Genomic DNA, 221461 nt, shown 5'->3' on the forward strand with positions numbered 1-221461 from the left:
TTCATCATGCTGGAACAAAACATCAGTACCGTGAATAACGACGTGAAAACTCTGGTTAAAGATGCCCAGGCATTGTTCACCGCCGCTACCGCGCTGACTGGCGAAAAGGCCGAAGAACTGCGCGGCCGCGGCATGCGCGCACTGGACACCGCACTGGCCAAGGCGCATGAGGCGCAGGTCAGCGCAGTGGCTGCCACCAAGGAAGCCGCCAAGCAGGCCGACGAATACGTCAAGGAAAACCCATGGCGTTCGATTGCCGTGGCAGCCGGCGTCGGCCTGCTGATCGGCGTCATCATCGGCCGTAAGTAAGCCATCGTGTCGCAAGACGAAGGAAATCGTCCGCCGGGTTTGATTGCGTCGCTGGGTCTGGTGACCCGCAACGCGATCGGCCTGCTGCTCAACCGGCTGGAGCTGGCCGCGCTGGAGTTGGCGGAGGTGCGCAATCACCTCCTCAAGCTGGTGCTGGTCTTTGCGCTGGCGGTGGTGGCGGGCTGCTTTGCGCTGGCCTATGCCACCGTCACCATTGCCTATCTGGCCTGGCAGTCGCTGGGCTGGACCATCTTGCCGATCATCACCTGCGTGTTTCTGCTGATCGCCATTGGCCTGATCGTGTACGCGCGCGCCATGATCGCGAGCGGCAAGCTGTCGTTGCCGGCCACCATGGCAGAACTCAAATCCGACCGCGATATGCTGGTCTAAGGAGCGCCGATGAGCCATCAAGAAGAGGCCGCCGTGGCGGCGGAAAAACTAAGACTGATACGCGAAGGCGAGCTGTATCGCATCAAGGTGGTGCACGCCAAGGCGCTGGTGACCCAGGCGCTGCAGCCGGACGCGCTGATGCACGGCGCCGTCGAGCATGCGGTCGGCATGGCCCAGGCGCGCCTGGGCGGGTTGCTGCAGCCGGGTGGTTTGAGTGGCTTGAATTTCCGCTCGCTCAAGTCGCTGATGCCGTATGCGCTGACGGTCGGTTCGTTCATTGCGCGCAAGCGTTTGATCAAGCCGGCGCTGGCGTTAGCGGTGGTGGCCGGGGCCGGGGTGGCCTGGCTGCTGCGGCACAAGCGTACGCAGGAATGAAACGAGGGCCGCAGATGCGGCCCTCGTTTTTTATTGCTTGTTGTCTGCCAGGATCTGCGGCACTTTGGCCATGTCATCCTTGTAGGTTTGCTGGGCGTCCTTGAGGCAGCTGCTGCGTTCGCTGGCAGCGCCTTTCTGGCACGCCTGCCTGGCTTCGGCCAGGGCGGCGCCGATTTCCTTGCGCAGCGTGTGTTCCTGTGCGGCCTTGGTGGTGTCGGCCTGCTTCCAGCGCATGGGTTCGCCTTTGGCGATTTCCTGGTGCTGCAACTGGACGTTTTGCGGTGGCGTGGTGTCCTGTGCGTGCGCGGCCCAGACCGCGCACGCCATCATCACGCCGGTGATGATGTGTCGAGCCATGATGTTCTCCTGAGTTTATAGCCTGCCGGTCAGCAGCATAATCAGCAGTATAACGACGATCAGGCCGGTGATGCCGCTGGGCGCGTAGCCCCAGTCGCGGCTGTGCGGCCAGGTCGGCAGTGCGCCGATCAAGGCCAGGACCAGAATAATCAGAATGATGGTACCCATAAAATTCTCCTTGTTTTAAGCAGTGGACTGGTCCCGGCAATGGGGTCAGTAGCGGTACAGGCGGCCGTCGATCAGACGCACGCGGTTGCCCACGCGCAGATCGTAGACGCTGTCCTGGTTGATGATGCGGGTGTCGCCATTGTCCATGCGGACGCTGATCTGGTATTCCTGCTTGCCGGCGTTGCGGTTGTTCTCGACATTGTTGCCGACCACGGCGCCACCGACGGCGCCGGCTACGGTCGCGGCGGTGCGGCCGCCGCCGGAGCCGACCTGATTACCCAGCAGACCGCCGATCAGGCCGCCGGTGACGGCGCCCACGCCGGAGCCGCCCGAACGGGCCTGGACCACGGTAATGGCGTCAATCGTGCCGTAGGTGGAAGAGTCGTTGCTGATGTAGCCGATCTGTTGCGGCTGCTGGTTGTTGCTGGCGCAGCCGCTCAGTACGGCAGCGCCGGCCAAGATGGCGGCGGCAAACGTGGTTGAGCGTTTCATATTGTCCTCCTGGAAAAGTGTGAGTCCAGCATAGACAGCGCAACAGGGCGGGTCTGTGCGCTTACGCACCCTGTTGAGTCGTGCGGGTTTTTTGTACGGTAGCGTACAGAGGTCCGGCAGGAAGGCGCGTAAAACGTCTACATCGGTAGCAGAGACGTGGCAACGTCCCGCTGGCTGACAAACTCAAATGTTCTTAATTACTCCAAGGAGAATCGCCATGAAAATCGCACATAAAATCGCTACTGCCCTGTTCACTGTATCGCTGCTGGGTGCCATGACCGGCTGCGCATCGACCTCCACCAAAGAAGGCACCGGCGAGTATGTCGACGATTCCGTCATCACCACCAAAGTCAAAGCCAGCATCTTCAACGAGCCTAGCCTGAAATCGACGGAAATCAATGTCGAAACCTTCAAAGGCACTGTGCAGCTGAGCGGCTTCGTGGCCCAGCCAGGCGACATCGCCAAGGCTGCTGAAATCGCCCGCGGCGTCAAAGGCGTGACTGCAGTGAAGAACGACATCCACGTCAAGTAATTCCACCCCGGCCAGCGCGCCTCTCGCGCTGGCCTCTCTCTATTCATCATGAACCAGCCTGCCGACCTCCCATCCACAACTACCTCGGCGGTTGGCGCCGAAGGTGTTTCCCCCCGTCTTCCCTTGCACGTCAACGCGCGCGGCCTTGCACTGGGCGTGATTGCCACCGTGGTGTTTATCTATGCACTACAGTGGTCGCGTGATTTTCTGGTGCCGGTGCTGCTGGGCATACTGATTACCTTCATGTTCAGTCCGCTAGTGTGCTGGCTCGAACGCATCCGGATTCCACGTCTGATCGGTACCACGCTGATTATTGCGGTCATCCTGGGCAGCTCGGTGCTGGTGGTGGACAAGGTGCAGGGCGAGTTCCAGTCCATCATGGATGAGCTGCCGACTGCCGGGCACAAATTGTCGCGCCTGTTGTCGGACCGCCTGCATACCGGCGGTCCCAGCGCACTGCAGCGCATCCAGGATGTCGCCACCGAACTGCAGCAGGCCACTGCTGGGGCACAGGAACGCCGCGCTGCGCGCCGCGCCACCGCCACTGCCGCTGCACCGGACAGCATCCCGGTGATGAACTGGATCTGGGCCGGCTCCATGGGCGTGATGGGCTTCCTGAGCCAGGCCACCATGGTGATTTTCCTGGTGTTTTTCCTGCTGCTGTCGGGCGACACCTTCAAGCGCAAGCTCGTCAAGCTGACCGGACCGTCGCTGACCAAGAAAAAGATCACCGTACACATCCTGGAAGACATCAACAGCTCGATCCAGAAATACATGCTGATGCTGCTGGTGACCAACTCCGCGCTGGCCTTGCTGATGTGGATTGCCTTGCGCTGGATCGGCCTGGAAAATGCGGGCGCCTGGGCCATCGTGGCCGGCTTGCTGCACCTGATGCCTTACTTCGGCCCGCTGCTCATCATGCTGGCCACCGGCGTGGTCGCCTTCCTGCAGTTCGAGTCGCTGCAAATGAGTTTGCTGGTGATGGGCGCTTCGCTGGCGATCGCCACGCTGATCGGCACCGTGGTCGCCACCTGGATGACGGGCCGCTTTGCACGCATGAACGCGGCAGCGGTGTTTGTCAGCCTGCTGTTCTGGGGCTGGCTGTGGGGCGTGTGGGGCTTGCTGCTCGGCGTGCCCATCATCGTGATCGTCAAGGTGGTCGCCGAGCGCATCGAAGGCATGGAAGTGGTGGCGGAACTATTGGGGGAGTGAACGGTTGCGCAAGCTCCCCAGTTGCAGCGCATACTGCCGCGCAAACTCGGCGCCGAGGAAGAAGATCTGCGCCGAGTAATACACCCACAGCAGCAAGGCAATCAGCGAACCGGCCGCGCCATAGCTGCTGGCCACGCCGCTATTGCCGATATACGCACCAATCGCATATTTCCCCAGCGTGAACAGGGCCGCCGTGCCGATCGCGCCGATGGTCACGTCGTGCCACGACAGCTTCACGCGCGGCAGCATCTTGAAGATCACGCCAAACAGCGCGGCGATCACCAGGAAGCTGATGGCCATATTCACGCCGGTCAGCGCCACCCCGGCTTCCGCCCAGTAATTGCCCCAGAATTTTTCCAGCAGGGTCAGCGCCGCGCTGACTACCAGCGACACCATGAGCAGGAACGCCAGCACCAGCACCATGCCAAACGACAGCAGGCGCGTGCGGATGGTATCCCACAGCGTGCCCTTGGTGAGCGGCGGGACTTGCCAGATGGCGTCCAGGCTGGCCTTGAGTTCGGCAAACACGGTGGTGGCGCCAAACAGCAGCAGGGCGCTGGCGATCAGCGTCGCCATGCGGCCTTCCTCCTTGTTCTTTGCTCCCGCCAGCACGGCCTGGATGGCTTCCGCGCCCTGGCTGCCGACCAGCCCGCGCAGTTGCGCGAACAGTTCGCCTTGTGCCGCCTGCGGCCCGTAGAACCAGCCGGCAATCGCCAGCACCAGCACCAGGATCGGCGCCAGCGAGAACAGCGTATAAAACGCCAACGCCGCGCCCATGCTGCCGCCGCGGTGTTCAAACCATTCCGAGATGGTGCACTTCAGCACCGAGAGGATATTTTTTGTCTGCATAAATGAAAAAAGCCCCGCAACCGGAGTTGCGGGGCTGAGATGACGAGATTACGGGACGCGGCGTTCGATGGTGATTTGTTCCACTTCAACGCGGCGGTTAGGTTCCAGGCAGGCGATCAGGTCAGCACGTTTCTTGTTGTTGCACTGGACCACAGGATTGGCCTTGCCTTTGCCTTCGGCCACCAGGCGGTTGGCAGCGATGCCTTTGCTGACCAGATAGTCCTTGACCGCATTGGCGCGGCGCTCGGACAGTTTCTGGTTGTACTTGTCGCTACCCAGACGGTCGGTGTAGCCGGTGATGACGACGTTGTCGACGCTTGGATTGGCGTTGAGGGCGGCGGCAATTTCATCCAGTTTCGGGGTGTCGGCGGTCAGCTTGGCGCTGTCAAATTCAAACATCTTGGTGGCCGACATGGTCACTTTTTCAAAACGTGCCGGCGCTGGTGGTGGCGGTGGCAGCGGTGCTGGTGGCGGTGGTGGTGGTTCTGCCACGACTGGCGCTGGCGGTGGTGCCGGTGGGGCTGGGCGCGGTGGCGCGTCAAACGCGATGTTCAAACCTACCGTCAGGTAATAGTTGTTGCTCTTGCTGTTAGGGAAGTTGTCGCCACGAATGAAACCGTGGACGTCACGCAAGTCGGCCTGGAAGGTGACGCGGTCGCTCATATCGGCCTGGAAGCCCAGGCCGGCGCTCAGGTAAGGCGAGGTTTTTTTGCGTTCGCCAAAGGCGTTCAGGTTGGCCTTGTCGCGTTCTGCACCGACACCGACCAGGATGAATGGACGGAACGATTTGCGCGAGAACAGGTACAGGCCGTCAACGCCCAGCGTGTCCTGCTGGTAGCGCTGGCCATTTTCACGGGAGCGGGCATAGGTGTAGCCCATCTGCACATCCCAGTTTTCATTGACGGCTTTGCCGAATTTCAGGCCGGCGCCGTAGCCGCGCTTGTCCACGCCAAAGTCCGAATCAGGCTTGATGCCGTTCACGCTAGGCTGGATGTACCAGGAAGGGTTGATGACCGCGTCCTGGGCCATGACGGAGAACGACGCACACAGGGCGGCTGCGGCGAGGGCGATTTTTTTTGATTTGTTCACAGGGTAGCTCCCGATCTTGTTTAAGAAGTTTCATTGCCAGCAATGTTGTTGCATCGCTGTTGGACCGAAGATTAGGCAGTTTGTTGCAGTGCTTCCGTACGCTACCGCACCTAAATTTGTGCTGTCTCAAATCCGACACATCTGCTGAAACTTAAGCTGCGCACGATTGTCCTAACTTAAATGAACTAACGACCAATAATGTTCGTTGCCGCACAGACTACAACTGCACAAACGGGCATTCTTGCAACAAACGCCACACCCAAATGTTCAAAGGAGCGCTCTCATGCACGCAGTCAGCAAACAACAAACCTTGGTCCAAAACGAGATGAAAGCCTCGCCGGAAATGCAATCCACCACGGCGCGCCTGACTGCCTTGATGGACCGGTCGACGCCGGCGCCCCTGGACCGCAAGCCAGCCCTGTCGATGGCGTCAATCGAGCGCGTGCGTTCGACCTCCGCCACGCTGCGCCGCATTGAAAACATGCAAAAGCTGATCGGCGAACTGTCCAACCACGAAATGCTGGCCGATGAAATCGCCTGGTTCCTGAAATTCTCGCCGTCCGGCGCCCGCAAATATATCCGCGACCTGCGCGAAGCTGGCGTGATCGAGCTGGCCCGCTATGTCGAAGGCACCGCCACCTACCTGGGCAAAGCCGTGTACCAGCTGACCCCGGACCCGGAGCGCATCGCCGCCTTCCTGGCTGCCATCGCCCAGCCGAAGCGCGAAGGCGCACCGCCACGCAAGGAGCGTCCAGGCCTGCGCGAGCAAGCCATGGCTGGCAATGGCCGCCACTTCCACATTCTGGCCGACGACACCCACTACGCGATCCGCGTCAACCGTGGTCCGGTGATGCGCGATCCACTGGTGGCCGCGCTGTTTGGCAGCGCACCGTCCCAGCAAAAAGCCGAATAAGTCCCCGCCGCAGGGGTATCATCGAACAGCCGGTGCAGTGCAGACTGCGTCGGCTGTTTTGCATGTATTGAAATGTAAACAAGCAACCCCAACTAGCCGTCAAGACAACCTACGGACCCTGCGGCATATGGAAGCTTTGATCTGGATCGGCCTGACGGCGCTGGCGATCGCGCTGCCCTTTATCTACCCACGCTGGCGCTTGCAGCGCGTGCTGGCCCAGCCCTTGCCGCCCGAAGCGGAAGCGGTTTTGCAGCGCAATATCCCCGTATATCGCCACATGAGCCCGGACTTGCAGCAGCAGTTGCGGCGCATGGTGGTGCAGTTCCTGCATCAAAAAAAGTTCATCGGCTGCGAAGGGCTGGACGTCACCGATGAAATGGCGGTGACGATTGCCGGCCAGGCTTGCCTGCTGCTGCTGAACCGCCCCAGCAAGGTGTATCCGGCCTTGCACACTATCCTCGTGTATCCGAGCGAATTCGTGGCGCAGCGCGCCGAAGTGGGGCCGGGCGGGGTGATTACGCCGGGCCACCAGAGCATGCTGGGCGAATCGTGGGACGATGGCCGCGTGGTGCTGTCCTGGGATAATGTGCGGCGCGGCGCCGCCGACTGGACTGACGGCCACAACGTGGTGTTGCATGAGTTTGCGCACCAGCTCGATAGTGAATCCGGCCGCGCCAACGGGGCGCCGTATCTGGGCAACCCGGCCAGCTACCGCGAATGGTCGGAAGTGCTGTCGCGCGATTATCAGAATCTGCGCTTGCATGCGATGTACCGCCAGCACACGGTGATGGACCATTACGGCGCCACCAATCCGGCGGAGTTCTTCGCAGTGGCCACCGAGACCTTCTATGAAAAGCCCTACCAGATGGCTGAACATCACCCCGAGCTGTTCAAGGAATTCCTCAAATACTACCGGGTCGATCCGCGCGAGTGGATGTCGCCGCCGCCCCCGCCGCCTCCGGTGGAGCCGTCTTCCTACGCCGTGGCCGGCTGGTAGCTACAGGATGATGGAGCCGTCGTCGCTGCGCTTCACGCGCAACAGGCCCGGCTCTTCGTCTTCCAGCCGCTGCGCTTCGGTTTCCTGCGGCGTGGGCGCCTTGCCCGCTTCGGCCAGCAGACGCTGACGTTCTTCCAGTCCTTGCAGGATATTCTGCTCCAGCTCGGCCTGCTGCCACGGCTTGGGAATGAAGCGGAACACATGGGCGTCGTTGATGGCCGCCATCGCTGTCCTGAAATCGGTGGAGGCGCTGAGCATGATACGCACCGTGGTGGGCGCCACGTCCTTGAGCGCCTGCAGGAATTCGCCGCCGCTCATTTCCGGCATCATGAAGTCGGACACCACCAGATCGAACTCGCACACGCAGATGCGGTTCAGCGCCTCGAACGGATTGGTGAAGGTTTCAATCTGGGCGCCGGCCAGCGCCTTGCTTTGCCGTAGTGCGCGCTGCAGCGCGCTCAGCATATTCGGTTCATCGTCCACCAGCAGTATGCGGCTCATGATTGTTCCTCCGTATGGCGTACCGGCAGCAGCACGCGAAAGCAGCTGCCGCGTCCCAGTTCGGTATCGACTTCGATGCGGCCACCGTGTTTTTGCACAATGCCGTAGGCCAGCGACAGCCCCAGCCCCGTGCCCTTGCCGACCGCCTTGGTGGTGAAGAAGGGATCGAAAATGCGCGACAGCGCGTCGGGCGCAATGCCGTGGCCGGTGTCTTCCACTTCCAGCCTGACGGTCTGGCCGTCGGCCATGCCGGTGCGCAGCGTGATGGTGCCGCGCTCCGGTCCCATGGCCTGGGCCGCGTTGATGACCAGGTTCAGCACTACCTGGTTGATTTGCAGCGGCAGGCATTCGATCTCGGGAATATCGCCGTAAGCCTTGACCACGTCGGCGCGGTATTTGACCTCGTTGGCGACGATGTTGAGCGTGGAGTCGATGCCCAGGTGCAGATTGGCGCGGCTCCATTCCTGGCTGGCGTCGGCGCGTGAAAAATCCTTGAGGTCTTCCACGATGTGGCGCACCCGCACGATGCCTTCGCGCGACTCGCGCATCAGCGCCGGGATGTCCTGGCGCAGGAAGTCGAGGTCGATGCGCTCGCGCATGGCGCGCAGGCGTGCCGTCACGGCGGGCTGGGCGATGCTGGTTTCTGCTTCCTGGTAAGCGCCCAGCATCTCGAACAGCTGCTCCAGATAGTTTTGCAAGGTGCCGACATTGGAGAAGATGTAGCCGATCGGATTGTTGATTTCATGCGCCACGCCTGCCGCCAGCTGGCCGATGGAGGCCATCTTCTCCGCCTGCACCAGTTGCTGCTGCGCGGTGGACAGCAGGTCGTTGAGTTCGGTGAGCTGGCGGATATCGTCTTCCAGCCTGTCGTTGGCGTGCGCCAGCTGGGCGGTGCGTTTCTCGACGATGTGCTCGAGGCCGTCCTTGGCCTTGCGCAGCGCATTTTCAGCCACGCGGCGTTCGGTGACGTCGCGCAGCGTTTCGATGGCGCCTACCACATTGCCCTCCGCATCGCGCAGCGGCGCGGCGGTGAAGTGCAGCCAGTGCCCGCTGGCGCCGATGTTGGGAAAGAAGTCTTCCGACTCGTAGGCGCCGGGAATCAAGGTGGAGCGCTTGCTGTGGCCGGGGTAATGGTGGTCGATATTGTCGTCGCCATCGATAATCAGGTCCGACAGCAGCGGCCGTTCCTTGGCGTAGAAGGGCTGCCACTGGTTGCGCGTGCCGACCATGCAGGCGCGCGTCCAGCCCAGCAGCTGTTCGCAAGCCTTGTTCCAGTGCGTGATGACATGGTGGCGGTTGATGGCAAACGTGGCGACCGGGTGGCCATCGAAGAATTCGGAGAGGGCGACTTCTGCCTGTGAAGGAAGTTTCATCGTCGTGCGTCCTTAACTTTAACTGACCAGGATCTGACACAGGTCGCTGACCATCAGCGGACACTGTTGCGTAAGCTGCTGGCGCTGCTCGTCGTCGAACGCCAGCGTGCTCCAGGCCTGTTCGCGCTGCGCCGGGCTGGCGTCGGATGGCTCGGCCAGGCAATGCGCCAGCCCGACCGCCTGCGCCAGCCCGATGGCGTCGGCGCGGTGCTGATGGCTGATGGCATCCTGTATCGCCTGCGGGAATCGCCAGTGGGCGGCCAGCGCGCTGCCGGTGTGCGCGTGATCGACGCCAAACACCGCCAGTTCGGCATCCGCCACGCTGGCATCGGCATGTGCCTGGCGCCATGCTGGCACTGCCACGTACTCCTGCGGGAAGCGTGTGGCCAGCACCAGCGTGCCCAGGTTGTGCAGCAGCCCCGCAGTGAAAGCCGTGTCCGGGCTCTGGCGCAGATGACGGGCCAGCGCGCGCGCCCATACGGCCGTGGCAATCGCCTGGCGCCAGAACAGGTCGAAATCGAGTGCGCTGCCGGCGGCCGGTGGCACGGCGCTGATGACGCCGCACGCCATGACCAGCGTCCGCACGCTGTGCAGCCCCAGCACCGACATCGCCTGCTGGATGCTGTTGACCTTGGACGGCATGCCGTAAAACGAGGAATTGGCCAGCCTGAGCGTCTTGGCGGTGAGCGCCTGGTCGAGCGCGATGCGGCCCGACAGGTAGTGCAGATCGACGTCCTCCTGCGCCATGCTGCTCAGCAGCTCGGCCACCACGGCCGGCAGCGACGGCAGGTCGTGGATGCGGCGTATCACCTCGTCCAGGGCGATGTGGCTCATGGTGCGTCCTCGCAGTGGCTCAGCGTGATGAGGCTGCCGCGCGAGGCGGAATGCAGTCCCATCGGATAGGCCTGCACGGCGTAGCGCAGGCCGTCGATATGGGCCAGATGGCCGGGAGGCGGCAGGGCGCCGCCCGGGAACAGCGCCGGCAGCACCGCGCTGGCCGCATTGCCGAGCAGGGCGCCGCTGCGCTGGAACAGGCGGCCGGCGGCGCCGTTGACGAACGCGATCATGCCGACGTCGTCCATGCCGATCACGGGCAGCGGCAACTGCTGCAGGATGTCGTGCGCGATGTTGAGGCTGATCTCATCGCGGTCGATCTGGCGCTGCATCTGGTGCAGCAACTGTTCCATGCGGCGGTTGGCGCTGGCCAGTTCGTGGTTGGCGTTGCGCACCTCCATGGTCAGGCGCAGATTGTCGTCGGCGATTTCCTTGAGGCGGAAGGCGTCGCGCAGGTGCGCGCGCAGGTGGTCATCGTTCCATGGCTTGGTGAGAAATTTGTAGATCGCGCCCTCGTTGACGGCATCGGTGACCGATTGCAGCTCGGTGTAGCCGGACAGCATGATGCGGATGGTATCGGGCCGCAGGATGCGCGCCTGGCGCAGGAAGTCGGCGCCGCTCAGGCCCGGCATGCGCTGGTCGGAGATGATGACATCGACCGGCTGCCGGGCCAGCAGCTCCAGGCCCTGTTCGCCGCAGTCGGCGCTCAGGATCTCGTAGCCGTCCGGGCGCAGCAGGCGCCGCAGCGCGGACAGGATATTGGCCTCGTCATCGACCAGCAGCAGGCAGCGCCGCCTGGCCTGCACGCGCAGCAGATGCGGCGGCAGGCGGCGGTCTTCGCGCAGCAGCGCGCCCACCTCGGTTGGCGTCAGCGGCGGCGCGTAAAACGGCCCCTGTATCAGGTCGCACAGATTATTGCGCAGGAAGGCGCACTGGGCTTCGGTGTGCACGCCGTCGGCGGCCACGCGGATGCCGAGATAGTGGGCCATGGCGATCAGGGCCTGGCACATGGCGGCCGCGCCTTCATCGTCCGCCACGTGCGTCACGCAGGCGGCGTCGAGCTTGATGTAATCGAAGGGATAGCGTTTCAGATTGCGCAGGCAGGCCGGGCCTGAACCGAACTGGTCCAGCGTGAGGCAGGCGCCCAGCTGTTTGAAGAACGCCAGTGCGCTGTCGCTGGCGGTGGGATTCTTGGTCAACGTGGCTTCGCTGAGTTCCAGCGTCAGCGTCGCCGGCTGGATTGCGTACTGGTCCAGCAGCGCCGCCACGGCGGGACCGAAGTGCGGGTCATGCAGCTGCGCCGGCGCGACGTTGATGGCCACCTGGAGATCGCCGCCATCGAGCACGCCGCCTTGCCAGTGCTGCCGGTCCTGGCACGACCGCCGCAGCGCGGGCAGGCTGTCCGCACCGGTGTGCAGTGCCTCCAGGCTGGCGACGGCGCCGTTGCGCAGATCGACCAGCGGCTGGTACAGCGGCGGCGTTGGGTCGTCGAACTCCATCAGGCGTTCCTATCGAAATGGAAGCTGGCTGCTCGAAAATACTATCAATCGATTATACGGCGAAATAGTGCGCAAGCGAACGGACGCCTGTGGCCATGCGGGCGACACTGCCTCCAACGCCGAATCAGGAGAATGTTATGAGCACGATTATTGCGGGCCATTTCCAGTTGCAGGATGAAATTGCCGATGCGCGCCTGGCGCTGCTGGACGCCGGTTTTGCCGCAACGCGCATCAGTTCCTTTTACGTTAATCCGCCGGGGCAGCACGATGTGTACGAGCTGGGCGGCGACCATGACAAATCGCCAGGCGCCAAGGAAAGCGACGAAGGCGTGGTCAAGGGCGGCGCCACCGGCGCGGTGGCGGGCGCAGTCGCCGGCGCGGCCACCATTCCCCTCACGGGGCCGGTGGGACCGGTAGTGGGGGCCCTGGTCGGCGCCCACGTGGGTTCGCTGTACAGCCTGCACAAGATGAAGGAAGCGGGCGAACCGGACAAGGACGGCAGCAATCAGCTGGCGCCGCGCAAGTCCGGCATGATGATCGCCGTGGCGGTGGACGATGCCGCGCATGAGCAGCGCGCGCTGGAAGTGCTGCGCCGCCTGGGCGCACGCGATATCGAGCGCGCCGAGGGTGCAATCAGCGGCGGTGACTGGCGCGACTTCAATCCCAATTCACTGCCCGAACTGGTCTGAGCCTGGCAACAATGTCGGCTTGCTATCGCCGCCAGCAAGCCCGCTGTTGCTGATTGTTGCTTATTGTTGCTTACTGTTGCTTATGCGAGACGATGCCTGCGCACGGGGCGATTTTCGGTATGATAGCCGCTAGATACCCAACCGAAGAGCGGGAGGCGGCAATGACTCAGGCATGGCTAGTGCTCACTCGTGCGGACGGACGCGATGTGACCGCGCCGTCCGAAGCCCAGATGGCGTCGGCACTGGCTGACGTCTACAACGGCAAGACCGCCCATCCCGATGGCGGCCCCGGCAGCGCCGTACTGCGCTTTGGTTACGACGACGGTCTCATGTACGAAATGGAAGTCTCGAGCGGCGGCGCGGTGCGCTTTGCCGAATGGTCGGACCGCGACTGCGAGATTGCGCTGGCATCGCCGCGCACCATGCACGCACTGGCGCAAGCCGATGCGCTGCAACTGTGGCGCCTCATGGCGCAGCGCCAGGTCGCCAAGATCCGCAACCACCCCTGGCTCAGCGACGACTGAGGCTTAGCGGCGCGGCTGCTCCAGCCGCGTCTGGCACGCAATGCACAGGCGCGCTTCCGGCCGGGCGTTGAGCCGCGAGTAGCCGATGACCTCGCCGCAGCGCTCACACAAGCCATAGTGCTGGCCGCCGAATTTGTTCAGCGCGTGACGCACGATGTCCAGCTGCTGCGAGGTCAGCGTGGCTGCCTCGTGCACTGCCGCGTGCAGCGCGCGCTGGCTGGCGTTGTCGGCGGGCGAGGCTTCCACCACATGCGGCAAGGGCAGGCGCAAGTCGGTGCTGCGATCGAGGTCATCCGCCAGCTGACTGAGTAGCGCACTGCGGGCACGTTCGAGCCGCGCCTGCAGGGCTTGCCATTGTTGCTCGTCCAGTCCATTCATGCCGCGCGCTCCTTACGGCATTGGACCGGCGCCTGCGCGATTTGTTCTACAGCGTTGCGAGGTGTTGCTTGAGTTTTTCAAACGGCGCCAGAATGTGATCCGGCTTGCCGGTGGCGATGGCGGCGCCCAGCGACAGCAGATCGGCGCTCAGATCGAGCAGATCCTTGAGCTTGTCGATGCGCGCAATAGTGGCCTGGGCGCGCTGCGTGACGTCGCTTAGCTGCAGCTGGTCGGCGTCGAGGCCGGCGGCGGCCAGGTGGGCGGCGTCGAGGTAGAGACTGTCGGCCTGCGTGCGCAGCGCAACCTCATTGGCAAACAGCGCTTGCGCCTCCTCGCGCGGCGCACCGGCGCGGATCGCGCGCATCAGCTGCAGGTGCAAGGCATTGGCGCTGGCGGACAGCGCGTCGGCCAGCGCTTCGATATCGTGGGCCTGGGGCATGGCGTCTCCGGATCAGGGTTGCTGGGGAATTTGCGCGACCAGTGCGCGGTGCTGCTGTTCAATCATGTCCAGATTCTTGCGGGCCAGCGTGTAGCGCAGGCCGACGAGACGGTATTCCGTTTGTTTCTCCTGCTGGCGCGAGCGGGCCAGCGCCAGTAGCAGACGGTCGCGCTGGGGATCGAGATAGGGGATTTCGGTTTCCAGCATGCCAAGCACGGTGCGGGCCTCGTTCTCGCTGGTCTTGTCGTACAGGCGCAGCAAGGTGCGCATGGCGTCCAGTATCTCCTGCACTGGCTGCTGGCCCTCGCGCATCACATCGTTGACGGCACGTTCCTGCAGCGGCCGGGTAATGGCGCGGCTCAGCAGACGCGCCAGGCCGGCGTAGGCATTCACGTGGCGATCCTCCAGCCCCGAATCAGGCCAGGCCTTGATGCCGGTGCCGAGGTTCTTGATGCCATCTTCCAAGTCATACTGGCCGTCGCCGGCCAGCTTGCCCAGTGTCTGCATATAGATTTGCAGGCCGTCGTGGAGTTTGACGAAATCATCGCAGGCCTGCTGGCGGCGCGCATCCAGCGAGCGCTCGCTGGCGTCGGCGGCGGGCGCGAGGAAAGGCTGCTCGCGCTGGTAGGTGCCGCGGTAACGCTCGGTGAGTTCGTGGTAGGCGTTCAGCTTGGGCGACTCCGCCGCAAAGGCACGGACATCGGCCATGCGCGGCGTACTGCTGGCGCAGCCGCTGAGGACGGCCAGCAAGCCGAGGATGAACAACAGGCGGGACAGTTTCATGGGCACTCCGCAGTGGGTGGGACGATTGTTGCCGGTGGTGAATATCTCCGTGTTGCGCCAACGCAGATCAAGTGGTCAGCGTCTGTCGCCAGGCCAGGCCGGCGCTGGTATCGCCGGCGGGAATGTACTCGCAGCCGAGCCAGCCATCGTAGCCGAGCTGGTCGATGAAGGCGAACAGGTGGCGATAATTGATTTCGCCGGTGCCGGGTTCGTGGCGGCCCGGCGTATCGGCAATCTGCATGTGTTTGATGAGCTTGAGATTGGCCTGGATGGTATTGGTCAGCTCGCCCTCCATGCGCTGCATGTGGTAGATGTCGTACTGCAGGAACAGGTTGGGGCAGGCGGCCTCGGCGATGATATCCAGCGCCTGGCTGCTGCGGTTGAGGAAATAGCCGGGCATATCGTAATGGTTGATCGGCTCGATCAGCACATCGACGCCGGCCGCGTGCGCCTGCTGTGCGGCGTAGCGCAAGTTATCGAGGTAGGTGGCGCGTGCAAGCGCCGGCGTCAGGCCCGGCGGCAGCTTGCCGGCCATGCAGTGCAGCTGCGTGACGCCAAGCGCCTGTGCGTATGCGAGCGCCTGGGCGACACCGCGGCGAAACTCCGCGACGCGCGCCGGCTGACAGGCCATGCCGCGATCGCCGCCCTCCCAATCGCCCGCAGGCAGATTGAACAGCACCAGCTTCAGCTGATGGCGCTGCAGGTGCTCGGCGATCTGTGCAGCGGGATAAGCGTAAGGGAAAAGAAACTCGACCGCATCAAAGCCGGCCGCGCGGGCGAGGGCGAAGCGGTCGAGGAACGGCGCGTCGGCAAACAGCATCGACAGATTGGCGGCGAATTTAGGCATGGCGCAAAGAGCAGTGACTGAAGCGCTATCCTAATCCAAATCCGGGGTCAGGTCCGCCAATTGAACACGGCCTGGTCTGTAGCAAGCCGCTACAGACCAGGCCGTGTTCAATTGGCGGACCTGACCCCGGAGTGTTAGCGGCCGCGGCCGCCGGAGCGGTGCTGGGCGGCGCTGCGGGGACCGTTGCTGTTGCCGCTTGGGCGTGGACCGCCGCCGTTGCCGCGTGGTGCGCTGCCGTTGTTGTTGCCGCTGGCGGCGCGTGGCTTGTTGGCGTTGCCGCTATTGGTGTTGGTGCTGGCGTGACCTGGCTTGCGCGCGGCGCCGCCGTTGCGGTTGCCACCATTGCGGTGACCCGGACCGCCGCTGCGCAGCTGGATCGGCTGCGGACGTGCGCTTGGATCCGGTTCGAAACCTGGGATCACGTCGCGCGGCAGGGTCTGCTTGATGAGCTTTTCGATGTCTTTCAGCATGTCGTGCTCGTCCACGCACACCAGCGATACGGCTTCGCCGGTCGCGCCGGCACGGCCGGTACGGCCAATCCGGTGCACATAGTCTTCCGGCACGTTCGGCAGGTCGTAGTTGACCACGTGCGGCAGCTGGTCGATGTCGATGCCGCGCGCGGCGATGTCGGTGGCGACCAGCACTTGCAGGCTGCCATCCTTGAATTCGCTGAGCGCACGGGTGCGGGCCGACTGGCTCTTGTTGCCGTGGATAGCCATGCCGCCGATGCCGTCTTTTTCCAGCTGTTCGACCAGCTTGTTGGCGCCGTGCTTGGTGCGGGTGAAGACCAGCACCTGGGTCCATTTGTTGGTCTTGATCAGGTGGGCCAGCAGCGGATGCTTCTTGTCGCGGTCGACCGGGTGGATTTTCTGGGCAATGATTTCCACCGTCGAATTGCGGCGTGCCACTTCGATCGTGGCCGGCTTGTCCAGCAGGCCGTCGGCCAGCGCCTTGATCTCGTCCGAGAAGGTGGCCGAGAACAGCAGGTTCTGGCGCTTCGGCGGCAGCTTGGCCAGCACTTTGCGGATGTCGCGGATGAAGCCCATGTCGAGCATGCGGTCGGCTTCGTCGAGCACCAGGATTTCAATTTTGGTCAGGTCGACCGTGCCTTGTTCCATGTGGTCGAGCAGACGGCCCGGCGTGGCGACCAGGATGTCGACGCCGTGCTTGAGTTGCTTGATCTGCGGGTTGATGCCGACGCCGCCAAAGATCACGGCGGAGTTGAGCTGGGTGTATTTGCCATACACGCGCACGCTTTCCTCGACCTGGGCCGCCAGTTCGCGGGTCGGGGTCAGGATCAGTGCGCGGATCGCGCGTGGCGATTTGTTGCTGGTCAGTTTGGCGCCGACGGCGTCGGTCGATAAACGATGCAGCAGCGGCAGGGTGAAGCCGGCCGTTTTGCCGGTACCGGTTTGCGCGCCTGCCAGCAGGTCGCCGCCATTCAGGACGGCCGGGATGGCCTGCTGCTGAATTGGCGTGGGCGAGGTGTAGCCGGTCTCGCTAACAGCGCGGATCAGGGCGTCGGACAAACCGAGTGAGGAAAAAGACATATTAACTTTATGTAAAAATCAGGGGGGTGTTCTGTGATTGCGATGAGGGATCGCTGCTTTCAGTATAGCATCTAGTTTCAACTGGGAAATACTTCGCCAGTAAAAAAGGGAGCGATCGCTCCCTTTATTTTGTAACAGCGGGGGCTTGGGCAGCTTATGCGTAGGGCGTCAGCAAACCGATCATTTGTCCAAAGACTTTGGGGCTGGCGGCAATGATGTCGCCTTTGTACAGATAGTCCGATTCGCCGTTGAACTCGGCGATGATGCCGCCGGCTTCACTGACCATCAGGGCGCCTGCAGCGATGTCCCATGGCTTCAGGCCTTTTTCATAGAAGCCGTCCAGGCGGCCGCAGGCGACGTAGGCCAGGTCCAGCGCGGCGCTGCCGGCGCGGCGGATGCCCTGGCTGCGCTCGGCCATGACGCCGTACATTTCCAGGTATTCCTTGAGCGCTTGCGGGTTGCCGGTCTGGTAGCCGGTGCCGAGCAGGGCGTTGGCGATGCGGTCCAGCTTGCCGACGCGGATACGTTTTTCGTTGAGGTAGGCGCCGGCGCCCTTGGTGGCGGTGAACAGGTCGTTGTGGACCGGGTCGTAGATGATGCCCTGGGTGATCACGCCACGCTGCGACAGCGCGATCGAGATGCAGTACTGCGGGAAGCCGTGCATGAAGTTGGTGGTGCCATCGATCGGGTCGATGATCCAGGTGTATTCTGCCTCGTCGTGGGCATTCGCGGAAGCGCCGGATTCTTCACCCAGGAACGCGTGGTCCGGGTAGGCTTTCGACAGCACTTCGATGATGGCTTGTTCGGCGGCCTGGTCAACGTCGGTGACGAAGTCCTTGTGGTTCTTTTCGGTCACGATCACGCGATCGAGGTCGAACGAGGCGCGGTTGATGACGGCGGCAGCGCGGCGGGCGGCCTTCACGGCCGTATTGATCATTGGATGCATGGGCTTTTCCGTAAAAAAATGCTAACGCCCACCGGGGGAATTCCAGCCCGGCGGCACGACAGGAGACAAAATGACAAAGAGCGGGGCGGTGACGACAGGGTAGAATTCGGTCTGAATGCCTGTTCCGAAACCGCGCGAATCCTCTATTTTAAATGAACCTGCCCCAAATCAACACGAATCTTTTTAAACATCTGCGATTTATTCTGGTCGAAACCAGCCGCGCAGGCAATATCGGGGCGGTGGCGCGGGCCATGAAAACCATGGGTTACAGCGAGCTGGTGCTGGTCAATCCCCGCTTTGACGATGCCGTGCACGACCCCGAAGCGGTGGCGTTTGCCAGCGGCGCCCAGGACATCCTGGCCAATGCGCGCGTGGTGGGCAGCATGGCGGAGGCGCTGGACGGCGTCAATTACGCGGCCGCCGTGTCGGCGCGCCTGCGCGAGTTTTCGCCGCCGGTGCTGTCGCCGCGCCAGTTTGCCGGCCAGCTGGTGGCGCAGCCGGACCTGCGTGCGGCGCTGATTTTTGGCAATGAGCGCTTTGGCTTGCCCAATGAGCTCGTGGAGCAGTGTAATGTTTTAATCAATATTCCCGCCAATCCCGCATATTCCTCGCTGAATTTGTCGCAGGCGGCGCAGGTGCTGGCCTATGAATGCCGCATGGCGGTGCTGGAGGGCAGCGGCGTGGTGCATACGCCGCGCCTGCCGGTGGGCGACGCCAGCGAGGTCGGCTTCCAGGGCGAAGCGGCCAGCCTGGCGCAGATCGAGGGCATGTATGCCCATCTGGAGCAGGGCCTGGTCGCGATCGGTTTCCTGGACGCCGACAATCCGCGCAAGCTGATGCCGCGCCTGAAACGCCTGTTTGCGCGCACGCAGCTGGAAACAGAAGAGGTCAACATCCTGCGCGGCATCGCCCGCAGGATGGCTGGGGCTGGGGCTGGCCGCAAGGAGGAACCATGAACTGGGACCATCCGCAGCCGTTCATTTTGACGCTGGCGCCGGCCGCCGGCGATATCGATGGGCTCGACCATACCAACAATGCGGTCTACGTGCAGTGGTGCGAGAAGGCCGGCTGGGCGCACTCGGAAGCGTTGGGCCTGGCTCTGGCGGATTACCGCCGGCTGGACCGCGCCATGGCGATCCGCCGCGCGGAATACGATTACATCCTGCCGACCACGGCCGGTGAAGCGCTGCTGCTGGGCACCTGGCTGTACGCCACCGACGGCAAGCTCAACATGGAGCGCCGTTTCCAGCTGTTGCGCGCCCGTGATGGCGTGACGGTGATGCGCGGCCGCTGGGAGCTGATCTGCATCGACATCAGCAGCGGCCGCGCGCGCCGCATGCCGCCGGAATTCTGCGCGCACTATTTGCCGGCGGTGGTGGCCTGACTAGACGCCACCCTCTATTTTTGCCTGGAGGCGGTGTTGCGCTTTCGCTTACACTAGCCCAAACCATAAAAATGGACGGAGACAATGCAGACATCCCGCAGATCTTTTCTGAAGATCGGCGTGGCCGGCGCGTTTACACTCGCTGCCGGCGGCGCCCTCTATCGCCTGGCCCATCCGCCGGGCAGCCCGAACCGCTTCGCGCTTGAAGGTCCGGCGCAAACCGTGCTCAACGCCGTGATTCCCGTCATGCTGGGGCCAGTGCTGCCGGCCGAGCCGGCCGCGCGCGCGGGGGCCCTGACCGCGGCCAGCCAGCGCGTGCGCGACGCCGTGCTGGGCTTGCCGCTGGCGACGCAAAAGGAAGTGCAGGATTTGTTCGGCCTGCTGGCGCTGGGACCGGCGCGCCGGCTGCTGGCTGGCGTGGCGGGCGGCTGGGAGCAGGCCGATGCGCGCCAGGTCACGGCTTTCCTGCAAAGCTGGCGCACGCACAGCCTGCAGACGCTGCAGGTGGCGTACCACGCGCTGCATGACCTGATTATCGGCGCCTGGTATGCCGATCCGTCCACCTGGGACAGCATCGGCTATCCGGGACCGCTCAAGGAGTTGCTGGCATGAGTGTGATACCGGATCCGATTCAGGCCGGCCTGGCGGCGGGCTGGCAAGTCACCGACGGCGCCCAGTTGCAGGCCGACCAGACGCTGGAGGCGGACGTGGTCATCGTCGGCAGCGGCGCGGGCGGCGGCGTGACGGCGGAAATCCTGGCGCTGTCCGGCCTCAAGGTGCTGATCGTGGAAGAGGGGGCGCTCAAGTCGTCCAAAGACTTCAAGATGCGCGAGGCCGAGGCCTATCCGGCGCTGTACCAGGAGTCCGCCGCGCGCAAGACCAGGGACAAGGGCATCAACATCCTGCAGGGCCGCACCGTGGGCGGCACCACCACGGTCAACTGGACCAGCAGCTTCCGCACGCCGGACATCACGCTGCGCTATTGGAATAAACAGTTTGGCTTGAAAGACTATACGCCGGAAGCGCTGGCGCCGTGGTTTGGCATGATGGAGCAGCGCCTCAACATCGTAGACTGGCAGGCGCCGCCCAACGAGAACAATGACCTGCTGCGGCGCGGCGCCAGCCAGCTCAACATCCCGACCGGCCTGATACGCCGCAACGTCAATGGCTGCTGGAACCTCGGTTACTGCGGCATGGGCTGTCCGACCAACGCCAAGCAGTCGATGCTGGTGACGACGATACCGTCAGCCTTGCAGCATGGCGCCAGCCTGCTCACGCGCGTGCGCGCTGACAAACTCGTGATCAAGGGCGACCGCGTCACGGCGCTGGAATGCGTGGCCCTGACTGCCGATGGCCTGTCAGCCAATGGCCGCCGGGTGACCTTGCGGGCCAAGCATTTTGTGCTGTCCGGCGGCGCCATCAACACGCCTGCCTTGCTGCTGCGCTCGATGGCGCCCGATCCGCACGGCCTGCTGGGCAAGCGCACCTTCCTGCACCCCACGATTATCTCGGCCGGCATTTTCGCGCAGCGCGTGGATGGCTATGCGGGCGCGCCGCAGACCGTGTATTCGGACCATTTTCTGCACACTGAACCCATCGACGGTCCGATCGGCTACAAGCTGGAGGCGCCGCCGCTGCATCCGCTGCTGCTGTCGAGCACCATGTCCGGCTTTGGCGCCGAACATGCGGCCGTGATGCAGCAGTTCCCGCATGTGCACGCCTTGCTGGCGCTGCTGCGCGACGGCTTCCATCCGGATGCGCCCGGCGGCAGCGTGGGGCTGCAGGGCGATGGCGCACCGCTGCTGGACTATCCGATCAGCGACTTCCTGTGGGACGGCGCGCGGCGCGCCATGCTGACCATGGCCGAGATCCAGTTTGCTGCGGGCGCCAAAACGGTCACGCCCACGCATGAGCAGGCGCTGGCTTACAGCAGCTGGGCGCAGGCCCAGGCCGGCATCAAGGCCTTGCCCATGAAGCTGCTGCAAACGCGCGTGGTATCGGCGCACGTGATGGGCGGTTGCGGCATGTCGGACGATGAACGGCTGGGCGTCACCAGCGCGCATGGCCGCTACCACGGCCTGGCCAATGTGTCGGTGCATGACGGTTCGCTGTTTCCGACCTCGATTGGCGCCAATCCGCAGCTGTCGATTTTCGGCATCACGGCGCGGCTGGCCAGCGGCCTGGCGCAGGAGCTGACCGGGCAACCGGCAGCGCGCCCGGTGCGCAGCTGAAACACGGTATCATGCAGTCATGATTAAACGACTGCTGATACTGCTGCTGGTGCTGCAAGCCGTCTTCATGGGCTTGCTGGCGACCGGACTTTATTCCTGGTGGCGGCCCGCCTGGCGGGCCGAGCTGAGCACGTCCGCAACGGCCGCGTTCTACCTCGCCTGCGGCGTGCTGGCGGTGCTGCTGGTGCGCCTGGCGATTTCGGCCAACAATTTTTATCTGAGCTGGCGCGCGGGCAGCGTCACGCCGCCCGACCACACGCTGAACCTGTTCAGCGCGGCCAGCCTGTTCTGGCACGAATTCAGTTCATCGATGCTGACCTCCTCGTACTACATGCTGCGGCCCATCGGCCTGCAGCTGCAGCTGGACGCCCGCGGCTTGCCGGTGCTGCTGATCCACGGCTATGCCTGCAACAGCGGCTACTGGCTACCGATGAGCAAGCTGCTGGCGCAGGCGCGCATCAGCCACTACGGTATCGACCTCGAGCCGCCGGGCGCCTCCATCGACGACTACGCGCCGCAGGTGCAGGCCGCCGTTGCGCGGCTATGCGCCGAGACTGGCAGCGCGCAAGTCATCATCCTCGGCCACAGCATGGGCGGGCTGGTGGCGCGGGCCTATCTGCGCCGCTACGGCGATGCGCAGATTGCGCGCGTGATCACGCTGGGCACGCCGCATCACGGCACGGCGCTGGCCCATTTCGGACCGGGCAGCAATGCCGAACAGATGCGCCGCGACAGCGCCTGGCTGGATGCACTGGCTGCATCTGAGGCAAATACGCAACGCATGTTGATCAGTTCCATCTACTCTGTCCATGACAACATCATCGCGCCGCAAGACTCCAGCGACCTGCCCGGCGCGCGCAATCTGGTGTTCGGCGCCATAGGCCACGTCGCGCTGGGACGCCACCCCGACATCATGCAGTGTGCCCTGACTGAAATACAAAGCGCGGCACACGCGTGATTTTGTGTGATGATCTTCGTGCCGCCTTGCTGTATGGTTAGTTCTATAGGCTCAGCAAAGAGGCGAGGCGATGGCGATAGATTTCGGCACCCTGATCCTGAACGAAACTCCTGACGCGGTGGTGCTGACCAGGCCTGATGGCGTGGTGGTGTGTTGGACCAATGGCGCACGCGCCGTGTTCGGCTATAGCGAGGAGGAGGCCGTGGGCCAGCGCCTGGACGAGCTCATCGTGCCGCCTTCGCTGCGCCACGACGGCGCCGATATCATGCAGCAGACCATCGACTACGGTGTCGCAAGCTATGAATCCATGCGCTGTGCCAAGGATGGCACGCTGGTCTACATCGACAGCTCCTGCAAGCTGCTGCGCGGCCATGACGGCCTGCCCGAATACATCTTATGGAGCAAGAAGGACGTCACCAGCCTCAAGGTGCTGCGCGACGCCAAGCTGGTGGAGGCGCGCTACAACGGCATCCTGGAGTCCCTGCCCGACGCCATCCTCATGACCAACCCGGCCGGCCGCGTGGTGCTGGCCAATAGCCAGGCCGAGCAGCTATTTGGCTATCCGCGCGGCGCCCTGCGTGGCATGGTGCTGGAGCGGCTGATGCCGGAACGCTACCGCCAGGCGCACATCGACTACCGCAGCGCCTACGCGGCACAGCCCGCTGTGCGTACCATGGGGCGCGGGCGCGACCTGTACGGCTTGCGCAGCGATGGCCGGGAGTTTCCGGTCGAGATCAGCCTGAGTCCGGTGGAGACGGAGGAGGGCACGCTGGTCGTGAGCGCGATCCGTGACATCAGCGAACGCAAGGGCTTTGAGCTGACGCTGCAGGAAAAGAATGTCGAACTGGCAAAAGCCGTGGCGGCCAAGGACCGCTTCCTGGCCGGCATGTCGCACGAATTACGCACGCCGTTGAACGCGATCATCGGTTTTACAGGTACTATGCTCATGAAGTTGCCCGGCCCCATCAATGATGAGCAAAGCAAACAGCTGCGTATGGTGCAAAGCAGTGCCCGTCACCTGCTGTCGCTGATCAACGATCTGCTGGATTTGACGCGCATCGAGTCTGGCAAGGTCGAATTGGACGTGGCCCCGTTGCTGTGCCGGCAGTTGATCGATGAAGTGCTGACCTCGTTCAAACCGCAGGCACGTAGCAAGGGGCTGGCGTTGGAGTTCGAGTCCTCGCCGGAAGAGCTGAAGGTGTCCAGTGACCGCCGCGCCGTGCAGCAGATACTGATGAACCTGGTGCATAACGCGATCAAGTTCACCAACAACGGCACGGTACTGGTGCGGCTGGCCAAATCGGTGGTGGGGGCGCGACCATGCGCCACCATCAGCGTCAGCGATACCGGCATCGGCATCGGTGCGGAGCAGCGCGATGCGCTGTTCCAGGCGTTTTCCCAGCTTGATGCGAGTGCATTGCGTCAGTTCGAGGGCACGGGTCTGGGCTTGCATCTGAGCCGCAAGCTGGCCTCCCTGCTGCACGGTGAGATTTTGTTTGACAGCGAGTACGGCGTGGGCAGTGTGTTCACGCTGGCGTTGCCACTGGAAGAATAAGGAAGGGGGATAGCACGTGTCAGCACGTATCCTGATCATCGAAGACAACGCCACCAATATGGAGTTGATGGTGTATTTGCTGCGCGCCTTTGGCTACGAGCCGCTGTCGGCCAGTGATGGCGAAGCCGGCGTGGCGGCCGCGCGGCGCGAGCTGCCGGACCTGATCATCTGCGATGTGCACCTGCCCAAGCTGGACGGCTATGGGGTGGTGGCCGCGCTCAAGGCCGATCCCGCGGTGCGCCACATTCCGGCGCTGGCGGTGACGGCGCTGGCGATGGTGGGCGACCGTGAAAAGCTGCTGGAAGCGGGCTTTGACGGCTATATCGGCAAACCGATCGAGCCGGACACCTTTGTCAGCCAGATCGAGTCTTTTTTACAAGGGGCGGTGTCGACCCCGGCTAAAAACGATACCGCCACGATCCTGATCGTGGACGATCACGTGCTCAACCGTGAATTCCTGATGACGCTGCTAAGCTACGGCGGCCATCGCCTGCTGGAGGCCGCAAATGGCGCCGAAGGCTTGAAAATGGTGCTGGCGGAAAAGCCGGACCTGGTGATTTCGGACATCCTGATGCCGAATATGGACGGCTACGAATTCGTCACGCGCCTGCATGAAAACGCCGACACGGCCGATGTGCCCGTCATCTTCTACACCGCCACCTACCGCGAGCGCGAAGCCATGGCGGTGGCGCAATCGTGCGGCGTGCGCTGGGTACTGCCCAAGCCGTCCGATCCTGAAGTGATCCTGCACACCGTGCAGGAAGCGCTGGGGCTGGCCGAGGCGCCGCCGGCGGCCGAGGCGCTGCCGGCGTTTGCGCCGGAGCCGCCGCAAGAGGGCCGCTTCCATGATATCGACCACCAGGTGGCCGAGTATCTGGACGAGCTGGAATCCAGCAGCCAGCTCATCACGCGGATTGCCAGCGACACCGAGGAGGCCTCGCCGGAAAACCTGTCGCACATGACGCAGCGCCTGTCGCAATCGCTGTCCAGCCTGCAGGCGGTGAGCCTGCGCCTGACCGCGCTGATCGAACTGGGCATCGAGCTCGGCGCCGAGCGCGACCCCGAGGCGCTGATGGAGATCTGCTGCCGTGTGGCGCAAAATATCTGCGTGTCCAAATATGCGTGCATCGGCGTGCTGGAGCCGGGCGCCAGCGAGCTGAGTTATTTTGCCAGCTGCGGCGCCGGCATGCCGGTGCGCCAGATTGCCCAGACCCCGCGCGCTGGCGTGCTGCGCGGCCTGCTGGACCAGCGCCTGCCATGCCGCATCAACGATCTCAACGGCGATCCCGCCACGATCGGCCTGCCGCCGACCCATCCGCCCGTGCATTCTTTCCTGGGCGTGCCGATCGCCTCGCGCGAGCGTACCCACGGCTGGCTGTACCTGGTTGACAAGCTGGGCGCCGACGGCTTCTCGGAAGTGGACGAGCGCGTGGCCGGCACCGTGGCGGCGCAGGTGGCGGTGGCGTTTGAAAACCTGCTGCTGTACGAAGAAATCAAGCGCCACCACGCGCAGCTGACGCTGGACATGAACGCGCGCATCCGCCTCGATGAAGACCTGCGCCGTTTCCGCCTGGCGATGGATGCGACGGCCGACGCGATTTTCCTGGTGGACCGCGCCGGCATGTGCTTTGTCGACGTCAACGCCACCGCCTGCCGCATGCTGGGCTTTGAGCGTGAGGACTTCCTCCAGGTCGGGCCGAACCGCTCGCTCGAGGGCGACCTGCACAAGCTGGAAGAACTGTACGACAAGCTGCTGGCGGGCGACCAGAGTGGCGCCATGACCGAGCTGCAGCTGCACTGCAAAGACGGCTCCACGCTGGCCGTGGAGGTGCAGCGCCGTACCCTGCGTTCCGGCGCCAGCTGGATCCTGGTAGCGGTAGCGCGCGACATCACCGAGCGCAAGGAGGCCGAGCAGCGCCTGCTCAAGCTGGCCCACTTTGACACGCTGACCGGCCTGCCGAACCGCAGCCAGTTCTACGATTCGCTGGTGCACTCGCTGCGCCAGGCGGAAGAGCACAAATGGTCGCTGGCGGTGCTGTTCCTGGATGTGGACCGCTTCAAGAACGTCAACGACACGCTGGGCCACACCATCGGCGACGAGTTGCTGCGCCAGTTCTCCAGCCGGCTGGTGGATTGCCTGCGCGTGCGCGACACCATCGGCCGCTTTGGCGGCGACGAGTTTGCCGCCATCCTGATGCTGCCGGAAGGCGCGCAGAATGCGATTGCGGTGGTCGACAAGATCCGCGAAGCGCTGCGCCGTCCATTTGACTTGAAAGGCCATGAAGCCACTGCCACCGCCAGCATCGGGATTGCCGTCTACCCCGACGATAGCACCGACCCGGACACGCTGATCCAGTACGCCGACACCGCCATGTACCGCGCCAAGGAAGCGGGGCGCGACGCGTTCCGCTTCTTCACTGCCGAGATGAATGCGCAGTCGCTGGCGCGGCTGGACCTGGAAAACGCGCTGCGCCGCGCGATTGAGAATGAGGAATTCGTGCTGCACTTCCAGCCCAAGGTGCACATCGACAGCGGCCGCATCAGTGGCGCCGAGGTGCTGATCCGCTGGCAGCGGCCCGGCCACGGCATGGTGTCGCCGGCGCTGTTCATTCCGATTCTGGAAGAGACTGGCCTGATCGTGCGGGTCGGCACCTGGGTGATCCACGAAGCCTGCCGCAAGATCGCGCACTGGTACAAGACCAATGTGGGCTCGGTGCATTTGTCGGTCAACGTGTCCGGCATCCAGTTCTTTGTGGGCGGCCTGGAAGAGGAAGTGCTCAAGGCCATCCGCGAACATGATATCGCGCCCGAGCTGCTGGAGCTGGAGCTCACGGAAAGCTCGCTGATGTCCAACGCCGAAGAAACCATCAATGTGCTGAGCAACCTGAAAGCGCTGGGCATCCAGATTTCCATTGATGACTTTGGCACGGGCTATTCCTCGCTGGCCTACCTCAAGCGCTTCCCGATCGACAAGCTGAAAATCGACATCGCCTTCGTGCGGGAGGTGACCAGCAATCCCGACGATGCCGCGATTGTGCTGGCCATCATCAACATGGCGCACAGCCTGAAGCTGAACGTGATTGCCGAAGGGGTGGAGCGCGACGCCCAGCTGTCCTACCTGCGGCGCCATGGCTGCGACGAGATGCAGGGCTATTATTTCAGCCGTCCGCTGCCGGAAGACGAGTTTGAAGCCATGCTGCGTGAAGGGCGCCGCATGCAGGCGCCGATGGACGAGGAAATGGCCGAGCAGCAGACCCTGCTGATCGTGGATGACGATGCCTTCATGCTCGATGTGCTGACCGATTTCCTGTCGCAGGACGGCTACCGCATCCTGACCGCGCAAACCGCCGCCGAGGGCTTCGACATCCTGGCGCGGCACCGGGTGCAGGTGATCCTGTGCGACCAGTGCATGCCGCTCATGAGCGGCACCGAGTTCATGGAGCGGGTCAAGAACCTGTGCCCGGACACCTTCCGCATCATGCTGTCGGCCTATGCCGACCTGACGCCGATCATGGCCGCGATCAACCACGGCGCCATCGACCGCTTCTATACCAAGCCGTGGAAGGGCGCGGTGCTGCGCGAAAACATCCGCGAGGGTTTCCGCTTGCAGGCGCTGGCGCGCGGCATGCAACCGTCGCAGTCGCAGTCCAGCGATGAGGTCGTGAAGCAATCCGCATAAGAATCTGCGAAAGTATTCGTTCACGCCGCCTGGCGTTGCCGTTACGCTCACGCCAAAGGAGAATGGCATGAGCAACGAAGATCAGGAATGGGCCGATTTGCTCTCGCCGCGGCGGCGCGGCCTGCTGCGCAGCGGTGGCGGACTGGTGGCGGCATTTGCCGCCTCGGGTGTGGCGGCGGCCACCACGGCGGGCAAGAGTCCGTGGGGCTACGAGACGTACAAGGAAGCGACCATTCAGCCGCACAGCGTGCGCCCCGGCGAGCAGAGCTTGCCCACCAAGCCACGCGCGTACACCGACATCAAGAGCTATCACGCGCACATCTATTTTGACGAGGACAGCTTCCACAAGGCGGCGCTGCTGCACAAGTGGGCCGCCGAGCGCTTTGAAGTCGAGCTGGGCAACTGGAACCTGGAGCCGCGCGGGCCGCATGTGACGCCGTCGTTCTACTTTGGTTTCAGCAATGCGCAACTGCAGGTGATCGTGCCATGGCTGCAGCTGAACAGCCTGGGCCTGACCATTTTGATCCACCCCAACACCGATGACCCGCGCGCCGACCATCTGTATTACACGTTGTGGGTCAACCGTTCGCAGCCGGTAAATGCCTACGGCATGAACAAGCCGGGGCCAGATGAGCCGCCCGTGGAGCAGATTTATCCGAACACCCGGCCCTCGGTCAAACTGGAAACTTAGCGTTATTGCATTAGTAACCATTCTCTAGATTTGCTGACTAGAATAAAATACCGTCAAACAGCAATCACAGGATGGAAATGGCTAAGAAGTTGAAGAAGCACGACGATCAGCAGCTGGACGCAGTCCGCATGTCGTCGCAAGAGATCTGGCAAGCCGGCCTGGCTGCCTTCGCCAAGGCGCAGGAAGACGAGGGCAAGTTCTTCTCGATGCAGCTGTTTGAGGAACGTGTGCTGCGCGCGTTGAGCTCGATCGGGGTGCCGAACCGCCAGGAGATCGATGCGCTGAACCAGCGTATCGATGAACTGACCCGGCAGGTCGCGGCGCTGTCGGGCAAGCCGGCGCCAGCCGCTACCAAAAAGGCAACGCCGGGTGAGGTCAAACCGGCCAAGCCCGCCCTCAAGAAGCCGGCCGCAAAGAAAACTGCGGCGAAAAAGCCGGCAGCCAAGAAGGCCAAATAGGCTAAAAGGCGGCATCTGGGTGCTATATGCGCCTAAAAGCGTGCACGGGTGTTCCTCTGTGGTGTGCATCGGTGTTATGCTTGCACGAGAATAAACAGAGGTCCCCTTGCTATGCTACAAAAAGCACCCCGTCGTACCCGCGAACGCATTCTTGAGCTGTCGCTGCGCTTGTTTAATGAATTCGGCGAACCCAATATCACCACCACCGTGATCGCCGAAGAGATGAATATCTCGCCGGGGAATCTGTACTACCATTTCCGTAACAAGGACGACATCGTCAACTCGATCTTCGTCCAGTTTGAAGCCGAGATCGAGCGCATCCTGACCGTGCCCAACGGCCGCCGCTCCAACATCGAAGACGTGTGGCTGTACCTGCACCTGATGTTTGAACTGATCTGGCGCTACCGTTTCTTCTACCGCGACCTCAATGATCTGCTGTCGCGCAACCGCAAGCTGGAACTGCACTTCAAGCAGATCCTGGCGCACAAGATCAAGGTCGCCAAGCAGCTGTGCGAGGACCTGCGCAGCGAGAAGTCGCTGGAAGCTTCCGATACCGCCATCGACGCCATGGCCACCAATATGGTGGTGGTGGCGACGTACTGGCTGTCGTACGAGTACGTGCGCAATCCGCGCAAGTACAGCGAGCAGCAGTCGATGGCCGATGCGTTGGCGCGCGGCTGCTACCAGGTGCTGTCGCAGATCGGACCGTATCTGCGCAACGAAACCAGCCTGCTGTTCCAGAAACTGTCCGAAGAATATCTCAAGAAATTGAAGTAACCCAGACGGAGGCTTCATGGCGTGGACCCCTTTCCCGTATCCCGATCCAGCTTTCCGCTACACGCCGGAAAGCCTGCAGCAGGCATGGCCGCTGCTGCATGGCGGGGATCGCGAAACCTTCCCCACACAGCCGGCGCTGGTACAGGCGTGGATTGCCTTCCATGCCGGCGAGTTCGAACGGGCCGCACGGCTTGGCCTGGATGTGGGGGTGAACGGCTATGCGGTGGCGCACAAGGCCATCTGCATGTACACCAATTATCTGGAGCCCAACGACAAGAAGCGGCTGGCCACGTTTGAATGCGTGGCCGAGCGCTGCGAACGGCAGCAGCTGGAACAGCCCGGCAACCCGGCCGGCTACTACTGGCACGCCTATGCGCTGGGCCAGTATTCGCAGGGCATCTCGGTGGTGAAGGCGCTGGCGCAGGGCCTCGGCGCCAAGGTCAAGCGCAGCCTCGACATGGTCATCAAGCTGGCGCCGCAGCGCGCCGATGCCCATATCGCCATGGGCGTGTACCATGCTGAAATTCTCGACAAGGTCGGCGCCGTGCTGGCGGGCCTGACTTATGGCGTCAAGAAGGAAGAAGCCTATCGCCAGTTTGAACAGGCGCTCAAGCTGAATCCCGATTCGGCCATCGTCCGCATCCAGTACGCGCGTGCCTTGCTGATGCTGGACGGTAAAAAGAAAGCGGCGCAAGCCATGGATTTATACCAGCAGGCCGCCTGCTGTAACGTACGCGACGCCACCGAGCGGCTGGACCAGGAAGCGGCGCAAAAAGAACTGGAAGAGGAAAAACTGAGTGGCTAAGGCAATTTGTGTGTACTGCGGCGCTAACGCCGGTGTGTCGCCGCGCTATGCGGAAGCCGCGCGGGAACTGGGCCGTGCGCTGGTGGCGCGGAATCTGTCGCTGGTCTACGGCGGCGGCAAGGTGGGCCTGATGGGCGTCATCGCCGACGAAGTGCTGCGTGCCGGCGGCGAGGTGACCGGCGTGATTCCGACCGCGCTGGTCGAACGCGAAGTGGGCCATAACGGCCTGACGCGCCAGTTCATCGTCAAGGACATGCACGAACGCAAGGCCATGATGGCGCAACTGGCGGACGGCTTCATCGCCATGCCGGGCGGCATGGGCACGCTGGAAGAACTGTTTGAAATGCTGACCTGGTCGCAGTTGGGCATCCATGCCAAGCCGATCGGCCTGCTCAATGTCGACGGTTTCTACGACAGCCTGGCCGGCTTCATCCAGCACGCCAGCGAGCAAGGCTTTGTGCGGCCCCAGCACGCAGCGTTGATGATGGTGGAAAGCGACGCCGAAGCGCTGCTGCAACGCATCGCCTGAGGCTTAGTTCGGGCTCCACAGTTTGCGGCCTTCGGTATCCAGTTGCGTGAGGTAGAGCCGCAGGTCGAATTCGTACTGGTGGTAGTTGGGCTCCATATAGGTGCACAGCTTGTAGAACGCCTTGTCGTGCTGCTTTTCCTTGATGTGCGCGAGCTCGTGCACGGCAATCATGCGCAGGAATTCCAGCGGCACTTCCTTGAAGACCGTGGCGACCCGGATCTCATGCTTGGCCTTGAGCTTGCCGCCCTGTACGCGCGAGATTGACGTGTGCAGTCCCAATGCATGGTTGATGACGTGGATCTTGCTGTCGTACTCAACCTTGTTGATGGGATCGGCGTTGCGCAAAAATTCAGATTTCAAATCCTGCACGTACTGGTACAGCGCGCGGTCGGTGCGCAGCTCGTGCGGCTTGCTATAGCGCTTGAGCAGGACCTCGCCCAGCTTGTTCTGGGCGATGAGCTGCGACACTTGCTGCTGCGTTTGTTCGGAATAGGCGCTGAGGTACTTCAGGGAAGACATGGTGGACGGCGAGAAGAATGCGAGGCGAGAATGTACCACATCCCGCCCCGGCAAGCGCGTTGCCGCCGCACTTAATCCGTGACGGCCATCTCGCGGAAGGCGCTGCCGTCGGCGTAAATAATGCCGCAACTCGCCTCGCCGAAGCACACGCTGATTGCTTCGCTGTCAATGTGGCGCGGTGCGCAGTCGCCGCCGTTGTGGCAGGCCGGCTGGTAGTTGCCGGGTTTGATCAGTGACAGTTGCGGTGGGTTCGGCGCGATGGCGCGGAAGGTCTTGACGATGCGCGCTGTTGCACCGCTGGCTGGTTCGGCTGCGACGGCGACGCCGTAGGTGTGTTGCTGCGGATTTTGCACCAGCATGGCCGTGCCCCGCTGGCCGTGCTCCAGAAAGCTGCCGGACAGCGTGGGCAGCGGCAATGGCTGCCAGCCTTCCGGCAGGGGCGTGGCGTGACAGGGCAAGGCCAGCAGGCCGATGATGGTAAAGCCGAGCAGCTTGAAAGTCAGGTGGCGCATAGTGTCCTCGCTAGGGTAGGGGGCGATGAACTCCAGCCATACTAGGCGCTTTCCATCGACTTGCCTATTCACATACCGTTACGATTTGGTAACGCGCGTGAGGATCACGGCCCCACACCCTCCAGGCGTCCCTGCTGCGGCACAGCGGCGTAGCGCCACACATTGATCACGAAGCACACCACAGCCAGCGCAATCACGACCGATGAGATACCCAGCAGCGGCGTCACCGCCGGGTGGCCGGTGATGAACAGGGCCAGCGCCACCATCTGCAGCGGCAGTGCCACGGTATAGCCCCAGAATTGCACCCGTGCCACCTTGGTGGCGGCGGCGTGCGGATAGACAGTATAAAACACGCCAAACAAGGCCAGGCTGACCCAGCCCAGCAGATTGATGTGGGCATGGACTGGACGCAGCGTAAAGTCTTCGCTGGCAGCCATGACGATGCCCATGATGACCCCCAGCAGCAGATAGAGGGCGGCGATACGGAAATAGGATTTGTTCATGGTTAAGCCTGTTGCTGGGTTGCGGCGAATGCGCGGAAGTTGGCGGGCGTGGCAAAGCTGCGGTATTGCGTCTGCATGTCTTCGGTGAGGACCTCGATCATGGTGGTGTTCTCGACCCAGAATTCGATCACGTCAAAGAAGTTGTCGCCGCGCGTGCAGCGCAGCGTACGCCAGCCTTCGCGGGCGCCGATGGCCAGTACCTGTTCGGTGGTCAAAGGCGTCCCCACCGCCATATGAAAGGCGCTGTAATGGCTGCTGTCCTGCGCATCGCCGGGCATAAAGCTGTCGCTGCCGGCGCCCGGCGTAATCACGCGGTCGCAAGGATAGGTTTCGATAATGGTGCCGCGTTCGTCGCCGGCAACCGCCATCCAGGAATCAGGGAAGGACGGGAAAGGAGCGGCAAAACCGCCCCAGATTTCCGCGAGAACGCGGGCGACATGCGCAGGATGCCTGCTGGGCATTGATGCGTGAAAAATCATAACGACCTCTTGTTGTATCGCAGGAAAACGTCCTGCACGTTGGACGCAGCGTCCTTAATCCTGCGGGGCGCGCAGCGTGCGGCGCGCATGGTCCAGCAAGCCGGCGATGGCAGCGCTGGCGGCTTTGCCGGCCTCGGCGCCATCCATATTCCAGTAGTCCTTGAAGGTGGCCCAGGTGGTTGCCGAGTACAGTAGTTGAATCGCGGCGCACAGGCGGTCGCGGTCGGGATCGGGCACGTCGCCCACTTCATTGGCGACCAGCTGGCGAAACGCCTGCTGGCGTGCGGCAGCGGTGTGCATACGGGCGCTGCGCCCTTGCGGCGAGGCCAGCATGCCGCGGATCAGCGGCTCACGCTGGTCGAAGCGAACGAAGTCGGCGCTGAGCCGGCTTTCCAGTTCATGAAAATTTTGCGGATAGCTGTCACGCTGGATGGCTTGCGGCGCCCAGTCCCAGAAGGCTTCCAGCAGCACTTCTTTATTTGGGTAGTAGCGGTAGACGGTGCTTTCACCGACATCAGCCTCGCGGGCGATTTCGGTAAAGCTGAGTTGAGCCAGGCCATCGTTTTCCAGGCGGCGCGCCACGGCGGCCATGATGGCTTCGCGGGTCTTGGTTTTATTGCGGTCCCGAAGCGGGACGGCTGATGTCGTTGAAATATCCATGACAGCGATACTCTCATTTGATGGTATCGCTGTCAAGTGGAAGTTATACATTCATTTTTTTATTGCACTTTCAAAACTGGCCTGCGTGGTTTCCTCGTGGCGCTGGCCGAACGCATAGTTTGCTTCCAGCCACATGACGTTGATGATGGCGGCGGCGAGGGCAAAGCCCACGCCCAGTATCCAGGCGAAATACCACATGGTTGATGCTCCTTAGTAAGCGGTGTGTTCGTTGTCGCGGATGTGCTGTTCAGTCACCTTGCCGCTGACCACGCGGTAGACCCAGCCGGTATAGGCCACCACGATGGGCAGCATGATGACCACCACCCAGAACATTACGGCCAGGCTCTTGTGGCTGGCGACGGCGTCCCACGCGGTCAGGCTGCTGCCGGGCGCCAGCGAGGATGGCATCACGAACGGGAACATGGCGGCGCCGGCGGTGAGGATGACTGCTGCGACCGTCAGTCCGCTGGACAGGAAGGCCAATAGCGGCTGGCGGCGTGCGCTGAACAGCATCACCAGCAGGCTGCCGGCGAAGACGGTGGCGGGGAAGGCCAGCGTCAGCGGCCAGCGCTCGTAATTGTCCAGCCAGGCGCCGCTGGCGCGCTGCACGGTTTTGGCGATGGGCATAAAGCTGCTGCTGGCGTCCGGCATGGCGGTAATGCGGTAGCCGTCGATGCCCCCGGCGATCCACACGCCAGCGGCCGCAAACAGCAGTGCGGTGATGAGGGCGGCGCCAAACGCCACCTTGCGTGCGCGGTGGGCGATCACGTCTTCGGTCTTTTGGTGCAGATAGGTGGCGCCGTGCATGGCCAGCATGCTGACGCTGAGCACTCCCGCCAGCAGCGCAAACGGATTCAGCAGATCCAGGAAGCTGCCGGTGTATTCCAGCCGCATGCTGTCGTCATAGCGGAAAGGCACGCCTTGCAGCAGGTTGCCGAAGGCGATGCCGAAGATCAGCGGTGGCACAAAGCCGCCGATGAACAGGCACCAGTCCCAGGTGCTGCGCCAGCGCGGATCGGCGATCTTGCTGCGGTAGTCGAAGCCCACCGGCCGGAAGAACAGAGCAAACAGACACAGCATCAAGGCCAGGTAAAAACCGGAAAATGCGGCGGCATACACCAGCGGCCATGCCGCAAACAGGCAGCCGCCTGCCGCGATAAACCAGGTCTGGTTGCCTTCCCATGTGGGGGCGATGGTGTTGATGATGACGCGGCGCTCAGTGTCGTTCTTGCCGAGGAAGGGCAGCGCCATGCCGATGCCAAAGTCGAAGCCGTCCGTGAGCGCAAAGCCGATCAGCAGCACGCCGACAAAGCCCCACCAGATGATTTTGTATGTTTCGTAGTCGAATAACATGATGCGTCCTTATTCCCAATGGTACTTGCCGGTGTGCAGACTGCTGGGACCTTGCTTGGCGTACTTGATCATCAAGCCCAGTTCAACGATCAGCAGCAGCGTGTAAAAGCCAAGGAAGCCCGCCAGGCTGAAATACAAGCTGCCCGGGCTCACGCTGGAGGCCGACAGATGCGTCGGCAGCACGCCGGCGATGGTCCACGGCTGACGGCCATACTCGGCCACCACCCAGCCCAGTTCCGCCGCCACCCACGGCAGCGGAATGGCACACACCGCCAGCCGGAGCAGCCAGCGCTGGCGCGCCAGGCGCTTGCGCACCAGGAACCAGAACGCGGCGCTGAAAATGAACAGGAACAGCATGCCCAGCCCAACCATGATGCGGAACGACCAGAACACGGGCGCGACTTTGGGCACCGTGTCGTTGGCGGCTTTGCGGATCTGTTCTTCGGTGGCGTCCACCACGTTGGGCGTGTACTTCTTCAGCAGCAGGCCGTAGCCCAGGTCTTGTTCCACTGCCTTGAACGCCGCGCGCGCTTCCGGCGATTTGTCGCCCGACTTCAGGCGCGTCAAGGCGGCGTAGGCGGTCATGCCGTTGCGGATGCGTTCCTCGTTGCTCTGCTTGAGTTCCTTGATGCCGGTGACTTCCTTGTCGGTGGAGCGCGTGGCGATCAGGCCCAGCATGTAGGGAATCTTGACAGCGTAGTCGGTGGTCTGGGTTTCCTCGTTGGGCAAGCCAAACACGGTGATGCCTGCTGGCGCTGGCTGGGTTTCCCATTCGGCCTCGATGGCGGCCAGCTTAGTCTTGTTGACTTCGCCCGTGGTGTAACCCGATTCGTCGCCCAGCACGATCACGGACAGTGTGGACGCCAGGCCAAACGCCGCCGCCACCGCGAAAGAGCGCAGCGCAAATTGCACGTCGCGCGCCTTGAGCAGGTAGAAGGAGGAGATGCCTAGCACGAACATGGACGCCGTCACATAGCCGGCCGCCACGGTGTGGACGAACTTCACCTGCGCGACCGGGTTGAAGATCACGTCGGTAATGCTGGTGAGCTCCATGCGCATGGTTTCAAAGTTGAATTCCGCGCCGACCGGATGGTTCATCCAGCCATTGGCAATCAGGATCCACAGCGCGGACAGGCTGGAACCCAGCGCAACCAGAAAGGTCACCATCAGGTGCTGCACTTTGGACAGCCGTTGCCAGCCAAAGAAGAACAGGCCGACAAAGGTGGATTCGAGGAAGAAGGCCATCATGCCTTCGATCGCCAGCGGCGTGCCGAAGATGTCGCCAACGTAGTGCGAGTAGTAGGCCCAATTGGTGCCGAACTGAAATTCCAGCGTGATGCCGGTGGTAACGCCCATGGCAAAGTTAATGCCGAACAGCTTGCCCCAGAAGCGGGTCATGTCTTTGTAAATCTCTTTGCCGGTCATCACGTAGACAGATTCCATGATAACCAGTATCCATGAGAGGCCCAGTGTCAGCGGCACAAACAGGAAGTGGTACAGCGCGGTCGCGGCAAATTGCAGGCGCGACAAATTCACGACTTCGTCGAGCGGACTCATTTTTTACTTTCGGGTGGGGGATGGGGAGCAAGCAGATGCTGTTCGACGGTGGCGGTCGGCATCCGCATGTGTTTGGTTTGCGGCGCGGAAAAGAACGCCTTCCACAAGCCAAACAGGATCAGGGCTTTCACAATCAGCGCCAGGGTGATGGCCAGTGCCAGCGAGGAGCCATGGAGCTGGCGCAATTTCATCATTTGTCCTTGTCGGTCGCGGTGTCCTCAACGTTACGCCCGAACCGGAATGTGTCGCGCACGGTTTCGCCGACGTCGATGAGTTTTTTCACGGTGGAGCCCATCTTCATCAACGAGGCCAGGGTTACCGGCGACAGGCGCTGCACATCGTCAAACCAGGAGCTGGACAGCTCGATCAGGTTGTACATTTCGCGCATGCGTTCCTGGGCAATCAGGTCGGTTTCGTTGGACGGCGTTTCCAGCAGCGCATCGCGCAGCATCGACAGGGTCGGTTCCACTTCGCGGCGGCGGCGCTCTTCCAGCAGCGCCTTGAAGATGTCCCAGATGTCCTTGGGCGGCTCGAAGTATTCGCGGCGGTCGTTGGGCTTGTGCAGCAGCTTGACCAGGCGCCACGATTGCAGCTCCTTGAGGCCCATGGATACGTTGGAGCGCGAGAAGGACAGCGACTCGGCAATTTCGTCGGCATTGAGCGGTTTGGCGCTGACATACAGCAGCGCGTAAATCTGGCCAACCGTGCGGTTGATGCCCCAGCGGCTGCCCATTTCGCCGAAGTGCAGGATGAAGCGCTGGGCCAGCGGGGTGAGCGGGGCGACGTTAATGGGAGTGGCAGGACTCATGATTTCCTTAATTTTCTGAATTTTCAAGAATTCCTGAAATTATAGAAGGTTTCTGAAAGTCATGCCTAGCCCCGTGGGTAGGACAGAACGTCTCAGGGCGCTATATAATCCAGTTTATTGCGATATACCCAAAGGAGTTGATATGTTGAAAGCAGGTATGGTTCTGGTGTTGGCGGTCTGGGGTGTGTCGGCGGCGGCAGCGGACATCACGGTATCGGCGGCGGCCAGCCTGACCAATGCGTTTAAAGAAATCGGCGTGGCCTTCGAGAAGGAGCATGCGGGCGACAAGGTGCAGTTCAACTTTGCCGCGTCCGATCCGCTGGTGCAGCAGATCGCCAAGGGCGCGCCGGTGGACGTGTTTGCCTCTGCCGACCAGGATGCGATGGACAAGGCTGATACGCTGAAGCTGCTGGCGCCGGGCACGCGCAAGAACTTCGCCAGCAACAGCCTGGTGCTGATCGCGCCGCAGGGCGGCAAGGTGCCGGTCAAGAGCCTGGCCGATGTGGCGCAGGCCGGCGTGTCGCGCGTCACCATCGGCAATCCGGCCAGCGTGCCGGTCGGCCGCTACACCAAGGCCGCGCTCGAAAACGCCAAGCTGTGGGCCGTGGTAGAACCGAAGCTGATCCTGGGTACCTCGGTGCGCCAGTGCCTGGATTATGTGGCGCGCGGTGAGGTGGATGCCGGCTTTGTCTACGCCACCGATGCGGCCATCGTCAAAGACAAGGTCACAGTGGTGGCCACGGTGCCAACCGAAACGCCGGTGACCTATCCGATTGCCGTGATCGCTGCCGGTCCGCAAGCAGTGGCGGGCCGCAAGTTTGCTGACTACGTGCAGTCGCCGGCCGGCCAGGCGATTCTGGCCAAGTACGGTTTCGGCCGCCCGTAAGGCATGGAGTCTGTTGAGCCAGCCTGGGTAGCCTTACGGCTGTCGCTGAAGGTGGCCTGCTGGGCCACCGTGATTGATCTGGTGTTGGGCGTGGCGCTGGGCTATCTGCTGGCGCGCAAGCGTTTTCCGGGCCGCGAACTGCTGGACGCGGTGCTGACCTTGCCGATGGTGATGCCGCCCACCGTGCTGGGCTACTATATGCTGGTCATCATTGGCCGCAATGGCGTGGTGGGCGCGTGGTTGCAGCAGCACTTCGGCATCAACCTGATTTTTACCTGGCAGGCGGCAGTGATTGCCGCCGCCGTGGTGGCGTTCCCGCTGGTGCTCAAGGGCGCGCGCGCGGCGTTTGAAAGCATCGATACGCAATTCGAGCAGGCCGCGCGCGTGCTGGGCGTATCGTCGTTTGGCGTGTTCCTGCGCGTGACCTTGCCGCTGGCCTGGCGTGGCGTACTGGGCGGCACCTTGCTGGCGTTTGCCCGTTCGATGGGGGAGTTCGGCGCCACGCTGATGGTGGCGGGCAGCATTCCCGGCAAGACGCAGACGCTGTCGATTGCCGTGTACGAAGCCGTGCAGGCGGGGCAGGACGACCATGCCAACCTGCTGGTGGTCATCACCTCCGTGGTGTGTGTGGCGGTGCTCATCACGGCAAACAAACTGACGCCTAACCGTAATCCCCAAGCATGAGTACGCAATTTAAAGTCGATATCCACAAAACCTTGCGCTCGGCGGACCGCGAGTTCAAGCTGCATGCGCGCTTTGAATCGGGCAGCCAGCGCGTGGTGGTGTACGGTTCATCGGGGGCCGGCAAGAGCCAGATGATGAAGGCCGTGGCCGGGCTCATGACGCCGGACAGCGGCCGCATCGAGCTGGCCGGACGCTGCCTGTTCGATAGCAGCACGGGCGTCAACGTGCCGGTGCAGCAGCGCAAGGTGGCGTATCTGTTCCAGGACTATGCGCTGTTCCCGCATTTGAACGTGCGCCAGAATATCGGCTTTGGCTTGCAGCGCGGCTGGCGCAATCCGCTGTCGCGCGCCGACAGCGAGGCGATACGCTACTGGATCAACGCGTTTGAACTGGGACATGTGGCGCACCAGTATCCACATGAGCTGTCGGGCGGTCAGCGGCAGCGCGTGGCCCTGGCGCGCGCGCTGGCGCCGCAGCCGGATGCGCTGCTGCTGGACGAACCATTTGCCGCGCTTGATCCCGGCCTGCGCGAGCGCATGCGCGAGGAACTGGGCGCCTTGCAGCGCCGGCTGGCCATCCCGATGCTGATGATTACCCATGATCCCGAGGACGTGCGCGCTTTCGGCGAACATGTGCTGCGCATGGAAAATGGTAGCATCTTCCATGTGGAGGAGAGTGCGGCATGACGATGGAATTACGAGGCAATGTGTGGCTGACCATAGACGGGCAGAAGCTGGGCGGGCAAGACCGCGTGGCGCTGCTGGCGGCGGTGGCGGCCGAAGGTTCGATCACGGCGGCGGCCAAGGCGGTAGGCATGAGCTACAAGGGCGCATGGGACGCGATCGAGGCAATGAACAATCTGGCCGGCGAACCGCTGGTCGAACGCGCGGCGGGCGGCAAGGGCGGTGGCGGCACGCGGCTGACGCAGCGGGGTAGTCAACTGGTCGAAAATTTCCGTAAAATTGATGAGGAACACCAGCGCTTCGTGGCACACCTGAGTGCCCAGTCGCACGCGCTGGCGGACGATTTCTTACTCATACAAAGGATGAAGATGAAGACCAGCGCACGCAATCAGTTCAGCGGCAAGGTAGTGGCATTGAAGCATGGCGCAGTCAATGACGAGGTGGAGCTGGAGATTGTCGGCGGCCAGAAGCTCGTCGCGACCATCACCCGTGACAGCAGCGAAGGGCTGGGGCTGGATGTGGGCGTCGAGGCGTTTGCACTGATCAAGGCCTCGTCGGTGATCGTGGCAACTGAACTCGGTGACGTGAAGCTGTCAGCGCGCAACCGGCTGACGGGCAAGGTCAGCCGCGTGTTGCCAGGCGCGGTGAATACCGAAGTGACCATTGAACTGCCGGGTGGCGGCACCATCGCCGCCATTGTCACCAAGGACAGCGGCGAATCGCTGGGCCTGGAAGTGGGCACGGAAGCCAGCGCCATCTTCAAGGCGTCCAGCGTGATTATCGGGACACCGGCCTAAGCCTAACGCGGGCGGCACAGCCTTGCATGGTTCACCTGAATTTCCATCGCGATCCAGTCCTTGAGCTGCCAGTCCGGGTGCTGTGCCGCCAATAACGGCGTTGCTTCCTGCTGCAAGTCGCCGAGCGTCTTGCCGGCGGCGCAGCCCGACACCACAGCCTCGCGCGCCTGCTCGATGTGCTGGGCGGCAGCATCCAGGTCGGCACGGCTGCCGATGCGCCCATGACCGGGAATCACGATCTGCGGCTGCGTGGCGCGACCTGGCGCAGGATGTCGCGCCCGCCCAGGTCGATCGATGCAGCATCTTCGTAGACCACATCGGGGGCCACAAGCCGCACATCGCGCATGGCTTTCGCCACCCCCAGCCTGGTGGCAAATAACGATTGGTAGCCAGGCGCTTTCTGCTGCATCTCGTCGCGCTGGGCACGGTTGTAAATGATGGTCGCCTGTCCTTTGAACACCTGGGCGCCAAAGCCATGTTCGGGATGGAAATGGGTCACGGTCAGATACAGTTTGCGCCGGCCCGCGAGTTTTTTTGCGGCCTTCAGCACCCGCTGCGCGCTTTCCGTGCCGAGGCCGGTGTCAACCACCAGCACCGCATCCCTGCCCACGATGATGGTGATGTTGGGCACCAGCATAATGTGCTGGCGGTCTTCGATGACATAGACGCCTTCGCTTACCCTGGTCATGTTTGCCAGCCGGATGGTTTTCTCGGCAGAGAGGTCCTTTGCGGCGCCCTGCGCGCTGGCCATCAGGCCGATGCTGAGTGCAGTGGCGATGAGCTTTTTCATAGCCCACCTTTGCGGCGCGCGTAGGCATAGCGATGCGCCAACCATTTGGTGCCGCTGCCATCGGCAAGGATGAAATACTGGTCCTTGGTTTCCGTGTCGGGGCCGGTCTGTTCGATGATCTCTTCCATGCGCAGCAACTGGCCACTGACAGTGGCACCGGCGCCTGGGAAGGCAAACGGCTCGAACTGGATGCGAATGCGGCGGACGTCGTCGTGCTCGTAGCTCCAGGCTGGCATCAGGCCTGCGGCGACACGGGTGTCCATCGACAGATACTCCCAGCGTCCGGTGACGCGGTTGTAGCCGAGGTAGTCCATTCGATGCAGTGCCGCATCGCTGCGCTGTGCGGAGGCATACAACATCTCCTGCAGATACAGGCCAACCATTTGCCGGTGCGCGACCTGGCCATGGATCACCGCTGGCTCCGCGCCCGGACGCGCCCAGACGGTTTCGCTGACATCCCACCATCCTGCACGCGCAGCCAGCGCCGCAGCGTCGGCGCCCGGCAGGTTCATGCTGTCCACCGTGACGGTGGTGTTTGCCACGCCCTGGGCATGCAGCAGTGCGCAGGGATTCAAGGCAAACATGCCCGCCAACCACAGTCCCGTGATGCCGATTTTCGCCATACCATTTCCTTGTCTGATGCGCCCGAAGGCGAGTTCAGTGATAGTATTTTGTTTCGAATCGCGCATAAATACCGATATGGGCACGTGTATCACAACTGGGAGTGTGGAATGGATCGTCTGGCCAGCATGGCGGCCTTTGTCAAAACGGTGGAAGTGGGTTCGTTTGCGGCCGCTGCAAGTGCGCTGGCGATGTCGCCGCAAATGATTGCGAGGCACATCAGCTGGCTGGAAAGCCGTCTGGGTGCGCGCCTGATTAACCGCACCACACGCCGCCAGAGCCTGACCGAAATGGGCAAGGCCTATTACGAGCGCTGCAAGGTGGTGCTGGCCGACGCCGACTGGGCCGATTCGCTGGCCGACCAGGCGTATGAAGCGCCGCGTGGCCGTTTGCGTGTCAATGCGCCCGTCAGCTTCGGCACGCATACGCTGATGCCGGTGGTGGCGCGCTATCTGAAGCGTTACCCGGAAGTGGAGATGGAGCTGGTGCTGAATGACCGCTATGTTGATCCGGTAGAGGAAGAGTTTGAGGCGGTGTTCAGGATCGGCACGCTCAAGGATTCCAGTTTCATGGCGCGCGCGCTCAAGCCGTTCAACCTGGTCGCCTGCGCCTCTCCCGGTTATCTGAAGGAACGTGGCGTGCCGAAGACGCCGGCGGAACTGGAACAGCATGAATGCCTGGCCTATGCGTCCGCAACAGGACCGGCCACCAGCGACTGGCGTTTCATGCGTGACGGTGAAAATTTTACGATCAACGTCAAGACGCGCCTGCGGTTGAACGATGCCAAGGCGCTGCTGAACGCGGCGCTGCATGACCTGGGCATCGTGTTTGTCGCTGAAGATCTGGCGCGCGAGAGCCTGAACTCGGGGCGGCTGGTGAAAGTGCTGGCGGAATATGAAACCCCGTCACGCCCCATCCACCTGATTTACCACCCCGACCGCCGTCAGACGCCGAAACTGAAGAGCTTTATCAGCGCCGTAGTCAGCGAGCTTGCGTTGTGATGCCGCGCGGCGCGCACTGCCGTCTTACACCGGGTCAGAGGAGTAGGTGAGCGCGGCGATGTACCAGCCGTCGCTGCCCTTGACCAGTTGCCAGGTTTCGCTGCCGCGATTGGTTGGCTTACCGTCGATCATGAAGACAAAGTCGAAGTAGACCGAAGCGATCGTGCCATCGCTGCTGATTTGCTGCCGGGTATGCGTGGGATTGAAACTGGCTTTGGAGGTGGACACCAGTTTGGCAAAGCTGGCATAGCTGCCCACCCTGATCTTGGGCGCGTCCGGCGACTTTTCCCTGGCCGCCACATAGGCCTGGTCGGATAGCACGTTCAGCCAGATGCTGGTGGGCAGGAACAGGGCGGCCAACCGGTCGCCATCGTGACTGAGGACGGCTTCATGGTAGGCATCCATGACATGCTGGACGTCGAGCCGGTCACTGCGGGTATCGGCGTAAGCCAGGTTCGCCAGGCTGGCGGCAAGCACAAATGCAAGGGAGTACAGTTTCATCGGGATAGTTCGCTTTCTGTTAGTGGACATAGCGCTTGCTGAGCCAGCGGCGCACCGGGATGTCATAGAAGGTCAGGCAGAGATAGGCGGTTGTGACGCAGGCCAGGAACGTGGCGATGGTCATGGGCAGCGCGTCCGCCAGCGGAATCTTGCGCTGGTTGACCCAGGCAATATAGGTGTACACGAACGGGTAGTGGATGATGTAGATGGGATAGGAGATCGCGCCGAGAAAGCCGCAGATCCTGGCGCCCATGCGCGTGTTCACGCTGCCGCTGGCGCCGATATAGACCACCAGTGGAAACACCAGCGCAATGCACAGCGCGTCATACAGGCCGTTCTTCCACAGATCGGCGGGACCGCCCAGACGCGGCCAGGCAAGCGCAGCGATGATGATGACGCTGCTCAGCAGGAATGCGTGCCGGATGCGGCCAACAGTCACGATGCGCGACAGCAGCAGGCCGGCAAAGAAGGGATACAGCAGGCGGGTCAGGCCAATCCGCATCTGCACCGGTTCCAGCGACCAGCCGCCGATGACGTCGCCGTTCGGACCGGTGAGGCAATAGTGCACCAGCACGCAGCCGGTCACGAAGACGAAGCACGCCAGCACGGTTTTCGAGAACTTGCGCACGAACAGCGCGTAGAGGATGTTGGCAACGTATTCGTAGAACAGCGACCAGGATGGGCCATTCAGCGGATGCATCTCGCTCCAGCCACGGATGTCGAGCGCTGCGCCAACCGGGATCAGCGTCATGCCGATCACCATGACCGTCAGCATCAGCCATGCTGGTGTAGCCTGGATATTGGGGAAGGCCGCACTGGCCTGGACGTAGAACAGCGCGGCGCCAATCAGCATTGCCACCACGATCATCGGGTGCAGGCGGATCAGGCGGCGCTTGAAAAACTCCATGGTGGACATGGTGCGCCAGCGGTCATCATAGGCATAGCCGATCACGAAACCGGACAGCACGAAAAAGAAATCGACCGCAAGATAGCCATGGTTGATGATCTGCTCGAAGCGGCTGGCCGTATGGGCTTCGAACAGGTGAAAGGCAACCACCATGAGCGCGGCCACGCCCCGTAGGCCGTCCAGGATGGCGTAATGCTGCTTGGTGTCAGTAAAGCCGACCGGCGCTGCGTTGTTTGTCACTGAGTCTCCTGTGGTTATTTTAAGTGTGGTGCTACCGTGCCTTGATGATGTCCGCCAGCCGGTCCGGCATGCCGGGGATAGCCTCGAGGGCCGGATAGCGCTCACCACCATCATGGACAACGCTGATTTGCGTGCCATTCTGCAAGGATAATTGAATCGCGCCGTGCGCGCTGCGGATCGCCTGTTGCAGCACGGCGGTGCTGTACGGCTGTCCTTGTACCGTGGCGATCACGGCGCCCGGCACCAGGCCGGCCTGGCTGGCGGCGCTGTCGAACAGCACATCGGTGATCTCGCCGCGCCGGTTGACATTGAGTCCGAGCGAATACTCAAAGCTGTTTTTGCCATTGAAGGCCGACCATGCGCTCGGCTGGTCGCGGTACACCAGGCGATAGCCCGCGCCCTGTATCCCGCTCAGGGTGGGATTGGGCTGCAAGGATAGCACGCGTTCCCGCAGGAAGCTGGCCCAGTCCAACGGCACCACCTGATTCAGGGCGGCGATCACGTCGTCCATCTGATAGGGGCGGGCGATGGGGCCGGTGTTGGCGCCGCCACCGTAAAACAGCGCAACGAAGTCGTCGAGCGATTTTTTCCCCGCGCTGGCGTTACGCAGCGCCACATCGACATCGAGCCAGACCATGGCCCCTTCACGGTAGAAATCGAAGCCGTTGCGGCGCCAGTTGTCATAGGCCCGATCCTGATTGGCCCAGAGCGCCATGGCCATGCGGCCGTTGTCTTCCAGGTCGCGCCATGTGCGACCCTGGCGATGCTCTATCGCTGCGGCGTTATCGGCGAGCACGCCGCGGAACTGTTCCAGGTCCCACATGCCGGCGCGTGCGGCAAGCACGGTGCCCAGGTAGTCGCTCAGACCTTCGACGATCCACAGCTCGCTGCCATCCGGCGGCGACTGGAAATTCGGTGCACTGAGGCCGGCGGGGCGGCGGTATTTGCCGTTCCAGCTATGCACCAGGTCATGGGGAATGAAGTTGGCATAGCGCGTCAGCATGGTGTCGTCGGTCAGGAACTTGGCGGGACGGCGGTTGTCCAGCGACTGGTGGTGATCGACGGCGCGACCGGAAATATGGTCGGACAGCGTGACCAGAAAGCGGAAGGTATCGTAGTGACGGTAGCCAAACAGCTTGCCGCTCTGGCGCACCAGACTGGATAACTGTTCGATGCGGGCGGCGGGGATATCGAGGTCCGCCGGCGTGTCGGCCACCATGTCCAGATAGTGCGCGGGCGTGACATCGGGCGCCAAGGGGATTTCGCGGAAATAGCGGCCGGCGATGAGCGGCGAATCCACCAGGCGCTCAAGCGAGGTGGGGCGGAAAGTGATGCTGCCGTCCGCCTCCTGGCGTGCGGTTTCCAATGCGCTGGCGTGGCGCCATTGCGGGGGCAGGGTGACGGCAGGCTGGACCTGAATGTCGCTGACCTTGGCGCCAGCGTCAGCATAGGGGTAGAGCAGCACCGCGTTCCAGCTCAAGATGGCGATCTTGTCGCTGGTCGATCCGCCGCCTTCGGCTGGCGGATCGCTGGCGATGAAGTCGCTGCGGATCTCGATGCTGTGCACGTCGGTCGGGACGTCCAGATGATAGAGGAACACGTCGTACGGATCGCGTCTCCAGCGGATGGGACGGCCGTTGCCGGTGATGAACAGGCCGGTATGCTGCTGCACCGGCCCCAGGTCGTGCTCGGCGGGCAGCCATTTCGGATACGCCAGACGCAGCGGCCCTGGCTCGACCGGGATGGTTTCGACCGCATGGAGCAACTTGCGTGGCGCGTCCCGTAAATCGACCTGCAATGTGATCGGCGCTGCGCTGGCACAGGATGCCAGCAGCGTCAGTGCAATCAGCCATCCTGCTCGCATGTGCCTGCTCCCTTGAAAGTGGGCAAGCATAGCGATAGTCAAGGTGATTGAGTAACGAAACTTTTTAATACCCGGCATTAGGGCTGCTAATGTCGGGACATTACCTCAAACGATGGAGGAGTGAAATCCGTAGTTTCCGTCTGGTACACGGATGGGCAAGTGGGGTAAGGTTGCGTATTGGCTCAGTTGAGTTGCCCAGTCACCCCTATCGATACAGTGTGCCGCATGAAACGAAATCTGGACCTTGGCCTGTTGCGTACCTTGATCTGCATAAGCGAAACAGGCTCGATGAGCGGCGCCGCGCAGCGGCTATACGTGACGCAGGGCGCGGTCAGCCACCAGGTCAAGCGTCTGGAGCAATTGCTGGACCAGCGTTTGCTGGAACGCGGCAACGATGGCGTCCGGCTGTCCGATGCCGGGCTGCGGCTGGTGAACGAGGGCCGCGAGCTGCTGCGCATGCATGATGAACTGCTGTCCTCTTTCACTGTCGCCAGCGTGACGGGGCGGGTGCGGCTCGGGGTGCCGTATGACCTGCTGGCGCGGCAGCTGCCGCCAATGCTGCAGGCGTTTATCGCGCGTTATCCGCAAGTAGAGGTGGCGGTAACGGCTGGCACGTCGCCGGGCCTGCGCAGGCAATACGACGCCGGCGAGCTGGATCTGGTGATTCTGGAGGAGATGCATGGCAGTTCCAGTGGCCGCTTACTCAGGCTTGATCGCCCGGTGTGGATTGGCAAATCCGAAGGGACGGCATGGACGCGCCGGCCGCTGCCCGTTTCGCTGGTGGCGCCTGACTGTGTCTTCCGTCCCCTGATCCAGTCGGTGCTGGGCGCGGCGGGGCGCGACTGGTACACCGTGATGGATTATCCCAGCATCGAGGCGACCATTTCCACGGTGCTGACCGACGACGCGGTGAGCGTGCTGCTGGCCTCGACAGTGCCGCCGGCTTTGCAGATTCTGGATGACAGCTCGGGCTTGCCCGGCCTGCCGCAGTTCGCCATCAGCTTGCAGGGGCTGGATGCAGGGGATTCCCCTGCCGCTGCTGCGCTGGCGGATGCCATCGTTGAAGGCTATGTGCAGCTCAATGTTGCGATGCCTTAGCCGTCGGTTGAACGGGTAAGTGCTTCCCAGGCGCTGATGTCCTGTTCCATCTGCGCGAGCTTGCCGCGTACCAGTCCGAGCGCATCGCTGCCGAGCAGCAGGTGCGCAGGTGGCTCGGCTGATTCCACCAACGTCAGGATGGCCTGCGCGGCTTTGGCCGGATCGCCGGGCTGCTTGCCGCTGCGGGCTGCGCGCGCGGTGCGGATCGGATCGAACAGCGCGTCGTAGTCGGCGATGCTGCGTTCGGCGCGTACCATGGAGCGTCCGGCCCAGTCGGTCCGGAAAGAGCCTGGCGCGACTGCGGTGACGTGCACGCCGAACTGGCGCAGCTCTTTGCCCAGCGTTTCCGAAATCCCTTCCAGCGCGAACTTGCTGCCCGCGTAGTACGCAATGCCGGGCATGGTGATGAAGCCGCCCATCGACGTGATGTTGATGATGTGGCCGCGCCGGCGCTGGCGCAACAATGGCACAAACGCTTTCATCACCGCCACCGCGCCGAACACGTTGACGTCGAACTGGTGACGCATGTCGTCCAGCGAGGATTCTTCCAGGATGCCCTCGTGGCCGTAGCCGGCATTATTGACCAGCACATCAACCGGACCTGCCGCCGCTTCCGCCCGCGCGACCACGTCCGGGATGGCGTCGAAATCGGTCACATCCAGCACATGGGCATGGGCGCGTTCGGCATGCAGGCCGATAAAGGCCGCGCGCGCGTGCGCGTTGCGCACGGTGCCAATCACGGTGTGGCCTGCTGCCAGCGCCGCTGCCGCCAGGGCGCGGCCAAAGCCGCTGCTGACGCCGGTAATGAACAATGTCTTGGGCATGGTAAGTCCTTTCTTGAGGACGTCCATGGTAGCGATGCGGCGGCCGTCCGGCCATACCGGAAACTATTGATCGCTTGCCTGATACTCTACAATGAGGTCAGGCGGCAAAGCGGGCCGGGGTGGTGCCCAGGATGCGGCGGAACAGGGCGATGAAACTGCTGACGCTGTCGTAACCCAGGCTGAGCGCGACCGTGGTGACGGAAGCGCCGCCGTTCAGCAACTCCATGCCTTTTTGCAGACGCGCGACCTGGCGCCATTCCACCACCGACATGCCGGTTTCGCTGCGGAAGTGACGGGTCAGGCTGCGGCGCGACCAGCCCAGCTGATCGGCCCAGGCGTCGAGGTCGGTCTCATCGGCCGGGTCTTCGGCGATGGCGGCGGCCATGGCCAGCAGGCGAGGGTGGCGCGGCATGGTCAGGTGCAGCGGATCGGCCTGGGCCACGCGCATTTCATCGAGGAAGACATTCATCATGCGCACGCCTGCGGCATCGGATGGCATGCCACTGGGCCACAAGCACATGCGTTCCAGCAGCGACACCGCCAGCGGCGACATGCGCAGCGCCAGCGACTCCTCCGGGAAGCCAACACAGAGCGAGGGCGTCAGATGGATGGTGTAGCCTGCCAGGCCCGGTTTCAGGCTGCTGCCATGGGCGCTGGCCGAATGCGGCATGTACGGCGGTATCCAGCCCAGCCGTCCTGGCGGCAGGACCTGGCGGTTGCCACCGGCCTCGACCAGGATCACCCCCTGCATGGGAATGTACATCTGGCCTTCTGGATGGTGATGGGTGAATTTGCCCCTGCCGGGACCGCCATCGGTGTGCTGGGCGGCGACGTAGATGGGCATGTCGTCAGTCAGGCGTTTATCGCCGTAGTAGTTGCTCATGTGCTGGCCCGATTGCGTTATCAGTTGTCCTTTTTCAGTTAGCTGCGTTTCCATTCTACAGGCAATCTATGGCTTTCATTGATCGCAAGGAAAAAACCATGACTGCAATCGACACCGAGGGGGTGCTGGAGCTGATGCGCGACGTTGGCGCCGGCCTGTGCGAGACCTTCTGGCAGAGTGAGCCCGTGGTGGAGGTGGATGAGATGTGGGCCGCGTTCCACCGCGTTGACGGCGCCGCCAGCGATCTGCTGCGCCAGGCGCTGGCCGCGCGCTATCCGGACATCGCCTGGGCTGACGGTGAACTCAGCGAAGCCCATGCCAAGAGCGGCGAGTACTGGATCTGCGACGCCATCGATGGCGCGGTGCAGTTCCTACGTACGATTCCCAACTGGTGCATGTCGCTGACGCTGATGCGTGAAGGCGTGGCGGTGTTCACCGCCATCTACGACGCCATGCATGACGAGATGTTCCACGCGCTGTGGGGCCATGGCGCCTTCTACAACGGCAAGGCCATCCGCGTCAGCAAGCGCCAGGACCATTACATGGGCATCGTCGCCAGCAGCCAGCCGCCGTTTGCCACGCGCCATGGCAGCGCGATGCAGAAGGCGGGCGAATCGCTGAGCGCCATGCTGCGCGACGTGGCGGCAGCGCGCAATCTGGGACCGACCTCGCTGCAACTGGCCTACGTGGCCTGCGGCCGGCTGGATGCGTTCTGGCAATACGGTGAAGATGGCTACAATTGTATCGGCGGTTCGTTGCTGATCCGCGAGGCGGGTGGCGTGACCACCCAGGCCGATGGCCAGCCGTATCATCTGACCTCGGCCAGCATCGCCGCGGCGCCGCCCGGCGTGCATGCTTCCATGCTGCAGCGCTTGCAAGGCGTGGCGGCGGCATAAGGCGCCTATGGCGGGTTGCCGCCTTTGGCTGACTGTTCGGAACTGGCGGCGTTTTCCCGTGCCGCATTGGCACGGGCGGCGGACTGGCGGCTCTCGCCACCTTTGCGGCCGATGGCGGCCATGTGTTCGCGGTCGCGGCTGACCGCTTCGCCCCCTTTTTGACCCGCTCGGCGTGCTTCTTCCGAATCGAATTCGTGCGCCGTGCCTTTCTGGTGGGCGGCCTGTCCGCCTTTGCTGGCGATGGCGCGCTGTGTGGCTTCATCCATGGCGGCAAAGCCGCGCTTGGACGTGCCCTTGGGTTTGTCGTTTGCTGTGTTGACCATATAAACCTCCGTTAAGATAAACAGGAACAGCCGGTGCGCTGTTCTGTATGTTTAGAGGTATGGATGGGACGGAAGTTCCATGCGCAGCATGGAAGAAGGCCATTGCGGCAGCTGGCGGTACAGCTCGAGATTGAGTTTGTTCATCGCCCACAGGGCTTCCAGCGCGCGGACGCCAACGTCGGTGTAGAAGTCGAGTACGACGTCGATGTGGGATTTGAGCAGTGGCGGGAAGAGTGGAAACATGATGAGCCCTCGGCTGGTTGGCGATATCTGTGAGACCGCCGAGGGCGATAAAAAGTTCCGCGCTAGACCGGTGCGACCTGCAGCACCAGCTTGCCGAAGTTCTTCCCTTCAAACAGCATGTTGAGCGCTTGCGGGAATTGCTCCAGGCCTTGCACCACGTCTTCCTTGCTTTTGACTTTACCTTCCTTCATCCACTGGCCCAGCTGGGCCACGCCCAGGTGGTAGCGGTCGGCGTAGTCGAAGACGACAATGCCTTCCATGCGCGCGCGGTTGACCAGCAGCGACAGGTAGTTGGACGGGCCTTTCACCGGTGTGGTGTTGTTGTACTGCGAGATGGCGCCGCAGATGACGATGCGCGCCTTCAGGTTGATGCGGGTGAGCACCAGGTCGAGGATCTCGCCGCCGACGTTGTCAAAATAAACGTCCACGCCTTGCGGGCAATGCTGCTTGAGGCCGTCCTTGACCGAGTCGTTCTTGTAGTCGATGCAGGCGTCAAAGCCCAGCTGGTTGACGACGAAATCGCATTTGTCCTTGCCGCCGGCGATGCCGACCACGCGGCAGCCCAGTTGCCTGGCGACCTGGCCCACGGTCTGGCCGACGGCACCAGCCGCGCCGGACACCACCACGGTCTCGCCGGCCTTGGGCTGGCCCGATTCGAGCAGGCCGAAGTAGGCGGTCATGCCGGGCATGCCCAGCGTATTCAGATAGGTGGTCAGTGGCGCCAGCTTGGGATCGATTTTGTAGAAGGCGCCGCTCTTGTCATCGGCTGCGCCGGTCCAGTAGCGCTGCACGCCGGTGCCGCCGGACACGTGGTCGCCCACGGCAAACTTGGCCGACTGCGATTCCACCACGACGCCGACGCCGCCAGCGCGCATCACTTCGCCAATCGCGACCGGGCGGATATAGGATTTGCCTTCGTTCATCCAGCCGCGCATGGCCGGATCAAGCGACAGGTACAGCACTTTGATGCGGATTTCGCCATCGGCCAGTTCGCGCAGCGGCTCGTCCACCTGTTGCCAGTCGCTGTCCTTGACCATGCCGACCGGACGGGCGGCCAGGCGGAATTGCAGATTTGTCTCCATGGATATTCTCCTTATGTGGGGTTCGAATGACTATATCTCAAATTGCACGATCGTGCTATTTTTGTCTGAAAAGGCAAGGCGTGCGACAATAGATCTCTTTTGTCCAACTTCCTTACGGCAGTCATGAGCAATCCCGAATACATTTTGACACTCTCTTGCCTGGATCAGCGCGGAATCGTTCATCGCGTGTCGGGTTTCCTGGCGGAGCACGGCTGCAACATCATCGACTCGGCGCAGTTTGGCGATAGCGAGTCCCGGCTGTTCTTCATGCGTGTGCATTTCGCGCGCGAAGACCACAACGTCAACGATGATCTGCTGCGTGCCGACTTCGGCCTGCTGGCGGCCGAGATGAAGCTGGACTGGGAGATGCGCGACGCGCACTACAAGCCGCGCGTGATGCTGATGGTGTCGAAGATCGGCCACTGCCTGAACGACCTGCTGTTCCGCTACAAGAGCGGCCTGCTGCCGGTGGAAATTCCGGCGATTGTGTCCAACCACATGGACTTCTACCAGCTGGCGGCCAGCTACAACATCCCGTTCCACCACCTGCCGCTGGCGACCGGCGCGCCGCAGGAAGCCAAGCTGGCGCAGGAAGCCAGGATCATCGAACTGATGGATACCCACAAGATCGACCTGGTGGTGCTGGCGCGCTACATGCAGATCCTGTCGCCTGGCCTGTGCACGGCGCTCAAGGGCAAGGCGATCAATATTCACCACTCCTTCCTGCCCAGCTTCAAGGGCGCCAAGCCGTACGCGCAGGCGCATCACCGCGGCGTCAAGCTGATTGGCGCCACTGCGCACTTTGTCACCGGCGACCTCGATGAAGGTCCGATCATCGAGCAGGACGTGGAACGCGTCGATCACTCGATGGATGCCGACACCTTGTCCGCGATTGGCCGCGACGTCGAGTGCGTGGTACTGGCGCGCGCCGTGAAGTGGTTCGTTGAACACCGCATTTTGCAAAACGGCGATAAAACCGTCGTATTTAAGTAAGAGAAATTTTAGATGGCCCTCAAAGCAACAATTTATAAAGCAGAACTGTCGATTGCGGACATGGACCGCAATTACTACGAAACCCACCAGCTGACGATGGCCCGCCATCCGTCCGAAACCGACGAGCGCATGATGGTGCGCCTGGTCGCGTTTGCGATTCACGCCAATGACGCACTGACCTTTACCAAGGGCCTGTTCGACGTCGAGGAGCCGGATCTGTGGCACAAGGACCTGACCGGTGCCATCGAGCTATCTATTGAAGTCGGGCAGCCCGACGAGAAGGTGATCCTGAAAGCCTGCGGCCGCTCGGAGCATGTCTACGTCTACAGCTATTCGGCCACCAGCCATATCTGGTGGAAGGGCCTGGCCAACAAGGTGGAGCGTTGCAAGAACCTGACCGTGGTCGATCTGCCTGCCGACGCTACCGAACAGCTGGGCAAGATGGCGCAGCGCACCATGCAGCTGCAGTGCACGATCCAGGACGGCCAGATCTGGCTGACCGATGGCACCACCACGGTGGAAATCGCGCGCAAAGTTCTGAAGTCCGAACGCTGATCTATAATGGCAGGATGAAAAATCTCCTGCTCTCCCTGATGCTGGCGACGGCCAGCGCTGCTGCTTACGCCCAGGTGGATGTCAGTGGTGCGTGGATACGCGCCACGGTGCCCTCGGCCAAATCGAGCGGCTTGTTCATGCAGATCAAGTCCACGCGCGAGGCGCAGCTGGTGGAAGTGCGCTCGCCGGTTGCGGGCACGGTCGAAATCCATCAGATGCAGATGGATGGGCAGACCATGCGCATGCATGCCGTGCCGTTTGTCGCGCTGCCTGCCGGGCAGACCGTCAATATGGTCTCGGGCGGCTATCACGTGATGCTGATGGATCTGAAGCGCCAGTTGAAAGAGGGCGAGACGGTGCCGGTCACGCTGCTCATCCGCAAGCAGAGCAAGGGCACCGAAACGATGTCGCTCGATGTCACGGTCAAACCGCTGACCTATAGCGGTCACTAAGGAGGCTGCGATGAACAAGATCTTGCTGGCGCTGCTGGGCTTTACTGCCGTTGCAGCCCACGCTCACGTCACGCTGGGCGAGACTAGCGGTTATGCCGGCACGTATCAGAAGCTGTCATTCCGCGTTGGCCATGGTTGCGATGGCAAGGCCACGACCGGCCTGACGGTCACGCTGCCCGAAGGCGCCACGCACGCCAAGCCCATGCCCAAGGCTGGCTGGAAAATAGACATCGTCAGCAGCGGTGCGCTCAACGAAATCACATGGAAGGGCGGTGCGCTGCCGGACGCGTATTTCGATGAATTTGTATTGCAGGCCAAGTTGCCTGCGGAGCCCGGCAAACTGTACTTCCGCATCGTGCAGCAGTGCGGCAAGGTCAGCGTGGCGTGGGATGAAATCGCTGGCGAAGGCATGAGCAAAGGCGTGAAAGCGCCCGCGCCGGTGCTGGAAGTCCTGCCTGCACCGGTGGGTACGCAGGTTCATGTGCACTAAGCACGCGCACTGATTACTTCACGACGCTCCCACCTTTCGTGACCCGCTGGACAAGTGGATGGCGTTGCGAATGCAGGTATATATAGGCTTGCTGTATCAGGATCTGGTAGCCCAGCACAAGCTGAGCAAGCATGGAAAATTACCGCCAGTGTTGCCCATTGTGTTGTATCACGGCCGGCAACCATGGAACGCTGCCACCGAATTGACGGAGTTGATGCTGCCACCCCCCGCAGGGACTGGAGAGTTACCAGGCGCGCCAACACTACCTGCTGATTGATCAGCACCACGGCGTGCACGGCAATATCGTTGGATTGCTATTTCGTTTGCTGCAAGCCCGTAGCCAACTTGAGCTGGATGCTGCGGTACTGGCATTGACACAATGGTTGCGGCAACCTGATCTGCACCAGGTCACCGTCACTCTGAGACGATGGCTACAGTTCACCTTGCAAGACGATTTTGATGACACTAAGATGGATCAGGAGGAGGGCGAAACGATGCGATCCGGAAGAAATTTCAAATTGGCCGATGTGTTTACCGACGAGTTCTTTGACAGGCTCTTTCAGCCGCTCGAAGAAGCCAAGCAGGAAGGCGTGCAAGAAGGGCTGAAGCAAGGTGCGCAACAAGGTGAGCGGCAGGCCTTGCAGGGTGTGCTCAGTGATTTGATTGAGGCAGGCGATACACCGGCTGACGCAGCGAACAGAATTGCGGAGGCGGATAGCGATCAGCTCCGCCTCTGGATCAAATCCCTCGCACGTGGCACCAGCCCCCGGCAGTTGTTTGCCGAGGGCTGATCCTGCTTAAACGCCCAGCAGCGAGACCGACTTGGTATTCAGGTAGGCTTCCAGCGCTTCCGGACCACCTTCCGAACCGTAGCCCGAATCCTTGATGCCGCCGAATGGCATTTCCGCACTTGGCGTCGCTGGCTGGTTCAGCCACAGCATGCCCACTTCCACATTGTGCATCAGCTGATGCGCATTCTTGATCGAACGCGTGAACGCATAACCCGCCAGGCCGAATGGCAAACGGTTTGCTTCCGCGATCGCCTCATCCAGCACATCAAAGCCGCGGATTGCAGCGACCGGGCCAAACGGCTCATCATTGAACACGCTCGCATTCAACGGAACATCAGCCAGAATGGTTGGCGCAAAGAAGTTGCCGTCGGTGCCGATGCGCTCGCCACCGGTTGCCACCTTGGCGCCTTTGGCGCGCGCATCTTCCACAAACTGGCGCATGGCCGCCACGCGGCGTGGATTGGCCAATGGCCCCAGCGTCGTACCTTCCACCAGGCCGTTGCCCAGTTGCAGACGCTCTGCATGCGCCACCATCGCGCGCGTGAATTCTTCCTTGATGCTGTTGTGCACCAGGAAGCGGGTCGGCGAGATGCACACCTGGCCGGCATTGCGGAACTTGGCGCCGCCAGTCGCTTCCACGGCCAGCGCTACGTCGGCATCTTCCGCCACGATCACGGGCGCATGGCCGCCCAGCTCCATGGTCACGCGCTTCATGTGCAGGCCTGCCAGTGCCGCCAGCTGCTTGCCGACCGGCGTCGAACCGGTAAACGTCACTTTGCGGATCACGGGATGCGGGATCAGGTAATTGGAAATTTCAGCCGGATCACCGAACACCAGGCCAACCACACCGGCCGGTACGCCAGCATCCACGAAGCACTGGAACAGCGCGGCCGGCGACGCCGGCGTTTCTTCCGGCGCCTTGCACAGGAAGGAGCAGCCGGTGGTCAGCGCGGCAGCCAGCTTGCGGACCACCTGATTGATCGGGAAGTTCCATGGCGTGAATGCGGCCACCGGGCCAACCGGCTCTTTGAGCACCAGCTGCTGGGCTGCCGGATTACGCGATGGTACGATGCGGCCATACACGCGCATGCCTTCGGCTGCAAACCAGTCGATGATGTCGGCGCCAGCCAAGGCTTCAGCTTTTGCCTGGGCCAGCGGTTTGCCCTGTTCCTGGGTCAGCAGCACGGCGATGTCGCCGGCGCGCTCGCGCAGCAGGCTGGCGGCGCGGCGCAGGATGGCGGTGCGGTCGAACGCCGGCACCTTGCGCCAGGCTTCAAAACCGCGCTGTGCTGCAGCCAGCGCGCGGTCCAGGTCAGCCGTGCTCGCATGCGCCACCGTACCGATGGCCTTGCCCGTGGCTGGATTCAGTACCGGAATGGTTTTGCCACCGGTGGCGTCGCTCCATTCATTGCCGATCAGGAGGCGGACGTCTGGGTAGGAAATAGTAGTCATTGTGGATTCTCCAGTCATATCAATCGTGGTGCGGCGGCCCACAGGTCGCACGAGCAAACCGCTACTTTGCCAGAAATTTGCCCGCTCTGTATTGCCCCGGCGATTTTTGTATGTAATGCTTAGGGCATGATGACTAAAAATTACTTCCGAAAGCTCACGATTATTACCGCCATTTTCCAGATAACGGCGTAGCTTCCTGCTTCGGAAGAAACCCGCCTTGAAGGCGGGTTCTGGTTGATGGGGCTCACCTTCAGGCTTTTTTAAAGGAGAGTTTCATGACCACAGCCCATTCCCCGGTATTGCATCTTGTGTGCGGCAAAATCGCAGCCGGCAAATCCACCCTGACCAGCAGTCTGGCCCAGGCACCCAATACGGTGCTGCTCAGCGAGGACAAATTGCTCTCGGCCCTGTATCCGGAAGAGATCCTGTCGGTGGCCGATTACGTCCGCTGCTCAGCCAGGCTGCGCAGCGCGATCCAGGCGCTGGTGGTGGATATCCTGGCTGCGGGCAGTTCGGTGGTGCTGGACTTTCCCGCCAATACGGTTGCCACCCGTGCCTGGATGAAAACACTGCTTGAGCACACAGCTGCCGCCCATTGCCTGCATTACCTGGACGTGAGCGACGACGAGTGCAAGCGGCGGCTGCGGCTGCGTAATAAGGAGGGCGGTCATCAATTCAATGCGAGTGAGGCTGAATTCGATCAGATCACCCGCTTCTTCGTGCCGCCCGCAGAGGAGGAAGGCTTCAACGTGGTCAAAGCCGGGTAATGCTTACTGCGGCTTACTGCGGCGAGCCGCCCAGGCGTTTGATGGTGCCCGATCCCATGATGCTCTTGCTGATTTGCGGATCGCCGTAGTAGTTGATGTCGCCTGAACCGGCCACGCTCAGGTTCAGCGATTTTTGTGCCCAGACGGTGGCCTGGCCGGAGCCGCCGATGCTGACCACTGCATCGCGCGCCTGCAACTGGCCGACCTGGACCCGGCCCGAGCCGCCGATCGATACCTGCAGGCGCTCGGTGGTGCCGCTGGCTTTCAGGCTGCCGCTGCCGCCCAGCGCAATCGCTACCGATTCGCTTTCCATCTGGCCGATGTTGATGGCGCCGGAACCGCCGACGTCAATCGTCAGCTTTTCGCCGCGCAGCTTGTCGGCGGTGACGGTGCCCGAGCCGCCGATCGACAGCTTGTCGAGGTTGCGTGCGGTGACCACGATTTTCATGGTGCGGGTGTCGAGCTTCAAATTGTTCTTGGCCGTGCGGATGCGCAGCGTGCCGTTTTCGACCACGGTTTCAATCGCTTGCTGGATGTTGTCGTCGGTTTCGATGCTCAAGCCTTCGGTGCTGCCCAGGCGGATTTCGACGTCGCCGCTCACGCCAACCGACAGCGCGTTGAAGTGGCTCACTTCGCGGTTCTGCTTGATGATCTTGCCGCTGCCCTGGATGCGTTCGCCACCGGTCAGCCAGCTCATCGGGCCGGCTTGGGCGGTGAGGATGGGGGCGGCGGCGGCCAGGACGCCAGCAGACAGGAACAGGGCGGAAACGATGCGGCGGATGGTCATGATGCTCTCCTGGTTAGTGATCTTGAGTCTGCATCCTACGGATTCCATCGCCCAGCCGACAGCGCACTGCGACAGACTGCACGCTGGGTGGCGCAGAATGCGCTCCGCCGGGAATAGTCGGCGCATGAGGTATCATGCTGCCTATGCTTACTATTACCATTAAACAGGGCAAGGAAAAACGCCTGCTGGCCGGCGATATCCTGATCTACGCCACCGCCATCGAGCGTGTCGACGGACGCCCGCAAGAAAAGAACAAACTGGGCGCCACTGCCATTGTGCAGACTTCGTCGCACCAGTTCCTGGCCCGCGCGGCCTGGAATCCCAAATCCGACGTGCGCGCGCGCGTCTGGAGCTATAAGGAAGACGAGCCGGTCGACCACGCCATGATGAAACGCCGCGTGCGCGCTGCTATCGCCAAGCGCGCGGCTGCGGTGCGTGCTGCTGCGCCGACCGACCTGGTGCCGGTGATCCGTGGCGACGAAGACGGCCTGCCAGGCTTGCTGGTCGATAGCTGGGGCGGGACGGCCGGTTATCTGATCTGCCAGTTCCAGTCGGCCGGCGTCGATGCATGGAAAGTGCCGATCGTGCAAGCCTTGCTGGCCGATACCGGTTGCCCCAACGTGTTTGAGCGTTGTGACGAACTGGTGCGTAAATCGGAAGGTCTGCCGGTGTTTTATCGCCCGCTGGCCGGTGAAGAACCGCCCGATCACGTGCTGGTCACGGAAAAGGGCAGCCGCTTCAGTATGGATTTGCGCACAGGCTTCAAATATCCCAAAGTGCGCAGCTGAAAAAGTTTCGACGTTGCAAGTTTTTCTCTTATAATCTTCCGGACCCACCGGAGATCTGAACAGAGATGGAACACTACCAGTCGTCGCAAATCCGCACCCTGAGCTATATCGAGAACGAAGACCATCCGGTCTTCGGCACCCTCGTCGAGCAGATCCTGCACCTGCTGAATTCCAAGCTGATTTTCAGCGACATCCTCATCCATCAAAACAGTCCGTTGATGCTGCGCCAGCCGAAAGGGCTGGTGGCCGTCACCGATTCGCCGATCACGCGCGAAGAGCTGCAAGAGTTCTTTGAAGTGGTCGAGCCGAATTGGGCCGAGCGCATCCAGGACCGCGCCTTTGACCGCGCGGTCGACCTGCATACCGCCCGCATCCGCGCCAACTGCTTCAGCTTCCAGGGCCGCAAGCGCCTCGGCTGCGTGATCCGCCGCTTCCCCAAGGAGCCGATGCAGCTCGGCAAACTGGGGCTGGGCGTGCACGAACAGAATTTCGCCAAGCTCACCAGCGGCCTGGTGTTGATTATTGGCGACACCTGCCAGGGCAAGTCGACCACGATTGCGTCGATGCTGGACGAGATCAACAAGCACCGCTCCGGCCACATCATTACGATTGAAGATCCGGTGGAGACGCTGATCCCGCAGCGCCAGTGCGTGATCACCCAGCGCGAAGTGGGCTTTGACGGCGACGTCGAGAGTTTCTACCTGGGCGCACTGGATGCGCTGCGCGAACGTCCGGATGTCATCTGCATCGGCGAGATCCGCGATGCGCAGACGGCGCAGGAAGCGCTGGCGCTGGCGGAAGCCGGCCCGCTGGTGCTGGCTTCGCTGCATGCGCGTTCCACCGAGCTGGGCCTGCAAAAGATGCTGCGCCTGCTGGGCAACACCGAACCACAGGCGCAGGCCCTGGCGCACGCGCTGCGTGGCGTGCTGTGCCAGGCGCTGCTGCCGGCCGTGAAAGGCGAGCGCTACTATCTCGCCACCGAGTGCCTGACCAACAATCCGGAGGTGACCGAGATGATCGCCAACGGCCAGATCTCCAATCTGCGCATCTGGATGGAAGACAAGCCGGGCGAGGGCTGCCACACCATGAACACCTCGCTGCGCGCGCTGCTGGACGAAGGCAAGATCGCCATCAACGACGCGCGCAACGCCACCACCGACCGCATCGGCTTCGTCGCTTAGGCTAATCCAGCGGAATCGCGCGATAGCGGTTCACATCGTTGCCATTGACGGGCGGTGCATTATTGCCCCATTCGCTGCGCAGGTAGGACACCACCTGCGCCACTTCCGTATCGCTCAGCAAGTGGCCGAACGGCGGCATGCTGTACGGCCGCGGATTGCCGGCGGTGCCCGGTGCAAAGCCGCCATTGAGCACGATGCGGATCGGATTGACGGCACTTTCCATGGTCAGCGCGCGGTTGCCCGCGAGCGGTGGATACGCGGCCGGCTGGCCTGCGCCACTGGCGCCGTGGCAGTCCACGCAATGCTTCTCATATAGCTTCGCGCCTGCTTGCAGGAAGGCTACCGCTTCCGGCGCACCATCGCGTTCAAACGCTGGCGCAGCGCCATCGGCAGGCAGCGCTTTCAGATACACGGCAATGGCGTTGATGTCGCTGTCGTTCAGATGCTGCAGGCTTTCTTTCACCACTTCCGCCATCGGACCAAACACGGTGGCGCGCGGCGACACGCCGGTTTTCAGCAGCGCGGTGATGTGCTCCTGCTGCCAGTCGCCACGTGCATTCAGCGATGGCGCATACCAGCCCAGTGCTGGAATCAGGCCGCCCGACAGGCCTTCGCCGGCGGAGCCGCCCAGCGGATTGCGTGCGCTATGGCAGGCGCTGCAATGGCCCAGTCCTTGCACCAGATAGGCGCCGCGGTTCCAGTCTACGGACTGACCCGTCTCCGGGCGGAATACCTCCGGCTTGAAATACAGCGCGCGCCACGCCGCCAGCGAGACTTGCAGCTTGTACGGAAAGCGCAGCTGATGCGGCTGGTTCGCCTGTGTGACGGCCGGTACGGTTTGCAGGTAGGCGTACAACGCGTCAGCGTCGTCGCGCGTCACGCGGGTGTAGTTGGTGTAAGGGAAGGCAGGGTAGAGCAGCCGCCCATCCCGGGACTTGCCGTTGTGCAGGGCGTGCCAGAAGTCGTCTGCGCTCCAGGCGCCGATGCCGGTGGCGCGGTCGGCGGTGATGTTGGGCGAGATGACGTTGCCGAATGGCGTCTGCAAGGCGCGTCCGCCGGCGTAAGCGGCGCCACCGCGCGTGGTGTGGCAGGCCATGCAGTCGCCTGCCTTGGCCAGGTAGGCGCCACGGGCGATGCGGTCGGCCGGCGACAGCGCGGCGGTAGCGGCCGATGGTGGCGTGCTGTCGCTGGACCAGAATTGCTGGGCCAGCAGGCCGGCTGCCGCGGCCACGGCGGCCAGCGCAATGCCGATAACGGTATAAACGATTTTCCTCATTGCGCCCCTCCTTGCGCCGCAGCGGGCGAGGCGGGGAAGCTGCCGCAGGCCAAAGGCAGGGGTTGCGGGATGCTGGCGGCGGGGCGCGCGGCGGTGTCGGGCGTCTGCTTGCTGAGCCAGGCGGACAGGGCGGCAACATCAGCCTCGCTGAGCCGCGCGGCAATCTCGCCCATGCAGTCCGGCGCGGCTGCGCGGCGCGTCTTGCTCTTCCAGTTGCCGAACTGGGCGTTGATGTAGTCGCTGGGCAGGCCGAGCAGGCCAGGGATCGACGGTTCAACGCCGGTCAGTGCCGTGCCGTGGCAGGCCACGCAGGCCGGGATTTTTTTGCCGGCATCACCTTGACGGACTAACGCTTCGCCGCGCGCGAGCTGGGCGGCGCTGGCGTTGGCGCCGCTGCCCGCCACGGCGGGCGGATAGGGCGGATGCTGGGCCGCAAAGTAATCGGCAATCTCGCGCAGATAAGCGTCGGGCAGGTGGCCAACCATATAGGTCATCATCGGATAGTGCCGATGGCCGTTCTGGAAATTGCGCAGCTGGTTGTACAGATAACCGGCCGGCTTGCCGGCGATGCGCGGGAAATAAGCGTCGCTGCGCTCCTTGACGCTGTGGCAGGACAGACAGGCAGCGATGCGCTGTTCCAGTGTGTCCGGCGCCGCCATCGGGGCGGCGGCCAGTGCGGCGGCGGTGATACTCAACGCGGAAAGAATCGGCATACCACTCCTCGTGCAAGCGGCCATGCCGGCCGCATGACTAGGATATACCGGTTTTGGCTGGCTTCGGCAGTTTCACCGCTTTTATTGGCGGCAATTTATTGCCCAGACTTATCCAGTGGCGATACACGCGCAGCGCCACCTGCGCGTCATCCGCCGCATACAGGATCTGTTTTTCGTTCAGGCGCGGCATGGCCCAGTTGGTGGTCGAGATCTTCTTGGATTTTTGCAGCTTGAGGCCAAAGAATTTGGCGACTGCCGTTTTGGCGCCCAGGTCATTGCGCTGGCCGGGTGTGCGCAGCGTTACCGACAGGTCCACCACGCCAGCGGCGCGGATGTTGAGCTTGGCGTGCAGGCGCTTGACGTCGTCCGACAGGCCAAAGCCGATCTTCAACGGCGCCGGGCTTTCCAGGATGGCTTGCAGCACGGACAGCGTGTGTGCGTCAGTACTGGCGCCGATCTGGAACAGATACGCCTTGGCATCGGTGGAGAACTGGATCAGGTGGGGACCGGTGGAGGTTTCGCCGCGCGTAAAGGTCGGCTTGGATTCCGTATCAAAGCCGATCGCATCGCCAGCGAGCAAAGCGTCGCGTGCGGCGACGGCCTGTTCCGGGGTGACCACCAGGTGGACATCACGAATGCTGATGCCGGTGTAGGGCGGCAGATCCTGTTCTGCCGCCGCATCCTGCGTGGACGTGCGGTCCAACTCAGCCCTTTTTGGAGAACTTTGCTGCCAGCTGGTTCAGCTTGTCCACGCGCACGCGGGCGGCTTCTTCCGCCGCCTTGGCTTCGCGTTCGGCTTTTTTGCGGTCCGCTTCCTTCTTGTAGCGTTCTTGCAGTACCTGGGTGGCGTGGGCGCGGTGGGTGTCAGTGACTTCGGCGCCTGGTTTGCCGTCGAGGTCATAACGGGCCTTGGCTTTTTCCATGACTTTCAGGTAGCGCAGCGAGCCGGTGTGGATGCCCAGTGCGGTCCGCATGGTTTTGCGGTCCAGGTCAGGCAGGACGGCCAGCAGCTGTTTGTCGATACCGATCGACAGCGGCAGGAAATCGCGGAATGCCGGGAATTGGGTTTGCAATTGCTTCAGCAAGCTGCGCGGGGATGGTGCAGCAGGCGCTGGAGCGGACGCAGCGGTCACTGGTTCGGCAACCGGTGGCTGTGGGGTAAGACTAGTGTTCATCGACTTCATAGGTTAAGCAACAGCCGTCAGCATATCATGTGGACCACGGTAATGCAGTGTATTTTAGGCTACTGTGTCAATTCGCTCATGCTTAGAATACGCTTAGGATGGCACGCGGGTGTGCTTTTGTGGTCCGAAACGTGTATAATAGCCGACGCACTAATGCAGGACGGTGTGAATTCAGTTTGGTACAGGATGCGATTCGGATGGTTTGACACAGGGCGACACAGCCCTTCTCATTTGCCCTTCTCATTCTTCCCTGAAAAGAGAAACAAGCCCGTGGCTGGAAGCGGGCTTTTTTTATTCCGCAGATAATCGTCAGCTAAATTACAACATTTCACTCATGCGCACTGCTTGGCGGTCGGCGCGGGGCGAGCTTTTTTGTAATTTCTGGCGAGTACGCTTGAGAGATTTTTAATGACAAAACCGAAAACTTTAACGTTGTCCGTCAAGAAGCCTGCCCGTGCTAGCGCCGCTCCGCTGGTGGTGCCAAAGACGACTCTATCTTATGTGATCGATAATGAAGAGGCAGCGAGCAAAGTAACGGTAGTCAAAAAGAAAACCCGCCTGAGCACTGCCACCGAGGCCGCGCAAGCCGACGTTCCGGTGGCCGATGCGGCGGACGTGGCGGAAGCGCCGGTCAAGGTGGTCAAGGTGGCGCGCAAGACCCTTGCGGCAGAAGCGGATGCGCCGGCCGTGGTGGCCAAGGCTGCGCCGAAGTCCAAGCTGGTCAAGGCCAAGGTAGAACCGGCGCCGGTGATTGTCACCTCGGGTGCGCCATCCGTGAACCAGGTGACCGATGCCGCCACGCTGGCCTCGATCGACACCTCCGGTTATCAGCTGCCCGGCGTGAAAGTGCCAGGCCGCCGTGGCCGCAAGCCGTCCGAATTCACGCCTGAGAACGACGAAATCGCCGCGCTGAACGCGGTGGAGCGCGCCGAACTGAAGGCAGTCTCCAAGGCACGCGAGCGCAAGGCCAAGGGCGGTGCTGAGCTGCTGGGCATGGATCCAAAAGCCTCGGCCGAGGAACTGGAAAAACGCCGCACCCAGATCAAGAACCTGATCAACAAGGGCCGCGAGCGCGGCTTCCTGACCTACGCCGAGATCAACGACCAGCTGCCGGAAAACATCATCGATCCAGAAGCGATCGAAGGTATTATCGCGACCTTCAACGACATGGGCATCGCCATCTACGAGCGCGCGCCCGATGCGGAAGCGCTGCTGCTGAGCGATAACGTGGCGACCGTGACCTCGGACGACGAAGTGGAAGCGGCTGCCGCGACCGCGCTGTCGACCGTGGATTCGGACTTCGGCCGTACCACCGACCCGGTGCGTATGTATATGCGTGAAATGGGCGCCGTGGCGCTGCTGACGCGCGAAGGCGAAATCGAGATCGCCAAGCGTATCGAAGAAGGCCTGAAGGACATGATCCAGGCGATCTCCGCCTGCCCGACCACCATCGCGGAAATCCTGACGCTGGCCGGCAAGATCGAAACCGACGAAATGAAGGTTGACGACGTGGTTGACGGCTTTGTCGATCCGAACGAAAGCGCACCGGCACCGGCCGTGGTGGCCAATTCGGACGACGACGATGATGAAGAGGAAGAAGAAGTTGAGGAAGAAGACGGCGACGCCAGTGGCGGCGCAGCAGGCTACTCGACCGAACAGCTGGCGCAGCTGAAAATCGCCGCGCTGGACAAATTCGCCTTCATCTCGAACCAGTTTGAAAAAATGCGCAAGGCCAGCGGTGGCTATGGCTCGAAAGCCTATGTCGCGGCACAGGAAGCCATTTCGGCTCAACTGCTGGGCATTCGCTTCACCGCCAAGGTGGTTGAAAAACTGTGCGACACGCTGCGTGGCCAGATGGAAGAAGTGCGCCAGATCGAGCGCGCCGTGCTGGACCTGTGCGTGAACCGCTGCGGCATGCCGCGCGCCCACTTCATCAAAGTGTTCCCGGGCAGCGAAACGGATCTGGACTGGGTCGATGGCGAAGTGGATGCCGGCTACCCCTACAGCACCGTGCTGGGCCGTAACGTGCCAGCTGTGAAAGAGCTGCAACGCAAGATGATCGACCTGCAGTCGCGCGTGGCGCTGCCGCTGGCCGACCTGCGCAAGATTAACAAGCAGATGGCAGCGGGCGAAAAACGCGCACGCCAGGCCAAACGTGAAATGACCGTCGCCAACTTGCGTCTGGTGATTTCGATTGCGAAGAAATACATCAACCGTGGCCTGCAGTTCCTGGACCTGATCCAGGAAGGCAATATCGGTCTGCTCAAAGCGGTGGACAAGTTTGAATATCGCCGCGGCTACAAGTTCTCGACCTACGCCACCTGGTGGATCCGTCAGGCCATCACGCGTTCGATCGCCGACATGGCGCGTACCATTCGCGTGCCGGTGCACATGATCGAGACCATCAACAAGATGAACCGCATCTCGCGCCAGATCATGCAGGAAACCGGTAGCGAGCCGGATCTGGCCACGCTGGCCTTGAAGATGGAAATGCCGGAAAACAAAGTCCGCGAAATCATGAAGATCGCCAAAGAGCCGATCTCCATGGAAACGCCGATGGGCGAGGACGGCGATTCGCAGCTGGGCGACTTCATCGAAGACAACACCACGCTGGCGCCGCTGGATGCCGCACTGCACGCGTCGATGCGCAACGTCATCAAGGAAGTGCTGGATTCGCTGACCCCGCGTGAAGCCAAGGTGCTGCGCATGCGCTACGGCGTGGAAATGTCGAACGACCACACGCTGGAAGAAGTGGGCAAGCAGTTCGACGTGACGCGTGAGCGTATCCGCCAGATCGAAGCCAAGGCCATGAGCAAGCTGCGCCAGCCATCGCGCTCGGACAAGCTGAAAACGTTCCTGACGCAAAACTAAGCAGTATCAAAAAAGGGAGGCAAATGCCTCCCTTTTTTATTGTCTTGGCATGGGCTAGTACGATAGCTTCGGATACCAGTCGCTGCCGCGGCCGGCGGGTGTCAGGTCGAGGATGTTCCACAGTGGTGTCGGGTCGGGGGCGCCGCGCGGGTCCTGGCCGGGATCTTGTGTGCCGCCCAGTTCGCTGGCCCAGAAGTGGTGGACTTTGCCACCCGGGCGGGTCCAGACGTCAAGCGCGGGCCATTCGCTGCCGTCCGGCGCCAGGCCACGGTAGTCGCGCGGGAAGGCGTCGCCGACGCATTGGTAGAACTGCAGGTTGCGCCAGCCGCGTTCGCGCGCAAACGCGAGCTGGCGCGCGACTGGCGAGCGGCCGATGACGGCAACCGCGATGCGCTGCGTCAGGTCGTGCGACGGGATGTCGAGCGCGCCGAGGAAGGCGGTGCACATGGGGCAGGGCCGTTCGCGCTGCGGGCCGTACATCCAGAAATAGGTCACCAGCGTAGTGTGCTGGCCGAACAGATCGGCCAGTTTGATGGTCTTGCCGTTTGCGTCGATGAAATCATAGTCCGGCGCTGCGCCGCCGGGCGGCAGGGCGCGGCGCTGTTCGGCGACGCGTTCGATGTGGCGCCGCAGTTCGATCTCTTCGGCCAGCAGGGCGGTGCGGGCCCGGCGGTATTCGGCGCTGTCGTTGGGATAGGGGTGGCTGTTTTTTTCGGCCAGCTCGGCCGCTGGTGTCAGCGTAGTCATGGCGTCCTCGCACAGGGGATGAGTGTGCGATTACAGCACCGTACTGTCAGACCGTCCATGCGCCAGCGCACACAGTGGAAGTGACAAACCACGCATTTTTGCCGCCCCGCTTGCATTAAACTAGCGAAATGAAAAAACTGCTTTTCTCCCTGTGCTTGCTGTTGCTGTCATTCTCCGCGCAAGCCGGTATGACGTGGACTGCAGTGGCCGTGCCGTACGAGCAGCTGCCCTATCTGCGTGGCAACGAGGAATTGCTGACAGAAACGCTCAACAGCGAAGACGGCCTGCATCTCGATAAAGCCTGGGGCGGTCTGCATTACCTGCTGAAAGCCAATCCCCGCAACGCCACACTGGCCAGGCTGCTGTTTTTCGGCGGCGAGAACATCGGACCCGACCAGGGCGCTGGTCCGGCACGGGTGCTGACGCCGGCGCAGGTCCGTCAAATCGCCGCGATGCTGGAACGCGAAACGCCCGCAGCACTGGCCGCAAGATATGCCCCGCAAGCCATGGAGGCCGAGCATGTTTATCCGGAAGGCATATGGGAGCAAGAAGGGCAGGGCGCTCTGGTTTATCTTCTGAATTTTTATGAAGAACTGCTTGTGTTCGTCAAACAGGCCGACAGGAAAGGACAAGCAATGGTGGTGGTGCTATGGTAAAAGTATTTTCGCTCGTCGATGGCAGGAAAGACGGTGTAACCAGCTGTGAGGAAGTCATGGCGCCAGCCAGGGAGGCGCAACAATGAGCGATGCAGGATATCTGCACGGCAGTTGCCTGTGTGGCGGCGTTACCTACCGCGCCGCGCTGCCTGTCTCGCACGCCAGCCATTGCTACTGCCGCATGTGCCAGAAACAGCACGGCGCGGCAGCCGGTTCGTACGCGAACGTCGCCAGCGCCGGTCTGGTGATCGAGCAGGGAGCGGACCTGATCGCGGAATATGCCTCGTCCGATCACGGCCGTCGCGATTTCTGCCGGGGGTGCGGCTCGACCTTGTTCTGGCGCAGCACGCAATCGCCGGACCGCATCGCCATCACGCTGGGCACGATGGAACCGGAATACGCCGGCCAGGTGACGCGCGAGTGGTTTGTCGAGAATAAGCCAGCCTGGCTGCCGCAAGCATGAGCAAGTATTGGTTTGCGCTCGCGCTTGCCGCCCAGGCGAGTGCCCACGCTGCGGATACGTGCGGCGACTTCCCGCGACTCGATGTGGCCACGCCGCCCGGCTTTTGTGCGGCGGTGCTGGCCGATGGCTTCAAGTTCCCGCGCGGCATACAGCCTTTACCGAACGGCGATCTGATCGTGGTGGATATGCGCAACTGGGAACCCAACCGTGGCAGTATCTGGTTGCTGAAACAGTCCGGCAACAAGTACCAGCAGGTGCGCCTGTTGAGCGGACTGGACCGGCCGAACGGCATCACACTCGGGCCAGACGGTTTGGTGTACGTGGGCCTGGTTCATCGCATCATCCGCTTCAATCCGGATAGCGCTACCACCAGTGTCGAGGACGTAATCGGCGGGAAGTCCGGCGTGGCGCCGTTGCCAGGCCTTGGCCGGCATTTGCTGACGACGATGCGGTTTGACGCCCAGGGCAATCTGTATGTGAACGTGGGTTCTTCCAGCGATCATTGTGAAGATCAGAACGGCAAAGCGCCGTCGCCCGCACAACGCTGTGCAGAGGCGGAAGGGCCGGAAGCGCTGGGCGTGATCCGTCAATACCAGATGCGCTGGCCGCAGGGCAAGGCCGGTGGCTGGGAAAATTACTCTAGCGGCTTACGCAATTCGATGGCGCTGGCGTTTCATCCAGTCAGCGGCGCCTTGTGGGAAGCGGACAATGGCCGCGATGCGATCCAGGCGGCAATGCCGACACTGGCCAACGACAACGAGCTGCCGCACGATGAACTCAACCTCATCCAGCGCGGCGCCAACTATGGCTGGCCCTACTGTTATGACGATAACCGCGCCAGTCCCGAGTATCCCTCGGCAGTCTGTTCACGCTATACGGCGCCGTCCCGGCTGCTGCCGGCCCATGCCGCGCCGCTGGGCATGACGTTCTACACCGGATCGCGTTATCCGGCCCCGTACAAAAACAGTCTGATTATTGGCTTCCATGGCTATCGCGAACACGGCCATCGCCTGGTCGCACTGCTGGCGAATGGCAAGGGCGAGCCGCTCGGCAAAATGGTGGAACTGATCGGCAACTGGGGACATAAAAAGCAGCAGGGCATGGGCGCGCCGGTCGACGTCAAGCAAGGGCCGGATGGAAACATCTATCTGGTGGAAGACCGGACCGGCCGCATCGTGCGTCTGCAATATGACGGGCCGGCGTCACGCTGACACCGTCATGGTCAGCGTGGTGCCGTTGGATTGTGTGACGGCCAGGGCGCCGCCCAGTCCTGCCAGCCGTTCGCGCATGGCGTTGAGCGTGGGCGTATTGGCCGCTGGTGCGCCGTCGCCGCTGATGGTGATGGTCACCAGGTCGCGCTGCAGATTCAGTGTCAGCTGCAAGGCGCTCGCCTGCGCGCTCAGATAGTCGATGGCGGCGTTGGTGAGATGAAACAGGGCCATGGTCTGCTGCGAAGTGAGCGCGGCGCTGTCGTCGAGTACCCGCAAGTTGCAGGGCACGTCCTGGTGCTGCTGCAGCTGCCATTCAAGCGCGGCCGCCAGCCCCAGTTCCAGCGTGGCCGGATGCAGCTCGTTGATGACCTCGCGCACGGCGGCGATGCTGCTGCTGAGCGTCGTCAGCGCCTGCTCGGCGCGCGCATGCAGCAGCGGCTGGTGCATGGCGGTACGGCCGTGCAGCAGGGTGATGTCCAGTTTCAGCGCAAGCAGGCTCTGCGCGAGGTCGCCCTGCATGCCCAGTGCAATCCGGCGGTGCTGGCTTTCGGTGGCGTCCAGCTGGTGCAACGCCAGCTGCTGCCATTGCCGCAGCGTCTCCTCCAGCGCAGCTTCTTTTTGCTTGCGCCCGGTGATGTCGATGCAGCTGGCAATCAGCAGGTGCGGCTGGCCCAGGTGGTCGTAGGTCGGGCGTTTATGGACCAGCAGCCAGCGCATTTCGCGCTGGCTCACATTCCAGACCAGTACCTCGTCGGTACGGGTCTGGCCGCTGGCGAAGGCTTGCCGGTCATGTTCGCGGAATTGCAGTACCTGTTCCGGTGGCAGCTTGCCACTGCCATCGGTGCCGGCGGCATCGGCAAAGCGCACGCCCCAGAGCGCTTCGCAGGCCGGATTCATCATGACAATCTGCGAGTCGGCATTCTTGATGAACAGCGGATGCGGCATCAGCGCGATAATGCTGCGCAGCTCGGTTTCGCTGGTGATGCGGGACTCGCCCGTTTCGGTGCGCAACCAGTCCATGACCTGACTGATCTCTGCATAAGGAGGGAAGGAAAACGGCTTCGACATGGTTCCGCAGTGAACTGATAATACTGTCAGATTGTAATGTAATTTTGATACTTTTTACATTTTTCAAAATAAAACGCCCCGGCGTTCTTGCGAAGGCCGGGGCGCGTGACGCTGACGCTACAACTTAGCCGGTATTGCGCAGGCCGGCCGCGACACCATTGATCGACAGGTGGATGCCGCGGTGCACGCGCTCATCGGCCTTGCTTTCACTCGACAGCGCGCGGTGGCGCTTGATGAGTTCCACCTGCAGGTGGTTCAGCGGGTCCAGGTAGGCGAAGCGGTTCTGGATCGAGCGCGCCAGCAGCGGATTACCGGCCAGGCGTTCGTGCGCGCCGGTGATGCTTTCCAGCAGGCTGATGGTGTCCGCATGCTCTTCGGTGATGCGCTTGAAGATGCGGTCACGCAGTTCCTTGTCCTGCACCAGCTCGGCGTAGCGCGAGGCGATCGCCAGGTCGGTCTTGGCCAGCACCATGTCCATATTCGACAGCAGCGTGGCAAACAGCGGCCAGTGCTGGAACATGGCTTGCAGCTGGCCCAGGCGCTCGGCCTTGTCGCCATCCGCGATCCAGCCACCGATGGCGCTGGCGAAACCATACCAGCCCGGCAGCAGCAGGCGGCACTGGCCCCACGAGAAGCCCCATGGAATCGCGCGCAGGTCTTCAATGCGTTTGGTCGATTTGCGCGAGGCCGGACGCGAGCCCAGGTTCAGTTCGGCGATCTCGGCAATCGGCGTGGCGGTGAAGAAGTAGTCGGTGAAGCCCGGGGTTTCATACACCAGGTTGCGGTAGGCCTTGTAGGCGCGGTCCGAAATCTCGGCCATGATGGCTTCAAACTGGCGCAGCTGCTGCTGTTCCTGGCTGTCTTCCGACTGCGGCATCAGGCTCGCTTCCAGCGTTGCCGCCACCAGCAGCTCCAGATTGCGGCGGCCGATGTCCTTGTTGGAGAACTTGGACGCGATGATCTCGCCCTGTTCGGTCAGGCGGATCTGGCCGTTCACGGTGCCGTGCGGCTGTGCCAGGATGGCGTCGTACGATGGGCCACCGCCACGGCCGACCGTGCCGCCGCGGCCGTGGAACAGGCGCAGCTTGACGCTGGCTTTTTCAAACACCTTGACCAGGTTGGTTTCGGCCTTGTACAGCTCCCAGTTGGAGGTCAGGAAGCCGCCGTCTTTGTTGGAGTCTGAGTAGCCCAGCATGACTTCCTGGATCTGGCCCTGCTTGGCGATCAGCTCTTTCACCAGCGGGATGGCCATGACGGCTTCCATGATGCCGGACGCGCGCTGCAGGTCGGGGATGGTTTCAAACAGCGGAATCACCATCAGGTCCAGCTCTTTTTCGGCGATGCGCAGCAGGCCCAGCTCTTTTTGCAGCAGCAGCACTTCCAGCAGGTCGGACACGGTTTCCGTGTGCGAGATGATGTAGTTGCGGATCGCGCGCGCGCCGTAGCGGGCGCGGATTTCGCGCGCCGCGCGCAGCACGCCGAGTTCGGACACGGTCTCGGCCGAATAGCTCACGTAGGGCGAATTCAGCAGACGTGGCTGGTCCAGTTCGCTCAGCAGCAGCTTGACCTTGGCCTCTTCGTCCAAGGCCGAATAGTCGGCCTGCACGCCGGATTTGGCAAACAGCTCGCCCAGCACGCGTTCGTGGATGTCGGACGACTGGCGCATGTCCAGCGAGGCCAGGTGGAAACCGAAGATGTCGGCTGCGCGTTTCAGCGTGGCCAGGCGCGGCTGCACCAGCACGCTGCCATGGTTGGCGTTGAGCGAGTCGATCAGCACTTGCAGGTCGGCCGCGAAGGCGGCGGCATCGGCATACGGTTCGGCGTGGCCGACTTCCTTGCGCAGGATGTTGGTGGCGCCCAGGGCGCGCGCGGTCGAAGCCAGGCGCGCGTAAATGCCGATCAGGGCGCGGCGGTAGGGTTCGTCGGCGCGGTGGTCGGAGGTGTCGGTCGACTGCTCGGCCAGCGCCTGCAGTGCCGGCGTGCAGGCTACCATCAGCGTGGAGATCGACAGTTCGGCGCCCAGCGTGTGCGCTTCTTCCAGGTAGAAGTCGAGGATGGTGGTGGCCTGGCGCGTCAGCGCGTGCGACATGGTGTTGCCGTTGACATTCGGGTTGCCGTCGCGGTCGCCGCCGATCCAGCTGCCCATCTGCACATACGGTGCAGTGATCTGGGTGGCCTCGCCGTAGTGGTGGGCGATGTCCTGCTCAATGTCGTCATACAACCCTGGCAGTTCACGCAGGAAGGTAATGCGGTAGTAGGACAGGGCGTTTTCAATCTCGTCGGCCACGGTCAGCTTGGAGTAGCGCAGCATGCGGGTCTGCCACAGCGTGGCGATGCGCGCGCGCAGCAGGTGCAGGTTGGCGGCGCGTTCCTTCGGTGTCAGCGGCAGGTCGCGCTCGGCCAGCAGGCGGGCAATATCGTGCTCGGCGTCGAGAATGGATTTGCGCTGCACTTCGGTCGGGTGGGCGGTCAGGACCGGCGAAATCAGCGCGTCCTGAAAGAAGGTGGCCACGGTGTCCTGCCGGACGCCGGCTTCCTTGAGCTTGCACAGTGCGTAGTTGACGCTGCCTTGCTGCGGCTTTGAGCCAGCCAGCAGGTGGGCGCGGCGGCGGCGAATGTGGTGCTGGTCTTCCGCAATATTGGCCAGGTGCGAAAAGTAGGAAAATGCGCGCACCACGGAAATCGTCTGTTCCTTGGTGAGGATTTTCAGCATGCCGTCGAGTTCCTTGGCGGCGCCGGCATCGGCCTCGCGGCGGAAGCGCACGGCGGTTTGCCGGATGGTTTCGACCACGGCGTAGACTTCTTCGCCTTCCTGGTCGCGCAATACGTCGCCGAGCAGGCGACCTAATAAGCGAATGTCTTCTTTCAGAGGCGCGTCCTTGTCTACGCCCGGTTGTTCAGCAGTGAGATGCGTTGCACTAGATTGGTTTGCCATGTGTTAAGCCACAAAGAGAGAAATGTAGTTGCATGGGCTCGTGACCCGGTTCTGCAAGAAGGTGAGCGTGCTAAAATTTGTGATCTTAAACACGCGCGTGTTACTGGCTTGCGCCGGTTAGCGTCAGCTACAGCGAAAGAACTGGTTTTGAAAACATCCGAATTGGGTTTGCCACAACCTCAGAATCCCCCGTCCAGATTAGTGATCGCATCCCGTGAGAGCCGTCTTGCCATGTGGCAGGCCGAGCACGTACGCGAACGCTTGACAATATTATATCCGCAGTGCGATGTCAAAATTGTCGGCATGACGACGCGCGGCGACCAGATTCTGGACCGCACCCTGTCCAAGGTCGGCGGCAAGGGTCTGTTTGTTAAAGAACTTGAAGTGGCGATGGCCGAAGGCCGCGCCGACCTGGCCGTGCACTGCCTCAAGGACATGCCGATGGAGCTGCCGGAAGGCTTCCTGATGGCAGCCGTGCTGGAGCGCGAAGATGCGCGCGACGCCTTTGTCTCCAATGATTACGCGTCGCTGGACGCGCTGCCGGCCGGCGCGATTGTCGGCACCAGCAGCCTGCGCCGCCAGGCGCTGATCGCCGCGCGCTACCCGCAGCTGGTGATCAAGCCGCTGCGCGGCAACCTCGATACCCGCCTGGGCAAGCTGGACCGTGGCGAGTATGCCGCCATCATCCTGGCTGCGGCCGGCCTCAAGCGCCTGGGCCTGGCGGCGCGCATCCGCTCGCTGCTGGATGCGGACGTCAGCCTGCCGGCGCCTGGCCAGGGCACGCTGGCGCTGGAAGTGCCGCTGCGTGATGACGGCCTGGACCTGGTGTCGATCCTGGCGCCGCTGCACCACACGCCCAGCGCGCTGGTGTCGATTGCCGAGCGCAAGGTGTCGCAAGTATTTGGCGGCAGCTGCCAGGTGCCGCTGGCTTCGTATGCGACCATCACCGGCGACCAGATGCATCTGCGCGCCATGGTGGCCACGCCGGATGGCCAGCGCATGATCAGCGCCGAAGCGCGTGGTCCTGCCGAGAGCGCGGAGGCACTGGGCCTGCAGGTGGCCGAGCTGCTGCGCGCGCAGGATGCGGTTGGCATTCTGTCGGCCTGCCTCAGCGAAGCGGCGCAGGCGGACGACGATGCCCGCTCCGCCGAGCTGGCAGCCGATGCGGCCAAGCCGCCTGGCAACGCCTGATGTGCGGATGACCGGCGCCGTCGTCATCACCCGTCCCCTGGCGCAAGCCGCGCCGCTGGCGGCCCGCGTGAGCGCGCTGGGCCGCACGGTGGAGGTGCTGCCGTTGCTGGAAATTGCGCCGCTGCCGGACCAGACCGCGCTGCAGGCGGCGCTGGCGCGGCTGCATGAGTATGCGCTGGTGGCGTTTGTGTCGCCCAATGCAGTGGATGCGGCGTTTGCGCATATCCGCCACTGGCCGGCCGGCGTGACCGCGGCCGTGGTGGGCGAGGGCAGCCGCGCGGCACTGGCGGCGCACGGCGTCGCCGACATTGTCAGCCCGGCCGACAGCGCCCACAGCGACTCCGAACATTTGCTGCAGACGCTGGACCTGGCCGCGCTGCAAGGCAAACCCGTGCTCATCATCCGTGGTGAAAGCGGCCGCGAGCTCATGGGCGATGGCCTGCGCCAGGCCGGCGCGCTGGTGGAGGTGGTGCCCGCCTACCGCCGTTCGGTGCCGGCACTGACGCCCGGCCTGGCGGCCACGCTGCGCCGTTTGCTGGCGCAGCAAAACGACTGGATCATCACCAGTTCCGAGGCCTTGCGCGGTCTGGTCGGTCTCCTGCAGCAAATTGACTTGCAACACCCTGACGCAATGCAGCACAATAGCGTTGTAGCGATGCAACATCAGCACCTGATTGTGCCACATACCCGTATTGCCGAAACGGCAAATAATTTAGGATTTTCCAAGCTGACGCTCACCGGATCAGGCGACGAACGCCTGCTGGCCGCGTTACAATCATGCCTATGAACGATTTGCCTACCTTACCTGATCCAGCGGTCTCGACCGCCAAAGCCGCCGAGACTCCGCCGCCTGCGCCGCCATCGGCCCAGCCAGAACCGAGTCTGCTCGACACCCTGCAACAGCCGCAAATGCTGCTGGTGGGGATCGTGGTGCTCACCATTCTGCTGGCTGGCCAGACCTGGTCGTCGCACGCGCGCGTCAACAAGCTGCGTGAAGAAATGGCCCTGCGCCTGCAAAAAGGCGATGCCTCCAACGCCGATACCGGCAACCTGGTGCGCAATGTGCAGGAAAGTACCAAGGAGCTGCAAGGCAAGGTCGCCCTGTTGGAAAGCAAGCAGCTGGAAGCGCAGAGCCAGCAACTGGCGCTGGAACAGCTGTATCAGGACCTGTCCAAGAACCGCGACGAGTGGGCGCTGACCGAGATCGAGCAAGTGCTGTCGACTGCGTCGCAGCAGCTGCAGCTGGCCGGCAACGTGCCGGGCGCGCTGATCGCGCTGCAAAATGCGGACCGCAGCCTGTCGCGTTCGGACAAGCCGCAATTCATTACCATTCGCCGTGCGATTGCGCGCGATACCGACAAGCTCAAGGCGCTGCCGAGCGTGGATTCGGTGGGCGTGGCACTACGTCTGGATAACGCGATTGCGCAAATCGATACGCTGCCGATGCTGTCGGACGAGAAGCCGACGCTGCCGGCGCCGCCTGAGAAAAAGCTCAAGACCAAGATCGTGCACGGCAAGGATGGCAAGCCGGTCAAGGTGGAAGAGACCACCAGCCCATGGCTGCAAGCGCTGCAGGATGGCTGGAATGGTTGGAGCAGCGAGATGTGGACCGATGTGCGCCAGCTGATCCGCGTGCGCAATGTGGAAACGCCGGATGCGCTGATGCTGTCGCCGACCCAGGCCTACTTCCTGCGCGAGAATCTGAAGCTGCGCCTGCTGAATGCACGCATGGCGCTGCTGTCGCGTAATGAAGGCGCTTTCCGTGCCGACCTGATCGCGGCGCAGGAAGCGTTGACCAAGTACTTCGACACGCGCGCCCGTTCCACCCAGACCGTGCAGGGACTGCTGCGCCAGGTACAAAGCAGCAATCTCGCGATCGAGATGCCGACCCTGTCGGACAGCCTGAACGCGGTGCGTAACTACAAAGCGAAGCCATAACCATGCGTTTATTCCTCTGGCTCGTCGCCATGATGGCCGCCGCCATCGGCATTGCCGTGACGGCGCGTTTTAATCCGGGCAACGTGGTGCTGTTCTATCCGCCGCACCGTATTGACCTGTCGCTGAACTTCTTCGTGGTGCTGGAAGTGGCCGCGTTTGCCGTGCTCTACATCCTGATCCGCGCCTTCCGGGCAACGGTCAAGATGCCGGGCAAGGTGGCCGCCTACCGTCAGCAAAAGCGCGAGCGCGACGGCAACAAGGGCTTGCGTGAAGCGCTCAAGGCCTTGTTTGAAGGCCGTTTCGGCCATGCCGAGAAGGCCGCGCTGCGGGCTTCCGAACTGCCGGAAAATGTGGGCGTGGCAGCGCTGATCGGCGCCCGCGCGGCGCACCGCATGCGCCAGTCGGCCCGCCGTGACAACTGGCTCAACAAGCTGGTCGACGACAATACGCTCAAGACCGCGCGCCTGATGACCATGACGGAACTGCTGGTCGACGACCATCAGCCGGAACTGGCGCTGGAAGCGGTGCGTGAGCTGAACGCCAGCGGCACGCGCCATATTCATGCGCTGCAAATGTCGCTGAAGGCGCAGCAGCAGGCCAAGAACTGGCCGGAAGTGCTGCGTCTGGTACGTTCGCTGGACAAGCACCGCGCGCTGCACCCGGCGCTGTCGTCGCGCCTGCGCGAGCTGGCGTATGACGATCTGCTGGCCGATGCCAGCCATGATGCGGAATCGCTGATGCGTGTATGGTCGACGGTGCCGAATGCCGACCGCATCAAGCCGTATGTGGCTTGCCGTGCCGCCAGCGCGCTCAACGCGCGTGGCCTGCATGACGAGGCGCGCCTGGTGGCGGAAGAATCGCTGGCGGCGGACTGGGATGACCGCGTGATCCGCGCCTACCGTGAAGCGGCCGCGCCAGCCGGTTCGGCGGCGTTGCTGATGCAGATCGAGCATTGCGAGAACTGGGCGCATGCGCGTCCAACTGATGCCGAGCTGGCGTTGACGCTGGGTTCGCTGTGCCTGAAGCAGAAACTGTGGGGCAAGGCCCAGCGTCATCTGGAGCAGGCCTTGTCGGACGCTTCCGATCCCCGCATGGTGCGTGAATCCCACCTCAAGCTGGCGCAGATGCATGAAGCGCTGGGGCAGGAAGAAGAAGCTGCCAACCACTACCGCCAGTGCGCACTGGCGACGATCCTCTAAACGAATAGCCGGTCTCTACCGGCCATTTTTCTTGTCCGGGTACTTTTTCTTCATATATCGATGCAGCCAGATTGGCGCGGCTACACAAGTGGTGAGATGAACTACCAGGATGATGTAAAGATAAATATCCAGTGGCCTCATTCAGGCCTCCGCTTGGCAATGTGGAATAGCGTGAGACCGCTTATCGCTGAGCCTACGCATAGGATGATACTGATTGGTATGACAGACGGGGCGTTAATTAGTTCCCGGTTTCGTTCACTTAGTGTGGTGAGCGTGTAAAGCGCCCCATAGCACGTAACAAATAATATCGATATTACATTCAGCAGCGCGCGGATTGCCGATTCGTGCATCATTAGATGCTCCGTCTCATTCAGTATAGATATGTGTATCACGAGGCCAAGTGTAATGAAGTCGGCTGCAGTCAGCGGGTCTACCTTGCCAGATGAGGTGATCGCCCACGTCAATAGCCTGGTTAAGATGGGGATGATGCCAACCAGAATAGTGTGAATCAACCATTTGTTGTTTGAGGTAATCATGAGCGGGCTTCGGTGCGGGCGCGAAACCTCCAGTCTAGGGAGGTCTGCGCGCCGCGCTGTTGAGGCGGCTCAGGCGGGGTCGGATTCGACCGGGTAGCCTTCGATTTTCCAGCGCAGCATGCCGCCGGCCAGGTTGGCGACTTTGTTGAAGCCGGCCTTGGTCAGCAGCACGCTCGCCTGGGCGGAACGGACGCCGGAACGACAGACCGCCACAATCGGACGCTCGCGGTCGAACTCGCCCATGCGCTCCGTCAGCTGCGACAGCGGCACCAGCGTGGCGCCGTGCAGATGGCCCAGGCGGTCGATGAACTCGGGCGCTTCGCGCACATCGACGATCTGCACATTTTTCTGCTGCTCCAGCAAGCCCATCGGCTCGATTTCCCACACGCCGCTAAAGCGCAGGGTCAGCGGCGCCCAGTCCGGCGTATCGGTCGGCGCATCGCCTTCCGGCTTGCCGCAGCGCAGATTGGCCGGCACGGCCACCGCCATCTGCTTGGGATGCGGCAGGTTGAGATTGTTCATATGGCCGGTGAAGTCGCCCACATCCACATCGCCACCAAGGCGCGGATTGTAGCGGCGCTCTTCGGCCACACTGGTGACGGTGATGCCGCGGTAGTCGTGGGCCGGATACAGCAGGCATGACGGCGGCAGCGTCAGGATCTGTTCATGCACCGAGGCGAACAGCTGCTGCGGGCTGCCTTGCTGGAAATCGGTACGGCCGCAGCCGCGGATCAGCAGGCTGTCGCCGGTGAAAGCCATGCTGTCGTCATCCAGCACATAGGTCAGGCAGCCGCTGGTATGGCCCGGCGTGGCGCGCACAGTCAGGTGGCGCTGGCCAAAATTGATACGGTCGCCATGGCGCAGCGGTTTATCGACCTCGGCCGCACCCGCCGCTTCGGATAGGGCAATCGCACTGCCGCAGCGCTGGCGCAGACGCCAGGCGCCGGTGACGTGGTCGGCATGCACGTGGGTGTCCAGGCTGGACACCAGCTTCAACCCCAGCTCCTGCAACAGCGCCAGATCGCGCGGCACTTGCTCGTAGACCGGGTCGATCAGCACGGCTTCGCCGCTGTCACCCAGCAGGTAGGTATAGGTGGAGGAGCTTGGATCGAACAGTTGGCGGAAAATCATCATTCACATTCCGAATAAGAACATGCTCCATCATAACAAATGTTCAATGGTGTTGCGCCGCACAAGCGGCCCTGACTTCGCTATAATATTGCGGTTAAACACAGCCGTCATATAAGGAAATCCCATGAGCTTGAACAAAGTGTCCTCCGGCAAAGACCTGCCGAACGATTTCAACGTCATCATCGAAATCCCGATGAACGCCGATCCGATCAAGTATGAAGTAGACAAGGAATCGGGCGCGATCTTCGTCGACCGTTTCATGGGTACCGCGATGCACTACCCATGCAACTACGGCTACGTGCCGAACACCCTGTCGCTGGACGGTGATCCGGTTGACGTGCTGGTCATCACCCCGTTCCCGCTGATCCCAGGCGTGGTGGTGCGCTGCCGTCCGATTGGCGTGCTGAAAATGACCGATGAATCCGGTGAAGACGCCAAAGTGCTGGCCGTACCAGTCGACAAAGTACTGTCGATCTACAGCCACTGGCAGAAGCCGGAAGACCTGAACGAACTGCGCCTGCGCCAGATCCAGCACTTCTTCGAGCACTACAAAGATCTGGAAAAAGGCAAATGGGTCAAGATCGACGGCTGGTACGGTCCTGAAGAAGCCAAGCAGGAAATCCTGGCTGGCGTCGCCAACTACGAAAAAGACGTCGCCAAGTAAGAAAAAAGCCCTGTGGCCATGCGGCGCTCTTAAGCGCTGCGGCCCACAGGGCTGGTTTTATGCCCGCCGCGCTTCGCCCGCCGTCGCCTCTGCTTCGGCTTCACGGCGCAGGCGCGACATGTACTGCGGCGTAATGCCCAGGTACGAAGCAATCGCGCGCTGCGAAATGCGCGCTTCCAGACCCGGATACTCTTCACGGAAGGCTGCCAGCCTTTCCTGCGCCGACGTTTCGCCGCAGTTGTAGGCGCGCTGCGCCAGCGACTGCAAGCCTGCCATGGCGATGTTCAGGTGGTAGTGCTGCATCACCTCATGCTGCGCGCGCAGTTCGCACGCCAGTTTCCAGTCCAGGGTAAAGCCATGGATAGGCGTCTCGGCAATCAGGAACTGCACGGCCGCCTGGCCGTTTTCGCCGTTGATCAGATCGGTCAGGGTCGTGGCTGACTCGCCCTCGCGGTAGAAGCGCAGGGTCATTTCCACGCCATCGCGGTTGAAGAAGCCGCTGCGGGCCACGCCGCTGGCCAGCCAATGCACTTGCGTGGCCGGCACGCCGGCGCGCTGCAGGTATTCCCCCTTGCGTACATGGAATGGTTTGGCGATGGTTGCCAGGATGTTGGTCACGTTGGTGTACGACTCGTCGCTGACATCGATCCGCTTCATGGTGGCGGATTTAAAGCGGTTACGCTGTTTTATAAAATCTGCATTCATACTGTTTTTGCCACACTCCCCGAAAACTAATAGTAGGCTTACGGCCTCTATTGTAACCTCGTACGGGTTTCCCTGATGAAGTTTATCCGGCTTTGAAAGGAATGTGGTCAGACAACTCGTCGATATACTCGTCCATGGCGGCGGTTTCCTGGGCCAGGAAGTTGCCGATGGCCTCGGCAAAGCGTTCATCGGCCACCCAGTGGGCGGACCAGGTCGGCGTCGGCACCAGCCCGCGCGACATTTTGTGCACGCCTTGCGCACCGCCTTCAAAGCGGGCGATGCCGTGCTGGATGCAGTATTCAATCGACTGCACGTAGCAGGTTTCAAAATGCAGGCCGGAGATGAAGGCCTGCGTGCCCCAGTAGCGGCCGTACATCACGTTGCCGCCCACCAGATTCAGCGCTACCGCCACCGGTTCGTCGCCGCGCCGGGCCAGCACCATCATCAGGCTGTCCGGCGCTTGCGCCAGCAGGCGCTGGAAGAACGCCAGCGACAGGTAAGGGTGGGAATAGTGCGCTTCGTAGGTCGAGACGTAGCACTGGTAGAAGAAACGCAGTACCTCGTCCGTGATCGCGCTGCCGGCCAGATGCTCGAAGTGGATGCCGGCGTCCTGCACGCGGCGGCGGTCCTGGCGGATCTTCTTGCGCTTCTCCATCTTCATGCTGGCAAGGAAGGCGTCGAAATCCGCGTAGTCCTGATTCTCCCAATGGAACTGTACGCCTTCGCGCAGCATATAGCCGGCATCTTCCAGCGCCTGCTTGTCTTGCTCGTCGGGGAACAGGATGTGTAGCGAGGACGTCTCCAGCTGCTGCGCTACCTGCACCGCCGCGCGCGCCAGCAATGCGCGGTCTTCGGCGCTGCGCGCCAGCAGGCGGCTGCCGGTCACCGGGGTGAACGGCACGGCCGACAGCAGTTTCGGATAGTAGGGCACGCCGTGGCGATGGAAGGCGTCGGCCCAGGCGTGGTCAAACACATATTCGCCGCGGCTGTGGTCCTTGAGGTAGAGCGGCATGGCCGCACACAGTACACCGTCGCGGTACAAGACCAGGTAGCGCGGCGACCAGCCCGTGCGCGGCGCCGCGCATGCCGTCTCGTGCAGGGCGTGCAGGAAGGTGTAGCTGAGCGTGGGATTGTCGCCCGCCAGCGCCTGCCACTGTGCCGGTTCGATCTCCGCCAATGAGTCGATCACTGAAAACTCTGCCTCTGCCACACTGCCTCCCTGCTGAATGATGTGCCAGTCTAGCGCATGCGGCCAAGCTTTGCCCGTGCGATAATTTGATTTTGCCTACGCCGAAAGACCTGACATGGCTTCCAACTTCTTCAATCTGTACACGCACGATTTCGCCCGCGTTGCCATTGCCGCGCCCGTGTGCCGTATTGCCGATCCAGCCTACAATGCCGAGCAGACCATCCAGCTGGCCCAGCAGGCCGCTGCGCAGGGCGCGGCGCTGGTGGCGTTTCCCGAGCTGGGCCTGTCGGCCTATACCTGCGACGACCTGTTCCATCAGCGCGCCTTGCTGGATGGCGTGCTCGATGGCCTGGCGGCGATTCTGGATGCGTCGACGGAATGGAAGATGGCGGTGGTGGTGGGGGCGCCGCTGCGCGTCGAACACCAACTGTACAACTGCGCGGTGGTGATTGCCAATGGCCAGATCCAGGGCGTGGTACCGAAGAGCTATTTGCCCAACTATGGCGAGTTCTATGATGTGCGCCAGTTCAGCAGCGGCGACTATGCGGTCGCCACCGAAATCGATCTGCTTGGCGAGCGCGTGCAGTTCGGCTCCGGCCTGCTGTTTGAAGTGGCCGATATGCCGCTGTTCAAATTCCATGTCGAAATTTGCGAAGACGTGTGGGTGCCAATTCCGCCATCGTCGTTTGCCGCCTTGGCGGGCGCGACCGTGCTGGTCAACCTGTCGGCCTCGAATGCGCTGGTCGGCAAGGCCGGCTACCGCAACCAGCTGGTGTCGCAGCAATCGGCGCGCTGCCTGGCCGCGTATCTGTACACCTCGGCCGGCGGCGGCGAATCGACCACCGACCTGGCGTGGGATGGCCAGGGCGTCATCTGCGAAAACGGCGAGCTGCTGGCCGAAGCCAAACGCTTCAGCGACGAGCCGACCTTGACCTTTGCCGACATCGACCTCGAGCGCCTGTCGCGCGAGCGCATGCGTATGAACACGTTTGCGCAATCGGTGCAGCGCCACGCGGCGGAAGTGGGCAAGTTCCGCACCGTGTTCTTCCATCTGGAGATCGAACGCGAGCAGCCACTGGCGCTGAAGCGCTGCGTCGAACGCTTCCCTTACGTGCCGGCCGATGCGCGCCGCCGCGATGAGCGCTGCAACGAGGTCTACAACATCCAGGTGCAGGCGCTGGCGCAGCGGCTGACTACCAGTGGTTTGAAGAAGGTGGTGATCGGCGTCTCCGGCGGCCTGGACTCGACGCACGCGCTGCTGGTGTGCGCGCGCGTGATGGACAAGCTCAAACTGCCGCGCACCAATATCCTCGCCTACACCATGCCGGGCTTTGCCACCAGCGAGCGCACGCTGAAGCAGGCGCACGCGCTCATGAAACTGGTCGGCTGCACCTCGCAGGAAATCGACATCCGCCCAAGCTGCGTCCAAATGCTCAAGGATCTGGGTCATCCGTACTCGGAAGGCAAGGAGCAGTACGACATCACGTTTGAAAACGTGCAGGCCGGCGAGCGCACCAACCACCTGTTCCGCCTGGCGAACCACAACGCCGCGCTGGTCATCGGCACGGGCGACCTGAGCGAACTGGCGCTGGGATGGTGCACCTACGGCGTGGGCGATCATATGTCGCACTACAACGTCAATGCCAGCGTGCCCAAGACGCTGATCTCGCACCTGGTGCGCTGGGTGGCCGAATCCGGCGTCATCGGCCGCAGCGACGCGCAGGTGCTGCTGGATATCCTCGGCACCGAGATCAGCCCGGAGCTGGTGCCCGGTACTGCCGACGGCCAGCCGGAGCAGCGCACCGAAAGCACCATCGGTCCTTACGAGCTGCAGGACTTCAATCTGTACTACGTGCTGCGCTTTGGTTTCAACCCATCCAAGGTCGCCTTCCTGTCGCATACCGCATGGCAGGACAAGGAGCAGGGCCGCTGGCCGGACGGCGATCACGTCACGCGCAACCAGTATGACCTGTCCGCGATCAAGAAGAACCTGGGCATTTTCCTGGACCGCTTCTTCCGCACCAGCCAGTTCAAGCGCAGCTGCGTGCCGAACGCACCGAAGGTGGGCAGCGGTGGTTCGCTGTCGCCGCGTGGTGACTGGCGTGCACCAAGTGATGCCCAAAGCGTTGTATGGATGGAGGAACTGCGCGCCATTCCGGTGCAGGCGTAAAGAATACGAGTATGTGAATGGACAGCGCGCGCCTGTCGATTACAATAGAAGCAAAGTATACGCTGCACATAGATTTTCGATTTAAATATAAGGAGAAGTCATGAAACAGATTACCGCTGTGATCAAGCCGTTCAAACTGGACGAGGTGCGTGAGGCGCTGGCAGAGGTCAACGTGACCGGTCTGACCGTCACCGAGGTAAAAGGCTTCGGCCGCCAGAAGGGCCATACTGAACTGTATCGCGGCGCTGAATACGTCGTCGACTTCCTGCCGAAAGTGAAAGTCGAAGTGGTGGTGGATGACGGCGTGGCCGAGCAGGTGGTGGACGCCATCATCAAGGCCGCGCGCACTGGCAAGATCGGCGACGGCAAAATCTTTGTGCAGAACGTTGAACAGGTGATCCGTATCCGTACCGGCGAGACCGGCGCCGACGCGGTGTAAGCAGTTTACGTCTTATTCGGAATGCCGGCTTAGCCGGCATTTTTTTTGGCCCGCACCGTTTAAGGTATTTTTTGTATATCGTTGATTGGTTATATTAGTTCGGGATTTCTAGGGTGATTAGTAATATAGACACACTGTCCACCCCTGAGAGCCTGTGTCATGACCAACCATACCTATAAAATCGTCGCACTGTCCTTGCTGTCTGTTGCGGCCAATCTGGGCGCTGCGCCCAGTGTGTATCCCACCGGCGTGACCCGCTACGATACCGCCACCGCCTACAACAGCTATGTGATTTTCAGCGGGCAGGACAAGAAAACCCATCTCATCGACATGAACGGCAACGAGGTGCACAGCTGGAATGCGGAAGGCTTCCCGCCGGTGCTGCTCGATCCGGCGCTGACCGGCGGCCAGCGCGGCAATGTACTGGTGCAGCTGGCCAGCGCGCCAGGCACGGCCAACGAAGGCAATGGCTTGCGCAATCAGGCGATTGGTGAACTGGACTGGAACAGCAATGTGGTGTGGCAGTGGGGCGCGGCAGCCAGTGCGCAAGATGCGTATGCGGCGCCAGTGGAGGGCAAGAGCAATGCGCAAGTGCCCGGCGGCAGCGCCAAGCAGCACCATGACTGGCGCCGCCTGAAGAACGGCAATACGCTGGTGCTGGCCAATCTGGTGCAGCCGGTGGCCGGCTTCAAGGCGCCGCAGGTGCTCGATGATGTGATCTATGAGGTCAACAAGCAGGGCGATGTGGTGTGGAAATGGACCGCCTCGGAGCATCTGGCAGAATTCGGTTTCTCGGCCGCGTCGCTGAAGCTGGTCAAGGAGGGCCTGTCGCCGCGCGGCCCCGGTGCGCCGTTTGACTATCTGCACATCAATAACATGTCGGTGCTGGGGCCGAACAAGTGGTATGACGCCGGCGACCAGCGCTTCCATCCGGATAACATCCTGATCGATTCGCGCGAGGCCAATTTCATCGTCATCATCGACAAGCACACCGGCAAGGTAGTGTGGAATCTGGGGCCGGACTATCCGGCGCAGGTGCGCGGCCCGCGCGTGCTGCCACGTCCGGTGGACCAGATCGTCGGCCAGCACGATGCCCATTTGATCGAGCCGGGCCTGCCGGGCGCGGGCCATATCCTGGTGTTCGATAACCAGGGCGAGGCCGGCTATCCGCGCGTCAGCGTGGGTGTGCAGCCGCGTTCGCGCGTGCTGGAGATCGATCCCATCAAGAAGCAGATCGTCTGGGAATATACGGGCGGTGATTCGAATGGGCCGGAATGGAGTTTCTACAGCTCCTTCATCAGCAGCGCGCGCCGTCTGCCGAATGGCAATACGCTTATCGATGAAGGCATGAATGGCCGCATCTTCCAGGTGACGTCGAAAGGCGACATCGCCTGGGAATACATCAGCCCTTACTTTGCGCCGACACCCGTGGCGGGTGCGGGCAAGCCAGTGCTGAGCAATTGGCTGTACCGCGCCCAACCGGTGCCGTACAACTGGGTGCCGGAAGGCACGCCACGCTCTGAAAAGGCGGTGACCCCGCCGGAGCCAGGCAAGTTCCGCGTCGCGTCCCACTAAACGTCACTACTTCCTATAATGACAACGCGCCGGCAGCCTGCCGGCGTGCGGGGCTGTTCACGCCCGTTTTTGCAGAAAGCTCGACCATGCAACAGAAAAAACTCGCCGTCGCCATCGCTGCGGCTTATGGATTTGTGTTCACCTATGCGCCGGAAGCGCAGGCCCAGGCGGCCGCGCTGGCCGTTGCCGCCATTTCCGATACGGCGGCCAATGCCGTTGAGGCCGGTGCTGCAGCCGATGGCACGGCTGCGGCCGGGGCGGATGTCTCGCAGGTGATTGCCAGCGTGACCGTGTCCACGCGTCGCCGCAACGAAACCTCGCAAAGCGTACCCACCACCATGAGCGTGCTGGACAGCAAAGCGCTCGAAGACAACCGCGTCTACCGCGTGCAGGATCTGCAACAGCTGCTGCCGAGCACCACGGTCAACTATGTGCATGCGCGCCAGATCAGCTTTGCCGTGCGCGGCTTGGGGAACAACCCGGCCAGCGACGGCCTGGAAGGTAGTGTCGGCCTGTATCTTGATAACGTCTATCTGGCCCGTCCCGGCATGGCCGCGTTTGATGCGCTGGACATCCAGCAGCTGGAGCTGCTGCGTGGTCCGCAGGGCACGCTGTTCGGCAAGAACACCACGGCCGGCGTACTCAACATCACAACCAGGCAGCCAACCTTCCGCAGCGAAAACAGCGCTTCGCTATCGGTTGGACAGGAAGGCTATGTGCAGGGCAAGGCCGTGGTGTCGGGCGCGTTCTCCGATACTGCTGCTGGCCGCCTGTCGGCCTACAAGACGCATGAAGACGGCTACATCACCAACCTCTACAACGGCAGCAAGGTGCAGGGCGGCGACCGCTCGGGCGTGCGCGGCCAGGTGCTGCTGGAACCGGACAACAAACTCAGCGCGCGCCTGATTGCCGACTACAACGTCGAGGATTCCAACAACGGCACGCTGGTGTTTTTCAACGCCGGCCCGAGCGGCAAGTTCCTGACGCAGGCGGCTGCGGTCGGCGCGCATCCCGTTACCGATCCGACGTTGCGCCAGGTGAATCTGGATTCCGGCTCGCATTTGGACGTGCACCAGGGCGGCGTGTCGGGCGAGGTCAACTGGAAACTGGATAACGACTACAAGTTCACCTCGATCAGCGCCTACCGTTTCTGGAACTTCACGCCGCACAACGACGATGGCCTGGACGTGCCGATCCTGCTGAATGTCGGCGCCTCCGCGCGCCACCGTCAGTTCACGCAAGAGCTGCGCCTGGCAACGCCGCTGGGCCGCGATGTGGAATCGGTCTACGGCGCGTACTACTACTATCAGAACCTGGACAACATCAACTTCTTCGTGAACGGCCCGCTGGCGGACAAATTTAACGCGACGCCGATTGGCGCCTGGAACAATGTCGTCAGCAATACTTATGGCCACTTGCGCGTCAACAGCTATGCCTTGTTCGCCCAGACCATCTGGCATATCGATCCGAAGTGGGACCTGACCGGCGGCCTGCGCGCCACCTACGAAGACAAGCTGGCAACCGTGCGGCGCGATGCACCGGTCGGCCCGGCGGTGACTGGCGCCGCGCTCGCGGTGCGTACTGCGCGCTACGGTGCGTTTGATTCCGGCGAAGTCCACCTGAGCAACCTCAGTCCATCCGCTTTGCTGACGCTGGCGTACAAGGTCGATAGCGACGTGCTGGCGTTCGGCAGCATTTCGCACGGCGAAAAATCGGGCGGCATCAACCTGTCGGTGCCTGGCGCGGCCGGTGTCTCTTCGCTCAAAGTCAATAACGAGAAGGCCAACAACTTCGAACTCGGCATCAAGAGCAATCTGCTGGAGCGCCGCGCGCAGGTCAACGCCAGCCTGTTCTGGAATGACGTGAAAGGCTATCAGAGCAATGCCTTCGACCGTGTCAGCAGCACGCAGTACCTGACCAACGCCGGCACGGTGCGCAGCCGTGGCGTTGAACTGGATGCCAGCCTGGTGGTGGCGCGCGGCTTCACGCTGGGCGCGAATGGCTCCTTCAATGACGTCAAGTACAAGGAGTACAAAAACGCACCATGCCCGGTGGAGATCAATGCCACCTACTGCGATTTGTCGGGCCGTGCGGCGCTGGTCAACGCGCCGCGCTGGATTGGCAATCTGAATGCCGCCTATGCACACGCCGTAGCCGATAACGCCGAAGCCTATGGCAATATCAACTATGCCTACCGCAGCAGCACTTACGGTACGCTGGACGCCTCCGAGTACGCGCGCATTCCGGCCTACAGCCTGACCAATCTGTCGGCAGGCGTGAAGATCAAGCGTGGCGCAACCAAGTGGGATCTGTCGTTGTGGGCCAAGAACGTGTTTGACAAGCATTACTACACCAGCCTGTGGAATACCTCGCCGGCTGCGTATAACAGCGTGATCGGTACGCCGCGCCAGCTGGGTGTGACCGCGCGCGCCGATTTCTAAACTGGAGACTCAGAGCATGACCAATATCATCCGCCGCCGCGTCCTCAAATCACTGCCCGCGCTGGCGCTGGCGAGCCAGCTGCCATCCGCGCTGGCGGCCGGCAAGGATCAGCCCAACATCATCTTCATTCTGGCCGATGACCTGGGTCACGCCGACCTCGGCGTCTACGGCCAGACCGACTTCAGGACACCCAACCTGGACAAGCTGGCCGCGCAAGGCGTGCGCTTCACGCAGGCCTATGCCAACTCCGCCGTGTGTTCGGCCACGCGCTTTGCGCTGATTACCGGCCGCTATCAGTACCGGCTGCGCGGCGGCCTGGAAGAGCCGATTGCAGGCGCGTCCGACACTATCGGTCTGCCGCCGTCGCATCCGACTTTGCCGTCGCTGCTAAAAAAGCAGGGCTACGGCACGGCGCTGATCGGCAAGTGGCACCTGGGTTATCTGCCGACCTTTGGCCCGCTGAAAAGCGGCTATGACAGCTTCTTCGGCAACTACGGCGGCGCCATCGACTACTTCACGCACAAGCCGGGCGTCGGGCCGCAAGTGAAGGAAGATTTGTACGAAGGCGAAGTGCCGGTGCATCAGATCGGCTACTACACGGACTTGCTGGGCGCGCGCGCGGTTGATTTCGTCAACCGGCAGCAGAGCGGCAAACCCTTCCTGCTGTCGCTGCACTACACGGCGCCGCACTGGCCGTGGGAAGGGCCGGGCGATGAGGCGATTTCACGCGACATCGACAACATCTTCCACTACGACGGCGGCGACCTGGCCACCTACGGCCGCATGGTGGAATCGCTGGACGCGTCAATCGGCCGCGTACTGCAAGCGCTGGAGCAGAAGGGGCTGGCCGACAACACCATCGTCATCTTCACCAGCGATAACGGCGGCGAGCGCTTCTCGAAAACCTGGCCGCTGACGGGGCAGAAGACCGAGCTGCTGGAAGGCGGCATCCGCGTGCCTGCCATCCTGCGCTGGCCGGCGAAAGTCAAAGCGGGGCAGGTCAGCGAGCAGGTGGCGATCAGCATGGACTGGCTGCCGACCCTGCTGGCGGCGGCCGGCGGCGCCCCCGATCCGGCATATCCCGCAGATGGCCAGAACCTGCTGCCGGTACTGCTGGGGCAGTCGCAGAACAATGAACGCACGCTGCTGTGGCGCTACAAGGCCAATGCGCAGCGCGCCATCCGCTCGGGCAACTGGAAGTACCTCAAGATCGGCAAGAACGAGTTCCTGTTCGATGTCGTCAAGGACCAGCGCGAGCGCGCCAACCTCGCCAAGCGCCATCCGGACGTGTTTGCCCAGCTCAAGTCGCAGTGGGAAGCCTGGAACCAGGACATGCTGCCGATCACCGCGGATGTCCGTACCCACGGCGTCAGCGGTCCGGTGCAGGCCGACCGCTACGGCGTGCCGGCCACCGGCAGCGTGCCGGACTAAAAAGGAGAAGAGCAACAATTTGGTTGCTCTTATCTGTTTTTGGGCCTAAGATGATCTTGCAACCATTTGGTTGCTCTTAACCGTGAGGAGATCATCATGCAGCATTTCCAGCATTCCATTCTGATCGACGCCACGCCCGCCACAGTCTATGCCGCGCTGACCACGCTGCATGGCCTGCGCGGCTGGTGGAGCGAGGACTGCGACAGCGACGGCGACACCATCCACATGCGCTTCGGCCAGGTCCACAAGGACTTCCGCGTGACGTCCGCGCAGCCGGAGCGCGAGGTGCGCTGGCTGTGCTCGTCCACGCCCGGCGAGGCGCGTTGCACGGATGAGTGGGTGGGCACCGAACCGGTTTTCCAGCTGCAGTGCGCAGGGCAGGGCACGCGTCTCGATTTTGAACACCTGGGCCTGACGCCGGCACTGTCCTGCTATGCCATGTGCGAACAAGGCTGGCACCAATATCTGGAAAGCCTGCGACAATATGCCGTCACGGGCCGCGGCGCGCCCTATCCACTTGCCACTGCGGAGGCATCAGCATGAATCAGGCATCCAATACCGACCAGATCGAGCGCAGCATCCTCATCAAGGCATCGGCCGAGCGCGTCTGGCGTGCGCTATCGACGCCGCAAGAGTTCGGCGCCTGGTTTGGCGTCAAGCTGGAGGGCGAGCAGTTCTCGCCTGGCCATCATGCGCGCGGGCCGATCACCATTGCTGGCTTTGAGCACGTCATCTTCAACGCCTGGATAGAACGCATGGAGGCGCCATCGCTGCTGTCCTACCGCTGGCATCCCTACGCGATTGACGCCGAGGTGGATTACTCGGGCGAGGAGTGCACGCTGGTGACATTCACGCTGCAGCCCAGCGGCGACGGCGCCACCTTGCTGACGGTGGTTGAATCCGGCTTTGACAAAGTACCGGCGCATCGCCGTGCCGATGCGTTCCACATGAACAGCAAGGGCTGGGAAGGCCAGTTGCGGAATATCGAGCGCTATGTCACCCAATAAAAATCTGGTTCCTGAAAAGCTGGCGACCGTGTTTGCCGCGCTGGGCGATCCGACGCGGCTGAAGCTGGTTGCCGTGCTGTGTGCGGGCGGGGCGTTTTCCATTGCCCAGCTCACGGCCGGCACCGACATCAGCCGGCAAGCTGTCACCAAGCATTTGCAGGTGCTGGCCGATGCGGGCGTGGTGGGCGACCTCAAACAGGGGCGCGAACGCCTGTGGCAGCTGGAGCCGGATGCCATCGCCGAAGCACAGCAGGCGCTGGCGCGTATCGGCCAGGAGTGGGAACGCCGCCTGGGCCGGTTGAAAGCGTTGGTGGAGAATTCGCCCGATTAAGGCTGCTTGTGGTAGTGGATGTGCATGTCGAACTTCCAGGTCAGCAGCCGCAGCAGTGTGATGGAGGTGGCGCTGGTCCAGAGGGCGAAGTCGTCGGAGACGTCGGTATATTGCAGGCCAATGTACATCCACGCACCAAAGAAGGCGCAGATGGCGTAGGGTTTGCCATCGCGGAACACCATCGGCACTTCGTTGCACACGATGTCGCGCAGTACGCCGCCAAAGATGCCGGTAATCACGCCCATCATGGAAGCAATGAAGATAGGCATATTGGCCGCCAGCGCCTGCGAGGCGCCGGCCACGGCAAACAGGCCGAGGCCGATGGCGTCGGCCACCACAATCACGCGTTCGGAAATGATCTGCTTCACGGTCCGCATCAGCGGCGTGGCCAGCAGGGCCAGCACGAAGATCAGGATCGCATATTCCTGGTGCATGACCCAGAACAGCGGGCGCTTGTCGAGCAGGATGTCGCGCAGTGTGCCGCCGCCAAACGCGGCAATGAAGGCCACCGTGAACACCCCCACAATGTCCATGCGTTTGCGGCGCGCTTCCACGAAGCCCGATAGCGCGCCCACCAGTATCGCCACGATTTCAATGACGGTGATCAGGGAGACGTGTACCGGAACGTGCTTCATCTAAGCTTATGGACAAGGTTGCAATGAGCATAGGTTAACATGGCGACCCTCAAGTCCGGTAGGGGTGTTGCATCATATTAACGTATTACTGGTCTTAAACAGCAGTTCGCGCACCCAGTGGTGGGCCGGATCGTGTTCGCTGCGCGCGTGCCAGGCGGCGATTTTGGTGAAACCGGGGATGGCCAGCGGTGGTTCGAGGATCGCCAGCCCCCGGGTGGTGGCCGCCAGCTTGCGCGGCACCACGGCGATCAGGTCGCTCACGCGCAAGAAATCCTGCAGGATCAGGAAGCTGGCCACGGACAGCGCAACATGGCGTTCGCGGCCAATCGCGGCCAGCGCCTTGTCGGTGACGCCGGCAAACGGGCTGCCGCTGTAGGACACCAATGCATGTTCAAGCGCGCAAAAGCGGTCCAGCGACAGCGGGCCGGCCGCATCGGGGTGGTCGGCGCGCAGCACGCAGACGAAGTCTTCTTCAAACAGCACGCGGGTAGGCAGGTCCGGCGTCGCGCTGGCGGGCGTAATCAGGGCGAGGTCGATATCGCCGCGCTCCAGTTGCGCGTGCAGGCTGGCTTCCGCCGGCGTGACCACGATGCGGATGCCCGGCGCCTGCCGCCGTATCGCGGACAGCAAGGGCACCATCACCACGCGCAGGGCGTAGTCGATGGCGGCGATGGTCAGCGTCATGCTGGCGGTGGCCGGATCGAAGCCTTGCGGCCGCAGCATGGATTCCACTTCCGCCAGCAACTGTTTGACCGGTCCGGCCAGCGCGGCGGCGCGCGGCGTCGGCACCATGCCGCGCTGAGCACGGACGAAGAGCGGATCGTCGAAGTGTTCGCGCAAGCGGGTCAGGATGCCGCTGACCGCTGGCTGGGTCAATGACAATCGGCTGGCGGCGCCCGTGACGCTGCGTTCGTCCAGCAGGGCATCCAGCGCCTTGAGCAGGTTGAAGTCGAAGGTTCTGATATCAGCTGGCATGATGGTCTGGATAAAAAAGATCGATTGGATTTATTTTAGTCCAGACCGCATCATGGTGTTCATCGAAAGGAGCCATTATGAGCAATCTATTTACACCATTTACCCTGAAAAGCATCACCCTGCGTAACCGGATCGCCGTGCCGCCGATGTGCCAGTACAGCGCTGTCGATGGCCTGACGAACGATTGGCACCAGGCCCATTACGCCAGCATCGCGCGCGGCGGTCCGGGGCTGGTGATTGTGGAGGCCACCGCCGTCGCGCCGGAAGGCCGCATCAGTCCGGGATGCCTGGGCTTGTGGAATGATGCGCAGGCTGCGGGCTTGGCGCGCATCGCGGCGTCGATCAAGGCTGGCGGCGCGGTGGCGGGCATCCAGCTCGCGCATGCGGGCCGCAAGGCCAGCGCCAACAAGCCGTGGGAGGGCGATGACCATATTCCCGCTGGCGATGTGCGCGGCTGGGACATCATCGCGCCATCGGCGCTCGCTTATGGCAAGCACCTGCCGAAGGTGCCGCAGGCGATGTCGCTGGAGGATATCGCGCGCGTCAAGGCGGACTTTGCCGCCGCTGCGCAGCGCGCGCTGGACGCCGGCTTTGAATGGCTGGAGCTGCACTTTGCGCACGGTTATCTGGCGCAGAGTTTCTTTTCGGTGGCGGCGAACCAGCGTCAAGACGCGTATGGTGGCAATCTGCAAAACCGCAGCCGGTTTATTCTGGAGACGCTGGCGGCGGTGCGTGCGGTCTGGCCGGAACATCTGCCGTTGACGGCCCGCTTTGGCGTGGTGGAGTTCGACGGCCGCGACGAGCAGACGCTCAAGGAAGCCATCACCCTGACAAAGGCCATGCGGGAGGGGGGACTGGATCTGCTGAATGTGAGCGTCGGTTTTTCAACGCCGGACGCGAATATTCCATGGGGATCGGCGTTCCTGGCGCCGTATGCCGAGCGTGTGCGCCGCGAGGCTGGTTTGCCGGTGGCGTCCTCGTGGGGCATCGACGATCCGCATGTGGCCGAGCGTGTGGTGGCGGATGGGCAGATGGATCTGGTGATGGTGGGCCGCGCCTTCCTGGCGAATCCGCACTACGCCTATCACGCGGCGTTGGCACTGAAGAAAGAGCGGCCGTCGTGGACGCTGCCAGCGCCGTATGCGCACTGGCTGGAGCGCTACCAGCGCTGAACCCCACCACCGTATGAGGGGTCTGACCCCGTACGGGGTCAGACCCCGCGACTGATCGCCGTGCGGGTTTAGCGCGTAGGCTGGAGGGCGGCGCGCAGCAAAACGATCAAAGCGCCTTCGCCCCCTTCATTGTTGCGCGCCTGGCAGAAGGCGACCACGCCTTTTTGCACCAGCCAGCTGTGCACCATGGATTTCAGCACCGGCTCCTGGCCGCGCGAACCAAAGCCGCGGCCATGGATCACGCACACGCAGCGGTGGTTGCGCTGCTGCGCCTTGGTCAGGAAGTCACCCAGCGCATCGCGCGCCTGGTCGCGGTTCATGCCGTGCAGGTCCAGCTCGTCCTGCACCGGCCAGTGGCCCTTGCGCATTTTCTTCATTACATCCGGACCTACGCCCGGCGCCGAGTAGTTCAGCGCCGGATCGTCTTCCAGATAATGATCGACTTCAAACAGATCGGACAGCGACTCGCGCATGACGGCGGCGTCATCCTCGGCCTGGGTCAGCTTGCGGGCTGGCGCGGCGGCGGGGGCGGCCGACTTGGCCGTGGTCTGCGGCACGTAGCGGTCCGACACCGGCATGCGCTTCACGCCACCCAGCGCGGTCTGGAAGATATTGGCTTCCACCACCTGCTTTTTCTCCTGTTTGACGCGCTCCTTCTCGGCGGCGGCGCGCGTCTCAGCCTGCTCCTTGAGCTGCTTGCCCAACGATTTCAGGTCTGCGAAGTCTTTCATTGCAATTACTCCTGACCTTCGAGGTAGCGCTGGGCGTCCAGTGCGGCCATGCAGCCGGTGCCGGCGCTGGTGATCGCCTGGCGGTAGATGTGGTCCTGCACGTCGCCGGCCGCAAACACGCCCGGTACGCTGGTGGCGGTGGCCATGCCTTCGGTGCCGGTCTTGGTCTTGATGTAGCCGTTGTGCATGTCCAGCTGGCCTTCGAAGATGCCGGTGTTGGGCTTGTGGCCAATCGCCACGAACAGGCCGTGCACCGAGACGTCGGTGATGGCGCCGCTTTCGGTCGACTGGATCTTCACGCCGGTGACGCCGCCGTCATCGCCGACCACTTCGTGCAGGGTGTGGTTGTACTTGATCTCGATCTTGCCTTCGGCAACCTTGGCGTTCAGGCGGTCGATCAGGATGGCTTCGGCACGGAACTTGTCGCGGCGGTGGATCAGCGTGACCTTGGTGGCGATGTTGGACAGGTACAGTGCTTCTTCCACGGCGGTGTTGCCGCCGCCGACCACGGCCACTTGCTGGCCACGGTAGAAGAAACCGTCGCAGGTGGCGCAGGCAGATACGCCCTTGCCCATGAACGCGGTTTCCGACGGCAGGCCCAGGTACTGCGCCGAGGCGCCGGTGGCGATAATTAGCGTATCGCAGGTGTACTCGTGGCTGTCGCCGATCAGGCGGATCGGTTTTTCCTGCAACTTCACGGTATGGATGTGGTCAAACACGATGTCGGTGTTGAAACGCTCGGCGTGCTGCAGGAAACGCTGCATCAGGTCCGGGCCTTGCACGCCCATCGGGTCGGCTGGCCAGTTTTCGACGTCGGTGGTGGTCATCAGCTGGCCGCCTTGCTCGACACCCGTTACCAGCATGGGCTTCAGATTGGCGCGGGCGGCGTAGATGGCGGCGCTGTAGCCGGCAGGGCCGGAACCGAGGATCAATACGCGGGCGTGTTTAGGAGTGGTCATGGCAGGCTTCTTAATATGTTGGATTAATCCGAATGTGGGGGCGCACGCAAGGGCAGCAAGGGGATGCCGCTATTGCAATTGCGCAAGCAATACAAGATTATAGAGCAAGCAGGGAATCAGGACGAATCGTGGGGCCGGATGTTGCCCTTATGCCTTAGAATACCGGTATAGGAATATTTCCTGACCGCTAACATTGCAACACCTTGATACCTATGAGCAGTAAAAAAGTTCAGGAACGCGCGCCGCGATCCAACGCGGCCGGCGCTTCCTCCCCATCTGGCTACACCCGGACGCCGACCGAGCGCCAACCTTTGCCCAACCGGCTGGTACGGCTGCTGTCCGAAGCGCGCTGGCTGGCGCTGGCCGTGCTGGGCGTGTACTTTGTCCTGATCCTGGCCAGTTACAGCAAGATGGATCCGGGCTGGTCGCACGAGACGCTGGTGCCGCAGGTGCATAACCTGGGCGGCCGCGCGGGCGCCTGGCTGTCCGATCTGCTGTTGTATATTTTTGGCATCTCCGCCTGGTGGTGGGCATTTTGCCTGCTGCGCGTGGTATGGAAGGGCTATCGCGGCCTGACCCACAAATATGTGCTGTCGACCGAGCCGGAGCCCGAGCATGCCCAGGAAGGGCTGATCCGCGCCATCGGCTTTGTGCTGCTGTTCATTGGCAGCGTGGGGCTGGAGTACCTGCGCCTGCGCACCTTGACCAGCCATGCCCAGCTGCCGCGCAGCTCGGGCGGCGTGCTGGGCGAGCTGATCGGCCATTCGACCCACGTTGCATTTGGCTTTACCGGCGCCACGTTGCTGCTGTTGCTGCTGTTTGGCCTGGGCTTCAGCCTGTTCTTCCATGTGTCGTGGATGGCGGTGGCCGAGCGCATTGGCGGCGGTGTCGAGAACGCGATTGACTGGTTCGTGCAGCGCTATCAGTACCGTGAGGACCGTCGCCAGGGTGAAGTGGCTGCCGTCAAGCGCGAAGAGGTGGTGGTGCATGAGCGCGCCAAGCACGTGGAGAAGCATCCGGTGGCCGCGCCGACCATCAAGGTCGAGCCGCAGGTGGTCACCGTGGTCAAGTCCGAGCGCGTGGAGAAGGAGCGCCAGGCCAACCTGTTCCAGGACTTGCCGGCTGGCGATGGCCACCTGCCGGCGCTGTCGCTGCTGGATGAGGCGGCCGAGACGCAGGAAACCATCCCGATTGAAACGCTGGAATTCACCAGCCGCCTGATCGAGAAGAAGCTGTCGGACTTTGGCGTCGAAGCCAAGGTGGTGGCGGCTTATCCCGGCCCGGTGGTGACGCGCTACGAGATTGAACCGGCGACCGGCGTCAAGGGCAGCCAGATCGTCAATCTGGCGCGCGACCTGGCGCGTTCGCTGTCGCTGACCTCGATCCGCGTGGTGGAGACCATCCCGGGCAAGAACTATATGGCGCTGGAGCTGCCAAATCCGAAGCGCCAGATCGTGCGCCTGAGCGAGATCGTCGGCTCCAAGGTCTACAACGACAACGCTTCGCCGCTGACGGTGGCGCTGGGCAAGGACATCGCTGGCAAGCCGGTGGTGGCCGATCTGGCCAAGATGCCGCACTTGCTGGTGGCAGGTACCACCGGTTCCGGTAAATCGGTGGGGATTAACGCGACCATCCTGTCGCTGCTGTACAAGTCCGACCCGCGCGATGTCCGCATGATCCTGATTGACCCGAAAATGCTGGAGATGTCGGTGTATGAAGGCATTCCGCACTTGCTGGCGCCGGTGGTCACCGATATGCGCCAGGCCGGCCATGCGCTGAACTGGGCGGTCAACGAGATGGAGCGCCGCTACAAGCTGATGTCCAAACTTGGCGTGCGTAACCTGGCGGGTTACAACGCCAAGATCGCTGAAGCCAAGAAGAAGGAAGAACACATCCCGAATCCGTTCAGCCTGACGCCGGATTCGCCGGAGCCGCTGGAAAAACTGCCGACCATCGTCATCATCATCGACGAGCTGGCCGACCTGATGATGGTGGTCGGCAAGAAGGTGGAAGAACTGATCGCCCGTATCGCGCAGAAAGCCCGTGCGGCCGGCCTGCACTTGATTCTGGCAACGCAGCGCCCATCTGTAGATGTGATTACCGGCCTGATCAAGGCGAACATCCCGACCCGTATCGCGTTCCAGGTCTCGTCGAAGATCGACTCGCGTACGATTCTGGACCAGATGGGCGCGGAGGCGCTGCTGGGCATGGGTGACATGCTGTACATGCCGCCGGGTACCGGTCTGCCAGTGCGGGTGCACGGTGCATTCGTGTCGGATGACGAGGTGCACCGCGTGGTCAAGCATTTGAAAACCACGGGCGAACCGGACTATATCGACGGCATCCTGGAAGGCGGCACGCTGGAAGGTGAGGGCGGCGGCGCTGACGGTGCGCCTGCCGGTGAAGGTGGCGGCGAGGCCGATCCGATGTACGACCAGGCGGTGCAGGTGGTGCTGAAAAACCGCCGTGCCTCAATCTCGCTGGTGCAGCGCCATCTGCGCATCGGCTACAACCGCGCGGCGCGCCTGCTGGAACAAATGGAAAATAGCGGGGTGGTTTCACCCATGCAGTCGAACGGTAACCGTGAGATTCTCGCTCCGGTCGCCAGTGCAGAATAAAAGGATAAACTGTATGACTCGTTTTAAATCGTTGAGCGTGGTGACCGCAGGCTTGCTGCTGGCAGGCGTTGCGCATGCGAGCGCGCTGGAGCAGTTCAAGTCCTTTGTCTCGTCCACCAAGGCAGCCAAGGGGGAATTCACCCAGCGCCAGGTGAAGAGCACCAATGGCGAGACGCCGAAAATCTCGAACGCGGCCAGTGGCTCGTTCGTGTTTGCGCGCCCGGGCAAATTCATCTGGACGTACTCGAAGCCCTACGAGCAGGTGCTGCAAGCCGATGGCGACCAGCTGTTCATCTTCGACAAGGACCTGAACCAGGTCACCGTGAAGAAGCTCGGTGATGCGCTGGGCTCGTCCCCAGCGGCGATCCTGTTCGGCAGCAATGACCTGGAAAAGAACTTCACGCTGTCCGAAGGCGGCACGCGCGATGGCATGGAGTGGTTGAAAGCCGTGCCGAAAGCCAAGGACACCAGCTTCGAACAGATCAACATTGGCCTGCGCAACGGCTTGCCGGAAGCAATGGAACTCAAGGATTCCTTCGGCCAGACCTCGGTGCTCAAGCTCAGCAAGATCGAGAAAAATCCGGCGCTGAGTGCCACGAGTTTTAAATTCGTCATCCCCAAGGGCGCAGACGTATTCAATAATTGACCCGTTAATCACGGGGGTATGACGCCGCAGCCGTGTGCGCTGCGGCGTTTTCCATTCAAGAACATGGCAGATTTATTTTCCACCGAACCGCGCCAGCCGCTGGCGGAAGCGCTGCGGCCCAAGACGCTCGACGAGGTTGTCGGCCAGCGCCATCTGCTGGGGCCGGGCAAGCCCTTGCGCCTGGCGTTTGAGTCGGGCCAGCCGCACTCGATGATTTTGTGGGGGCCGCCGGGTGTCGGCAAGACCACGCTGGCGCGGCTGACCGCCAAGGCCTATGACTGCGAGTTCATTGCCTTGTCCGCCGTGTTCTCGGGGGTGAAGGATATCCGCGCCGCGATGGAACAGGCCCAGCACAATCTGGACATGGGCAAGCACACCATCCTGTTTGTCGACGAGATCCACCGTTTCAACAAGTCGCAGCAGGATGCCTTGCTGCCGTATGCGGAGTCCGGCCTGGTCACGCTGATCGGCGCCACCACCGAGAATCCATCGTTTGAGGTGAACTCGGCACTGCTGTCGCGCGCGCAGGTGTATGTGCTGAAGTCATTTGACGAGAGCGAGTTGCGCCAAATGGTCGACCGCGCGCGCGCCAAGGTGCTGACGCAGCTGGAATTCGATGACGCCGCGATCGATACCCTGATCGGCTACGCCGACGGCGACGGCCGCCGCCTGCTGAACCTGCTGGAAGTCACCGGCACGGCTGCCAACGCGGCCAAGACCAACAAGATCACCGCCGAGTTCATCCAGAACGCGCTGACCCTGAACGCGCGCCGTTTCGACAAGGGCGGCGATAACTTCTACGACCAGATCTCGGCGCTGCACAAATCCGTGCGCGGCTCGAATCCGGACGCCGCGCTGTACTGGCTGTGCCGCATGCTGGACGGTGGCGCCGATGCGCGCTACCTGTCGCGCCGCATCGTCCGCATGGCGTGGGAAGACATCGGCCTGGCCGACCCGCGCGCCATGCAGATCGCCAACGATGCCGCCACCACCTACGAACGCCTCGGTTCACCGGAAGGCGAGCTGGCGCTGGGCCAGGCCGTGGTCTACCTGGCCATCGCCGCCAAGAGCAACGCCGGCTACAACGCCTTTAACGAAGCCATGGCCTTCGTGCGCAAAGACAAGTCGCGTGAAGTGCCGGTTCACCTGCGCAACGCGCCGACCAAGCTCATGAAGGAACTCGGCTACGGCCACGAGTACCGCTACGCCCACGACGAGCCGCATGCCTATGCTGCCGGCGAAACCTACTTCCCCGACGAGATGCGCGAACCTGGCTGGTACCAGCCCGTGCCGCGCGGCCTGGAATCCAAAATCGCCGATAAAATGGCCTTCCTGCGCAAACTGGATGAAGACGCCGGCAAGTCGTAATGTTGTAAGATAAGACATTCGATAGTCCGCGTATTCAGAGGAGCAGCATGCAGCCGGCAAAGGTGGTCGACGGGGTCGATATTTACATAGAAGGTGAGGGCGCCGAGACGATCATCATGATCCACGGCTGGCCGGATACCTACCGCGTGTGGGATGCGCAGGTAGCGGAGCTGAAACAGCGCTACCGCTGCGTACGCTTCACGCTGCCGGGCTTCGATATCAGCAAGCCGCGCCGTTCGTATTCGCTGGACGCCATGCTGCGCGTGCTGCTGCACATCGTCAACAGCGTGAGCCAGAAGCAGAAGGTGATCCTGATGCTGCATGACTGGGGCTGCGTGTTCGGCTACGAGTTCTATATGCGCAACAAGGCGCTGGTATCGGCCATTATCGGCGTGGATATCGGCGATGCACAGTCGAAAGCCACCGCGCGCTCGCGCTCGGTCGGGCAAAAGTTGATGGTCAGCGGCTATCAGAGCACGCTGGCGCTGGCCTGGGCGATCGGCGGGCCGGTGGGCAATCTGATGACGCGGGGCATGGTGAGTGCGCTGGGCGCACCCTCGCCCAAGGAATACATCAGCTCGGGTATGAACTTCCCGTATTACATCCTGACTGCCGGGGCGTCCGGCTCGTACAACTCACTGGTACCGTTCGTGCCGAAAGTGCCGATGCTGTTCATTTATGGCACCAACAAGCCGTTCATGTTCCATTCGCCGCAGTGGACGGAAAACCTGGCGGCCAAGGAAGGTTGCAAGGTGGTGGCGCTGGAAACCGATCACTGGCCGATGCTGCGCCAGCCAGAGCGTTTCAACGATATTGTCATGCACTGGCTGGACAAACCCGCTGAAAATGATGAAACGGCTGAGGAGGACGCTGCATGAAACGCATCATGACCCCCATCGCTTGCATGATCGTGGCCGGCAGTGCTGCGGCCTTCCACGCTGTCGGGCCCAGTAATCCGGCCAGCCTGGTGCAGGGGTGTGCGCCGCTGGCGTATCCAGCCGGGTCGCTGAGCCTGCATGAAGATGGCAAGGTGAGCATGGCTTTGCTGATCGGCGCCCACGGTGAGGTCATGGACCGCAAGCTGACCCGGTCCAGCGGCCACCGGCGCCTGGACAATGCGGCGCTGGCTGGTATGGCGCAATGCCATTTCGAACCAGCCAAGGCCGACGGTGTCGCGCAAGAGAGCTGGCTCATGCTGGACTACGTCTGGAAACTGCCTGAGTAAGACCAGGCTGAACTATCAGCGCAGGCGGATTGGCTTCTGGTACGGTGCAAACGGCGGTGGCGGCAGCTGGGCCGACGCATAGGCCTGGCGGAAGCATTCCGCTTTCTTGCCTTCGACGTCGGTCGTGGTGCGGGTGACTTTGCCGGCTGCATCCAGCGTCAGCACGATCACCACCGGGTGCCGGGCGATGTCGTGGCAGTTGCCGCGCTCATCGAGCTTTTGCGCGTTATTGAAATTCAGCGAGACTTCCTCGTACTTGCTGGCTTTCTCATTCGGGAACTGGGCGTTGAACTTGTTCATCTCGACCGCAAAGTTCGGATTCTGCGGTGGCGCTGGTTCATCCTTTTGCCACGACGAACCGCCCATGGTCGAGCAGCCCGTTGCAATCATCATCACGGCAGCCGATGCTGCAATCTTCAGGGTATGGGTTTTCATTTTTTCTTCTCCTCAAAATTCGTACTGTTGAGTGTATCGTACAAATTTCGACGCGTTCGCGGCGCACGATTAGTTGCGTAGGAGAAATCCTACAGCGTGACGCATAGCGGAACATGCGCGGCTTCCGGCGCCGGTTTTTTGCATTTCAGACCTTGTTTTGAGCGCTTCGTCGCATCCTTGACGCAGGCCAGAACGCCTTTAGGTACAGTACAACCATACCGCAGCACTCATCCAAACCGACACCTGAAGGAGTACATCATGAACATCGCTAAAAACATGGAAATCATCTTCGTTGCCGCCACCATCCTGGCCGGCGCCACCACCTTCGCCACGGCCGCCGACGACCGCGTTGACGTCGTGATGCCAGCCGACAAAGCTGCCGTGATCGCCCAAGCCGACGTCCGCATGCCAAGCGTGACGGTCAGCGCCAAACGCCTGACTGCTGCCGAAAAAGCCGCACTGTAATCGTTGCCGCCGGCGGGCTGCTCAAAACTCGCAAGGAAGTGGCTTCATCTTGGTACAATTGACGTTTTCGATACACCAACGGCTTTGTTCCCATGATTGATATCCAACTTCTCCGTAAAGATATAGCTAATGTCGCCGCGCGCCTGGCGACCCGCAAGTTCCAGCTCGATGTGGAGGCGTTCAACGCTCTCGAGTCGGAACGCAAAGCGATCCAGACGCGTACCGAAGAACTGCAAGGCAAACGCAATTCGCAGTCCAAGCTGATCGGCATGATGAAGGGCAAGGGCGAAGACACCACCGCCTTGATGGCGGAAGTGGCTGGTCTCGGCGACGAGCTCAAGGCCAATGAAGTGAAACTGGGCGAATTGCAGGCCAAGCTGGGCGATTTCCTGCAAACCATCCCGAACCTGCCGCATGAATCGGTGCCTGCAGGTACCGACGAGAGCGGCAACGTGGAAGTCCGCAAAGTCGGCACGCCGCGCAGCTTTGATTTCGAGATCAAGGACCACGTTGACGTGGGCAGCCCGCTGGGTCTGGATTTCGACACCGCGACCAAGCTGACCGGCTCGCGCTTCTCGGTCATGAAAGGCGGCATCGCCCGTCTGCACCGCGCACTGGCGCAGTTCATGCTGAACACCCACACCGACGAGCACGGCTACACCGAGTGCTACACCCCGTACCTGGTCAACGCCGATTCGTTGCGCGGCACCGGCCAGCTGCCGAAGTTTGAAGCCGATCTGTTCTCGGTGAAAAAAGGCGGCGCGGAAGGCGAGGGCGAGCACTTCTACCTGATCCCGACTTCGGAAGTCTCGCTGACCAATATCGTGCGGGATGAAATCATTGCCGCAGAAGCCCTGCCGTTGAAGATGACCGCCCATACCCCATGCTTCCGTTCGGAAGCGGGCAGCTATGGCCGCGACACGCGCGGCATGATCCGCCAGCACCAGTTCGACAAGGTGGAAATGGTGCAGGTGGTGCATCCAGACCATTCCTACGCCGCACTGGAAGAAATGGTCGGCCACGCAGAAACCATACTGCAGCGTCTGGGCCTGCCATACCGCGTGATGTCGCTGTGCACCGGCGACATGGGCTTTGGCGCCACCAAGACCTACGATCTGGAAGTCTGGCTGCCGGCGCAGAACACCTACCGTGAAATTTCGTCGCTGTCGAACTGCGAAGCCTTCCAGGCACGCCGCATGCAGGCACGCTTCCGCAATGCCCAGGGCAAGCCGGAACTGCTGCATACGCTGAACGGCTCGGGCCTGGCCGTGGGCCGTACGCTGGTCGCCGTGTTGGAAAACTACCAGCAGGCAGATGGCTCGGTGGAGATCCCGGCGGTACTGCGTCCGTACATGGGTGGACAAACGCATTTGAAAGTTTAATTTTGCCCTTCCATTTTCTCAAGCACCTGCTATAATCTTGCCTTCTCGCAGCAGCAGGTGGGAAAACGGAGAGGTGGCAGAGTGGTCGATTGTACTTGACTCGAAATCAAGCGATGGGTCAAACCATCCGTGGGTTCGAATCCCACCCTCTCCGCCATTAGGCGGTTGTAAGAAAATTAGCGTCACCAGGAGAGGTGGCAGAGTGGTCGATTGTACTTGACTCGAAATCAAGCGATGGGTCAAACCATCCGTGGGTTCGAATCCCACCCTCTCCGCCAGTATTCAGCGAAAAAGCTCCCGAAAGGGAGCTTTTTTGTTTTCGGCCTAGAAACCCGTAGTTCTCACCGGAACTGCGGGTTTTTTATTTTTCGGGCTAGAATGCAGAAAAATTAACCTGGGAGATCTTATGAAGTTTGTCGCCGCATTTCTGACCTCTGCGCTGCTGGCTGGTACTGTACACGCCGCCACGGCGAACCCTGACGCCAGCCAGATCAAGGCGGCGCACGATCTGATGGGCGCCATGCAAGCCGAGAAAATGATGCGGATGACGGCCGGCATGAGCAAATACGCGTCGCCGGACCAGCGCAAGCAGGTCATGGACAAGGTCATCAAGCTGCAGCCGGAATTTGTCTACAGCAAACTGGCCACGCCGGTGGCCAAACTGCTGAGCACGGAGACCTCGCTGGAGATGACCAGGTTCTACCAGTCCAGCTATGGCCAGCGCGTGCTGCACGATACCTACAACAGCAGCGCCCAACTGTATCCGACCCAGCCCAAGCCGACGCCGGCGGAACAGGCCGAACTCAAAAAGCCGGCCTATCTGAAAGCAGAGAAGGAATTCAAGGCCAATGAGCAAGCCATCAACCACGAAACCTTCGTGCTGCTGAAAGAAGTCATCAATGGTAAATAAGGGTTTGTGATAATCCGCCAGCTGGTCGCGGCGCTGCCCAAGACCTTCCAGCGGGCCGAGGTAAAGGCCTATTTCAAACACAATATGGGCAGTGATCCAGTGGCGTAGTCCTGGCCCCGAGATTAAAAGCGGCGCTGGCGGTTTAAGCGCCGCAGCATTTCTTGTACTTCTGGCCGCTGCCGCAAGGGCAGGGATCGTTGCGACCGGCCTTGGCCGCCTTCGGTTGCGGCGCATGGAAGAAGGCGTTGATCTGGATGACGGACGGTGTGACCTTGGTGGCATTCACCGGCGGCTGGAACGGCAGCAGCAAGGCTGGCTGCTGCGCACGCAGCGGCGCCCAGGCGTCGGTCGCCAGTTGCACCCCGGCCAGGAAGCCGGCGCTCCACGCGTCGGCATTCCAGCTGCCGCCGCATTCGTAAATCGGCTCGAAGCTGGCGGGATCTTTCTGCATCCACTCGCGCATGTAGGCGTGATGACGCAGTACCAGCGCGGCCGCCTGTGAGTTGCCCTCGGCGTCGCCCCAGACGTGGGGCAGCCATGTATCCTGCGCCAGTTCGGCAGGTCCGATCACCAGCGCCGTCAGAAAGCCTTCCAGTCTGGCGACATCCATGGACTGCGGCCCGATGGCCGCCAGCAGGTCGTCTAGTTGATCGTATTCGTCGTCGTTGAGTGGAGTCGTGCTCATGGCAATGTGGCTGGCTAAAAGCCGCCATTGTACCGGCTTCACCTGAGGGCGTTCCGGTTTGGCCGGCAGCTTGTTGTTGAAACCGGGATTTTTATTTTTGCAAGTAGACAAAAATGTCTACATTGTGAATAATGCGCTTTCCTTCATTACGGAATCACACCATGCTGAACAAGCTTGCTTTGACGGTGGCCTTGCTGCCGTTTGCTGTCCACGCGTCCAACCTGCCGGACTACCCCTTCATCCATACTGCCGGCGAAGGCTTTGTGATGGTCGCGCCCGACATGGGGGAGATTGATTTCGACATCACGGCCTTCAATGCCGATCCCGCCGTGGCGTCGGCCACGGTGGCCGAGCGCGTCGGCCAGGTGCAGGCGCTGATGGTCGAGGGCGTAGCCAGCGCGGCAACGCGCGACGCGCGCAAGGAAATGCGCAGCGCCGAGGCGGATTATTCGGTGCGCAGTTCAGTCCATATCGTCGTGCGCGACATCAGCAAATGGCGGCCCATCATGCAGGCCTTGCTGGCCATGCCCAACATCGATCATATGTCGACCTCGTTTGGCCGCAGCGACCGCGAAAAAGCCGAACAGGAACTGACCGTGGCCGCGATCCGGGATGCCCAGCGCCGCGCCGAAGCGATGGCGTCCGGCTTCGGCAAAAAGGTGGGGGCGGTGAGCGCTGTCTCGTCCGGCCAACTGCGCAACCTGACTAATGCCGTCGGCCTGATGCCGGGCGACCTGTACTTGCGCAACCGTAGCGTGGATGCACCGTCGGCCGACAAGGATTTCCTGGCAACGGAAGTGCTGCGCTGGTCGCAAACCGTGGATGTGATCTTCCGTATCAAATAAGCCGGTGCTGGTCTGCGTGTGCTGGCGCACGCAGGCCGCCAATTGCGCCTTGTATCTGGCCCTGCATCCCCAACACTGAAAGCAAGTTCACCAGAAAGGGAGCGCAGCATGCACATCAATCACCCGCGCTACGCGCACATCACGCCAGACCCGGAAACGCCGCCGCCACCGCCGGAGAAAGATCCGCCGCCCGACAACAGCCCGCTGCCGGAACAGGCGCCGATTGAAGAGCCCGTCCCGCCCAAGCCACCGATGAAAGCCTGAGGCTAAATGCCGCCATGTGTGCGCTGGCGTACCGTCCGTAGCGTGGAACGGACGGTATTCTGGTTCCACGCTCTGAATTGCCGTGAGAAAGTGTGAGAGTCGTTGCTCAGCGGATACATTTTGTCCAATTTGTGTTGATCGTCACACAGGGGTCATGAAAGAGTTTCTATAATTTAGTCATGTCGTCGGTCTTCAGTCACGGAGAGCATCATGGGCAACTCTTTACACAATAAAATCTACCTCGGCCGCCGCAGCGTCGCCCTGAGCACCAAGCGTGTACAAGCCATGGTTTGTGTAGCGGCCTTCGCCAGCATCGGCCTGGTCTGGTTGCTGATCCGAGCGCTCCAGTAAGCGCTGTCTTTGCCATTGCACGGTGGCGCCCTGGCTTGCCGCCGGGCCGCCGTACGCGTACCATGAGGGCCGCAAGCAGTCTCTTATGGAAAAAATGGCAATGAAGAACGAAAAATTCACGCAAGACGAATACGACGCCCTCAACGAAGTCAAACGCGGCATCAAGGGCGATCGCGTCAGTGCCTGCGTCGGCCGCAACAGCAAACGCCTGTCCGGCCTTAAACTCATCAGTATCGCTCGCAATGGCCACATCTCGCTGACCGACAAGGGCGCGCAGACGCTGTTCCTGCGCCGCTGCGTGCTGGCGCTGCAGGCCTTGGCGGCGCAACCGGGCAGCGCGATCGACGCCGACGTCGCGCTGTTCCTCGGCAAGAAATCCCACATCAGCGAGCGCGCCGAAGGCGGCTTCGACATCAGCGACAAAGGCCGGGAGTCGCTCGCGGACATCATCAGCCAAGGCTTCTGATCAAAAACGCTCCTACGGAGCGTTTTTTTTCTGTAATGTAGCGTTTATCCATAGCAAAAAAACACTCTGCGCCCGCCATGAGATTCAAGACGCTGCAAAAGTTCCGCAAACTGTTCCGTGTGCTGGTGGCGGCCGTGGTGGTGGGACTGCTGGTGATGACGATTTTCGTCGGGCATGTGCTCAACAAGAGCCGCATGCGCTATTACGCGGCGGCCGAAGAAACCTCCCACAACCTCGCCATCGCGCTGGAGAATTTCCTCCATTCGCATTTTCAGGAAGCCGACCTGGCGATGCGCCGGGCCGACCTTGAATTCCGCACCATGCACGAGCAGCATCGCTTTGACGATGCCCAGTTCAGCGCCTATCTGCGCGGCCTCAAGGAACGCCTGCCGCACGCCCAGGCGGTGCGCGGATCCAATGCGAAAGGCCTGGTGGTGTATGGCGAAGACGTCGATCCCGGCCATCCGCAAGACCTGACCATCCGCGAGTTCTACAACCGCGTGCAGACCGAGCACCAGCTGATCTTCGGCATCCCGGTCAAGTCGCGCATCAGTGGCGAGTGGGTGCTGCCGCTGGTGTATCCGCTGACCTTGCCGAACGGCGAATTTGGCGGCACCTCTTATGTGCTCATGAACAGTTCGCGCATCACGGAAGCGTTTTCCGCGCTGAACGTGGGGCCGCATGGCTCCATCGTGCTGCTGGACGAGCGCAAGCGCGTGCTGCACCGCTATCCGGAACTGGCCGATATGGCGTTTGGCAGCACGGTCAGGGTCAACGCCGTTACCCAGGCGCTGTTGGACGGCAAGCAGCAACGCGCCAGCTACACCGTGGTCAGCCCGCGTGACGGCCAGGAACGCACGCTGAGCGTGGAAAAGGTGGGCGCCTATCCGGTCTACGTTTTCGTCGGCCTGGCCAGCACCGATTTTCTGGCGCCGTGGTACCGCGAAGTGCGCAACGCGTCGATCTTCCTGGTGGTGCTGATCGGCCTCGGCGTGGCCTTGGTTATGGGGGTGCGTTACGGCTTGCAGAAACAGTTCCAGATCCTCACGGCGCTCGGTGACGCCGACCGCGCCTTGCAGAATTCGCTGACCCAGCTGACCGCATCGGAATCGCGCTGGCGCTCGCTGACCGAAGGCCTGCCGCAAATGGTGTGGACCGCCACACCGGAGCCGCGCATCGATTTCATGAGCCACCACTGGGAAGAGTTCAGCGGCATCCCCGCCGACCAGCTCATGGCATCAGGCGACTGGTCGCGCGTGATCCACCCGGATGACCGCGCCGCCGTGGCCGCCGCCTGGCAGCGCGCGCTGGCCGATGGCAGCCAGTTCCGCTGCGACTGCCGCCTGCGCCGCCACGACGGCGTCTGGCGCATCTTCGACAACCACGCGCTGCCGCAGCGCGACGCCGATGGCGCCATCGTCAGCTGGGTGGGCAGCAGCACCGACAGCACCGAGATGCGCGCCGCCCACGATGCGCTGTTGCAGGCCAAGGAGGCGGCCGACAAGGCCGGCCGCGCCAAGTCGGATTTCGTCGCCAATATGAGCCACGAAATCCGCTCGCCCATGAATGCGGTGCTGGGCATGTTGCAGCTGCTGCGCCAGACCCAGATGAGCGGACGCCAGCAAGACTATGTCGATAAAGCCCATTCCGCCGCCAGCGCCTTGCTGGGGCTGCTCAATGACATCCTGGATTTCTCCAAGGTCGAGGCGGGCAAGCTGGCGCTGGACCCGCACCCGTTCCGGCTCGACAAGCTGTGGCGCGATCTGGCCGTGATCCTGTCGGCCAACGTGGGCAGCAAGAACATCGAGGTGCTGTTCCGTATCGATCCGGCGCTGCCGTCGCTGGTGGTGGGCGATGCCTTGCGTCTGCAGCAGATTTTGCTGAACCTGGCCGGCAACGCCATCAAATTTACCGAGCGCGGTGAAGTGGTGGTGTCGGCGCAGCAGGTGGCGCACAGCGAGCATAGTTTATCGATTGCGTTTGCGATCCGCGATACCGGCATCGGCATAGCGCCCGACCAGTGCGAGCGCATCTTTGACGGCTTCTCGCAGGCCGAAGCGTCCACCGCGCGCCGTTTCGGCGGCACCGGTCTGGGACTGGCGATCAGCCAGCGCCTGGTGCGTCTGATGGGCGGTACGCTGCGTGTGGTGAGCCAGCTGGGGCAGGGCAGCGTGTTTGATTTTACGGTGGAGTTCGGCATTGCCGCGCAACCGCCGGAATTCGTGCCGGTCACCGCCACGCCGCCGCAGGACGCCCTGATGCGCGACCTGTCCTGCCTGGTGGTAGATGACAATCCGGTGGCGCGCACGGTGCTGCGCGAGATGGCGACTTCCTTCGGCTGGCGCGTGGATGTGGCCGCGAGCGGCTATGAAGCGCTGGATGCGATCTCGGCGCAGATCGCGCGGCGCAAGGCCTACGACGTGGTCTTCATCGACTGGCGCATGCCGTCGCTGGATGGCTGGGAAACCAGCTGCCGCATCCGCGCGCTGGCGCCGGAAGGCAACACGCCGCTGATCGTGATGGTGACCGCGCATGACCGCGAGCTGCTGGCGCAGCGGCATCGCGAAATGGAACCGGTGCTGGATGGCTTTGTGGTCAAGCCGGTCACTGCGTCCATGCTGTTTGACGCGGTCGCCGATGCGCGCCTCGACCACCGCAAGCCGCTGCTGTCGGCACTGGCGCCGTCACAGCGGCGGCTGGCGGGTCTGCGCCTGCTGCTGGTGGATGACAACCTGGCCAACCAGCAGGTCGCGGGCGAATTGCTCAGCAACGAAGGGGCGCAGATGGAAGTGGCCGGCTCGGGGCCGATGGCGCTGGCGGCCGTGACGCGTCCCGGCCCGCTGCCGGACCTGATCCTGATGGACATTCAGATGCCGGAAATGGACGGCTACCAGACCACCAGCGCGATCCAGGCCAGGCTGGGCAAGGCGACGCCGCCCATCGTGGCGATGACCGCCAATGTGATGGCGTCGGACCGGCTGGCGGCGCTGGAAGCGGGCATGGCGGACCATGTCGGCAAGCCCTTCGATCTGGAGCAGCTGATCGCCGTGATATTGAAGCACGCGCGGCATGGCGTATTGGCGGGGCAGGCGCAAGCGCCCGTGGCCGACAGTGCGCCGGCGCCAGCCGCCATGGACGATGGCGCGGACGGCGCGTTGCCGGCGTCCGGCCTGAACAGCGCGGCAGCACTGAAACGCCTGGGCGGACTGGAATCGGTCTACATGATCGCGCTACGCAGCTTTGTCGCCGAAGCGGAAAAGCTGGCGCAGCAGTTGCAGGCCGCGCGCAGCGCGCAGAACACCGAGGCGGCACTGCCCGCGCTGCATACGCTCAAAGGCCTGGCGGGCACGGTTGGCGCCGATCGGCTGGCGACGCTGACGCAGCTGGCCGAACGTGCTCTCAAGCAGGACGCCACGGCCTGGGCGCCGCTGGAAGAAGTCCTCGACGCCTGTCCCGCAGTCGCCGAGGATATCGAACACCTGCTTACCGGAAGCCGTCGGCGGTAATCTCCACCTCCGTCACTTCGCCATAGGTCTTGGCGATGTCGCGGATGGCTTCCGCCTTACCAATCAGCACCGTCTGCAGGCTGGTGCGCGGGAAGTGCTTGTCGATGAGCGCCTTGGCTTTCTCCGGCGTCAGGCCATCCACATCCTTGGTGAAGTTATCGATCTGCGCGCGGCCCACCTGGTTGGCATACATATCGCCAAGCAGGCCGGCCAACTGCTCGCTGGTTTCGTAGCGCGGCGGGAACTGGCCCTTGACGTAAGCCTTGGCCGATTCCAGCGTGGCCTTGTCGATGCCCTTGTCCCACAGGCGCTGATAGGTCTTGTTGGCCAAGGCCAGCGCCGCCTCCGTCTTCGGCAGGGCGGTAAAGCTGCTGATGGCAAAGGTACCGGTTTGCGACAGCGTTGCGAACTGGCTGCCGGCGCCGTAGGTCAGGCCGGAATTGACGCGCAGCTCGTCGTTGAGCCAGGACGTGAAGCGGCCGCCCAGCACCGTGTTGACCACTTGCAGCGGCACGTAGTCCGGATCGTTGCGGGCAATGCCGGCACCGCCGATCAGGAAGGTGGTTTCAATCGCATCGGCCTTGTTGACCAGCAGCACCCGCGCCTTGTCGGCCTTGACCTTGCCATTGTCTTGCGCGGCAGGCGCCGGACCGCTGGCTTGCCAGGCGCCGAACAGCGACTCGATCTGCTTGCGCATCTCGGCCTTCTGGAAATCGCCCACCACGATGATGGCGGCGTTGTCCGGGCGATAGTAGTGCTGGTAGTAGCCCTGTACATCAGCCTGCTTGAGCGCACTCACGCTGTTGACCGTGCCGCTGGCCGGAATGGCATACGGGCTGTCGCCAAACAGCATGGCGCGGTAGTAGGTTTGCGCGACATTGCGCGGCGATTCCTTGGCTTGCTTGAGACCGTTGACCTTGCGGTCGCGCAGCTTGCCCAGCTCCGTGTCGTCAAAGCTGGGCTGCTGGACGATTTCGGCAAACAGCGGCAGCAGGGCAGGCGCATCGGCCTTGGCGAAGTTGGCTTGCACCGTGCTCGACTCGGCGCCAGCGCCGCCCGCGATGCGCGCGCCGCGATAATCGAAGGCCTGGTCGATGGCGGTTTTGTTATGGGCTTTGCTGCCCAGCAGCAGGGCGTCGCCGGTCAGATTGGACAGGCCCGGCTGGGCGCCGTCGTTGACCGCGCCGGCCTTGACCACGGCGCGCACCGAGATCAGCGGTACTTCGTGGCGCTCCATCAGGTAGACGGTGAGGCCGTTCTGCAAGGTGACGGTATCGAATTCGGGCAGGCGGAATTCCGCTGCGCCGGCCGTGGCAGCGCTGGCGGCCAGCGCCATGGCAATGATGGTCTTGTTCATGTAATCAGTCCTCCTTCGCAGCCAGCACGCCAACCGTGCGCTGCGACTTCTTCAGGTATTTGGCGGCGACGGCCTGGATATCGGCCGGCGTCAGTTTTTCGTAGGCGGCCGATGCGCCGAACATCTTCTGGTAGTCGCCAAAGATGACTTCGTAGGTGCCCAGCTGCTGCGCCTTGCCGCTGATGGTTTCCTGCTCGCGGTACAGGTTGACGAGCTTCTGGTTCTTCACTTTTTGCAGCTCTTCCGCCGTGACGCCCTCTTTGACCAGGCGATCCACCTCGGCCAGCAGCGCCTGCTCCAGCTGCGCCGGCGTGACCTTGGCAGTGGCCACCGCCGACAGGTACAGCAGGCCAGGATCGAAGCCGTCCATGCTCTCGGCGCTGACCTGGGTGGCCAGCTGCTTGTCGACCAGCGCCTGGTACAGGCGCGAAGTCTTGCCGCCGGCCAGCACGCCTTGCAGGACTTCCAGCGCGTAGTAGTCGGCGCTGTTGGCAGCCGGGATCTTGTAGGCGATGCTCAGATTGGCCGAGGTGGCCGATTCCTTGGTCACGAACACGCGGCGCTCGCCAGTCTGCGGCGGCTCCACGGTCCGCACCGCCGGCGGCAAGGGGCGCTTGGGTATGCCGCCAAAGTATTTGGTGGCCAGCTGCTTCACCTGATCCGTTTTGACGTCGCCGACAATCACGGCGACCGCGTTGTTGGGCGCGTAGTAGGTGCGGAAGTAGCGCTCCAGATCCTGCTGGGTCCAGGCCTTGATGTCGGACTCATGGCCGATCACCGACCAGGAATAGGGATGGGCCAGGAAGGCCACGCTGTTCAGTTCCTCATGCAGCGCCCGCATATTGGAGTTTTCCAGGCCGGTGCTGCGCTCGGACAGTACCACCCCGCGCTCGCTGGCCACCATTTTCGGATCGATGGTCAGGTTGGCCACGCGGTCGCTTTCCAGCGTAAAGATGGTTTCCAGCGAGGAGGCCGGGAACCAGTCCTGGTACACGGTCAGGTCGTTGCTGGTGTAGGCGTTGTTGGCGCCGCCCTTGGCTTCCATGGTGCGGTCAAACATTTTCGGTCCGAATTTCTTCGAGCCGTTGAACATCATGTGTTCAAAGAAGTGCGACAGGCCGGTGATGCCAGGCGCCTCGTTGCGCGAACCGACTTTCCAGAAGGTGTACATGGTCGCGTTGGGAATGTCGTGCGATTCCAGCACCAGGAACTTCATGCCGTTGGACAGCGTGAACGTCTGTACCTGATCGGCGGTCAGCGCGGCTTGCGCAGTGGCGGCCATGCCCAGCATGATGCTGGCGGCCAGGGCTTTCCATTTCATGAGCACTCCTTCAAAAGTAAGAGCGCAGCATACACTTTTTGATAACTATTTGCGAATGGCAAGTTTAGCGGCTAGCATGTGATGAAACTAACAGGAGCCAGGCAATGGAAAAACCGATGAGCTGGGTGGCGCATGAACTTAGCATGACTGTGCTGATGACGCCCGATATGGCCAATTTCTCAGGCAACGTCCACGGCGGCACGATCTTGAAATACCTCGATAGCGTGGCCTATGCCTGCGCCAGCCGCTATTCGGGCAGTTATGTGGTGACGCTGTCGGTGGACCAGGTGATGTTCCTGCAACCGATCCATGTGGGCGAGCTGGTGACATTCCTGGCGTCGATCAACTACACCGGCAATACGTCGATGGAAGTGGGCATCCGCGTGGTGACGGAGAACATCCAGCAGCGTCTGGTGCGCCATGCCAACAGCTGCTACTTCACCATGGTGGCGGTGGACTCGGAACGCAAGCCGGTCAAGGTGCCCGCGCTGGTGCCGGAAACCGAAGAACAGAAACAGCGCTGGGAGCAGGCCGTGCTGCGCAAGCAGGCACGCCAGATGGTGCACGGCAGCCGCAAGAAATGAAGCGCTTCATGCTGATGGCCGCCTGTGTCGCGGCAATGGCCGGCGCGCTGGCGGCGCAGCCGACCGGCAAGGAGATCATTGGCGATGTGAGCCGCATCGTCGCGCCCAATGGCGTGCAGGAAAACTTCAAGCTGCACATCGGCGGCATCGACCAGTGGATCTACACGCGCGGACAGGACCGCAAGAACCCGGTGCTGCTGTTTGTACATGGCGGACCGGCGTCGCCGAGTGCGCCCACCATGTGGATGTACCAGCGTCCGCTGGAAGAATACTTCACGGTGGTGAACTACGACCAGCGCGGCGCCGGCCGCACTTATCTGGATAACGATGCGGACGCGGTGCGGCCGACGCTGCGCATCGCCCAGTTCGTCGATGATGCGGTGCAGATTGCCCAAGCCATCTCCAAACGCTACGGCAAGCGCAAGGTGATCCTGGTCGGCCACAGCTGGGGCACGGTGGTGGCGATGCGCGCTGCGCTGGCCCATCCCGAACTGTTCCATGCCTATGTGGGCATCGGCCAGGTCATCAGCATGCTGGACAACGAAAAGGTCAGCTTCGACTTTGCCATGGCGCAGGCGCGCAAGGAGAACAACATCCAGGCGATCCAGGAGCTGGAGTCGATTGCGCCGTATCCGGGCAATACGCCGATCACGCGCGAGCGCATCGTTACCGAGCGTACCTGGGCGCAGCACTATGGCGGCCTGGCGGCTTACCGCAGCGACTTTGGCTACTACTTCAACGCGCCGCTGCTGTCGCCCGAATATGACGACAAGGCGGAGCAGGCCATCGACAAGGGCAGCCTGCTGACGCTGGAACGCGTGCTCAAGGAATGGCTGGAGGTGGACTTCAGGCCGGTCAGCAAATTCCCGGTGCCGGTGGTGATGTTCATGGGCCGCCACGACTACACCACGCCGTCCGAACCGACGGCGGCCTGGCTGTCGAAAGTGAAAGCCCCGTACAAGCGCGCGGTCTGGTTTGAACATTCCTCGCACCTGGTGCAGTTCGAAGAACCGGGCAAGACGCTGGTCAGCCTGCTGGAATACGTGCGTCCGCTGGCGAAGGACTAAACGCGGGACGGTCGGCAGCCTTTGCCGTGGGGGCTCAAAAGCCGGATAATAGCGGCTACATCATTTTGAGCACTATTTTGGAACACTCCCATGGAAATTAAGGTCAACTTTCTCGATAAGCTGCGACTTGAGGCTAAATTCGATGACTTCACGGTAATTGCCGACCAGCCCATCCGCTACAAAGGCGATGGCTCTGCGCCTGGTCCCTTCGATTACTTCCTGGCGTCGTCGGCCTTGTGCGCTGCTTATTTCGTAAAGTTGTACTGCAATACACGAAATATCCCGACCGAGAATATCCGCCTGTCGCAGAACAACATCGTCGATCCAGAAAACCGCTACAAGCAGATTTTCAAGATCCAGGTCGAACTGCCGGAAGATATTTCGGAAAAAGACCGCCAGGGCATCCTGCGCTCGATCGACCGCTGCACCGTGAAGAAAGTGGTGCAGGAAGGCCCGGACTTCATCATTGAAGAAGTGGCGAACCTGGATGCTGACGCCCAGGCGCTGCTGACGGTGACGTCGGACGCCGGCGCCAGCACCTACATCCAGGGCAAAGACTTGCCGCTGGAGCAGACCATCGCCAATATGTCGGCGCTGCTGGCCAGCCTCGGCATCAAGATTGAAATTGCCTCGTGGCGCAACATCGTGCCCAACGTGTGGTCGCTGCATATCCGCGACGCGCACTCGCCGATGTGCTTCACCAACGGCAAAGGCTCGACCAAGGAAAGCGCACTGGCCTCGGCGCTGGGCGAATACATTGAACGTATCAGCAACAACCACTTCTACGCTGGCGCGTTCTGGGGTGAAGACATTGCCAACGCCGAGTTCGTGCATTACCCGAACGAGCGCTGGTTCAAGCCGGGCCGCAAGGATGCGCTGCCGGCCGAGATCCTGGACGAGTACACCCGTGACATCTACAACCCCGACGGCGAGCTGCGCGGCACGCACCTGATCGACACCAATTCCGGCAATGTGGCGCGCGGCATCTGCTCGCTGCCGTTTGTACGCCGTTCGGATGACGAGGTGGTGTACTTCCCGTCCAACCTGATTGAAAACCTCTACGCCAGCAATGGCATGAGCGCCGGCAATACGCTGGCGGAAGCGCAGGTGCAGTGCCTGTCGGAGATTTTCGAACGCGCGGTCAAGCGCGAAATCCTCGAAGGCGAAATCGCCTTGCCGGACGTGCCGCAGGAAGTGCTGGCGAAATATCCCGGCATCGTGGCTGGCATCAAGGGCCTGGAAGAGCAGGGCTTCCCGGTGCTGGTCAAGGATGCGTCGCTGGGCGGCGTCTATCCGGTCATGTGCGTGACCCTGATGAACCCGCGCACCGGCGGCGTGTTTGCCTCGTTTGGCGCGCACCCGAGCCTGGAAGTCGCACTGGAGCGTAGCCTGACCGAACTGATGCAGGGCCGCAGCTTTGAGGGCCTCAACGATTTACCGCGCCCGACCTTTGCCAGCGAAGCTGTCACCGAGCCGTACAACTTTGTCGAGCACTTCATTGACTCGAGCGGTGTGGTGTCGTGGCGCTTCTTCAGCGCCCAAGCGGATTATGACTTCGTCGAATGGGACTTCTCGGGCCGCGGTGAAAACTCCAATGCCGAAGAAGCCGCCACCTTGCTGGCCATCCTCGACGAGATGGGCAAGGAAGTCTATACGGCCGTGTACGACCAGCTGGGTGCGACCGCCTGCCGCATCCTGGTGCCGGGCTATTCGGAAGTCTATCCGGTGGAAGACTTGGTGTGGGACAACACCAACAAATCGCTGCTGTTCCGCGCCGACATCCTGAACCTGCATCGCCTCAACGACGAACAGCTCGAAGCGCTGCTGGACCGCCTGGAAAACAACGAGCTGGACGAGTACGGCGACATCGCCACGCTGATCGGCGTCGAGTTTGACGAAAACACGGAGTGGGGCCAGCTGACCGTGCTGGAACTGCGCCTGCTGATTAACCTCGCCTTGCAGCAGTTTGAGGAAGCGCACGAGCTGGTCGGCGCCTTCCTGCAGTACAACGACAACACCGTGGACCGCGGCCTGTTCTATCAGGCCTTGAATGCGGTGCTGGAAGTGACGCTGGATGACGACATGGAACTGGACGATTATGAAGTCAACTTCCGCCGCATGTTTGGCCATCCGCGCATGGATGCGGTGCTGGGTTCGGTCGATGGCAGCGTACGCTTCTATGGCCTGACGCCAACCAGCATGCAGCTGGAAGGCCTGGACCGCCACCAGCGTCTGCTGGACAGCTATAAAAAGCTGCACGCAGCGCGCGCCAAGGCGGCAGCCAAATAAAGTCCGTAATCTAGGCGCTAGGCGGATTCAGCCGTGAGCATGGACTGAAACTTTGCGATGGCTTCTGGCGCAAGGCCAACCGCAGCAAACACGGCGCACGTAAAGCTGAGCGGCGCAGTGCCGGCTGCGGTGATGATGCCCTCGCTGGCCACAGCGCGCGGGCTGGCCTGGTAAAGCGCGCCGCCGTGATAACCGGCAGCGTTGTCTTGCAAGAACTCGGCGCCGTTGGATGTATGGGCAACGGTGTCGAGCAGGCCGGCGCGCGCCAGCGCCAAAGTGCCGCCACAAATGCCCGCGATGCCTGCGCCATTCCCGCGCGCAGTGCGCAGGAAGCTGTTCAGGTCCGGCGCATCCCGCTGTTCCCACAACGTGCCGCCGATGACGGCCACCACATCCGGCCGCCAGTCCAGGCATTGCTGCAAGCCGTTCTCCACCGTGACAGCCAGGCCGCCCATTGAGCGAAACTGCCCCTGCCCCTGCCCCTGCCCCTGCATCGGCGTGAAAAACCGGGTCTCAATCCCGTAGTATGGCGCCGCCGTTCCGGCGATGAACGCATATTCCCAATCGGCGAAACCGGGCGTCAATATCAATCCAATGCTGGGCATTGCTGGCTTCCTTTCAATTGAACTGCATGATTGCATAAAAAACACCATCATACTGGTGTTCGTTACCAATTTCTGTCCGGAGAGGTGTGCAGATGTCTCTTGCATGCTATCGACTGCGCGCGGCGATGGCGCTACTATCTGAGAACGGGACAAAAAGGAGGCCAGCATGGAGATGAAACGCATTAATGCGGGAAAACTGCGGGCCATCGGCTACGACGCGCGTGACAAAATGCTGCGTGTGGAGTTTGAAGACGGTACGGCCATGGACTATTCCGGCGTTGGCAACGAGGTGTGGCGCAAGCTGTCTACCTCCGGTTCGGCCTGGAGCTACTACCGTGACAATATCGAAGAAGAATATACCGGCCGGCGCGGCGTGGTGCGCAAGCCCACTACGCGCGCCGACCTGGAAGACTTGTTCAAGCCGCCTGCCGACTAAGTCCGCGCTCCAGCGTTGACAGCAGCACGGCGGTGGTCATCAGCACCATGCCCGCGATCAGCGGCAGACGGGCGTCCTGCCCGATCAGCATGCCGGCCACGGCGGTGCCGGCGGAGCTGGAGGTGATCTTCATGGCCGCCACCCACAGGAAGATCTGGCCGCGCGCCATGGGCGGCGCGTACTCGGTGCGTGCGGCCAGCGTGGCGGCAAAGAAAAAGGCGTTCACCGTGCCGGATAGCCAGAACAGGCCGACGGCCACCATCCAGTCCGGGCTCATCACGATGGCAAACAGGCCGCAGGCCGCGCCGAGCGCCAGCATCGTCATCAGCTTGTCCGGGCTGCCGCGCAGCGGCCGCAGCATGAGGCCCACCGATCCCGTCAGGTTGCCGATCCCGTAAGCGGCCGTCATGACTGCCGCGCTGGCCAGCGGAATCCCCAGCATGCGCGTCATCTGCACTGCGGTGATCGGCAGCGCGGCCATACTGAACGCCACCAGGCAAGTCATGTATAGCGTGCGCCGCAAGCGCCCATCCTGCACCATCACGCCGATGGTGCGCCAGGCACCCGGCACCGCTTGCGGATTGCCGCCATGTTCAGGCGCGCTGTAAGGCAGCAGCATGACCAGGCCGGCCGCCAGCAGGGTGGCAAACGCCAGGCTCAGGCCGGCGTAGGCAGGCGAGGTCCAGGCCGAGACGGCGGCAACGGTGGATGCGCCCAGTGTGTTGCCGATGCCGTAGGTGGCAATGTCCCATCCCTGCGCGCGGCGCAGCGTACGTTGCTCGCAGCCGGCGATGGCGGGCAGGCGGGTGCTGATGCCGCCCGTGAGCAGCGGGCCGCACAGGCCGGCTGTCGCCAGCAGCAGCGCTGTGAGCACGACCGGAATCTGGCCGTAGCTGGCCACCGCGACGGCCAGGGCGAGGGCATACAGCACGCAAGCCGTGGCGATCACCTTGCGGCCGTCGTCGGCGAGGTCGATGCGGCGCGCCACAAACGGCCCCAGCATATGTGGAGCGGTGAGGCAGGCGCCCAGCAAGCCGGCCAGGCTGCCGCCGTCGCCGTGCAGGGTGACCAGCAGCACGATCGCCACCACCGCGCCGCCATCCGCCATGCGCGCCAGCGCGGCTGCGGCGACGTAGCGCGCCAGCGAGGTCCACGGCGGCGCGCTGGTGTTCATGCCAGCTCCAGCGTCTCGATCAGTTTGGCGAGCTCGGCGCGGTCGGCGCCGCCCAGGGCGTTGAGCGGCAAGGGCAGGCAAGGGTGCTGCACCAGACCCAGTATATCGAGTGCGGTCGCGGTAATGCGCAGGCTGCCGCCGTGGCGGGCGATCAGGTCCCAGTAGGGGCGCAGACGTTCAGACAGCTGGGTTGCGGCGTCCGCATGGCCGGCTTGCGCGGCGCGCGCGATGGCCAGCGTGGTGCGCGGGAACAGGCCGCCGATGACGGAGTACCACGCTTCGCAGCCCGCGTTCATGCCGGCCGCGCCAAACCAGTCGCCGCTGACGCCCAGCGTGACGCTGGCCGGGATCAGGGCGCGCAGGCGGGCCACGCGCTCTGCGGCTGCGGCGGGATCGGCCGGTACCCCGGGAATCTTGATCGAGCCGATATTCGGCAGCTGGGCAATGCGGCCATGCAGTTCGTCGCTGAAGTTGAAGCGGGTGGTGCCGGGATTGTCGTACACGCACAGCGGGATCGACAGGTTGCGCGTGACGTTTTCGTACAGGCCATAGACTTCCTCCGCCTGCAGGCTGTGGTACGAGACAGGCGCCAGCAGCACCGCGCTGGCGCCCGCCTTTTGCGCATCCTCGGCCAGCGCCAGCACATCGCGGGTGCGCAGCGCGCCGATGCCGACCATCACCGGCACGCCGTCCGCATACTCCACCGCCAGTTGCGCGGCGCGCGCGCGTTCGGCGCGTGTCAGGTAGGGATAGCAGCCGGTGGAACCCAGTGCGCCGATGGAATCGACGCCAGCTGCGGCCAGGCGCCGTACCAGCCGGCCAAAGGCGGCTTCGTCCACGCCGGTTTCGTTCATGGGGGTGATGGGGAATGCGCTAAGACCGGAAAACATAGGGCGATGCTCCTGATAGGGTAGAATGTCTGATACATAATAACACTATGTCCTAGGACAATGTCAAAGATCTCTGGAACCACTGCAATTGAAATTGCCGACTGCATCCGTGCGCTGGTGCAAAGCGGCGACTATGCCCCTGGCGCCGCGCTGCCGCCGGTCCGTGAACTGGCGGAGACGCTGGGCGTCAACCGCAACACTGTGGCTGCGGCCTACCAGCGGCTGACCAAGGCCGGCCTGGCCATCGCGCAAGGCCGTCTGGGCACGTCGATTGCTGCGCCGCCCGGCGCCGGCGAACAGGAAGGCATGAGTACCGACTCGCCGCTGATCGACCTGGCCCACGGCAATCCGAACCGCGACTGGCTGCCGGATGCGTCCACGCTGCTGGCGGGGCGTCCGCTCAAGTCGGCGCTGTATGGCGAGGCGGCGATCCTGCCGGCGTTGCGCGAATGTGGCCGCAACTGGTTTGCGCCAGACTGTCCGCCCGGCTGGGAGCTGGAACTGACGCACGGCGCGGTGGACGGCATCGAGCGCCTGGCGGTGGCCCATCTGGTGGCTGGCGACAAGGTGGCGGTTGAAGATCCGTGCTTCCTGGGCAGCATCAACGCGCTGCGCCTGGGCGGCATGCGCGCCGTGGGGGTGCCGATTGACGAGGAGGGCATGCAGCCGCAGGCGCTGGCGCGTGCGCTGGACGACGGCGTGCGCGCCGTGCTGCTGACGCCGCGCGCGGGCAATCCCACCGGCCACAGCCTGTCGTCGCGCCGCGCCGACGAGCTCAGGCGCGTGTTATCCGCCTATCCGAATGTGCTGGTGATCGTGGACGACCATTTCGCCTTGCTCACGGAATCGCCGTATTACTCGGTGATTCCCGCCAGCACCGCGCGCTGGGCCGTGCTGCGCTCGGTCTGCAAGGGGCTGGGGCCGGACATGCGCCTCGCCTTCGTGGCGTGCGATGCGGAAACTGCCACCCGCTTGCGCACCCGGCTGGCGCCCGGCATGACCTGGGTCAGCCGGCTGCTGCAAACCATCGTCGGCGCCTGTCTCGGCTCGGCCGAGGTGCGGGCGCAGATCGACGCCGCACGCGCAGCCTATGCAGCGCGGCGCACGGAAATGTGCGCGGCGCTGCAGGCGCAGGGCATCGCCGTGTTCCAGCCCAGCGGCGGCCTGAATGTGTGGATTCCAGTGGCGCGCGACGCCAGGGATGTCGCTTACGCGCTGGCCAGGAAAGGCTGGCTGGTGCGGCTGGGCAGCGCCTACGATGTGCAGGGCCAGTCGCAGGCGATCCGCGTCACGGTGTCCACGCTGGCGGACGGTCAGGCGCAGCAGTTTGCAAAAGACCTGGCGCACGCCTTGCGATCTGATTGAATCATCTGGGTGGCTGTGGTTTAATCAAAAGATCGTTGATCTCAGTGATTACCATGCACAGCGCCAGCCATCCAGACCCACAGCAACAGCAAGCCCTTCCTGCATACCGCGTCGAACGTTCCAGCGTACACGGCAACGGCGTATTCGCCCAGCGCGATATTGAGCCGGGGGAACGCGTGATTGAATACGCCGGCCGCGAGATCGGCTGGGACGTAGCGCAAGCGCGCGCGGACGCCCAGGGCGGCCCGCACAACCACACATTCTTCTTCAGCCTGGCCAACGGCAATGTGATCGACGGCGGCGACCATGGCAATGAGGCGCGCTTCATCAACCATTCCTGCGAGCCCAACTGCGAGGCCATCGAGGAAGAGGATGGCCGCATCTTCATCTACGCGCTGTACGAGATCAAAAAGGATGAGGAACTCAGTTATTCCTATCCGCTCATCTACGAAGGCCGCCACACGCCTGCCATCAAGCGCGCGTTTGCCTGCCGTTGCGGTGCGCTCAATTGCAGCGGCACCATGCTGGCGCCCAAGCCGCGCAAGCGCAAGCCCAGGGTCAAGCCAGTGCCGCTTGCAGAGCTCGCCCCTGTTGCAGCAACAGTTCAAAGTCCGCAACCGGTAGCGCTGGGCTGAAGTAGTAGCCCTGGATTTCGTCGCAGCCGCTGCGGCGCAGATAGTCCAGCTGGCTTGCGGTCTCCACGCCTTCCGCAATCACGCGCAGCTTGAGGTTGTGCGCCAGCGCGATGATGGACACCACAATGGCGGCCTCGTCGCCGTCGATGATGTCACTGATGAAGGAACGGTCGATCTTGAGCACATCGATCGGGAATTTGCGCAGGTAGGAAAAACTGGAATAGCCGGTGCCGAAATCATCGATGGACAAGGCGACGCCGAGCGCCTTGAGCTTGTGCAGCAGCTCGACCGCCTGCGCCACATCGCTCATGAACAGGCCCTCGGTGAGTTCGATGTCCAGGCAGGCCGGCGGCAGGCCGGTTTCCTGCAGCACGTCCGCAATCGAGGCCACCAGATGCGGCTCGCTGAACTGGCGCGGCGACAGGTTGACGGCCACGCGCAGCATGCCGTGGCCCGCATCCATCCACGCTTTCGCTTGCGCGGCGGCGGTGCGCAGCACCCAGGCGCCGATATCGACAATGAGGCCGGTCTCTTCCGCCAGGCCGATGAAGCGGCACGGCGCTACCATGCCCAGTTCGGGATGCTGCCAGCGCAACAGCGCTTCCATGCCCACCACGCGGCCGCTCTGCAAATCCACCTGCGGCTGGTAGTGCAGCACCAATTCCTGCCGCTCCAGCGCGTTGCGCAGCGCGCTTTCGATGCGCAGCCGCTCGCGCGCCTCTTCGTTCATGGCCGGCTCGTAGAACTGGGTGTTGTTGCGGCCCAGCTTTTTGGCGCGGTACATGGCAATGTCGGCATGCTCGATGAGGCGCTGGGCCGGTGTGCCGTCGGCGCCATAGATGGCCACGCCAATCGAGCATGTGACAAAGAACTCTTTGCCCTCAAGCATGACGGGCCGCGTGACGGCATGCATGATGCGCTGGGCGGCGTCGTGCGACAGCGCTTCCTCGGGATATTCGGCCAGGATGGCGACGAATTCATCGCCCGACAGGCGCGCCACGGTGTCGCTGTCGCGCACGCTTTCCTGGAGGCGCTGGGCGACGGTCTTGAGCAACTGGTCGCCGGCCTTGTGGCCGAGGCTGTCGTTGACGAATTTGAAGCGGTCGAGGTCGATCAGCATGACCCACAGCGGTTTGCCGCTGCGGTTGGCAAACGCCACCGCCTGCGTCAGCCGGTCCTGCAGCAGGACGCGGTTGGGCAGGCCGGTCAGCACGTCGTGGTGGGCAATATGCTGGATGCGCTGCTCGGCCAGCTTGCGCTCGCTGATTTCGGTGCCGGTGCCACGGTAGCCGCGGAATTTGCCGTCGCGGTCGAACACCGGTTCGCCGCTGGTGCTGAACCAGTGCACCTGGCCATCGGTGCCGGGCAGCGAATACTCCAGGTTGGTGAAGGGCAGGTGGGATTCCAGCGTGGTGCGGTGGTCGCGGCCCCAGCGGTTGTCCCACATCTCCGGATGCAGTTCCCAGCGCGTGCGGCCGAGGAAGCGTTTGGGGTCCTGTTTGCCTTTGTCGAAGAAGCCGCCCGTGATATTGATGAAGCGGAAGTTTTCATCCTGTTCCCAGTACCAGTCCGAAGACAGCGCCAGCAGGCGGCGGAAGCGGTGCTCGCTTTCCTGCAAGGCTTCCTCGGTGCGCTTGCGTGCGGCCACGTCTTCGGCCAGCTTGTCGTTGCTGAGCTTGAGTGCCAGCGTACGTTCGTCCACCAGTTTCTGCACGCGCCTGGAACGTTGCGCCAGCGAGTTGACAAACGCTGTCGTGAGCAGCGTGAACAGCAGGCCGCCGATCAGCGTCGAGATGGAACCCAGGTGCTGCGGCAGGAACGGACGCGGCAGCGGCGTCACCAGCACGTGCCAGGATTTGCCGGCGGCGTGGAAGCTGCGGGTGTAAGGCTCGCGGTAATCCACCGCCAGCCAGCGCTGCACCGCGTTGGGCGCCGGCAGCAGACCGGCAGGTTCGCCGCGGCTGTAGATCAGGTTGGCGGCACTGAGGTCATCGCCGATGTAGACTTGCAGCATGAGCTCGCGGTCGTCGAGCAAGTCATTGGCCAGCAGGATTTTGTGGATCAGGTCGGCGGAGCGGATGACGGCGCTGGTGTTGCCGACCCAGGCCGCGCGGCGCCGTTCGATGGTGTTCAATTCCGCGCCCTGGCGGTAGACCGGCAGCATCATCACAAAGCCCTTTTGCGTGCCGCGTTCCTGCTGTAGCCGCATCAGCGGCGTGGTGCGGGCCTGGGCGCTGTCCACGGCCTCGTTCATGACCCGCAGCATCGGCGCGATCGAGGCCACATCCAGGCCGAAGGCGGGCTCGTTGCCTTCCAGCGGTTCCAGGTAGTCCACGATCACGTGCTGTGGGCGCGCATCCATGGGGCGGTTGCCGGTGTCGTGCAGGCGGTAGCCGGGCGACTGTTTCTGCATCTCCGCTTCCAGCCGGCGCGCGCCCGCCTCGTCCAGCACGCGGTGGAAATTGAAAGCTTGTACAAATGGATAACGTTCCAGCAGTGGCTGGGTAAAGCTGGCAAACTGCTCGCGGCTGACAGTACCCATCGACCTGAACAGGCCATTGAGGATGGTGACCAGTTCCAGCGTATCGTCCATGCCACGCCGGATGGCGGCCGCGCGCGCCTGGCCGCGCTGCTGGAAGCTCAGTTCCATCTTGCTGTATTCCAGCGCGTTGACGGCAATGAACAACAAGGCGGTGACGGACAGCCCGGTCAGCAAGGTCAGCATGGCCGCCACGGATACTCTGGAGGACTTGCGGGAAGACGGCATGACGCGCTTTCCAGAGGCAAGAGTGGCGGGACACGGGCAGGAGCTGGGGCCGCAGGGTTGATTCTAGTGTGTCACAAAAAATGTCCCGCCGACAGACGCATGTGTCAAATAACCACGGTCTAGGCGCGGCGCAATTTCCGCACCACCCAGTGCGCCAGCAGACGGTTGAGCAGCGGCAGCGCCAGGCCGCCGGTGCGCGCCACCTTGCGCTGCATGGCCATGGCGGGCGAATGGCCGCCGCCCTTGACGGCAAACAGGATGCGGTTGTTGCCGGCAATGCCGGGAAACCAGCAGATGTGACCGTGGAAGGTCTGGCGCAGGCGCCGCAGCATGGTGTTGTAGAGCGGGTCGTAGCTGAAGATATTGGTCACCATCACGCCGCCGGGGCGCAGGGCGCGGCGGCAGTCGGCGTAAAAGCCGGCGCTGCCCAGCGCGGGCGGCAGGCCGTCGGCGTCAAAACCGTCCACCAGCAGCACGTCGGCACTGTTGTCCAGTTGTGACATGTAGGCCACGGCGTCGGCCTGGATCACCTGGAAGCGGGCGTTGTCGCGCGGGATGGCGAACTGCTCACGCAGCGCGATCACGTCCGGGTTCAGTTCCAGCACCGTGATGCGGGCTTGCGGCAGGTAGCGGTAGCAAAACTTGGCCAGCGAGCCGCCGCCCAGGCCCACCATGACGATGTGGCCGGGCTGGGGGTGAAACAGCACAAAGCACATCATGGCGCGCACATAGCTGAGCACCAGATCGTCCGGGCGCGACAGGCGCATCTCGCTTTGCACCATGCCGGGCTGGAATTCCAGCAGGCGTTTGTCGCCGTGCGTGCGGACTTGGGGGCGGTGGATGGGCGGCGTCAAGTTTTGTTGTATGGTGGATTTACCCAGGGAATTTATAGTAGCATGGCGTTAGCACAGGCCTGCCCCTCTGGCGGCCAACTTGGAGAGAGATACGATGTTTTTAGACCACCCAACGCTTACCGCCACCAACAGCTTTACCGAGCCGGACCGCCTGGAGCGCCTGACGCGCGTGTACGGTTACGTGGCGGCCCTGGCCGACCTGGCCGGCAAGCAGAGTTTTATCGAAAAAGTCAGCCAGCTGCACGACCATAAAGGCACGCTGATCGTGTTCTGGCATGATGCGCCGACCGAAGACGAAAAAGCCTACTTCACCCAAGCCTGGTCCAGCAAGATGGGCGATGGCAGCACCAACGTCGAGCACGAGGTCTGATCCCGGCTGCGGTCATGGATACAAAAACCTTGCTGTTGGCGCTGGCACTGGGCAATCTCAGCCTGTGCGCAGCGCTGTTCTTTTTTGCGCTCGAAGCGCGCCGTAGCGGTCAGGCGGCGCGTGTCCACGCCACCTGGGCCTGGGCCAAGCAATGCCAGGCCGTGGCCTGGGGACTGTTGTATTTCCGCGGCGTTCTGCCGGATTTTCTGACCATCCCGTTTGCCAACGCCGTGCTGTTTGCCGGTTTTGCGCTGGATGCGTCCGCACTGTGGGAGCAGGCCGGCCGCCGCGTGTGGCGGCAATACCTGCTGCCGGCGCTGGGCGCGGCCATCGGCGTGTACGTCGGCGCCTGGCTGCTGCAGCTGCCCGCCGGCGGACGGATTGCGATTGCCTCGGTGGCGGCGGGCTTGTTCTTCCTGGCCGGTACCGCCGCCCTGGGACGGGGCTGGAGCAGCGGCACCCTGTTGCGCCGTTATCTGGTGGTGTCCATGCTGGTGTTGACCGCTGCGGTGGTGGCGCGCGGCCTGTGGTCGCTGTTGCCGGAGGGCGTCAGCTGGCTGAATCCCTCGGTGGTGCAGGGCGCGGGACTGGCCGCGCTGTACCTGATGATGCTGGGGAACGCCTTCGGCTACCTGCTGCTGGCGCGCGAGCAGGCGCAGGGCGAGCTGGCGCGGCTGGAATCGGTGGATGCGCTGACCGATGTGCCCAACCGCCGCGGTTTCTACCAGGTGCTGACGCCGTGGATTGCGCTGGCGCGCCGACCCGGCACGCCGACCGCGCTGATTATCCTGAACCTGGACCAGTTCAAGCGCGTCAACGACAGCTATGGCCATCCGGCCGGCGACATGGTGCTCAAGGCCATGGTGGACGTGTGCAAAAAACAACTGCGCGACTCCGACCAGATGGGCCGCCTGGGCGGCGCCGAATTTGCCATCCTGCTGCCGCGCACCGCGCTGGAAGATGCCAGCATGGTGGCCGAACGTATCCGCAACGCCGTGGCAGCGCTGCCGGTCAAGGCGGAAAAGGCCATCATCAACATGACCGCCAGCCTTGGCGTGACAATTATCCGTGCCGAAGACAGCACCGTAAGCCTGTTCAAGCGCGCCGACGAGGCGCTGCAGGCGGCCAAGCAGGCGGGCCGCAACCGTGTGGTAGAAGCGCAAAACAGCGGTACCATGGAAGCCTGGTCATGAAGCTGTCACAAACACGGCTTATCGTGCTTATAATGGTGTAAATCGTTTAGTCAGATTTTTAGCGCGGAGCCTTCCTTTCATATGTATGCAGCAGTAGACCTGGGTTCCAACAGTTTTCGCCTCCACATCGGCAAGCATGATGGCGAGGCCATACGCGTCCTGAAAAGCGTGCGCGAACCGATACGTCTGGCCGCCGGGCTGGACAAGGACGGCAACCTGACGCCGGCCGCCATGCAGTCGGCGCTCAACTGCCTCAAAAATTTCCGCATCGTGCTGGCCGCCTACAAGCTGGACGCCGTGCGCGTGGTGGCGACGTCCGCGATGCGCGTGGCGCGCAACTCCGCCGCCTTTTTGCCGGAGGCCGAACTGGCCATCGGCTACCCGATCGAGATTATCTCCGGCGAGGAAGAGGGCCGTCTGATCTACATGGGCGTGGCCCATGCGGTCGCCCTGCCGGGCGAACGCCGCCTGGTCATCGACATCGGCGGCGGCTCCACCGAGCTGATACTGGGGCGTGGCCAGGAAATTGAACGGGTCGAGTCGTTCAGCGTGGGCACCGTCAAGCAAAGCCTGTCGTTCTTCATCGGCGGCCGTGTGGACGCGCCCTCGTTTGAGGCGGCCATCCTGTCGGCGCGCAGCCATTTCGAGGATGCGGCGCCGCCGTATCATCCGCAGTTCTGGAAGCAGTGCTACGGCTCGTCCGGCACCGCGCGTACGATTGCCGACATCATCATCAAGAACGGCCTGGGACGCGAAGTGAATGCGGACTCGCTGGAGGCGCTGAAACAGCACTTCATCACCTGTGGCCACATCAGCAAAATCGATATGGCGGGCCTCAAGCCGGACCGCGCGTCCACCATCATCGGCGGCCTGGCGATCCTGATTGCGCTGGTGAGCGAGCTGGATATCCCGGTCGTGATACCGATTGAAGCCGGCCTGCGCATGGGCGTCATGTGGGACTTGCACCTGCGTTCCACCAAGCGTGACCGCCGCGAACAGTCGGTGCAAGGCTGCATGCAGCGCTTCCACGTCGATGAGCGCCGCGCCCACCGTGTGGCCAACGACGCGCTGGCACTGTATGCGCAGACCAAGCCGGCCTCCGAGCAGTACGGCCGCCATCTGTACTGGAGCGCACTGCTGCACGAAATGGGCATGGTGGTGTCGCACACGGGCTATCACAAGCACGCCGCCTATATCATCGAGAATGCCGACCTGCCGGGCTTCACGGCGCGCGAACAGCGCACCATGAGCCGTCTGATCGTCGGCCACAAGGGCAACCTGCGCAAGGTGGCCGAGGTGCTGACCGACCCCGATTTCGCCAAGGCGATCGTGGCGCTGCGTTTGTCGGTGCTGTTCATGCACTCGCGCATCGATATCGACTTCACGCAGATCAAGCTGCGCTTCAAGAGCCGTATCGAGCTGGAGATCCGCCGCGAATGGGTGGCGGAGCATCCGACCCTGTCCTATTGGCTGGAGAAGGAACAGGAGCAGTGGGACGAGGTGGGTGTAGACTTCAGCATCCGCACCAGCGGCTAACCAGGAGGCCCTATGAGCGGCAGGATTACTTGCTATTTCGCTTGCATCTTGCTAGTCCTGTCCTTGCCTTTGCCTGCTACGGCTAGGGAAACCATCAAGCTGTGTTTTGAAGCGCAGGATGTGAAGCCGTGGCGTACGGAGCAGGGCGGCGGCCTCAATTTCGATCTGCTCAAGCTGGTCGAGCAGCGGCTCGACATCCAGTTCGATTTTCAAAGCATTCCGTGGAAGCGCTGCCTGGCGCAGCTCAAGGCCAATGCGGTGGATGGCGCGTTTGCCGTCAGCTATAAACCGGACCGGCGCGAGCTGGGGGAATATCCGGGTGGCGAAAGCATCGATGCCGGCAAACGTATGCACACCGATACCTATGTTGTCCTGCGCCGCAAAGGCAGCAAGGTGGAATGGGATGGCAAGCATTTCACCAATCTGGATGGCGCCATCGGCTTCCAGCTGGGCTACTCGGTGGGCGATGTGCTGCGCGCGCAGAATCTGGAAGTGGACGAGGGCAGCCAGCGGGCCGACGAACTGGCGCGCAAGCTGCTGGCCGGCCGCCTGGCTGCGGCGGCAGTCGGCGGCAGCGATGCGGCGGGCCTGATGCGCGGGCCACTGGCATCGAAGCTTGAACAACTGCCTATCCCCATCATTGAAAAACCGTACTTCCTGATCCTGTCGCATGCGCTGGTGGCCTCCCGGCCGGAGCTGGCGGCACGCATCTGGAACGCGATTGAACAGGCGCGCAACAGCCCGGGCTACAAGAAGCTGGCGCAAGCCCAAGGAGTTCGTCATTGACCCGCTGGACAAGGTATTGAACGATGGCGGCAGCCCGCTGTCGCAACTACGTCTGGCATGGCGCCGCAATATCCTGCTGCGGCTGGGGTTCGGGATCTTCCTCGCGGTAGCGATTTCCACCGCCATTTACACCACCTATGTGATGCAGTCGCTGCGCCGCGAGGCGGAGCAGAACCTGGGTGAGCGCGCCGAACGGCTGGCGGCGGTGCTGTCGCAGGCACTGGCGCGGCCGCTGTTCGACATCAATAGCGCGGCGGTATCCAGCGTAGTGGACGCTGCCGGCGCCACGCCGGAAGTGCTGGTGCTGCGCGTACTGGGGCCGAACGGCGTGGAGCTGGCCAGCTATGTGTCGCCGATGAAGGAGCCGGTGGCGGCGATCCACGTGCGGCGCCAGATCAGCTTCAGCGATGCGCGCCGCAGCTATCCGGTCGGCTCCATCGACCTGGCGTATTCGCGCCAGCAGATGGATAACGATTTGCAGCGGCAGATCGTCAATACGGTGGCCGCCAACCTGCTGCTGGCGCTGGCGATCGTGCTGTCCATCTTTATTGTCGGGCGCCGTGCGGCGCGGCCGTTTGCCGACATCCGCACCGGCCTGGAGAAGCTGACGCGCGGCGAGACGGACATCAAGCTGTCCGGCATCGGCCGCGTCGATCAGGTGGGGCGCCTGTCGGACGCCGTGCTGCGTTTCCGCGATACGCTGACGCGCCTGCGCGATGCCGAGCGTGAGTTGCGCGACCTGAACGCCGAACTGGAACAACGCATCGCCACGCGCACGGCGGAGCTGACGCGCACCACGCAAATCGCCCACGACAGCCAGGCCAAGCTGCAAACCATCGTTGATACGGCGCTGGATGCGGTGGTACGCATGGATCTGGACGGGCGTATCGTCGGCTGGAACCGTCAGGCGGAGGTGATCTTTGGCTGGCAGCGCGAAGAGGCGCTGGGACTGGACCTGGACAAGACCATCATTCCGCCGCGCTTCCGTTACGACCACCGGCGCGGCATGCAGCGTTATCTGACCGGCGGCACCAGCGGCGTGCTCGATACGCGCATCGAGGTGTATGCCTTGCGCCGCAATGGCGAGGAATTCCCCATCGAGCTGGCGATTACGCGCGTGAAGACCGAGGAGCATGACAGTTTTGAATTCTGCGCCTTCATCCGCGACATCAGCGAACGCCGCGAGCGCGAGCAAAAACTGGTCACCGCCAATGTGATGGCGGAAGCGGCCAATATCGCCAAGTCGGAATTCCTCGCCAATATGAGCCACGAGATCCGCACGCCGATGAGCGCCGTGATCGGCATGGCCTACCTGGCGCTGCGCACCGAACTGACGCCGCGCCAGCACGATTACATCAGCAAGATTCACCGTGCGGCGCTGACGCTGCTGGGCATCATCAACGACATCCTGGACTTTTCCAAGATCGAGGCGGGGCGGCTGGAAGTGGAGGCGATTCCGTTCTCGCTGGAGGATGTGCTGGTCAACGTCAACAGTGTGACGGCGCAGCGTGCGGCCGACAAGCGGCTGACCTATGTGATTAACGTGGCGCCGGAAGTGCCGCGCTATCTGGTCGGCGATCCGCTGCGCCTGGGGCAGGTGCTGATTAATCTGGTCAATAACGCCGTGAAGTTTACGCTGGAAGGAAAGCTGGAGCTGCGGTGCGAGCTGCGCGGCAAGCGTGACGGCAAGGTGCTACTGCGCTTCACGGTCCGGGACACCGGCATCGGCATGACGCCGCAGCAGAAGTCGCGCCTGTTCCGCGCTTTCAGCCAGGCCAATGGTTCGACCACGCGCCAGTTTGGCGGCACCGGCCTGGGGCTGTCGATTTCGCAGCAGCTGGTGCGGCTGATGGGCGGGAATATCGATGTCGAGAGCGAAGTCGATCACGGCTCGACCTTCTGCTTTGACCTGCCGTTCACGCAGTCCGACGCGGCGGCGCTGGCGGTGCAGGACGCGCTGCATCACGGGCAGGCCGGCGAGTTGAAGCTGGATGCCTCGCCACGCCGCACCGCGCGCGTGCTGCTGGCGGAGGACAGCGAGGATAACCAGGACGTCACGCGCGAGCTGCTGCAGCTGCAAGGGCTGGATGTGGAAGTGGTCGCCAACGGCAAGGAAGCGCTGGAGCGCTTAATGGCCGCCGGCCCGCTGGCCTATGATCTGGTGCTGATGGACCTGGGCATGCCGGTGATGGACGGCCACCAGGCCACGCGCCTGCTGCGCATGGACAGCCGCTTCAGCGCGCTGCCGATCATCGCCGTCACCTCGAATGCGCTGGCTGGCATACGGGCGCGCTGCCTGGAGGAGGGCATGCAGGACTACCTCACCAAGCCGATCGATCCGCAGCGCCTGTACACGGTGCTGTCACGCTGGCTGGGCATGTCAATGAAGGTGATTCCGCCAGTGCCGCCGGCGCAGGAGACGGCCAGCGGCGATGCCTGCGCCACGCTGGGCGATGCGCGCCATGCCTTGCGCGAGCTGGCGGCGCTGGTGGGGGAGTTCAGCGGCGAGAGCGTGGATTATTTCGAGCGCACGCAGGCCTGCCTGGCGACCGTCCTGTCTTCGCAGGAGATGGCGCGGCTGAATCATCTTATGGAGCAGTACGAGTTTGCGGCGGCAGAAAAACTGCTGGCCGACGCGATCAGGAACCAGGAGACACCATGAATACCCAGAACAACCGCCGTACAGTGCTGATCGTTGACGATACGCCGGACAACATCACCTTGCTGTCCAATCTGCTCAAGGACAAGTACAACACCAAGGTCGCCACCAGCGGCGCGACGGCCTTGCAGATCGTGGCATCGTCAAAAGTGGACCTGATCCTGCTGGACATCATGATGCCGGACATGGATGGCATAGAAACCTGCCGCCGCCTCAAGGCCGATCCGGGCAGCAGCGCGATACCGGTGGTTTTCCTGACGGCGAAAAGCCAGCAGGAGGACGAATCGCTGGGGCGCAGCGCCGGTGCGGTGGACTTCCTGCGCAAACCGGTGAATCCCGACTTGTTATTCGCCCGCGTTGCTGCGCACCTGAAATGATATATACTATTTATATTGTTGATTAAAATGGAGTAGAAATGGTTACCAAAGCAGCCCCAAAAACCGCCGCCACCAAGACCAGCACCGCCAAACCAGCGGTGAAAACCGCCGCCCGGCCAGCCTCAAAAGCGGCTGCGCCCAAGGTGGCACCGAAAGCGGTTGCCAAGCCGGCGCCGAAAGCTGCACCGAAAGCCGCTGTCAAACCGGCGCCGAAGGCTGTGCCGAAAGCCGCTCCCAAGGCTGCGCCAAAAGCCGCGCCGAAAGCCGTCGCCAAGCCGAAAGTCGCACCCAAGGCCACCGCCAAGCCAGCTACTCCTGAAGTGAAAGTCAAAGTTCAGAAAGAAAAACTGGTACGTGACAGTTTCACCATGCCGGAAGCCGAATATGCGGTGCTGGGCCAGGTGAAGAAAGCTGCGCTGAAAGCCGGTTTCGAAGTCAAAAAGAGCGAATTGCTGCGCGTGGGCGTGGCGCTGATCTCGCAAATCGACCTGGCGACGCTGAAAAACGTGCTGGCCGGCCTGCCGCAGCTGAAGACTGGCCGCCCTAAAAAGAGCTGATTAAAAAACAACATGTCATGAAAATGACATTCCTTTGTCATTTTCTTGAAAAATTCGATGGTTACGCTTGCTTCGTCTTCCACAGAAAGGATGAAGCATGCAAACCTCGATCATACAAGCGGACGCCCGAGCAACGTCCGGTAAGCTGGTACTCAGTATGGCAAGCACGCCGGAAGAACTGCGCGAAGTTCAACGCCTGCGCTACAAGGTGTTTATTGAATCCATGGGCTTGAGCGCACTGCAACGTGCCGATGGCCTGGATAGCGACGAATTCGACGAGCACTGCGATCACCTGATCGTGCGTGACTCCGACACCCTGATGGTGGTCGGCACCTACCGTCTGCTGAGCGCCAACCGCGCCCGCAAACTGGGCCGCCTGTACTCCGAAGGCGAGTTCGATCTGGGCCGCCTGAACAACATCCGCAACCGCATCGTGGAAGCCGGCCGCGCCTGCATCCACCCGGATTACCGCGGCGGCAGCGTCATCATGCTGCTGTGGTCCGGCCTGGCCGAATACATGCGCCGCGAGAACGCCGAGTTCCTGGTCGGCTGCGCCAGCATCTCGCTGGCCGATGGCGGCCACAATGCCGTCGCCGTGTACCAGCAGCTGATCGCGAAAAACCTGGCGCCGATCGAATACCGCGTCACCCCGCATCTGCCGTTCCCGTTCTCCAAGCTGGAAGCTGCCCAGAAACCGCAAGTGCCGGCACTGCTGAAAGGTTATATGCGTTCGGGCGCATGGATCTGCGGCGAACCGGCCTGGGACCCTGATTTCGAAAGCGCCGACCTGTTCCTGCTGATGCCGCTGGCGAACCTGGATTCGCGCTACGCCCGCCACTACGGCGTAAGCGAACTGCAGGCCGCCTGACGCGCGGATCCGGCCCCGTGTAGAATAAGCCGTTGTGCTTATTCTGCGGGGCTGTGATGAAGTTGGATCTGGATAGTGATAAAGCGGGCTTTCAAGAGCGCCCGATAACGCGCCATCAAGGCGCGCAGGCCCGCAGCCTGGTCGATGCCGTGGTCGAAGAAGTGCCCGTGGCACTGGTCTTCAATGGCCTCTCGCATGCCGTCATGATGGTCACGCCGCGTGACCTGCAGCCGTTTGCCATGGGCTTTGCCCTGACCGAAGGGCTGGTCGCCAAAGCGTCCGATATTTTCGATATTGAAGTGCGCGAGCATGCGCGCAGCTTTGAGCTTGACATCACCATCGCCACCGGGGATTTCGTCCAGCTCAAGCAGCAGCGCCGTTCAATGGCGGGCCGCAGTGGCTGCGGCGTGTGCGGCGTCGAAAGCCTGGCGCTGCTGGATTTGCAGCCTGAACGCATTGTCGCCGCGCCCTTGCATGCGGACGGCGGCATGCAGCCGGCCATCGCGATCGCCGTGTCGCAACTGGGGCAGTATCAGGACCTGATGCGCGCCACCGGCGGTGTGCATGCCGCGGCATGGTGCGACGCCAGCGGCAACGTGCTGCGCGTATGCGAGGATGTGGGCCGTCACAATGCCCTCGACAAGCTGATTGGCCATCTGGCGCTTGAAGGCGTGGACATGCAGCGCGGCTTCGTCTTCATGTCCAGCCGCGCCAGTTATGAGCTGGTGCGCAAGGCGGCGCGCATGCATATTCCCATGCTGGCCACCATCTCCGCCCCGAGCACGCTGGCGATCGACATTGCCATCGAAGCGGGCATCAAGCTGGTGAGCTTCTGCCGCCAGGACGGCTGCGTCGAATACACCTGAATGCAATTACGGGCGGCGGAAGAAAATCAGCTCGGGGTCGCCGTCGTCGAGATTGTCGATCTGCCCACTCGGCTCGAACCCCAGCTTCTCAAACATGCTCCGCATGGCGGCGTTGGAGGCGTTGGTGGAGCTGAATAGCTTCGAGGACGGAACTTGGGATTGAATATGGCGGATGATTGCGGCGCCCAGGCCCAGGCGACGGAAGGCGGCACCCACCATGACCATCTCGATAAACGGCTGTCCAAAGAATTGCGTGGTCAGCACGCCATACGCGGCAACCGTGCCACTGACCTCGGCCACATGGCAATCGGCGGATGCCAGCCAGTGATGGATTTGAGCGCAACGCTCAGGCGTCTCTGCCGCCACAGTGTCGATCGCGCACAGCGCTGCGTAGTCTGCAATTGTCGCTGGCCGAATCTTCATCTCCCTGAAGGTACTCCGGTGCTTATTTTTTCGCGCGCGTAGACAGCGCCACGATGGCAGCGCCTGCGGCCAGGACCAGCGCGTCTTCGATCAAGCCGCTGCGGGTCTGGCCGATGCGCGCCATGGCCTGCTTGCGGCCCGCCAGCGTCATGTAGGCCAAAGGCACTGCCGTGGCGACGGCAACGGCGGCGCCCGCTTTTTCGCGGCCTTGTGGCGCCAGCGCTGCCCCGGCGATGCCCGCGCTCATCACGCGTGCCAACAGGCCGAGGAAGACCGTGCGGTCAGGTGCAGTCTTCATCTTGTCGCCAAACAGTTCTCCGACACCCATGGCCAGCGCGCCAAATTTAAACAAAGGCCGGTCCAGCAGGAACAGTTCGCCGGTGGTGTCGCGGTCGGCCAGGCGGGCGGCCGAAATGGTGGCCATCGGCGTCATGGAACGCGCACTGGCAACGGCGCCGATCAGGGCGGAAGAGAGCAGGCTAGGGTTCTTCATCTTGATTGACTCCCAAAGTAGTTTTTCGCATCACCCTACCTTAGGAGCTATTTCAGATTCCATCTGTTAGATGAAGCACGCAACACGGCCGAGGTCATGCAAAAAAGCGCGACCGCGGCACATTGAAACCCATGTCGAAGTTGATGCAAGAAGTGACGCGGGCTTTTTCATGGCTGGCCTCACAGTTTGACGTACTCGGCCTCTGCCACGTTATAGACCATCACGATGCCCGTTGAATTGACTTGATAGCGGTCGCGCACAGGCGCTACGGCTGGATCTCCGCCACATTTGTCATCGTGTATTTCACGCGCGGCAAACTCCCATAGTTCGGCTGCCGGCATACCGGGAGCATCGTTTTCGCTGGCGAAGGCAAGGCAGTCCAGATCGGCGGTCTTGTGCTGCTTCAGCGCAGACAGCAGCAGTTCCAGCGCCTGGTTTTCGGTGATCTGCGCAGGCGCCAGAGGTTTGCTGGCCTTGGCCCTGGTGTGCGCGGCCGGCGCCGCCTTGGGCGGCTCGGGTGCGCGGGAGCATGCCAGCAGCAGGGCGGCAAGGTAGAACAGCGTGGCGCGTTTTGCGTATGACGTGTTGTTCGTGTTCATGCCGTTGCGCGCTCCAGCAGTACCGGGATCGATTTCGAGGTTGGGGTGCCGGCGCCGTCGGCGGTGCTGTGCAGTGGCACCAGGCCATTGGTCTCCGGGAAGTAGGAACCCAGGCAGCCGCGCGGGATATCGTATTCCACCAGCAGGAAGTCGTCGGCACGGCGCACCACGTCGTCGTCCCATACGCTGACCAGATTGACGTGCTCACCATCCTTGAAGCCCAGCATGGCCAGGTCGTCCTTGTTGATGAACACCACGCGGCGCAGGCCGAATACGCCGCGGTAGCGGTCGTCCATGCCGTAGATGGTGGTGTTGTACTGGTCGTGCGAGCGGGCCGTCATCAGCGTCATCAGGCGATCGCCGTGCCTGGCGCGGGCGCGGTGGATCGGCGTATCGGTGTCCACCGCGTGCGGCACGAATTGGGCGCGGCCCGTCGGTGTGCGCCATTCGCGTTCGCGCGAAGCCATACGCAAATGGAAGCCGCCCGGATGCGCCACGCGCGCGTTGAAGTCGTGGAAGTCGTCAAACACTTTTTCGATCATTTCGCGGATGCTGGCGTAATCGGCGCCGCGCGCCAGCCAGTCGACCTGGCCGCTGCCCAGCGTGGCGTGCGCGAGCCGGGCGACGATCATCGTCTCCGACAGCAGCCCGGGCGAGGCGGGCTTGTTCATGCCGTAGGACAGGTGCACCATGCTCATCGAGTCTTCCACCGTCACGCCTTGCGGCACGCCGTTCTGCAGGTCGATCTCGGTGCGGCCCAGCGTCGGCAGGATCAGCGCTTCCTTGCCGATCACCAGCTGGCTGCGATTGAGCTTGGTGGCGATTTGCACGGTCAGGTCGCAGGCGCGCAGCGCGTCGAAGGTGAGCGGTGTGTCCGGCGTGGCCATGACAAAATTGCCGCCCAGGCCCAGGAAGACTTTGACGCGGCCATCCAGCATGGCCTGGATGCTGTCCACCGTGTCCAGCCCATGTTCGCGCGGCGGCTCGAAATTGAACACCTTCTGCAGGCGGTCGAGGAAGGCCTTGGCCGGCTTGTCCTCGATGCCCATGGTGCGGTCGCCCTGCACGTTGGAGTGGCCGCGCACCGGGCACAGGCCTGCGCCGAGGCGGCCGATCTGCCCGCGCATCATCATCAGGTTGGACAGCATCTGGATGGTCTTCACCGCGCCCTTGTGCTGGGTCAGGCCCATGCCCCAGGTGCTGATGACTTTCTCGCCCTTGATGAAGATGTCGGTGAGCTGCTCGATCTGTGCGCGCGGCACGCCGGATTCGGCCAGCAGCTCGTCCCAGCTTTGCGCGCGCAGGTCCTGTTCGAAAGCCTCGTAGCCGCTGGTGTGGCGGGCGATGAATTCGCGGTCGAGCACACTGGCCTGGCCGGCGGCCAGCGCTTCGTCGTCGCGCTCCACCAGGCGCTTGGCCATGGCTTTGATGAGCGCAAAGTCGCCCGCCAGTTTGGGCTGGATGAACAGGTTGCTGATGGTGGTGCTGGCGCCGGTCAGCATTTCCACGGCGTGGGCCGGGCTGGTGAAGCGCTCCAGGCCGCGCTCGCGCAGCGGATTGATGGAGACGATGGTGGCGCCGCGCCGTGCGCAGTCGCGCAACTCGTTCATCATGCGCGGATGGTTGGTGGCCGGATTCTGGCCGAAGATCAGCAGCGTGTCCGCATGCTCGAAGTCTTCCAGCGTCACCGTGCCTTTGCCGACGCCGACGGTGCCCGGCAGGCCGCGGCTGGTCGGCTCGTGGCACATATTCGAGCAGTCCGGGAAGTTGTTGGTGCCGTACATGCGCACGAACAGCTGGAACAGGAACGCCGCCTCGTTGCCGGTGCGGCCGGAGACATAGAAGGTGGCCTGGTTGGGATCGGGCAGGGCGTTGAGGTGCCGGGCCATGAGCTTGAAAGCATCGTCCCAGTCGATCGGCACGTATTTGTCGCTGGCGGCGTCGTAGACCATGGGATCAGTCAGACGGCCGTGCTGTTCCAGTTCATAATCCGACTGCTTGAGCAGTTCCGTTACCGTGTGGGCGGCAAAGAAGTCCGGCGTCACGCGCTTGCTGGTGGCTTCGGCGGCGACCGCCTTGACGCCGTTCTCGCAGAATTCAAAGGTGGACGCATGCTCGCGGTCCGGCCAGGCGCAGCCCGGGCAGTCGAAGCCGTCCGGCTGATTCTGCTTCAGCAGGGTACGGTAATTGCCGGCGGTGACCTTCTCGCGCACCAGGTTGATGGCGACCTGTTTTAATGCCCCCCAGCCAGCGGCGGGATGGGTGTAGGCTTGTATATGCCCGTCTTTACTCATATTGCATCCGGTAAACTTTTTCTATGCCCAAGTATAGTGCAGAATGATAAATCTGTTAACCGAACTTAAGCTTATGGACGACGAAGTGATGGCCGCGCTGGCCGGTGTGATCGAAGCGCTCTGGCGCATTCAGCAAGAGTGGCCGGACAAATCCTGCTCGCTGGCCAAGCTCAGCAAGCAAACCCAACGCCCGATGAGCGTGCTGCGGCGCCAGCTCAGTGCACTGGAAGAGGCGGGCCTGATTGCGCTGGCGCTGGACGATGGCGGCGTCACCGGCACGGTCCAGCTCAGCGCTGCCGGCGCGCAGTTGGCGGCCGAACTGTTTTCCTGACCTGATTTCAGCGCTTGCAATCCTGGACGCGAAGGTCTACACTTGTTGTACTGTTTGGTACAACTACTTTGAAAGGTCTCTACCATGTCCCGTCCGCCACTACCTCCCTTCACGCTGGAAAGCGCTGCGCAAAAAGTCCGTCTGGCCGAAGATGGCTGGAATACCCGTCAACCGGAAAAGGTCGCACTGGCCTACACAGAAGACTGCGCCTGGCGCAACCGTGGCGAGTTCGTCACGGGCCGCGCGGAAATTATCGGCCTGCTCAAGCGCAAATGGACGCGCGAGCTCGAATACCGCCTGATCAAGGAATTGTGGGCGCATGACGGCAACCGCATTGCGGTCCGCTTCGCCTACGAATACCATGACGATTCCGGCCAGTGGTATCGCGCCTACGGCAACGAAAACTGGGAGTTCGCGGCAGATGGCCTGATGCAGCGCCGTCTGGCCAGCATCAATGAACACCCAATCGCTGCCAGCGAGCGCAAGTTTCACTGGGATATCAACGCACCGCGCCCGGCTGACCATCCGGGACTCAGCGATTTTGGTTTTTAAGACATGCCACGTGTAATGGGAGAGCGCAGCGATGCCGTGCCGCTGCTGGCCGAAGTGTTCCGTACCTACGGTTTTGAAGGCGCCAGCCTGGCGCGGATCACCGAGGGGACGGGGCTGGGCAAGGGCAGCATCTATAACTTCTTCCCGGGCGGGAAGGAGGAGATGGCCGAGGCGGTGCTCAAGGACATCGACAGCTGGTTCCGCGAGCAGGTGTTCCAGCCGCTGCGCCATGCGGCCGACGCCTCGCACGGCATCGACCAGATGTTCAGGGCGGTCGAGCGCTACTTCCTGTCTGGCCGCAAGGTGTGCCTGGTGGGCGTGTTCGCGCTGGGGCATGAGCGCGACCGCTTTGCCGCCCGCGTGCAGTCGTATTTTGCCGAATGGGTGCTGGCGCTGACCACCACACTGGAACGCGGCGGCCGCGATAGCCACACCGCGCTGGCGCTGGCGGAAGACGTGGTGGGCGGAATCCAGGGCGCGCTGGTGCTGGCGCGCGCGGCCGACGAACCGGCGTTGTTCACGCGCGCATTGGAGCGCATGCGGCAACGCCTGGATTGAACTTGTTGGGGGCTGGCGCGTCCAACTAGATTTAAGGCGGACTCGCCATGCCCCTTCCGATTGCCCCCGGCCTGCCGCCGGACTTGCTGCTGCGGCAGATTTATATGCACCAGAGCGACTATGCGGTGTTCAGCGCCGACATGCAAGGTCAGGTGACCAGCTGAAACCTGGGCGCCAGCCTGATTTTTGGCTATGCCGCCGAGGAAATGCTGGGACGCAGCGCGGAGGATCTGTTTACCATCGCCGACCAGGTTGACGGCGAGCCGCAAAGTGAAATGCAGCAGGCGCGCGCGCGCGGCCGCGCCGGTGATTTCCGCTGGCACCAGCGCAAGGATGGTTCCCTGTTCTGGGCCGATGGGGTGATGACGCTGATCGCAGGCGAGGATGGCGAGCCTTTGGGCTATCTCAAAATCCTGCGCGACATCACCGAGCGCAAGCTGGCCGAGGACCAGATCCTGCGGCTGGCTACACTGGACGTGCTGACCAGCCTGGCCAATCGCGCCGACTTTGACACACGGCGCTCGGAAATGGTGGCGCTGGCCGAGCGCACCGGCCAGCTGCTGCTGTTGCTCATGATCGACCTGGACCACTTCAAGGAAGTCAACGATGTGCTGGGCCACCAGGCTGGCGACCAGATGCTGCAAATGGTGGCGCAGCGCATCCGCCGGGTGAGCCGCGAGAGCGATTACGTGGCACGGCTGGGCGGCGATGAATTCGCGCTGCTGCAGCTGCATCCGCCGTCGCCCGCCAGCGGCGGCACGCTGGCTGAAAAGCTGCTGCAGGAACTCGCGCAACCTTTTACGATCGATGGCCACGAAACCAAGATCAGCGCCAGCATCGGGATTGCCGTCTGCCCGGGAGATGCCGCCAATCCCGACGAGCTGCTCAAGAAAGCCGACCTGGCGCTGTATCACGCCAAGCATTCGGGCCGCAACTGCTACCACTATTACACCCATGCACTGGACGAGATCGCGCACCGCAAGAACGCCGACCACAACGAGCTCAAACGGCTGATGCACAACGATGGTTGCGACATCGTGTATCAGCCGATACTCGATGCCAGCGGCCGCACCGCCGCCATGGAAGCGCTGCTGCGCCTGCCCGGCTATCTGGGGCGGCAGCCGGTCGAGTATGCCCTAGGGCTGGCCGGCGAGATCGGCTTGTTGCCGGAACTGGGCATCTGGGTCACGCGCAAGGCTTGCGCCGAGCTGCGGCGCTGGCGGGATGCCGGCGTGGAGGAGGTGCGGATCTGCATCAATACCTGCGCCAAGGAGCTGCGCGACCAGGGCTTTCTGTGGCAGCTCTATCTGGCGCTGCGGGACAATGACCTGTCGCCGGCGGACGTCGAAATCGAGTTGACGGAACGCGATGCCATCGAGCTGGAAAGCACCGGCAGCAAGGTGATCGAGCAGCTGCGGGTGCGCGGGTTCACGCTGTCGCTGGACGATTTCGGTACCGGTTATTCCTCGCTCAGCTACCTGCGCACGCTGCCGGTCAGCACCCTCAAGCTCGACAAGAGCTTTTTGAAGGAAGTGCCCGAACACACGGACGCCAACGCGATCGTCAACACCGTGATCCGGCTCGCGCACGACCTGCGTCTGATGGTGGTTGCGGAAGGAGTGGAAAGCGCGGCGCAGGCGAATTTTCTGCGCGCCGCTGGCTGTAATGCGTTTCAGGGTTTTTTGTATTCGCGGCCGCTGGCCGCCGATGATGCGCTGGCCTGGCTGCTTGAAGGTTCACACTAGTCCCAGGTCGCGCCCCCTGGTACCGAAGATGCTTTCCACCTGTCCCGCGTTCAGGCCGTACATGCGCGTCAACAGGCCGCCGAACATGGCGCGGTATTCGTTGAGCACCGGGTAGTCGCGGTTCTGGAACAGCGTCGGCTGCTCCAGCCTGACCTGTTCGCCATGCACCTTGCCGCCGTTGATGCCGCCGCCCAGCACCCAGTAGACGCTGCCATGGCCATGGTCGGTGCCGCGGTTGCCGTTCTCGCGGAAGGTGCGGCCAAATTCGCTGACCACCACCACCACCGTGTCTTTCCACTCCGGCCCCATCTCCTGCGCAAAGCCGGCCAGGCCCTTGCCCAGCTCTTCCAGCCGGTTGGCCAGGTAGCCGGTGGCGTTGCCCTGGCCGACGTGGGTGTCCCAGCCGCCGACATCGACAAAGCCGATGTTGTAGCGGTCCTTCATGAGCTTGGCGATGCGGCGCGCTTCCAGTTCAAAGCCTTTGGCGGTGATGGCGTTGCGGTTGGCGGCGTCCATCTCGCCAACCATTTCCTTCATCACGTCTTCGCGCACGGTGAAGCCGTCGCGCACCTGCTGCGACAGTTTGGTGCCGTCGTACATGGCGGCGATCATCTTGGCCTGGCGCGCATCGACTGCGGGTTTGGCGACGCTGCGCAGTGCGGTGTTAGCCACCTGCAGGCCGCCCTGCATGATGAGCGGCAGCTGGTCGGTGAAGGAAATGGCGCTGGCGCGGTCGGCGCTCAGCGTCATGGCCAAGCGGTTGAGGAAGCCGGAGCGGTAGTCGCGGCGGCGGTCCAGCGCCTGACCCAGCTCGATCGAATCCTGGGTTTCAAAGTGGCTGCGCGACAGGTCTTCGGTGCCGGCAAACGGCACGAACGCTGCCTGGCCCGCCGTGAACAGCGGATAGATGCTGTCACGGAGCGCCGGGTGCAGGCCCCAGTCGCTGTCGATGGGCAGCGCGGACTTGAGGTCGTCGCTGGGTTTGGCGATGGCGATATTCGGCCGCACCTGGTAGTAGTACTGGCTGGAGATGGGCACCAGCAGGCTGGTGGCGTCGTAGCCGCCGCGCATGAAGACGAACAGCAGACGGGTCTTGCTGGCGGGCGCGGCCCACAGCTGGCCGGCCATTGCCGCAGCAGGCAGCGCGGCCAGGGATTTGATCAGGGTGCGGCGTTTCATCGTGCTTCTCCTAGCGGTTCATCAGTTCTGGCGATGACAGGAACAGCGTGTTCCATTCCTGGGGCGATGCCGCCTGTTCAAGTGCTTGGCGGGTGGCGGGCGCCAGCGATTTTTGCAGCGACTGGTAGTACAGCGCATTGGCCAGTTGCGGGAAGGCCGGCTTTTCCACGGGCTGCGTGCCTTCGCTCTTGAACAGGCCGGCCGCGCCGCTGCCGATGGCCTTGGCAATTTCAAAGCGCGTGGTCATCTGGCCGGGGCTGGCCCAGCCGGATTGCGTGAGCGGATAGCCGTCCGGCGTCTGGCGGCCATACAGTGGTTCGGCCATGCGGTTCAGCCAGTTCAGCATGGGGCTGGTGTTGAGGATGATCTTGTCGTCATAGGTCAGGCGCACGGCCGACACCACGTAGTGCACCGGGTCCTTGAATTTGCTGCCCAGCGACTGCGTGAACTCCGGCGAGGTGAACATCACGCGCAGCACGGCGGCGATGTCGCCATCGGTAGCCTGGAACTGCGCGGCCATGCGTTCCACCAGCGGCTGCGGCGGTTCGTCGGCGACAAAGTAAATCGCCAGCTTGCGGCTCACGTAGCGCGCGGTGGCGGGATGGCGACACAGGCGGTCTAGCGCTTCGTTGACTTCCGCCAGGCCACGGCCCTTGACGGTCTGGCCGAGGAAGACTTTGTCGCCGTAGTCGTGGCGATTCGGGTTGAATTCAAACAGGCCTTTGCGGACATACTGTTCCTGCTTGTCCTTGCGCACATTGGGCATCTTGTCGGTGAGGTTGACGCCGACGCCGGTCAGGATGCGGGCCAGCTGCTGCACATCGTTCTGGGTGTAGCCGCTGTCGACGCCCATGGTGTGCAGCTCCATGATTTCGCGCGCGTAGTTTTCGTTGATGCGGTTGGCGGCGTTCTGCTCGTTATCCAGGTAGCGGATCATGGCCGGATGATGCAGCGTGGCCGACAGCAGGTCGCGGAACTTGCCCAGCGCGTGCGGACGGATCGCGGTGTCTTCGTAGTCGCTGACCAGCACGCGCAGATTGGCCTTGCCCTGATGGACGTTGAAGTGGTTCATCCAGAACCACGTCATCTGCTCCTGCAACTGGTTGGGTGAATACAGGTCACGCAGCAGCGAGCGCGTGGCTGCTTCCTTGGCCAGCCGGTTCAGCTCCTGCTGGTAGGCGCGCTGCGCGGCTTTCTTGGCTTCGTCATCGGCCATCGCCTTGTCGTAGTCGCGGCGCTGGTTTTCCAGCTCCTCCACCAGCTGTGGCATGGACTTCTGCGAAATTGTCAGCGCATCGATCTGCGCCTGCGCGGCCGCCGGCAGCACGGCGGGACCGGGACGCAGCTGCTGGTCGAGCCAGCGTTCGTAGCCCATCTTTTCGGCCTGCTGGTAGGTGGTGTTATTCACGCCCCAGGTGATGCGGTTCAAGGCGTTGCTGAGCGCCACCGTATCGGCGGGCCGGGACACCGTCGGCGTGGTGGGGGCGGTGGCACAGCCAGCCAACAGCAGAAGGGCGGCCAGGGAGCGGGCGATAGGTTGAGTATGCATAGGCCTTAGGATATGCCAATTTGGGCCATCCGCTGTATGAAGTATGTGTATCGTGCAACAAAATGTTACGCACTCAACGCTGGCCAAATGAGTAGCTTGATACTAGGATGGTACGATAGTGCGCGCCTGCTGGCGCGACCGCCGGAATACTTCTGACAAGACTGACCATGCCTACCACCGATCCACGCGTTGACGCCTACATTGCCAAGTCCGCCGAATTTGCCCAGCCCATCCTGGCGCACCTGCGCGCGGTAGTGCATGCCGCCTGCCCGGAGGTGGAAGAGACCATGAAGTGGAGCTTCCCGCACTTTATGTACAAGGGCATGATGTGCAGCATGGCTGCCTTCAAGGCGCACTGCGCATTCAACTTCTGGAAGGCGGAGCTGATGATGGCGCGCGACGATATCAACCGCGAAGCCATGGGCCATTTCGGCCGCATTGCCGCGGTCAAGGATCTGCCGGCGAAAAAGGTCCTGACCGGCTACATCCGGCAGGCCATGAAACTCAATGACGACGGCGTGTCCGCACCCGCACGCGCCAAGCCGGCAACGCCGCGGCCATTGCAAATTCCCGACGATCTGCATGCCGCGCTGGATGCCGTGCCTGCCGCACGCAGACACTTTGATGCGTTCACTCCCGGCAAACAACGTGAATACGCCGACTGGCTCAACGAGGCGAAGACGGAAACCACGCGCGCGCGCAGACGTGAACAAGCCGTCGAATGGATCGCTGAAGGTAAGTCGAGAAATTGGAAATACGAGAAGTGCTAGTAACTGCGAAACTGCGATGAAACTACTGGCAGTAGCGTGTCAGCGGGGTTTGGGCTGGACGCTAAGGCGCTTAACTGGCGCCGGATACCGCATGCCGGCGCCTGGCATTGCGAGAACGGGATTGCCGCTCAATGCATGGACGCGGTGGACAGATCTTTCAGCTCGCGGATGCTGATATCTGATTTTTCATGCATACGCAGCAGGATCGTCGCACCCACTGCCAACTTCCGGTGCCGGATCTTGCTGATGATCGGTGGCTGAACCTCCAGCACCCGACACAACTCTGCATCGTTCTTCAAGTTCATCTTTTCGATCAAAGTGTCAAGAAGCTTGTTTGGGACAAAACTGGATGGCTCCAGCGCCCGCGCACGATTCATGGCTTCAATCAGTTCCAACTTTTTCTGCCGTACGTTCATGGTTTGCTCCTCCTTTGCTCTAAACGTTAATTAAAGTACGTTTCCCGGCAAGGCTAGCGCCCACACCCTTTCTGGTCTGAATGTGGTACGCGACTCAACATTCTTGATAACCATGCAAGTTAATTTCAATAATACTACGCGCGGTAAAAAAGTGCAGGGTTTAACAAATAAATTATGTTAGTTATTGCTCAAACGGGTTGACATTGTTGTTTCTTGTAACCCGTCCTTAGACAAAAGTAGGATTTTGTCTGTCATTTTTGCCGCATGTTGAGAATGTGTCACCATGATTGCACAGGCGCCGGTGGCTTTTATTTCACGTTGTAACAGGCTGAGGATGGCGTCGGCGGTATCCGGGTCAAGATTACCCGTTGGTTCATCAGCCAGCACCAGCGCCGGGCGGTGCACCAGGGCGCGGGCAATGGCGACCCGCTGCATCTGGCCTCCCGAGATCTGGTGTGGGAAATCATGTTCGCGTCCCCCGAGGCCGACAGCGTCCAGCATCTCTTTCGCGCGGTCGGTTGGCATGCCGTTAAGCAACAACGGCAGCGCTACATTTTGTAACAACGTTAAATGCGGCAGTACATGAAAGGCCTGAAAGATAAAACCCATGCGCGCGCGCCGCAATCGGGTGGCGGCATCGTCGTCGAGGCCGGACATGGCAATGCCGTCGACGATGATCGGCGACAGGCCCGGTTTGCTGTCCGGCACGTCCAGTCCGGCGATCAGATTTAACAATGTCGACTTGCCGACGCCGGAATCGCCCATGATGGAGACAAATTCTCCCGCCTTGAAAGTCCATGACAGTTCATGCAGGACCGGGCGCTCGGCGTAGGATTTGGAAAGTTTGTTGAGTTCGAGCATTATCGTGTGAGTGTGCGGCGGAGGGCGAAGCTGGCGCCATCGACCAGCGCCACCAGCAATAGCATGGCGAGGATGACGGTAGCGGCCAGCGGCATCTGGAACAAAGACAGGTGGTATTTCAGCATCTGGCCCAAACCACCGGCGCCTACCACGCCCAGAATGGCGGCGGCGCGGATGTTGTTCTCCCAGCGGTACAGGGTATAGGACAGCATCTGCGGCAAGGTTTGCGGCAGCGTGGCGTAGAGGAAGGCGCTGGTGGCGCTGGCGCCGTTGGTGCGCAGGCTTTGTTCGGGCAGTGGCGCGGCGTTTTCCAGCGAGTCGGCAAACAGGCGGCCCAGCACACCGGCCGTGTGGGCGGCCAGTGCCAGCGTGCCGCCCAGCGGCCCCAGGCCGGCGGCGATCAGCATGACCGACGCCCATACCAGTTCAGGAATCGAGCGCAGCACATTGAGCAGCGCGCGCATGGCGGCGCGTGGTGCGGCGCCGAAGCGTCCGGAGGCGGGCAGCGAAAACGCCAGGCCGAAGAGTACGGCCAGCAGCGTACCCAGACCGGACATGGCCAGCGTCTCCACGGCGGCCCAGAAGGTTTTGGCAAGGAAGGGCAGGCCCGTCTCTGGCGGCGCGAAACCGCCCAGCAGTTCCAGCGTGCTGTTGACGGCTTCCACCGTGAAGAATTCGCGCCACTTCAGCGGCAGCGTGGCAAAGCTGGCGACAATGAGCGCGGCCAGCATGGCCATCAGCACGATGACGGTCCAGTCGCGGCGCGGCGGCTTGGGCAGGTGCGGATTCATCCCAGCCTCCGGCGCAGCACTTTGGAGAACTGGTCGGCCAGCGCGACCAGCGCGACGAACACCAGCAGCATGGCGGCCACCTCCGACCCCGCCAGCATCTTCATCGATTCGTCCATGCGCTGGCCAAGACCGCCGGCGCCGACGAATCCCATCACCACCGAGCCGCGGATCGCGCACTCCCAGCGGTAGACGGTGTAGGACATAAGCTCCGATGCCGCTTCCGGCAGCGCACCATACAGCAGCGCAGACAGGCGCCCGCTGCCATTGGCGAGCAGCGTATCGCTTGCGTGGGCATCGGAGGACTCGAGGATTTCAGCATAGACCTTGCCCAGCATGCCGCAGTAGGTCAGGGCGATGGCCAGCACGCCGGCTGTCGGCCCCAGGCCGATAATCCGCACAAACAGCAGTGCCCACACCAGTTCCGGCACGGAGCGCAGCAGCACCAGCAGCCAGCGTACCGCCTGCCGCACGGCGCGGGCGGCCGGCCGCATGCGGCCCGTGCCCAGCGCGGATATCGACAGCTGTTCGTTGATGATCAGCGTGGCCGGGATGGCGCCCAGCAGGGCCAGCGTCAGGCCGGCGGTGGCAATGGCGACCGTGTTCCAGGTTTCACGCAGTAGCATGTCGAGGAATTCGGCGCTGTGCGCGGGGACCAGGAAGTCGGCCAGAAAACGTCCGGTTGCACGCAGGCTTTGTTCATCCAGCAGTATCCACGGCTTGAACTCGGTGACCACCAGCGTCGGCCACAGCACCAGCAGCGCGGCGACAATGGCGAGGATGCGGCCGCGCAGGGCGGGGTCGCGGTGTACGGACAACGTGACCATTACAGGCAGGCGCCCACGCCCGGTTTGACGGCCATCGCGTCATCATGCGGCGGTTTGCTGGCGGCGGGCGGTTCGCCCTGATACAGTGCGGCGATCATTTGCGGCGTGACCTGCGCGCGCGGCAGGTCAAATTCGATACGGCCATCGCGCAGTGCGACGATGCGCGGGAAGTGGCTCAGCGCCAGATCCACCTGGTGCAGGCTGCAAATCAGCGTGGCGCCGCGTGCGCCGGCTTCCTCGCGCAAGGTGGTCAGCGTGAGTTCGGACAGTGCCGGATCAAGTGCGGACAGCGGCTCGTCCACCAGCAGCGCCTTGGCCGGCGACAGCAGCAGGCGCGCCAGGCCGCAGCGCTGGCGTTCGCCGCCAGACAGGCGGTCAACCCGGGAATACAGTTTGTCGCCCAGGTTAAAGCGTGACAGCGCCTGCCATGCGGCTTGCGGATCGGCGGGCTTGAACAGCGATGCGAGTGCGCGCCACACCGGCCATTGCGGCAGGCGTGCCGCCAGCACCGCCGTCACCACGCGCTGGCGCGGCGGCAGCGGCGGGGTTTGCGGCGCCAGGAACAACTGCGCGCGCAGGCGATGGCGGGCCGCTTCGCCCAGCGCCCACGGGTCTACGCCGAAGGCCTGAAAGCTGCCTTCGGCCGGCTTATGGGACAGCGAGAGTGTCGCCAGCAGTGTGGTCTTGCCGGCGCCGGAAGGGCCGATCAGGGCCACTTGCTCGCCCTGTTCGATGGTCAGGTCAATCGCTTGCAGCGCGGGTGCTGGCGATGCGCCGAGGTGGCGCACCGTGAGGTTTTGCAGTTGATACGTTGGCATTGCAGACTACTTCAGCAGGCCCGCGTTTCTGGCTGCGGCTTCGATGTTCTTGTAGTTCTCGGCCTTGGTCGGGATGAATTTGGACGCGCGCTGCAGTTCCATGATGGCCTTGTCCTCAGGCTTGCTGGCGTCCAGCGCCAGGAAGGCGTCGCTCAGTTTTTTCTTCAGGTCGGCGTTCATGTCGGTACGCACGGACCAGTTGTAGTCGTAGTAGCCAGGCGTGGTGTAGAACACGCGCACCACGGCGGGATCGACCTTCTTCGCTTCCAGCAGTTTTTCCCACACCGAGATATTCAGCGCGCCTGCATCGACCTTGCCGCCTGCGACCGCTGCGACAGTGGCGTCGTGCGCGCCGGAGAAGGCGATGCGTTTCAGATCGGTGTCCGGGTTGATCTTCGCCTGCAGCAGGTAGTAGCGCGGCATCAGGTGGCCCGAGGTCGAGGATTCGGAGCCGAAGCTCAGGGTTTTGCCCTTGAGGTCATTCAGGCTGTTGATGCTCTTGTTGGTGGTGACGAACACCGAGCGGAATTTTTCATCTTCGGCGCGTTGTACCAGTGGCGTGATGGCGCCCTTGCTGCGCTCATTGGCCTGGACGAAGGTGAAGCCGCCAAACCAGACCATGTCGACTTTTTTATTAATCAGGGCTTCCACCGAGGCGGCGTAGTCGGTCACCGGGGTGAATTCAACCTTCATGCCGATCTTCTTCTCCAGATACTCGCCGAGCGGCTTGAACTTGCGTTGCAGTTCGGTCGGTGCTTCGTCGGGAATGGCCGACACGCGGAACACGTGATCGGCCGACTGTGCATGAGACCAGGAAGCGGCCAGCAGCATGCCGGCAGCGAGTAAGGATCTGAGGGTGAGTTTCATTGTTGTTTGCCCTTTAATGTGAGAAGTCGCACAGAACTTTCGGTACAGCGCTACAAAATAGATATTCGGCTATCATAGCAAAAATCACCTCGGCGGATGGCCACCTACATAAAGGCAGAGCACCGTATGCAAATGTCCCGCACCTCGGCGATCCGTGTTGTTTCGCCCAACGTAAGCAACACGCTGCCGCTGCGGCAGGCCCATGGCAGCGCGGCTGTCATCGCAGAAATCAGCGAGGGATTGCTGGCGTCGTCCGCACACATGTCGCCCAAATTCCTCTACGACGATCTCGGCTCCAAACTGTTCGAGGCGATCTGCGAATTACCTGAGTATTACCCGACCCGTACCGAAGCAAGCATCTTTGCTGCCTATGGCGCCGATATGGCGCATGTGGTGGGGGACGGCGCATCGCTGATCGACCTGGGGGCCGGCAACTGCGCCAAGGCCGCTGCGCTGTTCCCGCTATTGAAGCCGGCGCAGTATGTGCCGGTCGATATCTCGCGTGACTTCCTGCTGGGCGCTGTGAACTCGTTACAACAGCGCTTCCCGCAGATCGAGATGACCGCGCTGGGGCTGGACTTCTCCAACGGCTTTGAATTGCCGGACAGCGTGCGCAGCGAGCGCCGCGTGTTCTTTTATCCCGGTTCCTCGATCGGCAATTTCTCGCCGGAGCAGGCGGTGGGCTTTTTGCGCGGCCTGCGCGCCAATGCCGGCGAGGATGGCGGGCTGCTGATCGGCGTCGATCTGATCAAGGATCACGCCCTGCTGGACGCGGCATATGACGATGCCCTGGGCGTGACCAGCGCGTTCAACCTGAACATGCTGCGCCACCTGAATCATTTGGTCGGTGCGGACTTCGATGTCGACCAATGGCAGCATGTGGCTTTCTTCAATCCCGAGCTAAGCCGCATTGAAATGCATCTGGAAGCGCGTTGTCCGCTGACTGTCACCTGGCGTGGCGGCGAGCGCGATTTCGCCCGTGGCGAACGGATACACACGGAAGACAGCTACAAATACACCCGCCAGTCGTTTGCCACCTTGCTGGAGCGGGCCGGCTTTGCCACCCAGCGCATGTGGACAGACAAGGATCACTGGTTCGCTGTCATTTACGCGCGTGCTATCGGCGATTGAACCATGAACCAGCTACACAATCGCTACACTGCGGTACGCAAACACACGCTGGCATTGGCCGAACCGCTGTCCGATGAGGACTGCGGCGCGCAATCGATGCCGGACGCCAGTCCGATCAAGTGGCATCTGGCGCACACGACGTGGTTTTTTGAGACCTTTATCCTGGAGCGACTTGAGCACGATTTTGCGCCGTTTCATCCGGCGTTCCGCATCCTGTTCAATTCCTATTACAACGGCATCGGCGAGAAGCATCCGCGTCCGCAGCGCGGCTTGCTGACGCGGCCCGGCATGGCGCAGGTGCGCGCCTATCGCGCCGATGTGGATGCGCGTATTGCCCGTCTGCTGGAGAGTGAGGGCGGCGCCGAACTGGAGATACTGATTACACTGGGCTTGCAGCATGAGCAGCAGCATCAGGAGCTGATGCTCACGGACGTCAAGCACCTGCTGGCGCAAAGCCTGCTGCGGCCTGCCTACATGGAAATCCCGTTGCATCCCGCTGCAGCCAGCGCACCGCTGGCGTGGCTGGAATTTGAAGGCGGCCTGACCGAGATCGGCTACGACGGCACAGGCTTCAGCTTCGATAACGAACTGCCACGCCACAAGCAGTATGTGGCGCCATTTGCGCTGGCCTCGCGGCTGGTGACCAATGGCGAGTACCTGGCCTTCATCAACGCTGGCGGCTATTTCAACGCTGCCTTGTGGCTGGCGGAAGGCTGGGACTGGGTACGCGCCCAGAATCTGAAAGCGCCGATTTACTGGTTCCAGGACGAGCAGGGCGCCTGGCAGGAGTTCACGCTCCATGGCGCGCAGCCGCTGGACCTCAATCGCCCAGTCACGCACGTCTCGCTGTTTGAAGCGGATGCTTATGCCAATTGGGCTGGCGCGCGCCTGCCCACTGAAGCCGAATGGGAGTGCGCAGCTGTGCAGGCGCGCGCACCGGTGGAAACCGGATCGCTGCATCCGGCCGGTGTTACCGGCGAGCGTCTGCGGCAGATGTACGGCCACTGCTGGCAGTGGACCAGCAGCAGCTATGCGCCATACCCCGGCTTTGCGGCGGCGGAAGGTGCGCTCGGCGAATACAACGGCAAGTTCATGCTGAACCAGTATGTGCTGCGCGGCTCGTCGTGCGCGACGCCGGAGGGACATGCGCGCGCCAGTTACCGTAACTTCTTCCCGGCTGGCGCGCGCTGGCAATTTACCGGCATCCGGCTGGCTCGCCGTTAAGCCGCACGTCAAGCCATATACCGCACCGGGCGGTTCTCAAACCCTCAATTCTTAGACCCGCGGAACAGACTGACGAATTGATTCAATTCGCCAGCCTGGTCCTGTATCGCGGGCGCCGATCTTGAGATGCGAGAAAATCATTACGGGCTCCTCGTCAATCAAACGAAGAGCCAGCATAACGCGGTATTACGCGGCGATGGCGCCTTTACCTTCGGTCGATTCAGTACGGGCGAGCTGGCGGTTGACGGCGCTGAGCACGGCCTTGAACGAGGCGGTCAGGATGTTGCTGTCGGTGGCCGCGCCAAACAGGGTAGGGCCGTTGGCCAAGCGCAGTTCGACATAGCAGGCTGCCTTGGCGTTGGCGCCGGAGCCAATCGAGTGCTCGTGGTAGTCCATCAGCTTGATGTCCAGGCCCAGCGCATCGACGAAGGCGTCGATCGGGCCGTTGCCGCCGCCTTGCAGCGCCAGTGGTGCGCCACGGTGCATCATGGCGATATCGATTTGCACCGGCTCATCGCTGCTGGTGTCTTCCACCATCTTGTGCGAGCTGTAGGCATAAGGTGAAGTCTGCTCGAAGTACTCCTTGCTGAAGATGTTGTAGATGCCTTCGGCGGTGATTTCCAGGCCGGTCTGGTCGGCCACTGCTTGCACCGCGCGGCTGAATTCAATCTGCAGACGGCGTGGCAGTACCAGGCCGTAATCCTGTTCGAGCAGGTAGGACATGCCGCCCTTGCCCGATTGGCTGTTGACGCGGATGACGGCGTCGTAGCTGCGGCCCAGGTCTTGCGGGTCGATCGGCAGGTAAGGAATCTCCCAGATCGCGCCGGCTTCCTGCTTGGCGAAGCCTTTCTTGATCGCGTCCTGGTGCGAGCCGGAAAAGGCGGTGAATACCAGGTCGCCCACATAAGGGTGGCGTGGATGCACTGGCAGCTGGTTGCACTCTTCCGCTACCTTGCGCACTTCGTCGATGTCGGAGAAGTCCAGGCCAGGATTGACGCCTTGCGTGTAGAGGTTGAGCGCCAGCGTGACCAGGTCGACGTTGCCGGTGCGTTCGCCGTTGCCGAACAGGCAGCCCTCAACGCGGTCGGCGCCGGCCATCACCGCCAATTCCGCCGAAGCGACAGCGGTGCCGCGGTCGTTGTGCGGGTGGACCGAGATGATCAGCGAATCGCGGCGGGTCAGCTTGCGCGACATCCATTCGATCTGGTCGGCGTAGATGTTGGGCGTGCTGCATTCCACCGTCGATGGCAGGTTGATGATCATCTTCTTGTTGGGCGTCGGCTCGAAGATGGCGATGACGGCGTCGCAGATATGCTTGGAGAAGTCCAGCTCCGTGGTGGAGAACGATTCCGGCGTGTATTCGTAGCCCCAGTCGGTGTCCGGGTGCTGTTTGGTCAGCTCTTTCACCAGCTTGGCGCCGCTGGTGGCGATGTTGGTGATCTCTTCGCGCGACATGCCGAACACCACCTTGCGGAATACCGGCGCCACCGAGTTATACAGGTGGACGATGGCGCGCCTGGCGCCGACGCAGGATTCCACGGTACGGCGGATCAGCTCTTCACGCGACTGGGTCAGCACGATGATGGTGACGTCGTCCGGGATGCGGTTCTCGTCAATCAGCTTGCGCACGAAGTCGAAATCGGTCTGCGATGCGGAAGGGAAGCCGACTTCAATCTCTTTCAGGCCGATCTTGATGAGCAGCTCGAACATGCGGATTTTCTTCTCGATGCTCATTGGCTCGATCAGCGCCTGGTTACCGTCGCGCAGGTCGGTGCTCATCCAGATTGGCGGTTTGCTGATAATGGCGTTCGGCCAGGTACGGTCGGTCAACTGGACAGCCGGGAAGGCGCGGTATTTGCTCGCTGGGTTCTGCAACATCATGGTAATGCTCCTGAATTCTGAATTGTGGATGCCGGCGTGGGGGTGCTGGCGCTACTGGGTGTGGCGGAGGGTTGCCGTGCTACCACGGGGCGCTAGGCGCGGCAACCGGTCGGTAGTTTTAGCAGTAGCGTCGACAGCAGACGTGCGCCAGCCGGCATCGCGATCGCATCGCGGGTGCTAGATGGAGCAAGGGAGGCCGTAGTCGTAGAGAGCATCGGTGCAAAACTTTCCTGGATTTTGGAGACTGTGCGGCTTGTGGCCGTCACGAGGGTGCAACAGGGACGCGGATTAAGCGCGTGCTAGTAGGCGCGCTGCTAGCGATAGGGCGCTGGCAGGCGATAGCAGGAAAGCGGATAGGTGCAGATGCGAGATCATGGGCTTTAATGTAAGAGATCGCTGCGTTTGGTGTCAAGGAAATTTTGCGCACAGGACAGCAAGCGCAGGCCGGATCGCCACAAGGCCTCAGTCGCTCAGGGTCCAGCGGCGCGATAGATAGTCCAGCACCAGCGTCCGGTTTCCCAGTGCCGCCATGCCGAGTGTCCCGATCAGACGCATCGGCGCCTGGAAGCTATGTCCCTGACAATACGAGGCAGACACATTGCGCAGCGTCTTGCCCGCTACTTCCAGGCCGTCTTCCAGCGGCCGCTCACCACAGCTGACGGTCTCGCCGCCCGGCCCCGGGAAACTGAAGGTGCTGGTGCCTGCCGACGGCTTGGCGCCTGCTATCAGCGCTTGCCACATGCGGTCGTCACTGGCAACCAGGCCAAAGCGGGCGGCGCCGGTGTCCAGCAAGGCGTAGCCAAGGCCGGTACCGGCATGCCGGATTTCCACCACCGTATGGCCGCCGCCTTCCGCCCAGCTCAGGTATAGCAACGGCTGGGCATCGTGTACCCCGGCCAGCAATGGTTGCTCAGTATAAGCATAGCGGGCCTGGCCCAGGTCCAGCGTCAACGTGCCATTTTCAAACAGCGCATTGCCAACCATGGCGATCGGACCGCCGCCGCAATTGGCTTCCTTGAGTGGCGCCAGATTGGCGGCGTTGGCCGGAATGGCGCGTCGCCGGCCGGCGACGTTCACCTGGGCACGCTCGCCCTTGGCGGCAGCGTCACGCCGCCGCCAGTTCCATTCGCCGTTTGCCCCTGTGTCGAGCTGGACCGTACAAGCAATGCCGTTGACGGACACGGGCAACAGCAATGCCAGACGCTCCGGCGGGCCATCGGTCAAGCTGCCGGAACCCCATTGAAATGGTTGCCAGTCAGGTTCCGCCGCATGGGTGTGAAGGCAAATCAGGGTCAATAAAAACAAAAATATACGCACGCTGCCGTCTTTCTGTAACTAAAGGGGGGAGGGATTATAGCGATTGCGAGGTGTTAATCAATGATTAATTACGAATATTGCAAAAAAACAACATGCTGCATGGGAAAATTGGATGAAACGACGAATTAATATTCAAATAAGATTGACACATTGAAAATTGATAAATAGTATGCGCCCGCAAATTATATAAAAAATAATTGGCAGGGGCGGTTGCGTGCTTTTATATTGCACGCGCCGCGTATTTATTTCGATATAAAGGTAGGAAATGAACGATAAGCTGCTCAATACGCAGTCCATTTCGTCGCAGCTGGATTTCGACGAATATGGGGGATTCAAACTCACCGAAGTGCTGGATGCATCAGTACTGGAAGCCATTGGTGGTGGTGCGGACAAGCCGAAAGAACCGGGAGACAAGTTCCAGCTCCTGTGTCAAGAGGTCAATAAATGCCCGGTTAATGTCTGTCCTGGTGGCGGCAAACCCACTCCGGAACCGAAGCCAAATCCAACCCCTGAAAAACCGCCGGAGAAACCGAAGGATGAGGATGGCGACGAAGGTTCGTGATTTTACCTTTTCAAAATTTAAGTTAATTAAAACCAGGAATTAATATGAATGATAAGCTGATTAATACAACGCGTATTACTACGCAGCTCGAATTTGATGATCACGGCGGTTTCAAGCTGGTCGAAGTGCTGGATCAGGAAGTGTTGGAAGCCATTGGTGGTGGGGATATCGTGATTCCTACGCCGAAACTGCCGAACGCGCAGGTGCTGTGTTCGACCAAAAACGAATGCCCTACCAACTACTGTGATCCGAAACCTGAACCGAAACAGGATCCTAAACCGAAGCCAGATCCTAAACCGGACCCATCGAAGGAAAAGTCGAAGGCGGCTGACGAAGACGGCGACGAAGGCTAATTAGTCCCTGGCCGGCCCGGCACCTCCCTATACCGGACCGGCCAACGTATCGATCACAACTTATTCCATCATTCCCATGACTGACAGCAACCGCAGCGCCTTACTCCCGACGTTGGACCCCCGACGGTTGGAGTTGATACTTTATCCGACTGAGCAATGTAATTTCCGTTGCACCTATTGCTATGAAGACTTTCTTTTAGGCAAAATGTCGCCCGCGGTCATCAGCGGCGTCAAGCGCCTGATCAGCGAGCGCCTTAGCACGATTCAATTACTGGAACTGTCCTGGTTTGGCGGCGAGCCGCTGGCAGCCAAGGATGTCATGTATGAACTGTGCGACTACGCCCAGGCCGAGTGCGCCCGCCAGGGCGTGCAGCTGGCCGGGCAGATCACCACCAACGGCTATTTCCTGGATGTCGAGACGGCACGCCGGCTGCAAGGCTATGGCCAGGGCACTTACCAGATCTCGATTGATGGTTATGGCGCTGCGCATGACCGCACACGCAAGTTGATGTCCGGCGGCGGTACCTTTGACCGCATCTGGTCCAATATGCTCGCCTTGCGCGATTCGGATATCCAGTTCCATATCCTGTTCCGTATCCACCTGACTACCGACAACCTGGCATCAATGGAAGAGCTGGGGCACGTCATGCGCAAAGAGTTCCTGCACGATCCCCGTTTCGCGGTCTTCCTCAAGACGATTGAGAACCTGGGCAACGACGCTGCGAAACCGATCATGATACCGAAAGAAGAGCGTGAAGCTGCCTACCGGCGTCTCGCCATTGCGTTCGGTCTGGCGGCGCCGGATGCCGCTGCGGATGCTGAAGTGGTTGTCTCGTCCAAAGAGGCGGCAGCCAGTGCAGCCGCCACCTCGATGGCAGAGCCGGAACAGGCGCCGGCGCCGCGCGCCGCCAGACCGCTGCCGACGGTGTGCTATGCGGCGCGGCCCAATTCCCTGGCGATCCGCGCCAACGGCAAGGTACAGAAGTGCACCGTGCTGATGCATGACGAACGTAACCATTTGGGCGACCTCAGCGAGAACGGCACGATGAAGCTCGACCGCGACAAGATGGCGTACTGGATGCGCGGCTATGACTCGCTCGATGCCGGCGAGTTGAAATGCCCCGCCAACGGCGCGCCACCAGCTGCCACCACCCGAAAAACCATACCGATCTCCGTGGCCGCCTGAGCGACCGCTTACCCATTTCAAGGAAGTCTCAACCATGTCTATGCACTTCACCTTGTCGCGCGACAGCTTTGCCGCCGACTATCTGGAGAAAAACTATTTGCTGATGCGCGGCGCGCTGCGCAATGCGCCGTTCTCGCTGGAGGACGTTGATCAGGTGCTGCACGCCACGGAGCCATGTGCGCCCTTCCTTAAAATGCATGACGGCAGCGGCATCGTGGCGGAGGAGCGCTTTGTCGAACTGTATAACGATCTCGGTTCAACCCGCCGCCGCATCATGAAGCCGGCGTTCTACGGCATGCTGCGCGGCGGCGCGACACTGATCCTGAACCGGGTTGACGCGCGCCATCAGCTGATCCGTTCCTTATGCCTGGATGTCTCCAAGCTCACCGGCCAGCATACGCTGGCCAACGGCTACCTGGCCTGTGGCGAGCGGCCATCGTTTGGCAAGCACTGGGATTGCCATGACGTCTTTGCCATGCAGCTCACGGGGCGCAAACGCTGGCAGTTGTACCGTCCGACCTTTGACTTGCCATTGGCGGGTCAGACCAGCAAGGACTGCAAGGCCGATTGTCCGCCTGAGCCGGTGCTCGACGTGATCCTGGAAACCGGCGACATCCTCTATATTCCGCGCGGCTGGTGGCACTGCGCCACACCGGTAGGCGAACCCACCTTCCACGTCGCGGTCGGGGTGCATCCGGCCTCGATCAAAGACTACTTCAGCTGGGTGTGTGAAGAAAAACTGCCGGAGCTGCTGAGCTGCCGCCGCAGCCTCGGCTTCGACCATGGCAATGCCGAGCTGGTGCGCGCTGCCGCGCGCGAAGCGCTGGCCATGCTGGAGGCACCGGCGTATCTTGAGGAATACCTGGGACTGATCGCCAATTCGGATCGCGTCCAAAGCCCGTTCAAGCTGGACGATGCGCTGGGCAATGGTGCGCAACTGGCCAGCGATACGGTGGTCCGCTTGAACACGGTGTATCCACGCCAGTCCGAACATGCGGATAGTTTGCGCAAGCTGGTGGTCAATGGTGCTGCCCTGGAGCTGCCTGAAGATGAGGGGCGGGTGCTGGCGCGGCTGGCGCCGCAGGCTGGGGTCCGCGTCGACGAGCTGCAGGCTGGTTTGGCTGGCGTCGATGTGGCGCAAGTGGTGCGCCGCCTGATGGTGCGCGATGTGGTGCAGCTGCAAACGGCTGTGCGTTAACGGAGCCGCTATGCCACATTTTCGCAAGGAGGCCAGTGAGGCACGGCGCCATCAGGTCGAGATCTTTGGTGACGTGATTCTCGCTAGCACGATGCAGCACAAGCTGTTTGCCGTCATCGGTTCGCTGCTGGGCGTGGCGTTGGCGCTGCTGCTGATCTTTGGGCACTATAGCCGGCGCATCACCGTGGTCGGGCAGTTGCTGCCGGAGCAGGGCGTGATCCGCCTGTACGCGCAAAATGGCGGCGTGGTGCGGGCGGTGCCTGCGGTGGAAGGCCAGGCAGTGGCCGCCGGCACGGTGTTGCTGCAGGTCGCCAACCCGCACTACGACCGGCTGGGCGGCGATACCGACAATGGCATGCAGCAAACTGTCGCGGCGCGGCGCGGCGCGGTGGCGGAGGAACTGCACGCAACGCCGGCATTGCAGCGGCATGAAGCTGCGGTGTTGCGTAGCCGTGAGGCCAGCCTGGCCGGTACCGAGGCCAGCCTGACGCAGCAGGTTGGCATTGCCACGGAGCGGCGGCGCCTGGCGGAAGAGGAGCTCGCCAAATTCGCGCAGCTGAAGGCCACCGGTTATCTGTCGTCAGCCCAATACGATGCCAAGCGGCGCGAGCTGCTTGACCAGCAGATTGCGCTGGCGGCGTTGCAGAAACAGTGGCAAGAGGCGCGAGACGAGCGTGCCACGCTGCAGCGGCAGCTGGCAGCCTTGCCGCTGCAGCAGGCGAATGCACGGTCGGCCCTCTACCGTACATTGCAGGAGACCGAGCACGAACTGCTGGAAACGGCGGCGCGGCGCGAGTTTTCCGTGGTGGCGCCGGTCGACGGCAAGGTGACGGCGTTGACCGCCAAACCAGGCAGCCTGATCGCGCCGGGGCAGGTGCTGGGCACGCTGGTGCCGGCAGGGGCGGAACTTGAAGCCATCCTGTACGTGCCGAGCCATGGCATCGGCTTTATCGAACGCGGCGCGCGCGTCAGCTTGCGTTACCGCGCTTATCCCTATCAGAAATACGGCCAGGCGACGGGCACGGTAACCGACATCTCGGCCGCCAGCCTGCGGCCGGATGAACTGGATAACGGTGTACGTATCAGCGAACTATCGCCTGACCTGGGCAATGTCCCGGTCTACCGCATCCGGGTGCGGCTGACGGACCAACAGGTCAGCGCCAACGGCAAGCGCTTCGACCTGCTTCCGGGGGCGCTACTGGACGCCGACATCGTACTGGACCGTAAGGCGCTCTACCAATGGATACTCGATCCGCTCGACCAATTTTCTGCCAGTTTGAAACTATGAATGCACTTGCCAAGGGAATCGACTCCCTGAAATTTTCCGCCTTCGAGCGCCTGCCCATGATTCATCAGACAGAGGTGTCGGAATGCGGCCTGGCCTGCCTGGCCATGGTGTCCGGCTATTTTGGCGCCCACCTCGATCTGCTGGAGCTGCGGCGACGTTTTTCCGTGTCGCTCAAGGGCTTGCCGCTCGCTGGCATGATACGCGCCGCCAACGCCATCAATCTGACTGCGCGTCCGGTACGGTTGGAGATGGACGGGCTGTCCCAGCTCAAGCTGCCGTGCGTGCTGCATTGGAACTTCAATCATTATGTTGTGTTGCGCAAGATCAAGCGCGGTAAGCTGATCATTCACGACCCGGGTTACGGCGTCCGCAAGGTCTCCATGGAGGAGGCGGCCAAAAGCTTTACCGGCTATGCGGTGGAAATGTGGCCGAATCCGGGTTTCGTCAAACAAACCAAGACCGCACGCATTCCGCTCACGGCGGTGCTCGGACAACTGCATGGCTGGATGAAGCCGATGAGCTATGTGCTGGCGCTGGCGGTCGTGCTGGAGCTGGTGGCGCTGCTATCGCCGTTGCTGATGCAGTTCGTGCTGGACGAGGTGATACCAGCGCGCGACGCATCGCTGCTGGTGTTGCTGGCAGTGGCCTTTTGTATCTTGTATCTGGCGCAGAATCTGATCAGCCTGATGCGTTCGAGCGTGTTGCTGCATGTGGGCACCGTGTTCAGTATTCAGATACGCTCCAATCTGTTCCAGCATCTGCTGCGCCTGCCTGTGGGGTTTTATATTAAGCGCAGCCTGGGGGACATTGCCTCGCGTTTCTCGGCGATTGACGTGGTGCAGCGTACCCTGACCAGTTCGTTTGTGGAAGCCCTGCTGGACGGCATGATGGCCAGTATTACGCTGGTGCTGATGCTGTTGTACAGCCCCAAGCTGTCGGTGATTTCAATTGGTGCGCTGGCGCTGTATCTGGGCGGCCGGATGATGTGGTACAAGCCCCTGCATTCCGCGACCGAGGAGCAGATTCTCAATTCCGCCAAGCAGAGCAGCCACTTTCTCGAGACTGTACGCGGGATTCGTGCGGTGAAACTGTTTGGCCGTAGCGAGCGTCGCCATGCGACCTGGCTGAATTTGCTGGTGCGGCAGATTAACTCGGACCTCAAGACCCAGCATCTGCATATGATTTACGCCACCGCCAACGGCGCCATCTTCTCGATTGAAAGCATTCTGGTGATTTATCTGGGCGCTTCTGCGGTGATCAAGGGCGAGATGTCGGCCGGTGTGCTGCTGACCTTCCTGGCCTATAAATCGCAATTCGGCTCGCGCATCACCTCCCTGGTCAACAAATACTTCGACCTCAAGATGTTGGGCTTGCAGTTGGACCGGGTCTCCGATTTTGTGGTCGGCGAGCGCGAAGTGGAAGCGGTGGAAGCTTCCTACGATGCGGATGAAGACACCCCGGCGATCGAGCCTTACGTTGAGCTGCACAACCTGGCATTCCGCTACGGCGAACATGAAAAAGAAATCTTCGCCAACGTCAATCTGCGTGTCGGCGCGGGGGAGTTTGTCGCCATCGCCGGGCCGTCTGGTTGTGGTAAATCCACGCTGATGCAGGTCATGCTCGGGGTTTTCGAGCCGAGTCGTGGCCGGGTATGCATCGGTGGCATGGACCTGGCGTCGATCGGCCCCAAGCGGCTACGTACGCTAGTGGGTACCGTAATGCAGGACGACGATCTGTTTGCCGGTACGATCGCCGAGAATATCTCGTTTTTTGACGAAACTGCCGATCTTGAATGGGTCAAGCAATGCGCCGTCATGGCGGCAGTCGATGAGGAGGTATCGGCCATGCCGATGGGCTATCACACCTTCATCGGCGACATGGGCAGTGTGCTGTCAGGCGGGCAGAAACAGCGTATTTTGCTGGCACGCGCGCTGTACAAGCGGCCGTCCTTGTTGATGCTGGATGAGGCCACCAGTCATCTGGACGTGTACAAGGAACAGCAGGTTAACGAGGCGATTTCGGCGCTGAAGATCACCCGCATCATCATTGCGCACCGGCCGGACACGCTGGCGAGTGCCGACCGGGTTATTCCGTTCAAGACGCTGACTGAGGCAGCCACTGCTCCGCAGCAACTGGCAGCATAATCGGCCCCAGTCTCAGTCGTCAGGATGCCACGAATACGCGCGCTGCGCCCGCGCTCATGCGGCCAATCACGGCGGCTTCGCCGAAGCCTTCGCGGCGGAACAGGGCGAGGACTTCCTCGACACTGCCTTCGTCGCAGGAGACCAGCAGGCCGCCCGAGGTTTGCGGGTCGGTCAGCAGGGAGTGCTGGGCGGGCGTGATCGATGGTGCCAGCTGCACGTCAGCGCCGTAGGCGGCCCAGTTGCGGCCGGAGGCGCCGGTGAAGTAGCCGTCGTGCGCCAACTGTTCCACGCCGGGCAGCAGCGGGATCCTGGCCATGTCCAGATGCGCTGACAGCTTGGCGCCGCGCGCCAGTTCCAGCAGGTGGCCCAGCAGGCCAAAGCCGGTAACGTCGGTCAGCGCGTGCACGCCTGGCAGTTCGGATAGGGCCTTGCCAGGTTTATTGAGCTTGGTGGTGTTGGCGATCATGGCCTGGTAGCCGGCGGCATCCAGCTTGTCTTTTTTCAGTGCGGCCGACAGTATGCCCACGCCCAGCGGTTTGCCGAGAATGAGCACATCGCCTGCCTTGGCGTCGGCATTGCGCTTGACTTTCGATGGATGGATCAGGCCCATGACCACCAGGCCGTAGATCGGCTCGACGGAATCAATGGTGTGGCCGCCCGCAATCGGGATGCCCGCTTCGGCGCAGATCGATTCGCCGCCTTTGATGATCTGGCCAATGGTTTCCACCGGCAGTTGGTTGATCGGCATGCCGACCAGTGCCAGCGCCATGATCGGTGTGCCGCCCATCGCATACACGTCGGAGATGGCGTTGGTGGCGGCGATGCGGCCGAAGTCGTAAGGATCGTCGACGATCGGCATGAAGAAGTCGGTGGTGGCGATCAGCGCCTGTTCGTCATTGAGCTGGTAGACGGCGGCATCGTCGGCGGTTTCTATGCCGACCAGCAGTTCCTTCGGCACCGGGAAGCCGTGCGAGTTCTTCAGAATTTCGGACAGCACGCCGGGCGCGATTTTGCAGCCGCAGCCACCGCCATGGGAGAAGGAAGTCAGTTTGATTGCATCGTTGCTCATAGTTGGAATCCTGTGGTGACGGTGGCGGCCGGCGTGGCTGGTACAATCGCCGCATGACCTCATCCTTCAGGAACGCCACGTCGCAGCAGCTGGCCCAGGCCTTGCAGCATTCGCGGAATTATACGCTGTCGCTGTTCGAATGTTTTGCCGCTGCCGGTATGGATGCGGCGGCGCGCGTGCCACAGCTGCGCATGATCGATCCCCCTGTATGGCGGCTGGGGCAGATCGCCTGGTTCGCGGAATGGTTCATCTTGCGTGAAGCGGCGTCCAGCCATCCGGCTGATGCCCATGCCAACTGCCTGCTCACCAAGGGCGATGACTGGTTCGATGCCGAGCGTGTGCCGCACAGCAGCCGCTGGACGCTGGACCTGCCCAGCACTGGCGGCGTGAAGACCTACTGCCACGAGGTGCTGGACCGCGTGCTGGATAAATTGTCGCGCGAGCCCAACACGGACCAGGCCTTGTATCCATATCGCCTGGCGCTGGCCCACGAGGACATGTGCGGCGAGGCCTTTCTTTACACCTTGCAGGCATTGGGACTTCCAGCGCCGCTGCCGGCCGCCAGTGAACAGCTGCAGGCGTTTGCGCCGTCTGAAATCGGCTTCCCTGGCGGGACGATACAGCTGGGGAGCATGGCCGGTAGTGGCTTTGTGTTCGATAACGAGCGCCAGGCGCACAGTGTCCATGTCGCGCCGTTTCGCATGGATAGCACGCTGGTGACGAATGCGCAGTATGCAGATTTCGTCATCGATAGCGGCTACGATAACCGTCAATTCTGGAGCCAGGCCGGTGCGGACTGGCTGATGCGCCAGGAGCGCTCGGCGCCGCGCTACTGGCAGCGCGACGGCGCGCAGTGGCGCACCATGCGCTTCGGGAAGCTGTCTACGCTGGCTGGTTCTGAGCCGGTGCGGCATGTGAATCTGTATGAGGCCCAGGCCTATTGCGCGTGGGCCGGCCGCCGCCTGCCTACCGAAGCAGACTGGGAATATGCGGCGTTGTCGGGCCATCCGGCGTTCCGCTGGGGCCAGTTGTGGGAGTGGACGGCGTCTCCATTCGAACCGTATCCCGGCTTTACGGCGGACCCTTATCTGGAGTATTCGGAGCCATGGTTCCATACGCATCAGGTGTTGCGCGGCGCGTCCTTCGCCACGCCGTTGCGGTTTGGTTCGGTCAAATTCCGTCATTTCTACCTGCCCGAACGCGACGATCTCTTTGCCGGTTTCCGCACCTGTGCCTGGCCCGGATAGTTCAACAATAAGAACGCTTTTTCGCGAGGGCTCTGCTATGCTTTTTGTTTTCCTCCAAGACCAAGGGCGCCCACAATGAAACTGAAGCACTTCCTGATTTCCGCAGCCATTCTGGGCGCGGCCGCGCACACCAGCGCCGCCGACCAGGTGACGGTGATCCGCGCCGGCAAGCTGCTCGATGTGGTGGCCGGCACGGTACTGAAGGACCAGAACATCATCATCACCGGCGAGCGCATCACCGCTGTCGGGCCGGCGGCATCGACGCAGATACCGGCCGGCGCACAAGTCATCGATCTGTCGGCGCAAACTGTGCTGCCAGGCTTGATCGACATGCACACCCACCTGACTGCCGATCCCTTCATGAGCGGCTATAACTCGCTGGGCGTCTCCGATACCCGTGCTGCGCTGTATGGCGTGCGCGCCGCGCGCAAAACGCTGGAAGCCGGCTTCACCACCGTGCGCAATGTGGGTGCTGGCGGCTTTGGCGATGTGGCGCTGCGCGACGCAATCAACGACGGCGACTTCATCGGCCCGCGCATGCGCACCGCAGGTTACGCCATCGGCATCAAGGGTGGCCACTGCGACGAGAACCTGCTGCCGCCGGACGTGAACTTCACCGGCCGTGGCGTGGCGGACGGCCCATGGGAAGCGCGCGCCAAGGTGCGCGAGATGGCCAAGTATGGCGCGGACGTGATCAAGATTTGCGCCTCGGGCGGCGTGCTGTCCAAGGGCGATGAGCCGGGCGCGCAGCAGTACACGCTGGAAGAAATGCAGGCCATCGTCAATGAGGCCCATAAGCTGAACCGCAAGGTGGCCGCACATGCCCATGGCACCAGCGCGATCCACGACGCCATCCTCGCGGGCGTGGATTCGATCGAGCACGCAAGCCTGATCGACGACGTCAACATCAAGCTGGCGAAAGAGAAGGGCACCTACCTGGTCATGGATATCTACAACGATGACTTCATCCTGCAGGAAGGCGAAAAGGCCGGCATGCTGGCGGAATCAATCGAAAAGGAAAAGGTCATCGGCCAGCTGCAGCGCGATAACTTCCGCAAGGCTTTCCAGGGCGGCGCCAAGATGGCGTTCGGCACTGACTCCGGCGTCTACCCGCATGGCGACAACGCCCGGCAGTTCTACTACATGACCAAGTACGGCATGACCTCGATGCAGGCGATTCAGGCGGCGACCATCAATGCGGCCGACCTGTTGGGCTGGAAGGACCGCGTGGGCTCGATCAGTGTCGGCAAGTACGCCGACATCATCGCGGTCAAAGGCAACCCGGCCGATAACGCGAATGAGCTGACCAAGGTGTCGTTCGTGATGAAGGGCGGAGCGGTGATCCGCAATCAGTAAGCCGACGGTGCTGGCCTGACGGGGCATCACGCTGGCTCGCCAAGTCATGCGGGTGATATAGGGCAAAGAATGTTTTTATTCTTATACTGCTTGCATGCGTGTTTCATTCCTACTTTTTGCCGGGCTACTGCTGGCTGCTGTGGTGAGCGGATGCGGTGGTGGCTCGGCGGCTTCTTCGGAAGCCGCCAGTAGCGGCAATACCGCAAGCGGATTTACCTCCAGCGCCGCAATCGCCGTCACGGATCCTGTCACCGTCGGTACCCTCAAGGGTATGTCCGACGCACTTGTGGTTGGCGACCATATCGTGGTGCGCTCACGCTCTGATGCCTTTGTCACCTTGAACGGCCAGCCCGTGTATCCGGGCACGCGCCTGAGCGTGCTGGATAAGCAGGGCAAGCTGGTGTCCACCACGGATTACGGCTTCACGCTGGCCGCAGGCTACACCGGCGACTGGGTCATGATGCTGTCACCCGATGGCTTCATCATGGTGCAGTCCACGAGCGGCACCAGGTTGCAGCACTTCGATGCGCAGGCCAGGCTGGTGGGCGGTGTGACCGACCTTTATCCGACGGTGGCCGCGACCTCCACCACCGAGTATGCGGCGGCGGAAAACGGCGGCGCGGTGGACGGCAATGGCTTTTGGCTGGCCACCACTTTCTCGCTGCTGCCGGTGACGGACAAGACGCAGTATGTACTCAAGCTGTGCAAATTTGATTTCAGCGGCAGGCAGCTGACGCCGCCGTTCATGATTTCGACTTCGGCCCTGCATCCGCGCGTGGCTGCCGCCGGCGGCGCCGTGCTGGCCGGTTGGCTGGAAGGTGGCGGCGGCATGCTGGCCATGTGGTCCAAAGGCGCGGGCGCGCCGACCATCCGGTCAATTAACACGGGCGGCTCGCAGCCATACCCGCTGGTGCTGACCACGGATGGCAAAATGGGCGTACTGTGGAACGGCAAGGCGACCATGACCAGCACCGGTGGCGTGATGGGGGTGATGATCGATAATTACGGCACGCCTTTGCTGGCCACGGGCCGCACCGACCTGACCCAGGAAACGCTGTCCGCGCACTGGGATGGCAATGTGCGCGCGACGGTGATCGATGCCCATGCCTATAAAGGCGGCATTGCGATTGCGGGCAGCGCGGTGGGGGCCCTGAAAGCCGGTGAGCCGATCACCGATGTACTGGTGCTGGCGGATTACACCCTGGGCACGGATCCGCTGTCCTCTTCGGCGCAGACCATATTGCGCTTCACCTTGCCGGGCCGCGCGGCGCTTGGACCCACCCCCGTTTTGCGGCAGATGCTGTTCGACGATCACGCGGTCCTGCTGATTGGTGACGACAATCGCCTGCAGGCTGTCTATACAACCAGGAATCGCTAGCCGTGTCTAAGTGACAAGTGGCAACAAAAAGCCATTTGTCCAAGACAATTGTGTTTATTTCCGGCATTGATTACTGCATAATCTTAACCCTTAGTCACACACACTCGTCCTAGTCCCCGCCGACGTGTTCGTGCATCCCTTACTCAATTAGCTCACGGCGCAATCAGCGCCGTTTTTGCGTTCGTTCTTCATCACGGGAAGAAGATGGAATTCTTTAAAAAACTGAAAATCGGTACGCAGTTGGCGCTCAGCTTCGGCACACTGACTGCACTCATGTTGATCATGGCGACCTTCGCCATCGTCCGCACCAACAGCATCACCAATGCGTTTCATGATGAGCAGCGGCTGATGGCGGAAAAGCTGGAGCCGCTGTACGCTGCGCGCGAAGCGCTGGCGCAGACTGGCCTGGCCGCACGCAATGCCTACATCTTCAGCGACAACGCGCAGGCCGCGAAGGAGCTGACATTGCTGGACGAACAGCGCGCCACGTATCTGGCTGCGCTGGAGAAGATGACACCTGCCTTCAAGGGCGACGCCAATTTCGACAAGGTTCGCGGCGGCCTGCTGAAAATGGCCGAAGAACTCAAACGTGTGCGCAAGATGCGCGAGTCGGGTGATCTGGAAGCCCTGTCGGCTTTCCTGACCAATGAATGCAGCCCACTGCGCCGCCAGATCGTGGCTGACATATCGGTCGTGCTGACGGCAGCGCAGAACGAAACGCACACCGCCAGTGCTGGCGTGGACGCGCATGCGAATGATGCGTTCCTGTGGATCGTGCTGCAGGCGGTGCTGTCGCTGGTGGTCAGCGTGCTGATCGCCTGGGTGAATACGCGACTGCTGCTCAAGCAGCTGGGCGGAGAGCCGGCGTATGCCACCGATATCGCCAACAAGATCGCTGAAGGCGATCTGTCGGTGTCGGTGGAAGTCAAGGCCAACGACAAAACCAGCCTGCTGCACGCAATTGCGGCGATGCGCGACAGCCTGTCGTCCATCGTCGGCCAGGTGCGCCAGGGGACGAATCTGATCGCCACGGCGTCGTCGGAGATCGCCAGCGGTAACCGTGACCTGTCGCTGCGCACCGAGCATCAGTCGGAGTCGCTGGAGAAGGTGGCGACGGCGATGGAAGAATTGACCGGCACCGTGCGCCAGAATGCCCACAACGCGATGCAGGCGAATACGCTGGCGCTGACGGCCTCCAATGTATCGGAGCAGGGCGGCCAGGTGATGGAGCAGGTGACGGTGACGATGGCGTCGATTAACGAGTCGTCGAAGAAGATTGTCGATATCATCTCGGTCATCGACGGTATCGCCTTCCAGACCAATATCCTGGCGCTGAACGCGGCGGTGGAAGCCGCACGCGCCGGCGAACAGGGCCGCGGCTTTGCGGTCGTAGCGACCGAAGTGCGCAACCTGGCGCAGCGCTCCGCAGCAGCGGCCAAGGAAATCAAGACGCTGATCGATGATTCGGTGGAGAAGGTCGGCACCGGTTCGGAACAGGTGCACAAGGCTGCGGAAACCATGCACGAAGTGGTGGGCAGCGTGAAGCGCGTTACCGAGATCATGGGCGAAATCAGCGGCGCCAGCATGGAGCAGACGGCTGGCATCGAGCAGGTCAACAATGCGATCGGCGAAATGGACAGCATGACGCAGCAGAATACCGCGCTGGTCGAGCAGGCTTCAGCGGCGGCGCAGGAGCTGCAGGACCAGGCCACCAGCCTGGCGCATGTGGTGGACGTATTCAAGCTGGAAGCGCATACCGCCAGCGTGACGGGACTGCGTGGCCGCAAGCCGCGTTACGCGCCGGGCGCTGCGTCGCATGGTGACGAGGAGATTCGCCGTATCGCCAACGGGTGATCGAGAATAATCGCTTGCTTGTAGCACGTTGCTCATTCCATAATTGAAAAATAATTATGACAATGGGGAGGGTGCTGCATGAAGCGTGTTTTCAAATGGCTGGGTCTCGCACTGGTCACGGTAGTATTGGTTGTCGCGGCGTTAATCGCCCATACGATTTACTTCAAGCCGTTGAAGCTGGACTGGTTCTACACCAAGGTGTTTGCCGCAGTTGCCATCGACAGCCCGGAAATGCTGTCGTCGATGCGTATTCTTCCGGGCTGGCTGGACTTCTACAGCAGCAAGCTGGATGACGCCTCTCCTGCCCACGAGCAGAAGGCGCTTGAGTTGGTGAAGAACAGCCTGGCCACCATCAAGCAATATGATCGTGAGAAGCTGGACCGGGAAGGTCAGCTCTCTTACGACACGCTGGCCTACTACCTGCAAATCCAGGTGGATGGCGAAGCATTCAATAAATACGATTTCCCGGTCAATCAGATGCAGGGCGTGCAAAGCGCGCTGCCGGACTTCATGGTGCAGGTGCACCAGGTCGAGAATAAAGCCGAAGCGGACGCCTACATCACGCGTCTGAAACTCTTCCCCACCAAATTCAGCCAGTTGACGGACGCTTTGCGTGCGCGCGAATCGCTGGGCGTTATTCCTCCGCGCTTTACGGTGGAAAAGGTGCTGACGCAGATGAACGGCATGATTGCCGGCGCGCCGGAGCAGCATCCGCTGTACGTCACCTTCAAGGAAAAGCTGGAAAAGATTCCTGCCGCAGAAATGGATGCCGGTACGCGCACGCAGTTGCTGGCCGCCGTTGCTGCCGCCATCAAGGACCAGGTGTACCCGGCCTATCGCGGCTTGATCGGCTACTTCACCGCATTGCAGCCTAAGGCCAAAGAGAACAATGGCGCCTGGGCGCTGCCGAATGGCGACGCATACTATGCATGGGCTGTGCGCATGCACACCACCACCAACATGACGCCACAGCAGGTGCATGAGCTGGGGCTCGCAGAAGTGGCGCGCGTGAGCGCGGAGATGGATGCCATCCTCAAGGCGCAGGGCCTGAGCGAAGGCACCGTCGGTGCACGCGTGCAGCAGCTGGCGCGTTCGCCGGAGCAGCAGTATCCGAATACGCCGGAAGGCAAGAAGGCCATGCTGGCGCAGTACCAGGCCATTCTGGATGAAGTGAACAAAGGTCTCGGCAGCGCCTTCGATATCCGTCCCCAGCTGGGCGTGAAGGTGGAGCAGGTGCCACCGTCGTCGGAAGCCACGGCACCGGGTGCTTACTATATGCCAGGGGCGTTTGACGGCTCGCGTCCGGGTGTGTTTTACGCGAATATGCGCAACCCGGGCGATACGCCGAAGTTCGCAATGCGCACGTTGGCTTATCACGAAGGTATTCCCGGCCACCACTTCCAGGTGTCGATCGCGCAGGAGATGCAGGGCGTGCCGTTCTTCCGCCGCGTGCTGCCGTTCACCGCGTATCAGGAAGGCTGGGCACTGTATGCGGAGCGCCTGGCGTATGAGATGGGCTTCCAGAAAAATCCGCTGGATAACCTGGGCCGTCTGCGCGATGAGATGATGCGCGCGACGCGCCTGGTGGTGGATTCCGGCATCCACTACAAGCACTGGACGCGGGAGCAGGCCATCACCTACATGATGGATAACACCGGCATGGCGGAAGGCGATGTGACGGCGGAAGTTGAGCGCTACTTCGTCAATCCGGGCCAGGCGCTGGCGTACAAGGTCGGCATGCTGAAGATCCTCGCTCTGCGTGAACATGCGAAGCAGGAGCTGGGCGACAAGTTCGACCTGAAGCAATTCCATAACGAGGTGTTGTCGCACGGCGCGCTGCCACTGTCGGTACTGGAGCGCGTCATTAACGACTGGATCGCGAAGCGCAAGCAGGCATGAAGATAGGATTGCAGACCTGGGGCAGCCATGGCGATATTCGTCCCATGCTGGCGCTGGCGGAAGGCTTGCAGCTGGCCGGGCATGACGTCACTCTGCTCATCACTTGCGTGGACAGCGATGCCTATGCTGGTGTGACGTCGGCTGCGGGCGTGCGCATCCGCGTGCTGGCGTCGCCGGTGATTACGGCGGAGCAGGGGGCGGAGATAGGCTGGTCCATCGTCAACTCGCGCGATCCCTTGAAGCAGATGGCGTTGATACTGCGGCGCTGCTTTGGCCCGGCCGAAGATGAGATGTTCGCGGCGGCGCAGCAGCTGGCAGCGGAATCGGATGTGCTGGTGGGGCACTACTTCATGCACCCGTTGCAGATCGCTGCGGAACATGCAGGCAAGCCGTATGTGAGTGTGCTGCTATCTCATGCGGCGATCCCCAGCGCTTACAGCCATCCGCTTGGTTTGCCTCGGATTTTCAATGGCTTCCTGTGGTGGCTCACGCGTAGGCTGCTGCACCGGACGCTCAAGCCGTATGTGAACCGGTTGCGCGCGCAACTGGGTATGGCGCCCGCCAGGGACATTGTCAGCGAGGTGTGGCTGTCGCCGTACCTGACGCTGGTCGGCGTCAGCCCGCAAATTTGCGAGCGACAGCCGGACTGGCCGGATGCGGTGCAGGTCTGCGGCTTTCTCGATATGCCCAATATGCAGCTGGAAGGCCGGTTGACGGAGTTATTAAGCGCCTTCCTGGCCGCAGGCGAGGCGCCTGTCTACATGACGCTTGGCAGCTGGATGCCGTCGGATATCGGCAACCAGACCGATACGCTGCGCATGCTGACGCAGGCTGCACGGCTGGCAGGCTGCCGCGCTGTGATCCAGGCATCGAGCTGGGAGGCATGCGGCTTCCTTTCCGATGACCAGATCATGTATGTGTCAGCTTCGCCGCATCACCTGATTTTTCCGCGTTGTGCGGCGGTGGTCCACCATGGCGGTGCGGGCACTACCCAGTCGACGACACTGGCGGGGCGGCCTTCCATCGTCATCGCACATATCAGTGAGCAGGAACATTGGGCCAATGAGCTGCGTCGTATCGGTGTCGCAGGCAAGCTGACGACGCGCCGCAGCGTCACCGCAAAACAGCTCGCTGACCGTATCCGCCATGTGCGCGCGCATCCTGAGCTGGCCGAAAACGCACAAGCCATCGCAACGGCAATGGCGCAAGAGCATGGCGTTGCGAGAGCGGTTGAATTGATCACTCGACGATGAGTGGCGCTATCACATTTTATCAATCGGGCCGTTTATGAAAATACCTTTTATATTTGCCGGGCTTCTGCTGGTTAGCGTGAATGCCGCTGCCGACTGGACCAAGCTGACCACCCACCCTGGGCAGGTGGAGTATGTGGACTTTTCTACTGTGCGAACGGATGGCGCGTTGAAGCAGATCTGGCAGCTTCAGGATTTTGAGACAGAAAAATGCATCGGCGCCGCTTGCTACCGCTCGATCAAATCCCTGCACCAATATGACTGCAAGCACGAAACCAGCCGTATCAAGTATGTGGTCTTTTATGCCGAGGCGATGGGGCAGGGGCGGGATCTGAAGACGCTCAATGAGCGCGAACTTGGTAGTGATGGCGAGTTCGCGCCAGTCGTCCCCGGCACGCAGGGATATTACGAGTTCCAGGGCATCTGCGGCACCGAGCAGAAAAAGAAATAGCAAGCACCGGGCAGGTTTATAAAATTGAGATGGGCGAGAGAGTGATGAGACATCGGCTCTGTATTGGCATTTCTTTGTTTGTATTGGCGCTCCACGGGAGCGCCTGGGCTGCGGAGGACTATCTGCAGAATTGTCCGTTGAAGAAGGGCGACCAGCTCTCTGCGATCAAGGACTTTTACAAAATCAGCGCAGAACCGAAGGCGCTGGAAAAACCTTCGCCAGGAAATTCCAGCTATGCGTACACCTTTCTGGAATACGGCGTCGTGCTGTACCTCGATGAGAACAAACGCGTCCAGGCGCTGCGCTTTGAACGACCGTTTGCAGGGCATGTTGATGGCGTTGCGGTTGGCGACGATAAATCGCTGCTCACCAACGAGCCGGTTAAAAAAGTGGCCGGCTTCGCCGATGCCGAAGTGATAGAAGCCAGAGCGAAGCACAAACGCGAGATTATCGACGGCTTGCCAAATCCCGCCCCCAGGGAGCAGGTACTTAAAGCCTTTGCGGCGATTGAGGAGTTGAATGCGCAGCCTTTCAGTGCAAGTAGCGGCTGGATTTACAAAAGTTATGATGGCGCGATGGTGCGCTATGACATAGGCTCGATCAGCAACCGGGTGCAGACCATCCTGACGGAGCGGGGAACCGCGCCGCAGGGGGCAAAGGTTGGCAGCTTGACGCAGCAGTCGTTGCAGGAATTTTTCCATCATGGCGACCAGCTGTACAACGCCAGCAAGCTGGATGAGTACATGGTCCGCTTTGCGGAAAATTATACGATCAAGGTGAACGACAAGTTGATCACCCAAGGCAAACGCGCGCGCCAGCAGGAAGTGTTTGAAATTTTCTACAAGGAGTATCCGCATCTGGCGGAGACCGTGGTGCATTCGGCGGCGATTGCAGATGATGGACAAAGCGCCATCGTCAAGCTGACCGAGACAGACCGCTATCGCAAACGTATCGGCGGCATTGGCACCATCCTGCAGGAGAAGCGGCCGATGGAGCATAACTTCGCCGTGATCGACGACGCTACGGTGCGGCTTGCACTGGTAGGTGGCGTCATCAAAATTGCGCGCATGGATATTGATAAGCGCGAGATCACTGAAAACGCAGGAAAGTGAAACCACGGTGGCATCAGGATGGAGGCGGGCAATGACGTTTGACTGGCATGGCGGAGAGATCACGCGCACGACGGAAATCGACGCCGGCTACAGGAATACGCAAAACGTCCGGCGCTTTCTTTCTCAACAGTGCGGACCAGATTTCAAGTTTGACCGAGAATTCATGGCGTGGATACGAGCTGGCGGATGAATGGCTACGCCGTCGGCCCCCCGCGTGACAAACTGCGTATTTTCAATAATGCGTATATGTTAACCTCGTCACACTGACGGTCTGCATTTACGGTGTTTGGCCGAGTGATGATGAATGAACGGCAGAAGAGACGAGGTCTATCGATGCAGAACAGGTATATCTGGACTGGGCTGGCGCTTATTCTTGGTATCGGCGTAATCAGCTGGAATGCGATGGCACCGGCTCCGGCTGTGCAAAGTGCTGGTGCGCCGCCGCGGCGCCCGGTGCTTGCAGCGTTCCCCGCCATGGTGCCGCGTCAGTCCGCTCCCCCAACGGCGGAAGATGCGCCGCTTGGTATGCAGGTAGACCAGCTGATTGCCACGCACGATCCTGACGATGCCTATACGGCCTACTGGCTTATTGCCAACTGCGAGATTTTCAACCGCGATCACGACCGGATGATCTACGATCTGGAGGAAGTCACGCAGAAGCGCAATATGATTCCCTATCGGGGCATGAACGACAGCGAGAAACAGCACGATACCAAACTGTGTGCTGGCATGAATGAACGCATGCGTGTGTCGCGCTTCGATTACCTCGCGATTGCCGTCAAGGCTGGCGTTAGCGGCGCGGCGATACAGATGGCTGCGGAAGGACCGTTTGGCGACCATTCGGCGCTGAAGACGCGGCCTGATGACCCGCTTGTGAAAGAATGGAAGGCGAACGTACTGGACCAGCTGTCCAAGGAAGCGGACAGCGGCGACCTGTCGACCCTCAATTATCTCTGGGTGCAAACCTTGACAGGCGATGAGCTGATTGCCAAAGATCCGGCACTGGCCTACCGGTATGCGGTGGCACAGGGCTTCATCTACGGTGAAATTAATGGACCCGAAGCGCTTGAGGCGACCATGTACGCGCCGGAAGGGCAGCTCATGAAAACAGTGGTCGATCTCAGCGCCGAGCAGCGCAGCGCCGAACGCGCCGCGGCACAACGCATCGCGGACAATGCGCGCGAACGGCACCGGCATGCCGAGAACGCCGCACGACCGGCTGCCGGTTAGCGCAGGCGATTTATTGACAGTGAGTTGAGCGCCATGTCATTTGGCAGCGCAAATCTGGTTGTGTGCATCCCCGGCGAACCCGGGGCGCTGCGCTATCATATGAAGTTCGCCCCCACAGATGTCTTTCAATGATAGATTTCCTTCGACTCTCGACCTTGTTCCTGGTGACGGCGCTTGCTGAAATCGTCGGCTGTTACTTGCCCTGGCTGGTGCTCAAGCAGGGGCGCCCGGTCTGGTTGCTGCTGCCTGCCGCAGTGGCGCTGGCGTTGTTTGCCTGGCTATTGACGCTGCATCCTACTGCTGCGGGGCGCACCTATGCGGCATACGGCGGCGCTTACATTTGCGTCGCGCTGCTGTGGCTGCGGTTTGTGGATGGCGTGGCATTGAGCCGTTTTGATGCGATCGGCGCCGTGCTGGCGCTGGCGGGGATGGCAGTGATCGCACTGCAGCCCTCGCAGTGATTACATTGGCCCCGCCGCCTTGGCGCGCAGCTCGCGCGCAAAATCGGCCAGCTCCTGCGGATTGAGGTCGGAGACGGCGTAGAACATCATGCCCTCCTGCGCCCAGCGCAGCACCTGGAAACCCTGGCGCTGGCCTTGTCGCGTGCCGTGCGGCGCCGATGGCCATACATAGACGTTGATGATGTGCTGGCGATGGCGGTACACCAGGGCTGCCACTGGTCGCTGCTGAACGTAATCCAGCCGTCCGCCGATCAAGGGATAGCCTTCTGCCCCCAGGTCGTGCACCGGCGGTGAGAAGTCCAGCTTCCCCGCGAACCACGGTTTGACGGTGTGCTGGTCGGTGGACGCGACGTCGGCGAGATGGTTGGGCATCAATGCGCGGAAGTGGCTGCCCACCAGCTCTTGTTCCACCAGCGTGTCGGCCGATGGCTGATTCAGGTACAGCGACAAGGTGACGGCAAAGGCGGTGCTGGCCATGGTTGCCATGCCCAGATTGATCCACGCCCACGACCAGGTCTTCTGCCGCTTTGCTGGACGAGGCGGCGTGGGGCGCTGCGCTGCCAACGCGGCCTGGATGCGATGGCGCAGATGTGGTGGCGCCTGGTGCTGGCTGGCTTGCGCGGCGATGCGGCCTTGCAGCGCTTCCAGTTCGGTCATTGCGGCACGGCAGCCGCCGCAATCGTCAAGATGCTCCTGCAGGCGCAATGCAGCGCTGGCGTCCAGTTCAGCGTCCAGGTAAGCCGACATCAGTTCCTGCGTTTGTTGGCAATTCATTTCATTCTCCCGCCACATCAGGCTTCAGGTATGACAGCAGCATCTGGCGCGCGCGGGCCAGACGCGACATCACGGTGCCGATGGGGGCATCGGTCACTTCGGCGATCTGCTTGTATGACAGTTCGTCCATTTCTTTCAGCACCAGCACTTCGCGAAAAGCGGTCGGCAGGCGCGCCAGTGCGGCGTTGAGCGTGCGGCCGGCATCGTGGCTGGCGAAGATGTCGGCCGGGTCGCCACCATTTTCCTGATCGTGCAGGGACTCGTCGAAACTGACATCGCCGCGTTCGGCCTGGCCGTCGCGTAGGGCGGTGTAGTAGGTGTGGCGCACGATGGTCAGCAGCCATGCGCGCGCGTCGCCACCGCGGAATCCACCGGCAAAGCGGAATGCACGCAGGTAGGCGTTCTGCACCAGGTCATCCGCATCGTGTTCGTTGCGGGTCAGCCAGCGCGCCAGGTTGTAGGCCGCATCCAGATGGGGCATCGCCAGCGCTTCGAAGCGGGCAGTGTCGTCGTCGTCCAAATACTTGTCCATGTAGTGGTCCAGTGAATGAAGACTCGGCCAGCCACGGTTTTATTCCCGGTTTGCGCGCAAAAAAATAAATAAATTTATTTGGGAATAGCGACGCCGCGATGCGAGTTTTAGTGGGTAGGTCTTACTACACCACGAGAGGAGCATAACATGATGGATCGCAGAGATTTCCTGCGCCTCGGCGCACTGGGCGGCGGCGCCGTATTTTTGTCCGGGCTGTATGGCCCGGCGCAGGCCGATAGCAGCGTTGACGATTTTTACTTCGTCCAGCTGTCCGATTCGCACTGGGGTTACAAGGGGCCGGCCAATCCGGAGGCGGACAGCACGTTGAGGCAGGCTGTGGAAGCGGTGAACGCGTTGCCGCAACCACCGGAGTTCATTGTTTTCACGGGCGACCTGACCCATACCACGGATGATCCGGCCGAGCGGCGCAAGCGCATGGCGGAATTCAAACGCATCGTCGGTGCGCTGAAAGTGACGCAGGTGCACTTCCTGCCGGGCGAACACGATGCGTCGCTGGATAAGGGCGAGGCCTATCAGGAACACTTCGGCCCGACCCATTACAGCTTTGACCACAAGGGTGTCCACTTCATCGCACTCGATAACGTCTCTGATCCCGGCGCACGTATCGGCGAGGCGCAACTGGCGTGGTTGAAGCAGGATCTGGCGCAGCAGCCTCAAAACGCACGCATAGTCGTGCTGACCCATCGTCCGTTGTTCGACCTGGCGCCAGCCTGGGACTGGGCTACGCGCGACGGCCAGCAGGCGGTGGATCTATTGCTACCTTATCCGAACGTGACGGTGTTCTATGGGCATATCCACCAGGAGCATCACCACATGACGGGGCATATCGCCCATCACTCCGCCAAGTCGTTGATCTTCCCGCTGCCGGCGCCCGGTTCGCAGGAGCGGCGCACGCCGCTGCCGTGGGACCCGGCGGCGCCGGGCAAGGGCCTGGGTTTTCGTGAAATCGAGGCGGAGACGACGCCGGTCGCTTACCAGATCACTGAATTCGCAGCGAGGAAAGGATAAGACATGGCTTCCTATAAACGCAGGCTGCTGCTGGCCGCGCCGCTCGCCTTGGTGGTGCTGGCGCATGCCAAAACCCGTGAACGGGTGATCCGGATCGAAGCGCGCAAGTTCCGCTTTTCTCCGAATGTGATCGAGGTGAAGAAGGGTGAGGAGGTGGTGCTGGAGTTGACGGCGGTGGATTTCCCGCACGGTTTCAGCCTGCCGGATTTCAAGGTGCGCGCGGACCTCATCATGGACAAGCCGGTGCGCGTCAAACTAAAACCCGAACAGGCGGGCCAGTTCGGGTTTTTATGCGATAACTTCTGCGGCAGCGGCCATGAGGAAATGGCCGGTACGCTGATCGTCAAAGGCTGATTACAGCAGCGATTCCGCCAAGTCGGTCAGGTCGGCAGCGTATTCGGCTTCCACCAGCTGCTTGCGGGCGACGCCGCTGCGGTAGGCTGCAGTGGCGATCTTGGGCGTCACGCCGCTCAGCAGACGTGGGTCCAGAAGGCCCGGCACGATGTAGTCCTTGCTGAAGCGGGCATCGCTGCGCGCCATGTCGGCCAGGGCAACCACGCAGGCGCGTTTCATTTCCTGGTTGATGGTGGTCGCACCCGAATCCAGCGCTGCGCGGAACAGGTAAGGGAAGCACAGCGCGTTGTTGATCTGGTTAGGATAGTCCGAGCGGCCCGTCGCGATGATGGCGTCTGGCGCGACTTCGCGTACCAGTTCCGGACGCAGTTCAGGCTCCGGATTCGCCAGCGTGAATACGATCGGATGCGCCTTCATGCGCTGGATATCCATTTGCGACAGTACGCCTGGGCCGGAGACGCCCAGGAAGACATCGGCGCCGTCCATCACTTCCGACAGCGTGGTGGCGCTGGTGTCCTGCGCCCATGCGGCTTTTTCGCCGTCCAGGTTGCGCACGGTGGACAGCACGCCCTTGCTGTCGCAGACGTAGATGTTGTTGCGTTGTGCGCCCAGATCCACCAGCAGTTCCAGGCAGGCGATGGCTGCCGCGCCGGCGCCGGAGCAGACGATCTTGACGGTGGCGATATCGCGGCCGGTCATCTCGATCGCGTTCAGCATGCCCGCGCCCACCACGATGGCGGTGCCGTGCTGGTCGTCGTGGAAGACCGGAATCGACAGGCGCTCGCGCAGCTGGCGTTCAATGTAGAAGCACTCGGGCGCCTTGATGTCTTCCAGGTTGATGCCGCCGAAAGTCGGGTGCAGCGCGGCGATGATATCCACCAGCTTGTCCGGATCGCTCTCGTCGATTTCGATGTCAAACGCGTCGATGCCGGCGAATTTTTTGAACAGCACGACTTTACCTTCCATCACCGGCTTGCCGGCCAGCGCGCCGATGTTGCCCAGGCCGAGCACCGCACTGCCGTTGGTGATGACGCCGACCAGATTGCCCTTGGCGGTGTATTCGTAAGCCTTGGCCGGATCGCGCTTGATTTCCACGCATGGCGCAGCGACGCCTGGCGAGTAGGCCAGCGCCAGGTCTTCCTGCGTGCTCACGCTCTTGGTGATTTCAATGGCGATCTTGCCGGCACTGCCAGCGCGGTGATAGGCAAGGGCTTTTTGTTCAATGGTGGTCATATTCTGTTCCTTACAAATGCGAAAAACGCCTGCACGGCGAAAAAGCCGATGCAGGCGCAAACTGCCGGGGATTCAGTGGATCATGGATACAGGCCACGTACTTCGCGCGCTTGCAGCACGCGGGTGCAGGCGAGGATGAAGGTGGCGGTACGCAGCGTGACTTTCTTTTCCTGTGCAACGGTCCATACGGCGTTGAACGCATCCTGCATGATGCGAGTTAAGCGGGCATTAATTTCCTCTTCGGTCCAGAAGAAGCTGGAGAAGTCCTGTACCCATTCGAAGTAGGACACAGTCACGCCGCCGGCGTTGGCGAGCACGTCCGGGCAGATCAGCACGTCCTTGTCGGTCAGGATGTCGTCCGCTTCCGGCGTGGTCGGGCCGTTGGCGCCTTCCAGGATGATCTTGGTGCGGATACGCGGCGCGTTGGCGGCGGTAATCTGCTGTTCCAGTGCGGCCGGGATCAGGATGTCGGATTCGATATCCCAGAATGCATCGCGGTCCAGGAAGGCTTCTGCGCCCGGGAAGCCGGCGACGCCGCCGGTTTCACCAACGTGCTTGTGCAGCTGGGCGACATTCAGACCGCCTTGATGCACCACGGTGCCGGTGTGATCCTGCACGGCGATGACTTTGGAGCCGGCTTCTGCGAACATGGTTGCTGCCACGCCGCCGACGTTGCCGAAACCTTGAACTGCCACACGGGCGCCAGCAATCGCTACACCGCGCTTGGCGGCAGCTTCGCGGCCGACCACGAACACGCCGCGGCCGGTCGCTTCACGGCGGCCCAGCGAGCCACCCAGCGAAATTGGTTTGCCGGTTACGACGCCGGTCGACAGGTTACCTTCGATCATGGCGTAGGAGTCCATCATCCAGGCCATGACCTGTTCGTTGGTGTTGACGTCCGGTGCAGGGATGTCTTTGTTTGGGCCGATGATCAGGCTGATTTCGCTGGTGTAGCGGCGGGTCAGGCGCTGCAGTTCACCACGCGACAGGGTTTTAGGATCGACACGGATACCGCCCTTGGCGCCACCGTATGGCACGTTCACTGCGGCGTTCTTCACGGTCATCCAGGCCGACAGGGCCATCACTTCCGACAGGGTCACGTCCTGGTGGAAGCGCACGCCGCCTTTGCCTGGACCACGCGACATATTGTGCTGTACGCGATAGCCTTCGTGGTGGGCGATGGTGCCGTCATCGCGCTCGATCGGCACGTCAACGGTCAGGATGCGCTTAGGGCGCTTGAGGGTTTCGACCCAGCGCGACAGGCTACCGAGGTGCGGGGTAACGCGGTCGATTTGCTGCAGGTAGACACCCCATGGGCCGAGGTCTTCGGCGTTGAGGTAGGAAGGCAGTGCGTGTTGTGCTGGTACGGTGGTCATGCTCAAGGCTCCCAAAAATTCGTGGCTGAGCGCCGCTTATGGCGGTGCTCAAGTGGGACGAATCATAGGCTGGGAGTTTCAGGAGCGGCCAATGCTGTATGCGCATTCGGCTATGCAAAAAATGCATAGTTAGGTAAGTGGTATGCGAGAGGTCCGTTCTCTTGTCTGAAACCGAGCTACCGCTCGGAAACCGGCACGCGCCGTTTGCGGCCGCCGTTCTGCTGCTGTTCGAGGAATTCCCACAGCCGGTCGACGATGGGTTTGCCGCGCCGGTGCGGCGAGGGCCGCTCGCGGTACAGGCGGATTTCCATTTCGATTTCCCAGTCCGAAGTATCGCCATCGGCGCGCGCCAGCTGCTTTTGCTTGAGTTCACGCGTGACGGCGGATTCGGGCAGGAAGGCGATGCCGCGGCCTTCGAGCGCCATCATCTTGAGGCCTTCGGCCATGTCGGTTTCGTAATGCGGCTCAAGGTGCAGCGGGGTCCGGGTGTCGCTCAGGATCAGTTCCACCATGCGGCCCAGGTAGGCGTTATTTGTGTAGGATAAGAACGGCAGCGGTGCGCGCTTGGTGCCGGGCAGCGTGAATTCGGGCACCTTGTTTTTATCGCAGCGCGCGTAGGCGCGCAGGGATTCGTGGCCCAGCACCAGCATGTCGTAGCGGCCCGGGTCCAGCTGCACCGGCTGGCGCGGATGGTGATAGCACAGCAGCAGGTCGCAGCCGCCTTCGACCAGCTGCAGCACGGCGTCGTGGACGTTGAGCGCCATCAGGCGGCTGCGGATGGGCGCGAAGTCTTCTTCCAGTTTGGTCAGCCACTTCGGCACAAAGGTCAGCGACAGCGTGTGCGGCACGGCCAGGTCGATGCTGGTCTGCGCGGCGGCGCGTTTGGAACGCAGCATTTCACGCGCGCCGTTGATCTTCGATAGCATCTCCAGCGCCTGTTCGTAGAACACGATGCCGGCCGGCGTCAGACGTGTCGGGTAGGAGGTGCGGTCGATCAGGTCCGTACCGAGCCAGTTTTCCAGCGACTGGATGCGGCGCGAAAAAGCGGGCTGCGTCACGTGGCGCAGCGCCGCCGAGCGGCTGAAGTTATTGGTCTCCACCAGCGAGATGAAGTCTTCCAGCCATTTGGTTTCCATGCAAAGTCCTTTAGGGTGTCGTCGATGCGATGCTGCGCATGGGCGTGAACAGATACGCGCCTGCTGCAAACACGATCAGTATGATGCCACCACCGAGGAACATTTGCGACAGCGAGACGAAAGTCAGCAGCCATCCGGTGCTGGCGGCCGACAACGGCGCCAGTCCCATGAAGATGAACATGAAGATGCTCATGGCGCGGCCCATCATCTGCGGCGGCACGCGGCGCTGTATCCACGTGAAGACGTTGATCTGCATGAAGCCTGCCAGTGCGCCCAGCGACAGCATCAGCAGCGATGCCTGCCACACCGCGTGCACGGCGCCCAGCGGCGCAAGCAGCAGGCCGGCCAGCGCATCGATCAGCAGGATGGTGGCGCCAAAACTGGCGAAGCGCAGACGTGAACCGAATTTCGCTGCGACGGCCATGCCCAGCAGCGTACCCGCACCGTGGGCGCCCATGATGATGCCCAGCGTGGAACCGCCATGCAGATCGCTGGCCAGCACGGGAATCGCCACCTGCATGGCACCGCCGATGAACAGCGACACCGTACCCCAGTAGATAAAGCACATCCGCAGCGGTATGTCGTCCCACACCATGCGCAGGCCGGCGCCGACGGAGCGCAGCACGGATTGCGGCGCGTGCGCGGCGGCCTGAGTGCGCAGCACCACCTTGGACAGGGTCCAGGCCGAGACCACGAAGCTGAGGCAGTCGAAGCCGAACGCCAGCGCCAGGCCGCGCGCGTCGCTGACGGCGCCGTTGCCGTTGCCGGCGAGGGCCAGCAGGCCCGCTGCAATCAGGGGGCCAACCAGCATCGAGACCTGGCGCATCCCCAGCATGACGCCATTGGCCGCCTGCAGATGTTCCGGCGCGATCGCCAGCGGCATCACGGAGGTAGCGGACGGCATGCCAAACGCCTGCGCCAGGCCCAGGCCCAGCGCCAGCGCATATATCAGATTCAGCGTCAGCTGCGGCGTCAGGGCGACGGTCAGCGACAGGTCTTCACTGAGTGCCACGGTGGGCGCCGCGTGCGTGTTCAGCACCAGCAGCGTGAGCAAGGCCAGTAGCACGGCATTGGCGTACTTGCTCAGCATGAGCACGCGCTTGGGCGAATAGCGGTCCACCAGCGCACCGCCGATCAGGATGAAGATGGCGCGCGGAATACTCATGAGCGCAATCACCAGGCCCAGCGCCAGCGTGTCGCCGGTCAGCTTGAGCACCAGCCAGGGCAGGGCGATCATGGTCAGCTGGTCGCCCAGCACGGAGATGGCGCCGCCGCGCATGAGCCATTTGAAGTTGGGGTCGCGCTTTAACGCCGCGCGCTGCGTTTGGGGATCGGCCATGTGGCCCTCGCTTTAAGAGTTGGAAGCGTTCATGCCGGCGATCAGCGCCAGCGCGTTGCTCAGGTCATCGAACTGCGCGGCCGGGCAGCTGCGCAGCAGTTCCTTGCTGATTTGCTCGGCCACGGTGGTGGCGTTGTTGAGCAGTTCGCGGCCGGTGCCGGTGATGGCGGCATACGCCACGCGGGCATCGCGCGGATCTTGCTGGCGTTCGACCAGGCCGATTTTTTCCAGCGGCAGCAGGGTGCGGGTGACACCCGACGCGGTCAGGCCCTGGCGCTCGGCCAGGTCGACGCGGCGCAGGCGGCCGCCGGGCGAACGGTTCAGGTAATGCAGCAGCATGAAGTCGCTGAAACTGATGCCGTGATAGCCGCCCAGTACCTGGTCCAGGCGGCGTACCAGTGTCGCTTGCGCGCGCGCCAGGCGCAGGGTGAATTCCAGGCTGGCGCTGATGGGAGTGGTGTCCATGACGTGTCCTTAGTTGATGAATGCTTGAATAATACTTGAGTGTACAAGTATTGTGCAAGCATTATCGACTGGTCCGTACAGGGCAAACTGCTATAATTGCGGGATGAACGATACTACTCAACTCCCAGCATTGCCGGATCGTCTGTCGATTGATCCGCGCAGCAAATTCCACGTGGCCGCCGTGTTTGAACACGATATCGGCATCAAGTTCAACGGCAACGAGCGCAACGATGTCGATGAATACTGCATCAGCGAAGGCTGGATCAAGGTTCCTGCCGGTAAGGCGCTGGACCGCAAGGGCAACCCGATGCTGATTAAACTGAAAGGCACTGTCGAAGCGTTTTACCGCTAAGGTTCACGCTACTTCAGAAAAAAGGCCATGTGGCTATGCGGCGGTGTCGACCGTCGCATGGCACACATGGCCTTTTTTTCATTTGTTGGCGTCGCCGCGTAGCTTGTCCAGCATTTCCAGCGTGGATGGCGCGAGATTCATGATCCCATGGTAGGCGCAATACTCGCAAAATGCTTCTTCCGGTGTCATCGCTGCGATACTGTTGTCGGAGTGGCCACGGCGGCGCAGAGCGCGCAGACAGGCAGCATCCATATTTCTGGAATTCATGCACTTCTCCCTTTTGAATCTGATAAGGTTGGTGGTTGGGTACAACTTACTGCAAATATTATAATTCGAAAATAATGCCATGTGGCAACAAAATTGGCTTTTCTTAACTTGTGGAAACAATTTGATACGCAAACTGGCGATGGTGGCCCTGCTCCCGCTCAGTTTGCGGGCCATGGCAGCGGACCCGATGATGGTGGTAACGGAAGAATTTTCGCCGTACAGCTATCTGGCGCAGGGCAAGGTGGTCGGTTATTCCACCGAAGTGGTCAGTGAGGCGCTGCAGCGCGCCGGGTTGACGTACAGCGTTCAGGTTTATCCGTGGGCGCGGGCTTTCCATCTGGCCCGGTCCCAGCCGAATGTGCTGATCTTCAGCATTGTGCGTACGCCGGAGCGCGAGGCGCAGTTTCACTGGCTGGCACAGCTGGCGCCGCGCAGCACCTATCTGTACAAGCTGAAAACGCGGCACGACATTCAGGTCAGGACGGTGGAGGATTTGCGGCCTTACCGCATTGCCGCCACGCGTGGCGATATCGTGGAAGAGCAGCTGCACCAGTTCGGGCTCACGGCTGACCTGGCAGCCGGGGATGCGTCCAGCATCCGCAAGCTCATGGCGGGGCGCGTGGATCTGATGGTGGCGTCGGAGCTGTCGATCAAGGGCATCTGCGGGCGTACCCAGGTGCGGTGTGCGCTGCTGGAGCGCACCATGCCCATGCCGGGCCTGACGGAATACTATGTGGCGGCCAGCCTGAGTACGCCGGCCGCCACGGTGCAGGCGCTGCGCACCGGGCTGGAAAAACTGAAGAGCTCGGGCTTCATGCAGCGCACTGCGGACAAATACGGCGTATCGCTCAAGTAGCCGCTTGCGGACGCGGCGCCTGCGCGGCAGGCAGACCGCGCTGCAAACGCCACAGCAGGGTGGCGGCCGTCAGCGAGGTGACCACCACCACATAGCCGATCTTGTCGAAGTGTTCCAGGTGCCCGTCCGGCGCCTGCGTCACGATATGGCCGGCCGCGACCGAGGCCAGGCCGCCCGCCAGTTGCTGAATCGAGGCGCTGATGGCGTTGTAGGAACCGCGCTGGGTCATGCTGGGCACGGTCGACGAAATGGCCTGGAATGGAATCATGCGCGAGAAGATCCCCACGAACAAAACCGAATTCACCACGATCAGCAGCCACAGCGGAACATGGCCGAGGTGGGTGTAGATGAGCACCATGGCGATCGACAGCGCGGTGCCGAACAGGAACACGCGGAACTTGCCGACCGCATCGGCGGCACGGCCGATCAGCGGGCCAATAAAGATGGTGCACAGGCCGGTAACCAGGTACACGGTTGGCAGGTGCTGCAGATCGATGCCCATGTTGTTGACGATGTAGGCGCTGCTGAATGGCATCAGCATGAAGCCCCCCGTGGTCAGCAGCGCGGTCACGCAGAAGGCCAGCAGGTAGCGCTTTTCCGTCACGGTGTGGAACAGATGCATGAACGGGCTGTGTTCCTGCGGCTGGCCCAGGTGCGCGTCCACCGGCTGCATTTTCCAGGCGACCAGCACGCCGCCTGCCAGGCCAAACGCGGCCATGGCCAGGAAGGGCACATGCCAGTTCCACTGGTTCGACAGATAGATGCCGGCCGGGATGCCCAGCACCTGGCTGGCGGCAAACGCGGTCTGGATCAGGCCCATGACGCGGCCACGCATGGCCGGCGGGAACAGGTCGGTCGAGATGGCCAGTACGATGGAGCCGATCACGCCGCCAAACAGGCCGGTGACCACACGCGCCACCAGCAGGCTTTCAAAGCTTTGCGCCATGCCGCACCAGACGGTGCCCAGGATGAAGCCGGTGTAGAAAAACAGCAGCAGCTTCTTGCGGTCGTAGCGGTCGGCAAAGCCGGCCGTGAGCAGGCCGGAAACGCCGGCGCTGAAAGCGTATGCCGAGACCACCAGGCCAAACTGGGCCGGACCGATTTTCAGGTCCGGCATGATGAGCGCGCCCAGCGGCGACATCAGCATGAAGTCCAGGATCACGGCAAACTGCAGGAAGGCCAGCATGGCCACCACGGTTTTCTGGTAGCCGCTGAACGGCGGCGCGGGAGGTTTTGTCATGGATTATTCTTTCGTTGGTTCTTCCGACGGCGCGGCAGCCGGGCGGCAGAAGTTGGCGCGGTGCTTGAAGAACGCCTGGCGTTCTTCCGGCGTCATGGCTTGCCAGCGCTGCCATTGTTCACGCCGTTCATGCCAGTCGCGATGGCCGCGGAAGCCGCCAAACAGAATCCGGCAGAGTAGCAGCATTCCCACGGCCTGCCAATAATTCACGGCATTGGCGCCGGGGAAGACTGTGGGTATCAGCCAGTTCCACAGCAGCATGACGGCGCCGCCCAGGACGCCAACGGCGACCAGGATAAACAGCACTTTGAACATCTTGAAGCGCCGGTGGTCCATATTGTGGTGCATGCGGTGATGCATACGATCGTGATTGCGGTGCATTACAGTACTCCTTTCATTCTTCGTACATGGCTTGCAGGCGCTGGCGCAGGTAGAGTACGGCGTAGCGTTTGCGAGCCAATAAAGTGTTGATCGAGACGCCGGTTTGCGCGGCCATCTCCTTGAAACTGACGCCATCGAGTTCGTGCGCGACAAACACGTCGCGCTGATTGGCGGGCAATTCGTCCAGCGCGAGCTGCAACTCTTCGAGCAGCAAGGCGCGAGTGTAGGCGGCTTCGGGGCCTGCATCGGGCGAGGGCAGCATCAGGTCGAGACGGCATTCTTCGTCCTCGTCGCTGGCTCCCATTTCTTCCAGTGCAACTTCCTTCTTTTTACGGAAACGGTCAATGATACGGTTGCGGGCCACGCGGAACAACCATGCGCTGGCTTGTTCGATGGGTTCCGGCAGGTGATAGGCCTGGGTGAACTCGTAGAACACGTCTTGCATGATATCGTCCGCGTCAGTCTGGTCGGCCACGCGGCGGCGGATGAAATGCCACAGCCGCGACCTCTCCCGCAACACGGTGGCCGTGATGTCCTGGTCTTGCTCGGATGTTGTTATTGGTGCAGTCATGGACTGGAAGACGGTTCAGGTGCCGGGATATTGTACGGCTCCGCAAGTTCGTCGATGGAATGTTCTGCGCTGGCCGTGGTGTCATGGCACGCACAGGAAAATGTGGGGATTGTTGACGATCACCGTGTCGGCAGGCGAGAGCTGATCGGCCAGTCCGGGCAGGGCGGCGTTGATTGCGCTTTTCGCCTCGGTCAAATTCCTGAGCAAGACGACGGACTGGTTTTGGGTGAAGACGAACTCACCGACATACACACTTTTTCCGGCCGGCGCCTCAAACCGGATATTCCCGCCGCTGAGTTGCGTGCCGTTAAACGGGCTGTAGACATAATGCCCGGCCGGGACATCAAACGCAAAATAGTGGCGTGTGCCGGGAATTGCCGGAATCTTGGCCGAGGCTCGATTGTACGTAAAGCAGTTGCCGGTAATCTCGCTGGTGTTCAGGTTGTATTCGTCCAGCTGGACTGCAAATCCGGGGTAATTCCAGCGGCCTTCCATTTTTACGCCATAGACGATGGTGGCGCGATGCGTGCTGACGGTATCGTCCGCAGATAACGGTCTGACGGAGTTGATGACGCAGCCATTTAAAGCCAATACAACAAGAAGCAGGGGAGTTTTTCTTTTCATGGAATCCAGTGGTAGGACGTCTGATGCCGCTTAGGAGAATATTATCAGGATAGCACGGCAACGTGGCTCACGGCAGCGCATAAGTATCATAGTGGCTTTAAATAGAATTTTTGAATAAAGCCAATATTACCAACTAATCAATCCATAAATAAGACACTATTTTCAATATTCTTGCCCTTTCTATTTTTCAATAGTAAATTAAAAATCGAATATCTCTTGAGGGAGGGCGAAGATGTACATAGCTAAATTGTCAGCGTTAGCAACATTGACCATCTTTTCCACTGCAGCGTACGCAGTGGACAGCAGTTTCAGCGGATTTTCCCAATTGACGGTTGGCCGGGTGTTAAGCGGCAGCTCTTCCGGTCCCGTTCCCTATCAATTAAATGCCCAGCCTGGATATAGTTATCAGTGCCCGTGTTTTACCGGTAATTATGAATACGCCGGGGTCTATGAATACCATAAGACCGATGTAAAACAGGAGTCGCTGGCCGGCGTCCAGGGCAATTTCAAGTTCACCCCCGATTTGTCCGCTACGGTGCAGGTGGTGGCGCGCGGCGCCGACAGCTCCGTCAATGCCGACTGGGCCTACGGCAGCTACAAGATTTCCGACAATCTGACCCTGCAGGCTGGCCGCAAGCGCCTGCCGCTGTATTACTACTCCGATTACATGTATGTGGGCTTCGCCTATCCCTGGCTGCGGCCATCGCAGGATCTGTACGCCTGGCAAATCTACTCCTACGACGGCGCCAATCTGCTGTACACCAGCAACGTCGGCGACTGGACTTACACCGGCAACGTCTGGATCGGCCGGCGCAAAAGCACTGACAACGAATTGCTGGGCAATCTGTATTACTCGACGCGTATCGACGAGAGCTGGAAAAAGATGATCGGTGCTTACCTCGACGCAAGCAACGACATTTTCAGTGTCCGCGGCGTCTACATGCACACGGTCGTGGAGCGTTATTCGGTCATCAATGGCACGCGCTCGCTGGTCATGACGGGCGCCAATGGTGACTTCGTCAATGACGTTGGCCAGGCATTTTATGGCATCTCATTCAATGTGGATTATAAAAACTGGCTAGTCCGAAGCGAGATCAACTATATCAACCGGCCATCGGTAAAAAATACCTATACTGCCCAGTCTTATTCCGGTGGATATAAGATGGATAAACATACATTCTTGCTTTCTTGGTCGCAATTCCAGGAACGTTCAGAGTATTGGCCGACCGGCACGGAAAAACACGCGACGACTTCTTTGACTTACCGCTGGGATTTCACCAGTTCACAGGCGCTCAAAGTGCAGTTCGATAAAATCAAGGACAAATCCAAATTTCAGTTCACCGGCGATGCCAACCTGCTGGCGGCATCTTGGCAGATGGTCTTTTAACAGGGAGAGAGTTTATGCGGAAAATTATCCTCTCGACGGCGTTGGTTTGCGCGGCCGTGCTGAGCCAGCCTGCCTTCAGCACCGAAATTGTGGTGGTGGTAAATCCCAAGAATCCGGCCAGCCGCATGTTCTCTGACCAGGCTTCGCAATTCTTCCTGGGGAAGTCGAATATGTTCGTGCCGCTGGATCAGGCGGAAAAGTCGCCGATCCGGGCAGAGTTTTATCAAAAGCTCGCGAATAAAGATGTGTCGCAGGTCAAGGCTGCCTGGGCCAAGATCATCTTTACGGGCAAGGGCGTGATGCCGGTTGAGCTGCATTCAACGGCCGAAGTCAAGAAAGCTGTCGCCGCCGATATCAATGCAATTGGCTATATTGAAAAATCCGCCGCGGATGACACGGTGAAAGCCATATTGACGCTGCCGTAAATTAACCCATCATATCGGTAATGAAAGGCACTAGCTTTTCCGATACTATGTCAATTTGATAATTGACTGGAAGGAAAGCTCGATGGGGATGGTATTTTGCCGGGGATGTGGTAAAGAAATACATGAGACGGCGCCAACGTGCCCGCATTGCGGCGCACCGCAAGGGCAGCCTGTCCGCTCCGGGCCGCCGCGTTCCGACAAGGATTATGCAGTAACGCTGTTGCTGTGCTTCTTTGTCGGCTTCCTTGGCATCCACCGCTTTTACGCCGGCAAAATTGGCACCGGCCTGCTGCAGATGTTTACGTTTGGCGGGCTGGGGATCTGGGCCTTCGTCGACCTGATCTTTGTGGCGCTGGGACGCTTTACTGACAGCGACGGGCGCGAAATCACCTTCCGCTAAATAAAAAAACGGCCGCCAGATTGCTCTGGCGGCCGTTTTGCCGTGTGGCTAGCGTAAGCGATTAACGGTCGCCGTAGCTGCGACGTGGGCGGTCGCTGTTGTACGGGTTGTTGGCTTTGAAGCCCGGACCCTTGTAGCCTTCGCTGGAGCCGCCGACGCCTTCACGGCGCGGTGCGCCACTTGGCTTGCTAAACGAACGCTGGCCTGGCTTGGCGCCGCCACGGTTGTCGCCTGGTTTCCAGCCACCTGGACGCGAGGTGCGTGGTGCGGAACCGGTTTTCTTCGGCTCGTAGCCCTCGACCACATTGACTGGAATCAGCTGCTTGGTGAAACGTTCGATACGTTTCACGTGCATGCCTTCAGCGTGGTTGACCAGCGAGATCGCCAGGCCGTTACGGCCGGCACGGCCGGTACGGCCAATGCGGTGCACGTAATCTTCCGGGAACTTCGGCAGGTCGTAGTTGAATACGTGGGTGATGGTTGGCACGTCGATACCACGTGCGGCAACGTCAGTCGCGATCAGGATCTTGACCTGGCCGCGGCGCAGGCTGTCCAAGGTGCGGTTACGCGCGCCCTGGTGCATGTCGCCATGCAGTGCTGCAGCCGAGAAACCGGCGATGTTCAGACGGTCGGCGATGGTGTCAGCGTCACGCTTGGTGGCGGTGAAGACCACGGCCTGGTCCAGGGCTTCGTCGCGCAGCAGGTGGTCCAGCAGGCGGTTCTTGTGCGACAGGTCGTCGACGAAGTGTACGCGCTGGGTGATGTTCTCATGCTTGTTGGCCGAGCTCACGATCTGAATGATCTGTGGCTCTTTGGTGATGCGGCGTGCCATGTTGCCGACGACGCCATCCAGTGTGGCCGAGAACAGCATGGTCTGACGGGTCGCCGGGGTGGCTTCAACGATTTTTTCGATGTCGTCGATGAAACCCATGTCCAGCATGCGGTCGGCTTCGTCCAGCACCAGGATTTCCAGTTGCGAGAAGTCGATCTTGCCCGATTCCATGTGGTCGATCAGACGGCCTGGGGTCGCGACCAGGATCTCTGGATTCTTGGCCAGCAGTTGCATCTGCTTAGGATATGGCATACCGCCCAGGATCGACACGGCCTTGATGCGGCGCAGGTTGACGCTGTACTTGTCGGTATTGGTCGTGACTTGCAGGGCCAGTTCACGGGTTGGGGTCAGTACCAGCATTTTTGGCTGGGCTGCCTTGAAACGTGGACGCTCGCCGCGGGCGCGGGAAGCCTGCATTTCTTGATTAGGGGTTTTGCCGGCAGCAGCCGGTTCAATTGCGGCCAAACGGTGCAGCGACGGCAGCATGAAGGCTGCAGTCTTGCCGGAACCGGTTTGCGAGGAAACCAACAGGTCCTTGCCTGCGATCGCGGCAGGCACAGCCTGCTGCTGAACTGGGGTCGGCGCGGTGTAGCCGGCGTCGGTCAGGGCTTTGATGATGGACGTGTTGAGACCTAGTGCTTCAAATGTCATGCTTTTCTTTCGTAAAAATCAGCGTCCACGCAATTGCGGAACGCGAAATAGCAACGCCTACCAAAACGAAATGACTCAATCAGAATCGAAAGAAATTTCGGCACAAAAGCTTTGCGCCGGGACGGTGTCAGATCAACGACACCAGAGGCGGGAGGGCTTTATAAGGGCATCCGAACGATGCGCTGTGAGGCTTGCGTAGCTGCTTAACTATCACTGGCTGAATAATCGGTAGCGTTTTGCTATTCACCGATATAGAGAATTCAGCGCAAGGCCGGTATTATGCCCTAGTTTGCTTCACTTGTATAGTTTAGCTGGCCATGCGTTTCAATAATCGCTCAAAGCGCATGCTGGCCAGGTGGGCCTTTTCCAGCAAGGCTTCGCTGATCTCATCGACTTGGGCGTCGCCGGGATGGCTCAGGCCGCCGTAGCCGTAGCGGCGCGTGGTCTGGCGCATGCGTGCCGACATGAAGACGGACAGTGCGCGGTAGAAGCGGGCGGCAAACGCCGCGTCGGTGTCCAGTTTTTCACGCAGGCGCACGTGCGAGACGCGCAGGGCGGAAGCGCCTTCGTTGGCGCGCACGGACGCGGTGGTGCGGGCCGGATCGACCAGCGACATTTCGCCGATGACTTCGCCGCTGCTGAGTTCCGCCACCAGCTCGCCGTTGCCAGCAAGTACGGAGAACGTGCCGTCCAGCACGAAGTACACGCTGTCGGGTTGGCCGCCGTAAGGGATCAGTTCCGCGCCCACAGGGTAGCGCAGGCGATCGCCGGCATTGGCGAGCCATTCCACATCGTCATCCAGCAATTCGCTGAGGATAAAAAGCACTTTGCGCATAGGCGCACGCTCAGGCACTGCGGAGCGTGCAATGGACGGCATCATATTCACGGTAAGACCCTAGTTTGACTATTATTTTCTCGGCAAGTATAGCGGGGTATTTTGGCCTTGTAAAATTGGAAATAAATTAACATTAATGCTTTTTTATGTTATTTGTTTCAATTTGTAAAATGGAAACCCCATTTGTACCGCTGCTTCGATCAACCCTGCATGTTGAATAAAAAGGAGGTCGATATGTGGACGAAATTCATGGCGGCATGCCTGCTGCTGGCGGCCGGAGCGGCGCAGGCGCAGCGGATAACGCCGCCTTTGTTGCCGCCGATGCCGCCGCTGATCGTGGTGCAGGGTGCCGAGCAGCCGGTACGCTTGCAAAGCCTGAAGGTGGACGCCGCGCTCGGAGGCGGCATGGCGCAGACCACGCTGCGCATGGTGTTCTTCAATCCCAACCATCGGCCGCTGGAAGGGCGCTTGCAGTTTCCGCTGTTGCCGGGGCAGCAGATCAGTGGGTTTTCGCTGGATCTGGAAGGGAAGATGCGTGCCGCGGTGCCGGTGGAAAAAGCACGCGGCCGCCAGATCCTGGAGGCGATCGAGCGCACGCGGGCCGATCCGGCACTGCTGGAGCAAACGCAGGGGAACAATTTCCAGCTGCGGATTTTCCCTATCCCTGCGCAGGGCACGCGCACCGTGGAGCTGACTTACACCGAGGCGCTGAATCGCGAAGGCAGCAACTGGGCTTACCGTTTGCCGCTGGCTTATGGCGAGCTGGCGGACGGCATCGCGCTGCGCGTGACGGTGGCTGGGGCTGCTGCGCCACAGGCCAGCGGCAGCATCGGCGATATTGTTTTCGCGCGCAGTGGCGACGGCTACGCGGCGCAGCTCGTGCGCGCCAACTATGCGGCGAGCGGCACCTTGAAGCTGCTGGTTCCGGCCAGTGCCGAGCCGCAGATCTATGTCCAGCAGTTTGGCGGCGAGACCTTCTTCCTGGCCGAGATTCCGCTATCGGAGCAGCGCACGCCGCGGGCGCTGCCCAAAGTAGTGGGGCTGTTGTGGGATAGCTCGGGCTCCGGTGCGAACCGCCAGCGCGAAGCGGAGCTGCTGGAGCTGGATCGCTACTTCAAGGCGTTGGGCAATGCGGAGGTGCGTCTGACGCGCTTGCGTGACCGTGCCGAGGCGATGCAACGCTTCCGCATTGTCAACGGCGATTGGCAGTCCTTGCGCACGGCGCTGCTGGACACTGTCTACGATGGCGCCAGCGCGCTGGCGGACTGGCAGCCGCAATCCGATGTGAACGAATATCTGCTGGTCAGCGACGGGCTGCTGAATTACGGCGGCAAAAAATTCCCGCAGCTGCCGCCGCGCCAGCGCTTGTATGCACTGAGTTCGGCCGTGTCTGCGGACACCAGCCGTCTGTCGGCATTGGCCGAGCGGAATGGCGGCAAGCTGGTGACGGTGCAGACGGACCGTCCCGGCGCTGCAGCCGAGACGCTGCTGACGGATGGTGTGCAAGTACGCGGTATCAGCGCAACCGGTGCAACGGAAGTGCTGACGGACGATGGCCAGCAAGGCATGCTGCGGGTGACCGGCAAGCTGGTTGCGCCCGCAGCGCATGTGACGCTGGATCTGGTGCGGCACGGCCAGGCGTCGCCGCTGCTGCTGGACGTCTCGGCGCAAGCGCCGGCGCATCCGATGGCGGCCCGCGTGTGGGCTGGGCGCAAGCTGCATCAGCTGGACGCGGACTATGAGCTGAACCGCGCGGCCATCCGTCGTCTTGGCGCGCAGTTTGGCATGCCAACGCGCGAGACATCCCTGCTGGTGCTGGAGCGGCTGGAAGACTATGTGCGCTACGATGTGCCGCCACCGGCCGAACTGCAGGCGGCCTTTGATGCGCTCAAGAGCGTGCGCGGCGCGGCGCTGACACAGCGTCGCGGCAAGCAGATGGAGCGTGTCGTGCAACAGTTTGAGCAGAAGCTCGCCTGGTGGAACGGCAGCTCCCCCAAGCTGCCACCGAAGCCGGTGGAACGTGAGGCCGTCGCTGCGGGTGCGTGGGAGCCGATGCGACCCGTGCCTGCACCTGTAGCATTGCCGGCAACGGCGCCGGCACTCGCGATGCCGTTTGCGGAAGCCGCGCCACTTCAGCGCGCGCCGTCCTTCGGCGCCAGCGCACCTGCGATGCGCTTTGTGGAGGCCAGCGATGCGCAGCGTGCGGCGGCGGGCGCCGGCCGCGACAAGAGCGCAGGCGAGATTGCCGTCAGCTTGAAGCGCTGGGACTCCAACGCCCAATACATCGCCCGCATGAAAGCTGCCAGTACCGATCAGCTGTACGCGATCTATCTCGATGAACGCCCGTCCTATCTGAACAGCAGTGCCTTTTACATCGACGTGGCGGACCTGCTGCTGGAACGCGGCAAGCGTGAGCTGGCATTGCGCGTGTTGTCCAATCTGGCGGAGATGGACCTGGAAAACCGCCAGATACTGCGCATACTCGGCTACCGCCTGCTGCAGGCAGGCCAGCCGGATCTCGCCGTCCCGATATTCGAGAAGGTGCGCGAACTGGCTGAGGAGGAACCGCAATCCTTCCGTGACCTGGGCCTGGCTTATGCTGCCGTGGGCCGCACCCAGGACGCCATCGACCAATTGTATGAAGTGGTGACGCGCCCTTGGGATGGCCGCTTTGCGGAGATTGAGCTGATCGCGCTGGCGGACATGAACGCCCTGATTGCTGCTCCGCCGCGCAAGGTGAAGCTGGATACCAGCCGTATCGATCCGCGCCTGTTGAAGAACATGCCGCTCGATTTGCGGGTGGTACTGACTTGGGATGCCGATGACAGCGATATGGATTTGTGGGTGACCGATCCCACCGGTGAACGCTGCTTCTATGGCAATCGCATGACGCCGCAGGGTGGCCGCTTGTCGCTGGACTTTACGGGCGGTTACGGGCCGGAGGAGTTTTCGCTGCGCCGTGCGATGCCGGGCAAATACAAGGTGGAGGCGAACTTTTTTGGCGCGCATCGTCAGGTAGTGGCGGGAGCGACCACCTTGCAGCTGAAGCTGACCAGCGGCTTTGGCCGCACCGGTTCACACGATCAGATGGTGACGGTGCGCCTGCAAGGCCGGGGTGAGACGGTGCTGGTGGGTGAGTTTGAAGTGAAGTAGCATTTATTCGATGGCAGCGATCTGCCTGGCCAGGGCTTCCGGCACGGGATAGTCCGGATAGGCCAGGCGGAATTTTTTCCATTCCGCCAGCGCGTCGCTGCGCAAGTCGGCTTTCAGCATTTCGTCGATGGCGTGCAGCCAGGCGGCGGCTTGCGCATCAGGCGCAGGCGGCGCGACGGGGGCTGCACTTGGGCGGGCGACGATGGGCGCAGGGGCCGCTGCGGCGCCGAAGGATGACGCAGCAAAGCGATGCACCGTCACCGCATCGGTGACTGGCGCGGCAGGCTGCGCTGCCATGACAGGTGCAGCGGCAGGTGCGGGCAGTGGTGTCCACGCTTCTTCGGCGGCTGGTGCTGCTGGTGCAGGTGCTGCATGCACGCGTTTGTCGCTCACGATGGCGGCCGGCTTGGGGGGCGCAGTAACGGTTATTTCTGGCGACGCGGCGCGCACCGGAGCCGGTGGCGCCGAAGCAGTGACCTGCGCGGGCTCCGCATACTCGCCGCGCTGCCACTCCAGTGTCAACAGCAAAGTGCCAACCACGCTGGCAGCCAACGCCAGCGGCATGCGCCAGCGCGCCATATTGGCCGCAGTTCGCTGGCGCATCGCCTGCTCCTGCGCCAGCTTTCCTTCAATCGACGCCATAATCGCCGTGTCCAGGTGCGCCGGCGATTCGGGCTGTTTTAGTGCTGACAAATGGCGAGACAGCGCATCACGACCCGCCATGAAATCGTCGAGTTCATCATCCAGCTTTTGATCACCGTGGCGCGTCATGCCTGCTCCTCCTGGGCGGCCATCCCATTCGATAACTGCTCGCGTAATTTTCGCATGGCGTAGCGCAGCCTGCTTTTGACGGTTTCAATCGGAGCGCTGGTCAGCGCCGCAATTTCCTCCAGCGATAGACCGCTGAACTGCTGCAGCACCAAGGCCTCCTTCTGCTCACCCGGCAGTGCGCGGATAGCCCGGTGCAGCGCCGCGTTCAATTGCTGCGTTTCCAGCATCGCCTCGGCCGCAGGCACCTCGCTTTCCAGGTCGGGCGCATCATCGGTCGATAAGTGCGGCGACTGGCGCTGCAAATCGATCAGCCGGTTGCGTGCGATCTGGTACAGAAACGTGCGGAAAGTGGCCGTGACCTGATAGCGCTCTCGCGCCTGATGCAGCGCGATCCAGCTTTCCTGCGCCACCTCGTCCACCCAGTCCCTGCGTGGCGAGCGCCATGCGACAAACCGGTACAAGCCACGCTGATGGCGTTGGTACAGTTCGCGGAACGCCGCCGCGTCGCCACCCGCGTAGCGCAGCATCAGGGTTTCATCGGATGGATCGGTTGACATGGGCGCCAGTGTAACACTGCACCTGACGAAAAAAACGCCCTTCGGAGAGGGCGTTTTCTGGATGGTGAGGCTGGCCGACTGCTTAGGTGTAGTCTTCCGCGTTCAGGCCCATGACGTGCGAGAAGCCGCCGTCAACGTAGGTGATTTCGCCGGTGATGCCCGATGCCAGATCCGACAGCAGGAAGGCGGCGGTGTTGCCCACTTCTTCGATGGTGACGTTGCGGCGCAGTGGCGCGTGCGAGGCGGCAAAGCCCAGCAGCTTGCCGAAGTCCTTGATGCCCGAGGCGGCCAGGGTCTTGATCGGGCCAGCCGAAATACCGTTCGAGCGGATGCCTTGCTTGCCCAGGTTTTCAGCCAGGTAGCGTACCGACGCTTCCAGCGATGCCTTGGCCAGGCCCATGGTGTTGTAGTAAGGGATGGCGCGCACTGCACCCAGGTAGGACAGGGTCAGCACCGACGAACCTTCTTTGAGCAGCGGCAGCGCAGCCTTGGTCAGTGCCGGGAAGCTGTACGCCGAGATGTCGTGGGCGATACGGAAGTTTTCGCGGGTCAGGCCGTCCAGGAATTCACCGGCGATGGCTTCGCGCGGCGCAAAGCCGATGGCGTGGACCAGGCCGTCCAGTTGCGACCAGCTCTTGGCCAGGTCGGCGAACAGCGCGGTGATTTGCTCGTCGCTCGAGACGTCGCAGTCGAATACCAGGTTGCTGCCGAATTCAGCGGCAAATTCCGTGATGCGGTCTTTGAAACGCTCGCCAACATAGGTGAACGCCAGTTCAGCGCCTTCGCGTTTGCAGGCTTGGGCGATGCCGTAAGCGATGGAACGGTTCGACAGCAAACCAGTGATAAGGATTTTTTTGCCTTGCAAGAACGCCATAAGGACTCCGATTGCAACTGCGCGCACTGGCTGCCCGGTGGGCTGGCTGGCGGCGTCAGTGGGTTATGTTTTTTAAGACCAAGATTGTAGGACTTGTAAGCCGCGACCGCAACCTTTGGATTGTTGCAGTCACGGCCCGTAGCCCGCGTCAGTGGCTGGTCTTGCGATGGGATTTGGATTTTGCGGCATCGCGCGACACGCGTGCCTTGACCAGTGCCACCGGGCTGGACTTGTCCGACTTGCCGGCTTTGGCCAGTTTATAGCCTTTGGCCGATTTGCCATTATTGCTGCGTTCCGCCTCATAGGCCACGGTGGCGTTCTCGGCGATGTCCGACGAGATGTCGACGCTGGCCGAGGTGGAAATCTTCGGCACCAGGATGGTCGAACCGGCCTTGAGCACGGATTTCTGCGGAATGTTGTTGGCCTGGCGTATCACTTCTGGCGAAGTATGGAAACGCGACGCCAGCGTGCTGATGCTTTCACGCGCGCTGGTGATCTTGTGCGTGGTCCAGGTCGACAGCTCTTTGGTCCATTGCGACAGGTTCAGGTGGAACTTCTCGGCGTTTTCTTTCGGCAGCAGGATTTTGGTCTGCTCGTCGCCGGTAATCACCGGACGCTTGAATTGCGGATTCAGCGCCTTGAATTCGTCCACCGACAGCTCGGCCAGGTGGGCTGCCACGGTCAGGTCGATGTCACTCGTCTTATCGACCGCCATGAAGTACGGCGAGTTGTCGATGAGCGGCAGGTTCAGGCCATATTGCTGCGGATTGGCAACAATGTTCTTCACTGCTTGCAATTTTGGCACGTAGTTGCGGGTTTCGGCCGGCATCAGGTCGGCCAGGCTTTCGAAATCGGTCGGTTTGCCAGCCGCCTGGTTGCGCTTGATGGCTTTCTGAACCGAGCCTTCGCCCCAGTTGTAGGCGGCCAGGGCCAGCTGCCAGTCGCCAAACATATCATACAGGCGCTGCAGATAGGTCAGGGCGGCGTCGGTCGAGGCCAGAATGCCGCGGCGCTCGTCCTTGAAGGCGTCCTGCTTGAGGTTGAAGTCGCGGCCGGTGCCGGGCACAAACTGCCACATGCCGGCGGCATTGGCGCTGGACAGCGCGTTCGGGTTGAAAGCCGACTCGATAAACGGCAGCAGCGCCAGTTCGGTCGGCATATTGCGCTTTTCCAGCTCGGTGACGACGTGGAACAGGTATAGCGAGGCGCGCGCGGTGGTGCGGGCGATGTAGTCCGGGCGGGTGGCGTACCAGTTGACGTGTTTGGCAACCAGCTCGTTGTTCACATCGGGAATCGCGTAACCGCTGCGGATGCGGCCCCAGACGTCTTTTTCGCGGAAAGCTTCTTCGTCGACCATCTTGGCCGGCTTGTTGACTTTCAGGGAGGAGATATCGGGGAGGGGGGATTTCGGCAGGGGGGACAGCGCGGTGGTAACCGTCGGCAGGCCCGGGGCCTCATCGTAGGCCTGGACCAGCGCGGGCGCCAGTAGCGCCATCAGTGCTGCCAAAGCTGCGGATTTAGGAATTCGTGCTTGCATAGTTTTCCATGGTTGGCGACAAGAAACATCGCGTGGACTATGAATTAAACGTGGAGTGTACGAAGGTCGCTCCGTCGAGTCAAGAAATATGTCACCCTTATGACAAATTCTTATAAGCAATAATTCCAGTGAAATAAGCGCGAGATCGCTGCAAATTGACGGAAATAGGAGATGCGGCAAAGAGTGCGTACAATTCTGTTTTTGCGTAGTTACCGAGGAATTGCAATATGAGTAGCCCAGCCATCGACCGCGACGTGGTCATTGCCGACACTGTGCACTGGATGGAAAAAGCCGTGATTGGCCTGAATTTGTGCCCGTTCGCCAAGGCGGTGCACGTCAAGAAGCAGATACGTTATGTGGTGAGCGAGGCGGAAACGCCGGAAGAGCTGCTGGAAAAACTCATGGAAGAGTTGCAGCACCTGGCGGACGCCGATCCGGAAAGAATCGACACCACGCTGCTGATCCATCCGAACGTGCTGACCGATTTCTTCGACTACAACGAGTTCCTCGACGTCGCCGACGCCGCGCTGGAAGAGCTGGGCCTGGACGGCTTCCTGCAAGTGGCCAGCTTCCACCCGGATTACCAGTTTGCCGATACCGATAAAAATGATATCAGCAACTACACCAACCGCTCGCCTTATCCCACCCTGCACCTGCTGCGCGAAGACAGCATCGACCGCGCGGTGGAGGCGTTCCCGGAAGCGTCGGATATTTTTGACAAGAATATCGAGAATCTGGAAAAACTCGGCCACGATGGCTGGGACAAGCTCATGGAGAAGCCATGAGCGGTGATCTGCCCATCCGCCCGGACACCCCATGCGTGGCAGTGTGCTCCACCACCTTCGACGAGATCTGCCGCGGCTGCGGCCGTACCGTGGTCGAGGTGGCGCACTGGGTGTCGATGACAGCCGAGCAGAAGGAAGTGGTCTGGCAGCGCATCCTGGCGCAGGGCTACCCGCGCCGGAATACCTGATCAGTAGCTACCGATAAAGTCTTTCTTGCCGATTTCCAGGCCGTTGTGGCGCAGGATGTCGTAGGCGGTGGTGGCGTGGAAGTAGAAGTGCGGCAGCGCGTAGTGGAACAGATAGGTCTGGCCGACGAAGTGCTTGGTCTTCTCGCCGCTGCCGGTGGTGATGGCGCGGCCTTCGCTGCCTTCGATCTGCGCTTGCGGCACGCTGTCGATGTAGGCCAGCGTCTTGACGATGCGCTCTTTCAGATCGGCAAACGAAGTTTCCTTGTCTTCATACGACGGCACTTCCAGGCCGCCCAGGCGCGCAGCAGCGCCCTTGGCGAAATCGCAGGCAATCTGGATCTGGCGCGTGAACGGCAGCATGTCCGGGAACAGGCGGTATTGCAGCAGCGCGGCCGGGTCGATTTTCTTGTCGGTGGCGTGCGCTTCGGCTTTGTCCAGAATGGCATGCAGGCTGTTCAGGATCTGCTTGAACACAGGAATGGAGGCGGAGTACATGGAGAAGGTGGTCATGGCGGATTCCTATGTGTTAAAAAAGAGTCGCGATCATAGCGCGGCTAGAGGTTTTTTGCTTGTGCGTGACTTTTTAAGGTTTTTTCCGTGCATAATTCCACCAAGTAATAAGCCCCAGAGCGACGATGCCCATTCACCCATTTGCCGTACCCGTGCATGACTAGCACCATTTACCAGAGATTGCGCTTACGCCTGAGCGCGTTGTATGGTCTTTCCATCTATGGTGCGCTGCTGCTGGTGGTGTTTGGTGGCCTGGTGATCCCTGCGATTATCGGCAGCTATCTGCTGATCGGCGTGCACGAGCAGCAGTCGGCGCGCGCCTCGCTGCAGGAATCGCTGCAACGCAATGCCGACATCCTGGCGCTGGGCATGCAGGAATCCCTGTGGAATATGAATGCCGAATCGGCCCATTCGCTGGTTGAATCGGTGATGCGCGACCGTTCGGTCTTGCAAGTCCAGGTCGTGGGCCAGGCCGACACCCAGTTCATGCACGTGCGCTCGCCGCGGGTGGCCAGCGGTAATGTGTACCGCGCTGAGCGCGAAATCCTCGTGCGCGGCGAACGCATCGGCCGCATCATGGTCGAGATGGACGATGCGCGCAGCCAACAGGAGTTGCGCGAGAAGCAGCTGTCCTATGTCTTCGTGCTGGCGGCGCAGCTGACCGTATCGCTGCTGCTGATTGTGCTGTTCCTGAACTCTCGCCTGATCAAGCCGCTGCGCAAGCTGATGCGCTTCTCGGACCGGCTGTCGCATGGCGACTTTGAAACCCGGCTCGATGTCACCGGCAGCGATGAACTGGGCCGCCTGGCGCAGCAGCTGGAGCAGATGCGGGTGGCGATCAAGCGCCTGTTTGAAGATATCGGCCAGCGCGAGGAACGTTTCCGCACCATCGTGACGCAGGTGCCGGGCGCCGTGTTCCGCTTCCGTCCGGACGGCCCGATCGACTTTGTGTCGGACGCCATTGAAGACATCTCCGGTTATTCGGCCGCACAGTTCATGCGCAGCACCACACACTCCTGGACCAACCTGATCGCGCCGGAAGACCGCAAGAAGCAGCGCCGCGTGATCGGCCAGGCCATCCGCGACGGCCAGCCCTACGAAATCGAATACCGCATCACCGATTCCGCCGGCGCCGAGCGCTGGGTGCAGGAGAACGGCCAGCCGCAGCCATCCGAAGGCGATGAAAACGCGCCGTGGGTGGACGGCATCATCTCCGACATCAGCCAGCGCAAGCACAACGAGATGCGTATCGAAGCGCTGCTTGCCGAGCAGAGTGCGATTCTGGATAACGTGATGTTTGGCGTGATGTTCGTGCGTAACCGCACCATCGTCTCCGTCAACCGCCGCTGCGAAGAACTGTTCGGCTACGGGCCGGGCGAGATGGGCGGGGCGTCCACTTTCATGCTGTTCCTGGATGGACTGGATTACGAATCGTCGGGCGCGCGCCAATACCCGTCGCTGTCGCAGGGCGATTATTTCAGCGAAGAGCGCCAGTACCGCCGCAAGGACGGCAGCGTATTCTGGTGCCTGGTCAGCGGTTATGCGCTGGACAATAACCGCGCCAACGAAGGCAGCATCTGGGTGTTTGCCGATATCACCGAGCGCAAGGAAGCGGAAGAAAAACTGCGCCTGTCCGCCACTGTGATCGAGCACATTGCCGATGGCGTGGTGGTGCTGGACGAAGAGGGCACCATCGTCGCCGTCAATCCGGCCTTCACGCTGATTACCGGCTATACCGAGTTGGAAGCGGTCGGCAAGGACCGCACGCTGACGCGCTCTGGCCGCCATGAACCCGCGTTCTACGAGGGCATGTGGGAGGAGCAGCTGGAGCACGGCTTCTGGCGCGGCGAGTTGTGGAGCCTGCGCAAAAACGGCGAGCTGTATCTGGAATACCTGACCGTGAGCGCAGTGCGCGACACCAGCGGCCACACCACCCACTATGTGGGCGTGTTCAGCGACATCACCAAGGCCAAGGAGTCGCAGGAGAAGCTGGACCATCTGGCGCACCACGATCCACTGACCGCGCTGCCGAACCGCCTGCTATTCCATGACCGCCTGCAGCACGCCTTGCAGCGCGCCTCGCGCGACGGCGAGCAGCTGGCGCTGCTGTTCATTGACCTGGACCGCTTCAAGAACGTCAACGACACGCTGGGCCACCACATCGGTGACGAGCTGCTGAAGCAGGTGGCGCACGCACTGACCGAGCGTCTGCGCGAAGGCGATACACTGGCACGCCTGGGCGGTGACGAATTCATCGTGCTGCTGGAAGACATCGACAACCAGTACGGCGCCAGCCAGGTTGCGGAAAAACTGGTGCAGATGTTTGAGGAGCCATTCATGGTCGCCGGTCACGAGCTGTTTGTGACCTGCAGTGTCGGTATCAGCCTGTTCCCGGACGATGCCGCCGATCTGAATATGCTGATCCGTAACGCCGACGTGGCCATGTACCAGGCCAAGGCGCGCGGCCGCAATGGCTTCAGTTTCTACGCGCCGTCAATGACAGGCGAGGGTGTCGAGCGCCTGCGTCTGGAGACCTTCCTGCGCCGCTCCATCGAGAAGGAAGAGATCTTCCTCAACTACCAGCCGCAGGTGGAAATCGACACGGGCCGTCTGGTGGGCGTGGAGGCGCTGGTGCGCTGGAACCATCCGGAACTGGGCCTGATCCCGCCGATCCGCTTCATCCCGCTGGCCGAGGACACGGGCTTTATCAACCAGCTGGGCAAGTGGGTACTGCATGAAGCCTGCCGGCAGATGGTGCGCTGGCAGGAAGCCGGGCTGCATGTGCCCAAGATCGCCGTCAACCTGTCGGCCAAGCAGTTTGAGCGCGGCAGCATCGTCAACATGGTGGCCGACATCCTGCACGACACCGGCCTGGAGCCGGAGCGCCTGCAGCTGGAAGTGACCGAGTCGGTGATTATGAACACCGGCGACGCCATGGTCTTCATCAACGACCTGCACTCGATCGGCGTGGCGCTGGCGATTGACGATTTTGGTACCGGCTATTCGTCGCTGGCGTATCTGAAGCAGCTGCCGGTGCAGACGCTGAAGATCGACCGCTCCTTCATCAAGGACATCTCCACCGACGTCAATGACGAAGCGATCGCGATTGCGATTATCCAGCTGGGCAAGAGCATGAACCTGTCGGTGATCGCGGAAGGCGTGGAGACCGAAGAGCAGGCGGCCTTCCTGCTGCGCCACGGCTGTAACCTGGCGCAGGGTTACTTCTACAGCCGTCCACTGGCGGCGGATGATATGCTGAGCCGCTGGCAAAAATAAATACACGGAGATACTGGAATGCAGGGAGTGAAGAACACTTCGCGGCGGCGCTTCCTTCTGGGCGGCGTGGCGGTGACGGGCGCATTGGTGGTGGGCTGGGGCGTGATGCCGCCGCGCCAGCGCCTGAACGCCGCGCTTCCCTTGCCGGTCCACGATGGCAGCGTGGCGCTGAATGGCTGGGTGGGCATCGGCAAGGACGGCACCGTGACGGTCGCCATGCCGCGCAGCGAAATGGGGCAGGGCGTCTACACCGCCTTGCCGATGCTGGTGGCGGAGGAGCTGGATGTGCCGCTGTCCGCAGTGCAGGTGGTGCAGGCGCCTATCGATAAGATCTTCGGCAACATCGCCATGCTCAAGGACGGCCTGCCCTTCCACCCTGACGATACGGGGCGGTTGAAAGCCACCGTGAGCTGGATCGTCGGCAAGGTGGCGCGCGAACTGGGGCTGATGATCACGGGTGGCTCGTCCAGCGTGAAGGATGCATGGGAACCGATGCGTGAAGCCGGCGCCGCAGCGCGCGCCATGCTGGTCGCGGCGGCTGCTGCCGAGTGGTCGGTACGTCCCGAAGACTGCTACACAGGCAACGGCTTTGTCGCACATGCCGATGGCCGCCGCCTGGCCTACGGCGCGCTGGCCGAGCGCGCGGTGACTGCCGCGCCGGGCGAAGTGCGGCTCAAGTCCCCGGAACAGTTCAAGTTGATTGGCCATCCGCAGCCGCGCCGCGACACGCCATCCAAGGTCAATGGCTCGGCCATCTTTGGTATCGACGTGCGCCCAACGGGCATGCTGTATGCGGCGGTACGCATGTCGCCCGTGATTGGCGGCACGGTGGCTGGCGTGAACAGTGCTGCCGCGCTCAAAATGCCGGGCGTGGTCAAGGTGGTCGATTATTCCAGTGCCTTGGCGGAGAAGACTGGTGCCGGTGCCGGCGTGGCCGTCATCGCCAGGAGCTATTGGCAGGCAAGGCAGGCCGCGCTGGCGCTGGATGTTCAGTGGCATGACGGCCCGCTGGCCGGCCTGTCCAGCGCCGCCATCTATGCCGGCTTTGCGCATCAGCTGGATAGCGAAGACGGCTATGCCTACTACAAGGCTGGCGATATGAATGTGGTGGAAGGCAAGGCCGCCGGTGTCGCCAACACCGTCAATGCCGAATACCGCGCTCCGTATCTGGCGCATGCGGCCATGGAACCCATCAACTGCACGGCGCAGGTCAAGGGTGGCAAGGTGCGCGTGTGGGCGCCGACGCAGTCGCCAGGCTTTGCGGTGGATGTCGCCGCCAAGGTGGCGGGCGTGGCGGCGGGCGATGTCGAGCTGCACGTCACCATGCTGGGTGGCGGCTTTGGCCGCAGGCTGGATGTGGACATGATCGCGCAAGCCGTGGCCATCGCCAGGCAGGCCGACGGCCACCCCGTGCAACTGATCTGGTCGCGCGAGGACGATACCATGCATGATGTCTACCGCCCGGCGGCGCTGGCGCGCTTCAGTGCGACGCTGGATGCACAGGGCAATGTGCTGGGCTACGATAACAAGTCGGCCAGCGGCGCGATTTCGCACCAGTTCTTCAAGCGTAACCTGGGTTTGCCGCCCGGTGGGCCGGACAAGACCACGGCCGAAGGCGAATTCGATATGCAGTACCACTTCCCCAATCAGCGCATCCGCCACGTGATCGTGGACAGCGCGGTGCCGCTGGGTTACTGGCGTTCGGTCGGCCATTCGCACAATGCCTTCTTCAAGGAGAGCTTCATCGACGAGCTGGCGCATGCGGCCGGCAAGGATGGCGTGGCGTTCCGCCGTGGCCTGCTGCTCCAGCATCCGCGTCACCTGGCGGTGCTGAATGCGGCGGTGGCAAAGGCCGGTAAGGCGCCAGCGGGCAGGGCGCACGGCGTGGCCCTGCATCAGTCGTTTGGCACCATCGTTGCGCAGGTGGCCGAGGTGTCGGTGGAAGGTACGGAGATACGCGTGCATCGCGTGGTCTGCGCGGTCGATTGCGGCCTGGCGGTGAACCCGAATATCATCGCCCAGCAGGCGGAATCGGGTGTGCTGTTTGGCCTGTCGGCGGCGCTGTTTGGCGAGGTGACGATCAGGGAGGGCAAGGTTGAACAGACTAACTTCCATGACTACCCGGTGGTGCGCCTGAACCAGGCGCCCGAGGTGGACACCATCATCATGCCGAGTGCGGCCCATCCGGAGGGGATGGGGGAACCGGCCACGCCGCCGATCGCACCGGCCGTGGCCAATGCGGTCTTCAAGCTGACGGGCAAGCGCCTGCGCAGCCTGCCGCTGAAACTATGAAGCCGCTGCTCCCGCTCCTGGTTCTACTGGGCAGCGGCGAGCTGTCTGCTGCGCCACTGGCGCAAGACCAGGTCATCAAAGTGTGTGCGCAGAGCGCGGAATGGCCGCCGTTCATGTACACCGACAAGGCCAGCAACAATAAGCTGAGAGGCTATACGATCGACTTTTTGCAGCATAGCCTCATCGAGCGCGGCCTGCGTTACACCATCGATCTGGTACCCTGGAAGCGCTGCATGGAGCTGACCCAGCGCGGCATCTACGACATGATGACCGATGCTTCCAACAGTCTTGAGCGTTCACAAAATTATCTGGTGTCGAAACCGTATTACCAGCAACAGCTGGTCTATTTCTATGACAAGGAGCGGCCACGCCCGGCGATCCATGCGGCGGCCGACCTGAACAAGGTCCGCCTGTGCGGCATGGCCGGCTACAACTATTCGGGTTTTGGGCTCAAGCCCGAGGAAGTGGAAATGGGCTCGCAGAACCTCGCACAAACCTTCCAGAAGCTCAAGCACGACCGCTGTGACGCCGTACCGGAACGGCTGGAAGTCACTCTGGGCTACCGGGCGCAAGGCGTGGTGGACTTTGAAAAGCTCAATATCGGCGTGGGCTACCTGCCCGATCTGCCGCGCTCGACGTTCCACCTCATGGTGAGCCGCAATGTGGTGTATGGACCGGCCTTGCTGGAGGTGCTCGACGAGGGGATCGATAAGCTCAATGGCAACGGCGTTGCGCAGGAACTGGCTGTCAAATACGGCGTTCCGGGGGCGGAGCTGCCGCGCCCGAAATCGAAGCGCTGATTACAGGGCGTCGCGCAGCAGTGAACGCAGATTGCATTCGCGCTGCCACTGGGCGCGCTCTGCGCTGTTGATGATGAGTTCCTGCAGGTCGGCGTCGCTTTGCGCGGCGGTGGACTGCACCAGGCGGTGCGCCACGCCCACATCCGGCAGCATGGTGCCGAAGAAGGCCACCATTTCGTGGTGCTGGATCAGCAGGGTAGGGAAGTTTTCCACGTCGAGATCGCCGACCACGTCGGCCTGGTCTTCAATGTCGATCCAGACGAAAAATTTGTCGGGATGGCGTTCGGCCAGTTCGTCAAAGGTGGCGCGGTAGGATGCGCAGGTGCCGCACCAGGCGGCGCACAGGCAGGCGACGATCCAGCGGTCGCCGGCCAGGGCGGCGGCCACGTCTTCGCGGTTTTCGGAATTCAGGGTCAGGCTAGCCATAGTCGGATCAGCAAAAGCGCGCTCGGCGCCAAAACGCGTATTCTACCTGTCCGCGCGGGGTCGCGCCTGTCAGCGCGCCGGGTTAAAATACGGGATGCCTATTATTCTCGCCATTGAAACCTCGTCCGAAACCGCTTCCTGCGCACTGCTGCGGGGCGATGCCGTCACCAGCCGCGTCTCCAGCGGCGTGCGTACCCATTCCCAGGCAGTATTGCCAATGATTCAAGAGCTGCTGGCCGAAGCCGGCATCACGCTACAGGACTGCGATGCGGTGGCGTATGGTTCGGGGCCGGGTTCGTTTACCGGTGTGCGTACCGCCTGCGGTGTGGCGCAGGGGCTGGCATTCGGCGGCAAGCTGCCTGCGGTGCCGGTGGTGACGCTGGATGCCATGGCGCTGGCCTGCCATCAGCAGCACGGCGCCGACGAGGTGCTGGTGGTGCTGGATGCGCGCATGGGCGAGGTCTATTGGGCGCAATACCGGTTTGAGAATGGCGCGCCGGTGGCGGTGTTGGCGCCGGTGCTGTCGGCGCCCGGTGACGTCAGGCCGCAGGGTACGCCTGTTGCCTGCGGCAATGGCTTGTCGGCGTATGCAGAGGCCTTCCCGGCGGGTGGCTTTGCCGCGGTGATGCCGCATGCGGAGCAGATCGCCCAACTGGCGGCAGCGGCGTTTGCCGCCGGCCGCACGGTGGCGGCTGCCGACGCCCAGCCGCTGTACCTGCGCAACAAGGTCGCGTACACGCAGGCCGAGCGCCGCGAAATGGCGGCCACCAAGGACGGCAACGCATGACGGCGCCCGTCTGGGATCTGGCGCGGCTCAACTACGAACCGATGCAGCACACCGATCTGGAGGACGTGTTCGCGCTGGAGCAAAGCGTTTATCCTTACCCATGGAGCATGGCCAATTTCGTCGATTCGCTGAACAGCAATTACGAAGCGTGGGTGTTGCGTGACCGTGATGGTAGTTTGCTCGGCTATTTCCTGCTGATGGCGGTGGTCGATGAGGCGCACTTGCTGAACGTGGCGGTGTCGGCCGAGAAGCAGGGGCAGGGACTGGGGCGCTTCCTGCTGAACCAGGCCGTGGCGTGCGCGCGTGGCCTGGGCATGGAATCGGTGCTGCTGGAAGTGCGGCCATCGAACACGCGGGCGCTGGAAATTTACGAGCGTTACGGATTTAAACAGATAGGTCGCCGCAAGGGGTATTACCCGGCGGGCAACCAGCAGCGCGAGGACGCGATTGTGATGCGTTTTGAGGTATGAGTCAGTCGGCACGTAACACGGCGTTCCTGCACGAGATGGGAGTTGGCGTGCAATGGAAGTTGCGCAATGGCGTGGAGGCGCAGGCCGATCCATTCGCCGCAGCCGTTCAGGCGCTGGCGGATGGCGAGCCGGTGATGGACGCCCCTGTGCAGCAAGACGCGGTTGTGGTCGCAACGCCAGCGATGGCTGCCCCGGCGGCTCCGCTGAGTCACGCCGCGCCGTCGCCGGTCGAAGCGCCGTCGTCGCCAGCAGCGCAGCAGCCCATTCCATCGCCCGCTGCGCCACGCGCACCGGCACCATCGCTGGACGACGACTCCACAGCCTGGTTCGACGACGCCCCCATGCCGCCGCCGGCGCCCCAGCCTGCGGCCCGCCCCGTGCCTGCCGCAGCGCGTCCTGCCGCCGCGCCAGCCCCGGCAGCCGCATCGGAAGACGAATCCACCGCATGGTTTGACGATGCACCAGCGCCGGAGCGTCCGGAGCCAGTCAGCGACGAAGCCATCGCCGCCATGGACTGGCCGGCGTTAAAGCAGGCCGTCGCCACCTGCACCCGTTGCCCTCTGTGCGCAACCCGCCGCACCGCCGTCAACGGCCGCGGCGCCGAGCAGGCGCGCTGGGTCGCGATCGGCCCTGCGCCGTCGCGCCAGGACGAAAAGGATGGCCAGACCATGTCGGCCGAATCCGGCCAGCTGCTGCACAATATGATGAAAGCGATCGAACTCCAGCCGGAGTCCGATGTCTACGTCACCAATCTGGTCAAATGCCGCCCTACGACGCCCGAAGGCGACGACCGCACGCCAGGTGCGGACGAAGTTCTGGCCTGCCGCCCGTTCCTGGAGCGTGAACTGGCACTGACGAGCGCCACCATGGCCATGACCTTCGGCCAGTTCGCCGCCAAAGGCCTGATGATGGGACCGGCCGCACGGGGCAAGGTCATGCACTACGGCGCGCAACAATTACCGGTGGTCGCCACCTATCACCCTGACGATCTGCTGCGCAAACCGGAAGACAAAGCCAAGGCCTGGGCCGACCTGTGCCTGGCGAAAGCCAGCCATGGCTAAGCCCCCGGCTGGCAGCTTTCAAGCACTGTTTGAAAGCCGCTGGCCGCATCTGACGCACCCGCACGTGCGTGCACTAGCATGGCTGCTGGATGCGCCAGACCTGCTCGATCCCGCCGCACCGCAGTGGCAAGGACGCATCGCCACACTGGGAGCCATGCCGCCCGCGACGACCGACTGGCTGACGGCGCTGGAGCGTGATCCGGCGCCGCTGGATGCCGCACTAGGCACCCGGCACTACTCGCGCCTTGGCCTGTATGCAGAAAAGCTGATGGCCTTTTATTTCGCCGAACATGGCCAGCTGGTCGCACACGGTCTGCAAGTGCGCGCCGACCGTACCGACACCATCGGCGAATTCGACTTCCTGCTGCAAAACGACGCCGGCCTGACCCACATCGAGTTCGCCACCAAGTTCTACCTGCTCGACCACGCTGCCCAGGATTTCAACGGCCTCATCGGCCCAAACCTGGCGGATACGCTGGGTGTGAAGATGCGCAAAATCTTCGACAAGCAGTTATCGCTGGCCCGGCACCCGGCCGCGCAGGCCGTGTTGCCGCAAGCAGTCACGCAAGCGCAGGCGCTGGTCAAAGGCTGGCTGTTCTATCCGGACGGCGTGCCGCCGATAGCCGGCATCTCGCAACAGCACTGCCATGGTTTCTGGATGACGCAAGCACAGGCGCAAAGCCTGCCCGGTCAGCATTTTGCGGTGATGCCGCGCCTGCAGTGGCTGGCGCCGTTCAAGGCCGCATCGGGCCTTGGCCGCGATCAGCTATTGGCGGCCGTGCACGAGCAAGCGGCCCCCGTCATGATCGCCGTGTTGCGGGCGCAAGGGGAATGGCTGGTGGAAGAGAGCCGGGGCTTTATTGTCCCCGACGGCTGGCGCGCGCAAGCTGCGCAGCGCCGCCATGAAGGTGTGCTGCCGGCCTGAGGTTTAGTGCTTGGCTTCGCCGATCAGCGCGACCGAATCGAACTCGCGCTGATTTGCCTGGTGCCGGCGCATGATGTACAGCATGGTGCCCGCCAGGAACAGGCCAAACAGCAGAATGATCACATCCAGGTTCAGGTGCGCGCGCAGCATCAGCGAGTACATCGCCAGCATGGTCAGGATCGACAGGTTCTCGTTGAAGTTCTGGACCGCGATCGAGTGGCCGGCGCTCATGAGCACGTGGCCGCGGTGTTGCAGCAGCGCGTTCATCGGCACCAGGAAGAAGCCGCCCAGCAGGCCGACCAGGATCAGCAGCGGATACGCCACTTTGACCGAGTTCACCATGGTCATCGACATCACAATCACGCCCATGGCAATGCCGACCGGGATCACGGTGAGCGACTTGCGCAGCGATACAAAGCGCGCGGAAATCACGGCGCCGGCGGCGACGCCGATGGCCACCACCCCCACCAGGCTGGTGGATTGTTCGTAGCTCAGGTGCAGGGTACGGTTGGCCCACTCCAGCACAATAAATTGCAATGTTTGCGCGGCACCCCAGAACAGCGTGGTAACGCCCAGCGAAATCTGGCCCAGCTTGTCTTTCCACAGCATGCCGAAGCAGTTGGCGAAATCGGTAATCAGCTTGATCGGATTGCGTTCCTGGTGGCCGTAGACGCAGCCGGTATCTGGAATGCGGGTATTGAACAGGGCCGCCAGCATATAAATGCCGACCACCACGCACAGCGCCGCCTGGGTCGGTGTTTCGATGCCGGTATCGATGAGCGGCATATCAAAACCGAGCAGGAAAGACGATACCCGGCCACCTACCAGCGCGCCGCCCATGACGGTGCCGAAAATAATCGACAGCACGGTCAGGCCTTCCACCCAGCCATTGGCGGCCACGAGTTTTTCAGCGGGGAGTAATTCAGTCAGGATGCCGTATTTGGCCGGCGAATACACCGCCGCGCCAAAACCAACAATGGCATACGCCAATAATGGATGGACATTCGCGAATATCAGCAGGCAGCCTCCGACCTTAATCAGGTTGGAAATAAACATAACCTTGCCTTTGGGCATCGAATCCGCAAAAGCGCCGACAAAAGCCGCCAACAGCACGTAAAAGAGGGTAAATGACAACTTCAGGAGCGGCGTAATCCACCCCGGAGATTTCATATTTACCAGGAGGTCGATCGCAACAAAAAGCAGCGCATTGTCCGCCAGGGACGAAAAGAACTGCGCTGCCATGATGGTATAAAAACCACGATTCATTCTGGGATATGCCTGAAAACTTATCTGGCTTGCTTTATACCATGCTTTGATCGTATCCCCAAGAATTGAGCAGTGCGGCTTGATCTGCACGCGGTAAAATAGCGCCTCAGTTTATTTCGCGGAAAACAGACGTATGCCTAGGCCGATCTTAGCAACAATTCATATCGAATCCATGCAGCATAATCTGGCGCTGGCCAAGGCCAGATCGCCCGGCGCCAAGGCCTGGGGGGTATTGAAAGCCAACGGTTATGGTCACGGACTGGAACGTGCGATGCGCGGTTTTGCCGACGCTGACGGCCTGGCGCTGATCGAAGTGGACAACGCCGTCAAGCTGCGCGAAATGGGCTGGAAGAAGCCAATTTTATTATTGGAGGGTTTCTTCGGTCCGGCGGATTTGCACACCATGGCCGGCTACGACCTGCAGGCGGCAGTCCATTGCAACGCGCAGCTGGAATGGCTGGAAGCGGTACAGGCGCAACTGAGCGCGCGCGGCATCCGCTTTGACCTGCACCTCAAGATGAATACCGGCATGAACCGTCTCGGCTTCATGCCGGAGGCCTATGCGGCCGCCCACGCGCGCCTGAGCGCGATTTCCTGCGTCAACAGCATCACGCTGATGACCCACTTTGCCAATGCAGACGATGTCGACCATCCGCTGTTGCCGATCACCGAACAGGTGCGCCGCTTCGAAGTGGGCGCCGCCGGCTTGCCCGGTCCGCGCAGCCTGTCGAATTCGGCCGGCGTGCTGCTGCACCACGACCATCTGAAAAATGACTGGGTACGGCCCGGCATCATGCTGTACGGCGGCACGCCGGGCGGCGCGACCGCGGAAGAATTCGGCCTGCAACCGACCATGACGCTGACCAGCGAAATCATCGGCGTGCAGGATATCGCCGCCGGTGAAGTGGTGGGTTATGGCAGCCGCTTCCAGGCCGAAGTGCCGATGCGCCTGGGCGTGGTGGCCTGCGGCTACGCGGACGGCTATCCGCGCCACGCGCCGCTGGGCACGCCCATTGTGGTGGACGGCGTACGCACCCGCCTGATCGGCCGGGTGTCGATGGACATGCTGACCGTGGACCTGACGCCCGTGCCGCAAGCACACATCGGCAGCAAGGTGGTGCTGTGGGGGCAGGGCATGCCGATCGACGAAGTGGCGACCGCCGCCGGCACCATCGGCTATGAGCTGATGTGTGCGCTGGCGCAGCGCGTGCCGGTGGTCGAGGGCTGAGCGCATGGTCAAGGCAAAGACCAACTACACCTGTAACGAATGCGGCGCCACCGCGAATAAATGGACTGGCCAGTGCGCGTCCTGCCATCAGTGGAATACCATGGTGGAGACGGTGGTGGAGTCGGGCGGCAATAACCGTTACTCCCAACCGGCGCACATGGCGCTGGCGCAGACCGCGCCGGTGCTGTCGCTGGCGGACATCGACGCGCTCGATGTGCCGCGCTTTGGCACCGGCATCGAGGAATTTGACCGCGTGCTGGGCGGCGGCCTGGTCGCGGGCGGCGTGGTGCTGATCGGCGGCGATCCGGGCATCGGCAAATCGACGCTGCTGCTGCAAGCCCTGGCCAATCTGTCGCATCTGAAGAAGGTGCTGTACGTCTCCGGCGAGGAGTCGGGGGCGCAGATCGCCTTGCGCGCCAAGCGCCTGAATATCGATGCGCGCGATCTGAAACTGCAGGCGGAAATCCAGCTGGAAAAAATCCTGGGGACGCTGGCGGACCTGAAGCCGGAAGTGGCGGTCATCGACTCCATCCAGACGCTGTATTCCGATGCGCTGAGTTCCGCGCCCGGTTCGGTGGCCCAGGTGCGCGAATGCGCAGCGCAGCTGACCCGCGCCGCCAAGCAGACCGGCGTGACCATCATCCTGGTCGGCCACGTGACCAAGGAAGGCGCACTGGCCGGCCCGCGCGTGCTGGAGCACATTGTCGATACCGTGCTGTACTTTGAGGGCGACAACCATTCCAGCTTCCGCCTGGTGCGCGCCATCAAGAACCGTTTCGGCGCTGTCAATGAACTGGGCGTGTTTGCGATGACGGAGAAGGGGTTGAAAGGGGTGTCCAATCCGTCGGCCCTGTTCCTGTCGCAGCATGACAACCAGGTGCCCGGTTCCTGCGTGATGGTGACGCAGGAAGGCACGCGGCCGCTGCTGGTGGAAATCCAGGCGCTGGTCGATGCCAGCCATCTGCCTAACGCGCGCCGGCTGTCGGTCGGTCTGGAGCAAAATAGGCTGGCGATGCTGCTGGCGGTGCTGCACCGTCACGCCGGTATCGCGGCGTTTGACCAGGACGTGTTCATCAACGCCGTCGGCGGCGTCAAGATCAGCGAGCCGGCAGTCGACCTGGCAGTGCTGTTGGCGATTAATTCTTCGATGCGCAACAAGGCGCTGCCAAGCGGCTTCGTGGTGTTTGGCGAAGTGGGGCTGGCGGGCGAGATCCGGCCGGCGCCGCGTGGCCAGGAGCGCTTGCGCGAGGCCGCCAAGCTGGGCTTCTCGATTGCGATGATCCCGACCGCGAATGCGCCCAAGCAGCCGATCGAAGGAATGACCATTATTGGGGTGGATCGTATCGATGATGCCTTCAATAAGCTGCGCGAAATCCAATAACGATGTATTGTTATGTGTTGTAATCGTTAATAGTGCATTTTGCGTAACCAAGAGGACAAGAAATTGTTAGTCGATCAAAGGTCTGGCGCGCGTAAGATCGTGCGCTCCAAAGCAGTTGTTGTGATGGATGGCATGCCTCCCAAGCAAGGGCGCACCCTGGACATCAGCGCCAGCGGCCTGTCGCTCAACTTTGACCATAAGCTGGGGACTGGCGACGTCGGCACGGTGTCGTTCGAACTGTTCGTGGAAGGGAAGGCGCAAGTGCTGACTTGCCGCTCGCGGGTCAACTACTGCATCTTCAGCGGTGACCATTTTAAAATCGGCTTCCAGTTCATGAATCCCGACATGGCCACCATGGCCACCATCAATAAATTCCTGCGTTGATGGCTGCCGGGCCAGTGTAGCTGGCCCGTGGCCGTATCAGACGGTTGGCTTGCACCTGCTCCAGCGCATGGGCAAGCCAGCCGACGCAGCGACCCACCGCAAACAATATGAAGGACGCATCTTTCGGCAAGCCGCAGGCAGCGGCGAGCAGCGACAGGGCGTAATCGATATTGGGCAGCTCGCCGGCCTGTTTTTCGGCGGCGCCGGCCAATGCTGCATGTGGTTGTATTTCCGGTAGCAGTTTGATCAACGCCCTGGCGCGCGGATCGCCGTCGCTATACAGCGGATGGCCGAACGCGGGCAGGGGCTGTCCGCTGGCGAGCCAGTCGCGCATGGCCTGGTCTGCGCCGTGACGCCGGGCCTGTTCAATCAGCCGCGCAAACTCCGCCGTTGCGCCGCCATGCCGTGGTCCCGTCAGCGTGGTGAAACCGGCCAGCACACCGGCCGCCAGCGAGGCGCCGGTCGAGATGGCGACGCGGGTGGCAAAGGTGGAAGCATTGAGTTCGTTGTCGGCCATGAGCACGAGGGCGCGGCGGATCAGGTCTTCGTGTGTGTCGGCGTGCCATGCGCGAGCGAGGCGTTGGCTGATGTACCCTGGCTGGCGGCCCACCATCGCATCGACCAATGTTGCGAGTACGCTGGCCGCTTCCGTCCGCAGTTCATCGATCGGACGGCCCAGCGATGGCGCATCTTGTGCGCTGCGGCGGGCAAGTGCCAGCAGGCCGGCTTCCAGTGGACTGCCATTGGCGGCCGGCTCCGTGTGTCGGATTTCTGCTGGTTTGCCTTCCCATAGCAAGGCGGCGATATCTTCAAGGCTGGCGTTGTCGGCCAGCGTCGCGGCATCGTGTCCGCGATAGAGCAGGCGGCCATCGGCGATCGTGGAAATCGATGAGGGCAGCACCGGGTCGCCATACTGCATGGTTTGCGTGGACACGGTTTCCACCTTGCGCCGCCCGTTCGCGCGGCGCGCCATGCGCAGCACATCGTCACGGTGATACAGGCTGCGGCGGGGATCGTTGTCATCTGCTTTCGCGCGTATCTTGCCCCGGCTGACGTTGGCGTACAGCGTTTGCGGACGAACGTTGAGCATATCCAGGGCTTCTGCGGCGGTCATCCAGACCATGGTGCTTCCTATGTTGACACATCAAGTCAAGATTGACGCTACCGGACCAGCGGTCCTAAGCTGTGTTCAAGGATAACTGATTCGGAGTGCTTATGTCTTATCACCTGCTCGATGCCACCTGGTCGGCGCTGGACCTGCCTTTCTCGGCGCTGGACGCCGTTCAGATAACCGGGCAGGGCGAGCTGCCGTCCTGGTTTGCGACCACCGGGCTGGCAGCGGCTTCGGTGGCTACGGCGGCGTTGGCAGTGCAGCAGTTGATGGCCGCGCAGGGCCGGGCGCCTGCTGGCGTCACGGTGGATCAGCGGCTGGCATCCATGTGGTTCAGCTGGTCGATTCAACCAGTTGGCTGGGAACGTCCGCCGCTGTGGGACGCGATTGCCGGGGACTACGCGACTGCCGATGGCTGGATACGCCTGCACACCAATGCGCCGCATCATCGCCTGGCCGCGTTGGCTGCCTTGGGCTGCGCGGACGACCGTGAGACCGTTGCCCGCACGGTCGCCGGCTGGCGCGCGCTGGAACTTGAGGAAGCCGTGGTGGCACACGGCGGCTGCGCCGCAATGATGCGCTCCATGGCCGCATGGCAGGCGCACCCGCAAGGCCGCGCAGTCGCCGCCGAACCGCTGATTGCGTTCAGCTCCCATGCACAGGCCAGCGGGCGCCGTGAGTGGGCCTGGACGGCAAGCCGGCCCCTCGCAGGACTCAAAGTGCTGGACCTGACGCGGGTGCTGGCCGGCCCGGTGGCGACGCGCTTCCTGGCCGGCTACGGCGCCGATGTTTTGCGCATCGACCCGCCAGGCTGGAACGAACCCGGCGTGATCCCGGAAGTCACGCTCGGCAAGCGCTGCGCGCGGCTGGATCTGACGCAGGCCGCCGACCGCGCCACGTTTGAAACGCTGCTCGCCGAAGCCGATGTACTGGTCCATGGCTACCGTCCGGCGGCGCTGGAACGTCTGGGCTATGGCGAGGCATATCGTCGCCAGCGCAATCCCTCGCTCATCGACGTCGCGCTGGATGCCTACGGCTGGACTGGCCCGCTGGCTGGCCGTCGTGGTTTCGACAGTCTGGTGCAAATGAGCTGCGGCATCGCCGATCACGGCATGCGGCGGCAGGGCGCGGGCAAACCTGTGCCGCTGCCCGTGCAGGCACTGGACCACGCCACCGGTTACCTGATTGCCGCCGCCGTGGTGCGGGCCTTGATTGCTCGCCTCAGCGACGGACGCGTTCAACAGGCCCGCCTGGCGCTCGCGCGCACCGCCCAACTGCTGATGACTGCACAGACGCCTGCGGCCTCTCCACCGCTGGCTGCCACCAGCGACGCTGACTACGCACCACAGCTGGAGCAAACCGAATGGGGGCCAGCGCGCCGCTATAACCCGCCGGCCATCATCGAAGGCGTCCCCATGGCGTGGACGCGGCCTGCATCGAGCCTGGGCTCGGCATCGGCAGCTTGGTGAGCCGCTAAGCGTATTACCAGTCGCGGCGCACGCGTAGCATGGCAAATGGCTGCGTGCGGGTGCTATTGTGTTCAACGAAATCGACTCCGCCCGCCAGGCGATCGCCGCCGGCATAGTGCGCGCGGTCATAGGTAATCACACGGCTGGCGAGGTTGTTCAGTTCCAGCGTCACCATCAGGTTCGATGCGGGACGGTAGTTGACGAAAGCCCGTGCCCACGCCGAACCGCTGCTGGTATCGCGCTCGGCGACCTGCCAGCTATCGTTACTCCAGCCGTTATCGACGGAAAAGCCCCATGCCGTCCGTTGCTGCGGCAGGTCCTGCGAGAACTCCACGCGCCACGCCATCGGCTGCTCGCCAGACAGGCGGCGCGGCGCCAGTGTGGTGGCATCGGTGACGGAGGATGAACGCCAGGTGGTCGACAGCTTGAGCTGCCCTTGCGGCAGGGACCAGCTGTCTGTGGGCAGGTTCAACATGCCCGTGATATTGTCCGCACTCGCCTCGCCGACATTGCCGGCGACATCGTAGGTCGCGTTTGCGGTGCGGATCGGCATGCGGTCGATAAGGTCACTGATGTGGGCCTGCGTATAACTCAGCGTCGCAAGACCGCGTTCCCAGAAACGGTATTCCAGCGCGCCTTCGCACAGCCAGGTCTTGGCCGCCACCAAATCGGGCACGCCGGCCCGCAGCGCTTTGTCGCCAATGCCAAAGTAGGCAGCTGCATCGCCAAAGTTGATCTGGCTGATTTCGCGTTCCAGGCGCAGGCGCAATTGCAGTGCCGGCGAGGGCGATAGCGATACGCGCAGACGCGGCTTGGGATAGACGTAGGCCTTGCCATCCGTCTGGCTGGCGCTGGTGCTCAGCGAGGAATGTTCGATCTTCACGCCTGCCTCGGCGCTCAGCGAACTATCCACCTGCCATGCGGAAGACAGCTGGCCTTCGACCCGCGACTCCTGTACCCACGCACTACCGGTGGGAACCGCGCTGGCCTGCGCGTTGACCTGCGAGGTATTGCTGTTGTCGTTGGCAGTGACGGCGCGTTCCAGGCCACCGCGTATCACCACGCCGTCCAGCGCTTGCCAGCTGAGTTCACCGGCCAATACCTTCTCGCTGGCCGTACTGGTTGAGCGGCCATGGGAAGCGCTGCTGTCAGGGCCGGATGCCGAATCGGTAGCAATATCGGCGGTCCGGTACAGCGCTCTCAGATCCATGCTCGCACCGGGCGCCAGTTCGCGTGAGTAGGCAAGGCCTTGCTCCAGCGTGCGGCCGGTGTTGTTGTTGAAGTTAAGCGATGGCGTCGCGCCGTCGTTGCGGATCTGGGATTGATAAGACCACGGCGCCAGCCCGCCGTTCCAGGTCAGCTGGCCGTCCATTACATCCTGTCCGTAAGTCAGTTTGAGCGATTTGTTGTCGGAGATGCCGGCGCCTTTGATCGCCACCTCGGCGATGGGGGTAGGCGCGGTGTACAAGGTAGTGCGGCGTCCCTCGCCTTGCGAGAAGTCCGGCGAACGTCGCCAGCCCAGTGCGAGGTTGAGGTTCTTGTCGCCGCGTTTGAGGCTGTAACTACCTTCCAGCGAAGGCTCCAGACTCCCATCCGGCATCACCGAACTGGATGCGGTGGCCGAGGCCGACACCAGATCCATCGGCTTGAGAATCAGATTGGCGACACTGGCAAAGCCCTGCATATCAATGCCGCTGGCGCCACCGTTAATGACATCGATGCGTTCAACACCGATCTTGGGAATCCGTCCCAGCAGATCACCCAGCGGCTCCGTTTTGGAAGTGGGGCGCTTGCCGTTGATTAGCACATTGCCGGCCGAACCGCGTGAGGGATTTCCGCCGTCGAACACGAAGCCGGGCAGGCGAGACACCATCTCCATCGCCGTCCCCGCCTGAAACTGCACAAAGTACTCTGGCGCATACGATTGTGCGCCGGCCAGCCCCGGCGCCGTCAAGGCACAGGCGAGCAGAATGGCATGACGGGCGAAGGTCGTAAGGCTCATCACAACATTTTGCGGTGAACACAGTTCGGTAGCAACAAAGAGTTTGAAGCAGCCAGCTTGTTTAGTGCGGTTTGATAAAACAGGATGGCCTGACATGCCGTGATAATGTGTAATTTTTTCAGCAAAATGCTACGCCTGTCGTGGCGGGCTTCTTTGGCTCGCCGCCAGTCATGTCTAGAAAGGACTCATACCATGCATCCACAACCACTCATCGCCACCCATGATGTCGCCGCAACCAGTGCCTGGTACCAGGCGGTGCTGGGTCTGGAAAGTGGCCATGGCGGCAGTGACTACGATCAGCTGATGTATGATGGCCGCATGGTGATGCAGCTGCATCATTGGGACGCGCATCATCATCCTTACATCGGCAATCCGGAGCAGCCATCGCGCGGCAATGGCGTGCTGCTGTGGTTCCAGACGGATCAATTCGACGCCTTCATGCAGCGCGTCACGGCGCAAAACGCGCAGGTGCTGGAAGGCCCCAAGGTCAACACCAATGCCAACCACAGGGAGGTCTGGCTACGCGATCCGAATGGCTATGTTGTCGTCGTAGCCGGCGCCTATGGCGATCTTGGCTGAATACTCAGACGGCGTGGCGATCCTTGAGGATGTAGCGTAACCACGCCACCCCATTGACGACGGCGACGACCGCGCCAGCCGCTTTAAACGCTTCGTCCAGCTTGGGAAAACCGCACAGGTGGAGCAGCCACGAGGTCCCCCACAAAAATGCGTACAGCGCGAACAGGTAGTGCAGCTTTACCGGTAACTGGCGCTGCTGCCTGGCTTTATTTCGGTAGGCGGCAAACAGAAACAGTCCGCCAACAGCGTAAAACAGTACGACGTTAAAGATCTCCCAGTGACGACCATCCAGCATGACACTCCCTTGGTTTTGTGTGCTTTTATGGCAATTATTATAGCGAAGATTCCGCCTCCTGGGCATGTGCCTCTGCGCGCAGAAAGTCGGAGAACCACGTCAACGCTTCCTGTTCGCTGCGGGTAGGGCGCCAGCACATGTAGTACGCGCCTTGCGCAGTTAGCGTCTGGCTGAATGGGCTGACCAGCGTGCCGCGGCGCAGGTCATCGTCGATCAATACTGCGCGGCCCAGCGCGATGCCCTGGCCGTTCAGCGCCGCCTGCAT

Annotated in this window: 230 protein-coding genes and 2 tRNA genes (1 of these 232 running past the window's edge); 131 read left to right on the forward strand and 101 right to left on the reverse strand. The window is 62.0% G+C overall.

Annotated elements, in window-relative coordinates:
* Positions 1–6 precede the first annotated feature (6 nt).
* The 3 genes from BUA36_RS16740 to BUA36_RS16750 are packed head-to-tail and all read left to right on the forward strand — an operon-like array spanning position 7 to position 1074.
* Complete coding sequence (locus BUA36_RS16740; protein WP_072786777.1) at positions 7–309, forward strand: ElaB/YgaM/YqjD family protein; 303 nt, start codon at positions 7–9, stop codon at positions 307–309.
* Positions 310–315: 6 nt separating this feature from the next.
* Positions 316–699, forward strand: coding sequence for a phage holin family protein (locus BUA36_RS16745; protein ID WP_072786338.1), 384 nt, complete (start codon positions 316–318; stop codon positions 697–699).
* Positions 700–708: 9 nt separating this feature from the next.
* Complete coding sequence (locus BUA36_RS16750; RefSeq protein WP_072786341.1) at positions 709–1074, forward strand: hypothetical protein; 366 nt, start codon at positions 709–711, stop codon at positions 1072–1074.
* Between the two features lie 30 nt (positions 1075–1104).
* On the opposite strand, the gene BUA36_RS16755 is transcribed toward BUA36_RS16750, so the two are convergent.
* Genes BUA36_RS16755 through BUA36_RS16765 form a run of 3 tightly spaced genes read right to left on the reverse strand, consistent with a single transcriptional unit; the run spans position 1105 to position 2091 of the window.
* Positions 1105–1431, reverse strand: coding sequence for a hypothetical protein (locus BUA36_RS16755; RefSeq protein WP_072786343.1), 327 nt, complete (start codon positions 1429–1431; stop codon positions 1105–1107).
* Positions 1432–1446: 15 nt separating this feature from the next.
* Entirely contained in the window at positions 1447–1599 is a 153-nt protein-coding gene (locus BUA36_RS16760) for a DUF3309 domain-containing protein (RefSeq protein ID WP_072786345.1), read from the reverse strand.
* A gap of 45 nt (positions 1600–1644) precedes the next feature.
* Complete coding sequence (locus BUA36_RS16765; RefSeq protein ID WP_072786346.1) at positions 1645–2091, reverse strand: glycine zipper 2TM domain-containing protein; 447 nt, start codon at positions 2089–2091, stop codon at positions 1645–1647.
* A gap of 217 nt (positions 2092–2308) precedes the next feature.
* Between BUA36_RS16765 and BUA36_RS16770 the strand changes: the two genes are divergently transcribed.
* Complete coding sequence (locus BUA36_RS16770) at positions 2309–2623, forward strand: BON domain-containing protein (RefSeq protein ID WP_072786348.1); 315 nt, start codon at positions 2309–2311, stop codon at positions 2621–2623.
* Between the two features lie 48 nt (positions 2624–2671).
* A complete protein-coding gene (locus BUA36_RS16775) occupies positions 2672–3835 on the forward strand; it encodes an AI-2E family transporter (RefSeq protein WP_084560205.1) in 1164 nt (387 codons plus the stop codon).
* On the opposite strand, the gene BUA36_RS16780 is transcribed toward BUA36_RS16775, so the two are convergent.
* Together BUA36_RS16780 and BUA36_RS16785 are read right to left on the reverse strand one after the other, a co-directional pair.
* Complete coding sequence (locus BUA36_RS16780) at positions 3821–4684, reverse strand: YihY/virulence factor BrkB family protein (RefSeq protein ID WP_072786352.1); 864 nt, start codon at positions 4682–4684, stop codon at positions 3821–3823. The two genes, BUA36_RS16775 and BUA36_RS16780, sit on opposite strands and share 15 nt — an antisense overlap.
* A gap of 48 nt (positions 4685–4732) precedes the next feature.
* The gene (locus BUA36_RS16785; protein WP_072786353.1) at positions 4733–5773 is read right to left on the reverse strand and encodes an OmpA family protein; all 1041 of its coding nucleotides are present in this window, start codon (positions 5771–5773) and stop codon (positions 4733–4735) included.
* Positions 5774–6056: 283 nt separating this feature from the next.
* Between BUA36_RS16785 and BUA36_RS16790 the strand changes: the two genes are divergently transcribed.
* Both BUA36_RS16790 and BUA36_RS16795 read left to right on the forward strand, forming a co-directional pair.
* Positions 6057–6686, forward strand: coding sequence for a winged helix-turn-helix domain-containing protein (locus BUA36_RS16790; protein ID WP_072786355.1), 630 nt, complete (start codon positions 6057–6059; stop codon positions 6684–6686).
* Positions 6687–6813: 127 nt separating this feature from the next.
* Entirely contained in the window at positions 6814–7683 is an 870-nt protein-coding gene (locus BUA36_RS16795) for a M90 family metallopeptidase (protein WP_072786357.1), read from the forward strand.
* Here BUA36_RS16795 and BUA36_RS16800 read toward each other — a convergent pair whose 3' ends face one another.
* From BUA36_RS16800 to BUA36_RS16815, 4 genes are read right to left on the reverse strand one after another with little or no spacing between them, the layout of a single operon-like run.
* Positions 7684–8184, reverse strand: a complete 501-nt coding sequence (locus tag BUA36_RS16800) for a response regulator (RefSeq protein WP_072786359.1) — start codon at positions 8182–8184, stop codon at positions 7684–7686. It lies immediately after the preceding gene.
* The gene (locus tag BUA36_RS16805; RefSeq protein ID WP_072786361.1) at positions 8181–9557 is read right to left on the reverse strand and encodes an ATP-binding protein; all 1377 of its coding nucleotides are present in this window, start codon (positions 9555–9557) and stop codon (positions 8181–8183) included. Before BUA36_RS16805 ends, BUA36_RS16800 begins: the two co-directional genes overlap by 4 nt.
* Before the next feature lie 18 nt (positions 9558–9575).
* Positions 9576–10391, reverse strand: coding sequence for an HDOD domain-containing protein (locus BUA36_RS16810; RefSeq protein ID WP_072786362.1), 816 nt, complete (start codon positions 10389–10391; stop codon positions 9576–9578).
* Positions 10388–11890: an EAL domain-containing protein gene (locus BUA36_RS16815; protein WP_084560206.1), complete on the reverse strand. Its 1503-nt coding sequence runs from the start codon at positions 11888–11890 to the stop codon at positions 10388–10390. Before BUA36_RS16815 ends, BUA36_RS16810 begins: the two co-directional genes overlap by 4 nt.
* 137 nt (positions 11891–12027) lie before the next feature.
* Between BUA36_RS16815 and BUA36_RS16820 the strand changes: the two genes are divergently transcribed.
* The gene (locus BUA36_RS16820; protein ID WP_072786366.1) at positions 12028–12579 is read left to right on the forward strand and encodes a glycine zipper domain-containing protein; all 552 of its coding nucleotides are present in this window, start codon (positions 12028–12030) and stop codon (positions 12577–12579) included.
* Positions 12580–12740: 161 nt separating this feature from the next.
* A complete protein-coding gene (locus BUA36_RS16825; protein ID WP_072786367.1) occupies positions 12741–13103 on the forward strand; it encodes a hypothetical protein in 363 nt (120 codons plus the stop codon).
* 3 nt (positions 13104–13106) lie between these two features.
* Here the strand turns inward: BUA36_RS16825 and BUA36_RS16830 are convergent, their stop codons facing one another.
* From BUA36_RS16830 to BUA36_RS16855, 6 genes are all read right to left on the reverse strand, one after another.
* Complete coding sequence (locus BUA36_RS16830) at positions 13107–13481, reverse strand: TraR/DksA family transcriptional regulator (RefSeq protein ID WP_072786370.1); 375 nt, start codon at positions 13479–13481, stop codon at positions 13107–13109.
* A gap of 46 nt (positions 13482–13527) precedes the next feature.
* Complete coding sequence (locus BUA36_RS16835) at positions 13528–13920, reverse strand: hypothetical protein (protein WP_072786372.1); 393 nt, start codon at positions 13918–13920, stop codon at positions 13528–13530.
* Between the two features lie 12 nt (positions 13921–13932).
* Positions 13933–14703 (reverse strand): hypothetical protein, encoded by a 771-nt coding sequence (locus tag BUA36_RS16840; RefSeq protein WP_072786375.1) that lies wholly within the window; start codon positions 14701–14703, stop codon positions 13933–13935.
* 67 nt (positions 14704–14770) lie between these two features.
* Positions 14771–15550: a 2-oxo-tetronate isomerase gene (gene otnI, locus BUA36_RS16845; RefSeq protein WP_072786377.1), complete on the reverse strand. Its 780-nt coding sequence runs from the start codon at positions 15548–15550 to the stop codon at positions 14771–14773.
* A 134-nt stretch (positions 15551–15684) separates the two neighbouring features.
* Positions 15685–17100: a DEAD/DEAH box helicase gene (locus tag BUA36_RS16850; RefSeq protein ID WP_072786380.1), complete on the reverse strand. Its 1416-nt coding sequence runs from the start codon at positions 17098–17100 to the stop codon at positions 15685–15687.
* Positions 17101–17254: 154 nt separating this feature from the next.
* A complete protein-coding gene (locus BUA36_RS16855; protein WP_072786778.1) occupies positions 17255–18037 on the reverse strand; it encodes an inositol monophosphatase family protein in 783 nt (260 codons plus the stop codon).
* Between the two features lie 161 nt (positions 18038–18198).
* Here BUA36_RS16855 and BUA36_RS16860 point away from each other — a divergent pair, with 161 nt between their 5' ends.
* The 12 genes from BUA36_RS16860 to BUA36_RS16915 all read left to right on the forward strand — a co-directional run bounded on the left by BUA36_RS16860 (position 18199) and on the right by BUA36_RS16915 (position 31113).
* Complete coding sequence (locus BUA36_RS16860) at positions 18199–19002, forward strand: RNA methyltransferase (protein ID WP_072786382.1); 804 nt, start codon at positions 18199–18201, stop codon at positions 19000–19002.
* Complete coding sequence (locus BUA36_RS16865) at positions 18999–19430, forward strand: acyl-CoA thioesterase (protein WP_072786383.1); 432 nt, start codon at positions 18999–19001, stop codon at positions 19428–19430. Before BUA36_RS16860 ends, BUA36_RS16865 begins: the two co-directional genes overlap by 4 nt.
* Before the next feature lie 84 nt (positions 19431–19514).
* The gene (locus BUA36_RS16870) at positions 19515–20042 is read left to right on the forward strand and encodes a hypothetical protein (RefSeq protein ID WP_072786385.1); all 528 of its coding nucleotides are present in this window, start codon (positions 19515–19517) and stop codon (positions 20040–20042) included.
* A complete protein-coding gene (locus tag BUA36_RS16875; RefSeq protein ID WP_072786387.1) occupies positions 20039–21661 on the forward strand; it encodes a GMC family oxidoreductase in 1623 nt (540 codons plus the stop codon). Before BUA36_RS16870 ends, BUA36_RS16875 begins: the two co-directional genes overlap by 4 nt.
* Positions 21662–21680: 19 nt before the next feature.
* The gene (locus BUA36_RS16880; RefSeq protein ID WP_072786389.1) at positions 21681–22619 is read left to right on the forward strand and encodes an esterase/lipase family protein; all 939 of its coding nucleotides are present in this window, start codon (positions 21681–21683) and stop codon (positions 22617–22619) included.
* A 70-nt stretch (positions 22620–22689) separates the two neighbouring features.
* The gene (locus BUA36_RS16885; protein ID WP_072786391.1) at positions 22690–24174 is read left to right on the forward strand and encodes a PAS domain-containing sensor histidine kinase; all 1485 of its coding nucleotides are present in this window, start codon (positions 22690–22692) and stop codon (positions 24172–24174) included.
* A 16-nt stretch (positions 24175–24190) separates the two neighbouring features.
* Positions 24191–27853, forward strand: coding sequence for an EAL domain-containing protein (locus tag BUA36_RS16890; protein WP_072786393.1), 3663 nt, complete (start codon positions 24191–24193; stop codon positions 27851–27853).
* A 67-nt stretch (positions 27854–27920) separates the two neighbouring features.
* Positions 27921–28544: a DOPA 4,5-dioxygenase family protein gene (locus BUA36_RS16895; protein WP_072786394.1), complete on the forward strand. Its 624-nt coding sequence runs from the start codon at positions 27921–27923 to the stop codon at positions 28542–28544.
* 77 nt (positions 28545–28621) lie between these two features.
* Complete coding sequence (locus BUA36_RS16900) at positions 28622–29002, forward strand: phasin family protein (RefSeq protein WP_072786779.1); 381 nt, start codon at positions 28622–28624, stop codon at positions 29000–29002.
* Positions 29003–29113: 111 nt separating this feature from the next.
* Positions 29114–29779: a TetR/AcrR family transcriptional regulator gene (locus BUA36_RS16905; protein WP_008446927.1), complete on the forward strand. Its 666-nt coding sequence runs from the start codon at positions 29114–29116 to the stop codon at positions 29777–29779.
* Between the two features lie 16 nt (positions 29780–29795).
* Entirely contained in the window at positions 29796–30584 is a 789-nt protein-coding gene (locus BUA36_RS16910) for a tetratricopeptide repeat protein (protein ID WP_072786396.1), read from the forward strand.
* Positions 30577–31113, forward strand: a complete 537-nt coding sequence (locus BUA36_RS16915; protein ID WP_072786398.1) for an LOG family protein — start codon at positions 30577–30579, stop codon at positions 31111–31113. Before BUA36_RS16910 ends, BUA36_RS16915 begins: the two co-directional genes overlap by 8 nt.
* Before the next feature lie 3 nt (positions 31114–31116).
* On the opposite strand, the gene BUA36_RS16920 is transcribed toward BUA36_RS16915, so the two are convergent.
* The 10 genes from BUA36_RS16920 to BUA36_RS16965 form a co-directional block, all read right to left on the reverse strand.
* Positions 31117–31632: a M48 family metallopeptidase gene (locus BUA36_RS16920; protein WP_072786399.1), complete on the reverse strand. Its 516-nt coding sequence runs from the start codon at positions 31630–31632 to the stop codon at positions 31117–31119.
* Between the two features lie 71 nt (positions 31633–31703).
* Complete coding sequence (locus BUA36_RS16925) at positions 31704–32144, reverse strand: hypothetical protein (protein WP_072786401.1); 441 nt, start codon at positions 32142–32144, stop codon at positions 31704–31706.
* A 104-nt stretch (positions 32145–32248) separates the two neighbouring features.
* Positions 32249–32647, reverse strand: a complete 399-nt coding sequence (locus tag BUA36_RS16930) for a heme-copper oxidase family protein (protein WP_072786403.1) — start codon at positions 32645–32647, stop codon at positions 32249–32251.
* A gap of 2 nt (positions 32648–32649) precedes the next feature.
* Positions 32650–33126: a hypothetical protein gene (locus tag BUA36_RS16935; RefSeq protein WP_072786405.1), complete on the reverse strand. Its 477-nt coding sequence runs from the start codon at positions 33124–33126 to the stop codon at positions 32650–32652.
* A 54-nt stretch (positions 33127–33180) separates the two neighbouring features.
* Entirely contained in the window at positions 33181–33786 is a 606-nt protein-coding gene (locus BUA36_RS16940) for a TetR/AcrR family transcriptional regulator (protein ID WP_072786407.1), read from the reverse strand.
* Between the two features lie 51 nt (positions 33787–33837).
* Complete coding sequence (cydX, locus tag BUA36_RS16945) at positions 33838–33984, reverse strand: cytochrome bd-I oxidase subunit CydX (RefSeq protein WP_072786409.1); 147 nt, start codon at positions 33982–33984, stop codon at positions 33838–33840.
* A gap of 12 nt (positions 33985–33996) precedes the next feature.
* Positions 33997–35139: a cytochrome d ubiquinol oxidase subunit II gene (gene cydB, locus BUA36_RS16950; protein WP_072786411.1), complete on the reverse strand. Its 1143-nt coding sequence runs from the start codon at positions 35137–35139 to the stop codon at positions 33997–33999.
* Positions 35140–35148: 9 nt separating this feature from the next.
* Positions 35149–36696 carry a cytochrome ubiquinol oxidase subunit I gene (locus BUA36_RS16955; RefSeq protein ID WP_072786413.1) on the reverse strand — a complete coding sequence of 516 codons (1548 nt, stop codon included), beginning with the start codon at positions 36694–36696 and terminating at the stop codon, positions 35149–35151.
* On the reverse strand, positions 36693–36890 hold the full coding sequence (gene cydP, locus BUA36_RS16960; RefSeq protein ID WP_072786415.1) for a cytochrome oxidase putative small subunit CydP: 198 nt from the start codon (positions 36888–36890) through the stop codon (positions 36693–36695). The genes BUA36_RS16955 and cydP overlap by 4 nt, the downstream gene beginning before the upstream one ends.
* A complete protein-coding gene (locus tag BUA36_RS16965; protein ID WP_072786780.1) occupies positions 36887–37504 on the reverse strand; it encodes a GbsR/MarR family transcriptional regulator in 618 nt (205 codons plus the stop codon). Before BUA36_RS16965 ends, cydP begins: the two co-directional genes overlap by 4 nt.
* A 142-nt stretch (positions 37505–37646) precedes the next feature.
* Between BUA36_RS16965 and modA the strand changes: the two genes are divergently transcribed.
* From modA to BUA36_RS16985, 4 genes are read left to right on the forward strand one after another with little or no spacing between them, the layout of a single operon-like run.
* Positions 37647–38390 carry a molybdate ABC transporter substrate-binding protein gene (gene modA / locus BUA36_RS16970; RefSeq protein WP_072786417.1) on the forward strand — a complete coding sequence of 248 codons (744 nt, stop codon included), beginning with the start codon at positions 37647–37649 and terminating at the stop codon, positions 38388–38390.
* A 3-nt stretch (positions 38391–38393) separates the two neighbouring features.
* A complete protein-coding gene (gene modB / locus BUA36_RS16975; RefSeq protein WP_072786419.1) occupies positions 38394–39074 on the forward strand; it encodes a molybdate ABC transporter permease subunit in 681 nt (226 codons plus the stop codon).
* The gene (locus BUA36_RS16980) at positions 39071–39760 is read left to right on the forward strand and encodes an ATP-binding cassette domain-containing protein (RefSeq protein WP_072786420.1); all 690 of its coding nucleotides are present in this window, start codon (positions 39071–39073) and stop codon (positions 39758–39760) included. Before modB ends, BUA36_RS16980 begins: the two co-directional genes overlap by 4 nt.
* 2 nt (positions 39761–39762) lie before the next feature.
* The gene (locus BUA36_RS16985; RefSeq protein WP_139260630.1) at positions 39763–40554 is read left to right on the forward strand and encodes a TOBE domain-containing protein; all 792 of its coding nucleotides are present in this window, start codon (positions 39763–39765) and stop codon (positions 40552–40554) included.
* 2 nt (positions 40555–40556) lie between these two features.
* Here the strand turns inward: BUA36_RS16985 and BUA36_RS31225 are convergent, their stop codons facing one another.
* Genes BUA36_RS31225 through BUA36_RS16995 form a run of 3 tightly spaced genes read right to left on the reverse strand, consistent with a single transcriptional unit; the run spans position 40557 to position 41967 of the window.
* On the reverse strand, positions 40557–40790 hold the full coding sequence (locus BUA36_RS31225) for a hypothetical protein (protein WP_229255734.1): 234 nt from the start codon (positions 40788–40790) through the stop codon (positions 40557–40559).
* Positions 40787–41344, reverse strand: a complete 558-nt coding sequence (locus tag BUA36_RS16990) for an MBL fold metallo-hydrolase (RefSeq protein WP_229255735.1) — start codon at positions 41342–41344, stop codon at positions 40787–40789. Before BUA36_RS16990 ends, BUA36_RS31225 begins: the two co-directional genes overlap by 4 nt.
* Positions 41341–41967 carry a DUF1579 family protein gene (locus BUA36_RS16995; protein ID WP_072786424.1) on the reverse strand — a complete coding sequence of 209 codons (627 nt, stop codon included), beginning with the start codon at positions 41965–41967 and terminating at the stop codon, positions 41341–41343. The genes BUA36_RS16990 and BUA36_RS16995 overlap by 4 nt, the downstream gene beginning before the upstream one ends.
* Before the next feature lie 108 nt (positions 41968–42075).
* Here BUA36_RS16995 and BUA36_RS17000 point away from each other — a divergent pair, with 108 nt between their 5' ends.
* Complete coding sequence (locus BUA36_RS17000) at positions 42076–42966, forward strand: LysR family transcriptional regulator (RefSeq protein ID WP_072786426.1); 891 nt, start codon at positions 42076–42078, stop codon at positions 42964–42966.
* 24 nt (positions 42967–42990) lie between these two features.
* Here the strand turns inward: BUA36_RS17000 and BUA36_RS17005 are convergent, their stop codons facing one another.
* The 3 genes from BUA36_RS17005 to BUA36_RS17015 are packed head-to-tail and all read right to left on the reverse strand — an operon-like array spanning position 42991 to position 46478.
* A complete protein-coding gene (locus BUA36_RS17005) occupies positions 42991–43467 on the reverse strand; it encodes a Cif family virulence factor (protein WP_208861901.1) in 477 nt (158 codons plus the stop codon).
* A gap of 19 nt (positions 43468–43486) precedes the next feature.
* Complete coding sequence (locus BUA36_RS17010; protein WP_072786429.1) at positions 43487–44614, reverse strand: acyltransferase family protein; 1128 nt, start codon at positions 44612–44614, stop codon at positions 43487–43489.
* Between the two features lie 31 nt (positions 44615–44645).
* Positions 44646–46478 carry a M61 family metallopeptidase gene (locus BUA36_RS17015; RefSeq protein ID WP_072786431.1) on the reverse strand — a complete coding sequence of 611 codons (1833 nt, stop codon included), beginning with the start codon at positions 46476–46478 and terminating at the stop codon, positions 44646–44648.
* Between the two features lie 225 nt (positions 46479–46703).
* Here BUA36_RS17015 and BUA36_RS17020 point away from each other — a divergent pair, with 225 nt between their 5' ends.
* On the forward strand, positions 46704–47576 hold the full coding sequence (locus BUA36_RS17020; protein WP_072786432.1) for a LysR family transcriptional regulator: 873 nt from the start codon (positions 46704–46706) through the stop codon (positions 47574–47576).
* On the opposite strand, the gene BUA36_RS17025 is transcribed toward BUA36_RS17020, so the two are convergent.
* On the reverse strand, positions 47573–48400 hold the full coding sequence (locus tag BUA36_RS17025) for an oxidoreductase (RefSeq protein ID WP_072786434.1): 828 nt from the start codon (positions 48398–48400) through the stop codon (positions 47573–47575). The two genes, BUA36_RS17020 and BUA36_RS17025, sit on opposite strands and share 4 nt — an antisense overlap.
* Before the next feature lie 97 nt (positions 48401–48497).
* Positions 48498–49283 (reverse strand): helix-turn-helix domain-containing protein, encoded by a 786-nt coding sequence (locus tag BUA36_RS17030; RefSeq protein WP_084560232.1) that lies wholly within the window; start codon positions 49281–49283, stop codon positions 48498–48500.
* A 98-nt stretch (positions 49284–49381) separates the two neighbouring features.
* On the opposite strand from BUA36_RS17030, the gene BUA36_RS17035 reads away from it, so the two are divergent.
* A complete protein-coding gene (locus BUA36_RS17035; protein ID WP_072786782.1) occupies positions 49382–50179 on the forward strand; it encodes an inositol monophosphatase family protein in 798 nt (265 codons plus the stop codon).
* 5 nt (positions 50180–50184) lie between these two features.
* On the opposite strand, the gene BUA36_RS17040 is transcribed toward BUA36_RS17035, so the two are convergent.
* The 3 genes from BUA36_RS17040 to BUA36_RS17050 form a co-directional block, all read right to left on the reverse strand.
* Complete coding sequence (locus BUA36_RS17040; RefSeq protein ID WP_072786436.1) at positions 50185–50502, reverse strand: KGG domain-containing protein; 318 nt, start codon at positions 50500–50502, stop codon at positions 50185–50187.
* Positions 50503–50553: 51 nt separating this feature from the next.
* Positions 50554–50745, reverse strand: coding sequence for a hypothetical protein (locus BUA36_RS17045; RefSeq protein ID WP_072786438.1), 192 nt, complete (start codon positions 50743–50745; stop codon positions 50554–50556).
* 62 nt (positions 50746–50807) lie between these two features.
* Complete coding sequence (locus BUA36_RS17050; protein ID WP_072786439.1) at positions 50808–51827, reverse strand: NADP-dependent oxidoreductase; 1020 nt, start codon at positions 51825–51827, stop codon at positions 50808–50810.
* A 123-nt stretch (positions 51828–51950) separates the two neighbouring features.
* Here BUA36_RS17050 and purU point away from each other — a divergent pair, with 123 nt between their 5' ends.
* From purU to BUA36_RS17080, 6 genes are read left to right on the forward strand one after another with little or no spacing between them, the layout of a single operon-like run.
* Entirely contained in the window at positions 51951–52820 is an 870-nt protein-coding gene (purU, locus tag BUA36_RS17055) for a formyltetrahydrofolate deformylase (protein WP_072786440.1), read from the forward strand.
* A 12-nt stretch (positions 52821–52832) separates the two neighbouring features.
* Positions 52833–53375: a YaeQ family protein gene (locus tag BUA36_RS17060; protein WP_072786442.1), complete on the forward strand. Its 543-nt coding sequence runs from the start codon at positions 52833–52835 to the stop codon at positions 53373–53375.
* A 14-nt stretch (positions 53376–53389) separates the two neighbouring features.
* Positions 53390–53827 (forward strand): copper chaperone PCu(A)C, encoded by a 438-nt coding sequence (locus BUA36_RS17065; protein WP_072786444.1) that lies wholly within the window; start codon positions 53390–53392, stop codon positions 53825–53827.
* Positions 53828–53837: 10 nt separating this feature from the next.
* Positions 53838–54317 (forward strand): YcnI family copper-binding membrane protein, encoded by a 480-nt coding sequence (locus BUA36_RS17070; protein WP_072786446.1) that lies wholly within the window; start codon positions 53838–53840, stop codon positions 54315–54317.
* Positions 54318–54375: 58 nt separating this feature from the next.
* Positions 54376–54594, forward strand: a complete 219-nt coding sequence (locus BUA36_RS31630) for an Rpn family recombination-promoting nuclease/putative transposase (protein ID WP_072786448.1) — start codon at positions 54376–54378, stop codon at positions 54592–54594.
* Positions 54595–54607: 13 nt separating this feature from the next.
* Positions 54608–55108 (forward strand): hypothetical protein, encoded by a 501-nt coding sequence (locus tag BUA36_RS17080; protein ID WP_139260618.1) that lies wholly within the window; start codon positions 54608–54610, stop codon positions 55106–55108.
* Between the two features lie 6 nt (positions 55109–55114).
* On the opposite strand, the gene BUA36_RS17085 is transcribed toward BUA36_RS17080, so the two are convergent.
* Positions 55115–56560, reverse strand: a complete 1446-nt coding sequence (locus BUA36_RS17085; RefSeq protein ID WP_072786452.1) for an NAD-dependent succinate-semialdehyde dehydrogenase — start codon at positions 56558–56560, stop codon at positions 55115–55117.
* A gap of 275 nt (positions 56561–56835) precedes the next feature.
* Here BUA36_RS17085 and BUA36_RS17090 point away from each other — a divergent pair, with 275 nt between their 5' ends.
* Complete coding sequence (locus BUA36_RS17090) at positions 56836–57327, forward strand: P-loop nucleotide/nucleoside kinase family protein (RefSeq protein WP_072786454.1); 492 nt, start codon at positions 56836–56838, stop codon at positions 57325–57327.
* Between the two features lie 13 nt (positions 57328–57340).
* On the opposite strand, the gene BUA36_RS17095 is transcribed toward BUA36_RS17090, so the two are convergent.
* Positions 57341–58114 (reverse strand): head GIN domain-containing protein, encoded by a 774-nt coding sequence (locus BUA36_RS17095; protein WP_072786456.1) that lies wholly within the window; start codon positions 58112–58114, stop codon positions 57341–57343.
* A gap of 143 nt (positions 58115–58257) precedes the next feature.
* Between BUA36_RS17095 and BUA36_RS17100 the strand changes: the two genes are divergently transcribed.
* The gene (locus tag BUA36_RS17100; RefSeq protein ID WP_072786783.1) at positions 58258–58902 is read left to right on the forward strand and encodes a class I SAM-dependent rRNA methyltransferase; all 645 of its coding nucleotides are present in this window, start codon (positions 58258–58260) and stop codon (positions 58900–58902) included.
* 65 nt (positions 58903–58967) lie between these two features.
* Positions 58968–60083 carry a type IV pilus twitching motility protein PilT gene (locus BUA36_RS17105; protein ID WP_072786458.1) on the forward strand — a complete coding sequence of 372 codons (1116 nt, stop codon included), beginning with the start codon at positions 58968–58970 and terminating at the stop codon, positions 60081–60083.
* Between the two features lies 1 nt (position 60084).
* On the opposite strand, the gene BUA36_RS17110 is transcribed toward BUA36_RS17105, so the two are convergent.
* The 4 genes from BUA36_RS17110 to BUA36_RS17125 are packed head-to-tail and all read right to left on the reverse strand — an operon-like array spanning position 60085 to position 63256.
* Entirely contained in the window at positions 60085–61359 is a 1275-nt protein-coding gene (locus BUA36_RS17110; RefSeq protein WP_072786459.1) for a c-type cytochrome, read from the reverse strand.
* Positions 61356–62072 (reverse strand): c-type cytochrome, encoded by a 717-nt coding sequence (locus BUA36_RS17115; protein WP_072786460.1) that lies wholly within the window; start codon positions 62070–62072, stop codon positions 61356–61358. Before BUA36_RS17115 ends, BUA36_RS17110 begins: the two co-directional genes overlap by 4 nt.
* Positions 62073–62109: 37 nt before the next feature.
* Entirely contained in the window at positions 62110–62775 is a 666-nt protein-coding gene (locus tag BUA36_RS17120) for a 3'-5' exonuclease (protein ID WP_139260619.1), read from the reverse strand.
* A gap of 1 nt (position 62776) precedes the next feature.
* The gene (locus BUA36_RS17125; protein ID WP_072786462.1) at positions 62777–63256 is read right to left on the reverse strand and encodes a ProQ/FINO family protein; all 480 of its coding nucleotides are present in this window, start codon (positions 63254–63256) and stop codon (positions 62777–62779) included.
* A 408-nt stretch (positions 63257–63664) separates the two neighbouring features.
* On the opposite strand from BUA36_RS17125, the gene rpoD reads away from it, so the two are divergent.
* The gene (rpoD, locus tag BUA36_RS17130) at positions 63665–66127 is read left to right on the forward strand and encodes an RNA polymerase sigma factor RpoD (protein ID WP_072786463.1); all 2463 of its coding nucleotides are present in this window, start codon (positions 63665–63667) and stop codon (positions 66125–66127) included.
* A gap of 54 nt (positions 66128–66181) precedes the next feature.
* Here rpoD and BUA36_RS17135 read toward each other — a convergent pair whose 3' ends face one another.
* Positions 66182–66874, reverse strand: a complete 693-nt coding sequence (locus BUA36_RS17135; protein WP_072786465.1) for a DUF899 family protein — start codon at positions 66872–66874, stop codon at positions 66182–66184.
* Between the two features lie 128 nt (positions 66875–67002).
* On the opposite strand from BUA36_RS17135, the gene BUA36_RS17140 reads away from it, so the two are divergent.
* From BUA36_RS17140 to BUA36_RS17150, 3 genes are all read left to right on the forward strand, one after another.
* Positions 67003–67530 carry a YfbM family protein gene (locus BUA36_RS17140; protein ID WP_072786468.1) on the forward strand — a complete coding sequence of 176 codons (528 nt, stop codon included), beginning with the start codon at positions 67003–67005 and terminating at the stop codon, positions 67528–67530.
* Between the two features lie 82 nt (positions 67531–67612).
* Positions 67613–67993: a GFA family protein gene (locus tag BUA36_RS17145; RefSeq protein WP_072786470.1), complete on the forward strand. Its 381-nt coding sequence runs from the start codon at positions 67613–67615 to the stop codon at positions 67991–67993.
* Positions 67990–69204, forward strand: a complete 1215-nt coding sequence (locus tag BUA36_RS17150; RefSeq protein WP_072786472.1) for a PQQ-dependent sugar dehydrogenase — start codon at positions 67990–67992, stop codon at positions 69202–69204. Before BUA36_RS17145 ends, BUA36_RS17150 begins: the two co-directional genes overlap by 4 nt.
* Here BUA36_RS17150 and BUA36_RS17155 read toward each other — a convergent pair.
* Both BUA36_RS17155 and ppc read right to left on the reverse strand, forming a co-directional pair.
* Positions 69196–70272 carry a PAS domain-containing sensor histidine kinase gene (locus BUA36_RS17155; RefSeq protein ID WP_084560210.1) on the reverse strand — a complete coding sequence of 359 codons (1077 nt, stop codon included), beginning with the start codon at positions 70270–70272 and terminating at the stop codon, positions 69196–69198. The two genes, BUA36_RS17150 and BUA36_RS17155, sit on opposite strands and share 9 nt — an antisense overlap.
* A gap of 124 nt (positions 70273–70396) precedes the next feature.
* The gene (gene ppc, locus BUA36_RS17160; protein WP_072786476.1) at positions 70397–73207 is read right to left on the reverse strand and encodes a phosphoenolpyruvate carboxylase; all 2811 of its coding nucleotides are present in this window, start codon (positions 73205–73207) and stop codon (positions 70397–70399) included.
* Between the two features lie 147 nt (positions 73208–73354).
* On the opposite strand from ppc, the gene hemC reads away from it, so the two are divergent.
* From hemC to BUA36_RS17180, 4 genes are read left to right on the forward strand one after another with little or no spacing between them, the layout of a single operon-like run.
* On the forward strand, positions 73355–74398 hold the full coding sequence (gene hemC, locus BUA36_RS17165) for a hydroxymethylbilane synthase (protein ID WP_255490752.1): 1044 nt from the start codon (positions 73355–73357) through the stop codon (positions 74396–74398).
* Positions 74399–74405: 7 nt separating this feature from the next.
* On the forward strand, positions 74406–75185 hold the full coding sequence (locus tag BUA36_RS17170) for a uroporphyrinogen-III synthase (protein ID WP_072786479.1): 780 nt from the start codon (positions 74406–74408) through the stop codon (positions 75183–75185).
* Complete coding sequence (locus tag BUA36_RS17175) at positions 75182–76336, forward strand: uroporphyrinogen-III C-methyltransferase (RefSeq protein WP_072786480.1); 1155 nt, start codon at positions 75182–75184, stop codon at positions 76334–76336. The genes BUA36_RS17170 and BUA36_RS17175 overlap by 4 nt, the downstream gene beginning before the upstream one ends.
* 2 nt (positions 76337–76338) lie before the next feature.
* Complete coding sequence (locus BUA36_RS17180) at positions 76339–77535, forward strand: heme biosynthesis protein HemY (RefSeq protein WP_072786481.1); 1197 nt, start codon at positions 76339–76341, stop codon at positions 77533–77535.
* A 605-nt stretch (positions 77536–78140) separates the two neighbouring features.
* Here the strand turns inward: BUA36_RS17180 and BUA36_RS17190 are convergent.
* Entirely contained in the window at positions 78141–79202 is a 1062-nt protein-coding gene (locus BUA36_RS17190; RefSeq protein ID WP_072786785.1) for an MBL fold metallo-hydrolase, read from the reverse strand.
* Between the two features lie 124 nt (positions 79203–79326).
* Here BUA36_RS17190 and ppa point away from each other — a divergent pair, with 124 nt between their 5' ends.
* Positions 79327–79866, forward strand: a complete 540-nt coding sequence (gene ppa / locus BUA36_RS17195) for an inorganic diphosphatase (RefSeq protein ID WP_072786485.1) — start codon at positions 79327–79329, stop codon at positions 79864–79866.
* A 57-nt stretch (positions 79867–79923) separates the two neighbouring features.
* Here the strand turns inward: ppa and BUA36_RS17200 are convergent, their stop codons facing one another.
* Positions 79924–80523: a Crp/Fnr family transcriptional regulator gene (locus BUA36_RS17200; RefSeq protein ID WP_072786786.1), complete on the reverse strand. Its 600-nt coding sequence runs from the start codon at positions 80521–80523 to the stop codon at positions 79924–79926.
* A 130-nt stretch (positions 80524–80653) separates the two neighbouring features.
* Positions 80654–81781, reverse strand: coding sequence for a GNAT family N-acetyltransferase (locus BUA36_RS17205; RefSeq protein WP_072786487.1), 1128 nt, complete (start codon positions 81779–81781; stop codon positions 80654–80656).
* Positions 81782–81875: 94 nt separating this feature from the next.
* On the opposite strand from BUA36_RS17205, the gene BUA36_RS17210 reads away from it, so the two are divergent.
* The 8 genes from BUA36_RS17210 (at position 81876) to BUA36_RS17245 (ending at position 91155) form a co-directional block, all read left to right on the forward strand.
* The gene (locus BUA36_RS17210) at positions 81876–83930 is read left to right on the forward strand and encodes an NAD(+) synthase (RefSeq protein ID WP_072786489.1); all 2055 of its coding nucleotides are present in this window, start codon (positions 81876–81878) and stop codon (positions 83928–83930) included.
* A gap of 100 nt (positions 83931–84030) precedes the next feature.
* Complete coding sequence (locus BUA36_RS17215) at positions 84031–84369, forward strand: P-II family nitrogen regulator (protein WP_008447011.1); 339 nt, start codon at positions 84031–84033, stop codon at positions 84367–84369.
* Positions 84370–84528: 159 nt separating this feature from the next.
* Positions 84529–85944 carry an aryl-sulfate sulfotransferase gene (locus BUA36_RS17220; protein WP_072786491.1) on the forward strand — a complete coding sequence of 472 codons (1416 nt, stop codon included), beginning with the start codon at positions 84529–84531 and terminating at the stop codon, positions 85942–85944.
* A gap of 86 nt (positions 85945–86030) precedes the next feature.
* On the forward strand, positions 86031–88385 hold the full coding sequence (locus BUA36_RS17225; protein WP_139260620.1) for a TonB-dependent receptor: 2355 nt from the start codon (positions 86031–86033) through the stop codon (positions 88383–88385).
* A gap of 16 nt (positions 88386–88401) precedes the next feature.
* Positions 88402–89817: a sulfatase family protein gene (locus BUA36_RS17230; RefSeq protein WP_084560211.1), complete on the forward strand. Its 1416-nt coding sequence runs from the start codon at positions 88402–88404 to the stop codon at positions 89815–89817.
* Between the two features lie 96 nt (positions 89818–89913).
* Complete coding sequence (locus tag BUA36_RS17235) at positions 89914–90360, forward strand: SRPBCC family protein (RefSeq protein ID WP_072786493.1); 447 nt, start codon at positions 89914–89916, stop codon at positions 90358–90360.
* On the forward strand, positions 90357–90824 hold the full coding sequence (locus BUA36_RS17240; RefSeq protein ID WP_072786495.1) for an SRPBCC family protein: 468 nt from the start codon (positions 90357–90359) through the stop codon (positions 90822–90824). The genes BUA36_RS17235 and BUA36_RS17240 overlap by 4 nt, the downstream gene beginning before the upstream one ends.
* Positions 90811–91155: an ArsR/SmtB family transcription factor gene (locus BUA36_RS17245; protein WP_072786497.1), complete on the forward strand. Its 345-nt coding sequence runs from the start codon at positions 90811–90813 to the stop codon at positions 91153–91155. The genes BUA36_RS17240 and BUA36_RS17245 overlap by 14 nt, the downstream gene beginning before the upstream one ends.
* Here BUA36_RS17245 and BUA36_RS17250 read toward each other — a convergent pair.
* Together BUA36_RS17250 and BUA36_RS17255 are read right to left on the reverse strand one after the other, a co-directional pair.
* Positions 91152–91790 carry a trimeric intracellular cation channel family protein gene (locus tag BUA36_RS17250; RefSeq protein WP_072786499.1) on the reverse strand — a complete coding sequence of 213 codons (639 nt, stop codon included), beginning with the start codon at positions 91788–91790 and terminating at the stop codon, positions 91152–91154. The two genes, BUA36_RS17245 and BUA36_RS17250, sit on opposite strands and share 4 nt — an antisense overlap.
* A gap of 72 nt (positions 91791–91862) precedes the next feature.
* On the reverse strand, positions 91863–92765 hold the full coding sequence (locus BUA36_RS17255) for a LysR family transcriptional regulator (protein WP_072786500.1): 903 nt from the start codon (positions 92763–92765) through the stop codon (positions 91863–91865).
* 77 nt (positions 92766–92842) lie between these two features.
* Here BUA36_RS17255 and BUA36_RS17260 point away from each other — a divergent pair, with 77 nt between their 5' ends.
* The gene (locus BUA36_RS17260; RefSeq protein ID WP_072786503.1) at positions 92843–93937 is read left to right on the forward strand and encodes an NADH:flavin oxidoreductase/NADH oxidase; all 1095 of its coding nucleotides are present in this window, start codon (positions 92843–92845) and stop codon (positions 93935–93937) included.
* Between the two features lie 68 nt (positions 93938–94005).
* On the opposite strand, the gene BUA36_RS17265 is transcribed toward BUA36_RS17260, so the two are convergent.
* Both BUA36_RS17265 and trxB read right to left on the reverse strand, forming a co-directional pair.
* Entirely contained in the window at positions 94006–94668 is a 663-nt protein-coding gene (locus BUA36_RS17265; protein WP_072786505.1) for a Smr/MutS family protein, read from the reverse strand.
* Positions 94669–94673: 5 nt separating this feature from the next.
* Entirely contained in the window at positions 94674–95627 is a 954-nt protein-coding gene (gene trxB, locus BUA36_RS17270; protein ID WP_072786507.1) for a thioredoxin-disulfide reductase, read from the reverse strand.
* Between the two features lie 212 nt (positions 95628–95839).
* On the opposite strand from trxB, the gene BUA36_RS17275 reads away from it, so the two are divergent.
* The 5 genes from BUA36_RS17275 (at position 95840) to BUA36_RS17295 (ending at position 101484) form a co-directional block, all read left to right on the forward strand.
* The gene (locus BUA36_RS17275) at positions 95840–98245 is read left to right on the forward strand and encodes a DNA translocase FtsK (RefSeq protein ID WP_072786509.1); all 2406 of its coding nucleotides are present in this window, start codon (positions 95840–95842) and stop codon (positions 98243–98245) included.
* Between the two features lie 13 nt (positions 98246–98258).
* Positions 98259–98891 carry an outer membrane lipoprotein chaperone LolA gene (gene lolA, locus BUA36_RS17280; protein WP_072786512.1) on the forward strand — a complete coding sequence of 211 codons (633 nt, stop codon included), beginning with the start codon at positions 98259–98261 and terminating at the stop codon, positions 98889–98891.
* Positions 98892–98954: 63 nt separating this feature from the next.
* Positions 98955–100259: a replication-associated recombination protein A gene (locus BUA36_RS17285; protein ID WP_072786788.1), complete on the forward strand. Its 1305-nt coding sequence runs from the start codon at positions 98955–98957 to the stop codon at positions 100257–100259.
* A 47-nt stretch (positions 100260–100306) separates the two neighbouring features.
* A complete protein-coding gene (locus BUA36_RS17290; protein ID WP_072786514.1) occupies positions 100307–101137 on the forward strand; it encodes an alpha/beta fold hydrolase in 831 nt (276 codons plus the stop codon).
* Positions 101134–101484, forward strand: coding sequence for an energy transducer TonB (locus tag BUA36_RS17295; RefSeq protein WP_084560212.1), 351 nt, complete (start codon positions 101134–101136; stop codon positions 101482–101484). Before BUA36_RS17290 ends, BUA36_RS17295 begins: the two co-directional genes overlap by 4 nt.
* A 15-nt stretch (positions 101485–101499) precedes the next feature.
* Here the strand turns inward: BUA36_RS17295 and BUA36_RS17300 are convergent, their stop codons facing one another.
* A complete protein-coding gene (locus BUA36_RS17300; protein WP_072786516.1) occupies positions 101500–101919 on the reverse strand; it encodes a hypothetical protein in 420 nt (139 codons plus the stop codon).
* Between the two features lie 258 nt (positions 101920–102177).
* Between BUA36_RS17300 and BUA36_RS17305 the strand changes: the two genes are divergently transcribed.
* The 5 genes from BUA36_RS17305 (at position 102178) to BUA36_RS17325 (ending at position 104676) form a co-directional block, all read left to right on the forward strand.
* Complete coding sequence (locus BUA36_RS17305) at positions 102178–102384, forward strand: hypothetical protein (protein ID WP_072786518.1); 207 nt, start codon at positions 102178–102180, stop codon at positions 102382–102384.
* 92 nt (positions 102385–102476) lie between these two features.
* A complete protein-coding gene (gene serS / locus BUA36_RS17310; RefSeq protein ID WP_072786520.1) occupies positions 102477–103766 on the forward strand; it encodes a serine--tRNA ligase in 1290 nt (429 codons plus the stop codon).
* Between the two features lie 67 nt (positions 103767–103833).
* A tRNA-Ser gene (locus BUA36_RS17315) sits at positions 103834–103923 on the forward strand.
* A gap of 31 nt (positions 103924–103954) precedes the next feature.
* Positions 103955–104044 (forward strand) — tRNA-Ser (locus tag BUA36_RS17320).
* A gap of 128 nt (positions 104045–104172) precedes the next feature.
* Positions 104173–104676 (forward strand): DUF2059 domain-containing protein, encoded by a 504-nt coding sequence (locus BUA36_RS17325; protein ID WP_072786522.1) that lies wholly within the window; start codon positions 104173–104175, stop codon positions 104674–104676.
* 142 nt (positions 104677–104818) lie between these two features.
* Here BUA36_RS17325 and BUA36_RS17330 read toward each other — a convergent pair whose 3' ends face one another.
* Positions 104819–105361, reverse strand: coding sequence for a UPF0149 family protein (locus tag BUA36_RS17330; protein ID WP_072786790.1), 543 nt, complete (start codon positions 105359–105361; stop codon positions 104819–104821).
* Positions 105362–105522: 161 nt separating this feature from the next.
* Between BUA36_RS17330 and BUA36_RS17335 the strand changes: the two genes are divergently transcribed.
* The 5 genes from BUA36_RS17335 to BUA36_RS17345 all read left to right on the forward strand — a co-directional run bounded on the left by BUA36_RS17335 (position 105523) and on the right by BUA36_RS17345 (position 110793).
* On the forward strand, positions 105523–106206 hold the full coding sequence (locus BUA36_RS17335; RefSeq protein ID WP_072786525.1) for an SIMPL domain-containing protein: 684 nt from the start codon (positions 105523–105525) through the stop codon (positions 106204–106206).
* A 108-nt stretch (positions 106207–106314) separates the two neighbouring features.
* Positions 106315–106470 carry a hypothetical protein gene (locus tag BUA36_RS30765; RefSeq protein ID WP_167544310.1) on the forward strand — a complete coding sequence of 52 codons (156 nt, stop codon included), beginning with the start codon at positions 106315–106317 and terminating at the stop codon, positions 106468–106470.
* Positions 106471–106680: 210 nt separating this feature from the next.
* Entirely contained in the window at positions 106681–106821 is a 141-nt protein-coding gene (locus BUA36_RS30770; protein WP_167544311.1) for a hypothetical protein, read from the forward strand.
* A 100-nt stretch (positions 106822–106921) separates the two neighbouring features.
* Positions 106922–107287, forward strand: coding sequence for a hypothetical protein (locus BUA36_RS17340; protein WP_072786791.1), 366 nt, complete (start codon positions 106922–106924; stop codon positions 107285–107287).
* A 77-nt stretch (positions 107288–107364) separates the two neighbouring features.
* Positions 107365–110793 carry a response regulator gene (locus tag BUA36_RS17345; RefSeq protein WP_072786527.1) on the forward strand — a complete coding sequence of 1143 codons (3429 nt, stop codon included), beginning with the start codon at positions 107365–107367 and terminating at the stop codon, positions 110791–110793.
* Here the strand turns inward: BUA36_RS17345 and BUA36_RS17350 are convergent.
* Positions 110771–112150: a M16 family metallopeptidase gene (locus BUA36_RS17350; protein WP_072786529.1), complete on the reverse strand. Its 1380-nt coding sequence runs from the start codon at positions 112148–112150 to the stop codon at positions 110771–110773. The genes BUA36_RS17345 and BUA36_RS17350 overlap by 23 nt on opposite strands.
* A gap of 4 nt (positions 112151–112154) precedes the next feature.
* Positions 112155–113471, reverse strand: a complete 1317-nt coding sequence (locus BUA36_RS17355) for a M16 family metallopeptidase (protein WP_072786531.1) — start codon at positions 113469–113471, stop codon at positions 112155–112157.
* A 104-nt stretch (positions 113472–113575) separates the two neighbouring features.
* On the opposite strand from BUA36_RS17355, the gene BUA36_RS17360 reads away from it, so the two are divergent.
* From BUA36_RS17360 to BUA36_RS17370, 3 genes are all read left to right on the forward strand, one after another.
* Positions 113576–114055, forward strand: coding sequence for an acyl-CoA thioesterase (locus tag BUA36_RS17360; protein ID WP_139260621.1), 480 nt, complete (start codon positions 113576–113578; stop codon positions 114053–114055).
* Entirely contained in the window at positions 114052–115122 is a 1071-nt protein-coding gene (locus BUA36_RS17365) for an alpha/beta fold hydrolase (protein ID WP_072786533.1), read from the forward strand. The genes BUA36_RS17360 and BUA36_RS17365 overlap by 4 nt, the downstream gene beginning before the upstream one ends.
* A gap of 90 nt (positions 115123–115212) precedes the next feature.
* Complete coding sequence (locus BUA36_RS17370) at positions 115213–117411, forward strand: OsmC domain/YcaO domain-containing protein (RefSeq protein ID WP_072786535.1); 2199 nt, start codon at positions 115213–115215, stop codon at positions 117409–117411.
* A 17-nt stretch (positions 117412–117428) separates the two neighbouring features.
* Here BUA36_RS17370 and BUA36_RS17375 read toward each other — a convergent pair whose 3' ends face one another.
* On the reverse strand, positions 117429–118016 hold the full coding sequence (locus tag BUA36_RS17375) for a DJ-1/PfpI family protein (protein ID WP_072786537.1): 588 nt from the start codon (positions 118014–118016) through the stop codon (positions 117429–117431).
* Positions 118017–118188: 172 nt separating this feature from the next.
* On the opposite strand from BUA36_RS17375, the gene BUA36_RS17380 reads away from it, so the two are divergent.
* On the forward strand, positions 118189–118452 hold the full coding sequence (locus BUA36_RS17380) for a KTSC domain-containing protein (protein ID WP_229255736.1): 264 nt from the start codon (positions 118189–118191) through the stop codon (positions 118450–118452).
* Here BUA36_RS17380 and BUA36_RS17385 read toward each other — a convergent pair.
* On the reverse strand, positions 118433–119626 hold the full coding sequence (locus BUA36_RS17385; protein ID WP_072786541.1) for an MFS transporter: 1194 nt from the start codon (positions 119624–119626) through the stop codon (positions 118433–118435). The genes BUA36_RS17380 and BUA36_RS17385 overlap by 20 nt on opposite strands.
* Positions 119623–120516: a dihydrodipicolinate synthase family protein gene (locus BUA36_RS17390; protein ID WP_072786543.1), complete on the reverse strand. Its 894-nt coding sequence runs from the start codon at positions 120514–120516 to the stop codon at positions 119623–119625. The genes BUA36_RS17385 and BUA36_RS17390 overlap by 4 nt, the downstream gene beginning before the upstream one ends.
* A 60-nt stretch (positions 120517–120576) precedes the next feature.
* Here BUA36_RS17390 and ptsJ point away from each other — a divergent pair, with 60 nt between their 5' ends.
* Positions 120577–121881 carry a MocR-like B6 salvage transcription factor PtsJ gene (gene ptsJ, locus BUA36_RS17395; RefSeq protein ID WP_072786544.1) on the forward strand — a complete coding sequence of 435 codons (1305 nt, stop codon included), beginning with the start codon at positions 120577–120579 and terminating at the stop codon, positions 121879–121881.
* Positions 121882–121934: 53 nt separating this feature from the next.
* The gene (locus tag BUA36_RS17400; protein ID WP_072786793.1) at positions 121935–122516 is read left to right on the forward strand and encodes an SET domain-containing protein; all 582 of its coding nucleotides are present in this window, start codon (positions 121935–121937) and stop codon (positions 122514–122516) included.
* On the opposite strand, the gene BUA36_RS17405 is transcribed toward BUA36_RS17400, so the two are convergent.
* Both BUA36_RS17405 and BUA36_RS17410 read right to left on the reverse strand, forming a co-directional pair.
* Positions 122440–125283 carry a bifunctional diguanylate cyclase/phosphodiesterase gene (locus BUA36_RS17405; protein WP_072786546.1) on the reverse strand — a complete coding sequence of 948 codons (2844 nt, stop codon included), beginning with the start codon at positions 125281–125283 and terminating at the stop codon, positions 122440–122442. The genes BUA36_RS17400 and BUA36_RS17405 overlap by 77 nt on opposite strands.
* 119 nt (positions 125284–125402) lie before the next feature.
* Entirely contained in the window at positions 125403–126137 is a 735-nt protein-coding gene (locus tag BUA36_RS17410) for a spermine/spermidine synthase domain-containing protein (RefSeq protein ID WP_072786549.1), read from the reverse strand.
* A gap of 94 nt (positions 126138–126231) precedes the next feature.
* On the opposite strand from BUA36_RS17410, the gene BUA36_RS17415 reads away from it, so the two are divergent.
* The 9 genes from BUA36_RS17415 to fdhD all read left to right on the forward strand — a co-directional run bounded on the left by BUA36_RS17415 (position 126232) and on the right by fdhD (position 135349).
* Positions 126232–126507: a hypothetical protein gene (locus BUA36_RS17415; protein WP_072786551.1), complete on the forward strand. Its 276-nt coding sequence runs from the start codon at positions 126232–126234 to the stop codon at positions 126505–126507.
* 14 nt (positions 126508–126521) lie between these two features.
* Positions 126522–127700 carry a GGDEF domain-containing protein gene (locus BUA36_RS17420; RefSeq protein WP_072786553.1) on the forward strand — a complete coding sequence of 393 codons (1179 nt, stop codon included), beginning with the start codon at positions 126522–126524 and terminating at the stop codon, positions 127698–127700.
* Positions 127701–127781: 81 nt separating this feature from the next.
* The gene (locus tag BUA36_RS17425) at positions 127782–129236 is read left to right on the forward strand and encodes a Ppx/GppA phosphatase family protein (protein WP_072786554.1); all 1455 of its coding nucleotides are present in this window, start codon (positions 127782–127784) and stop codon (positions 129234–129236) included.
* 12 nt (positions 129237–129248) lie between these two features.
* Positions 129249–130022: a substrate-binding periplasmic protein gene (locus tag BUA36_RS17430; protein WP_084560214.1), complete on the forward strand. Its 774-nt coding sequence runs from the start codon at positions 129249–129251 to the stop codon at positions 130020–130022.
* Complete coding sequence (locus BUA36_RS17435) at positions 129958–132684, forward strand: hybrid sensor histidine kinase/response regulator (protein WP_229255737.1); 2727 nt, start codon at positions 129958–129960, stop codon at positions 132682–132684. The genes BUA36_RS17430 and BUA36_RS17435 overlap by 65 nt, the downstream gene beginning before the upstream one ends.
* The gene (locus BUA36_RS17440) at positions 132681–133058 is read left to right on the forward strand and encodes a response regulator (protein WP_072786556.1); all 378 of its coding nucleotides are present in this window, start codon (positions 132681–132683) and stop codon (positions 133056–133058) included. The genes BUA36_RS17435 and BUA36_RS17440 overlap by 4 nt, the downstream gene beginning before the upstream one ends.
* 38 nt (positions 133059–133096) lie before the next feature.
* On the forward strand, positions 133097–133615 hold the full coding sequence (locus BUA36_RS30775; RefSeq protein WP_072786559.1) for a hypothetical protein: 519 nt from the start codon (positions 133097–133099) through the stop codon (positions 133613–133615).
* A gap of 97 nt (positions 133616–133712) precedes the next feature.
* Positions 133713–134483: a GNAT family N-acetyltransferase gene (locus tag BUA36_RS17450; RefSeq protein WP_072786561.1), complete on the forward strand. Its 771-nt coding sequence runs from the start codon at positions 133713–133715 to the stop codon at positions 134481–134483.
* Between the two features lie 56 nt (positions 134484–134539).
* Positions 134540–135349, forward strand: coding sequence for a formate dehydrogenase accessory sulfurtransferase FdhD (gene fdhD / locus BUA36_RS17455; protein ID WP_072786562.1), 810 nt, complete (start codon positions 134540–134542; stop codon positions 135347–135349).
* Between the two features lie 6 nt (positions 135350–135355).
* Here fdhD and BUA36_RS17460 read toward each other — a convergent pair whose 3' ends face one another.
* From BUA36_RS17460 to BUA36_RS17475, 4 genes are all read right to left on the reverse strand, one after another.
* Positions 135356–135772 carry a GNAT family N-acetyltransferase gene (locus tag BUA36_RS17460; protein WP_072786564.1) on the reverse strand — a complete coding sequence of 139 codons (417 nt, stop codon included), beginning with the start codon at positions 135770–135772 and terminating at the stop codon, positions 135356–135358.
* Between the two features lie 22 nt (positions 135773–135794).
* Entirely contained in the window at positions 135795–136265 is a 471-nt protein-coding gene (locus BUA36_RS17465; protein WP_072786566.1) for a hypothetical protein, read from the reverse strand.
* A gap of 179 nt (positions 136266–136444) precedes the next feature.
* Complete coding sequence (locus BUA36_RS17470) at positions 136445–136864, reverse strand: hypothetical protein (protein ID WP_072786568.1); 420 nt, start codon at positions 136862–136864, stop codon at positions 136445–136447.
* Positions 136861–139158 carry an FdhF/YdeP family oxidoreductase gene (locus BUA36_RS17475; protein WP_072786570.1) on the reverse strand — a complete coding sequence of 766 codons (2298 nt, stop codon included), beginning with the start codon at positions 139156–139158 and terminating at the stop codon, positions 136861–136863. Before BUA36_RS17475 ends, BUA36_RS17470 begins: the two co-directional genes overlap by 4 nt.
* Positions 139159–139231: 73 nt before the next feature.
* On the opposite strand from BUA36_RS17475, the gene BUA36_RS17480 reads away from it, so the two are divergent.
* The 4 genes from BUA36_RS17480 (at position 139232) to BUA36_RS17495 (ending at position 142344) form a co-directional block, all read left to right on the forward strand.
* Entirely contained in the window at positions 139232–139489 is a 258-nt protein-coding gene (locus tag BUA36_RS17480) for an ArsR family transcriptional regulator (protein WP_229255738.1), read from the forward strand.
* A gap of 84 nt (positions 139490–139573) precedes the next feature.
* Positions 139574–140041, forward strand: coding sequence for a nuclear transport factor 2 family protein (locus tag BUA36_RS17485; RefSeq protein WP_072786573.1), 468 nt, complete (start codon positions 139574–139576; stop codon positions 140039–140041).
* A gap of 3 nt (positions 140042–140044) precedes the next feature.
* A complete protein-coding gene (locus tag BUA36_RS17490) occupies positions 140045–140599 on the forward strand; it encodes a TetR/AcrR family transcriptional regulator (RefSeq protein WP_072786574.1) in 555 nt (184 codons plus the stop codon).
* Positions 140600–140766: 167 nt separating this feature from the next.
* Positions 140767–142344 (forward strand): putative bifunctional diguanylate cyclase/phosphodiesterase, encoded by a 1578-nt coding sequence (locus BUA36_RS17495; protein WP_307188239.1) that lies wholly within the window; start codon positions 140767–140769, stop codon positions 142342–142344.
* Here the strand turns inward: BUA36_RS17495 and BUA36_RS17500 are convergent.
* Positions 142336–143523, reverse strand: a complete 1188-nt coding sequence (locus tag BUA36_RS17500; RefSeq protein ID WP_072786579.1) for a DUF1501 domain-containing protein — start codon at positions 143521–143523, stop codon at positions 142336–142338. The two genes, BUA36_RS17495 and BUA36_RS17500, sit on opposite strands and share 9 nt — an antisense overlap.
* Before the next feature lie 10 nt (positions 143524–143533).
* Positions 143534–145072, reverse strand: a complete 1539-nt coding sequence (locus tag BUA36_RS17505; RefSeq protein WP_072786581.1) for a DUF1800 domain-containing protein — start codon at positions 145070–145072, stop codon at positions 143534–143536.
* A 167-nt stretch (positions 145073–145239) separates the two neighbouring features.
* Here BUA36_RS17505 and BUA36_RS17510 point away from each other — a divergent pair, with 167 nt between their 5' ends.
* Complete coding sequence (locus BUA36_RS17510) at positions 145240–145842, forward strand: YdeI/OmpD-associated family protein (protein WP_072786582.1); 603 nt, start codon at positions 145240–145242, stop codon at positions 145840–145842.
* 128 nt (positions 145843–145970) lie between these two features.
* Here BUA36_RS17510 and BUA36_RS17515 read toward each other — a convergent pair whose 3' ends face one another.
* The 6 genes from BUA36_RS17515 to BUA36_RS17540 form a co-directional block, all read right to left on the reverse strand.
* On the reverse strand, positions 145971–146258 hold the full coding sequence (locus BUA36_RS17515) for a hypothetical protein (RefSeq protein ID WP_008447145.1): 288 nt from the start codon (positions 146256–146258) through the stop codon (positions 145971–145973).
* A gap of 177 nt (positions 146259–146435) precedes the next feature.
* Positions 146436–147119 carry an ABC transporter ATP-binding protein gene (locus BUA36_RS17520; RefSeq protein WP_072786584.1) on the reverse strand — a complete coding sequence of 228 codons (684 nt, stop codon included), beginning with the start codon at positions 147117–147119 and terminating at the stop codon, positions 146436–146438.
* Positions 147119–147910, reverse strand: a complete 792-nt coding sequence (phnE, locus tag BUA36_RS17525) for a phosphonate ABC transporter, permease protein PhnE (protein WP_072786586.1) — start codon at positions 147908–147910, stop codon at positions 147119–147121. Before phnE ends, BUA36_RS17520 begins: the two co-directional genes overlap by 1 nt.
* Complete coding sequence (locus BUA36_RS17530; RefSeq protein WP_072786588.1) at positions 147907–148734, reverse strand: PhnE/PtxC family ABC transporter permease; 828 nt, start codon at positions 148732–148734, stop codon at positions 147907–147909. The genes phnE and BUA36_RS17530 overlap by 4 nt, the downstream gene beginning before the upstream one ends.
* A complete protein-coding gene (locus tag BUA36_RS17535) occupies positions 148734–149552 on the reverse strand; it encodes a phosphonate ABC transporter ATP-binding protein (RefSeq protein WP_072786590.1) in 819 nt (272 codons plus the stop codon). Before BUA36_RS17535 ends, BUA36_RS17530 begins: the two co-directional genes overlap by 1 nt.
* Positions 149553–149558: 6 nt before the next feature.
* The gene (locus tag BUA36_RS17540) at positions 149559–150419 is read right to left on the reverse strand and encodes a putative selenate ABC transporter substrate-binding protein (RefSeq protein WP_072786592.1); all 861 of its coding nucleotides are present in this window, start codon (positions 150417–150419) and stop codon (positions 149559–149561) included.
* Between the two features lie 126 nt (positions 150420–150545).
* Here BUA36_RS17540 and egtD point away from each other — a divergent pair, with 126 nt between their 5' ends.
* Both egtD and egtB read left to right on the forward strand, forming a co-directional pair.
* Complete coding sequence (gene egtD / locus BUA36_RS17545) at positions 150546–151550, forward strand: L-histidine N(alpha)-methyltransferase (protein WP_084560216.1); 1005 nt, start codon at positions 150546–150548, stop codon at positions 151548–151550.
* 3 nt (positions 151551–151553) lie between these two features.
* Positions 151554–152774, forward strand: a complete 1221-nt coding sequence (gene egtB, locus BUA36_RS17550; protein WP_072786594.1) for an ergothioneine biosynthesis protein EgtB — start codon at positions 151554–151556, stop codon at positions 152772–152774.
* Between the two features lie 186 nt (positions 152775–152960).
* Here egtB and leuA read toward each other — a convergent pair whose 3' ends face one another.
* The gene (gene leuA / locus BUA36_RS17555) at positions 152961–154655 is read right to left on the reverse strand and encodes a 2-isopropylmalate synthase (protein ID WP_072786596.1); all 1695 of its coding nucleotides are present in this window, start codon (positions 154653–154655) and stop codon (positions 152961–152963) included.
* Positions 154656–155117: 462 nt separating this feature from the next.
* Positions 155118–155879 (reverse strand): hypothetical protein, encoded by a 762-nt coding sequence (locus tag BUA36_RS17560; RefSeq protein ID WP_072786598.1) that lies wholly within the window; start codon positions 155877–155879, stop codon positions 155118–155120.
* A gap of 358 nt (positions 155880–156237) precedes the next feature.
* Here BUA36_RS17560 and BUA36_RS17565 point away from each other — a divergent pair, with 358 nt between their 5' ends.
* From BUA36_RS17565 to BUA36_RS17590, 6 genes are all read left to right on the forward strand, one after another.
* On the forward strand, positions 156238–156534 hold the full coding sequence (locus BUA36_RS17565; protein ID WP_072786600.1) for a hypothetical protein: 297 nt from the start codon (positions 156238–156240) through the stop codon (positions 156532–156534).
* A gap of 44 nt (positions 156535–156578) precedes the next feature.
* On the forward strand, positions 156579–156887 hold the full coding sequence (locus tag BUA36_RS17570; protein WP_072786601.1) for a hypothetical protein: 309 nt from the start codon (positions 156579–156581) through the stop codon (positions 156885–156887).
* Positions 156888–156963: 76 nt separating this feature from the next.
* Complete coding sequence (locus tag BUA36_RS17575) at positions 156964–158073, forward strand: radical SAM protein (protein ID WP_072786603.1); 1110 nt, start codon at positions 156964–156966, stop codon at positions 158071–158073.
* 34 nt (positions 158074–158107) lie between these two features.
* On the forward strand, positions 158108–159271 hold the full coding sequence (locus tag BUA36_RS17580; protein WP_084560217.1) for a cupin domain-containing protein: 1164 nt from the start codon (positions 158108–158110) through the stop codon (positions 159269–159271).
* A 10-nt stretch (positions 159272–159281) separates the two neighbouring features.
* Positions 159282–160559 (forward strand): HlyD family secretion protein, encoded by a 1278-nt coding sequence (locus BUA36_RS17585; RefSeq protein ID WP_072786605.1) that lies wholly within the window; start codon positions 159282–159284, stop codon positions 160557–160559.
* Between the two features lie 56 nt (positions 160560–160615).
* Positions 160616–162703 carry a peptidase domain-containing ABC transporter gene (locus BUA36_RS17590; protein ID WP_229255739.1) on the forward strand — a complete coding sequence of 696 codons (2088 nt, stop codon included), beginning with the start codon at positions 160616–160618 and terminating at the stop codon, positions 162701–162703.
* Positions 162704–162722: 19 nt separating this feature from the next.
* On the opposite strand, the gene selD is transcribed toward BUA36_RS17590, so the two are convergent.
* Positions 162723–163772 (reverse strand): selenide, water dikinase SelD, encoded by a 1050-nt coding sequence (gene selD, locus BUA36_RS17595; RefSeq protein ID WP_072786607.1) that lies wholly within the window; start codon positions 163770–163772, stop codon positions 162723–162725.
* A 53-nt stretch (positions 163773–163825) separates the two neighbouring features.
* Between selD and senA the strand changes: the two genes are divergently transcribed.
* The 11 genes from senA (at position 163826) to BUA36_RS17645 (ending at position 176010) form a co-directional block, all read left to right on the forward strand.
* Positions 163826–165019, forward strand: a complete 1194-nt coding sequence (gene senA, locus BUA36_RS17600) for a selenoneine synthase SenA (protein ID WP_229255740.1) — start codon at positions 163826–163828, stop codon at positions 165017–165019.
* A gap of 75 nt (positions 165020–165094) precedes the next feature.
* Entirely contained in the window at positions 165095–166375 is a 1281-nt protein-coding gene (locus BUA36_RS17605) for a Xaa-Pro dipeptidase (protein ID WP_072786608.1), read from the forward strand.
* A 142-nt stretch (positions 166376–166517) separates the two neighbouring features.
* Complete coding sequence (locus BUA36_RS17610) at positions 166518–167753, forward strand: hypothetical protein (protein WP_229255741.1); 1236 nt, start codon at positions 166518–166520, stop codon at positions 167751–167753.
* A gap of 204 nt (positions 167754–167957) precedes the next feature.
* Positions 167958–169607 (forward strand): methyl-accepting chemotaxis protein, encoded by a 1650-nt coding sequence (locus tag BUA36_RS17615; RefSeq protein ID WP_072786610.1) that lies wholly within the window; start codon positions 167958–167960, stop codon positions 169605–169607.
* Positions 169608–169685: 78 nt separating this feature from the next.
* Complete coding sequence (locus BUA36_RS17620) at positions 169686–171506, forward strand: DUF885 domain-containing protein (RefSeq protein ID WP_072786611.1); 1821 nt, start codon at positions 169686–169688, stop codon at positions 171504–171506.
* The gene (locus BUA36_RS17625; RefSeq protein ID WP_139260623.1) at positions 171503–172759 is read left to right on the forward strand and encodes a glycosyltransferase; all 1257 of its coding nucleotides are present in this window, start codon (positions 171503–171505) and stop codon (positions 172757–172759) included. Before BUA36_RS17620 ends, BUA36_RS17625 begins: the two co-directional genes overlap by 4 nt.
* A gap of 34 nt (positions 172760–172793) precedes the next feature.
* Positions 172794–173207 carry a surface-adhesin E family protein gene (locus BUA36_RS17630; RefSeq protein WP_072786613.1) on the forward strand — a complete coding sequence of 138 codons (414 nt, stop codon included), beginning with the start codon at positions 172794–172796 and terminating at the stop codon, positions 173205–173207.
* 44 nt (positions 173208–173251) lie between these two features.
* Positions 173252–174319, forward strand: coding sequence for a hypothetical protein (locus BUA36_RS17635; protein ID WP_139260624.1), 1068 nt, complete (start codon positions 173252–173254; stop codon positions 174317–174319).
* A 31-nt stretch (positions 174320–174350) separates the two neighbouring features.
* Positions 174351–174509: a DUF6434 domain-containing protein gene (locus BUA36_RS31230; protein WP_229255742.1), complete on the forward strand. Its 159-nt coding sequence runs from the start codon at positions 174351–174353 to the stop codon at positions 174507–174509.
* 143 nt (positions 174510–174652) lie between these two features.
* Positions 174653–175549 (forward strand): hypothetical protein, encoded by an 897-nt coding sequence (locus BUA36_RS17640; protein WP_139260625.1) that lies wholly within the window; start codon positions 174653–174655, stop codon positions 175547–175549.
* Between the two features lie 128 nt (positions 175550–175677).
* Positions 175678–176010, forward strand: a complete 333-nt coding sequence (locus BUA36_RS17645; protein WP_072786616.1) for a YnfA family protein — start codon at positions 175678–175680, stop codon at positions 176008–176010.
* Here the strand turns inward: BUA36_RS17645 and BUA36_RS17650 are convergent, their stop codons facing one another.
* Together BUA36_RS17650 and BUA36_RS17655 are read right to left on the reverse strand one after the other, a co-directional pair.
* A complete protein-coding gene (locus BUA36_RS17650; protein WP_072786617.1) occupies positions 176011–176784 on the reverse strand; it encodes an anti-sigma factor family protein in 774 nt (257 codons plus the stop codon).
* 1 nt (position 176785) lies between these two features.
* Positions 176786–177316 (reverse strand): sigma-70 family RNA polymerase sigma factor, encoded by a 531-nt coding sequence (locus BUA36_RS17655; RefSeq protein WP_072786618.1) that lies wholly within the window; start codon positions 177314–177316, stop codon positions 176786–176788.
* 150 nt (positions 177317–177466) lie between these two features.
* Here BUA36_RS17655 and BUA36_RS17660 point away from each other — a divergent pair, with 150 nt between their 5' ends.
* Together BUA36_RS17660 and BUA36_RS17665 are read left to right on the forward strand one after the other, a co-directional pair.
* Positions 177467–178345 carry a metallophosphoesterase family protein gene (locus BUA36_RS17660; protein ID WP_084560234.1) on the forward strand — a complete coding sequence of 293 codons (879 nt, stop codon included), beginning with the start codon at positions 177467–177469 and terminating at the stop codon, positions 178343–178345.
* Positions 178346–178348: 3 nt separating this feature from the next.
* Positions 178349–178699: a cupredoxin domain-containing protein gene (locus BUA36_RS17665; RefSeq protein WP_072786620.1), complete on the forward strand. Its 351-nt coding sequence runs from the start codon at positions 178349–178351 to the stop codon at positions 178697–178699.
* On the opposite strand, the gene BUA36_RS17670 is transcribed toward BUA36_RS17665, so the two are convergent.
* The 5 genes from BUA36_RS17670 to BUA36_RS17690 form a co-directional block, all read right to left on the reverse strand.
* Entirely contained in the window at positions 178700–179932 is a 1233-nt protein-coding gene (locus BUA36_RS17670) for a malic enzyme-like NAD(P)-binding protein (RefSeq protein WP_072786621.1), read from the reverse strand. It abuts the gene before it with no gap.
* 80 nt (positions 179933–180012) lie between these two features.
* Positions 180013–181308 carry a Glu/Leu/Phe/Val family dehydrogenase gene (locus BUA36_RS17675; RefSeq protein ID WP_072786622.1) on the reverse strand — a complete coding sequence of 432 codons (1296 nt, stop codon included), beginning with the start codon at positions 181306–181308 and terminating at the stop codon, positions 180013–180015.
* Positions 181309–181484: 176 nt separating this feature from the next.
* Complete coding sequence (locus tag BUA36_RS17680; RefSeq protein WP_072786623.1) at positions 181485–182444, reverse strand: LysR substrate-binding domain-containing protein; 960 nt, start codon at positions 182442–182444, stop codon at positions 181485–181487.
* Positions 182445–182454: 10 nt separating this feature from the next.
* Positions 182455–183783: an MFS transporter gene (locus tag BUA36_RS17685; protein ID WP_072786624.1), complete on the reverse strand. Its 1329-nt coding sequence runs from the start codon at positions 183781–183783 to the stop codon at positions 182455–182457.
* Positions 183784–183795: 12 nt separating this feature from the next.
* The gene (locus tag BUA36_RS17690; protein WP_139260626.1) at positions 183796–184248 is read right to left on the reverse strand and encodes a MarR family winged helix-turn-helix transcriptional regulator; all 453 of its coding nucleotides are present in this window, start codon (positions 184246–184248) and stop codon (positions 183796–183798) included.
* A 103-nt stretch (positions 184249–184351) separates the two neighbouring features.
* On the opposite strand from BUA36_RS17690, the gene BUA36_RS17695 reads away from it, so the two are divergent.
* Positions 184352–184600 carry a DUF3297 family protein gene (locus tag BUA36_RS17695; RefSeq protein WP_072786625.1) on the forward strand — a complete coding sequence of 83 codons (249 nt, stop codon included), beginning with the start codon at positions 184352–184354 and terminating at the stop codon, positions 184598–184600.
* A gap of 78 nt (positions 184601–184678) precedes the next feature.
* Here BUA36_RS17695 and BUA36_RS30390 read toward each other — a convergent pair whose 3' ends face one another.
* A complete protein-coding gene (locus BUA36_RS30390; RefSeq protein ID WP_139260627.1) occupies positions 184679–184867 on the reverse strand; it encodes a hypothetical protein in 189 nt (62 codons plus the stop codon).
* Positions 184868–184988: 121 nt separating this feature from the next.
* Between BUA36_RS30390 and BUA36_RS17700 the strand changes: the two genes are divergently transcribed.
* A complete protein-coding gene (locus tag BUA36_RS17700) occupies positions 184989–185723 on the forward strand; it encodes a substrate-binding periplasmic protein (RefSeq protein WP_072786626.1) in 735 nt (244 codons plus the stop codon).
* On the opposite strand, the gene BUA36_RS17705 is transcribed toward BUA36_RS17700, so the two are convergent.
* From BUA36_RS17705 to BUA36_RS17720, 4 genes are all read right to left on the reverse strand, one after another.
* On the reverse strand, positions 185716–186963 hold the full coding sequence (locus BUA36_RS17705; protein ID WP_072786627.1) for an MFS transporter: 1248 nt from the start codon (positions 186961–186963) through the stop codon (positions 185716–185718). The two genes, BUA36_RS17700 and BUA36_RS17705, sit on opposite strands and share 8 nt — an antisense overlap.
* A gap of 3 nt (positions 186964–186966) precedes the next feature.
* On the reverse strand, positions 186967–187278 hold the full coding sequence (locus BUA36_RS17710) for a hypothetical protein (protein ID WP_208861908.1): 312 nt from the start codon (positions 187276–187278) through the stop codon (positions 186967–186969).
* 79 nt (positions 187279–187357) lie between these two features.
* Positions 187358–187915, reverse strand: a complete 558-nt coding sequence (locus BUA36_RS17715) for an RNA polymerase sigma factor (protein WP_072786628.1) — start codon at positions 187913–187915, stop codon at positions 187358–187360.
* Positions 187916–187996: 81 nt separating this feature from the next.
* Positions 187997–188539, reverse strand: coding sequence for a hypothetical protein (locus tag BUA36_RS17720; protein WP_139260628.1), 543 nt, complete (start codon positions 188537–188539; stop codon positions 187997–187999).
* Positions 188540–188771: 232 nt separating this feature from the next.
* On the opposite strand from BUA36_RS17720, the gene BUA36_RS17725 reads away from it, so the two are divergent.
* The 3 genes from BUA36_RS17725 (at position 188772) to BUA36_RS17735 (ending at position 190751) form a co-directional block, all read left to right on the forward strand.
* A complete protein-coding gene (locus BUA36_RS17725; RefSeq protein ID WP_072786630.1) occupies positions 188772–189926 on the forward strand; it encodes a hypothetical protein in 1155 nt (384 codons plus the stop codon).
* Positions 189927–189940: 14 nt separating this feature from the next.
* On the forward strand, positions 189941–190351 hold the full coding sequence (locus BUA36_RS17730) for a type 2 periplasmic-binding domain-containing protein (RefSeq protein WP_072786631.1): 411 nt from the start codon (positions 189941–189943) through the stop codon (positions 190349–190351).
* A gap of 82 nt (positions 190352–190433) precedes the next feature.
* Positions 190434–190751, forward strand: coding sequence for an NINE protein (locus tag BUA36_RS17735; RefSeq protein ID WP_072786632.1), 318 nt, complete (start codon positions 190434–190436; stop codon positions 190749–190751).
* Between the two features lie 61 nt (positions 190752–190812).
* On the opposite strand, the gene BUA36_RS17740 is transcribed toward BUA36_RS17735, so the two are convergent.
* Together BUA36_RS17740 and BUA36_RS17745 are read right to left on the reverse strand one after the other, a co-directional pair.
* Positions 190813–192234 (reverse strand): DEAD/DEAH box helicase, encoded by a 1422-nt coding sequence (locus tag BUA36_RS17740; protein WP_072786633.1) that lies wholly within the window; start codon positions 192232–192234, stop codon positions 190813–190815.
* Positions 192235–192541: 307 nt separating this feature from the next.
* A complete protein-coding gene (locus tag BUA36_RS17745) occupies positions 192542–193069 on the reverse strand; it encodes a cyclic nucleotide-binding domain-containing protein (protein WP_072786634.1) in 528 nt (175 codons plus the stop codon).
* Between the two features lie 234 nt (positions 193070–193303).
* Here BUA36_RS17745 and BUA36_RS17750 point away from each other — a divergent pair, with 234 nt between their 5' ends.
* Positions 193304–196222 carry a DUF2135 domain-containing protein gene (locus BUA36_RS17750; RefSeq protein ID WP_072786635.1) on the forward strand — a complete coding sequence of 973 codons (2919 nt, stop codon included), beginning with the start codon at positions 193304–193306 and terminating at the stop codon, positions 196220–196222.
* 3 nt (positions 196223–196225) lie between these two features.
* Here the strand turns inward: BUA36_RS17750 and BUA36_RS31450 are convergent, their stop codons facing one another.
* The 4 genes from BUA36_RS31450 to BUA36_RS17770 all read right to left on the reverse strand — a co-directional run bounded on the left by BUA36_RS31450 (position 196226) and on the right by BUA36_RS17770 (position 199961).
* On the reverse strand, positions 196226–196993 hold the full coding sequence (locus BUA36_RS31450; RefSeq protein WP_072786636.1) for a hypothetical protein: 768 nt from the start codon (positions 196991–196993) through the stop codon (positions 196226–196228).
* A complete protein-coding gene (locus BUA36_RS17760; RefSeq protein ID WP_072786637.1) occupies positions 196990–197550 on the reverse strand; it encodes a sigma-70 family RNA polymerase sigma factor in 561 nt (186 codons plus the stop codon). Before BUA36_RS17760 ends, BUA36_RS31450 begins: the two co-directional genes overlap by 4 nt.
* A gap of 82 nt (positions 197551–197632) precedes the next feature.
* A complete protein-coding gene (gene fabI / locus BUA36_RS17765; protein ID WP_072786638.1) occupies positions 197633–198424 on the reverse strand; it encodes an enoyl-ACP reductase FabI in 792 nt (263 codons plus the stop codon).
* Positions 198425–198572: 148 nt separating this feature from the next.
* A complete protein-coding gene (locus BUA36_RS17770) occupies positions 198573–199961 on the reverse strand; it encodes a transglycosylase SLT domain-containing protein (protein WP_072786639.1) in 1389 nt (462 codons plus the stop codon).
* 227 nt (positions 199962–200188) lie between these two features.
* Between BUA36_RS17770 and BUA36_RS17775 the strand changes: the two genes are divergently transcribed.
* Together BUA36_RS17775 and BUA36_RS17780 are read left to right on the forward strand one after the other, a co-directional pair.
* Positions 200189–200746, forward strand: coding sequence for a DUF1415 domain-containing protein (locus tag BUA36_RS17775; protein ID WP_072786640.1), 558 nt, complete (start codon positions 200189–200191; stop codon positions 200744–200746).
* Complete coding sequence (locus BUA36_RS17780) at positions 200743–200934, forward strand: DUF1289 domain-containing protein (RefSeq protein ID WP_072786641.1); 192 nt, start codon at positions 200743–200745, stop codon at positions 200932–200934. The genes BUA36_RS17775 and BUA36_RS17780 overlap by 4 nt, the downstream gene beginning before the upstream one ends.
* Here the strand turns inward: BUA36_RS17780 and BUA36_RS17785 are convergent, their stop codons facing one another.
* Positions 200935–201444 (reverse strand): DUF1993 domain-containing protein, encoded by a 510-nt coding sequence (locus BUA36_RS17785; RefSeq protein ID WP_072786642.1) that lies wholly within the window; start codon positions 201442–201444, stop codon positions 200935–200937.
* Positions 201445–201600: 156 nt separating this feature from the next.
* Between BUA36_RS17785 and BUA36_RS17790 the strand changes: the two genes are divergently transcribed.
* From BUA36_RS17790 to BUA36_RS17800, 3 genes are read left to right on the forward strand one after another with little or no spacing between them, the layout of a single operon-like run.
* Positions 201601–204720, forward strand: coding sequence for a bifunctional diguanylate cyclase/phosphodiesterase (locus tag BUA36_RS17790; RefSeq protein WP_072786643.1), 3120 nt, complete (start codon positions 201601–201603; stop codon positions 204718–204720).
* A gap of 18 nt (positions 204721–204738) precedes the next feature.
* Complete coding sequence (locus BUA36_RS17795) at positions 204739–207012, forward strand: xanthine dehydrogenase family protein molybdopterin-binding subunit (RefSeq protein WP_072786644.1); 2274 nt, start codon at positions 204739–204741, stop codon at positions 207010–207012.
* Positions 207009–207812 carry a substrate-binding periplasmic protein gene (locus tag BUA36_RS17800; protein ID WP_072786645.1) on the forward strand — a complete coding sequence of 268 codons (804 nt, stop codon included), beginning with the start codon at positions 207009–207011 and terminating at the stop codon, positions 207810–207812. The genes BUA36_RS17795 and BUA36_RS17800 overlap by 4 nt, the downstream gene beginning before the upstream one ends.
* On the opposite strand, the gene BUA36_RS17805 is transcribed toward BUA36_RS17800, so the two are convergent.
* Positions 207813–208238 (reverse strand): thioredoxin family protein, encoded by a 426-nt coding sequence (locus tag BUA36_RS17805; RefSeq protein ID WP_072786646.1) that lies wholly within the window; start codon positions 208236–208238, stop codon positions 207813–207815.
* Positions 208239–208332: 94 nt separating this feature from the next.
* On the opposite strand from BUA36_RS17805, the gene tsaB reads away from it, so the two are divergent.
* Genes tsaB through BUA36_RS17825 form a run of 4 tightly spaced genes read left to right on the forward strand, consistent with a single transcriptional unit; the run spans position 208333 to position 211481 of the window.
* Positions 208333–209025, forward strand: coding sequence for a tRNA (adenosine(37)-N6)-threonylcarbamoyltransferase complex dimerization subunit type 1 TsaB (gene tsaB / locus BUA36_RS17810; protein ID WP_072786647.1), 693 nt, complete (start codon positions 208333–208335; stop codon positions 209023–209025).
* Positions 209022–209495 carry a ribosomal protein S18-alanine N-acetyltransferase gene (gene rimI, locus BUA36_RS17815; RefSeq protein ID WP_072786648.1) on the forward strand — a complete coding sequence of 158 codons (474 nt, stop codon included), beginning with the start codon at positions 209022–209024 and terminating at the stop codon, positions 209493–209495. The genes tsaB and rimI overlap by 4 nt, the downstream gene beginning before the upstream one ends.
* Positions 209492–210556 (forward strand): uracil-DNA glycosylase, encoded by a 1065-nt coding sequence (locus BUA36_RS17820; protein ID WP_072786649.1) that lies wholly within the window; start codon positions 209492–209494, stop codon positions 210554–210556. Before rimI ends, BUA36_RS17820 begins: the two co-directional genes overlap by 4 nt.
* Complete coding sequence (locus tag BUA36_RS17825; protein ID WP_072786650.1) at positions 210549–211481, forward strand: DUF1853 family protein; 933 nt, start codon at positions 210549–210551, stop codon at positions 211479–211481. The genes BUA36_RS17820 and BUA36_RS17825 overlap by 8 nt, the downstream gene beginning before the upstream one ends.
* 3 nt (positions 211482–211484) lie before the next feature.
* Here the strand turns inward: BUA36_RS17825 and lplT are convergent, their stop codons facing one another.
* Positions 211485–212747, reverse strand: a complete 1263-nt coding sequence (lplT, locus tag BUA36_RS17830) for a lysophospholipid transporter LplT (RefSeq protein WP_072786651.1) — start codon at positions 212745–212747, stop codon at positions 211485–211487.
* 133 nt (positions 212748–212880) lie between these two features.
* On the opposite strand from lplT, the gene alr reads away from it, so the two are divergent.
* The 3 genes from alr to BUA36_RS17845 all read left to right on the forward strand — a co-directional run bounded on the left by alr (position 212881) and on the right by BUA36_RS17845 (position 215740).
* Entirely contained in the window at positions 212881–213975 is a 1095-nt protein-coding gene (gene alr / locus BUA36_RS17835) for an alanine racemase (RefSeq protein ID WP_072786652.1), read from the forward strand.
* A gap of 4 nt (positions 213976–213979) precedes the next feature.
* The gene (gene radA, locus BUA36_RS17840) at positions 213980–215356 is read left to right on the forward strand and encodes a DNA repair protein RadA (RefSeq protein ID WP_072786653.1); all 1377 of its coding nucleotides are present in this window, start codon (positions 213980–213982) and stop codon (positions 215354–215356) included.
* Positions 215357–215479: 123 nt separating this feature from the next.
* Positions 215480–215740: a PilZ domain-containing protein gene (locus BUA36_RS17845; protein WP_072786654.1), complete on the forward strand. Its 261-nt coding sequence runs from the start codon at positions 215480–215482 to the stop codon at positions 215738–215740.
* On the opposite strand, the gene BUA36_RS17850 is transcribed toward BUA36_RS17845, so the two are convergent.
* Positions 215721–216863, reverse strand: a complete 1143-nt coding sequence (locus BUA36_RS17850; RefSeq protein ID WP_072786655.1) for a citrate synthase family protein — start codon at positions 216861–216863, stop codon at positions 215721–215723. The genes BUA36_RS17845 and BUA36_RS17850 overlap by 20 nt on opposite strands.
* A gap of 92 nt (positions 216864–216955) precedes the next feature.
* Here BUA36_RS17850 and BUA36_RS17855 point away from each other — a divergent pair, with 92 nt between their 5' ends.
* Complete coding sequence (locus tag BUA36_RS17855) at positions 216956–218320, forward strand: CoA transferase (RefSeq protein WP_072786656.1); 1365 nt, start codon at positions 216956–216958, stop codon at positions 218318–218320.
* Between the two features lie 13 nt (positions 218321–218333).
* Here the strand turns inward: BUA36_RS17855 and BUA36_RS17860 are convergent, their stop codons facing one another.
* Entirely contained in the window at positions 218334–220322 is a 1989-nt protein-coding gene (locus BUA36_RS17860; RefSeq protein ID WP_072786657.1) for a TonB-dependent receptor plug domain-containing protein, read from the reverse strand.
* A 192-nt stretch (positions 220323–220514) separates the two neighbouring features.
* Between BUA36_RS17860 and BUA36_RS17865 the strand changes: the two genes are divergently transcribed.
* Entirely contained in the window at positions 220515–220901 is a 387-nt protein-coding gene (locus tag BUA36_RS17865; RefSeq protein ID WP_072786658.1) for a VOC family protein, read from the forward strand.
* A gap of 4 nt (positions 220902–220905) precedes the next feature.
* Here the strand turns inward: BUA36_RS17865 and BUA36_RS17870 are convergent, their stop codons facing one another.
* Together BUA36_RS17870 and gcvA are read right to left on the reverse strand one after the other, a co-directional pair.
* Positions 220906–221196, reverse strand: a complete 291-nt coding sequence (locus BUA36_RS17870; protein ID WP_072786659.1) for a hypothetical protein — start codon at positions 221194–221196, stop codon at positions 220906–220908.
* A gap of 37 nt (positions 221197–221233) precedes the next feature.
* On the reverse strand, positions 221234–221461 hold the end of the coding sequence (gcvA, locus tag BUA36_RS17875) for a transcriptional regulator GcvA (RefSeq protein ID WP_072786660.1). The gene runs 696 nt beyond the window's last position; only the last 228 of its 924 coding nucleotides appear in the window; its start codon lies off the right edge, out of view; it ends in the stop codon at positions 221234–221236.

Origin of the sequence: Duganella sacchari (assembly GCF_900143065.1) — a bacterium.
GTDB lineage: Bacteria > Pseudomonadota > Gammaproteobacteria > Burkholderiales > Burkholderiaceae_D > Rugamonas > Rugamonas sacchari.

What these genes read in the sequence shown, in the direction of transcription:
- BUA36_RS16740 (WP_072786777.1), top strand. Translation starts at nt 7, where the DNA reads ATGCTGGAACAAAACATCAGTACCGTGAATAACGACGTGAAAACTCTG.
- BUA36_RS16750 (WP_072786341.1), top strand. Translation starts at nt 709, where the DNA reads ATGAGCCATCAAGAAGAGGCCGCCGTGGCGGCGGAAAAACTAAGACTG.
- BUA36_RS16755 (WP_072786343.1), bottom strand. Translation starts at nt 1,431, where the DNA reads ATGGCTCGACACATCATCACCGGCGTGATGATGGCGTGCGCGGTCTGG.
- BUA36_RS16760 (WP_072786345.1), bottom strand. Translation starts at nt 1,599, where the DNA reads ATGGGTACCATCATTCTGATTATTCTGGTCCTGGCCTTGATCGGCGCA.
- BUA36_RS16765 (WP_072786346.1), bottom strand. Translation starts at nt 2,091, where the DNA reads ATGAAACGCTCAACCACGTTTGCCGCCGCCATCTTGGCCGGCGCTGCC.
- BUA36_RS16770 (WP_072786348.1), top strand. Translation starts at nt 2,309, where the DNA reads ATGAAAATCGCACATAAAATCGCTACTGCCCTGTTCACTGTATCGCTG.
- BUA36_RS16775 (WP_084560205.1), top strand. Translation starts at nt 2,672, where the DNA reads ATGAACCAGCCTGCCGACCTCCCATCCACAACTACCTCGGCGGTTGGC.
- BUA36_RS16780 (WP_072786352.1), bottom strand. Translation starts at nt 4,684, where the DNA reads ATGCAGACAAAAAATATCCTCTCGGTGCTGAAGTGCACCATCTCGGAA.
- BUA36_RS16790 (WP_072786355.1), top strand. Translation starts at nt 6,057, where the DNA reads ATGCACGCAGTCAGCAAACAACAAACCTTGGTCCAAAACGAGATGAAA.
- BUA36_RS16795 (WP_072786357.1), top strand. Translation starts at nt 6,814, where the DNA reads ATGGAAGCTTTGATCTGGATCGGCCTGACGGCGCTGGCGATCGCGCTG.
- BUA36_RS16800 (WP_072786359.1), bottom strand. Translation starts at nt 8,184, where the DNA reads ATGAGCCGCATACTGCTGGTGGACGATGAACCGAATATGCTGAGCGCG.
- BUA36_RS16805 (WP_072786361.1), bottom strand. Translation starts at nt 9,557, where the DNA reads ATGAAACTTCCTTCACAGGCAGAAGTCGCCCTCTCCGAATTCTTCGAT.
- BUA36_RS16810 (WP_072786362.1), bottom strand. Translation starts at nt 10,391, where the DNA reads ATGAGCCACATCGCCCTGGACGAGGTGATACGCCGCATCCACGACCTG.
- BUA36_RS16815 (WP_084560206.1), bottom strand. Translation starts at nt 11,890, where the DNA reads ATGGAGTTCGACGACCCAACGCCGCCGCTGTACCAGCCGCTGGTCGAT.
- BUA36_RS16820 (WP_072786366.1), top strand. Translation starts at nt 12,028, where the DNA reads ATGAGCACGATTATTGCGGGCCATTTCCAGTTGCAGGATGAAATTGCC.
- BUA36_RS16825 (WP_072786367.1), top strand. Translation starts at nt 12,741, where the DNA reads ATGACTCAGGCATGGCTAGTGCTCACTCGTGCGGACGGACGCGATGTG.
- BUA36_RS16830 (WP_072786370.1), bottom strand. Translation starts at nt 13,481, where the DNA reads ATGAATGGACTGGACGAGCAACAATGGCAAGCCCTGCAGGCGCGGCTC.
- BUA36_RS16835 (WP_072786372.1), bottom strand. Translation starts at nt 13,920, where the DNA reads ATGCCCCAGGCCCACGATATCGAAGCGCTGGCCGACGCGCTGTCCGCC.
- BUA36_RS16840 (WP_072786375.1), bottom strand. Translation starts at nt 14,703, where the DNA reads ATGAAACTGTCCCGCCTGTTGTTCATCCTCGGCTTGCTGGCCGTCCTC.
- otnI (WP_072786377.1), bottom strand. Translation starts at nt 15,550, where the DNA reads ATGCCTAAATTCGCCGCCAATCTGTCGATGCTGTTTGCCGACGCGCCG.
- BUA36_RS16850 (WP_072786380.1), bottom strand. Translation starts at nt 17,100, where the DNA reads ATGTCTTTTTCCTCACTCGGTTTGTCCGACGCCCTGATCCGCGCTGTT.
- BUA36_RS16855 (WP_072786778.1), bottom strand. Translation starts at nt 18,037, where the DNA reads ATGATCAATACGGCCGTGAAGGCCGCCCGCCGCGCTGCCGCCGTCATC.
- BUA36_RS16860 (WP_072786382.1), top strand. Translation starts at nt 18,199, where the DNA reads ATGAACCTGCCCCAAATCAACACGAATCTTTTTAAACATCTGCGATTT.
- BUA36_RS16865 (WP_072786383.1), top strand. Translation starts at nt 18,999, where the DNA reads ATGAACTGGGACCATCCGCAGCCGTTCATTTTGACGCTGGCGCCGGCC.
- BUA36_RS16870 (WP_072786385.1), top strand. Translation starts at nt 19,515, where the DNA reads ATGCAGACATCCCGCAGATCTTTTCTGAAGATCGGCGTGGCCGGCGCG.
- BUA36_RS16875 (WP_072786387.1), top strand. Translation starts at nt 20,039, where the DNA reads ATGAGTGTGATACCGGATCCGATTCAGGCCGGCCTGGCGGCGGGCTGG.
- BUA36_RS16880 (WP_072786389.1), top strand. Translation starts at nt 21,681, where the DNA reads ATGATTAAACGACTGCTGATACTGCTGCTGGTGCTGCAAGCCGTCTTC.
- BUA36_RS16885 (WP_072786391.1), top strand. Translation starts at nt 22,690, where the DNA reads ATGGCGATAGATTTCGGCACCCTGATCCTGAACGAAACTCCTGACGCG.
- BUA36_RS16895 (WP_072786394.1), top strand. Translation starts at nt 27,921, where the DNA reads ATGAGCAACGAAGATCAGGAATGGGCCGATTTGCTCTCGCCGCGGCGG.
- BUA36_RS16900 (WP_072786779.1), top strand. Translation starts at nt 28,622, where the DNA reads ATGGCTAAGAAGTTGAAGAAGCACGACGATCAGCAGCTGGACGCAGTC.
- BUA36_RS16905 (WP_008446927.1), top strand. Translation starts at nt 29,114, where the DNA reads ATGCTACAAAAAGCACCCCGTCGTACCCGCGAACGCATTCTTGAGCTG.
- BUA36_RS16910 (WP_072786396.1), top strand. Translation starts at nt 29,796, where the DNA reads ATGGCGTGGACCCCTTTCCCGTATCCCGATCCAGCTTTCCGCTACACG.
- BUA36_RS16920 (WP_072786399.1), bottom strand. Translation starts at nt 31,632, where the DNA reads ATGTCTTCCCTGAAGTACCTCAGCGCCTATTCCGAACAAACGCAGCAG.
- BUA36_RS16925 (WP_072786401.1), bottom strand. Translation starts at nt 32,144, where the DNA reads ATGCGCCACCTGACTTTCAAGCTGCTCGGCTTTACCATCATCGGCCTG.
- BUA36_RS16930 (WP_072786403.1), bottom strand. Translation starts at nt 32,647, where the DNA reads ATGAACAAATCCTATTTCCGTATCGCCGCCCTCTATCTGCTGCTGGGG.
- BUA36_RS16935 (WP_072786405.1), bottom strand. Translation starts at nt 33,126, where the DNA reads ATGATTTTTCACGCATCAATGCCCAGCAGGCATCCTGCGCATGTCGCC.
- BUA36_RS16940 (WP_072786407.1), bottom strand. Translation starts at nt 33,786, where the DNA reads ATGGATATTTCAACGACATCAGCCGTCCCGCTTCGGGACCGCAATAAA.
- cydX (WP_072786409.1), bottom strand. Translation starts at nt 33,984, where the DNA reads ATGTGGTATTTCGCCTGGATACTGGGCGTGGGCTTTGCCCTCGCCGCC.
- cydB (WP_072786411.1), bottom strand. Translation starts at nt 35,139, where the DNA reads ATGTTATTCGACTACGAAACATACAAAATCATCTGGTGGGGCTTTGTC.
- BUA36_RS16955 (WP_072786413.1), bottom strand. Translation starts at nt 36,696, where the DNA reads ATGAGTCCGCTCGACGAAGTCGTGAATTTGTCGCGCCTGCAATTTGCC.
- cydP (WP_072786415.1), bottom strand. Translation starts at nt 36,890, where the DNA reads ATGATGAAATTGCGCCAGCTCCATGGCTCCTCGCTGGCACTGGCCATC.
- BUA36_RS16965 (WP_072786780.1), bottom strand. Translation starts at nt 37,504, where the DNA reads ATGAGTCCTGCCACTCCCATTAACGTCGCCCCGCTCACCCCGCTGGCC.
- modA (WP_072786417.1), top strand. Translation starts at nt 37,647, where the DNA reads ATGTTGAAAGCAGGTATGGTTCTGGTGTTGGCGGTCTGGGGTGTGTCG.
- modB (WP_072786419.1), top strand. Translation starts at nt 38,394, where the DNA reads ATGGAGTCTGTTGAGCCAGCCTGGGTAGCCTTACGGCTGTCGCTGAAG.
- BUA36_RS16980 (WP_072786420.1), top strand. Translation starts at nt 39,071, where the DNA reads ATGAGTACGCAATTTAAAGTCGATATCCACAAAACCTTGCGCTCGGCG.
- BUA36_RS16985 (WP_139260630.1), top strand. Translation starts at nt 39,763, where the DNA reads ATGGAATTACGAGGCAATGTGTGGCTGACCATAGACGGGCAGAAGCTG.
- BUA36_RS16990 (WP_229255735.1), bottom strand. Translation starts at nt 41,344, where the DNA reads ATGAAAAAGCTCATCGCCACTGCACTCAGCATCGGCCTGATGGCCAGC.
- BUA36_RS16995 (WP_072786424.1), bottom strand. Translation starts at nt 41,967, where the DNA reads ATGGCGAAAATCGGCATCACGGGACTGTGGTTGGCGGGCATGTTTGCC.
- BUA36_RS17000 (WP_072786426.1), top strand. Translation starts at nt 42,076, where the DNA reads ATGGATCGTCTGGCCAGCATGGCGGCCTTTGTCAAAACGGTGGAAGTG.
- BUA36_RS17005 (WP_208861901.1), bottom strand. Translation starts at nt 43,467, where the DNA reads ATGAAACTGTACTCCCTTGCATTTGTGCTTGCCGCCAGCCTGGCGAAC.
- BUA36_RS17015 (WP_072786431.1), bottom strand. Translation starts at nt 46,478, where the DNA reads ATGCGAGCAGGATGGCTGATTGCACTGACGCTGCTGGCATCCTGTGCC.
- BUA36_RS17020 (WP_072786432.1), top strand. Translation starts at nt 46,704, where the DNA reads ATGAAACGAAATCTGGACCTTGGCCTGTTGCGTACCTTGATCTGCATA.
- BUA36_RS17025 (WP_072786434.1), bottom strand. Translation starts at nt 48,400, where the DNA reads ATGCCCAAGACATTGTTCATTACCGGCGTCAGCAGCGGCTTTGGCCGC.
- BUA36_RS17030 (WP_084560232.1), bottom strand. Translation starts at nt 49,283, where the DNA reads ATGAGCAACTACTACGGCGATAAACGCCTGACTGACGACATGCCCATC.
- BUA36_RS17035 (WP_072786782.1), top strand. Translation starts at nt 49,382, where the DNA reads ATGACTGCAATCGACACCGAGGGGGTGCTGGAGCTGATGCGCGACGTT.
- BUA36_RS17040 (WP_072786436.1), bottom strand. Translation starts at nt 50,502, where the DNA reads ATGGTCAACACAGCAAACGACAAACCCAAGGGCACGTCCAAGCGCGGC.
- BUA36_RS17045 (WP_072786438.1), bottom strand. Translation starts at nt 50,745, where the DNA reads ATGTTTCCACTCTTCCCGCCACTGCTCAAATCCCACATCGACGTCGTA.
- BUA36_RS17050 (WP_072786439.1), bottom strand. Translation starts at nt 51,827, where the DNA reads ATGGAGACAAATCTGCAATTCCGCCTGGCCGCCCGTCCGGTCGGCATG.
- purU (WP_072786440.1), top strand. Translation starts at nt 51,951, where the DNA reads ATGAGCAATCCCGAATACATTTTGACACTCTCTTGCCTGGATCAGCGC.
- BUA36_RS17060 (WP_072786442.1), top strand. Translation starts at nt 52,833, where the DNA reads ATGGCCCTCAAAGCAACAATTTATAAAGCAGAACTGTCGATTGCGGAC.
- BUA36_RS17065 (WP_072786444.1), top strand. Translation starts at nt 53,390, where the DNA reads ATGAAAAATCTCCTGCTCTCCCTGATGCTGGCGACGGCCAGCGCTGCT.
- BUA36_RS17070 (WP_072786446.1), top strand. Translation starts at nt 53,838, where the DNA reads ATGAACAAGATCTTGCTGGCGCTGCTGGGCTTTACTGCCGTTGCAGCC.
- BUA36_RS31630 (WP_072786448.1), top strand. Translation starts at nt 54,376, where the DNA reads ATGGCGTTGCGAATGCAGGTATATATAGGCTTGCTGTATCAGGATCTG.
- BUA36_RS17085 (WP_072786452.1), bottom strand. Translation starts at nt 56,560, where the DNA reads ATGACTACTATTTCCTACCCAGACGTCCGCCTCCTGATCGGCAATGAA.
- BUA36_RS17090 (WP_072786454.1), top strand. Translation starts at nt 56,836, where the DNA reads ATGACCACAGCCCATTCCCCGGTATTGCATCTTGTGTGCGGCAAAATC.
- BUA36_RS17095 (WP_072786456.1), bottom strand. Translation starts at nt 58,114, where the DNA reads ATGACCATCCGCCGCATCGTTTCCGCCCTGTTCCTGTCTGCTGGCGTC.
- BUA36_RS17100 (WP_072786783.1), top strand. Translation starts at nt 58,258, where the DNA reads ATGCTTACTATTACCATTAAACAGGGCAAGGAAAAACGCCTGCTGGCC.
- BUA36_RS17105 (WP_072786458.1), top strand. Translation starts at nt 58,968, where the DNA reads ATGGAACACTACCAGTCGTCGCAAATCCGCACCCTGAGCTATATCGAG.
- BUA36_RS17110 (WP_072786459.1), bottom strand. Translation starts at nt 61,359, where the DNA reads ATGAGGAAAATCGTTTATACCGTTATCGGCATTGCGCTGGCCGCCGTG.
- BUA36_RS17115 (WP_072786460.1), bottom strand. Translation starts at nt 62,072, where the DNA reads ATGCCGATTCTTTCCGCGTTGAGTATCACCGCCGCCGCACTGGCCGCC.
- BUA36_RS17125 (WP_072786462.1), bottom strand. Translation starts at nt 63,256, where the DNA reads ATGAAGTCGATGAACACTAGTCTTACCCCACAGCCACCGGTTGCCGAA.
- rpoD (WP_072786463.1), top strand. Translation starts at nt 63,665, where the DNA reads ATGACAAAACCGAAAACTTTAACGTTGTCCGTCAAGAAGCCTGCCCGT.
- BUA36_RS17135 (WP_072786465.1), bottom strand. Translation starts at nt 66,874, where the DNA reads ATGACTACGCTGACACCAGCGGCCGAGCTGGCCGAAAAAAACAGCCAC.
- BUA36_RS17140 (WP_072786468.1), top strand. Translation starts at nt 67,003, where the DNA reads ATGAAAAAACTGCTTTTCTCCCTGTGCTTGCTGTTGCTGTCATTCTCC.
- BUA36_RS17145 (WP_072786470.1), top strand. Translation starts at nt 67,613, where the DNA reads ATGAGCGATGCAGGATATCTGCACGGCAGTTGCCTGTGTGGCGGCGTT.
- BUA36_RS17150 (WP_072786472.1), top strand. Translation starts at nt 67,990, where the DNA reads ATGAGCAAGTATTGGTTTGCGCTCGCGCTTGCCGCCCAGGCGAGTGCC.
- BUA36_RS17155 (WP_084560210.1), bottom strand. Translation starts at nt 70,272, where the DNA reads ATGTCGAAGCCGTTTTCCTTCCCTCCTTATGCAGAGATCAGTCAGGTC.
- ppc (WP_072786476.1), bottom strand. Translation starts at nt 73,207, where the DNA reads ATGGCAAACCAATCTAGTGCAACGCATCTCACTGCTGAACAACCGGGC.
- BUA36_RS17170 (WP_072786479.1), top strand. Translation starts at nt 74,406, where the DNA reads ATGACCGGCGCCGTCGTCATCACCCGTCCCCTGGCGCAAGCCGCGCCG.
- BUA36_RS17175 (WP_072786480.1), top strand. Translation starts at nt 75,182, where the DNA reads ATGAACGATTTGCCTACCTTACCTGATCCAGCGGTCTCGACCGCCAAA.
- BUA36_RS17180 (WP_072786481.1), top strand. Translation starts at nt 76,339, where the DNA reads ATGCGTTTATTCCTCTGGCTCGTCGCCATGATGGCCGCCGCCATCGGC.
- BUA36_RS17190 (WP_072786785.1), bottom strand. Translation starts at nt 79,202, where the DNA reads ATGATTTTCCGCCAACTGTTCGATCCAAGCTCCTCCACCTATACCTAC.
- ppa (WP_072786485.1), top strand. Translation starts at nt 79,327, where the DNA reads ATGAGCTTGAACAAAGTGTCCTCCGGCAAAGACCTGCCGAACGATTTC.
- BUA36_RS17200 (WP_072786786.1), bottom strand. Translation starts at nt 80,523, where the DNA reads ATGAAGCGGATCGATGTCAGCGACGAGTCGTACACCAACGTGACCAAC.
- BUA36_RS17210 (WP_072786489.1), top strand. Translation starts at nt 81,876, where the DNA reads ATGGCTTCCAACTTCTTCAATCTGTACACGCACGATTTCGCCCGCGTT.
- BUA36_RS17215 (WP_008447011.1), top strand. Translation starts at nt 84,031, where the DNA reads ATGAAACAGATTACCGCTGTGATCAAGCCGTTCAAACTGGACGAGGTG.
- BUA36_RS17220 (WP_072786491.1), top strand. Translation starts at nt 84,529, where the DNA reads ATGACCAACCATACCTATAAAATCGTCGCACTGTCCTTGCTGTCTGTT.
- BUA36_RS17225 (WP_139260620.1), top strand. Translation starts at nt 86,031, where the DNA reads ATGCAACAGAAAAAACTCGCCGTCGCCATCGCTGCGGCTTATGGATTT.
- BUA36_RS17230 (WP_084560211.1), top strand. Translation starts at nt 88,402, where the DNA reads ATGACCAATATCATCCGCCGCCGCGTCCTCAAATCACTGCCCGCGCTG.
- BUA36_RS17235 (WP_072786493.1), top strand. Translation starts at nt 89,914, where the DNA reads ATGCAGCATTTCCAGCATTCCATTCTGATCGACGCCACGCCCGCCACA.
- BUA36_RS17240 (WP_072786495.1), top strand. Translation starts at nt 90,357, where the DNA reads ATGAATCAGGCATCCAATACCGACCAGATCGAGCGCAGCATCCTCATC.
- BUA36_RS17245 (WP_072786497.1), top strand. Translation starts at nt 90,811, where the DNA reads ATGTCACCCAATAAAAATCTGGTTCCTGAAAAGCTGGCGACCGTGTTT.
- BUA36_RS17250 (WP_072786499.1), bottom strand. Translation starts at nt 91,790, where the DNA reads ATGAAGCACGTTCCGGTACACGTCTCCCTGATCACCGTCATTGAAATC.
- BUA36_RS17255 (WP_072786500.1), bottom strand. Translation starts at nt 92,765, where the DNA reads ATGCCAGCTGATATCAGAACCTTCGACTTCAACCTGCTCAAGGCGCTG.
- BUA36_RS17260 (WP_072786503.1), top strand. Translation starts at nt 92,843, where the DNA reads ATGAGCAATCTATTTACACCATTTACCCTGAAAAGCATCACCCTGCGT.
- BUA36_RS17265 (WP_072786505.1), bottom strand. Translation starts at nt 94,668, where the DNA reads ATGAAAGACTTCGCAGACCTGAAATCGTTGGGCAAGCAGCTCAAGGAG.
- trxB (WP_072786507.1), bottom strand. Translation starts at nt 95,627, where the DNA reads ATGACCACTCCTAAACACGCCCGCGTATTGATCCTCGGTTCCGGCCCT.
- BUA36_RS17275 (WP_072786509.1), top strand. Translation starts at nt 95,840, where the DNA reads ATGAGCAGTAAAAAAGTTCAGGAACGCGCGCCGCGATCCAACGCGGCC.
- lolA (WP_072786512.1), top strand. Translation starts at nt 98,259, where the DNA reads ATGACTCGTTTTAAATCGTTGAGCGTGGTGACCGCAGGCTTGCTGCTG.
- BUA36_RS17285 (WP_072786788.1), top strand. Translation starts at nt 98,955, where the DNA reads ATGGCAGATTTATTTTCCACCGAACCGCGCCAGCCGCTGGCGGAAGCG.
- BUA36_RS17290 (WP_072786514.1), top strand. Translation starts at nt 100,307, where the DNA reads ATGCAGCCGGCAAAGGTGGTCGACGGGGTCGATATTTACATAGAAGGT.
- BUA36_RS17295 (WP_084560212.1), top strand. Translation starts at nt 101,134, where the DNA reads ATGAAACGCATCATGACCCCCATCGCTTGCATGATCGTGGCCGGCAGT.
- BUA36_RS17300 (WP_072786516.1), bottom strand. Translation starts at nt 101,919, where the DNA reads ATGAAAACCCATACCCTGAAGATTGCAGCATCGGCTGCCGTGATGATG.
- BUA36_RS17305 (WP_072786518.1), top strand. Translation starts at nt 102,178, where the DNA reads ATGAACATCGCTAAAAACATGGAAATCATCTTCGTTGCCGCCACCATC.
- serS (WP_072786520.1), top strand. Translation starts at nt 102,477, where the DNA reads ATGATTGATATCCAACTTCTCCGTAAAGATATAGCTAATGTCGCCGCG.
- BUA36_RS17325 (WP_072786522.1), top strand. Translation starts at nt 104,173, where the DNA reads ATGAAGTTTGTCGCCGCATTTCTGACCTCTGCGCTGCTGGCTGGTACT.
- BUA36_RS17330 (WP_072786790.1), bottom strand. Translation starts at nt 105,361, where the DNA reads ATGAGCACGACTCCACTCAACGACGACGAATACGATCAACTAGACGAC.
- BUA36_RS17335 (WP_072786525.1), top strand. Translation starts at nt 105,523, where the DNA reads ATGCTGAACAAGCTTGCTTTGACGGTGGCCTTGCTGCCGTTTGCTGTC.
- BUA36_RS30765 (WP_167544310.1), top strand. Translation starts at nt 106,315, where the DNA reads ATGCACATCAATCACCCGCGCTACGCGCACATCACGCCAGACCCGGAA.
- BUA36_RS30770 (WP_167544311.1), top strand. Translation starts at nt 106,681, where the DNA reads ATGGGCAACTCTTTACACAATAAAATCTACCTCGGCCGCCGCAGCGTC.
- BUA36_RS17340 (WP_072786791.1), top strand. Translation starts at nt 106,922, where the DNA reads ATGAAGAACGAAAAATTCACGCAAGACGAATACGACGCCCTCAACGAA.
- BUA36_RS17345 (WP_072786527.1), top strand. Translation starts at nt 107,365, where the DNA reads ATGAGATTCAAGACGCTGCAAAAGTTCCGCAAACTGTTCCGTGTGCTG.
- BUA36_RS17350 (WP_072786529.1), bottom strand. Translation starts at nt 112,150, where the DNA reads ATGAACAAGACCATCATTGCCATGGCGCTGGCCGCCAGCGCTGCCACG.
- BUA36_RS17355 (WP_072786531.1), bottom strand. Translation starts at nt 113,471, where the DNA reads ATGAAATGGAAAGCCCTGGCCGCCAGCATCATGCTGGGCATGGCCGCC.
- BUA36_RS17360 (WP_139260621.1), top strand. Translation starts at nt 113,576, where the DNA reads ATGGAAAAACCGATGAGCTGGGTGGCGCATGAACTTAGCATGACTGTG.
- BUA36_RS17365 (WP_072786533.1), top strand. Translation starts at nt 114,052, where the DNA reads ATGAAGCGCTTCATGCTGATGGCCGCCTGTGTCGCGGCAATGGCCGGC.
- BUA36_RS17370 (WP_072786535.1), top strand. Translation starts at nt 115,213, where the DNA reads ATGGAAATTAAGGTCAACTTTCTCGATAAGCTGCGACTTGAGGCTAAA.
- BUA36_RS17375 (WP_072786537.1), bottom strand. Translation starts at nt 118,016, where the DNA reads ATGCCCAGCATTGGATTGATATTGACGCCCGGTTTCGCCGATTGGGAA.
- BUA36_RS17380 (WP_229255736.1), top strand. Translation starts at nt 118,189, where the DNA reads ATGAAACGCATTAATGCGGGAAAACTGCGGGCCATCGGCTACGACGCG.
- BUA36_RS17385 (WP_072786541.1), bottom strand. Translation starts at nt 119,626, where the DNA reads ATGAACACCAGCGCGCCGCCGTGGACCTCGCTGGCGCGCTACGTCGCC.
- BUA36_RS17390 (WP_072786543.1), bottom strand. Translation starts at nt 120,516, where the DNA reads ATGTTTTCCGGTCTTAGCGCATTCCCCATCACCCCCATGAACGAAACC.
- ptsJ (WP_072786544.1), top strand. Translation starts at nt 120,577, where the DNA reads ATGTCAAAGATCTCTGGAACCACTGCAATTGAAATTGCCGACTGCATC.
- BUA36_RS17400 (WP_072786793.1), top strand. Translation starts at nt 121,935, where the DNA reads ATGCACAGCGCCAGCCATCCAGACCCACAGCAACAGCAAGCCCTTCCT.
- BUA36_RS17405 (WP_072786546.1), bottom strand. Translation starts at nt 125,283, where the DNA reads ATGCCGTCTTCCCGCAAGTCCTCCAGAGTATCCGTGGCGGCCATGCTG.
- BUA36_RS17415 (WP_072786551.1), top strand. Translation starts at nt 126,232, where the DNA reads ATGTTTTTAGACCACCCAACGCTTACCGCCACCAACAGCTTTACCGAG.
- BUA36_RS17420 (WP_072786553.1), top strand. Translation starts at nt 126,522, where the DNA reads ATGGATACAAAAACCTTGCTGTTGGCGCTGGCACTGGGCAATCTCAGC.
- BUA36_RS17425 (WP_072786554.1), top strand. Translation starts at nt 127,782, where the DNA reads ATGTATGCAGCAGTAGACCTGGGTTCCAACAGTTTTCGCCTCCACATC.
- BUA36_RS17430 (WP_084560214.1), top strand. Translation starts at nt 129,249, where the DNA reads ATGAGCGGCAGGATTACTTGCTATTTCGCTTGCATCTTGCTAGTCCTG.
- BUA36_RS17440 (WP_072786556.1), top strand. Translation starts at nt 132,681, where the DNA reads ATGAATACCCAGAACAACCGCCGTACAGTGCTGATCGTTGACGATACG.
- BUA36_RS30775 (WP_072786559.1), top strand. Translation starts at nt 133,097, where the DNA reads ATGGTTACCAAAGCAGCCCCAAAAACCGCCGCCACCAAGACCAGCACC.
- BUA36_RS17450 (WP_072786561.1), top strand. Translation starts at nt 133,713, where the DNA reads ATGCAAACCTCGATCATACAAGCGGACGCCCGAGCAACGTCCGGTAAG.
- fdhD (WP_072786562.1), top strand. Translation starts at nt 134,540, where the DNA reads ATGAAGTTGGATCTGGATAGTGATAAAGCGGGCTTTCAAGAGCGCCCG.
- BUA36_RS17460 (WP_072786564.1), bottom strand. Translation starts at nt 135,772, where the DNA reads ATGAAGATTCGGCCAGCGACAATTGCAGACTACGCAGCGCTGTGCGCG.
- BUA36_RS17465 (WP_072786566.1), bottom strand. Translation starts at nt 136,265, where the DNA reads ATGAAGAACCCTAGCCTGCTCTCTTCCGCCCTGATCGGCGCCGTTGCC.
- BUA36_RS17470 (WP_072786568.1), bottom strand. Translation starts at nt 136,864, where the DNA reads ATGAACACGAACAACACGTCATACGCAAAACGCGCCACGCTGTTCTAC.
- BUA36_RS17475 (WP_072786570.1), bottom strand. Translation starts at nt 139,158, where the DNA reads ATGAGTAAAGACGGGCATATACAAGCCTACACCCATCCCGCCGCTGGC.
- BUA36_RS17480 (WP_229255738.1), top strand. Translation starts at nt 139,232, where the DNA reads ATGGACGACGAAGTGATGGCCGCGCTGGCCGGTGTGATCGAAGCGCTC.
- BUA36_RS17485 (WP_072786573.1), top strand. Translation starts at nt 139,574, where the DNA reads ATGTCCCGTCCGCCACTACCTCCCTTCACGCTGGAAAGCGCTGCGCAA.
- BUA36_RS17490 (WP_072786574.1), top strand. Translation starts at nt 140,045, where the DNA reads ATGCCACGTGTAATGGGAGAGCGCAGCGATGCCGTGCCGCTGCTGGCC.
- BUA36_RS17500 (WP_072786579.1), bottom strand. Translation starts at nt 143,523, where the DNA reads ATGAAACGCCGCACCCTGATCAAATCCCTGGCCGCGCTGCCTGCTGCG.
- BUA36_RS17505 (WP_072786581.1), bottom strand. Translation starts at nt 145,072, where the DNA reads ATGCATACTCAACCTATCGCCCGCTCCCTGGCCGCCCTTCTGCTGTTG.
- BUA36_RS17510 (WP_072786582.1), top strand. Translation starts at nt 145,240, where the DNA reads ATGCCTACCACCGATCCACGCGTTGACGCCTACATTGCCAAGTCCGCC.
- BUA36_RS17515 (WP_008447145.1), bottom strand. Translation starts at nt 146,258, where the DNA reads ATGAACGTACGGCAGAAAAAGTTGGAACTGATTGAAGCCATGAATCGT.
- BUA36_RS17520 (WP_072786584.1), bottom strand. Translation starts at nt 147,119, where the DNA reads ATGCTCGAACTCAACAAACTTTCCAAATCCTACGCCGAGCGCCCGGTC.
- phnE (WP_072786586.1), bottom strand. Translation starts at nt 147,910, where the DNA reads ATGAATCCGCACCTGCCCAAGCCGCCGCGCCGCGACTGGACCGTCATC.
- BUA36_RS17530 (WP_072786588.1), bottom strand. Translation starts at nt 148,734, where the DNA reads ATGGTCACGTTGTCCGTACACCGCGACCCCGCCCTGCGCGGCCGCATC.
- BUA36_RS17535 (WP_072786590.1), bottom strand. Translation starts at nt 149,552, where the DNA reads ATGCCAACGTATCAACTGCAAAACCTCACGGTGCGCCACCTCGGCGCA.
- BUA36_RS17540 (WP_072786592.1), bottom strand. Translation starts at nt 150,419, where the DNA reads ATGAAACTCACCCTCAGATCCTTACTCGCTGCCGGCATGCTGCTGGCC.
- egtD (WP_084560216.1), top strand. Translation starts at nt 150,546, where the DNA reads ATGCAAATGTCCCGCACCTCGGCGATCCGTGTTGTTTCGCCCAACGTA.
- egtB (WP_072786594.1), top strand. Translation starts at nt 151,554, where the DNA reads ATGAACCAGCTACACAATCGCTACACTGCGGTACGCAAACACACGCTG.
- leuA (WP_072786596.1), bottom strand. Translation starts at nt 154,655, where the DNA reads ATGATGTTGCAGAACCCAGCGAGCAAATACCGCGCCTTCCCGGCTGTC.
- BUA36_RS17565 (WP_072786600.1), top strand. Translation starts at nt 156,238, where the DNA reads ATGAACGATAAGCTGCTCAATACGCAGTCCATTTCGTCGCAGCTGGAT.
- BUA36_RS17570 (WP_072786601.1), top strand. Translation starts at nt 156,579, where the DNA reads ATGAATGATAAGCTGATTAATACAACGCGTATTACTACGCAGCTCGAA.
- BUA36_RS17575 (WP_072786603.1), top strand. Translation starts at nt 156,964, where the DNA reads ATGACTGACAGCAACCGCAGCGCCTTACTCCCGACGTTGGACCCCCGA.
- BUA36_RS17580 (WP_084560217.1), top strand. Translation starts at nt 158,108, where the DNA reads ATGTCTATGCACTTCACCTTGTCGCGCGACAGCTTTGCCGCCGACTAT.
- BUA36_RS17585 (WP_072786605.1), top strand. Translation starts at nt 159,282, where the DNA reads ATGCCACATTTTCGCAAGGAGGCCAGTGAGGCACGGCGCCATCAGGTC.
- BUA36_RS17590 (WP_229255739.1), top strand. Translation starts at nt 160,616, where the DNA reads ATGATTCATCAGACAGAGGTGTCGGAATGCGGCCTGGCCTGCCTGGCC.
- selD (WP_072786607.1), bottom strand. Translation starts at nt 163,772, where the DNA reads ATGAGCAACGATGCAATCAAACTGACTTCCTTCTCCCATGGCGGTGGC.
- senA (WP_229255740.1), top strand. Translation starts at nt 163,826, where the DNA reads ATGACCTCATCCTTCAGGAACGCCACGTCGCAGCAGCTGGCCCAGGCC.
- BUA36_RS17605 (WP_072786608.1), top strand. Translation starts at nt 165,095, where the DNA reads ATGAAACTGAAGCACTTCCTGATTTCCGCAGCCATTCTGGGCGCGGCC.
- BUA36_RS17615 (WP_072786610.1), top strand. Translation starts at nt 167,958, where the DNA reads ATGGAATTCTTTAAAAAACTGAAAATCGGTACGCAGTTGGCGCTCAGC.
- BUA36_RS17620 (WP_072786611.1), top strand. Translation starts at nt 169,686, where the DNA reads ATGAAGCGTGTTTTCAAATGGCTGGGTCTCGCACTGGTCACGGTAGTA.
- BUA36_RS17625 (WP_139260623.1), top strand. Translation starts at nt 171,503, where the DNA reads ATGAAGATAGGATTGCAGACCTGGGGCAGCCATGGCGATATTCGTCCC.
- BUA36_RS17630 (WP_072786613.1), top strand. Translation starts at nt 172,794, where the DNA reads ATGAAAATACCTTTTATATTTGCCGGGCTTCTGCTGGTTAGCGTGAAT.
- BUA36_RS17635 (WP_139260624.1), top strand. Translation starts at nt 173,252, where the DNA reads ATGAGACATCGGCTCTGTATTGGCATTTCTTTGTTTGTATTGGCGCTC.
- BUA36_RS31230 (WP_229255742.1), top strand. Translation starts at nt 174,351, where the DNA reads ATGACGTTTGACTGGCATGGCGGAGAGATCACGCGCACGACGGAAATC.
- BUA36_RS17640 (WP_139260625.1), top strand. Translation starts at nt 174,653, where the DNA reads ATGCAGAACAGGTATATCTGGACTGGGCTGGCGCTTATTCTTGGTATC.
- BUA36_RS17645 (WP_072786616.1), top strand. Translation starts at nt 175,678, where the DNA reads ATGATAGATTTCCTTCGACTCTCGACCTTGTTCCTGGTGACGGCGCTT.
- BUA36_RS17650 (WP_072786617.1), bottom strand. Translation starts at nt 176,784, where the DNA reads ATGAATTGCCAACAAACGCAGGAACTGATGTCGGCTTACCTGGACGCT.
- BUA36_RS17655 (WP_072786618.1), bottom strand. Translation starts at nt 177,316, where the DNA reads ATGGACAAGTATTTGGACGACGACGACACTGCCCGCTTCGAAGCGCTG.
- BUA36_RS17660 (WP_084560234.1), top strand. Translation starts at nt 177,467, where the DNA reads ATGGATCGCAGAGATTTCCTGCGCCTCGGCGCACTGGGCGGCGGCGCC.
- BUA36_RS17665 (WP_072786620.1), top strand. Translation starts at nt 178,349, where the DNA reads ATGGCTTCCTATAAACGCAGGCTGCTGCTGGCCGCGCCGCTCGCCTTG.
- BUA36_RS17670 (WP_072786621.1), bottom strand. Translation starts at nt 179,932, where the DNA reads ATGACCACCATTGAACAAAAAGCCCTTGCCTATCACCGCGCTGGCAGT.
- BUA36_RS17675 (WP_072786622.1), bottom strand. Translation starts at nt 181,308, where the DNA reads ATGACCACCGTACCAGCACAACACGCACTGCCTTCCTACCTCAACGCC.
- BUA36_RS17680 (WP_072786623.1), bottom strand. Translation starts at nt 182,444, where the DNA reads ATGGAAACCAAATGGCTGGAAGACTTCATCTCGCTGGTGGAGACCAAT.
- BUA36_RS17685 (WP_072786624.1), bottom strand. Translation starts at nt 183,783, where the DNA reads ATGGCCGATCCCCAAACGCAGCGCGCGGCGTTAAAGCGCGACCCCAAC.
- BUA36_RS17690 (WP_139260626.1), bottom strand. Translation starts at nt 184,248, where the DNA reads ATGGACACCACTCCCATCAGCGCCAGCCTGGAATTCACCCTGCGCCTG.
- BUA36_RS17695 (WP_072786625.1), top strand. Translation starts at nt 184,352, where the DNA reads ATGAACGATACTACTCAACTCCCAGCATTGCCGGATCGTCTGTCGATT.
- BUA36_RS30390 (WP_139260627.1), bottom strand. Translation starts at nt 184,867, where the DNA reads ATGAATTCCAGAAATATGGATGCTGCCTGTCTGCGCGCTCTGCGCCGC.
- BUA36_RS17705 (WP_072786627.1), bottom strand. Translation starts at nt 186,963, where the DNA reads ATGACAAAACCTCCCGCGCCGCCGTTCAGCGGCTACCAGAAAACCGTG.
- BUA36_RS17710 (WP_208861908.1), bottom strand. Translation starts at nt 187,278, where the DNA reads ATGTTCAAAGTGCTGTTTATCCTGGTCGCCGTTGGCGTCCTGGGCGGC.
- BUA36_RS17715 (WP_072786628.1), bottom strand. Translation starts at nt 187,915, where the DNA reads ATGACTGCACCAATAACAACATCCGAGCAAGACCAGGACATCACGGCC.
- BUA36_RS17720 (WP_139260628.1), bottom strand. Translation starts at nt 188,539, where the DNA reads ATGAAAAGAAAAACTCCCCTGCTTCTTGTTGTATTGGCTTTAAATGGC.
- BUA36_RS17725 (WP_072786630.1), top strand. Translation starts at nt 188,772, where the DNA reads ATGTACATAGCTAAATTGTCAGCGTTAGCAACATTGACCATCTTTTCC.
- BUA36_RS17730 (WP_072786631.1), top strand. Translation starts at nt 189,941, where the DNA reads ATGCGGAAAATTATCCTCTCGACGGCGTTGGTTTGCGCGGCCGTGCTG.
- BUA36_RS17735 (WP_072786632.1), top strand. Translation starts at nt 190,434, where the DNA reads ATGGGGATGGTATTTTGCCGGGGATGTGGTAAAGAAATACATGAGACG.
- BUA36_RS17740 (WP_072786633.1), bottom strand. Translation starts at nt 192,234, where the DNA reads ATGACATTTGAAGCACTAGGTCTCAACACGTCCATCATCAAAGCCCTG.
- BUA36_RS17745 (WP_072786634.1), bottom strand. Translation starts at nt 193,069, where the DNA reads ATGCGCAAAGTGCTTTTTATCCTCAGCGAATTGCTGGATGACGATGTG.
- BUA36_RS17750 (WP_072786635.1), top strand. Translation starts at nt 193,304, where the DNA reads ATGTGGACGAAATTCATGGCGGCATGCCTGCTGCTGGCGGCCGGAGCG.
- BUA36_RS31450 (WP_072786636.1), bottom strand. Translation starts at nt 196,993, where the DNA reads ATGACGCGCCACGGTGATCAAAAGCTGGATGATGAACTCGACGATTTC.
- BUA36_RS17760 (WP_072786637.1), bottom strand. Translation starts at nt 197,550, where the DNA reads ATGTCAACCGATCCATCCGATGAAACCCTGATGCTGCGCTACGCGGGT.
- fabI (WP_072786638.1), bottom strand. Translation starts at nt 198,424, where the DNA reads ATGGCGTTCTTGCAAGGCAAAAAAATCCTTATCACTGGTTTGCTGTCG.
- BUA36_RS17770 (WP_072786639.1), bottom strand. Translation starts at nt 199,961, where the DNA reads ATGCAAGCACGAATTCCTAAATCCGCAGCTTTGGCAGCACTGATGGCG.
- BUA36_RS17775 (WP_072786640.1), top strand. Translation starts at nt 200,189, where the DNA reads ATGAGTAGCCCAGCCATCGACCGCGACGTGGTCATTGCCGACACTGTG.
- BUA36_RS17780 (WP_072786641.1), top strand. Translation starts at nt 200,743, where the DNA reads ATGAGCGGTGATCTGCCCATCCGCCCGGACACCCCATGCGTGGCAGTG.
- BUA36_RS17785 (WP_072786642.1), bottom strand. Translation starts at nt 201,444, where the DNA reads ATGACCACCTTCTCCATGTACTCCGCCTCCATTCCTGTGTTCAAGCAG.
- BUA36_RS17790 (WP_072786643.1), top strand. Translation starts at nt 201,601, where the DNA reads ATGACTAGCACCATTTACCAGAGATTGCGCTTACGCCTGAGCGCGTTG.
- BUA36_RS17795 (WP_072786644.1), top strand. Translation starts at nt 204,739, where the DNA reads ATGCAGGGAGTGAAGAACACTTCGCGGCGGCGCTTCCTTCTGGGCGGC.
- BUA36_RS17800 (WP_072786645.1), top strand. Translation starts at nt 207,009, where the DNA reads ATGAAGCCGCTGCTCCCGCTCCTGGTTCTACTGGGCAGCGGCGAGCTG.
- BUA36_RS17805 (WP_072786646.1), bottom strand. Translation starts at nt 208,238, where the DNA reads ATGGCTAGCCTGACCCTGAATTCCGAAAACCGCGAAGACGTGGCCGCC.
- tsaB (WP_072786647.1), top strand. Translation starts at nt 208,333, where the DNA reads ATGCCTATTATTCTCGCCATTGAAACCTCGTCCGAAACCGCTTCCTGC.
- rimI (WP_072786648.1), top strand. Translation starts at nt 209,022, where the DNA reads ATGACGGCGCCCGTCTGGGATCTGGCGCGGCTCAACTACGAACCGATG.
- BUA36_RS17820 (WP_072786649.1), top strand. Translation starts at nt 209,492, where the DNA reads ATGAGTCAGTCGGCACGTAACACGGCGTTCCTGCACGAGATGGGAGTT.
- BUA36_RS17825 (WP_072786650.1), top strand. Translation starts at nt 210,549, where the DNA reads ATGGCTAAGCCCCCGGCTGGCAGCTTTCAAGCACTGTTTGAAAGCCGC.
- lplT (WP_072786651.1), bottom strand. Translation starts at nt 212,747, where the DNA reads ATGAATCGTGGTTTTTATACCATCATGGCAGCGCAGTTCTTTTCGTCC.
- alr (WP_072786652.1), top strand. Translation starts at nt 212,881, where the DNA reads ATGCCTAGGCCGATCTTAGCAACAATTCATATCGAATCCATGCAGCAT.
- radA (WP_072786653.1), top strand. Translation starts at nt 213,980, where the DNA reads ATGGTCAAGGCAAAGACCAACTACACCTGTAACGAATGCGGCGCCACC.
- BUA36_RS17845 (WP_072786654.1), top strand. Translation starts at nt 215,480, where the DNA reads ATGGATGGCATGCCTCCCAAGCAAGGGCGCACCCTGGACATCAGCGCC.
- BUA36_RS17850 (WP_072786655.1), bottom strand. Translation starts at nt 216,863, where the DNA reads ATGGTCTGGATGACCGCCGCAGAAGCCCTGGATATGCTCAACGTTCGT.
- BUA36_RS17855 (WP_072786656.1), top strand. Translation starts at nt 216,956, where the DNA reads ATGTCTTATCACCTGCTCGATGCCACCTGGTCGGCGCTGGACCTGCCT.
- BUA36_RS17860 (WP_072786657.1), bottom strand. Translation starts at nt 220,322, where the DNA reads ATGAGCCTTACGACCTTCGCCCGTCATGCCATTCTGCTCGCCTGTGCC.
- BUA36_RS17865 (WP_072786658.1), top strand. Translation starts at nt 220,515, where the DNA reads ATGCATCCACAACCACTCATCGCCACCCATGATGTCGCCGCAACCAGT.
- BUA36_RS17870 (WP_072786659.1), bottom strand. Translation starts at nt 221,196, where the DNA reads ATGCTGGATGGTCGTCACTGGGAGATCTTTAACGTCGTACTGTTTTAC.